This is a genomic window from Staphylococcus casei, from assembly GCF_030294405.1.
In the GTDB taxonomy this organism is placed as follows: Bacteria; Bacillota; Bacilli; order Staphylococcales; family Staphylococcaceae; genus Staphylococcus; species Staphylococcus succinus.
This window is the reverse complement of the sequence record NZ_CP125718.1, coordinates 346,029-576,714: the sequence shown is the minus strand read 5'-3', so window position 1 is coordinate 576,714 and position 230,686 is coordinate 346,029. Positions and strand designations below refer to the sequence as shown.

Genomic DNA, 230,686 nt, shown 5'->3' with positions numbered 1-230,686 from the left:
TCAATCATACGCAGTACCTGATTGCGTGTCATCCCCATACCTTTACCAGCATCTTTGATATTTTCATCTACGCCGACAATACCAGTAAAAGTATTTTTAATAATCGGGAGTAATGCATATAAGAACACTGTTACCACTACTGTGGTAGGACCTAACCCCATAACTAACATTAAAATCGCTAGCATTGCAATGACCGGTACTGTTTGTATAATATTAGCAATAGTAATAATTATCCAGGATAATTTTGAGTATCTAGCAATAAGAATTCCTAGGGGTATGCCGACAATTGCTGCAAACAACACACCATATATTGACATGAGTAAATGTTTAATGAATAGTTCCCATAGGTAGCCAAAGTTCATTGAATAATATTCGACCAATTGTTGTAATAAGTTACCCTCCATTAGTTTTGACCACCTTTCTTATTATTTTCGAAATAATTATGTGCTTTCAAGAATTTTTCAGCAACGACAGCAGGTTCTTGACCTTCGCCATCCGCTTGATAGTTGAGCTTTTGCATTTCTTTTGTGGAAATTTGATTGTGTAATTTATTAATGGTTGATTTTAAACTTGGATGTTTTTTTAATAACGCATTAGTTGCCACTGCACTAGCATCATATGGCGGGAAAAATCGTCTATCATCTTTGAGTACTTTTAAATCATATGCAGCGATTCGCCCATCTGTTGAGTAACCAACTGCAACATCTAAGTTTTTAGAATTTAACGCATCATACACCAATCCAATTTGCATCGGACGTACTGTATTAAAGTCAAAGCCATAGTCTTTTGTAAATCCAGGATAACCATCACCTTCTCGATTTAACCATGAACTATCCACGCCAAGTTTCAATTCCTTGCTATACGCTTTTAAATCTGAAACTGTTTTTAAATGATATTTTTTCGCAGTTTCTTTAGTAACCATAAATGCATATGTATTTGCAAAACCATATGAGTTAAAAAACGTCTGATCAAATTTATTTTGGAAGCCTTTTTGTGTTACTTGCATTGCCTTTTTCGGATCCTTAATTGGTTTTTCTTTTAATGCTCCTGTTAAATCGGTACCATTGTAACGTGTACCCGACATATTTGCATCTCCATTTACTAAGGCATTGTGCTGAATGGTACTTGAACCTAAATTATTAATTAACGTTGGTTTCATTTTACCTTGTGTGTCATGTTCTATAAGTAATCTCAACATATGAGACATAATTTGAGATTCACTTGTTGCAACTGCTGTTATTTTAACTTCATCTTCTGAAGCATTTCCACCTAATCCGGGTAGGCTACACCCAGATAATACAGTCAGACACAGTACAAGCACGATGCAATACTGTTTTATATTCTTCATAATGTCCTCCTTAGATTATCTAGATACCTTTAGCCCTTTAGGCACAGCCCATTTTTCTACGATTGATAGTAACACATCAACAATTAAGGCTAATGCCGTTACTAATACTGCTGCACTTACAATCATTAATGGATCATATAAATTCAACCCATTGAATACAAAGTCTCCTAACCCACCAGCACCGACATAGCTGGCAAGCGTTGCCCAGCTTATAACATAAACTGACGACAAACGAATACCACCTAATATTAGCGGTAAGGCTAACGGTAATTCTACATCTTTCATTAATTGGAAGCGTGTCATCCCCATGCTCATGCCCGCTTCTTTAATATTACTATCAATATTACGCACCCCTAATACTGTGTTATTTAATATTGGGAGTAATACATAAATAAATAGCGCTACAATTGCAGGTACCTTGCCAACACCAAATATCGGAATCATTACAGCTAAGACAGCTAACGTAGGAATTGTTTGAAGTACGCCGGCAAGTGTAAGTACGATATTTGAAGTTCTTTTCATTTTAGATAACAAAATACCTAACGGCACCGCAACTACGATAGCGATGAGTAAAGCGATAATCGAGATATAAAAATGTTCAATTGTTTTAGATATCAATTGGCCGCCATATTGCTCTAAGAAATCCTTCATTACTTATCAGCTCCCACATTTTTGGGCTCTACTATTCCATCTGCATTCATATTATCGTTATCATCGATTTCTCCCCAAATACTGTCATAAACAATATCTACTAAGTTTGCTCTTGTTACTAACCCGATTAACGTTTCTTCATCGCTATCTACAACGGGTACGTTCCTTACATTTCGTTTTAGTATTGTGCGCACTGAATCTTGCAACTTACTATCTATTCTCACTCGATAAATATCACGTTGCATGGTATCTATAAGTTCTTTGTTGGCACGTAAACCTTGATTGATATCTTCGATGTCTAAATAACCAAGTAATTTACTATTATTATCCACTACAAAAATGGTATCTACACGGCGATCTCTCATAATTTTAACCGCTTCGTTTAAAGTATAATCTGCATTCACTGTCACCGGCTTAATCATTGCGTCTTTAACTGTCCGCATATTGGGGCGATCTTGAATCAATCTATTTTGCCCTATAAAATCACGTACAAAATCATTTTTAGGATGTCGTAAAATATTGTCTGGTGTATCAAATTGAACAACACTGCCTTCTGACATAATACATATTTTATCGGCAAGTTTTATCGCTTCATCCATGTCATGTGTTACAAAGATAAACGTTTTACCTAATTTTCTTTGTAATGCTTTAACCAAATCTTGTAAAGTATCTCTTGTGATAGGATCTAGCGCACCAAAAGGTTCATCCATAAGAATAATATCTTGTTCTGCGGCTAAGGCTCTCACTACACCAATACGTTGTTGCTGTCCTCCTGAAAGTTGAGAAGGATAGCGGTCTAAAAATTCTTCAGGTAAATCTACAAGTTTAATTAATTCTTTAGCTTTTTTTTCTTTCTTTTCTTGTGACCATTTTAATAATTTCGGTACTAATACAATGTTTTCTCTAATTGTCATATGAGGCATTAAACCTATTTGTTGAATAACGTAACCAATTTTTCTGCGTAACTCTACTGGATTTAATTTTCGGACATCTTCTCCATTGATTGATATTTGTCCTTCTGTAGCTTCAATCATTCTATTTATCATTCGTAGTGCAGTCGTTTTACCGCTACCACTAGTTCCTATAAATGCTATAAATTCACCAGATTCAATATCTAATGAAATATTGTCTACAGCTTTCTTCCCACCACCGTAGACTTTAGTTAAATTTTCAATATGTAACATGACTCAATTCCTTTCTATGTAAACAATTCATTATAAAAGTAAGGACTACCTGTGGATGTCATACAAATCCTAAAATAAGTAAAAACATGAGCACAAATAGCCCTACTTTATTCCTGTCTCTCTAAAAAAATCAAAGCATAATATGGATATATATAGTTAGTGTTTTATTACCCTATATATATTAAGATACATTAACTAATAACAACAAACAATTTATAACTATAAAGTTTGTTTATTAACCTATTAAATAACGTTCAATATTTAATAATTTAATATATAATTAGAAATGTTATTTATGATTGATACCAATTGGATGGCCTAGTTCTTTAGGTTTTTCATTTATCAAAGTTATTTTCGCATAATCCTCGATATTATCTTTAAGTACACTCGGAAAAGCATCTGCCTTGTTAATTGCTGTATTAATACCCATAAGCATTACTTCATACGTAGCACAGCGTTCTTGGTTTTCATCTCTTAATACCATAAATAAATGTAAACGTTTAGCATCATAATCATAAATAGATACATGTACATTAATAGCTTCTTTCACTTTAATTTCTTTTAAATACATGACATGATTCTCTAATGTATAGATTGTATATTGCATCTTTCGTATATTACCTTTATCTAGTCCTAAATAAGCTAACCATGCATCTGTAGCATCACTGAACACACGATGATATTCAGCATCGTTCATATGGCCGTTATGATCTACCCACTCTGATTTTACTATTGCTTGATATTGAAATTGTAAATAGTCCATATTTAATAACCCACATAACTTGAACTTTTCTTCATTGTTGCCGTTTCTTGTGGCCAATAAGTTTCAGCTAATTTTTTCACTTTCACTAAAAATTCATTACGTTTTTGGTCTAATTCTGACATCGTTTTACCTTGAGATGATGATTCACATCCATTAACAACTTCATTATATAAATCTTGAGTTAATTCAGGTGCAACTAATTTCGTCCATGGTTTTTTCAATGCAGGGCCAAACTGTTTGAGCATGTGCCTCATACCACCTTCACCACCAGCAAGATGGAATGTCATAAATGGCCCATATTGTGCATAACGCAAGCCTGCACCATGCGTAAATGCTTTGTCTACTTCTTCAGTCGTAGCGATACCTTCATTAACTATATGTAGCGCTTCTCTCCATAATGCTTCCATCAATCGATCAGCAATATGACCTTCTATTTCATGTCTAACATGTAGTACATCCATACCTATACTTTCATAGACATGTTCAGCTCGAACTGTTGTTGTTTCAGTTGTTAAAGATCCTGGAACAATCTCTACAAGTGGCAGAATATAAACTGGATGAAAAGGATGCGCTACAATTAAACGTTCAGGATATTTTAAATACTTCTGCAATTCCGATGGTTTGATTCCTGATGTACTTGAACCTATAGTAGCATCTGGACGCGCATATAAATCGATCTCTCTTAAAACTTTGTCTTTAATTGATTCAACTTCTGGTACATTTTCTTGAATATGATCTGCATCCTTAACTGCCTCTTCTAGATAAGGTGTAAACGTTAAATTACCTATAGATGCACCTTCTGCTAGACCTAATTGTTCAGCATACGGCCAGTTCTGTTTTACCTGCTTCAACATGCTTTCATATGCACCTTCACTCGTATCTGTTGCTATAACATCATGTCCATGTGCTAGCATACGTGTAATCCAGCCACTACCTATAACTCCGGTACCTACAACAGCGAATTTCATATACTTCCTCCTTTTGGATCTCTAAGTTGGTATTTTATACGTGCTTCTGCCGGTGTCATCGGTTCAATATTCATTTTTTTTAGTATTTGTACTGCTTTTTCAACTAATTGTTCATTAGTTGCTTTAACACCTTGTGATAGATATAAATTATCTTCGAGACCTACTCTTACGTTTCCCCCACGCATCGCTGCTTGTTCTACAGTTGGAAATTGCATTCTTCCAATACCAAATGCTGACCATTCTGCATTTTCAGGTATACGTGTTTTAAAATATTCGATGGTTTCTGGATCATTTTCAGCGCCCCATGGAATACCTAAACAGAATTGGAATAGCGGTGTACCTTCAATAAGTCCTTCATTTATCAATTGTTTTGCAAAAGAAATATGACCACTATCAAAGCACTCTAGTTCTGGTTTAACCCCTGCATCCTTGACCAATTGAGCTTGTTTCCTCAACCAATCTGCAGGACTCAAATAAATAGCATCGCCCATATTGACGCTGCCACAATCTAATGTACACATTTCAGGTAATAACGTACCAACTGGTTCATGTCGCTCATCAGGGGTTTGCATATCGGATCCTTTTTCTGCTTTATAGGGATCTTCGAGGCTTGGAATAAAATCTCCGCCTCCACCTGATGTAATATTAATAATGATATCTTCATCTGCTTCTCTAATTAGTCTTACTGCTTCTCTAAAAAACTCCACATCATGACTAATCCCCCCTGTTTTTGGGTCTCTCGCATGAATATGTGCTACAGTAGCGCCAGCCTTTGCGCATTTAATTGCAGAATCAGCAATTTCTCGAGGCGTGATAGGTACATTTTTATTTTTTTCAACCGTATCTCCAGCACCTGTTAAAGCTGCTGTTAGCATAACTTTTTTCATTGATATAAACCTCCAAGAGAGTTTTTAATACATCGGTTAGTGTACCAACTGGACGGTTTAGTTTCAAGTCCTTAAAAATTTAAAAAAAAGAATAATCAACTTTAACTTGTTGATTATTCCTATACTATTGCACCTTATAATGTATTTTATTTTTTATAATTCTTTTTATATTTTTAATTATTTGAATGATCTGTATAAGTTGTTAGACGGTCTAACACTTGTGCCCTCATAGACTCATCAAGTGCATCCAATCCAAAAATTTCCGATAACCATAAACCATCTACCGCCAACCTAATTATCGTAGCATCAACCTTATCAAGACCGTCATGCTCAATTCTGTCTTGCCATGTCTTATAAGTGTCTTGCAATGGTAATAATAATTGACTATTAATGCCTTGCGCTGCAAGCATCCCTGAAGTTATAGACGCATTTTCTGAACGATGTTCCCGTGTCGCTTCAATAAATGCCCGTACCCATTTACCTTGTTCTTGTGGATCTTTTTGCACACGATGATCCACATTACTTCTATACAATTCATCAGCATGATCAACGAGTCCTTGTACTAATGTTAATTTATTTTTAAAATGATACAGTAATCCGCCTTTACTAACCCCAGCTTTCTTAGCAACTGCATCCAAAGTTAAGTATTCACTACCTTGCTCATTGACAATTGCGGCGGCTGCTTCAAGTAATTGTGTTCGCTTAGAAACTCTTGGCATACGTACACCTTCCTTTCAATTTCCTAGTCATCTAGAAATTTATTTATTCGAGCAAACTATATATGATAAAGTACCACGTTGCAACTTATCTTTTTTACCACTCGTCTATACACGTTGTATTAACAAGTGTTTAACGTTTATTTATCCTTCAAGCCTTTTCCATCTAAAATATGTGTTACATACTTTTCTACGCGTTGTTCTCGTGTAGTCGCTCTTTTAGCCTGTCCAATATAAAACATGTACTGCCGTTGTCTTCCAGGCGTTAACTGATTAAATGCTTCTTTCAGTTCAGGCATAGTTTCGAGTTTCGCTTGCAACTCATCTGGCATAGCATAATCTTCTGTTTGTTTCATAGGTACTTGTTTTCCAGATTGTTCTATACGTATGGCTTCGTCTAGATACCACTTAATTTCATCTTTGCGTCGCTCTATTTCTTCTAAATTTTTAAATCTCAATTGTCTAGCAGCTTGTACATTTTTGGTTTGTTGGATCAATGATTCATAAGGATCATCCATAATTGCTCCTTTTTCAAATAATAAAGCACAGTAATGTTTAAAATCTTGGACAATTACAACATTTTTATTTTCAAAAGTATAGCATGGATGCATCCACTTATAATCTTCGATTAATTCTGTTTTCTGAATGATTGTTCTCAGTGTTTTGAACTCCTCTTGCCATTGCTTTAACCGCTCTATAAAAGCATCTACCTTTACATGATGTTGTTGATTCGCCATTAAATATCCCACCTTTTCATTTTATTTATATTTACCCTCATTTTACTATGATTCTCTTTTATTTATCTATGTATATGAGGTAAATTCAAAATAAACAAAGTATTCTGATTAGTTTACTATGAATTAATGAGATATTATGCTATGATACTTTTAATTATTTTATTTCATACATTTTCAGGGGTGATTGAGTGCAACAAACAACAAATTTAAAAAAAGTATTAGGTTTAACTGATGTTATGGGGATTGCAATCGGACAGATTATAGGGGCAGGGGTTATGTCACTCACTGGCATAGGAATTCAAATGACTGGTAGCGGCATCACACCAGCATTTATTTTATCCTCTATTATAACGTTACTAACAATGTTTCCTATAGCAATTTTAGGTTCAACATTACCTACAACAGGTGGAATGTATCAATATACAAGTCGTTTATTATCTCCAAAAATTGGAGTATTTTGGTTACTACTTTTCATTTTCATACAAATCACATTATCTCTCTACGCACTTTCATTTGCTCAATACCTTGAAGGTTTGTTCCCTAGTATACCAATTAGAACAGCTGCATTTGTGTTATTGACACTTCTATTTATAGTGAATCTTGTAGGTGTAAAATCAGCCTCTATCGTTGGTAATTTAATGGTTATTACCTTAATCATTGCACTTTCATGCTTCATCATTTTTGGTATGCCTCATGTTAACTTTAGTGTATTCACACCGTCTTCAATGTTACCTGATGGTTTTACAGGATTCTTTACTGCGGTAGGATTAGTATCTTTTGCTACAGGTGGCGCTCAAGTTGTAGCTGAACTTGGTGGGGAAATGAAAAACCCTAAACGTGATATACCTATTGTTATAATAGTTGCGACGATTTTTGTAGGTTTACTGTATGCATTTATTGCGTCAATAGCTGTCGGCGTATTACCTATACCGGAAGTTGCAGGGAGACCATTAACAAGCGTTGCCAAAGAAGTATTACCTACACCCGTTTTTATTTTCTTCATGGTAGGTGGTGCAATGTTTGCCTTGGCAACCACATTAAACTCTACATTTACATGGGTGACCAAAAGTTTACTTATCGCCATACAGGATGGTTACTTACCTAAAGCTTTAGGTAATGTAAATAAACGCTTTGGAACACCTCATTGGTTATTATTCATTTTTTATATTATAGGTGCTTTACCTATTATTTTTGGTATGTCTTTAAATGTTGTTGCTCAACTCGGTACAGGCATATCACTTATAGTCTTTGCATTTCCAGCGATTGCCGTAACACAATTGCCTAAAAAATATCCTGAAGCTTATCAACAATCTCCATTTAAAATACCGTATCCTATATTGTTAATCATTGCTGTTATAGCAGTTATTGTATTAATTTACCAATCCTATTTGCTCATTTCTGATTTGAAATTAATTTATATTATTGGAACTGTCATCTATATTGCACTTTCAGCATTGATTGCGCACTTTTCTAACCATAAACTGAATTTAAAACTTAATTCAATAAATTTTAATACACCTAAACAATCTAAAGAAACAATTAAATCTTGATTCATTTCCTGCTTTACACTGATTAAAGATTAAAAATTTAAAATAGCAATGAGCATTAAAAAACTTTGAAACTATAATGAGATTAGCCAAATTGAGAACTGAATAAAAAAACCAAACGCTACTTTTAGCGTTTGGTTTGTCTATGCTCTAGCACAAAAGTTTAACTTTTATTTTAAGTTAAACAGGCAGATCAGTTGTTTGATGTTTTTAGAAAACTTCTAAATGTTCAACTTTTGTCCATACTCTATTTATGCATGGTTATATTTTGAAATATTTTTCAAACTCAATACCAAGATAAGCGCCACAATAGCAATTGCAGCAGAGAAATAAGTAGTCGCAAGTACGTTAAGGTTCGACACGACTAATCCTCCAACTATACCGCCAATACCTATACCGGCATTAAGACTAGACATATTCCAGCTCATTACTTGGCTTGTATCACCTTCGACATGCTCGATCATACCACTTTGGATAGCCGGATTAGTGCTCCATTGCATAATGTTCCACATAAATATCACCATTAATAGCAAACCTGTGCCTGGCAAGAATATATTCAATATCAATAGCATGATAATAAAAATAGTTGTGGCAATCGTTAACCAACGCTTACTTGTTAATTTATCTGATAAGAAACCACCCATAGAAGTTCCTATTACACCAGCGATACCATTAATGAGTAATGCTATTGATACAAATGATAAATCATGACCTCCAGATAATATTAATGGATTAATATAAATAAATGTTACTGAATTAGCTACAAGTAATAAGAATGTGATACCTAGGAATTTCACAATTTCTGTAGGTCGTAAAATTTTAGATTTTGTACTTGAGTTTTCTCTATTATTACTCGCTTCAGTAGTCTCTTGAAACATTGGTTTAGGTACATATATAAACATCAACACGCCTACAATAAGACTGACAGCGACAATAAATAAAAAGGTATAACGCCATCCTACAAGATCGCCAATAATTGTCCCAATCGGTACACCAAAGACATTGGCACCACTAAAACCAGAATAAACGATACCAATCATTTTTCCACGATGTTGAGGCGCAGTTAACAATGCTGTTAAAGCAAGAATTTTTACAACGATTAAAGCTGCTGCTGCAGATGATAATATACGGCCCAACACTAAAATTGTAAAATTCGGTGCTATTGCAATAATAACGTTACCCACAATAAAAATCGCAAGTGCCGATAATAAAACAGGTCTTGGTGAAAAACGATTTGTCAGTTTAACTAATATAGGACCTGCAATTGCAAAAGTGATGGCATATAATGTCACCAACTGACCCACTATAGCTTCAGATACATGAAGATCGTTACTCATTAAATTCATAATACCGGCCACCATCATTTCTACCATACCCACGATAAATATACTTAAAATAAAGGTTATGATACGCATAGCTGACATACTATACACTCCTTTCTCGAATTATTTTTAAAATTTTTCATAACTCTTATATTATAAACCATACGTCAACACATTGACGCTTTATCCTTATGTAAGATTCATACTTTGATGACAGGTTCCTGAGAAAGATATGAACTATATACAACTTAAAATATCTTGCACATAGAAACTCCCCTTTAATACACTTGCATTAAAGAGGAGGAAATATGATTTATAACAATATCCTGATTTCATTTTCATAACTATTTTTCTTTCAATAAATCTCGACCTATAAGTTGATGACGTTCATTGAAAAATTGTTTATAACTTAAATAGGTTGCAATAAGTGCTGACATAATTGTCGCTGTGGTATGAATAAATACCACCATTAATTGAAATTTAACTGCATCTAACGGTGCAACACCACCAATGATTAAACCTGTCATCATACCAGGTATAGATACAATACCATAAGTTTTTACCGAGTCGATAGTTGGTACAATTGCAGTCTTTACACTATCACGAATCGTTGCTTTAGAAGAAATTTTGGGGTTTGCTCCTAATGCCAATTTCGCCTCAATTTGACTCATTTCTTTTACAAATTCTCTATCTAAATTCTGATATGCCAAATTGATTGCAATCATCCCATTGCTGCCTAACATTCCAGCTACAGGTATCAGTTCATTAGGTTTAAATTGAATTGCTCCAGTTAATATAACACCTGTTAAAGGCAATGCCACCCCAATAAAAATCGCAATGAATGATATCCAAAAAACATGGTGCATTACAGGTGATGCCCTACCTATCGTATTCCAAGAAGCATTTATAATGATGACTAGCACAAATAAGAGTAAGATCCATTTTTGGTTCACATTAAAGATAAAATGCAATAAATATCCCAAAATCACAAGCTGTACGACAGCTCGTATCGTGGCAACAAGTAAATCTTTAATAATATGTAATTTCTCTTTATACGATACAATAATTGGAAAGAGCAACAATAATCCTGTAAGCGCTAATGCAGTTGTACTCATCGTAAATGCTCCTCCTTCTCAATTTTGCCATCAACGAGTCGAATACGCTTTTTAAAATGCCTCATACTTTGATTATTACTATGTGTAATCCACAACACAGAGATGCCTTCTTCAGCTAATTTAAATATAATTCTTTCAATATTTTCGCTATTTTCAGTATCTAAAGCACTTGTTGCTTCGTCTAACAACAGCATTTTAGGTGTATACATCAATTGTCTAGCGATTGTAATACGTTGACGCTCTCCACCTGATAACCGCTCTAAGCGAGTATTCAAATGATAATGTCCTAATCCTACTGCTTTCAGTAATGACTTGGCTTTTTTTCGATCAAATTTATCATCCCTCGCAATAGATGGAAATGCCAAATTTTCACCTATGGTTCTATCAAATAAATCACTTTCTTGTAGCAAATAACTGATATCCATGCGTAATCTTTCCGGGTTAATTTGATTGTATGCTTTGCCGTTTAAATATAATTCACCTTGCGTAGGACTAATTAAATTACTAATAAGGCGTAACAAGGTGCTCTTACCGCTTCCAGAAGGCCCTATAATAGCAATTGTGTCACCTTTGTCTATCTTTAGATTAAGATCATGAATAATGACTCGATTGTCTACTTTATACGAGATATTTTCTAATTTTAACATCTTATACCCTCCTATAATTGATGCGCCATTTAAATGATATACCTAACAGATAACGTTATAATAAAGCATTACTATATGCTTTATTAACATGACAAATCACTATCATTCTGATTGCTAGGATATTTAAGTCTTTATAAACAACGCTATGCCTTATACTTTTATTTAAAAACGATTGTAGCTATAAATGAAATGAAATTAATTAATGCATGTAGCGAAATAGATACCGCCAAATTCATACCACTCTTAAGATAAACAAAAACGAGACCTGTAGCGATAATGATATATCCACCAATTTCAAATGGAGAAGTTGCTCCCAATACGTGAATACTTGCAAAGAGAATTATAGAAAGCGTTGCTGCCAAACTATATGTAATTTTTTTGCCTAATTCATGAATGATTAAATGTCTAAATAATAATTCCTCAATGATAGGTGTAAGGATTACAATATCTAAAAACACTAACGGTAATAGCCACTCCTCTTTAAACATACCGTTTATTTCTTTTTGATTCTCTGTTACACCATACTGCAATGCTTTAGGTAAAAAGGTGATTAACCACTCATATATAGGTGATAAAATAATAATGAACATATAAGTCACTATTATAAGTAATGTATATCTAGTTACATTTTTAAATCGCTTTATCCCAATATAAGCAATCCCCTCTTTACGATGAAAGGCATAAAAACTTAATAAAATAATGAGTTCAGCAACCAATCCACCTAAAATTGTAATTGTATTAGTCGAAACTAAAGCTTCATTTTTCACATTTAAGGTCAACATTATAGTGTAGAGAAAAAGAAATAACATTGTAGGAATAATAGTATAACTAATTATATAAATAGGAATTAACCAAAAATCTTTTTTTACAACTTTATTTTGTCGCCAAACATTCATTTCATCTGTAATATCTCTTTGTTGTTTTAATTGTTCTGTCATGTAAATAAAACACCTTCCTCAATAATATATACAATATATCATGATTCATTCTAAATATGTACATTCTATAAAACGAAAGTTTATATATTATTATAAAAAATATAATATTAAAAGATATAATTTTTCCTTTGAGAGAATTGTTGTAATATTTGTTTTTTGTTGTAGTATATACATAAATAGGAGGGGTATGAAATGGCTATATTAACTGTATTGCAATTCATCGTGAATATTACTATTGTTCTATTTTTATTGAGTATGCTCATCATTGGCATACTATTACTATTTAAAGATAAACGTCAAAAACAACATAGCGTGTTACGAAACTATCCTTTACTTGCACGTGTACGTTACTTTGTTGAAAAAATAGGCCCAGAACTCCGACAGTATTTATTTTTAGCAGATACTGAAGGTAAGCCCTTTTCACGTAATGACTTTACTAATATTGTTATTGCAGGAAAATACAATACACGCATGACGAGTTTTGGTACGCAACAAAAATACGAAGATGGCTTTTATATTCAAAATACAATGTTTCCACTTCAAACGACTGAATTACATATTGATCAATCACCTATGATTTCAACGTTTGTATACCAAATTGATAATGAACGTTTATTGGATCGTGAAGAACATCGTAATCAAGCTGAAATAGATCCCTATTATTTATCTGATGAAGATGCCATAATACTCGGTGATGAGCTTAAGTATCCTTTCAAATTGAAGCGGTTAGTCGGTCAATCTGGTATGAGCTATGGCGCCTTAGGTAGTCACGCCATTACTGCGCTTTCAAAAGGACTGGGACGCGCTGATACTTGGATGAATACAGGTGAAGGTGGATTGTCAAAATATCACCTTTCAGGGCGTGCTGATATCATCTTTCAAATAGGTCCTGGTTACTTTGGAGTAAGAAATAAAGCAGGTAAATTCGATTTAAATGCATTTCTACAGCTTGCTAATAATGAAGCGGTAAAAGCATTTGAAATTAAGTTGGCACAAGGTGCAAAAACGCGTGGCGGGCACATGCAAGGCAACAAAGTCACCGAGGAAATAGCAGAAATTAGAAAGGTTGAACCATGGCAAACAATTAATTCTCCTAACCGTTTTGATATTATAGATACGCCAGAAGCATTACTCAATTGGGTAAACGATTTACAATATCACGGTCAAAAACCTGTTGGCTTTAAAATTGTAATCAGTAAAATATCTGAAGTGGAAGCGCTAGTTGATGCTATGATTCAGACTCAACAATATCCAAACTTTATTACTGTTGATGGTGGCGAAGGAGGCACTGGCGCTACCTTCCAGGAATTAGAAGATGGTGTCGGTTTACCATTGTTTACTGCTTTACCTATCTTAACAGCAATACTTGAAAAATATGGAATCCGAGACCGTATTAAAATTTTCGCCTCCGGTAAACTTATAACACCTGATAAAATTGCGATTGCACTAGGGCTTGGTGCTGATGTAATAAATGTAGCTCGTGGGATGATGATTAGTGTTGGATGTATTATGAGCCAACAATGTCATATGAATACTTGCCCTGTCGGAGTAGCAACGACTGATCCTAAGAGAGAAAAAGGTTTGAGTATAGATGAAAAAAAATATCGCGTAACTAATTTTGTTACGAGCTTACACGAGGGATTATTTAATATCGCAGCTGCAGTTGGCGTAGAATCTCCTACAAAGATATCTAAAGAACATATTATTATTAAAAAGAAAGATGGCGGCATTCAATCCATCCAAGACTATAAATTAAAATTAATCGAATCTACTAAATAATATAAAAGACTCTATGATATGCGTCAGTATCCAACATACTGTCCATAGTCATAGAGCTTATTTTTATGAAAAATTATGCTTCATTTATTTGTTGTACCAATTTTGATTCGATAACACTTTGTGTATCTTCTAAGGGATTAAACTCAAACTTCTTACCATTAATAAACACTGTTGGAATTCCATTGATTCCCCTTTCAAAGGTTTCTGCATGAATTGCCAATGACCGCGCATCTGCCGAATTTTGAGGTGTTAATTTAAATTCTTGCTCCATTTTTTCTTCAATGGCTGCAAAGCTGACTTTCCATTCTCGTTGCGTATCATATAATTTATGAATGATTTTTAATGTTTCTTCTGGTTGGTGATAATCTAAATAAATATTAGCAATTGTACCTTTTAATAAACCTTGCTTTGTTTTATCAAAGTGTTTGATGACGTGTTTCACTTGTCCTTGCTCTATAAGCGGTTGCAGCGTTTTATCTGCAGCTTTAAAATAATTTTTACAATAAGGACATGCAAAGTTTATAAATGATTCTACTGTAATAGTTGCATCCTCCGAACCAAATGTAAGATGTGTTATTTCTGTCATATAAAAATCCCTCCATTCTTCTTATATTTATATTGAAACATGGCTATTTATTTATTGCACACTTTTAGTCTTACTTTCCCGCTCGGATTTAAACTAAAGTTTGTATTTCTTCATCCTAGTATTTATCAACAGTTGTGATATTCAAATTACTATATATTCAATGACTTCATGGTAAAATAAAGTTATCAAATTTTAATGGGAGGAATTATATGAACAAGTCAGTAAAATTATTAAAATCTTTAACAGATGTTGATGGTATTGCCGGACATGAAATGGACGTTAAAGCGCTAATGCACGATTATTTAGAACCAGTGAGCGATGAAATTGTAGAGGACAATTTAGGTGGCATCTTCGGTAAAAAAACAGCAACTAATGGTACTAAAACTTTAATGGTTGCTGGTCATTTAGATGAAATAGGCTTCATTGTTACTAAAATAGATAATGAAGGCTACTTGAAATTCACACCTATTGGTGGTTGGTGGAATCAAGTCATGTTATCTCAAAAAGTAACTATTACTACTGATGATGGCAGAAAAATTAGAGGCATTATCGGTTCAAAACCACCCCATGTATTATCTCCTGAAGATCGTAAAAAAAATGTCGATATGAAAGAAATGTTTATTGATATTGGTGTTAAAAGTAAAAAAGAAGCCGAACAATATGGTATTGAGGTCGGTAATATGGTCACGCCTTATAGTGAATTTGAAACTTTAGCAAATCAAAAATATTTAAGTGCTAAAGCATTTGATAATCGCTATGGTTGTGCATTAGCTGTAGATGTATTACAAAATCTCAAAAATGAATCAATTGATGTGAACCTTGTCTCTGGAGCAAATGTACAAGAAGAAGTCGGTCTTCGTGGTGCGAAAGTTGCAGCAAATAAAGTAAAACCAGATCTAGCAATCGCAGTTGATGTTGCAGTGGCTTACGACACACCAGGTATGTCTGGTCAAGTAAGTGATACTGCACTTGGTAATGGACCAGTTGTAATTATAATGGATGCATCAAATATCGGTCATGTTGGGTTTACCAAACATATTAAAGCCGTCGCCCAAAAACATAATATTTCAATTCAATTAGATACAACTGCTGGTGGCGGTACAGATGCCGGAAGTATTCATGTAGCCAATGAAGGTACGCCAACTGTGTCTATTGGCGTAGCATTACGTTATATGCATTCAAATGTTTCTGTACTACACACAGATGATTACAAAAATTCTGTCGCCTTAGTCACTGAAATTGTTAAGTCATTAAATGATGATGTTATTGATCAAATTATTTGGTAATACTGTGCTGTTATTCATATATAATATTTCGCAGTCTAAATCTACGTTTCATCTATTATATTAATCATTGTGATAATCACTTACAACTTTTTGTAAGTGATTATTTTTTGCTTTATTTTCCTATAAGTCTCTCCCTATCTAATATTTTCTTATAGAATCTATTTTAACCATTTTATTTAAATTTAATGTATTACATTACATGTTTCCTCCCCTTAATAAAGGGAATATTTTTATGAATTAAGTGTATAATTTCAATGGATTATCCAAATAAATTTGAATCAATTACTTATGATATTTTACTTTTCTTCAATATTCTGAATAATGATTGTCTTAATAGAATTGCGATATAGAGGAGCGTGAAGTATGCCGAAAATTTTATTAACAGGTGCTTCGGGTTACATCGGTGGCCACCTTAAAGAAAATCTCAAAAAAAATCATGAAATAGTTGCTATTTCAAGGAATATAAAAAATAAGAAAAACGAAAAAAATGTGACATGGAAAGCTGCAGATCTATTTGATTTAGATGAAATAAGCGAGGTAATGAAGGATGTTGATATCGCAATTTATTTAGTTCATTCGATGATGCCATCAGCCAAGCTTACGCAAGCTAATTTTGAAGATATGGATGCTTTACTTGCGGATAATTTTGCTAGAGCTGCAAAGCAAAATCATATTAAACATATTATTTTCTTAAGTGGTTTAATTCCAAACACTGACACTTTATCTCCCCATCTTAGAAGTAGATTAGAATGCGAAAAAATACTAGGTTCTTATGGTATACCTGTTAGCACACTAAGAGCTGGTCTAATTATCGGTGCCAAAGGAAGTTCCTACCCCATACTCAAAAAACTCGTTGAGCGATTACCATTACTTGTTTTACCTGCTTGGTCCTATAACATGACATTACCTGTTTCAATTAATGATGTTATCAATGGCCTCACAATCTTAGTTGACAGACAGCCTAAACAAAACGAGTCCATTGATATCGGGGGCCCTGAACATATGACGTATAAAGCGTTATTTAGACGTACCTCCCGCGTACTCGAAAAAAACTTACCTATGATTGATATCCCAATCATACCGATATGGTTAAGTAAATATTGGGTAAAAGTGATTTCTGGGACTTCAAAAGAAATGGTATACCCTTTGATGGATAGTCTAATTCACGACATGACTAGATCACAAAAACACACTGTAAATGACATTTCAATTGGTAAAATAAATTATGAAGAAAGTGTTGAGCGTGCACTCAAAGAAGAAGAAAAGCAAAAATCAAACAAAATTACGAATAGCAAAAAACAGTTTCAAATCAAAGATGTTAGAGCCATTACACGTATCAAAGTGCCTCACGACTATACAATAAACCATGTAGCAAACGAATATTCAGATTTTTTAAGACGCTTTACCTTTAATTTTGTTAAAAGCGAAATTAATCATAATTACTTTAAAATAAAAATACCCTTACTCAATAAATTATTATTACTACTAAAAAAAGATCATGAAGCATCTAATACTAATAGAGTTCTATATAGAATTATTGGTGGTGACTTTGCTTATTCAACAAATGGTGGTAAAGCAACGTTGGAATTTCGACGCATCTTAGATAGCGACAAAGCCTTAATTGCGCTGCAAGAATACCAACCTACATTACCGTGGTTTGTTTATACTTTAACGCAAGCTAAAATTCACAAAAGCGTAATGAATATTTTCGCACGAAAAATGAATACACTCGCAAAATCAGACTTCGCTCATACTCATAATATTAAAATTACGAAAAAGTTAATTCAAAATCTTAGCATTTCATTGGGGGTTATCACTATTTTAATAACATCTACAAAACTTTTACCCATAAAAAATAAAGGGTTTAATATCAAACACTAAGGAGCGTGTCATTTTGTCTATAATTCCTAATATATTCAGAATAGCTTTACCCCTCATAGGCGGTAAACTCATTGGTACATATGCAGTAAAAAACGCACGTGCAGATTTAAGAAAAACAAAAAAACCCCCTTTTTCACCACCTGGCTATGTATTTCCTATCGTTTGGTCTATATTATATACATGCATGGGTATTGCATATACCGTAGCCAAAAATACTCAAAATAATACTACACACATTACAAGTGCACATTATACACAATTAGGATTGAATTATTTATGGTCCTTGTTATATTTTAAATTTAAACTACGTGGTTTCGCTTTAATAGAGAGCTATATGCTATTATTATCAGTTATTGTTATGTGTATGAAGTTCTTAAAAGCACATAAATTTAGCGGCTTAATTATGATGCCTTATGTATTATGGTCTACATTTGCGAGTTATCTGACTACTGGTAATTGGTTATTAAATAAAGATAATCCTAATTATCACTAATTCGTCAAAGCATATAAAAATACATTCTAAAAAACGTTCAATTTCACCTATTCCTAAGTGAAATTGAACGTCTATTTATCAGCGTTAAATTACTCAAATGTAATTGTTTGTGGTGTATCTATATCATCATCATTCATAACTTTTATTGATTTTGGTGTTATTTTTAGTACGCATAAATCAGTATCTTCTTTAGAATCAAAAAATGTTTTATCTTGCTGTTCCCATAACCAATCAATCGTTGCTTGATCTTTAGTGATTTCAACAAACCCATCTATTTCAAGAAAACTGCGATTGTTCATTTCATCATATCCAAGTAAAACATGCGTTCTAGGATTATCCTTAAACGCTTTAACTTTAATAGAATGAATACTTGTCTTAGTATAAAGTGTCAGACCGTCATTGTAGAACACCATATACCTACTACGAGGTACATTATGATGTGCCGTTGATAAGACGCCAATCTTTGATTGACTTAATATATTGTTTATAGTTGAAAGTATTTTATCATTGTTCATTTTTTAATTCACCTCTCTTTAATCATTACCCTAAAAATGAATTGCAAACACCCTATTTAAGTTTGCAAAGACACACTAAATTGTTTATAAGGAGCTATTTATGAAAGAAAGACAAAAAACCGAGCATTTATGGCGTACAGAAAAATATAATGTTCTATGGCATAGTCATAAAAGTTATTTATACATACGTGAATTATTAAAAAAGAACGCCTCATATCCAGTAGTTAAGACTGAAATTAAAATAGCTTTAAAAACGCCTACGACAAAATCCAATGTCATGAATGCAGCTGATCATATGTGGGGATACTTCAAAAAACGAGCATCACCTGAAGAAAAAAATCATTATTTAGAACTTAAATCTGCTTTTAAAAATGATGAAAAAGATGAAGAAGTACTGAGACTATTTTTAAAAACATTAGCGCATCAATATCAAGTCGAATATTTAATTGAAAGTACAATACTAAAATAATTTAACAGGCAAGGAGGCGTATTATTATATATTTAGGAGTCTTACTTAATCGTGTTTTTAGAATGAACAATAATCCATTATTTAATTATGTATTCGATAATCAAGATAAAATCAAAAAACTATATCTTATTATACCTTTAGAAGATCTTTCGGATGCTGGAAAAGCAAAGCAAGATTATTATGAAACTGTAACAAGCGGGTTTATTAACTCTTTACATCAACATAATATTCATCCTTACATTGTCCCGTATGAAAATTTACCGACATTGGCTACTCAATTAGAGTTAAGTCATATATTAATAGGTAAAGATATCATGAGTTATCATCATGACGAATATGATTTCCCACATCTTACATCATATTTCACTAACTTTAATATAAAGGTGATTGGCAAACGCGTGAACCATTACTTTAAACCTTCAAGTACTTTGAATAAGCAATTACAGCCTTATAAAATTTTTATAAGTTTTTATAAAGCCAACAGAAAATATATCACAAATCGTTCAAGTAAAAATTATGATTTAAAACAATTAAGCCAAATCTCAGAAAAAGGTTCGAATCAAAGTAAACAATCTTTACGTTATACACAAGACTTAGAGGAAATGGCACAAAAAGATTGGCAACATTTTTTGGATGTTGATATTTCTTCTTATAAAGATTTAACCAATGATATTTCAAGCGATTATGTGAGCGGGTTGAGTATTTATTTAGCTTTTGGATTAGTTGATATTCAGGAAATCCTTAATGATTTATTAAATGGTTATGATAGTGATGAAGTTAATTATGAAGCATATATAAGAGAATTAATGTTTCGCGAATTTTATTATATTTTGATGACTTACTATCCAGCCACTGCCACTCAGTCATTCAACAAAAAATACCGTAATATACAATGGTCAGATCATACTCAAAATTTTGAAGCTTGGAAAAATGGTACAACTGGATTTCCAATTGTTGATGCCGCAATGCAAAAATTAAAACAAACTGGTTTTATGCATAATCGTCTAAGAATGATTGTATCTCAATTTTTAACAAAAGATTTATTTATTGACTGGACCCTCGGTGAATCTTATTTTAGAAAATATTTAATTGATTATAATAATGCGTCTAATGTTCATGGATGGCAGTGGTCAGCGTCAACAGGAACAGACGCAGCACCCTATTTCAGAATGTTTAATCCCGTTAGACAAAGTGAGCGTTTCGATTTACAAGGATATTTTATTAAATCACGATTATCTATTTTTAAAAATATTCCTAGTAAGTTCATCCATGACCCTACAAGTAATGAAGATATACTAAAAAGTGAGCATAATATAACATTAGGTACAGATTATCCAAAAGCACTGATAGACCATAAACTGAGTAGAGATTTAGTTATCAAAACCTTTAAAAGCTTCAAATAAAATAATTATAAATAAAGGTTATCTCGTTTAAAATACGAGATAACCTTTATTGTGTCAAAAACAAAAATATTATTTCTTTAAGTAAACATACCCATTTAAAATCTAAAAACAATAACACTTTCACTATTTAATGGTTTGTTGCCAGCTTTTATCACTTAACATCTCGCCCGGCCAAGTATAGGCCATCACACCACCGTCTATTGTAATTGACTCACCTGTGATAAATGAGCTATCATCCGAAGCTAGAAATGCTACGAGTTTCCCCACTTCCTCTGGTGTGCCTAATCTACCAAGTGGTGTCACCCATTTTTGATTTTCTCTGAAAGCTTTTCCAGCTTCATCTTCAGCCGTCCCTGTAAGTTTATCTACAAGTGGTGTTTCAATTGTTCCCGGTGCAATTGCATTTGCTCTAATATTTTCTCGACCATATTCAATCGCTGTTGAACGTGTAAAGTTCACAACGCCACCTTTAGCAGCATTATATCCAGAACGATTTAAATCTGCCGCATGGCCTGAGAATGAAGCAGTATTGATTATAGAACCCCCTTGATCCATCATCATTGGAATAAAGAATTTCGTCATTAGAAATGTACCTCTTAAATCAACACCCATAATTTTATCGAATACTTCAACTGGATATTCATGTATACGTCCAGCAGCATTGTCCACCCCTGCATTATTAAATAAAATATCTATTTTACCGTAGTCTTCTTTAACTGATTCGGCAAAACGTTCTACAGCATGTTCATCAGAGATATCGACAATATATCCTGAAGCCTTTTGACCCGCTTCATTAATTTTTTTCACAACATCATGTACTTTGTCAGAAACATCTGCTGCCAACACATGTGCGCCCTCATTAGCCAAAATTTGGGCTGTTGCTGCGCCAATTCCCGTACTTGTACCAGTAAGTACTGCCACTTTATGATCTAATCTTCCCATTGATAATCACAACTCCTTTATTATTATCACATCATTACTTGTATTTCCTTTCTACAGGTTACTAAAACGTCTTACCCCTATTCTCCTTAATAATCTATAGCGAATCGCTTTTAAATCACGTCAAATTTATCTTAAAAGCAATAAACAATTATTTTCCATCTATAGTTTTTTCTGAATTTTCATTCTATTTACATACATAATTTGATATAATTTCGTTAACTTGTTTGGGAGGTCGGTACAATGGCTAATAACTCGAAAGCAAAGATATCTTTTATAAATAGGTTTTTAAACATTGTTGAAAAAGTAGGAAATCGGTTACCAGACCCAAGTATTTTATTTTTTTTAATGTGTTTAGGTCTCGCTATACTTACATGGCTTGTCTCCTTATTTCATATTAATGTTAAACATCCCGGTACTGGTGATACGATCACCATTAAAAGTATTTTAAGTAAAGATGGCCTCACGATGATTCTTAACGATGCCATTAAGAATTTTTCTGAATTTCCAGTACTGGGGTTAGTACTCGCAGTTATGCTTGGTATCGGCGTTGCTGAAAAAACAGGTTATTTTGATAAGCTCATGGTTCAAGTTGTACATAAAGCGCCTCAAAAAATTATCATACCCGTTATTATACTGATTGGCATTTTGGGAAATGCCGCTGGTGATGCTGCTCCAATTGTATTACCTCCGCTTACAGCAATGGTATTTATTAAGTTAGGCTATCACCCTATCGCAGGACTAGCGATGGCCTACGCCGCTGCTATCGGAGGCTTTTCAGCAAATTTCATGATTGGTATGTCAGATGCTTTACTCTATGCATTTACGGAACCTGCTGCAAAAATAGTTTCCGATGATGTACATATCAATGTAGCTATGAATTGGTATTTTATTGCTGCCAGCGTCATCGTATTATTACCTGCTGTTTATTGGGTAACCATGCGTTTTGTTATTCCAAGACTCGGTAAATTCGATGCATCTCAGTCTGATATTCAGGTGGATGATGCCAATTCCGGTCTGACACCACAAGAGAATCGGGCGGTATTTTGGGCTAATATTAGCTTTTTTGTAGTTATCGCACTAATCATTATCTGTGCTATACCGCAGAATAGTTTTTTAAGAAATGCAAAAACTGGCAGTTTACTGAATGATGCTCCAATTATAAACGGCGTTGGATTACTCATCTTAATACTATTTTTAGTACCTGGACTAGTCTATGGCGTTATGATGAAAGAATTCAGAAGTACAAAAGACTTAGGTAAAATGCTTGCTGACTCAATGTCTTCTATGGGTTCATTTATCGTTATCGTATTCTTTGCTGCTCAATTGCTCGCTTTTTTAGAATGGAGTAATTTAGGTATTATTGTAGCTGTTAAAGGGGCTGCCTTGCTTCAAGGTCAAAATGGTGTCGTACTCATTTTAGGTATCATATTATTAAGCGCTATGATTAATTTACTTATCGGTAGCGCCTCTGCTAAATGGGGCATTTTGGCTCCTATTTTTGTACCGATGTTGATGATTGTTGGATTTCATCCTGCTTTTACGCAAATGCTTTATCGTATAGGTGATTCAATCAGTAATCCAATAACTCCAATGATGCCTTACTTACCCTTGTTATTATCTTATGCACAAAAATATGATAACAATATGAAATTAGGCTCGCTATTATCTAGTTTAATGCCCTATACCATTATTCTAAGTATTATTTGGCCATTATTTATGATTGTTTGGTATTTATTAGGATGGCCACTTGGTCCCGGAGGTCCATTAATGATTAAACATTAAACACTATACTATATTTTTATACTAAATAAGCAATCAGGAGGCATGCTATTGCGTAGCATAGAACCACCTTCCTCTCGGTTGCTTATCTTACTTTTTTAGCTTTAATACATATTAAGTCGTAAATGTATTCTAATTTTTATTTAATTACAATGAATAGATTGGGCACAAATTATTTTATTTACTGTAATATTAAGGTGATAAACGGGTAAACATATACATAAAAGTATTTAACCGTATATGTATAGGAGGCAATCATGGAACGTATAGGATTAATAGATATTGGTTCGAATACCATTAGACTTGTTATTTTTGAATTTGACACTAAAACAGGATTAAACGAAATATTAAACATAAAAACGCCAGCCAGATTAAGTCAATACTTAACTCCAGATCTCTCTATGAACGATGAGGGTATTTCAGTATTGACCAAAGCATTATATAGCTTTAAAAAGGTGGCTGAAAAATTCAAGGTGAATGAATTACATCCTGTTGCTACAGCAGCCATCAGACAATCTTCAAACCGTGACACTATTCTTACTTATATAAAAAAAGAACTCGATATCCATATTAAAATAATTCCAGAAAAAGAAGAAGCTTTTTATGGTTTCTATGCAATTACGCATACAACAGATATTAATGATGGCATCTCTGTGGATATTGGTGGTGGCTCGACTGAAGTCACTTTGTTTAAAGATAAAAAATTAGTAGAAGCGTACAGTTTTCCATTTGGTGTCGTTACACTAAAAAGAAAGTTCTTTGAAAACAAAGAACATAATGATAAATCAGCAATAAAAGCTATGGAAAAATTTATTTCAAAACAATTTGATCAACTTGCATGGATAAAAAATCAAAAAGTTACATTAGTTGGTATCGGAGGATCAGCACGTAATGTAGCACGTATTCATCAATCTGAACATGCCTACCCTATTGGGGGCGTACATAATTATACAATGGTTGAAGATAATATTGAGGAAGTCTATTCAATTATCAAAAAAAGCTCGCGAGATGAGTTAAAAGATATCGATGGATTAAGTAGAGATCGCGTGGATATTATTTTACCGGCTGTAGCCGTATTCAAGACTTTATTCAATAAAATGAATGCGACACAATTTACCTTTTCACGTAAAGGTTTACGTGAAGGTTATGCTATGAAATTAATTAGTGAACGTCACCCTGAAGAATTTAAAAAAGAAAATATTAGAAAAGATGCCTTATATCATTTAGCTAACGAATATGGTATTGAAGAAGAAAGTGCTGAACAACGTGCTAAATTAGCCTATTCTTTATTAAATCAATTGATAGCTTTAAATCTATTAGAAGTATCTAGAAATGAAATGAGATTATTTGCTGAAGGTGCTTTTCTGTATTACTTAGGTCGCTTCATAGATGCTGATTCAAGTTCACCACATACGTATTATATTATCGCCAATTCAATGATCGATGGCTTCCCTCATGAAGACAGAGTAAAACTCGCACTACTTGCCAGTTTCAAGAATAAATCCCTTTTAAAATTCTTTAGTCATGAAACAAAATGGTTACGTGGTAAAGAGCTCGATAATATTCAATATTTAGGTGGCATTATTAAATTCGTGAACGCTTTAAATATTTCACACACGAATTCAGTTGATCGCATTGAGTTACAACACAATGACGACGGTTATACGTTATATGTTTACTATTCTGGAGAACCTATTGCAGAAGAATACCAGGCACAAAGACAGAAAAAACATATTGAAAAAATATTAAAAACGGAACTGTCTATAATCTTTACAAAATCTTAAAATTCATGTGCTATGTTATATGTAGCACAATATGTAATTTAGACTATAAGAGGTGTAAAAAGCGCTATGCAGAGAAATTTGGGAGAAAAAGATTTTAATTTACCGCAATATTATAATAATAGAGAATTGAGTTGGTTGGATTTTAATTATCGCGTATTACGAGAAGCCAAAGATAAAAATAATCCTCTCCTCGAACAACTTAACTTCATTTCAATTTTCAGCTCTAACTTAGATGAATTTTTTATGGTTCGTGTAGCTGGCCTACAAGATCAAGTTAAATTGGGATACAACAAACCTGAAAATAAATCGCAGTTAACACCATTACAACAACTTAAACAAATTAAAATTAAAAATAAGAAAAATGTAGAATTACAATACATGCGTTATAATGAATTAGTGGACGAATTACGTCAGTATCATGTTGAAATTGTTAAACCAGACGAACTCCCTGAGTCACTTCTACCACAATTACAATCAGAATTTACAAAGGATATACTACCAACGCTTACACCACTAGGTATTGATGCGTATCATCCTTTCCCAAATTAAATAATAAAAGTTTAAATATCTTTGTTGATATAGATACTGAGGATACAATTAACTCAGCAATTGTCCAGATTCCATCGCTAATACCTCGTTTTTGGTCATTAAATCAAGGTGAAAAGCAATATATTATCATGGTCGAAGATATTATCACTTACTTTATTAATGATCTATTTACAGGATATGAAGTATTAAATACTTTTACTTTTAGAATAACAAGGAACGCTGACTTAACTATTCATGAAGATGGCGCTGAAGATTTATTAATCGAAATAGAACGCTTCTTAAAAGAGCGTAAAAGCGGTACAGCTGTACGTTTAGAAGTAGATGGAAGACATGCCACCAATGAAGATATTCTTTGGATTATGAATCAATTAGAAGTCAATGATGAAGATGTATACTTCTTGAACGGACCCTTAGATTTAACCATGCTTTTTGACTTAGTCGGTCATTTATCCCATAAACTAAATCATTTAACACACAATAAATATGTACCTCAACTACCTAGAGATTTGGGTAATGAAAATATATTTGACGTTGCTTTAAAACAAGATATTTTCTTCCATCATCCTTATGAGTCATTTGAACCGATTGTTGACTTTATCCGCGAAGCTGCCGATGACCCGAACACAATTGCAATTAAGCAAACCTTATATCGTGTAAGTAAAGATTCTCCTATTATTAATAGTTTGAAAGTAGCCGCTGAAAAAGGAAAGCAAGTCACCGTACTTGTTGAACTTAAAGCACGTTTTGACGAGGAAAATAATGTACATTGGGCAAGGATGTTAGAAGATGCTGGATGTCATGTGATTTATGGCATGACTCACTTAAAAACACACAGTAAAATTTCACTTGTCGTTAAACGCATTAATAACACACTAACTTCTTTTGTCCATTTAGGTACTGGAAATTACAACGATAAAACTGCGAATATTTATACCGATATGGGCTTAATTACAACTGATAAGGAAATCGCGGACGATGCAATCAAATTCTTTAATTACTTAAGCGGATACTCAGTCAAACCTATTTATAACAAACTTATCGTAGCACCCTTTGATATCAGGGATGTCTTTTTAGAACGTATTGAATGTGAAATTAGAGCCCATCGTCAACATGGCAATGGACATATCATCATGAAGATGAATTCTTTAACAGATAAAGATATTATTCTTCAACTATTTAAAGCTTCATGTGCAGGTGTTAAAGTTCAATTAATCATTCGTGGCATTTGTTGCTTAAAACCAGGGATTCCTGGCATTAGTGAAAACATTGAAGTTGTTAGTATTATCGGTCGCTTCCTAGAACATTCTCGTATTTATTATTTCCATAATAATGGTGATGAAAAAATCTATCTATCTTCTGCGGATGCCATGACACGTAATATGATTAAACGTGTAGAGATTTTGTTTCCTATCGAAAGCAAATCTATTGCTAAACGCTTATTAGATTACTTGCAGCTTCAATTATCGGATAATCAAAAAGGACGTTATCAAGATCAATATGGAAATTATCATTATATAAATAATAACGCGTCGCCTTTGAACTCCCAAGCTTACTTGATGAAAGAAGCTACAGAATGCGGATTAGAATTCAAAAATGAAATTACGCAACCTCTAGGATTGCCTGTCAATTCAAAGCATAGTTGGTTTTCTAAAATTCGTAATTCTTTCAAAAAATAAGTGTAATTATTATCATTACCTTTAAATCAAGAACTGATAGAACATCTTTATGACTCATCTATCAGTTCTTTTTATCGTTGTTAATCTTTATCTACTTTTATCTGAATTTGCTATAATTTTTATTGTAAATGTATAAAAAATTGACGATAACTTATTGGAGGATTTTCATGACAGATTACACACAGCTAAAAAAAGATTTCCCTTTAATTAATGACATAGCTAACTATACGCCTATTTTTTGGAAGAATCCTAACTTTAGACACTCTGCATCTTTCCCCTTCTCAATCCATGATATTAAAGATTCCGCTGCCCGTCTTGATCGTTTTAGCAGTTATATTCGTAAGGTTTTTCCAGAAACTGAGAAAGACCAAGGCATCATTGAATCACCACTCAAACAAATACCAAATATGCACAGCGAACTCGCGCGTACAGAAAAATTGAGAAGTTCTGGCAAATTGTGGTTAAAGTGTGATAGCCACCTCGCTATATCAGGGTCAATTAAAGCACGTGGCGGCATATATGAAGTGCTAAAATTTGCTGAGACTATCGCCATGAAACATGGCAACCTCAAATGGACAGATGATTATGCTAAATTAGACGAACCCTATTATAAACAATTATTCAGCAAATATAATATCTCAGTTGGTTCTACTGGAAATTTAGGCCTGAGCATCGGAATGATGAGTGCCAAGCTAGGCTTCAGTGTGACTGTACATATGTCTAGTGATGCACGCCAATGGAAAAAAGATTTGCTACACGCTCGAGGGGTTAACGTTATCGAACATCAATCCGATTATCAATTCGCTGTAGCAGAAGGTAGAAAAACAACTAAAGATGATCCAAATTGTCATTTTGTAGATGATGAAGGTTCTGTAGATCTTTTCTTGGGTTATACAGTCGCTGCGCTACGCCTCAAAGCACAATTAGAAGCTCAAAATATTCAAATTGATGCTCAACACCCACTATTTGTTTATTTACCATGTGGTGTCGGTGGAGGACCTGGTGGAGTCGCATTTGGATTAAATAAAATATTGGGTACACATGTCTATTGTGTTTTTGTAGAACCTACACATGCGCCCTGTATGGTGCTTGGTATGATGACACAGAAACATGATCAAATTTCTGTATCAGATATCGGATTAGATGGTCGCACAGACGCAGATGGGCTTGCAGTATCTCGCCCTTCCCGTTTAGTTGGACAAATCATGAACACGCTATTATATGGTTCGTGTACAGTAGAAGATAATCAAATGTACAAGTACTTATATATGCTACATCAAAAGGAAAATATTTTTATAGAACCTTCTGCTGCTTCAGCTTTTGCTGGTATTTCAAGCGCAATCAATCAAGCGTTAATAGATGGTATTCCTATAGAAAATGCTAATCATATCGTTTGGGCAACAGGTGGTCATATGGTTCCTCAAGAAGAAATGCAAAAATATTTAGACTATGGTCACAGCCTTGTTTAAATAGACTACACTTTTTAATATGAAATATTAAATGTCATAATCCATGGTAAAGTACCACACACAAAGCGCTAGGCCGAACAGCTCATTGGCTTAGCTTTTTGTATATATTTTGTAATCACACACTTAATCATAGATATAATGCACCGCAAATATAAAGCATCAGCATTATTTTCAGAATATTTATTGAATTTAAAAAATAACTGTGTTAAAGTATTGTTTATCGCAAATACTTTAGTTCGGTAGAGAGACAAAGTAAATAAATAAGAGGTGGTCATACCATGAATACAACAACTTTAATCAAAAATAAAGAATACGAATTAGCATTTTTAAAACATTTTCAACAAGCTGGATATCATCTTGTAGATTTCAGTTTTATTGAGTCCTTGTCATGGCAAACACTTACAACTGATGATTTACAACAAATGACTGAGCGTAGTTTCTGGCAACATGACCATCATATCTTTGCACTCCGCAATGATTTTACCGATCAACTGTTACGTTATTACAGCAATTACCCTCCGCAATATCAAAGTGTCGCATATACAGGTCCTATTGTTCGTGATAATGATGTGTATACTCAGCTAGGTATCGAACATTACAATCCAACGATAACTGATATGCAGAATGACTTTACAATATTTTATGATTATATTAAAACAACGCTCAATGATGATATAGACTTTGTTATACTCGGTCACTATCAATTAATTGATTTACTCTTAACTCCAAAAGAACAGAGTTCATCAATATTAAAGTTAATACAAGAACGCAATATATCTGAACTGACATCTCAGTTGAGTATCTCACACCCTATAGTTCAGCTATTAACCACAAAAACGACAGAACAATTAGATTTATTAAGTCAACTCTTCCCACACGATCACCGTACGATTCAAGCTTTACGTCGTTGGGAACAATGGTTTAAATCACAAAATATTACTGACATTCACTTAGATATTACCCCTCAGCCACCACGTTCATATTACAAAGGTGCATTTATGAGATGTCATCTTAAAAATAATAAAACACAGCAATTAACAGGAGGATTTTACAAAGGTGAACTAGAAGGATTTGGACTCGGATTTATACTTTAACTTATATTTCAAAGGAGAGAACATCATGCTTACTGTAGCTTTAGCAAAAGGTAGATTACTTAAAAGTTTTATTGCTTATTTAAATGATATAAACGCTAATGAGATGGCACTTGCACTAGAGCAAAGAGATCGCCAACTGCTTATTTCTGTAGGAGATATCCAATTTGTCTTAGTCAAAGGTAGCGATGTCCCTATTTATGTAGAACAAGGTGTTGCAGATGTAGGAATTGTGGGTAGTGATATTTTAGAAGAAGGCAATTATACAATTAACAACTTACTCGATTTACCTTTTGGTGATTGTCATTTTGCCTTAGCTGCAAAACCTGAAACTCATCATTTCAAAAAAATTGCAACTTCCTATACGCAAACAGCAAGACATTATTTTGAATCACAAGGTTTAGATGTGGAACTAGTCAAATTATCAGGTTCAATCGAATTGGCTTGTTTAGTTGATATGGTAGATGGCATCGTAGATATTGTTCAAACTGGTACTACATTAAAATCAAATGGTTTAGTTGAAAAAGATACTATTAAAAATATAAACGCTAAACTTATTACCAATAAACAATCTTATTTCAAAAAATCTAGTGAAATTGATGATTTAATTAAGACATTGGAGGTGTCTCTCGTTGATTATAAATAAAAATACATTTCTCAATGATTATTTAAGTCAATCTGCATTAAATGAAGATTTATATCCAATTGTCAAAGACATTTGTGACAATGTTAAATATCATGGTGATCAAGCCTTAAGAAATTATAACGAACAGCTGGATCATGTCACTACACCGGAACTTGAAATACCTATGAAAAATTTAGAAACAGCCTATAATAATATAGATGAAAATTTGCGCAGTGCACTTCAACAAAGCCACGCCCGTATCAAAGCTTATCAAACATCTATTAAATGGTCAGACAAACAAGGCTCGTCTGAATGTTATGAAATGTATCACCCCTTAGAACGCGTAGGCGTTTATGTGCCAGGTGGAAAAGCAAGTTACCCTTCTACTGTGTTAATGACAGTCACACTTGCTAAAGTCGCTGGTGTCAAAAATATTTCTGTCGTCACACCACCACAATCAGAAGGGTTACCTGATATTGTATTAGCAGCCTGCTATATTGCTGGCGCGGATCGTGTCTTTCAAGTAGGAGGTGCGCAAAGTATTGCAGCACTAGCTTATGGTACTGAAACACTTCCAAAAGTAGATAAAATTGTTGGTCCAGGTAACCAATATGTGGCCTATGCAAAGAAATATCTATTCGGTCAAATCGGTATTGATCAAATTGCTGGTCCAAGCGAAATTGCTTTAATTATCGACGATACAGCTGACTTAGATGCAATCACATACGATGTCTTTGCACAAGCTGAACATGATGAACTAGCTCGAACATTCGTAATTAGCGAAGATATACGTTTATTACAACAACTAGAGCAACGTATCCAAGATAAACTGACACAGATTGAGCGTCAACCGATTGTCGAAGCAAGTTTAGCACACAATCATTTCTTAATCTCAGTGGAGAATTTTGATGCTGCATGTGACTTAATGAATCAAATTGCACCAGAACATGCATCAATTCAAACCGCTTCACCACGAGATTATTTACAACATGTGCGTTACGTTGGCGCGCTATTCTTAGGTCACTATTCACCTGAAGTTATCGGCGATTATGTTGCTGGTCCAAGTCACGTGTTACCAACTAATCAAACAGCTAGATTCACAAACGGCTTATCTGTAAATGACTTTTTAACACGTCATTCAGTTATAGATCTATCTGAAAATACTTTTAATCAAATTGAAAAATCCGCACGTGACCTTGCACATGTGGAAGCACTTTATAATCATGAACAATCTATCGAAGTCCGAACAACAAAGGAGTCTACTGATGATAAGAATTAACAAAAATGAAAGCCCACTTCGCCCTTTATCAGCAGCACAACTTGCAACACTTATTCAAGAAGCCTCATTTAATTTTTATCCTGATGATGAATATGAGCGTTTTAAAGCAGCTTATGCTAAATACTATAATATTTCTGCAGCACAAGTCATTGCAGGCAATGGGTCTGATGAGTTAATTCAAAAATTAATGCTGATTATGCCTAAAGGCCCAGCACTTACTCTAAACCCAGACTTTTTCATGTATCAAGCCTATGCTGCACAAGTAGACCGTCCTATTGAATTTGTAGACGCCGAACCAGATTTAAGCTTTAGCCTTGAGCGTATATTGCAGCGTATTGATGAAGTTCAACCTGCTTTCTTTATCATGAGCAATCCGCATAATCCAACTGGTATTCAATATAGTACAGCATTTTTACAGGCCATTGCTGACAAAATGAAAGCTATAGGCGGGTATTTTGTCATTGATGAAGCATATTTAGATTTCGGAGAATCTTATGAATTAACGATGCAACCGCACATCCTGCAAATGCGCACTTTATCGAAAGCATTCGGTATTGCTGGGTTGAGATTAGGCGTATTAATTAGTACCAAAGATACAATACAACAAATACAAAAATTAGAGCACCCCTACCCACTTAATACAATCACATTGCATATTGCTATATATATGTTTGAACATCCAGAAATGACAACTGATTTCGTGAATCACCAAAGACAATTAGCTTTAAAACTTCGTCAAATGTTTAATGATTTCGTTTCTGACATCATGACAGTTTATCCATCATCCACAAACTTTGTATTGACTAAAGGTGATGCCGCCCATAACTTAGGACGCTATATAAAATCAAATGGCTTTCTTCCTAGGTTATACGATGAACCATTAATGGCTGACTATGTACGTTATTCTATTGCTACAGATGAACAATTAGACGAATTAAAGGAACTCATAAAAAATTGGAGGTCTCAGTATGATTTATCAAAAAACACGTAATACTGCCGAAACACAATTAAAAATTGCTATAGCTGATGATAATAGTCCAAGTAAGATCCAAACAGGCGTCGGTTTCCTAGATCATATGTTGACACTCTTTGCCTTTCACAGTAAATTGACTATTACCATTGAGGCAAATGGTGATACAGAAGTTGATGATCACCATGTTACTGAAGATATTGGTATTGTACTCGGACAACTTCTATTAGAAATGGTTAAATCACGTACAGCTTTCCAAAGATATGGTGTAAGTTATATCCCTATGGATGAATCACTTGCACGTACAGTGGTAGATATTAGCGGCAGACCTTACCTTTCTTTCAATGCAGAATTAAGTAAAGAAAAAGTTGGTACCTTTGACACAGAACTTGTTGAAGAGTTCTTCCGAGCATTGGTAATTAATGCTCGACTTACAACACATATCGATTTATTACGTGGCGGTAACACACATCATGAAATCGAAGGGATTTTCAAATCATTTGCACGTGCCCTCAAAGACGCTCTATCTGATAGTGATTATGATGGCACACCATCTTCCAAGGGTGTGATTGAATGATTGCCATCATTGATTATGGATTAGGTAATATTAAGAATGTACAACGTGCTGTAAAACATTTAGGTTATGACGTGATTTTAACTGATAAGCAAAGTGAAATTGAAGCGGCGGATATCATCATACTACCTGGCGTAGGACACTTTAAAGATGCGATGCAAGCAATTGAACAACGTGGGCTTAAAGCGATTTTAAAAAATATTACAGATAAACCAATTATCGGTATCTGTCTCGGTATGCAATTATTATTTGAATGGAGTGCAGAAGGTAATGTAGATGGACTTAAATTTTTACCTGGAAATATTGTTCCTATCCAAACATCTTATCCAGTACCACATTTAGGTTGGAACAACTTAATCAGCGACCATCCTCAATTGACCCGTGATGTTTATTTTGTCCATTCTTACCAGGCACAGATGTCTGAACATGTTGTTGCTTATGCTGATTATGGGACACAAGTACCGGCAATTGTGCAATATAAACATTATATAGGGATTCAATTTCACCCAGAAAAAAGTGGTGCTTATGGTTTAACAATACTCAATCAAGCTTTGAAAGGCGGTTTCTTAAATGATCAAACTTTGGCCAGCAATTGATCTAATCAATGCAACAAGTGTTCGACTTACAGAAGGTAAATATGATTCAGAAGAAAAAATGGCACGAAGCGCTGAAGAAAGCGTTAAATTTTACAACCAATTTGATTGTGTAGACCGTATTCATATCGTTGATTTAATCGGTGCCAAACAACAGTCTTCTGTTGAACAAAATTATATTAAAATGCTCCGTACGCTTACGGAAAAACCAATGGAAGTTGGTGGCGGCATACGGAGTTTAGATACTATCGAACAGTACTTTGCAGATGGTATAGATTATTGTATTATCGGGACTAAAGGTATTCAAGATTTAAATTGGTTAGAGACAATGACACATCAATATCCTAATCGCTTATATTTATCTGTAGATGCTTATCGTCGCGAAGTGAAAATTAATGGTTGGGAACAAGATGCACAACTCGATTTATTTGAATTAGTTAATAAAATTGAATCATTGCCGCTTGGCGGTATAATCTATACTGATATTTCCAAAGACGGTCGTCTATCAGGACCTAACTTTGAAATTACAGGACAATTAGTTCAAGCTACTCAAAAACCTGTTATTGCTTCCGGAGGGATTCGTCACCAAGATGACCTCGCTCAATTAGAAACGCTAGGTGTAGACGCTGCAATAGTTGGTAAAGCTGCCCATAACCCTAATTTTTGGGAGGGCCTTTCATGATAAAGAAAAGAATCATTCCCTGTCTAGATGTTAAAGATGGCCGTGTAGTTAAAGGTATTCAGTTTAAAGGATTACGCGATATTGGCAACCCTGTGGATTATGCCATGTATTATAACGATCAAGGGGCAGATGAGCTGGTGTTTTTGGATATTTCTCGCACTGAAGCTGGTCATGACCTCGTGCTTGATGTCATAGAAGAGACTGCCGAAAAATTATTTATACCACTCACTGTCGGTGGGGGCATCTCAACATTAGATGACATTTCACAATTATTAAATCATGGGGCAGATAAAGTATCCTTAAATTCTAGTGCACTCAAAAATCCACAATTTATTAAAGAAGCGAGTGAAAAGTTCGGTAGCCAATGTATTTGTATCGCTATCGATAGCAATTATGATAGCGAACTTAATGACTATTTTTGTTATACACATGGTGGTAAACAACGTACAGATATACGTGTCTATGATTGGGTACAAAAAGTCGAAGCATTAGGTGCTGGAGAATTACTCATAACGAGTATGACACATGACGGTATGAAGCAAGGATTTGATGTAAAACATTTACACGAAATCGAAAAACTTGTTAATATCCCTGTTATAGCTTCTGGAGGCGGTGGCAACGCAGACCATTTTGTCGATTTATTTAAACAGACTGATGTATCTGCAGGACTAGCAGCCAGTATTTTACACGATAAAGAAACAACCGTTGATGAAATAAAAAAAACAATGTCACAAGGAGGTATTCCAGTAAGATGACCCAACAACCTGATTTTAGTAAAGGACTATTGCCTGCTATCTTGCAAGATGTAAATACAAAGCAAGTCTTAATGCTTGGTTATATGAATGAAGCAGCTTATAAAAAAACACTGGTGGATGGTGTTGTATGCTTTTATTCACGTTCTAAACAGCGACTATGGACAAAAGGAGAGACTTCTGGTCATACCCAAGTTGTTCAAAATATTTATTTGGATTGTGATGAGGATACTATTTTAATTGATGTAATACCTAATGGCCCTACTTGTCATACAGGTAGTCAAAGTTGTTTTAATACAGATATCCCCTTCAAAGTACAACAATTAGAACAGACTGTTGCTACTAGCGCGAACTCAAACAAAGATAACTCCTATACGAAGTATCTACTCAATGAGGGACTTGAAAAAATCACTAAAAAATTTGGTGAAGAATCCTTTGAAGTCGTTATAGGCGCTATGAAGTCAGATAAAAGTGAAGTAACAAATGAAACTGCTGATCTTATGTATCATTTATTTGTATTGTTACACGCTTTAGACATAAAATTTGAAGATGTTGAACAAGTACTCGCAGAACGCCATCAAACTTCAAATAATTTTAAAGGTGAGCGTACTGATGTTGAAAATTGGTAATGTCTACCATTAAATAATTCTAACGCCCTTTTAAAATTACTATTCAATAAAAATACACATCCGTTTATATACGGATGTGTATTTTTATTATTAAACGCTTGTACTTTTGAATATATAATATTCGTCTACAATCATGCTTCAAGTCGCTTTTACATCATGCTTTCTTTTTCATTAGTTCTTTTTTGAATACTTCAGCTTGTTTTTCTATTGATATCACATCTGCATAAATTGCTTCATCCATTGTATAATAAATTACATTATTATTTTTTACTGCTTCATTGTTCTTCCATACATCTGATTTAACAAAATCATTATTTGGTTGCTTACCATCTTTTGAAGGTATCATTAAATAATCACCTGAATAATCATTGAATTTTTCTTTGGGAACCTTCATAAATTTATCTTTAGGCATAGCTGCTTTAGCATCAGCATCTTCTTTAAAACCAAATCCTTCATAAATTGCTTCACTTCCTCTACCAAACCGAGGGCCAAATTGATATATATCTTTTGCCTGGACATCCATTATAGAAAAGGTCTTATCCTTTCCTATTTGTTTTTTAATCGTTTGACCATCTTCAGCCAATTTTTTAGATAGTGCATGTGCTTGCTTTTTAGCTTTTGCTTCTTTACCAACCAATTTACCTATTTCAATATGTGTGTCTTTATAATCCATATTCTGTACTTTTATTGGCACAGTAGGTGCAATTTTTGCTAATTTTTTATTGTTTTTATTTTCTTTATAAGTAATGATTAAATCCGGTTTTAGTTTAGCTGCAGCTTCTACATCTTCTGGATCAATTTTTTTCACTTTATCCATATTCAAATATTTAGAATTTGGGAATAGACTTGTTATAGCAATTGGTTTAACACCCAATTTTTTAAAATTACCATAATTAGCTGTTAAATCCAGCACTCTTTTAGGATGTTGAGGTATTTGGATTTTCTTTCCATCATCAGTAGTATATGTACGCTTCTCCTCACTCGTATTTGAATTGCTTTTATCGTGATTACCACAAGCTGCAATAAACATGATTAAACATAATATCAAGCATAATAATTTTTTCAAAAAATAACCTCTTTCATTTTATATTCTCTCTATTATAAATGAAAATCATTATCACTTACAACGTTATTAATTTAATTTTCAAAATTATATGATTGAAAATATTTGTGTTTTTAACTATCCTTCGTTTTATATAATATTATTTGCTATTATAAAATTAGAATAAGGGGGATGATACTATGAAAAATCAATTCTTAGGTATTGATCATGTCCAAGTGGCTGCACCAGCACATCATGAAGTAGAAGCGCGACAATTTTATGCCGAAACACTTGGATTGAAAGAAATTACTAAACCGGATCAATTAGCTAGAAATGGAGGGGTATGGTTTGAAATTGGACAACAGCAACTACATGTTGGTGTTCAAAAAGACTTTATACCCTCCCAAAAAGCACATCCTGCATTACTTGTAGAAAACATTTCAGATATAAGAAGAGATCTAGAATCCAAAGGTGTAGACATAGTTTATGGAGATGAACTTGAAGGCGCCGATCGTTTTTATATCTATGATCCTTTCGGCAATAGAATTGAAATTATCGAGTGGTTGTAGCTAATAGCATGTTTTACACCATAATAAATAATATGCCTGCACAAAGCTTATTTGATGTGCAGGCATATTATTTATACTTTAGGATTCAAAAAAATAAATGTCATCATAGGATTCAAAATCATCATAATGACTGTCTCTTACGAAACCAAATGATTCTGCAGTCTTAATAGATGGTAAATTGTTTGTTTTTGTACGAACTAATATTTTATTATTTACTTTTGTAGCTATTTTTACATTCTTAATAACTGCCTTACATGCTTCTTTAGTATAACCTTTACGCGTATGTTGCGTTTCAAGTCTATAAGCTAAATTTAAATATGTTTCACCGTTTAATTGTTTATAGCTCAATCCGCATATGCCTAACATTTCACCTGTTTTCTTTTCAATCATTAAACAATAGCCAAAGCTATATCTCAACCAATGATTCATCCATGATTCAAGCATCGCTTCAGTTTCTTCAATGCTTTGATGTGGCCCGTCAGGGTTATATAGATTAGTTTTAGGATTAGCATGTAATTGGTGTAGCTTTTCAAGATAATAGTGCGAAGGTCGAATTAAAAATAAACGTTCCGTCTCAATAATAAAGTTTGTCTCCATAATACGGGTATGTTCTATCACGCAGTTTGTTTCCATTCAGTGCCCCTCCTTAAATGATTATCCTTATATTGCCATTAAAGTTCTAAACACATTAAATCTTCATCATAATAAATTTTTCCATCAAACAATGATTTCGGTTCGATGCCATATCTTCTAAAACCTAACTTTTCATATAAAGCAATTGCATGATAATTGTCCGATAAGACAGATAAAGCTATTGTTTTTACTTTGCCTTGTTGAGTGACAATATCTATGATGTTGTGTATCAATTGTTGTGCTATACCCTGTCTTCTAAAATTAACATGACAATATACACCAACTAAATTGCCTTTGTGTTTCACCTTTTCTAGAGTTTCACTATAAAACGTCGCCATACAAATTAATTTTTCATGCTCAAAAGCCCCCATCGTAAATTTTTCTGATGTAGAGGCAATGCGTGACTTGAATACATCAATAGGTAATTTAATTTCTCTATCATATGTCGAAGCAAAACCGTTTGGATCCGTCTTTAATGATGTTAAACGTAACGCTCTATACTGCTCTACGTCAGATTCATTTAAATACCGAATGAACATACCATCACTTCTTTCATTTTTCACTATTACCTGAAACATTATTTATATTTCATATATCTTATTTAAACAGGGCGTACTGTTATTTCATTCACATTAACATGACTCGGTTGTTGTAATGCATATAGCGCTGCTTCTGCAATATCGTTAGGGTCCAGCTTTTTACGTTCTCCCCAATCAGTATCTCCGCTCAACGGTGTATCTACCATACCAGGTGAAATACTTGTAGCTCTTACACCTGTTTTCGCTAATTCCTTTTCTAAACCTTGAGTAATAGAGTGTATAGCTGCTTTCGTTGCACTATATAGTGTGCTTTTTTTCGTGACTTCAAAGCCTGAAATAGATGAAATATTGATAATATGACCACTAGATTGGTTTAAAAATATCGGTAATACTGCATGTATGCCATAAAGTGTACCTTTCACATTAACGTCAAGCATCGTATCCCAAGCATCTACATCATCATCTGTAATTGCTGATGAAAGCATTTTACCAGCGCTATTTACTAATATATCCACCCTACCGAATTTTTCCTGAACATGACGCACAAGTCGTTCAAGCTCACTTTTTTGTGTGACATCTACAGTTAACGTATCCACCTCTGTTTGCACTTCTTCTTGAATACGTTTTGCCACCGCATTTAAACGTGATTCATTTCGTCCAGACAATACTACTTTCGCACCATGATTTGAAAGCGCATGTGCAATACTCGCTCCTATTCCACTACTCGCTCCTGTTACAATTGCTACCTTATCCTGTAATTCTACCATTTATATCTTCCTTTCTATTTATTAACTATAAAACACTTATATATGCCATTCCCTATTTTCAGTTAATCTATCATCAAATATCATCTTATATCCATACTAACTTTCCTATCCACTTGTCATCGCTCTTAAATCATAATAAAGTGGGTATAGATTAGCACATACACTTTTATAAAGGAGGATGCATAATGCATTTTGACTTCGACCAACGTATCAAACAGTTAAGAGTAAATTTAGGACGTACAAGCTTTAACTTTCAATTTGAGGATTTATTCGATAAAAAGGAATGGCTAAATATGACACTACCACAACGTAAAAATTTAGAACGTGAATTTCGTATATTCATAGAAAAACATGACCATTTACGTATTCCTTATACCTCTGAAGATCACATTCGCATGCGTATGTATAATTCTTTTTATGATTACAATGAAATAAAAAACAACTTTAAGTCGTATGTATAATATATACCCGAATTTTGAGCATAACAAAAGCCTACACTACTTAATTTCAGTAGTTGTAGGCTTTTGTTATTGCTTAAGCGCGTTTCGTAAATCATGAAAGGTAGCTACTGGGGAGAAAAATATGCAATATCTTAAGACACTATTATTCATTATCTAAGATAATTTCATCCGAGGTAGTATCTTAAAATCACTACACATAGATGTATACAGCGTATTAATTATTCACTAATATCTTTTTCTTCAAACCGTAGTTGTAAATCTTTTCTGCATCAATATAAGCTATATAATCAATACTTCTGTATCCATCTTTAATATCATTAATAATTCCTTGATTCACACCTGTGTGTGTGTAAATATCATAACTACTTTCATCTGAAAAAATGACCTGTTCAATTACTTTTCTCATCTTGATCACTCCATATTTTAGCTTTCGCTATGCTATATATGCCTCTTACACCTATTATATTAATCGAATCTTGAAGAGAAATAAAGCATTTGTGATTATTTTCACAAAATCATCACAAATGCTTTTATTTATGTTTTCACGAACTGTTAATAGTTGACATATTTTGACAAAATAATATTCATTGAATTGGTAAATTTACTTTTTATAACCAAAATTCGGTATATTATCCCAACGCTTTTTAAAATAGTGAGCAACTGCTTTAGGTCGTCTTTCACGAGTGAAGATACCTTTCTTATTCCCTTGTACCCTTATTAATCCACTAGCTGTTTCAAAGTCTGCAAAATTCCAAGTTTGTTCCCCAATAAATTGGGGGTATTTATCAATAACTTCATGATTTGCTTCGTAATAACGAAGTTGATATTCTTCTGTAAATAATTCGTCATTTATAGCATGCATGCCGGCAATTGTGTCAGCCCCATATTCTGTAAACATAATTGGTTTATCTGGTTGCTTCTTACTCCAACCATCCAATTCCATCTTCAAAGCTTCTTTTGCAGCTGTTAAATCTCCTGTTTGTGTATACCAACCATAATACCTATTTAGACAAAGCACATCTATCAAATCTTGAACTTGACATGCATCAGGTTGTGCAGTCAGTATTGTCACAATAGTGACTGGGCGTTTTTGTGGATCACATGCACGTGCTAAATTCACTAAAGGTTCAAAATATTCTTTTGCACCTTCTTCTGTCGAAGCAGGCTCATTCGCAATTGACCACATCACTACACAAGCATAATTCTTATCACGTTCTATAAGCTCTTTAATCACAGCTTCATGTGCTGCTTTTGTACCTATTTCTTCGAATGTTTTACGTGTTGACTCTCCAGATAATATAGCACTAAAGTTAAGATGTACACCGACAGCTGTTGTCTCATCTATAATAACTATTCCTTGTTCATCAGCAAGACGCATCATTTCCTCTGAGTATGGATAATGGGACGTACGGAATGAATTAGCACCAATCCATTTCATAAGATTGAAATCTAATACATTTGTAACTTCATTCATGCCACGACCATTGTAATAGGAATCCTCATGTTTACCGAAACCTTTGAAATAAAAAGGTTCATTATTAATTAAAAATTTCCCATCTTTCACTTCAACTGAACGGATACCAAAACGTTCTGAATACGTATCAATAACTTCACCATCTTTAAGTATTGTTACTTCTAAATAATATAAATAGGCATTTAAAGGTTGCCATAAATGAGGTTGTTTAACTTCTATTACGCCTTCCGCTCCGCTAGTTTTAGCGACAACATTCCCTTGTTTATCTAGTAAACGAATTTTAATATCGTTGATTGTCTCACTCGTAGTAACTCTATAATTTACTCTAGCAAAGTCATCTAAAACTTCTGGCACAATTTCAATATCTTCAACAAATACTTTGGGCGTTGTATATATCTTAACTGGTCTATGGAGACCTGAATAATTAAAAAAGTCAAAATTAGGTGTATTTTTCTTAACTTTATTTCCTTGATTATCTATCGTTTCACTATAATCACCTACAGGTAAGGTTGTTTCATCTAATATATTATTGACACAAACTGTGAGGCGATGTTGGCCAGTTGAAAATTGAGGATCTAACTCCACTTCAAACGGTAGAAATCCACCTTGATGTGAAGTTATTTCTTGTCCATCAATATAAACTGTTGCAAAATGCGTAGCTGAGCCAAACCGTAATACCTTACGCTCATTACGTAAAATATTAGGAATAGTAAAAGTTCTTTCATACCAAACATTCCCCACATGATTACGTATATCAGCAGTTACACCTTGGTCATTATATGAACCTGGCACCGCCATGACGAGTTCAGTATCTAAAGGTTTAGAAACATCAATTTCATCCTTTTCATTTTCTAATTTAAAATTCCACACTCCGTTTAACTCAATAATATTTCTAGTTTCATTTGTCACTGGATACAACATGTAAACATGCTCCTTTCATTATCTCAATATTGTTTTATAATTTAACTACTTTATACCTTAAAAGCTTTATAATTCATCTCTAATTGCCAACTCTTTAACGATTTGCTTATGACGATGATCGGTTAAAGGATATGCAAAGAAGAATAAAATTAAAGCTATTAGACATGCCGTAGCAGGCACAACAAAGAATAATACTTTTAATCCTGTTATTGTGTCCGCAGATTGCGCGACATTGGGAACATAACCGATGACTGTTAAAGCAAGCCCTGGTAAGAATCCTGCCAATGCTTGTGAAACTTTTCTAGTAAAACTGTAACTAGAATAGATGATACCTTCTGACCTTATCCCAGTTTGCCATTGTCCATATTCAACGACATCAGCAATAAAGGCCCAAGTCACTGTATTAGGTATCACTAAGAATAATGATGCAAGTGAATTTACAACTAAAAACGTCATAGTTTCGTCTGAAAAGAAAAAGAAGTTAATAAATTGAAATGCTACAAACCCAGAAACACCAATGATTGCTGTCATTTTCTTTCCAACTTTTTTACTTAAAAATGTTGTAAGTAATAATCCTGGAATCAATACTATAAAGTTTAGTGCACTTACAACACCTACTAAATTGGGTTCATTTAATACATATTGGAAATAGTATAGTTGTGAAGACTGTTGTAAAAACAGTGCCATGATTGTTAAAAGTGTATAAATTGCCAATATGATAAATGGTCTGTTTTTCAATAAATTTAAAAAGGCTTTACGACCTATCCCTTTTTCTTTAGGTCGCTCAACAGTATGACGCTCTTTCACACCTTTATAACAAATTAAATGAAATACTACACCACATATTGCAAGTAAGCCAACTGCAATTGGATACCCTGTTGCATGATTTGGAAATAGATTAACCATAGGAATAACAACAATACCTGCAATAAACATTGCGCCTTGTGACCCTAAGTTACGAAATACTGATAATTGTGTACGATCCTCTGCATTAATTGTCATTGAAGCAGATAATGAACCGTAAGGGATATTAACAAATGAATAAGCCATATTAAATAACATGTACGTCGCAAAAGCCCATATCACTTTTCCCTCGTAACTGATATCTGGAGAAAGGAAAGTTAAGACAGTAAGTAAGGCTAAAGGAATCGTTCCATATAAAATAAATGGTCGAAACTTACCTTTCTTTCCAAAATTGCGTCTATTATCTACCATTGTGCCTACTCCTGTATCAACAAAGGCGTCAAATATTTTAGAAACCAAGAATACTAACCCACCATAAAATGGCGAAATACCTAAAATATCAGTAAAAAATTTAAGTAAATAAATTTGACCCATGTCGAACATCATGCCATTACCTAAATCTCCAAATCCGTATGCAAGTTTCTCTTTAAATTTCAATTTGGGTTCTTGAATTTCTTTGAATTTCATTAACTTTTTATTTGCTGGTTTTAGCTTTGCTGTAACCATGTCGACTACCTCTTTCCACTATCGAAACGTAATGATGTTCTCACTCAATGATAAAAGCGCTCCGTAGTAAGTATTAGTGATTGTGGCCATCAATCTGTGCAAATCAGGCGTATAATTGTAAGCGTTTTCTTATACACCTAAATTTTTTTATCTCCATAAACCGAATTCATATATTTATATAAAATATATCTCCTGTACGCTTTTTATAGAGATCTTACTTTCATTATATTTTTAATTTTGAAACAGTCAACAACAAAATAACAACGTTGTTATAAATTGATATTATTAAAAATTGTGCTTAATCATTTACAAATATTTACAAACTCTATATCTAAAGCATCTTTGAATATTGAATACTTATAGTACACTTTAAAAAATTGCACACAAGCACTGTTTTTATAACAGTTCACGAAGAGCCCAATTTCCTCTCATTTGAGGTGTTTTTTATAATATTTTTAATGTTTTTTATAAAATATTAACATAAAATAAAAAAATTACGTTAAGTGATGATTTCAAAGTGACATCTATTAATAAAAAACTTTATGCTCGGTCCGAAATTTTAAAGGTGACTTACCATATTGCTTTTTAAAGCATTGCGAGAAGTAGCTTTGTTCTCTAAATCCTACGTAACAGGCAATTTCAGCAATCGTCATGTTTGTTCTAACCAGAAGATCTCGGCCTTTTTCAATTCGTAATTCTGTAATATATTGAGAAATTGATTTATGTAGTTCTTGATTAAATATTCTAGATAAATAACTTGGAGCAAGTTCAACATGTTCAGCAAGTTGATTTAGTGTGAGCACACTATTTAAATTACGCTCTATATATTGAATTGCCTTACTTAATTTGGGGCTGAAATCATTGGATTTTGCCTTCATTGCCAATTCTGAATAAGCTATAATTGTTGAAGCCATTAATTCATTTAATGTTACTATATCTTTAGCTTGATCAATACGCGAAGCAAAACTTGCAGAAATTTCATCAATTTGTAGAAGACCCACTCCTGCTTTTTCTATAGCTTTTCTACATAATGTATTAATCAAGTATGCTTTATATCGTTCATTCGATAAATCATCTTTGACTCGACTTAGTCCTACCAGAGATAAAGACATCATATGGAACGTTGCCATTGCTTCATCAACGTTTCCATATTCTACTGCTGTAAGGAGTTGATTTTCCAATTTATAACGATATTCAATATCTTCTAATGTATAATCCATTTGAACTTGATTAGATGCAATATTTTCATTCTTTATGTGAAAATGAAAATCAATTTTTACAATGTCATAAATGGTATTTCTTTTCTTCAAAAATTGAACAGCCAAGCGACACATTTTTTGAGCTTTAAGCTTATGACATAAGGGGATTTTTAGTAAGTATTGTTTTAAAATTGAAATTTGACCATAGTCAATATTTAATTCTTTCATAATTTCATAACAGTGGCGCTCATTTGGTCGCTTTTCAATAAAGGGCCCTATGATATAAATTTGTTTATACTTTTTAAACTTGAACATCAAAAAATTCACGCCAAATTGATTCTTATAATGATAAATTTTATTACTATTCATATACTTTAAGAAATGCTTCAACTCGTCTTTGTATTGTTTGCTCGTTGTCTTTGTAAACGGCGTCCTAATGCAATTACCTATGCCTCTAATATTATTACTTTCATAACTTTCTAACTGAATTCCTAATAGTTGAAGTGCATGCATTTGTAAAATCTCCAACGTCTCTTCATTCATAAAAACACCTCCTAATCTTCTAATTTCATTATAGCGAAGATTAACAATTAAGACGTGTCTAAAAAGACAAAATCTATATCACTTTTTAGTACAATCATTACAATAACAAAAAATCATCTCTCCTTATTAAGTTAGATGATTGATTGTTGATACTATATTATAATGTTTTCTTACCAAACTTTAATTTAAATGGTGCATAGAATAACACTAAGATTAAGACTAGACCAAGATAACCAATTAATGGATAAAAAATAGCAACTAAGTCTGTGAATCCAACAAAGCTCAATAACAATCCTATAATCACAGCACTAGTGTAAAATATTTTAAAGCGTACTGTATCTACAACTGTAAAGCGCGTAGCAAACGCATAGAACATCCCTAAACCAGTATTAAAAATCATACCAAAGATAACAATTGCCATTATAATTCCAAGTATCGGAGAAATATGATTTACAATTCCTAACATCGGCATTTCCATATCCCCAACAACATCTATTTGTTTGAAAATAGCTAAGTGACTTAATACAATCATAATGCCTAGCGCAATCCCACCAACTAAACCACCTGTAGCTGCTACCTTGGTATTTTTTTCTGATCCTCCCATAACGATTGCCATAGAAGCACCTACTGCAGTATTAAATGATGCATAATTGATGCCTGCAACAAACCAGTTAGGTAAAGATGACGGTTTCGCATTAGATAAGTCATTCAATTGAGATATCGGCGTATCTGTTGAAAGAAAACTATAAAAAGAAATAATCAGAATAAATATAATTAGAAAAGGTGTTATATTTCCAATCACTTTGACTACGCCTTCAACTTTTAACATGCCTGCCAAAATAATGAGTACTGTCATTAAGAGTGTTCCAATAATAGGTGGTAACCCGAACTGTTGATTTAAGTTCGACCCTGCGCCTGCAATCATTACAACGCCTACACCAAAAAGCGTAAAAATAATAACTAAATCAATAATCCATCCAAGCAATTTTCCAAACGTAGAAACGCCTGTAATTTGGTGTATAACTTCTTTATGGGAATCTGTTTTTGATTTACTCCCCAACCAGACGAGCATCATACCTACATAAGCAAATAACGCCGTTGTTATAATTGCACCTATCGTTCCCATTAATCCAAAACTCGTAAAGTACTGTAAAACTTCTTGCCCTGAAGCAAACCCCGCACCCACGATAACCCCGATAAAAGCACTTGCGATTAATAAAATCCTTTTCATTATTCAATCCCCTTTGCTGTAGCTATTTCATATAAATTTTTCAACAAGTATAGTCCAATCTTAACTTTACATACTGTTTATCATTTATATTTTTAAACTGTATCTAAATAAAATGAAAATTTAACAACTACTTCATTTTATCATTTTATAGTTAAATCGTATCGTATTTATTTATGCTTGCACCGTTTAATCTTCTAAATATATATAGGTTATCACATCATAATGTTTAATTTCTTTATACTTTAAATGCATCAAATCAATCATCAGTAATATATTGGATAATAAAAGACTAATGTACTGCAAAAATAAAAATAAGTTGATATACATGATGAATATGCAAAAAAATGGCAATAAGTCATATGACTTATTGCCATTCTAATAAAAGTTGAAATAAAAACTGTTAGTTCATATTGTCAATGCGCTCAGTTTACACAAATATACTTAATATTAATATAAATACTAAACCAGATACTGAAATAATAGTTTCTAATAGTGACCATGTAAGGAACGTTTCTTTTACCGTTAGTCCAAAATACTCTTTGAACATCCAGAAACCAGCATCATTTACATGAGATAAAATAACACTACCTGCACCGATTGCAAGTACTACCAATGAAACGTTCACATCTGAAGCTTGAAGTAATGGTAATACAATACCCGTTGATGATATCGCCGCTACTGTTGATGATCCTAAGGCTATGCGTAGTACTGCAGCTACAATCCAAGCTAATAGTATCGGAGACATTTCTGTACCTTCAAACATCTTAGCAATCGTGTCTCCTACGCCACCATCAATTAATACTTGTTTAAAAGTACCACCACCACCGATAATTAAAATCATCATACCAATCGGATAAATTGCATTTGATACAGAATCCATAATATCTGCATTTTTGCGACCTTGTTTAATTCCCATTGTAAAGATAGCTAGTAATACAGCGATAAGCATTGCTGTACCTGCAGTACCAATAAAGTAAACAACTGATTCGAAGCCATTTTTAGCTTCTTCATGACCAGTGATTAATTGTACAATTGTTGATAACAGCATTAAAATAACTGGTGAAATTGCTGTTATTAAACTAATTCCAAATCCTGGCATTTCTTCTTCAGAGAACTCTCTTTGTGCACCTAAGGCTGAAATATCGCCTTGACGATTGTAAGCCGTTGGTGCAATTTTTTGTGCTATTTTATTGAAAATTGGCCCAGCTATAATCGTCACTGGAATTGCGATAATAATGCCGTATAGTAATACATGACCAAGGTTTGCTTGTAATTCTTTTGCAATAACTACTGGCCCTGGATGTGGAGGCAGAAATCCGTGAGTTACCGACAATGCTACGACCATCGGTAAGCCTAATTTCAATTGTGATACATTTGCACGTTTAGCAATCGTAAATACTAAAGGTATCAACAATACTAAACCAACTTCAAAGAATAAAGCTATACCGACAATAAATGCCGCAATAAGCATTGCCCATTGTACATGTTTGTGTCCAAACTTTTTAATAAGCGTATCAGCTATTCGCGTTGCACCACCGCCATCTGCAAGTAATTTACCGAGAATAGCGCCTAAACCAAATATTAATGCAATATGTCCAAGCGTACTTCCCATACCTTCTTCAATTGTGTCAATAATTTTATCTAAAGGCATACCGAGTAATATTGCTGTTACGATTGATGTGATAATTAAAGAAATAAAAGTATTTAATTTCAAGAAAATAATAAGTGATAATAGTACAATGATTCCGATTACGACCGTAATTAATGGCCAAATTGTTTCAAACATAATTGTTCTCCCCTTCCAAATTCAAGATAGAAGATACTTCTAAATTGAAGATACTCCACACTTGATAACGCTTTCTTTAATGATTAAAAAATTTTTATATGTTAATTACAACTAAAAGCACACAGTAGGTTCCAAAGACAGCAACATGTATTAGCGTTCCCTTACACCACGTTGCATGTCTTTTAGATTTAATCCCACACCTACATTGAATTAGCTTATTATTTTGTATCACTCATGTGTTCTCGTTGGAAAGCCGCTATTTCTGTATAACGCTCTTCCAATGAACGACTTAAATTAATGAAGATTGAAATCAATTGTTGATACATTTGAACATTATCTTGATTCGGTTTGTGTTCATTTGTTGTACCAACCATGTCTTCAATGATTGAGAAGTCTTCGATTTCACCAAGTGCTTTCATTCCTAATACACAAGCACCCAAACATGAGCTCTCATAACTTTCAGGTACAATTAAGTTTGTATCGAAAATATCTGCCATCATTTGACGCCATACTTCACTTTTAGCAAAACCACCTGTCGCCTTAATCGTGGACGGTGTTTCATTCATTACCTCAACAAGTGCTAAATAAACCGTGTAAAGATTATAAAGCACACCTTCTAAAGCTGCTCGAATCATATGCTCTTTTTTATGAGTTAACGTTAAACCAAAGAATGATCCTCGTGCATCTGCATTCCATAATGGGGCACGCTCACCAGCAAGATATGGATGGAATATCAACCCTTCAGCACCAGGTTTCACATTATTTGCAATTCTAGTTAACACATCGTATGGATCTACACCAAGACGTTTAGCTGTTTCAACTTCACTCGCTAATAATTCATCACGTAGCCATCTTAATACCACGCCACCATTATTTACTGGGCCACCAATAACATAATGATCTTCTGTTAATACATAACAGAAAATACGTCCTTTATAATCTGTACGCGGTTTATCAATCACTGTTCTAATTGCTCCCGAAGTACCAATAGTTACAGCAACTTCTCCTTTTTTAAATGCATTCACACCTAAATTAGAAAGCACACCATCACTTGCGCCAACGACTATTGGTGTATTTTCATCTATGCACATTAATGATGCATAGCGTCGTTTCATGCCTTTTAAAATATGGGTAGTAGGAACGACCTCAGGAAGTTGCGACTCACTAATACCTAGTAATGCTAATGCCTCTTTATCCCAAGAAAGTGATTCGAGGTTAAACATACCTGTCGCTGATGCCATGGATTGATCTATAACAAATTGCTCAAATAGTTGATAAAAAATATACGTTTTAATATCAGCAAACGTTGCTGTCTGATTGTATATTTCTTGTTGTTCATGTTTCATCCAGAATATTTTAGACAATGGGGACATTGGATGAATAGGTGTACCCGTTCTCTTGTATATTTCAATACCATCATGCTCGTTTTTAATTTTATCTGCATATTGACTTGCGCGATTATCCGCCCAAGTTAAATTCTCAGTAAGTCGTTGATTGCTTGCATCCATTGCTATCAAACTGTGCATTTGAGCACTAAAGGAAATTAATTTAAGGTCTTCCTTAGCAATATTTGCTTCTCTCATAACATATTTAATTGTCATCAATACTGCATCAAATAATTCATCTGGATTCTCTTCTGAGACTTCCACGTTAGGTGTATGCAATGGATAACCAATATTGTGTTTCATTATAAATTGTCCTTTTTCATCATACAGTACGGACTTGGTACTTGTTGTGCCTATATCTACACCTATCATGTATTTCATGATTCTTCCTCCTAATACTTTTCCAGTTTAAACTGCTAATTTAACCAGAAACTATCAATATCTTCGCCGACATCATCGAAGTTCAAATGGAATGCTTCTCTGAGTTTTTCAGCGTCTTGTCTAGCTATGGCTTCTATAAATACCTCGTGATTGTGATGAATACGTTCAAAATCTTCAGGATTTTCATTCATACGCTTACGCATTGAAAGTAGAATAAGCGCTTCCATTACAGGCTTTAAATTATTCCAATATGTCTTTAAATATTGGTGTTTAGAAGCCAGTATAGTCACTTCATGAAATTTCATATCGTGTTCAGTGAAAGCTTCTGCATCTTGGAATTGAACGGCAACTTTCATCATTTCTAGTTGTTTGCGTAACTCTTTTACAATCTGGTCATGATTTTTCGCCTTAATTCTACTAAAAGCAAAAGACTCTAACATAATTCTTAAATCATAAAGCTCTTTTTTTTCATTATCATCAAACGGTAATACTTCTGCACCCATACGTTCTAAATGAATTAACTGGTCTTGTTTTAATAATTTAAAAGCATCTCTAACTGGAGAACGACTCACATTAAATTCTTTAGCAATTTGATTTTCTGTCAATAATGTATCTGGTTTAATAGAACCATCAACGATCCTTAATCGAATCTCAGCCGCTATCATTTCACCCTTAGATACGCCATCTAACCATTGTTCGGGATATTCATACTTCACTATGACATCTCCTATTCATTATTGCAATATACTTGTATACAAGTATGGTAATACACAACTTCCATAATTGCAAGCGCTTGCAACAATTATTTCATTATTCTTTTTTATAAAAATACCGACACATTCAGTATTGAACCAAATTTGTCGGTAGTAAAATTATTTTTATAAATCATCTTTTATCGCTTATGTACTTTTATATCAATCATTGACAAGATGATAATCAATTAGTATCCGCTTAGTATCTTTAAAAAAACATATATACATTTTATGTATTAAAATTTTTTTGAATTTTTCATACTATTGTCATCGAATAAACCCTACCTTGTCCTTGTCTTAGACATTTGAACATTTAATAGTCCTTTTCCCACAGTTATATTACATCACGCTTAAGCATTTACTAAAATACAAACATCCAAACAAATTGAAACACATTGTCACTCATAACGAATTTTCAGTACGCGTTAATTCAAGTCACAATGCGTTTCAACTTTGCTTATTTAATTATCGAACACTTCTGCGCGTATATTCTGCATTTTACTTTCAACTGTAGAAATTTCTCCAGCACATGTTTTTAGTGCTGATCTGTAACTTTCAGTATCGGCATTATTTTTATAACGTATTTTATGCTCTAAACTTGCCCACATATCCATGCCTATAGTTCTAATTTGAATTTCTACCGGCACTGTTTCAACTGAATTTGCTAAAAATACAGGGACAGAAACAACAATATGCAAACTTCGATAACCATTATCTTTAGGATTTTTAATATAATCCTTACGTTTCAGTAATTTTACATCCTCTTGTTTAAGTAATAATGATTCAATCACGTAAATATCATCGATATAATTGCAAACTACTCTGATACCTGCAATATCTAAGATATGCGCTTTAGCTGCATCAGTACTAATATCATAACCTTTGCGATTTAGTTTATTAATTAAACTTCTCATTGCTTTAACACGACGTTCCATATGATGAATTGGATTATGCTTGTACATTTGTTGGAAATTATCATCTAATATATCTAATTTAGTACTTATTTCTTTTAGTGCTGAAGAATATAATTGCTCTAGTGCAACAAATCCAATCAACATATCAAATGCTGATTCATCACTACTAAATTGACCTATACTTTCTTTTAGTTCTGCCTTCAAATCTTCTATATTTAATGAAGGCTTTCTCTCTACGTACATATATTGGACCTCCAAAGTGTTTACTCATTGAAAAACATTTTATCTAATGTAATTTTATATTTCAAATCATAAGAAAACGTCCGTCGTTACTATTTATAAAACGTTTCACGTAATATTAACATCAAATATCGCATATATTTTCATAAATTATGACAAAAACCTCCACCTATCATTTTAAGATGAAAATATAATGCCCTATTCGTCCTTTTTATGCTCAATAATTTCTGTTTTTCTATTATCCGCTATATTTCGAGCACGTTTCATCGCATCTGCTTTCTTCTCAAAGCTATCAGCTGCTTGCTTAGCGCTATCAGATTTGATTTTCCATACGTCATCTTCAAAATAGACATGTACATCTTTATTATTCAATTGTGGATTAGATGAATCATCCGCGTCATGCTTAGTTATTTTTTTATTTTTTAAAGCTTCCAAATCTTTTTTAGAGGCATCTTTATACCAAGATTCAGCTTGTTTAGTAGCTATAGGAATCGCCTGATCCTCTTTATAGCCATCTTTCAGCATTGCATTGCCAATATCAATTGCTTTTTTACGCTCTAACTTATCCATGTTTTTCCAACTTTGAGGAAAGTCATCCATTGTCCAAGGCATCACAAAAAACCTCCTATATTCATTCTCTTTATATAGTGTTTACCTCTTATAAATTAAAATAAACAGTGCGTAAAATTGCATATATCTATATATTTTTAATGTTTCGTAGCTATATTTCTGTTTAAATAGTTATTTTTAATAGACATCGCTCATACTTCCGTCACACAAACCGCAGACTACTCGTATAATCAGCCATTTATACAAACTCATGTTTATCGCAATAAAAATAAGCCAAACCACGAGGCAATAATCGTGAATTGGCTTATTCTGTTAAAACTGTGATAGTGAAGCATTTTATCTAGCATTCATACAATTACTTTGAATATTCGTTAATGATGTTCGTATATTAATATATTGTGGTAATTCTGGTAAATCTTGAATTTGGATATTTGTGCCTCTTTCAAAATGTTTCGCTATATTTTCAAAAACAAGTAAATATTGTCCCATTTTCTCGTCATTAATATGATATCTTTGTTCATTATTCAATGCCCTATTGAACATAAAGCTCAACTCTTCTAATGCGTAAATACTTGGATAATAATATTGAATCTCACTTTTATTACTAAAAAGTTCGCCATTCGCATTATTATATATTTGTATCATATTATTGAGTTTAACGCTAAGGTTGAGTAATTCACGTTTATCTTGTTTTATAGATGAGTATTTATTACTTGAGAATAGATAATGGAACAACACTGCTTCATTTCTAGCAACCTCAGCAAGCGAACCCGGTAACATCGATGATGCTGTTTTTCGTCCAATAAAGAGTAAACAAACAACTGCAATCACAATACCTACTATCACATCAGTAATTCGTGGTAAAGCGATGACAATAGATAAATGATTAGACGCTAAACCATTTAACAAAATAACTTGAATCGTGATAAAAATAACCGCAAAAGAATAATTAGCCCCTACAAACATCTCTGTTATTGCCGCTGACGCAGCTAACAAAATAATAGCAACCAGTATTGGCGGCGTTGTTAACAATATTAATGATAGCACGAGCACACCTATGATTGTTCCTATACATCTTGCCCCTGCTCGTTCAAAGCTATGCAAAGTGGTGGCACCTACCAACACCGTATGTGTACTTAAAGGAATCCAATATGCTTTATCAAAATCAAACATTAATGCAATAAAAATTGAAATTCCCATAATAATTGCATACTTCAAAATATTTCTAAAGACAAAGGAATCCAAAGTTAGGTTAGATAACATACGATGTCCGTATACTGGCATGCGGACATTCACCTCATGTTCTACACGTTCATTATCAGCATTTATAATAGCGTCAACTTTAAATATAATATCAACTAAATTTTGATACTGAGAATCAATTTCTACTTTTTGAGTCCATTGCGTCTTAATATTACCTTCTGAAAATACCAGTTTAATGACAAAATCTGCCATCTGTTTAATTTCTTTCGGTAAAGGCCGTATTTGTTTCTCATTCAACTCTAATAATTCTGAATGGATACCCTGAGCTGTATTATGTAACAACAATAAGCGTTGAAATTCAGGAGAAGCTTTCGATTTAAACGTGCTAGAAGTGATTAGTTGATTATCCGAGTTTCTAAATGCACTCACTGCAAATTGTGAAGCTTTTGCAAATGCTTTAGGATCGTCAAAATTATATATCAACTGTTTAATGATATTATAATCATTTTTAACAGCTTTCATTTCTGCAGATTCTTTAGAAAATAGTATAACTATAATAACCATTAATGTGGCTAGTAATCCTCCTGCAAACATGGCCATCCCTCTATACAAAGCATCCTCTGGAGCGAAAGGTAAATTTGTAGGCAAACTAAATGCCACGATAAAAAAGATTGATGATGGACCTACAATATTTAGAGAACTGAATATGTAATGCGGAATAATTGTAATAACCAGTAATAAAATACCAAATAATATAGGTTGATTTACAGTGAGCGATCCTAACATCATCGCTATCGATAAGCCTACCGTTGAAAAGAAAACAACACGAAGTTTAGATTGCGCTGGTCCACCAAATACATATATATGAGCTAATGTACCAGTGGCAATTAATAATCCTGTAGAAAAATGATTGGTTAAGTAACCAATAATGAGTGGAATAAGCATTAATATACCTTGCCTGAAACCTTTAGCAACCTCTATTTTCATCGTATTAAAATGTATCAGTGATTTTAAATATTTAATCAAAGTTAGAATGCATCTCCTTTATTAATTTATCTTTTACTTTCTATTTTTTAAATATACTATAGAAAAAATTGCATACAAAAATACGTTATTTAGCAATAACGTATTTTGGCATAAACATATGTCATTTAATTACTGAAGTGCTATATCATTTATTAGCTCATACATTACAATATTAAAATGATACACATGTTCAAAATCCAAACAATACTCTACTATTTTAACACTAATTTTTTAATCATCTACATCCTTTATATAAATTTTATAATTGCCATGCTCTTATACTAATATGTTCTCTGTCATACTAGCGCTTTATCCAAATAGTTATTCTGCTTCTTTTATGTCTTCATTCACAGTTGAATAATCAATGTCTGATTCTAAAAATGCTTTGTCATTAGTAGGAAAATGCTGCTCTAATGTCTCAATATTACTCAATTCTACCAATCCTTTGTTAACTTCAAAGTTTAATACATGACCCCCTAATGTTCTAGCTTCATCGATAAAATGTAAATGAAATCCACTTGCAGCTATGCCATGGAACGGTTGTGGTGTATAGAATCCTACAATGCTTCCCTTCACGTGTTCATATTGAAATTCAGGTTGTCTTTTAGCTGACTCTATAAGTTTTGTATAGGGTTTCTCTTGTTTTGGCATCATTCTAACGTGCATAAACTCAAATTCACCTGTAATTTTAACCGCTATAAATATATTGTTACTTCCAGCTTTACACTGAACTTCATTTAAAACAGCTTCTGAATCTGTAATATGACGTATTTCAAAATGATTATTAGGTTGAAATGGTGTCACTGTAGCATAAGGCGTCATTTCATGACCATCTAATTGTTTAAAATCGCCAAATTCATTGGCATGATAAGCCACGCCATCTAATATAATGACTTCACCATCTGAACCTGTTAACGTCCCAATACCTAGGTTGCCATGCTCTAATACTTCATTAATTGATGCAGTACCATCTAATAAACCAGCCATTAATAAGCCTAGTGTGCCGTGTTGATATAACATAATTATTTCTCCCCTCATCAAAATATATTTCGCTTTATATTGATTGATTAATATGGCTATAGACGTTTAAAATCATACGCTTCTATATTGATTATTATTTCTCACTTTCTAAAAAAAACCTAAACTTACACCATATTAGGTAAGTTTAGGTTTATCTCATATTATTCCACAAATTTTATTTGCTTTGAGAAACAGTTATAGCAGGTTTTTCAGTAAGGTATTGGCTTACCTCTTTGAAAAATTGTTGGAAATGCTCAGAATTATTATGAGCTTCTACCGCTTCTTCATCTTTATATTGCTCGATAAATGCAAATGTATTTGGTTCGTCAGTTTGTTCAAATTGTTTATAAAATAATGAACCTTCTTCTTTACTAGCACCTTCAACTAAAGGTTTCACTAATTCTAAATAATCTTCACGCTTTGATGGATCTACTTTCATTATTGCATTAATTGTAATCATATATTTCTCCTCCTAAGTATAACAATTATACTTAATAATAACCAAAAAACAAATAATGTAAACTTTATAGATCTTCTTTTTCAATTAAGAGCGGTTTATCAGGTTGTACAAAGAACCACATAATGATCGCAAATATAACTGGTATAATGACAAGCTCTAATGTGACAGTCCAGCCAACGATATCTACCATCATACCTGCTAATAATGGACTTAATAACGCACCAATATTGCCCCATAAGTTCATCCAACCAGAAACTGAACCAGAGAAATTACGCCCTAAATCAGTTGCTGCTGCCCAACTCATTCCTGTTGCAATTCCAATACCACCTAAACATAGCGATAACCAGAAAACATTAACTACAAGACTATCTGTTTGTATAGACATAAAGAGTGAAATACAAAAGACTAAAAACCCAATAATTGCTATAGAAGCACGTGCAACAAAGCGAGATTTTCCACTTTGTAAAAGTTTATCTGAAATCGCCCCACCAAGAAGTATCAAAATAAACATCGCTATCCATGGCGCTCCAGCTGCCCAAGCCATATCAGGATCACTTAATTTAACATGATATTGTTCTGTTAGGTACGTTGGTAACCAAATTAAAAATAATGAAACAACAAATTGCACTACAAAATATTGTGCTGCAAGTGCATAAAAACTGAATCTTTTTAAAAATAAATTCCAAGGTGCAGTTGCTTTCTCAGTTTTAATAACATCACGATTTTCCAATATATATTGTCTTTCAGCTTCATTAACCATTTTATGTTGCTCTGGTAAATCTTTAGAAATAATAACCCATAATACTGAAATCAATAACCCGATAATACCAAAGATATAAAACACTGCTTGCCAGCCAAACATATTCACGATAGCGATTGTAACCACCGGTGCAATAACCGGTCCAAAATATGAACCTGCTAATAAAACACTAGATGCACGTCCCTTTTCCCCTTTTGCAAACCAAAATGAATTGAATACTGCGTTCGAAGGATACATTGGTGCTTCCCCTATACCAAATAGGAAACGTACTGCATATAACAGACCGTGGTTTTTCACAACGCCTGTCAAAATCGTAAATGCACTCCACCATACAAGTGCAATGGTAAGCATTTTTTTAGATCCAAATTTTTCTGCTAAAAATCCTGAAGGAACTTGCATTAACGCATATCCTAATGAGAAAAATGATGCTAACAAACCGAACTGTGTCTTAGTTAAATGTAAATCTTCCATCATTGGTCCAGCAATAATGGATATATTAGAACGATCCATATAAGCAATAACCCCAATAATGAAAAATGCAATCGCAAAATACCATCTGACATTTGATCTTTTTTGTTCCATATTCTCTCCACACTTTCTCCCTTAAAGTTACTAGTCATCATATGACCTATTGTGTTTCCTAGATATTACCACATCATGTAATCGCTTACAATGTTTTTTTTACATATTACTCTTATAAAAGGAATAGATTTAAACTTATCTAAAAAAATAAATCTTATATTTTTAGAATGGATTCATACTAAAGTAGTAGTAACTTTTTCTGCATAATTCTCTAAATTGGACTATAATGAATGCAAATGCTTAAAAAGCAATAATAATACGTTCATTTTCAAAGGAGCTCATTTCATAATTATGGAACAAATACTTACTAATTTTATCAGCACATGGGGTTATGCAGCCATTGCGATATTAATATTATTAGAAAATATACTACCTTTTATACCCTCTGAAATTATATTAACCTTTGCTGGCTTAATGTCTGTTAAATCTGACTTATCCCTCGGTATGCTGTTTATCATTTCTACATTCTCTTCTCTTATAGGGTTAATTGTACTCTACTATATCAGTAGGCTCGTTTCAGAAACCCGCTTATACCGTTTTGTAGATAAATATGGAAAATGGATTAAGCTCAGAGGCAAAGACGTAGAACGCGCGAACGACTGGTTTAAACATTATGGTCCAATCGCAGTATTTATATGTCGATTTATCCCTGTATTACGTGTACTTATTACTATTCCTGCTGGGATCAATAGAATGAACATTTTTATTTTTGTCATATTATCGTTAATCGGTACGACGATTTGGAATTTCGCTTTAATTTATTTAGGTAGTGTGCTAAGTGGCAGTTGGGATGTATTAATGAACGGACTACATACATACGCTTATATTATGTATGCCATTATTTTTTTAGCCATCATTTATATTTTTTATTATTTATTCAAAAAAAATCGCGCACAATAATTTTATGCTATATACGAAGGGCTACATATACGTAGTCCTTTTTTGATGTAAAAAAGACTAACTCCCCCTTTGAAGTTAGTCTTTCACGTTCTCTATATTTCTCCCTTTTTTCATCTAGACGATTATATTAAGTAATATAAATCAAAGAAGTGCTAAGTCTAGTACTTTATTTAATTAACAATCATAATTTAACCCCTAAATAAATTATAATTGTTAGTTCTTAATGTCACCTTTAACAAGTTGACGTACTTCCTCTAAATCCGCTTCAACATCAATTTGAGGCTTCTTAGTAAACTTACTGATAACAACTGTTACTATCAAACTCGTTAAGAATCCAGGTATAATTTCATATAAATTAAAGAAATCATTTACTTCGCCTAGTGGTTTAACATATATAATCCATAATACAACTACGATTGCACCAGATAACATACCACTTACTGCACCAGTTCGACTTAAACCTTTCCAGTATAATGACAATAGTACAAGTGGTCCAAATGCTGCACCAAAACCTGCCCAAGCATTACCTACAAGATTTAAAATTGTATCGTTTGGAGACCAAGCAATGATAATTGAAATGATGGCTACAACGATAACAGATAAACGTCCAACAAGTACAAATTCTTTTTCATGCGCCTTAGCTGCTGCTTCACCGCGGAACAGTTTGTAGAAATCTTCAGTCAAAGAACTTGATGTTACTAATAGTTGTGAAGAAATCGTACTCATAATTGCAGCTAAAATTGCAGCTAATAAGAATCCACCAACTAAAGGATGAAATAATATTTGTCCCATTAAAATAAATAATGTTTCTGGATCTTCTAGTGTTACACCGCCTTCATTGACAAATGTAATTCCTACTAATCCAACGCCTACTGCACCTAATAAGCTAATCGCCATCCAACCTATCCCAAAACGTCTGGCTGTTTTAAGTTGTTTAACTGACTTAATAGACATAAAACGAACAATAATATGCGGTTGCCCAAAATAACCTAGACCCCAAGCAAAGAATGAAATAATACCTATCGCTGTAGTACCTCTAAATAAATCTAGGTTTGTAGGTTTTAACGCTGCTGCTTGTGATAATGTATCAAGACCACTCAATTGCATCATTGCAACTATCGGTACCATTACCATGGCAATTAACATGATTACCCCTTGAAAAAAATCTGTTAAAGACACGGCTAAATAGCCACCGAAAAATGTATATGCAATAACGATTGCAGCTACTAAAACTAATCCAAAATGATAGTTTAATCCAAATGCACTATCGAATAACTTACCTCCAGATACCATTCCCGAGTGAGTATAAAGCGTAAAAAACACTACTATAATTGCACCGGAAATGATCTTAATCACATTTGATTGATCATCTAAACGATTCTTAAAAAAATCTGGCAATGTAATTGCATCTCCAGCCTTCTCTGTATATACACGAAGACGTGGTGCTACGACGATATAGTTTATGTATGCGCCAATTGTTAGACCAATTGCTAGCCATGCTGCTGATAAACCAGTTGTATACACTTCGCCTGGTAATCCCATTACCATCCATCCGCTCATGTCAGATGCACCTGCAGATAATGCTGTTACATATGGACCAATATTTCTACCACCTAACATATACTCGCTTAAATTCCCTGTTGATTGCTTATATCCGTAATACCCAATAACCAATAACACTAGGAAGTAAGCACTAAGCATAATATATGTCTGCCAATTTGGATTAACTTGGCTCGACAATGTTGCCCCCAATGTAAACATGAAATAACTCCCCTATAAATAATTTTGTTACATGCATTCATTATACAAAAGTATAGAGATTTTTAAAGGGCTTTTTATAAATTAATTCTATATTCAATTACGACAAAATGTACTTTTTAGCTATATATCAACATTTAAAAGGGTTTTACACGTTACAGAACCATAAGTGTATTTAGTGTTTCAATCAGTAATAAAACACATATTAACATTCATTAAAATGAATGTTTTCTACAACGTTTATACAAATAACCATTTTTGTATATTTGAGTAACATAATTTCCATTTTCCTTATTAATACCTCAAAATCATAATCTTTACAGTTGTTTTAACTACTATACCCCTATCTTTCAATTAATTTATATTATACAACAAGCCATATTTTAGAATTTAATTAAAATTCATAATATAATAAGAAATAGACAAAGCAGTCAAAATTAATGCTACAATATACGATATAAATGGAAGCGTTTTACTCAGACGTTTAGACCATATAAATGAAAATATTACAACTGGAGTGACCTAAATAATGCGTAAACCAACAGATAAAAGTGTGAAGGGGAGATACTTAGATCTCTTATCCGAACAATTTAACAATAAAGAAGAGTTAGCTACAGAAATCATTAACCTTGAATCTATACTAGAGCTTCCAAAAGGCACGGAACATTTCGTTAGTGATTTACATGGAGAATTCCATGCGTTCCAACATGTATTACGCAACGGTTCTGGCAATGTGCGTTCCAAAATAAATGATATCTTTCAAGATACACTCACGCGTAGAGAAATTAATGAATTTGCAGCACTTGTTTATTATCCCGAAGAAAAATTAAAATTAATCAAAAATAGTTTTAACTCTAAATCTGAATTGAATGAATGGTACATCACAACCATTAATCGTTTAATTAAATTAATTACTTATGCGTCTTCAAAATATACACGTACAAAATTACGAAAGTCTTTACCAAAAAATTATGTTTTTATCATTGAAGAACTTCTTTATAAAAGTAATAAATATAACAATAAACAATCTTATTATGAAAAATTAATCAACCAAATCATTGAACTTGAACAATCTGACGATTTAATTATTGGACTGTCCTTTACCGTTCAACACCTTGTTGTCAATCACTTGCATGTTGTTGGAGATATTTATGACCGTGGTCCTGAACCCGACAAAATCATGGAAACTTTGATTGCGTACCCTTCTGTGGATATTCAATGGGGCAACCATGATGTTTTGTGGATTGGTGCCTATGCAGGATCTAAAGTTTGCTTAGCTAATTTACTACGCATCTGTGCCCGTTACGATAATTTAGATATCATAGAAGATGCCTATGGCATAAATTTACGTCCCTTATTAACACTTGCTGAAAAATATTATGATGGCTCAAATTTAGCATTTAGACCTAAAAATCCTGAAGCATTAACCGATCCAGAATTAGAACAAATCACTAAGATACACCAAGCTATCGCAATCATACAGTTCAAACTAGAAGCACCTATTATTAAGCGTCGTCCAACTTTTGAAATGGAAGAACGCTTAGTGCTAGAAAGCATTGATTATGAAAAAAATGAAGCAACGCTTTATGGAAAAACTTATACTTTAGATAATACTTGCTTCCAAACAATTGATCCCGAAGATCCAAATAAATTAATTGAAGAAGAAGTTGAGGTCATGGACAAACTACTATTGTCAGTACAACAATCTGAAAAATTAAAACGTCACATGACATTTTTAATGCAAAAAGGGAAACTGTATTTGCCTTATAATGGAAACTTACTTATACATGGCTGTATTCCTGTAGATGAAAATGGAGAGATGGAATCCATGACTATTGATGGTGTTAAACATTATGGTAGAGATCTGTTAGACCATTTCGAAGATTATGTGAGAGTCGCTTTTGATCACAAAGACATCGAGGATGATTTGGCAACAGATCTTGTATGGTATTTATGGACTGGGAAATATTCTTCATTATTTGGTAAGCGTGCTATGACAACTTTCGAACGTTACTTTATAAAGGATAAATCAGCTCATAAAGAAACCAAAAATCCGTATTATCATTTACGTGAAGATGTAAATATGTGCCGAAAAATGCTTAAAGACTTTGGTCTCGATCCAGATCAAGGCCATATCATTAATGGACATACACCAGTTAAAGAAATTGACGGCGAAAACCCCATTAAAGCTGAAGGTAAAATGATTGTGATTGATGGTGGTTTCTCTAAAGCATACCAGTCAACAACTGGTATCGCTGGCTACACGCTACTTTATAATTCATTTGGTATGCAACTCGTGGCACATCAACATTTCAATTCAAAAAAACATGTATTACTTAACGGTGCCGATGAATTATCTATTCGCCGTGTTGTTGATAAAGAATTGAAACGAAAAAAAATAAGAGATACTAATACAGGTCAAGAAATTCAGGAAAAAATAGACATACTCAAAGAACTGATGCATGATCGCTATGTAAATTAAAGACTCAGAACATAAAACAAATTTAAAACCCATTTGCTCAAAAATTCAATTAAGTGCAAATGGGTTTTCATTATATATTTTGATGTAAATACGCATCTTTCAAATAGCCAATTGTGCCATTATCTGCATCAATTAAACTATTGTTACGTTTAAACGTAACAACTTTATTATCACTAATATGATATAAGATCATGTCATTTTTAGTTAATTGTCGCTTATTTGAAACTGGAATTTCTAATATATTATGATTAACGATAAAACGATTAAACCAATGGGAAGTAAAATTTTTATCAAATAAAATGTGATTTCGAATCGGTCCATCGACGTTACTACGTGCATGTTCATCAGTGAATGACACTGGCATCATGTCGACATTTTTCAACCCAAATTCAGGTACAAGTTCATTAAAGGCTAAACTATTAAAGACAAATGATTGTGTCATAAGCAAACATTTATTATAGCGCGTCATATCTGCATAAATACGATCATTACTTGAAAGTAAGTTACCTTCAAATACTTCAAAGTCCAAATCTTTAGAACGTTGCGATGTATTATTAAATAAATTAAATGTCATAACTGGTATTCGATGCGCTCTTAGCTTCGCACCAAGATGAAAAGAAAATTCACTTTCGCCTACTATGATTACGCCTGGTGGCTCTGTGCTTGAAAGCCGCATAACTTTACTCAATGGCAAGAAACTAAAACCATAAATAACCACCGTTACAAATACCAAGCCAAAAGTAACCGGTGTAATATATTCAGCCATCGGTGTACCCTTTTCTACAAACAAACCACCAAAGAACTGAGCTACTGTTAGCACAACGATACCTCTTGGTGCCATCATTGATACCATTGCTCGTTCTCGTTTTGAAATTTCGGTATTAATTGTAGCTAATAAAATTGATATAGGTCTAATTAAAATAATCATGATTGCACAAAAAATAAATAATTTCCATGACAAGATACTTTTCAAGACTTCTAAGGTCAATGATGAAGTAATTAATATAAATACGGTTGAAACCATAATTGTCGACATATTTTCAATAAAGTGATCAGATTCTTTAAATATGAGGTCATGCCGCTTCATACGTGCCATCATTAAACCAAATATTGTAACTGCTAATAAACCTGATTCTGGTAGGAATTCATCACAAATCGCAAAAGTCAGTAGGATGAATACTAATTGGATCGGTGGCATTAAATTTTGCGGTATAAGATCACGTTTAATTAACCACATAAATAAATAAGATGCTGCAAATCCAACAATGACAGCAATAAGTAAACGTAAGACAAAACTCAAAATAATTTGTAAGTTAAAGCCTTGTTCTATAATTTGAAAGACATAAAATGCACCTAACGCTAACATCGGTCCAATAGGATCTAGGATAATACTTTCCCACCTTAATATTGAATCCACACTTTTGCGCACTTTAGCCTGTTTTAATAAGGGTTGAATCACAGTTGGTCCAGTTATTAAAAACAGTCCCCCCAAAACCAACGAAATTGCAATTGAAAAATCAAGCACATAGTGCAGTGTAATTGCACCTAAAATCCATGCGATAATTGCCCCAATTGTAATAATGCGAACCACTGCCTTGGATATACCTCTTAACTCTCGAAAATCTAAATTACTGCTACCTTCAAAAAGTATAATCGCAACTGCTATAGACACTAATGGACTAAACGCTGATTCTCCTAAACTTTCTTGTGGATTAATTAAGCCAAACACAGGTCCCACAAGCAACCCTACTATAGCCATAACTACGATAGATGGCCATTTGATTCTAGAAGCAAACCACTGGCTGAAAATACCTAATGCTAAAAATATAACAATGACTAGCATTAGTGGCAAATTTAGTAAAGACACGTATACTCCCTCTCTCTATTTCATTTAATTATCAAACGTCTTCAATTATGCAATTCAACGAACGATATCACTCAAAAAAGCATTAAGCAAACATACTATCAAAATTTGGAGCATAACGCATTAAAATAAGCTTCATTTATTACTCATAATATACAAAGTAAGTTCATTTTTATATTATTTTTCTTTTTGCCTAAAATTACATTATAACTATATACCTATTTAACGTTAGATAAACATCAAAAAACTGAAAGACACAAATATGTATCTTTCAGTTACCACTAAATTTATAAATTTTTTATTATCGCTTTCTTCTGCTACTTAACTATCACATTGTTGTTTCAATTTTAAAGTTTGCTAAATTGTATTTTATATTTCAATTCAAATTGTGATTGGTTTAATTGGTACTTTTCTGGTAGTTTAGGGCCACAACTATTTGTACCAATCCCACTTTGTCCCTCATCAATAGTTAAAAATGTATAGGGTTCTGCGATTAATTCATCATCATGATGAGCTACTGTTAATTGGTAATCTGAATAATGTTTTGCATTGAAACTTATCGGTTTTTCTGCCACCACTTCTGCTTGATACTGACCATCAGTTAATGCAATGTAACTTGTATCAATGTGGCTTCCTGTTTCTTGAGGCATAATATGATGTTCAAAATTCCGAGTTACGGTTGTTTCAAACATATCTAAATAACTGGCTTCTCTTTTATCAATATAACTACAGAATGGCCCAAAACCATAATATTTTAATGTTTCAAACTGCGCAGCTAATTTGAACGTCATACCGAATCTAGGTAAAAATGGTGCTCTTGTCTCTTTTGTCATATTATAATCTACTGATATTTCACCTTGATTTAAAACACTCCATGTTAGCTGCCCTGTCATCACTTTAGGTCGCCGATCTTCTATAAGTGCTAAGTCAAAACAAATCGTAATGCTTCCATCATGATGTTGCTTCACAGATGTCTCATAGACTCTTGGACGCAATGAATCATAATTCATCTTTTCCCATTCAACTTTGACATGATTATCATTGTCTGTCGGCGCTCTCCATACTGTAAGTTGTATAGGATCATTGACTAAAATATGCTGCTCGTGCACCACTTTCGATAGTACACCACAATGTTTATCAAAAACATAATACCAATTTTGGTACTTAACAACGACTTCTTGTGATGTATCCTTGATTAGAGAAACATTTTCTTGCTGCTTGTCATTGAAAGCACTTATATTTCTTCGTTTATAAATAACTTGATCGGTACCTAAATAAGTACCTTGTTGTAATAATAATTGATCTTTTTTAACTACATAAGCAAACGAAACATCACTGACTGTATCTAACATAATATGTTCACTCAAATCCATTTCGAGTATTGTATGAGGTTTGAATTCAGGTAACGCTAGCTCAAATACAACCTTTTCCCCGTCTCGATGAGTTACTGTACAAATCACATTAATTATTTCAGATATATCAACAAAATCCAGTCTATTTTCGAAAATATAATTAGTAGCGCTGTGCTCTTTTAAAATAATAGGACGATGTATTTGTTGAAATTCAAAATAATTATCATGAGGCACTCTATCTGGATTCACAATACCATCTACACAAAAGTTACCATCATGTACCTTTTCACCAAAATCACCGCCATATCTATATACCGGTGCACCATTTTGGATAGTAGTTTTGATTGCATGATCACACCACTCCCATACAAAACCACCTATAAACGCATCATAATGCTCCATTAATTCATGATATTCTTTAAGACCTCCAGGAGAATTTCCCATAGCATGTGCATATTCACATAGAACAATAGGTTTATCTAAATCTTCCTTTGATAGATAACGTTGTACCAATTCATCAGTAGAAGGATACATTCTACTAATCATATCAATCAGTGATAAATCATGATGATCCTCAGCATACAACGCCCCTTCATAATGTAATGGTCTCGTAGCATCTAATTGTTTTGCTTGTTCCAGTGCCCTCTCAAAGTTACAACCAAAACCAGCTTCATTGCCCATAGACCATGAAATAATTGAAGAGAAATTTTTCAAGGGGACGATCGATGATGTTACTCTTTCTAAAATGGGTTTCTCAAACCGTTTATCATCTGCAATGAGGTTATAATCTTCGTTATTTTCTTCACCATATAGCAGTACAACACCATGCGTTTCAAGGTCTGCTTCGCTCATAACGTAAAAGCCATATTGATTTGCAAGTTCATAAAAATATGGTGACTTCGGATAGTGTGCTGTACGAATCGCATTAAAATTGCCTGCTTTCATAAGTTTAAAATCCTCGAGCAATCGTTCTTTACTTATTGAATATCCGGTTTCAGGATCACTATCGTGGTAATTGACCCCTCTTAATTTAATCGCTTGGTCATTGATTAATAATTTATTATTAGAAATAGTAACTTCCCTAATTCCAATTTTTTGACTAATTACTTCATCAGCTGTTATTACAAATAATTCATATAAATAGGGCCGTTCTGCACTCCATAATTTCGCTTCTGGTACAGTGATTGAAAATCCTTCTAATGGTGCATGATCACCAGCAATAACATTGCCTTCATTATCTAATAATTGATAGGTTACTTCAGGGTTTTGCTTCTGATTTAAAATCGCTACTTCAATCGTCGCTGCTTCATACTCCCCTAATTTTGTCTCTATTTTGAAATCGATAATACGTTGTTCACTTCTCCCTACAACATAAACATCTCTAAAAATACCTGAATGTCTAAACATGTCTTGATCCTCAAAATAAGTGGCATCCGAATATTTGAACACTAATACTTCAATTTTATTGTTCTGTGCTGCTACAAACGAGGAAATATCAAATTCATTAATACCATGTGCAATTTGTCCGTATCCTACAAATTGGTGATTTACCCATACATAATATGCACCAGCTACACCTTCAAAGTTTAAATGATAGTCTAATTTTTCATCATAATTTTTTATATTAAAATCTTTTTGGTAAAAACCGCATGGATTCTTTTCAGGTACATAGGGAGGATCGTATGGAATAGGGTATTGTACGTTTGTATACTGTAATTGATCATATCCATGTAAATTCCAAACGCTTGGTACAGGAATTTCATCAAATTCTAATAATTCGTGCTGCTTTAAAAACGCATTCAAACTCTCAAAATATCTAAATTTCCATGTTCCATTGAGCAACGTTACTCTATTCATCTGTTCCCGCTTCGGATTAGAAAAAGCCTCTGCCTTACTAGTATATGGTACAAAATAAGCATGTTTCGGTAATGCGTTTACACTTTGTTTTTCTATATCAGTATGAAATTTAAAATTCAAACGAATCCGCTCCTAACTTTTATCTTCTCCAATAATATATTCAAATATTATTTAATATATATATGGTACAATAATTTAAAACTAATCTTTATAAAGTGGGTGTCCTCATGCATTTATTATGGAAAAAATTCAAAAAATTTAATTATGAAGCCCAAGTTGATGAATGCGGCATTGAAATAGGCACATCTATTATTGGATATGACTATATTGTTACTCGCCCTGTTGTAATTCACATTGTTTCAGAAGGCGAAGGTGATTTTATATATAATGGCATAACGCATCATTTATGTGCTGGCGATGTTTTTGTTTTAAAGGAAGGCATGAAAGTTCAATATAATCCTTCAATAAATAAACCTTGGCGCTATTATTGGGTTGGTATAAGTGGAAAACAAGCACATACCTATTTTTCTCGTTCAGCTTTAGCTGAGCACATTGTAATGAAAAATTATGATACAACACTGTTATTTTCAATCATTTCCAAAATCTGTGATTTATCCGCAAATATGGATATTAAAAAATCACAAGATATCTTATTAAATCAATATTTATTTGAGTTGTTACATTGCTTACAAGAAACATTTCCGACCAATCAAGACATTATAGATAACCAACAATTACATACAAATATTCAAGTGGCATTAGATTTTATAAATCATAATTTCACTTCAAACATTACGATTGATGACGTTGCTAAAAAAGCGAACTTGAGTAGAAGTTACCTTTATAAAATGTTTATTAAGCATTTCAATGTATCACCTAAAACATACTTGATACATCTTCGTATGCATCAAGCCGCTCAACTGTTAATACAAACGTCACACCCCATTAGCTATATTGCTTATAGTGTAGGTTATAAAGACCCGCTCGTTTTTTCTAAGTCATTTAAGCACTATTTCAAAATAAGTGCTACAGCCTATAGAGCGCGTTATGGTATTTAATCCGCAATGTTACAACGACTAAATGTCGGTTTGTTTTTCTTTATTTTTACGCTTATAATATAACGTTTTTTGTATATCACTTAAGAAATCACCTTTTAAATTAAATGCCTTATGGTAAAGTACACCGCAAGCAATAATAAATATGAGCGGTATACCAATCATTTCAATTCTCATTCCTAAAATTGTTCCTGCTGTTTGGGCTTGGTTAGGAATATAACCTACAAGTGAAAGTCCCAGACCTACACATAACCCAGCTACCGCTTGTGCCAACTTCACTAAAAATGTTTGTGTAGATGTAATCACACTTTCATTGCGTTGCCCAAATTTAACTTCACTATAATCGATAACATCTGCTAATGCGACAGTATTTACACCTACTAATGTTCCTGTCCCATATCTGATGAGACCACCACCTAAAATAATCCATAAAGGCGCTTGTGGTGCTACAAATCCTGCAATTAATATGACAAAGAGACCCATAATAACACTTAAAATAGCACTATTAAATACTATGGTACGGCCTAATCTTTTTACTAAAAATGGAAAGACTAACAAAGCTACCATTTCCATAATAATTAACGTATTAAATAGCGAGAATAAGCTTTCAGCATTTGTTACATATTTAAAATAGTAAATAATAATGCCATTAATCATTTGACCGCACAAGTTAAATGCAAGAATTACACCAATAATCGCTAATAGTTCTTTATTTTTAAATAAAATACGCCATATGTCTTTAAAGTTAACTTTAATCGCATTCTGTCTTTCAATTTCTACATCTTCTTTAACAAAAATGACTGTGATCCCTATAGTTATAATAAAAATGACACTACAAATAATAGCTAGTATAAAGATACCTGTTTCCCTAGAACCACTATCAAACAGAGCACCTAATTCATCTATAAACCATAGACCAAAACTACCAATAATTAATGCTGCAAAGCTCGCAAAAAAACGCGGAACTACAGCTATTTCTTCTCTTTCCCTGGGGTTACTTGTTAAGTTTGGTAACCAAGACCAATAAGGAATATCCATAATTGTATAGGTCATTCCCCACAATATGTATACGATCGATATATATACGTACATCGAAGTGATAGACATATCAAAATTTGTAAATAATAACACTGTGATTACCGCATTAATCAATGTTCCTATAATAAGCCAAGTTTTAAATTTACCTAGCTTATTACGTGTATTATCTACAATCATCCCCATCACCGGATCATTAATAGCATCCCAAATCCTAGCAATAAAAAATAATACCCCTGCAAAAGCTGGAGATAATCCTAAAATATCACTCATATAAAACATCAAAAATAAACTTACAATGTTAAATACAGCATCCTTGCCGACTGTACCAAATCCAAATGCATACTTTTGAAATTTAGTTAAATTTCTTTCCATTCACTTGTCACCTACTCATATTCATTTTGGGTTTAAATTGCTGCAATAAATTTTGATTAGAAGGCCTCCTTCTATATGAAAACGTTATCATTTATTTTTTTGAATTACGATAGTTTAATCAATCCTTCACATGTCTTTATGTTTCCTATTAACATTTGTCGCATTACATAATAATATGGAACCTTTACAATATGTTTTGCTGACACTATAATTATTATGAAAATTATATATTAAAATTAAGAAATGAGATGGAACTATTGAAGCTATAAGATATACGAATCTATACGCATTACATCACTTCATTCAAATTCATAACAGTCTTTTCTCTTTTATTGATAGTGGGTAGCTATGCATGTTTAGTTCCTAATATTTTATAAATTGAAAGTAAAGAAAGGTGAATATTTGTGAATAGTAATATTAATTATAAAAAGTTCATTATCCCTGTAGTTGTAGGGCTCATCATTTGGTTTCTTACCCCATTTAAACCAGATGGCGTAGATGCAACAGCATGGCATATGTTCGCTATATTCGTTGCAACGATTATTGGTTGTATTACTCAACCTTTACCAATTGGTGCAGTCGCAATGATTGGTTTCTCACTCACTGTGCTTACGAGTACGGTCAAAATAGATACTGCGGTCGCTGGGTTTGGTAACAGTAGTATTTGGCTAATTGCCATGGCTTTTTTTATCTCAAGAGGATTTGTAAAAACAGGCTTAGGGAGACGTATCGCATTGCAATTCGTCAAACTATTTGGCAAGAAAACTTTAGGGCTAGGCTATTCACTGATAGGTGTTGATCTGATTTTAGCACCTGCAACACCAAGTAACACGGCTCGTGCTGGTGGGATTATGTTCCCAATTATTAATGCGCTCTCTCGCTCTTTTGGTTCTAAACCTGAGGACGGTACACAACGTAAAATGGGGGCATTTCTTATTTTTACAGAGTTTCATGGTAATTTAATTACAGCTGCTATGTTTTTAACTGCAATGGCTGGTAATCCATTAGCTCAATCACTCGCAAAACATCAAGGTGTCGATATTACTTGGATGAACTGGTTCTTAGCCGCTCTCATCCCTGGAGTAATTTCTTTAATTTTAGTACCGTTAATCATCTATAAGTTATACCCGCCTGAAATTAAAGAGACCCCAAATGCCAAAACATGGGCTCAAAATGAATTAAACGATATGGGTACAATATCTAAGAGTGAAAAATTCATGATTGGTATCTTTTTAATAGCACTCATACTTTGGGTATTAGGTAGTCTCTTAAATATCGATGCAACCTTAACTGCATTTATTGCGCTATCACTTTTACTCATTACAGGTGTACTGACATGGAATGATGTCTTAAAAGAAACAGGTGCTTGGAATACATTAGTTTGGTTCTCAATCTTAGTTATGATGGCAAATCAACTCAATGAACTTGGTTTTATACCATGGTTAAGTAAAAGTATATCAGGCAGTTTAGGCGGCTTAAGTTGGCCAATTGTCCTCATCATACTAGTGCTCTTCTACTTCTACTCTCACTATCTGTTTGCAAGTTCGACAGCACATGTAAGTGCCATGTATTCTGCTTTACTTGCCGTGGCAATTGCGACGGGTGCACCACCACTATTCAGTGCTTTAATATTAGGTTTCTTTGGTAATTTAATGGCATCTACAACACACTATAGTAGTGGCCCTGCTCCTATTCTTTATTCTGCCGGCTATGTAACTCAAAATCGCTGGTGGGCAATGAATGCTATATTGGCTATATTTTACTTTGTTGTATGGTTAGGTATTGGCTCACTTTGGATGAAACTTATCGGCCTTATGTAACATAAAACCCCCAAGTTAACGCTCGATTCTCTTGGCTTTAAATGCCAGAACTGAATCTTCGACGATAACTTGGGGTTTTAAATTTATAGTACTGCTGTCCATGAATGTGTTGAACTGATTTCAGCATATCTTGTCAGTATTTCATTCATTAAGAATTGGTGTTTTTTACTATTGTTATCAGTGACAGCATCTTCTAATATAGTGATCTTATAGTCTTTATCTGCTGCTTCAACTGTCGTAGATAACACCACTCCGCTCGTACTTACACCTGTTAACACGATATGATTAACTTGAAGGCCTCGCAATAATACTTCTAAATTACTGCCTGTAAATGCACTTAGCCGATGTTTAGTTACAATTGGTTCATCTTCTTTACGATTTAATGATTCAATGATCTGTGTTGATTCATCAGCCAATGACATCTGTTGACCGCTTGCTTGATATTGAGAGAACATTTTGTTATTGGGAGAGACTTCTAGAAATGTTCCATTAAAAGCCACTCTTACAAATATAACTGGTATGTTATTTTGCCTTGCTGCTTCAATAGCTTGCTGATTATGTTTAATTACCTCATCTTTAAATTCTAAACTATTTACAATGCCATTTTGCATATCCATTATTATTAACGCACTATTCTCCATAATGATGGCCACCTTTATTTTCGATATATTTATATTTTATAATTGTAGCTCACTTTATTTTGAATATCTAAATATTAGTTTATTGCTATGTCTACCACTAACATTTAATCTATACTATTTCTCCATTCACTAAAAAAGCGTTGAAACACAAGTTATGCTTTTAGAACATAGGTTTTATCCTCGACTAAAGCAATATTTGTCTCAACGCTTAAAATTCAAATCATTTAAATGCCACTTATTGATTCAACACTTTTTGTCCTGCTTGAACACCCGCTTGTGTAAGTTCATGACTATTTACCCATAACTCAGTCACATTCGCTCCGCGATTTTTAAAAATATCAATGACATGATTACTATCTTCTACTGTGACAATTGGGTCATTTTCTCCCATTGAAAGCAATACCTTCATTTGACTTAAGTCTTTATTGTTTGTAATCTCTATAGGGTAAAGTGGTGCATACAATAGCGCTGTATTAAAAGCAGTATCTTCATGTAATATCATACTAATTGCAATGTTTGAACCATTTGAAAAACCTACAGGTACTGCTTGTGACAAATCAAAATTATATCTTTGAGCCGCTTCTTTTAAAAATGTAATTAAACGTTCAGTTCTATAATTAAGATCTTCAACATCATACTGACCTTCACCATGACGTTTGAAAAAGCGATTCATACCATTTTCAGAAATTTCTCCTCTTACACTTAATACATTATATTTATCATTTAATACTGTAGCCAAAGGTAATAAATCTTTCTCATCTCCACCAGTGCCATGCAATAAAATAAATGTCGGTGCATTTGCTTCGCCTTCTCTATAAATATGTTCCATATTATTTCAGCTCCCTTTTAAATCAATAAATTAGCCATTGTAGTTAGTTGTAATCATAGCCTTTGACGTTATATACGGATGGGTGGTAATAATTGCAATAACGCTGCTCTTTGTTCTTCAAATTGAGGCGGTAAGACTAGACTAGAACCCAATTCGTCAAACCGTTCGTCAATAGTAAATCCCGGACCTTCAGTAGCAAATTCAAAAATAATACCGCCACGCTCTTTCATATAAATTGCTTCAAAATAATTGCGATCTTTGACATCAGTCACATGATAACCTTTGTCGCTCATTTTCACCTGCCAAGCACGATGTACTTTTGTTGATGGTACTGACCAAGCAATGTGATGTACAACGCCTACACCCCAGTGTACCGCCGTGTCAGGTGGCTCTTTTTTTACCATAACATGATGTTGCCAATCACCAACAGTTTCTAAGTGGATGTGCGTTTCATCTTCGTTTATTGTCTCTAATCCCATATCATTAGTTAATGTGTGCACTGTTGCCAAGGGATCAGCTGATAACATCGTTACGCCATGAAAACCAATAATATCTTGACTTCCATCGTGTATACTTTCACTTTCAACTAATGCTAATGGTAGCTCATGAACATCATTAAATTCCAATGTCTCTCTATCAAATAGTTGAGTGCGAGAGACTTCTATACCTTGTGCTTTCAAATGTTTTTCCCAGTGACTTATTGCATCTTTTGGAATTCTAAACGCAATTCTTTCAACTTGCCCTGAACCAATACGACCTTTATGTGCATTTGGCCAATTAAAGAATGTTAGAATTGTTCCATTGTCCACACCATCATTAGAAAAATATAAATGATACGTAGATGGATCATCGAAATTGACTGTTTTTTTGATTAATTTTAAATTTAAAATGTCTCTATAAAATTTAATATTTTCTTCTGGATTACCTACAATTGCTGAAATATGATGAATATGTTGGATAGCTTCCATAGTATAACCTCCTTCATTTATAATGCTTTGAAATGTCGTAATATTACAATTACCTTCTAAAATAAGCTTATATTTATCATTTATCTTTTTGTATTAAATGGTCGAATTTCTGATTCGATATATTCACGTTGTTTCTCTAAAAATGGTGGTAAAGCTAAGCTTTCACCTAATGTTTCGTATGGCTCATCTCCCATGAATCCTGGTCCATCTGTAGATACCTCAATTAAGATATGGCCAATACGTGCATATAAAGCTTCAAAGTAGAATCTATCAACTAGACCTGAGTTTCCTATACCTGCGGATTGATATTTTTCTAACCATTGTTCAATCGCTTCATGATCTGGTAATCTAAAGGATACGTGATGTACTTCACCATATCCTTGACGTGCTGCCGGTGTTTCTGTATCTTTTCTTAAAATAACTTGACCACCATTGCCACCTTCACCAACTTCTAATAATGCAACATTATCCTCACTTGCGATTTCCTTCATTCCATAAATTTGTTCTAATATTTTTTTGAAATCTTCAAAATAGCTTACTGTTATTTCAATAGGACCAAGACCATATATTGCTTTATCTGTTGGCACTGGACCATTTTTCCATGGTTTTCCAGGTGCTACACCTTTATTATTTTCATCAGAAACTAATTGATAACTTTGCCCATCCGCTTCTTCAAACGGTAAAACTTTTTTTCCAAACAATGACTGAATACCTTCGTGTTTTACTCCATATTCATTAAACCGTTGTTCATAATATGCAAGTGCCGCATCATTAGGTACTCTAAACGCTGCACGAGAAATTGAATTTGTGCCCGCTGCACCTTTAGGATTATTTGGAAAATCGAAAAATGTCATATCTGTGCCTGGAGATCCTTCATCATCTGCAAAGAATGTATGATACGTATAAATATCATCTTGGTTCACTGTTTTTTTAACAAGTCTCATGCCTAATACTTCTGTAAAAAATTTATAATTTCTTTCTGCATCATCCGTCATTGCTGTTACATGGTGAATTCCTAACAATTGATTATTTGTCATAATAAACGCCTCTCTCTTTTTAATTTTATCTCGATTTCGAAGTATTTTTAGATAAAAATTTAAGTGCTTATCCTACTTTATAGGTCGCGCACTTAATTTTTTCAAAGCTTTCTGTAAGGTTGTAATTTCTGTATCGGTTAGTACCGAAAATGTTGATTCTAAAGTTTCTGCATGTTCTGGGAATATTTGATCCATCATCGTACGACCTTTTTCCGTAAGCGAAGCATTGGTCACACGTTTATCTTGATTGTTACGTCTTCGAATGACGCAACCCTTCTCTTCTAATTTGTCTACAACATAAGTAATACTGCTGCTAGCAATCAATACTCTATTACCAATACGTTGGATAGGTTGATCACCTTTATTATAAAGTAGCTCCATTACTGCAAATTCTGTTATATTTAGCCCATGACGTTGTACATCTTTACGAACAATCTTTTCTAAATGATCAAGTGTCCGGTTTAATCCAATAAAAGTATTTAACGATTCCTTAGTACGATCCACCACATCACCTACTTTAAATTTATTTCGAATTCGAGATAAATTATAACGCCATAATAAAAATAAGTCAACACATAAGTATAAAAAATATATTACTTTATAAAATCATCACTCTGTTCATCTATTAAGGGCCATCTTTAACAATCCTTTTCATTTTGTAAAAATAAATATTCTTCTACAAAGCTGACTAGAATTATACTATTTCTGTTTTCACATTCCTTATAAGTGGTAGAAGTGATAGTGTGGAGGTGTCAAACATTGAATAAACTATTTATAAACAATGAATTTATAGCAAGCAAATCGACTGACACAATGGATGTAATTAACCCTGCTACAGGAGAAAAGCTAGATACAATAACATTTGCTACCGAATCAGAAGTCAATGATGCAGTAGCAAAATCTAAACAAGCACAGTTAGAATGGGAACAAGTGCCAGAACCTACGCGTGCTGATCATGTGAAATTATTAATACCTTTACTAGAGAAGCATAAAGATACGTTAGCAGACTTATATGTTAAAGAACAAGGCAAAACACTAGCTTCAGCCAAAGGTGAAATAGATAAATCCATTCAATTTATAGATTATATGACTAGCCTGAGTATGTCTAACAAAGGCGAAGTGTTGCAAAATAGTCGGGAAAATGAAACGATTTTACTTACAAAAAAACCACTCGGTGTGACTGCAGGTATCGTGCCTTGGAACGCTCCAATAATGGTCTTAATGAGAAAAGTCATTCCCGCTGTTATCACAGGCTGCTCTGTTGTTATTAAACCAAGTGAAGCAACCTCGTTAATAACATTAAAACTTGCCGAACTTATCCGTGAATCTACTATTCCTGCTGGATTAGTACAAATACTCCCTGGTACTGGAGAAACAGTAGGTACACAATTAGCACAACATCCAGACATACAATTAATATCATTAACTGGTAGCATGCGCGCAGGTAAATCTGTTTATGCAGCAAGTGCAAATACTGTTAAAAAAGTTAATTTAGAATTAGGTGGTAATGCCCCTGCCCTTGTAACAGAAAACGCTGATTTAGATAAAGCTGTTGACTATCTCGTGGCAGCTAGAATTAATAATGCGGGACAAGTTTGTACCTGTCCTGAACGAATTTTTGTACATGATGCTGTGCATGACACATTTATTAATAAATTAAAAGCCAAAATGGAAGAATTAACAGTTGGCGATCCATTCTCTGAAACTACTGACTACGGTGCAATTATTAATCAACAACAATTAGATAGCATCGATGAAAAAGTACAATCTGCCATACAAAATGGTGCTACTTTAATAACAGGTGGTCATAAAATTGATCAAGCCGGCTATTTTTATGCGCCAACAATTTTAGATAAAGTTAACACAACAGATAGTGCTTTTAAAGATGAAATTTTTGGACCTGTATTACCAATAGTTACTTATAAAAATTTTGATGAGGCAATCAATTTAGCTAATGACACAAACGCTGGATTATCATCTTATATCTTTTCAGAAGATTTAAAAGAGGTTATGCGGGCAACTGAAAAACTTAAATTTGGCGAAGTTTATGCAAATTGTGAAGCTGAAGAAGTAGTTAATGGCTATCATGCTGGTTGGAGAGAATCAGGTTTAGGTGGCGCTGACGGTATTCATGGCTTTGAAGAATATTACAATACTACAGTATCCTATATTCGATATGATTGATATCCATCTAATTATTTATAGCTATTAGTCAATATTATGAAAGCCTCGAAACCATGTGATTTTTCATCACTATTTCGAGGCTTTTTCTTATTATTCATACTATATTTTAATGATTTAACGCTTTATCTAAAGATTTAATATTACGTTCCATCAATGATTGATATGATATGTTTTTTTGCTTTTCTTCATCTTTGGATAAAGTTGCCATGTTATGGAAACTTACCGGCGTTGTATTTGATTCTTTCTTGATAACATCAGTTACCTTAGATGAAATATTCTGTTCATATAAAACGTAAGGTTGTTGTGATTTTTCTATATCTTCCACAATTCCCATTAAAGCTTTTTGACTTGGTTCTTCATTATTCATACCACTAACACCTTCTTGCTTGAAGCCATAGCGTTTCGCTAAATAACCAATAGAATCGTGTGAAATAATTACAGTGTCTCGTTTTGGTTGTTTAGTAATTACTTTTAATTTTTTATCAATGGCATTGATGTCTTTTGTGATCTTTTTATAATTTGCTTCATAGTAGGCTTTATGTTCTGGATCTTTTTTCACCAAATTATCTTTAATTTCTTTAGCAAATTTTTTATCTAAGACTGGGTCCAGCCAAACGTGTGGATCCTCACTGCCTTCTTCATGAGCTTCATGTTCATCTTCGTGCTTGTGTTCGTGTTCATCATTTGCTACAAGGTCATGACTACTTAAATTTTGGGATAAAGGCAATTTCAAATCATCATTTTTAATAGACTTAGCAATCTTTTTAGCCACTGGATCCATTTCATTATTTGAATATATAAATAAATCATCTTTGGCGATATCAATCATATCTTTTTGTGTTGGTTCAAAAGAATGAATATCTGCCCCTGGAGGATATATTGAATGCACATCCACATATTTACCGCCAATCTGTTCTGTAAAACTTTGAAAAGCAAATGCAGTAGTAGATATCTTTAATTTATTCTTTGTGCTTACATCTTTTTTTTCTTCTTCGTTTGTGTTTCCACATGCACCTAATACTATACCGAGCGTACATATGAGTAACAATAGTATACTTTTTTTCAAAATCCGCCCCTCCAAATCGAAATTATTCCGTTAAAACTATAAACTTATTTCAGCTATATTTCAATGGTTAACGCTCAAATCATACTATTTTATACTATTAATTTGGTTAGAGATAACTTAAACGTTTAGATATAATTGTTTAAATTATCTCTAAACGTGATATTTAGTAAGTGTTACGTATAATAAAAGGAGTGGTAACATGGCTGAAATTAAACAAGGTACAAATAAATTCTATATTGGTGACGATGAGAACAATCCACAAGCAGAAATCACTTTCCAATCACAAGACGATAATCAAATTGACATTAATCATACTGGTGTTCCTGATGAATTAGGGGGCCAAGGCATTGGTTCTTCACTTGTTAAATCTGTAGTTGACTACGCGCGCGACAATGATTTAAAAGTAGTAGCATCTTGTCCGTTCGCCAAGAATGTCATTGAAAAAAATTCAGAATATCAAGATGTATATGTAGGTTAAATCTTGATATAGCTATCCTTAAACAAGAAGCACCATTAACTAAAACAATAGTTAGTGGTGCTTTTTATCGTGCTTCTATTTAAAAAAATATCTGCATTAATAATTAATTAGATTGCTTTCTTTGTTGTTCTTGAAATTCATAAAATACTTGAAACAACATTACAAGCATAGCCGGATGGTATGTTTTAGTGTGTATATCAAGGTCGTGACGAGATGCTAATTTGAAGCGTTCCGATTTACTGTGCATAATTTCATGACGCCCCTCCATAACTTTCACACTTCTTGAAATAAAACCTGATTGGAATTTTAAAACATCTCCCTTATTCCCTTCAAATAACATGGTTGGTTTAATTCCCATTTTTGAACGAAATGTTCCAATAACCGTCCCATTTTTCTCAACTTGCCAAACAGTTTTAAACGGTGTTTTAAGCGCACCACGGATTGTTTTTTCTTGTAAAATACGATAAGTAGCTTGACCATCAGTAATTTCAAAATTTTGTTTATTATTGCCAAACATTGCAAATGCTTCTTGCGTAGCAGATGTATAAAATAACTGTAATTTGAAACACGCTTCATCACTATCATTAAAAACATCAATAACAGATTTTGAAGTATTAAAAAAGTTTTCTTTAAAGTAATAATGTGCCATGAACCTGTCCCCTATTAAGTATGATTTGTATTCTATACCCATTTTAAATGACTCAATATACAAGAAACAACTTATTTTCACACTCACCTAAAGAACTTAATGATTGACCTAGTATATTTTTTATATTAACATCATACTTGTAACTAACACGAATACAAGTATGATATAAGGAGTTTTATATAATGACTTTTCATGATTATGCCTCAACGCACGTAACAAACATTACACTCAATGTTGCTGATTTATCTACTATGCGCTTATTCTATAAGGATATATTAGGTTTAACAATTAGATATGAGAACAAAGCATCTATCGTTTTTAATATAGGAAAAAACAGTCATACGCTTACTTTAAATGAAATTATCGATGCACGACGCCCTTCTATGAGAGAGGCTGGCTTATTCCATATTGCTGTTCTGCTACCCACACGCGCTGACTTAGGCAATTTTTTATACCATGCCTCAAGTATGGGAATTCAAATTAGTGGTGGCGATCATCTTGTTAGTGAAGCCTTATACTTCGCAGATCCAGAAGGTAACGGCATTGAAGTCTATTATGACCGCCCTAAATCTACTTGGGCCTGGGATAACGGTAAAGTCAAAATGGATACACTTGCAGTAGATGTAAATGATTTAGTGGCACAACGTACTGAAACAGGCTGGGACAGTATGCCCGACAATGCTAAGATAGGCCACTTACACTTAAAAGTAGCTGATTTAGCGCAAGCAAAACAGTTCTATATGGAACAACTCGGTTTGCAACACATATCCGACTTCCCTCAAGCTTTATTTATGTCTACGAATAGCTATCATCATCATATCGCTACGAACACTTGGCAATCTGATACAGTTCGTATAGATAATTCAAATAGCCTTGGCTTAACGCATGTAGACATCTATAAACCAGAATCTGAAGAGCTACAACTACTTTCTCCAGAAGGATTTGGTGTAAATATTCACAGCGACACTTCATGTGTAGCAGATAAGAACTAAATTCATTTATACACTTAGACTTGGGGTCACTTCAAGTCTATTTTCATTTTAATTGCTACTAAATCGATCATTATGCTTCATTTTCTTTTGACTTATTACAATCTCTTAATCTATATTTAATATATAAAATTATTTATATTAGATAATTAATAAATAAGGGATGTTATTTATCATGAAGATTACTAAAATACTAAATAATAATGTTGTTATTTCTACTATCACTCATGAAGAACGTATCGTAATGGGAAAAGGAATCGCGTTTGGGAAACAAAATGGTCAGCTTTTAGATAAGAATAAAATCGATAAAATTTTTAGACTCACCAGTAATGAACAAGAGCATTTGCTTACACTACTAAATGAAATTGATCAAGACATATTCATAACCATTCAAGATATAATTGTTGAAGCCAATCGATTATATGAAACACCTATTTCAGAATCAATCTATATTTCACTCACAGATCACGTTGATTATGCAATTAAACGTACAAAACAGGGTCATAATATCGAAAATCCATTACTTTATGAAATTGCCAAACTTTATCCTCAAGAGTTTAAAATTGGTTTAAAAGCCATTAAAGTTATTCGGCAACGTTTTGAGACACAACTGCCTAAAGATGAGGCAGGTTTTATAGCAATGCACATTGTTAATGCAAGTATGGATGAAAATATTTCGAATATCTATGAAATTACTAAAATCACCAAAAGTATACTTGATATTGTACGTTATCATTTTAATTTACACATTAATGAAGACGAACTTAATTACTCAAGATTTGTAACCCATCTTAAGTTTTTTAGCCAAAGGCTAATTAATGTAGAATCTTTAAACGAAGTTACAGATGAAAGCTTATTAGATGTTTTAAAGCAAAAATATCAACAATCTGATGTTTGTGTTGATAAAATTTCTGACTTTCTCCAAAAACATTACCAACATGAAGTATCAAATGATGAACGTGTATATCTTATTTTGCATATTGCACGCTTGTTAAAATCACAATGTAAGCGTTGACATTAAATATTTAAAACGCTATAATGTTTTTAATCTTATATTATTGTTACTTTAGACGTCACTATCGACGTTTGGGGTTGTAACTTTAAGTAGGCAAAACCCAGAGTAATGCATAACGGTACCTTAGGGCGTCGTATGTGTATTATTCTGGGTTTTTATTTTTGCTATTTTAGTTAAGATCATTTTAGATGCTTGATAAACAGACATTTTTCTTCAGTGGCCACTAGAAAATTAGACGTATGTCATCGCCTTAAACTGCTCATTTCTTAACTATATAGCTATTCATAACAAATTGGGGTGATTTTATTATGAAATATGAGTTATTAGCTAAAGACATTGTTGAAAAGGTTGGTGGCGTTGATAATATAAATTCTTTAACACATTGTATTACACGTCTTCGTTTTAAGTTGAAAGATGAAACCAAAGCAGATACGGATTACTTAAAAAGTCGTGATGGTATTGTCACAGTAATGCAATCGGGTGGTCAATATCAGGTGGTTATAGGTAACCATGTTCCTGATGTATACACTGCAGTTAACCATGTTGCAAACTTTAACCATAACGATGATGAAGCAAATACCGATGAACATAAAGGAAATCTATTCAATCGTTTTATAGATATCGTTTCTGGTATCTTTCAACCTATCTTGGGTGTACTCGCTGCAGCTGGGATGATTAAAGGATTTGCTGCTTTATTTTTAGCTTTAGGATGGATTACTGAACAATCTGGTACCTATCAAATATTACATGCTATTGGAGACTCTATTTTTTATTTCTTTCCAATATTTTTAGGATTTACAGCAGCTAAAAAATTTGGTTCAAGCCACTTCCTCGGCATGGCTATTGGCGCAGCTTTAGTATATCCAACGCTAGTTAGTGCTATGGAAATGGGTGCCAAGGGTGCAAGCGCGCTGTTCTCTGGTACTTTATTCGAAGTAGAGTCAAATTTAACCTTTTTAGGATTGCCTGTTATTTCTATGACATATACATCTAGTGTCATTCCTATCATTATTGCTGTTTATTTTGCGAGTAAGCTTGAGCGAAAACTAAAAACTATTATACCCGATGTTGTTAAGACGTTCTTAGTTCCCTTCTTTACATTATTAGTTATTGTTCCTTTAACGTTCTTAATTATTGGTCCAATTTCATCTTGGATTGCCAACTGGATTGGTGTAGGTGCACTTAGTATTCATGCTTTGAGTCCTATAGTTGCAGGCATATTGTTAGGTGCTTTCTGGCAAGTATTAGTCATTTTTGGACTCCATTGGGGCCTTGTAGCAATCATGATGAATAATATTTCTACTTCTGGATTCGATATTATTCATCCTTTAATATTTGCAGCTTCTTTCGCTCAAACTGGTATTGTACTAGGTATTTTCTTAAAGACTAAAAATACTAAATTAAAATCGTTAGCCTTCCCAGCTACCATATCAGGTATTTTCGGAGTAACTGAACCTTCAATTTATGGTATTACCTTACCACGAAAGAAAATGTTTATTTATAGCTGTATCATTGCCGGTATTTTTGGAGGATTTGTCGCCTTCGCTGGGACAAAGCTTTATTTTATGGGAGGTTTAGGTATTTTCGGATACACAGCATATATTGGAGATAATGGATTAGATTCTACAGTTTGGCTCATTGTATTAGCATCTCTTCTGAGTATGTTAGTTGCTACAATCGTAGGTTTCATTGCTCATTCTGATAAAAAAGAAGGCTTAACTCAATCTGATGCCTCAATAAAAGACCCATCAACTGATAATAAACATGAAAATACTGATCCAATAACGCAACAAAATGATACTGTCCCACTAGGATCTGATGATTTTATTAAAGCTCCATTAACAGGTGAACTTATTAAGTTAGAAAAAGTTGACGATCCTGTCTTTTCATCACTTGCTATGGGCAAAGGTATTGCAATTAAACCAAAATCCAATGTCATTATTGCTCCATTCGACGCAACTGTTGAAAGTCTTTTCCCTACCGGTCACGCCATTGGATTGAAGTCCAATAATGGAACAGAATTATTGATTCATATAGGTATAGATACTGTGAAATTAAATGGAGAAGGATTCAGACCTCTGGTGTCACAAGGAGATACTGTAACGTCAGGTCAACCATTAATTGAATTTGACAGTCAAATCATTCGAAATGCTTCTTTAGATGACATTGTAATGATTGTTGTGACGAATACAAATATTGCGAAAGATGTTGTCGTTGAAGATAAAAAAGATATTAATACTAAAGATGCTTTAATTTCAGTAATTTATTAAATATTAGGAGGCATAATAATGACTGTATTACACAAAGATTTTTTATGGGGTGGCGCAATTGCCGCTAATCAAATAGAAGGTGCGTATGATAGTGATGGAAAAGGATTAAGTTTAGTTGATTTACTACCGGCAGGCGATGAGCGAAAAGAACCTTTATTTAATCCTGCTAAAGCATTGTCTAATCATTTTGACTTTTATCCTAGTCATAAATCCATTGATTTTTATCATCAATATGAGGAAGATATTAAACTTTTTGCAGAAATGGGATTCAAAGCATTACGTTTTTCAATTTCATGGCCTAGAATTTTTCCGAATGGTGACGAATCAGAGCCTAATGAAAGTGGTTTGGCTTTTTACGATAAAATATTTGATACGCTCGAAAAATATGACATTGAACCAATTGTTACCATCAATCATTTTGACACACCCTACTATTTAGCCAAAACATATGGTGGTTGGTATAACCGTAAAACAATTGACTTCTTTTTAAATTATGCCACTGTCTTATTCGAACGCTATAGTCATCGTGTAAAATACTGGATTACTCATAATGAAATTAATATGATTTTACACATTCCTTATATTGGGGGTGGTTTAATTATCAAAGATGAAGACAACGCAAACCAAATCAAGTACCAAGCTGCACATCATCAATTAATTGCTTCAAGTTTAGCAACAAAAATTGCTAAGCGTGTCGATAAAGATAATACTATTGGATGTATGTTAGCTGCTGGTGATGTCTATCCAAATACTTGCCATCCAAATGATATTATGGCAGCTGTTCAAAAAAATAGAGAGCAATATATCTTTATAGATGTGCAAGCACGTGGTGCATATCCAAATTATAGTAAGCGCATGTTTGAGGAATTAGGCGTTACTATTAATAAAGAAGTCGGAGACGATGAAATTTTAAAACAGTACCCTGTAGATTATATTTCCTTCTCTTATTATTCTAGTCGTCTCGAAAGTGGTGATGATGCAATTAATAAACATAAATCATCTGGTAATGCGTTTGCATCACTTAAAAACCCCTACCTCGAATCTTCAAACTGGGGATGGCAAATCGATCCTGTAGGTTTAAGAGTAACTATGAATCAAATCTACGATCGATATCAAAAACCACTTTTCATCGTAGAAAATGGCTTAGGGGAAATTGATGAAGTTCAAGATGATGGCGCAATTCATGATAGCTATAGAATTAAATACTTAAGTGAACATTTAGCACAAATGCTTGAAGCTGTAAAAGACGGTGTCCCACTTCTTGGTTATACATCTTGGGGATGCATAGATATTGTATCAGCAGGCAGTGGTGAAATGAAAAAGCGTTATGGCTACATCTATGTAGACCGTGATAATAAAGGCCAAGGCTCTTTAAAACGCACACGCAAAGATTCATTCTACTGGTATCAAAAAGTGATTCATTCTAATGGTGAAGATTTATCTTATTAATACAAATTAAGGAGGAATTCTTTTATGTTTATTAACAATGGATTTAAAGAAGATTTTTTATGGGGTGGTGCTACTGCTGCTAACCAAATAGAAGGTGCCTACAATAAAGATGGCAAGGGGATGTCTAGTGCAGATTTTGTGGAATTTATACCAAAGTCACAACGTACAGGTGACCACAACATGGATATGACTTCTGAGCATGTACAAAAAGTATTGTCTGATGATTATGATGGTCGTTTTCCTAAACGTGATGGTATAGATTTTTATTATACGTATAAAGAAGATATCAAACTTTTTGCAGAGTTAGGTTTTAAAGCATTTCGCATGTCTATTCACTGGTCTCGTATCTTCCCAAATGGCTATGACCTTGAACCTAATGAAGCGGGATTAGCATTTTACGACGATGTCTTTGACACTTTATTATCTTATAATATAGAGCCTGTGGTAACTTTAAGTCATTATGAAACACCTTTTGGATTAACTGAAAAATATAACGGCTGGGTCAATAGAGAAGTTATTAATCATTTTGTACGTTATACTGAAACGATGTTTAATCGCTACAAAGACAAAGTGAAGTATTGGATAACATTTAATGAGATTAACATTATTAATATCTCACCTTACACTGGGGGTGGCATTATTTCAGACAAAGAAGATAACCCAATTACTGCTTCGTACCAAGCATTACATCACCAATTCGTAGCCTCTGCCTTAGCAACTAAAAGTTTAAAACAAATTATTCCTCATGCGCAAATGGGATGTATGTTAGCACGTATGAAACATTATCCTTACACTTGTAATCCGGAAGATGTGCTTAAGGCTCAGCAAGAAGACCAAGCTAATTTACTTTACACTGATGTACAAGCAAAAGGTGAATATCCAAACTATTATCATAAATTCTTAGCAGACAATAATATTGATTTAGAAATTACTGACGCAGATTTAGCTATTATCAAACAATATCCAGTAGATTATATTTCATTTAGTTATTATATGTCACTGTTATCCTCAGTGACACCTGAAGGGGAAACAACAGGAGGTAATTTAATGAATAGTCTTAAAAACCCTTACCTAACCGCTTCAGATTGGGGATGGCAAATCGATCCTATTGGTCTAAGAATTGTATTAAATGAACTATGGGATAGATATCAAAAACCTTTATTCATTGTTGAAAATGGTTTAGGAGCTAAAGACGTTGTTGAAGATGGAAAAATCCATGATGATTATAGAATTGAGTATCTCCAACAACATATTTCTGAAGCTAAAAAGGCTATTGAAGACGGTGTTGATTTAATCGGCTACTTAGCGTGGGGCCCTATAGATTTAATTTCTATGTCAACAAGTGAGATGAGTAAACGCTATGGATTTATTTATGTCGACCAAGACGATTATGGAAATGGTAGTAAAAAACGATTCAAAAAGGATTCTTTTGATTGGTATAAAAAAGTTATTGAAACAAATGGGCATACACTATAAATATCAAAAGTTGAAGCGTATTGAAATATAGACTTATACTTTCCATTTAGTAGTTAAAATAACATAATCTGCCATATTAAAGCTAAAAGAGACCTATCAGTTTGTTTAATTCTGATAGGTCTCTTTTTAAGTTTAGAGTGTAGGTATCTCGTGCAGTTTAGCACTTTTATTCAAACCATTCCACAACATCTGACTGTGGTTGACGTATTTTAGCTTTAGGTTCAGTTTCTCTATAACCAAATGCGACCATTACAGAAGGTGCAAAATGTTCTCCGTCCATAATTCCTTCATCTATTAACAATTGGTTCACTGCATCTAAATCAAATCCTTCAATAGGACAAGAATCTATATTTAATAATGCTGCACTTGTCATCATGTTACCAAGTGCTATATATGTTTGTTTTCTAGCCCAATCTAATAATGTCCGTTCATTATCATTGATATGAAATCCGGTTTGGAAATTATCGAATTTTTCTTCTGTTGCTGGAATACTTTCTTCACTATATTGTTTAATATCGCGTAATAAATGTTGCACAAATGGTGATTTAGAAGTAACATTTTTTCGCGCTAAAATTACTACAAAGTGACTTGCAGTATCTAATTGTCCCTGCGCGCCCCAACTTATAGCTTTTAATTTTTCTCTAAGTGTTTTATTTTGTACAACAACAAATCTCCATGGTTCTAATCCGAGTGAGCTTGGAGACAGTCTCCCCGCTTCTAAAATTGTATTAAATTCATCTGAACTAATTTGTTTCGTTGCATCAAAACGTTTCGTTGCATGTCTAAAATTAAATGCCTCAATAATATGTTCTTGCATTTGTGTCATTGTTTATGCCCTACCTTTCATGATGGTTTATTTTATATTACTCAGTATAAGCTAAAGTTGATTTCTTATTAAAGTAATATGTTTATACCCCATTAGCATGGCTTAATAGCATTTATCGAAATCATACTGGATTGAAGATCTGTATCTATTCTTTGCGTATTGCTGTTAACACGTTTTCTTCAATCACTGTTAACACACCTTGCTCATCATTGGAAGGTGCAATATGATTTGCAATATCAAATAGTGATTTGTCATCACTGTTTTTCATAACATAGCTATGTTTAGCTAGTTGCAACATATCTAAATCATTATTTGCATCACCAAAAGCCATTAAGTTATCCCCTGTCATATCCCACTTGGTCAATAACCTCTGTAATGCATTCCCTTTCGTCATCCCAGGTATGATAAGATCGATACTATCGTGACCACTGGATACCAGTTTTACATTTTCACTAAAATAGTCATTTAAATCTTGGTCTAGCGTTGGGTGCGTGTGTCTATCAATATTCAATGCAATTTTTACGTATTCATCTTCTGGCAATTGTTGAAAGGAATCAATTTCTTCTAATTGATGATAATAAAAATGAGCAACTTCTTTAAACATCTCTGCGGTATCTTTTAAGATGTAAGCACTATTCAAACCACATACAATGAGATTATCGATGCCTCGTTCAATATTTAAATAGTCAATTACACTTTGATATTGTTTTCTATCAAACGCACAGTAATCATATAATGTATTTCCTTCATATATCACTGCGCCATTTTCAGCGACAAATAACATATCTCGTTGTCCAAAAATAGATTTTAATTTAGCATATTGGTTCCCACTTGCTGCTATAAATTTAATGTCTTGAGCTTTGAGTTTCTGAAAAATACTTTCAAATCTATCTTGATCATAATTTTTCTTTGAATCTAAAAACGTACCATCCATATCAACCGCAATCGCTTTTATCATATTGTCCCCTCAAATCTTCCAATTATTGTAATGTCTTTATTATATCTACTATCTCGCGCTATTCAAAGTAAATCTACTGCTTCAATTAAATTAAAGCATAAAAAATACCTTTGATCGCTTAAAGAAGCGTCAAAGGTATGCGTAGCGATATGCATTATTGTTCTAATTGTTTTATAAATTCCACATATGCTTCTGTATTATTTGTAAGTTGATTTGATGTAATAGTGAGTGCGCCATATAATTTATGAGAACCTACATAATTCGCTTTAACAAATCTAGATGTCGCAATCATTGGACTCAATAATTCATCAACCGTATACTTCACATTACCTTCCAATGTATATGATTCCGGTAACGCACCAATGGATACAGCAAGCGCAATACTTTTTCCTTTTAAAGCATTACCTTCAGAGCCATAGGCCCACCCATAAGTAAATACTTCATCTAAGTATTGTTTCAATAATGGAGGACTACTATACCAATATAAAGGATATTGAAACACGATATGATCATGTGCCTCTAATAACTTTTGTTCTTTCTCAACATCAATTTTACCATGAGGATATTCTGGATATAGTTCATGTACTGTTACTATATCTTCATGTTTTGATAACGCATCTCTCCATTGTTTATTGACTGTAGAACTTGTAATATCTGGATGTACAACAATCACTAATGTAGACAATTTTCATTTTCCTCTCTTTAATTCAAATTTAATAATTTTATATTAAACTTACTATGACTAAAAGAAAAATAATTTGCCTAAACGCTTACAGTCATTTTTCATACTAAATATAAATCAGCATTACTATTATTTTTCTCTTACATGTATTTTGGAAATGTAATTCGACTGTTCATTTTTATCAAAAATAGTTAATCCTTTGATGTCCTTTTTCTTTCCTGGTACTACTAAACTAATCAAGTAGGAAAAAATAAAAGCAACTGCAAATGAAATAATCGAAACAAAGAATGGTGAATTTCCACCACCTATACCGTTAAAAATATAAGCAAATACTACGCCAAATATCAGTCCCATAATTACGCCAAAGGTATTCGTACGTTTTGTAAATATGCCTACCGCAAATACACCTGCAAGTGGAACCCCAACTAGACCGGTAATAAGTAAGAATAAATCCCACAAATCATTAGAGTCCGAGGCGATAAGGTAAATAGACATACCAAAACCAATAATGCCTGATATAATAATCATCCATCTCGCAAAGCTCACTTCATGCTTCTCATTACCTTTACCAAAAAATCTATGTTTTATATCAATTGACAAACATGCAGAAATTGAATTTAAACTGGATGAAATCGTTGATTGTGCTGCTGCAAAAATTGCAGCAATTAACAGTCCAGCTACAAATGGTGGCATTTCTGTAAGAATAAAGTAAGGTACTACAGAAGACGTATTAAACCCTTTCGGCAATGTGCTTTCATGATTATAAAACGAATACATCATTGTGCCCATACCGTAAAATAAAGGTGCAGATATTAACGCTAAGGCACCATTCATCCATAATGATTTAGTCGTTTCTTTCAAAGAGTCTGAAGCTTGATAACGTTGTACTACATCTTGACTCGCGGTATATTGATGTAAATTATTAAAAATGTTACCTAAAAAAATAATTGGTATTGCAGCAGCGGCAGAGTTCAATTTCCAATTATCTACACTCACTATTTTTTTGTGCTCAATCGCATCACTGACAACTGTTCCCATACCACCTTGAATATGAATAACACCTAAGATAATAATGGCTGCAGCGCCACATAATAAAATAACACCTTGAATAAAGTCACTCCAAACGACACCTTCAAATCCACCCAAGAAGGTATACAATATACATAATATACCGACAAGACTCGCAACTAAAAAAGGATTCATGTCAGATACAGAGGTGATTGCCAATGTAGGTAAATAAATTACTATTGCAACGCGTCCTAAATGGAATAGTACAAAGAGCATTGACCCAATTACGCGCACGCTCGGTCCAAATCGTGCTTCTAAATACTCATATGCTGAAGTTACTTTTAACTTTTTGAAAAAAGGTACATAAAAATATATTAACAATGGAATAATCGCCACAATTGCGATATTACCAACGATATATGACCAATCTGTTAAAAATGCTTTTTCCGGCGTTGACATAAATGTAATGGCGCTTAGTGTCGTCGCATAGATAGAAAAACCTATCGCCCAAGAGGGTAACCGTCCTCCACCAGTAAAGAAGCTATAAGTATTTTGACTTGCACGTTTTGTAAAATAAACACCGACTAATAGCATTATTACGAGATATACAATCACAGCTACCCAGTTCCATAAACCAAATCCTATTTGTTGCATTCATTTCATCCCCTTATGCGATGTCTTATAAGTTATATTTTTTAATTAAAGCTTCTAATTGGCTTCGATTACTTTCATCAAAAGGTTTAAATGGACGTTTAGGTTGACCACCATCAATCCCACGTGAACTTAATATTTCTTTTAATGTTGGGTATATGCCCATAGCTAATATATTTTCAATAATGTCATTAGTATCATGTTGAATTTGATAAGCTTCCGCAATATCACCATTTTGAGCTTTGTCAAAAATCTGTCTTGCACGTTTTCCGTTCACATTATATGTCGATCCAATTGCACCATCCACACCAGATATCACTGCTTGAACTAACATTTCATCAAAACCAGAAAGTATTAATTTATTTGGAAAAGCATTTCGAATACGTTCAAGTAAAAAGAAATTAGGCGCTGTGTATTTCACACCAATCACTTTTTCATGGTTAAAGAGTTCTCCAAATTGTTCAATAGAAATATTTACTCCAGTTAAATCAGGTATTGCATATATAATAAGGTCATTTTGAGTAGCTTCAATTAACTCAAAATAATAATCTTTAATTTCTTCAAATGAAAAAGGATAATAAAATGGTGTAACTGCAGAAATCGCGTCATAACCTAATTCTGTAGCATATTTACCTAATTCTATTGCTTCATTCAAGTCTAGCGAACCAATTTGAGCGATCATTTTCACATCTTCACTAACGGCTTCCTTTGCTAGTTTAAATATTTGTTTCTTCTGTTCTTTATTTATTAAAAAATTTTCTCCGGAGCTCCCGTTTACATATAATCCATCTAAATGTTCATTTTCAATGGCATTTTGGGCAATTTGTTTTAGCCCCTCTTCTTTAACTTGACCTCGTTCATCAAATGGCACTAATAATGCTGCGTATAAACCTTTTAATGTATCTTCCATATAATAACCTCCATTTTTTAAGTCTCATGCCCATACTACTAGGCGTATAACTTCGTATATTTTTCATTTACAGTTCAAATTGTAAACGCTATCATAAAGAGTAGCAATAGATTTTTGAAAATAATAATCAAATTAATGTCATATCTATGAAAATATTTTTCATAGAACAACAGACATTTCCCTTTATGTATGTAATTAGTAATCAAAGAATCAAGGAGGCTGATTTAAGTGGAAAATTACAAAATAGCAATAGATATCGGGGGCACCGCGATTAAAGCTGCAGTTTTAGATGAATCACATCATTTCATAGATTATAAAAAAGTGCCTACGCCAAACAATATCAATCACTTTATCGTTGATGTCGTATATGACTTAGTAGAAACATACCAACAGCTATATAATATCAATCCTTTAAAAGTTGGTATTTCTAGCGCCGGTGTCATTGATGAGGTTCATGGCATAGTAGTTTATAGTGGGCCAACTATTCCTAACTTCAAAGGTACAAATTTTCATACGTTACTATCACCCTTAAGTGCTCAAGTGCATGTGTTTAACGATGTAAATGCTGCATTATTAGGTGAACTCGTTTTCCATAAATACGATCAGGAAAATATATTTTGTCTTACTTTAGGGACTGGTATTGGTGGCGCGTTTTATAATAATACGTTACAGCTATATAATGGGGAACGAAATAGGGCAAATGAAATAGGATATTTATTATATAAAATAGAAGATGGTACCACATTTGAACAACGTGCTTCCACTTCAGCACTTAAATCATTGATGCATGACTATACGTTTGCATATGGTGATGATGTACCTAAGTTATTCGAAGCAGCAAAATATCATGACCCTACAGCTCTAGCTATACTTAACCAATGGGGTAGCGATGTTGCAGAAGGTCTTGCTCAAATACAAATCCTGTATGATCCAGGGTTAATTCTGATTGGTGGTGGCGTATCGACTCAAGGTGAACAATTACTTAAATATATTACACCGAAAATCAATCAATTTTTACCATTACAATTTGGCCATGCACCTATTCAAACTGTACGTAGTGAAAATCATGCCGCTTTATTCGGTGCAGTGTCTAGATTTTAATATAACCTGTGAAATATTGATATTGGAATATCAATATTTCACAGGTTAATTTTTTATTCATTCAAAATAACATGTTTCGTTTTTTGATAAACAGCTTGCATATACTCATCGTCTAACAATAAATAACTTACGATATCAATTAAAAAAAGTGTAGCAATTTGAGTATTAATAAATCTGGAATCATTAATTCTAGATTGATCTGTTGTTATTAACACTAAATCTGCACATTGTGTTAAAGCACTACCCTCATAATTTGTAATTGCAATGACATATGCCCCTTGTTCATGTGCAATTTCTGCTGCTGCAATCAGCTCTGTAGTTTCACCACTATTCGAAATAGCTACAAACGTGTCAGATGCCGATAATAGAGACGCAAAAATTTTCATTTGATGGGCATCTGTTGAAACATTTCCTTTTAACCCCATACGCATCATCCGATAATAAAATTCTGTAGCCGATAAGCCAGAACTACCTAATCCCGCATAAATAATTTGTCGACTACGTATGATTTGGTTCACGAAACTCTGTATTTTATCATCTGCGATAAATTCGCCTGTTTGTTGTATAATATCTTGATGATATTTATGGATACGTTGTATAAGTGGACTATTTTCTATTTTTTTATCTGTCATTTCTTGTTGTAAATTGAATTTCAAATCTTGAAAATTCTCGTAATTCAATTTATTGCTAAAACGCGTAATCGTAGCTGGCGATGTTCCGATTGCATAAGCCAAAGAATTGATCGTTGAAAATGTATCATCAAAATCATTATTTTGAATATAATCTACAATTTGCTTATCCGTCTTGGTAAATACGTGATGATAGCGCTGTATTCGGTTTTCAAATTTCATTTAAGCCACCCTCTCAAAATAAGTATATCCAAAGTATAAATGAAAATGTTTTTCATAACAAACAAATGTATTGATTAATATTTTCTTGATGTTATATTGAAATTACCTGCCAAATATAATTAAATTTATTTTTTAAAATTACTAAAGTTATGGAGTGTGTAATTATGTTACCAAAGGGATTAATTGTTTCTTGCCAAGCCTTATCTGATGAGCCATTACATTCATCATTTATCATGTCAAAAATGGCCCTCGCAGCATATGAAGGTGGCGCAGTTGGTATTAGAGCAAATTCGAAAGAAGATATTATCGCAATCAAAAAAGAAATAGATTTGCCTGTTATTGGTATTGTTAAACGAGATTATGCTGGATCTAATGTCTTTATTACTGCCACACGTCAAGAAATTGATGAACTTATTACAAGTCAGTGTGAAGTTATTGCCCTAGATGCTACAATGCAAACGCGTCCCAAAGAATCACTTCAAGATCTTGTTGCTTATTTACGAGAAACTGCACCGAATATTGAGCTAATGGCTGATATTTCTACAGTGGAAGAAGCACAATATGCTGATAAACTCGGATTTGATTATATTGGAACGACTTTACGAGGTTATACACCATATACACAAGGTCATATTTTATTCGAAAATGACTTCCAATTTCTTAAAGATGTGCTCAATCATGTAAATGCCAAAGTCATTGCTGAAGGTAATGTGATGACACCTGAAATGTTAAAACAAGTCACAGATCTCGGTGTTCATTGCACAGTAGTAGGTGGCGCAATTACACGTCCTAAGGAAATTACTAAGCGCTTTATACAAGCTATGAATCAATAAACAGGTAAAAGACCGTGAACATGCGTTGTGTAAATAATTACTCAAACAATGATGTTATTACGGTCTTCATTGATTTATATCGCTTTCGCTATAAATATTTTACGTTTTTCCCATTCACCTGTTTGTTCATTGTAGTTGTCACATGTTATTAAAGTTAATTGTTTAGTAGGAGTATCTTGTTCATCTAGTACTTGTACATCATCTGGTTGTACATCAAATACTTTAGTAATCTTATAAGTGCGTTTTTCATTTCCTACATTGAAATAAACTTTACTGCCTTTATGTGCTTTAGGTAAACTTGAAAATTGATAATCAGAAGATCCTTTAACTGTATGTCCTGCAATCGCAATATTTTGGTCCTTTAGTGACTCATTTCCTTCAGCAAAACTAACCCCTCTATCAAGTTGATTCGGCGTAGCAGGACCAGGATAAACCGGCGTCTTTATATCAGCATCTGGTACCGAAATATAGCCAACCATTTTTGTTTTATCTTTAGGTATAGTGGTGGATGTATGATGTCGTTGTTTATGTTCGTATTTTTCAATTTTTTCCTCGTTATCTTTGGCAGCAAAATAGTGTTGAATGTACGGTCTAGCAAACATATAAACAGCAGCTAATATGAGTAATATGCCAACAGTTGTAATGAGTCGGTTGCCCCATTTTTTCATGCTCTAATACCTCCCTTTACACTTACATTTATCATTTTAAGTATAGCACAATACTTTATCATATATATTTATATTTATCATACCTTATCGTGATATTTTCGTGAATTTTATTACAATAAATTGCACCTTAATCAAAATAAGTGTTAAATATAAATAAATAGAAATAATTGTAATTACATTACCTAAAATAATCTAAAAAGGATGCGCTGCTTATGATACGTCATGCTACTAAAACAGATTTACCAAATATATTAGATATCTATAATGATGCAATCTTAAATACCACTGCAGTATATACCTACAATCCACAAACTATTGAAGCACGTGAAGAATGGTTTGAAAAAAAGGCAAATAATCATGAACCTGTACTCGTATATGAAGAACAAGGGGAAGCAATCGCATTTGCAACTTATGGGTCTTTTCGTGATTGGCCAGCCTATCAATATTCTATTGAACATTCTATTTATGTAAATAAGCACCATAGAGGTAAAGGTATTGCTTCTCTATTACTTGCTGAAATTATTCAAACTGCACGTGATAATGGATATAAAACATTAGTAGCTGGTATTGATGCAACGAATGATTATAGTATCTACCTACATAAAAAGTTTAAATTCACCCATTCAGGCACAATTCATAATGTAGGCTATAAATTTGATAAATGGTTAGACTTAGCTTTCTATCAACTCGACTTAAGTAACAACGATTAAATCGCTCATTTAAGGTGACTTTTATTGCACAAATATTGTATTTAAAGATAGTGACACAGATTAACTCAAAATTTCAGATAATGATTGAAGAAAGCATACAAAAAAACTGCCACAAAGTCGAAACCTTGTTGGCAGTCTGAAATTAAACATTATATGCTGTGACTCTATATTTAATGGTATATTTTACTACCTTCAGACACAAATTCTTCTGATTTTTGTTTCAATCCTTCTGCCTTCAATTCAGGGTTTTTTCGTAAGTCATGAGAGATACGCATTGAACAGAATTTCGGCCCACACATACTACAAAAATGCGCAACTTTTGCAGATTCTGCCGGTAACGTCTCATCGTGAAATGATCTCGCTTTATCCGGATCTAAAGAAAGGTTGAATTGGTCATACCATCTAAATTCAAAACGTGCCCTACTAATCTCATCGTCTCTTTTTTGGGCACCTTTCATACCTTTTGCTAAATCAGCTGCATGTGCCGCTATCTTGTATGTGACTACCCCTTCTCTTACATCATCTTTGTTAGGCAACCCTAGATGTTCTTTAGGTGTAACATAACACAACATCGCAGTGCCATAACTCGCAATTTGTGCGGCTCCTATCGCAGAAGTAATATGATCATAAGCTGGGGCAATATCTGTTGTAAGCGGTCCTAAAGTATAAAATGGTGCTTCTTGACAATAAAAATCCTCAAGCTCCTGATTTTCTTTGATTTTATGCATTGGCACATGACCAGGGCCTTCAACCATCACTTGAACATCATACTTCCATGCAATAGCTGTAAGTTCTCCTAATGTTTTTAATTCCAAGATTTGGCTTTCGTCATTTGCATCATAAATTGATCCAGGTCGTAAACCATCGCCTAAAGACACTGCAATATTATATTCTCTTAAAATTTCACAAATTTCGCTAAAATGCGTATATAAGAAACTTTCTTCATGATGCGCTAAACACCATTGCGCCATAATTGAACCACCTCGTGAAACAATACCGGTTAAACGACTCACTGTAGTTGGTACATATCTTAATAATACGCCTGCATGAATCGTAAAATAGTCTACACCTTGTTCAGCTTGTTCAATTAACGTATCTCTATAAATTTCCCAAGTAAGATCTTGTGCGTTACCATCTACTTTTTCTAATGCTTGATAGATTGGAACTGTCCCAACTGGAACTGGAGAATTACGCAATAAAAACTCACGTGTTGCGTGAATATTTTTACCAGTTGAGAGATCCATAATTGTGTCAGCACCCCAGTGAATTGACCATACTAATTTTTCTATTTCTGCTTCTATCGAAGAACTCACTGCTGAATTCCCGATATTAGCATTAATTTTCACTTGAAAGTTTTTCCCGATAATCATTGGCTCTGATTCTGGATGATTGATATTATTAGGAATAATCGCACGTCCACGTGCAATTTCAGAACGTACATACTCAGCTGATACATCTTCTCTTGTTGCAATAAATTTCATTTCTTTTGTAATGATACCTTGTCTGGCATAATGCATTTGTGTCACATTTTTTCCAGGTTTTGCTTTACGTGGTTTATATTTAAAAGGTGTTTCTACGAATTTTTTATGGTTATCTTTTTTAAAACCATTATCCAATGAAACGACTTTGCGTCCTTCATAAAATTTCGTATCGTCACGTTCTTCAATCCACTTGCCTCTTAATTGTGGTATACCTTTTTGAACATTCACTTCATAATCATGATCATGATAAGGTCCAGCAGTATCATAAACAACTACTGATTCATTAGGCGTTGTGCCTTGCTCTGTGACAGTCGGTGATAGTTCTATTGATCTAAAAGGCACTTGAATATCTCGTTCTTCACCGCTAATCCATAATCGTTGACTAGATGGAAATTGTTTCTTTAATTCAATTTTATCTTGTTCCATAAAAAAACTCCTTAGCATGTATTATTGCTAGGAGACCTGGTCAGAAATCGCATATATAGTGAAGTTAAACAACAAACAGCATCAAATTACATTTTGAAACTGCTTTGTTATGCTTCCCTACGCTGGTATTAACCAGATCAGGTTCAAAGGGTTGAGACTAACGTCTCTTTCAGCTATTGAAAAGCACCCCTAGCAATTGATATTAAATTCTGTTTTAAACTTAACACTAATCATTTTTAATTACAAATAAATTTATAAAAAATATTCATATTCTTTTTCGAGAATTTATCATATTTTTTCACTTTCTAATTTATCAGTACGCTAAACCATGTAAAAAAGCCAGAAGATATATAGTACTTCAATATCCTCTAGCTTAAACTTATTTTGAATATATTAATTTCAAGTATTACATTTTGTACGTATTCAACTTATTAATCATATAATCTGCTGCAATCATTAACATAAAAATTAACATAAATGACATCGTAACGTCCCCTAAAAAATGTGCACCAATACGTAAACGACTGAGACACATAATAATTGTATACGCCAATCCAATATTAAATACCATTTTTTGGGATTTTAACTTTTTAAAATAAAAGGCAATAAACATAAAATATGCCGCATCAGTCGTATGTCCTGAAGGAAAAGAACTATGTCCAGTATTACCATTTACTGTTAACCAATTTGTAAAATGCGCTCCATGATTGCCAATTTCATATGGTCTTGCACGTCCCCATAATTCTTTTAAACTATCAATAGTTTCTAATCCAACAAGTAATACAAAAAAACTAACTAGTGCTACTTTAAACAACCTTTCTATTTCATTTTGATCTATACGTTTTAACCAAAATTGATAGACAACTATTATGATAATAAGCAAAATAATAAATGTAATTAAGTACCCTGAACCTATAGATAATGCACTTCCTGCATCACCTTCATTACTAGCCACACCTATCGGTTTATGCTTATTAATATTATCTAAACTTGACGCGACATATTGCACTGTTTCTGACAGAAGTGAATTTGTTTTTATTAACGTATAAATAAATGTCATCATTAGAATGATATATTTAGCTAACTTGCTATGTAATCTTGAAAATGTATAAAAATTTAAAATAATCATTGAAATAATTAATATTAATGTAGGCGGAAATAACCCTAAATCTTGAAATATTGTTCCAAATACAGAATTCTGATTCATAAAGCATTGTGAAACAGGTAAGTCAATACATAAAGCCAATAGTAAAATGATACTAAGTATGACTAGAATGATTGTCGCTAATCTTTTCGAAATAACCATATATCCTCCAGACTTCAAATAACTAAAACTTTAAAAATATTTTTATTTATTTGAATTAAAATTATTTTCCAACTCATCATTACCCTTAATACGAACAAATATGTTTAAAATTTAAATATTATATACTACTTTATCGTTATTCGTATTTATTAATGTAGTAATATCAGCAATTTAAGCCTGAATTTCATCATTATGCATTTTACTCATTTTTAGTTAATGTGACAGTACTGTAAGGTCACAAATCTCCTATAAAGTGATATATTAAATGAGTAGCGAAAATTATTTTCATAAAAAGTTCTTCATATGCTGAGTTATACTCAGTCAGACATAAAACGACAGACCTCTATAATATGAGATCTGTCGTTTTACTTTGTTTACTATGCACTATAATATAAATATTCTTTTAGCATTATTTATTCATTTCCAACCACTTTACCATTTCATTAAGATTGTTCACCGTAATCGTAGGTTGCTGTCCATTTTCATCAAACACTTCATTTTTTCGGTTTACCCAGACCGTATTAAATCCAAAATTAGCCGCACCTGTAACATCCCATGTGTTCGATGATACGAATAAAATATCCTCACGCTTTAATTTATAATATTCTAAAACGAGTGCATAGCTGGCAGGACTCGGTTTATATTGCTTAATTTCATCCACACTAATCACGGTATCGATATATTCAGCTATTTTTGAATTATCAACTAACGGCATGAGCATATTATCGCTACCATTTGAAAGCACACCCACATCTATATTCTTTGTTTTTATATCTGATAATGCTCTAGGGATTTCATTAAAATAGGTTAAATCTAAATATGCTTCAAATAATCTATTAACATCATCGCGATTATATTGAATTTCATGAACATCTAAAGCGTAACGTAATGTCTCTTTAGTCAATTCATCAAATGAAATGTAACGTTGCATTGCTTGCCTTAAAAACATGTGCCTCATTTGCGTCTCTCTCCATAATTTTGCAATAGAGGTCGCTAAATCATCATCAAAATCCGGCATATTATTTTTTAGAGACGATATATCAAAAATTGTGCCATATACATCAAAGATTATAGCTTTATACATATTAACCCTCCCTCTTACAAATAAAAAATCAAACTTACTTACTCTTATACACTTTCACAATAATTTAAAACAGGTTCCACTATATTTTCAGCATTTTTTTATGAAGCACTTTGTAAATTTTTTGTAAATTTACAAATTTCAACATTAATATTCTTAAAATCGGATATAGAAAAGTAAGAGAGGAGGCTGGTTGTTATGAGAAAATTATTTACACATGATTTATTCAATCTCTTTTTCATCGCGTTCTTTTATATGTTATTGATTACTTTAACACTATTTGTATTTGATATTTTTGAAGTGAAAACAACCGGTTCTGTATTTTTAGAAACTTTAAGTTCAATTACTATTTTTAAAATTTTTAACAACACTTTATTCAACGGTTTATTCACTTTATTTTTAATCATTTCATTCGTACTTGTCGTTTATAAATCTCTAGACCTTTATATAAAAAAAAGATAGCACTTTTAAAAATTAATTTTATCATTTAGAGATATTCACAACTTTTTGCAGTTCTTTATAACCTACTTTAAGTTGTATGAATTATAATTTAAATAAAAATTATATTTTAACATTACAATGCAGGTTATATAATATTCTTAGAGAATGCTTTTGTGTTTTATATCGATTCTATCAATGTGCCATCTATCATCATAGTTATATTCCATTCCCAGAATTAAACTTTATGCACCCATTAAAATACATGATATAAAACCGCATTCTTATCAAATTCAAGCTTATACACAAGCTTATTTGAAAAAAAGAGATCTAAAATCGCTTTCAGGCAGTGATTTTAGATCTCTTTCAATATTCGTACGTTTATTCATTTATGTAATTTTTTAAACTACCCACTCTCAAGTTATACTTCGTAACACAATATAACCATTAGCCACTCATAAATTTAAATGTTCTTTCCATATGAAAACTATTTTTCATATATTTAACCGAATACTTTCTCTTACAACTATTCCTTTAACTCACTTTGAGTAAATTTATTAATCAAAACTATATTTTTTTTACTACGCTCTCTTTAATAAGTTAAAAATTATCTTTCCAACTCCTAATTATTAATTCTAAATATGTCTTTATTACTCTTTGTCAATATCCATTCATTTTTAAGGGCTTACAGTTGTAAAATAGTTTTATTACTTATTAATAATAGTACCATTTGAGGTCAAAGGTGATATTTGTGATTAGTTCTATCTCTATAAGAAACCATTACTCAACTGAATTAGCACGATGTATAAATGAAACCATAATATTAATACCGTTAGGAGATCCCTGCAAATTATTTTTAAATGGGACTGTTGTTACCATAGAGGACGGCATAATCATTAATAATGCAGACTTATATCAATTGTTAGATGTTCATAATCTGATTGAAATAAAAATACCGTTACCTTTATTTATGACAAGAGATACTTACCTAGTCAATGCTTATTTTGACTTTAACCATATTAAACATATAGATCAATTTAAAAATATTATTTTACAAGAATTACACAAAGATTTTTCTAAAGAAGCGCATCTCACTTCCTATATTTCTAAAATAATAGATTATTTAATAAAGGAAGCGAAGGTGCCTTTGCAGGATATATATTTGCCTGAACTACATACAAAACATCCTTTATTAAATAAAATCATTCAATATATACATAAAAATATCTTTGGAACACTCACGACCCAACAAATTTCTAAGGCGTTTTATATATCTCAATCTTATATTTCTATTCTATTTACAAAAGTATTGAATATAAATTTTAAATATTATACTACTTCCTTAAAAATAGCTTTATCTTTGTATGACTTAGCACAAGACAATAAAAATATTTATGATGTTGCGGCTAAATATAGTTTTAAAAATGTTAGCACATATACAAAGCATTTTAAATACTATGTTAATATGCCACCTAAGCGATATATCTATCTCTTTAGATGCGGAGAGTTTGATATTCCTTATCAGCCTATAACTGATCATATAGTTTTGTCCAAACATATCTCTGAATTTTATAAACATACGACTTCTCATAATAAAGCTGTTAACGATATAGATTTAACTCACATTAAATATAACCATTATTTTGAAGACCCTTATATCGTCATTGAGTTAGAAAACATGTACGATTTATTAAATTTCAAGAGAAATAATATAGAAAGTATAATCTATTCACAATTTTCAAAAATAATCTTACTCATTAAAAACACAGACTTTGATTTTATAAATAACCTAGCAATGCAAAAACTATTTAATACAATTGAATTTCTAACACGCAAACATTGCCATTTAACATTTAAAATCACTAATTTGTCTTCATTCCAATCGTTCAACTATTATATATTACAAGCATTTAATGCATCATTATCTTATGTACAATGTTTAAATAGTATGTCCCTGCTATTTGAACTTACATCTCATAATACCAATAAGACGAAGTACTTAGTTAAACGTCTACAAAAACAATATTCTAATTTAAAATTAGGCATTTGTGTAGACGATATCATCCTCACTAAATTAACTTTAAGTGACATGATTACAACCATCACTGCTTTCGATATTGATTATTATTATATTAATCTTGATTTTATTGAACTAGGAACACAATTAAAACAAAAATCAAAACAAAATAACGATGAATACAATTTAAGAGAAACAATCATACTATTTATTAATCGCATGACTCACGCCTATTCAAAAAAATTAATTTTCAATAATATTACGCATCACGCATTAAGACGCTACTTCAATAATTTTAATTGCGAAAGTCACATACTTTTACTACATTTACTAATTGATTTAAATCAAAAAATTGGTGGTCTGGGCTATCCTTATTATTCAAATGATAAGGATAGACTCATGCTTATTGGAAGTCATCAAAGTACAATGCCAATTGTACATATTTATAATTTATTACAACCATTTATCAATCAACATGTCATGTTACATTCCTGTGGTATGGTAAGTAAAATAAATCACCACTATCATTTATTATTATTTACTAATCTCATCAAGGGCCCTAGGCAATCATCTATAATTGTTAACATTTATCACCCTTATTCTAAGGATTTCCCAATATTCACACGCCTGCTGAATCAAAACCATGGCATTATAACGAATATGATTTCAGCTGATTTAAATTTAAATTCTATTGAGCCTTCGCTGTTAACGCAAATCAATAAGGCAAATCATCCATTAGCTAAATTAAGCTTACATGATCATAATCAAGCTATTACATATGCCCTTTCTAATTCATCTATACAATATGTGGTTATTCCACCAAATTAACCACAGAAGCCCCAGATATTATTCATCTGAGGGCTTCTCTATTTCAAAGAATGTTTGCAATTTTTCTAAGTTATCTTCATCTAGTCTATACTGTGATAAAACAGAACCTGCTTCTAATTGTAATACTTCATCTGCACATGATAGTAATAACTCATAATCATGAGTTATTACTATTATTGTATGCCCTTGTTGCGCTAAATCATTAATAATTTCGCTCATTTCTCTCATTCTTTTACCATCTAGGCCACTTGATGGTTCATCAAATATTAGAACGTCTCTTTTAGTTTCCACAGCGCTAGCAATAGCTAAACGCTGTTTTTCGCCACCTGAAAGTGCTAATGGATGCCGCTCAATATGACTGGCTATACCATATCTCGTTAAACATGATTTAATTGCTGCATCACTCAATTGATCATTACTTAATCTTAGTTCTTCTTCTACATTTTCTGCAAACAACTGATTATTAACATCTTGAAAAACCATATATACATGATTTAATCTCTGGTTTCGAGTTAATATACTATCTCCATTATTTACTTTGCCTTTAAATTTACGTTCAAGTCCTGTTAAGCAACGTGCAAACGTAGATTTTCCAGAACCATTGTAACCAATTAAGGCTGTCACTTCACCTTTAGGTAAACTTAGCTTATCGATATTCAAAGCAAGTGGTTGTTTCGATTTATATCTGAAATAAAATTCATGTAAGTTTAGATACGCGGTACTTTTACTTTTAACGCGTTTGGGTTTCATGTGAGTGAGATGTGTGTGCCTCAAACCTAACGCAGTCAATATCTCAGGTGACAATGCATTAAAAGCGTAATTATCATAGCTTTTTTTTATGGTTCCTTGCGCCATGACGATAAAACGATCTACTACATCTATTAAATAGTGTAAGCGATGCTCTGCAATTACTATAGTCTTTCCTGTGCTTTTCCAAAGTTCAATCATACTTTTTAATCTAGTAATCGTCTTAAAATCTAAGTTAGATGAGGGTTCGTCAAGTATGATCAACGCATGTCCAGAAACTTGAATTGCCGTGCATGCAATAAGTTGCTTTTCTCCTCCTGAAAGACTAAAAATACCTCTATCCAGTAAATGTTCGAGATTAAATTGATATGCGCTATATCCAATATCTGCTTTTATTTGCGTAGGATTAACGCCATAATTCTCAGATTCAAAAGCAAGTTCACTGGTTGTGTTCAAGCAAAAAAACTGAGATCTAGGATTCTGAAATACAGACCCACTTTCTTTAGAAATATCATAGATAGATTGGTCTTTCATATCTTTATTATTGATTATTATTTCACCTTCAATATGCCCCTTAAAAAAATGAGGTATTGCTCCATTTAGTATGCGCGTCAATGTCGTTTTACCACAGCCTGAAGCACCTGTTAAACAAATCACTTCCCCTTTATTTACAGTAAGATTTATACCGTTCAGTGCTTGTTGCTCATTTTCATAATTAAACGATAATCCTTTTATTTCAATCATTTTTTAACCTCACAATAGATAATAAGCAATGCATAATAATAGTCCTATACCTAAAAACAACCAATCCAACCAACGTACCTTTAACTTTATGATAGCTGTTCTTCTATGCGTTAAATTCAAGCCACGCGTCATTGCAGCAACAGTCAATTCATTGCCTATTTTCACAACACTACTTAACATCGGTACAATACGATATTCGATGTATTGAATTGGTTTTTTTAAAGCAAATCGCAATGAGATACCTCTCATTTTCATAGCATCTCTAATTAAAGCTGATTCCACCTTAATTGTCGGTATGAATCTAAACATCACTGATATAGGTATCGTAATCTGTCTAGGTAGCTTCAAACTTTCCAATCCAACGATGAGCACTTCTACTTGTGTAGTCTTTAAAATATAATATCCCATAACGATTGCCGGTAAAAAGCGCGTAACTATACCTGAAGGGATAAATATTAATAATGTTGCAAATTGACTCTGACCAAGTGTAATGAATGCTTCTCCATACCAAGCACAAGTAATAAGTACAAGTGCTGCTACACCTTTTACATATTTACCTATCATCAATATTAATACGACTGGTATCAACATAATTAATAACCTAATAATAGCTTGATTACCAGTCACACTGCCGGTCAATGAGATAAGCGATACAATAATCATAAGTGCTAACTTTATTCTCGGATCCAGATTATATAATTTATCTTGCTTTATTATATGATTATGCATATTAAATCATACCTGCACGTTTAAAATGCTTTTTCAATACACCTTTTGCAATATATGCACCTAGCCATGCTCCCATAATTGTTGTAATAATGATTACAGGAATCATTCCAAATGAAAATAATCCTGCTACTGTCGCCTCATAATCTGCACCATATTTTTCTTGAATAAATGATAAATATGAAGTTCTCATAAAGTAAAATGGCAATAAATTACCAATAGACCAAAATGAAAATACAATATAACCTACAATGTTATATTTCCAACTTTTATAGCGTCCAACAGACATGATAACATCTGCAATAATTATTATTGGAACACTAAGGATCAATGCTATCCATGGATGTCCCATGATTGCTAATATTAAACTAACCACTATTCCACATATGGTGAGCGCTCCAAATTTTTGAGTTTTACTAAGTAGTAACATTATCGGTATAGCGCCTATCAAACCTATCATTGCTGGAAGTAACACCATAAAAATAGGTATAATACCTAAAATACCTGGTGGTGCTATAAAAATGAAATAGACAGCCGTAAACAATCCAATATTTATTAAGTCTTTAACATCAATCTTATTATTCTTCATCGATAACTCCTTTTAGCATCAATCACTATTTGCCCCTTCAACATCAAACACTATTACAAATATGTAATTAACGATTGTACTCTACATATTCCCACGATACTATAATTGAAAACGATTATCAATAACAGCACGCTGTATATGAAAGAAAGTGATCTAATATATCATTAGACCACTTTCTATTATATACAATTAATATTTTAAAACTAAGTGAGGTGTTTCGATACGAAAGTCTTTTTTTAATTCACTTGCTTTTATCTTATTTAAAAGTGTCAATTTATATATCATCCATTTTGCATCCTTAACTGTAGTTAGATAGCCATATGTAAAATCACTTCCTAACATAAGTGCTGTCATACCTTCAGATATTAAATAATTAAATTCTAAGCTCCGTAACTGCATCGTATTTTTGTCCACAGCCTTCACTTCTATCATATCGTTCAACCTATTTTGTGTTACATAAAATGATAAATTATCATAGTCCTTTGTAAAATAAGGTGTAAAACGATAGTAGTGGTTCCCATTTTGCGTGATTGTACTTGTCTCTGCATCATAAGGATATGCTTTACGTTTATTACCAATACGCTTTTCAATCGTCATATTATCAATACGCATTTCTAAAAATATATCCCACACTTTTTCTTTAATTAAATATGGCATAATATCGTCCATAGTCACTCCAAATTTAAAGCGTGTTTGATCATTAACTGCTAAAGGTATATAAATCATTTCTTTCTTATTTCGTGAAACCAGTTTTAATTGAATCATAGTAGCTACCTGATTGGGGTTTATAATTGATTTTAAAAACTCTACTTCTAAATTAAAGCCTTTATCATTAAAATTAAACTGTGTAAGCATTAAATCAGGTTTAGTAACTTGTTGAAATTTAAAAAAGGGCTCATCTTTATCAAATTGAATTTCTAATCCTTCTTGATACGCATTAAAATCATAAAATCTACCATTCTTATAGCTTTCTTCGACCATTTGATAATGGTTCATATCCTTCTTACGTGCATAATACAGTAATGGTTTTAATCCATCTTTTAATAATGCATCCACGCGTGAAGGTACTTTTAGAATGAAATCACCTAAGGCATCCATCCATTCTTGCTTTTTATCATCTGCTATTTTTAACGAAAAGTTGTTTGTTCTTGAGAAAGAAAAATGTCTATCAATGAAATATGCTAATACTTCATCTTTATTATCTAACGTACTATTTATGATTTCTTCAGTAATTAATGACATAACTTGATAAAAATCTTTGGGTGAGACATAAGCTGAACTCATATGTTCCCCTTCACGTTTTGTTGCATAATAATATGGTTTATCACAAAGTACTGCTATTTTTTGAGCATTTATATATGCTTTCATAGTAAATAATTGATCTTCCGCACTTTTCAAATCTTCTGGGAATATGATGCTATGCTTTTTTAGAAGTGATGTTCTATAAAACTTTGTAGGACTCAATGTGTACATAATTCTAGAATTTGAAAGTGTCACAGAATCACTAGTGCTTTGGAACATTGATTTTGGTACTCCACGACCATTGACGCCTTCCATTTTCACTAAGACTACATCAGCATTATTATTGTCCACAAAACCTGCTACATCTTTTAAAGTATCTGGGTTAATGTAATCGTCAGAATCTACAAAGAATACATATTCCCCTTGGGCAATTTGTAATGCTGTATTTCTTGGTTTACCTGGTCCACCTGAATTAAATTCAAGCTGCTTTACAACCAAATTCATTGTGTTCTTAAAGGGTTCTACGATTTTCAATGTGTTATCTGTAGAGCAATCATCAACAAGTATCACTTCAAAATCCTTTTTATTAAACGTTTGTTGTTGAAGGCTTTGCATAAGTTCTTTGATATATGCTTCTGAATTATAACTCGGTACTATAATTGAAAATTTCATTATTAACCTCACCTCGTAAAAAAGTGAGTGCCGTTACAAAGACATATACTTCGCTCAATAAAGATATTAGACAATCCGTCACTTGTCAGTTAGCAATAGTGCTGTTCAATCTTTATATACTCCGAGTCTATATTTCACTTTGTACTTCACTCACAATATTTAACCTTATATTTAGCTTATAGACATCTCTTAACTTCCGAATAAATGTCTTACCAAACGTTCACTAGAGCGTCCATCTTGATATTTAAAGTGTTTATCTAAGAAAGGCTCTACTTTATCTAGTTCATAATCTTCATTGTCTAATGACGTAATTAAATTATCGAATGACTGAACAATCTTTCCTGGAACGAAAGTCTCATATGGTTCATAAAAGTCACGAGACGTAATATAGTCTTCTAAATCAAACGCATAAAATAACATCGGACGTTTGAAAACTGCAAATTCGTATACCAAGGAAGAATAATCACTGATTAAAATGTCTGTAATAAACAAGATATCGTTTACTTCTCTCATATCTGATACATCTACAAAATATTGTTCATATTCTCTAGGAATTCTCAATCTATTTTTAACAAATGGATGCATTTTAAATAATACGACTGCATTATTTTCACGACAATAACGTGCAAATCTTGCAAAATCAATTTTAAAAAATGGATAGTGTGCAGTATGATGACCATTACCTCTAAATGTAGGCGCGAAAAGTACTACTTTTTTCCCTTTGATAATAGGTAATATTTCTTCCATTTCCGCTACTATTTGTTGCTCATAATTTTTGTCAAATAACGTATCTGTTCTAGGTACACCCGTCGGAATAATATTTTGTTCTTTTATCCCAAAAGCCTCCCCATAAAATGGAATATCTGTTTCAGATGACACAAAAGCTTTTGTGTAATTTCTATGATTAACAGAGTTAAAAAATGGACCGCCCTTTTTACCTGCACGGCTGTATCCAACAGTTTTAAATGCACCTACAGCATGCCAAACTTGAATGATTTCTTGGCTTTTTCTAAAATTCACAGTATAAAGTAATGGGTGAAAATCATCCACAAATATATAATCAGCCTTACCCAGTAAATATGGGAATTTAAATTTATCAATAAAGTTTCTTCTCGCAGAAATGTTGGATTTAAATAAACAATGAATTTTGTATTTTTCATCTAAATTTTGTCTTAACATTTCATTATATACATATTCAAAATTCCCAGACATATCAGCTCTTGAATCAGAAGTAAACAATACCGTATTCCCTTTTTTTAAATGGAAAAATTTGGTTGTATTAAAAATGAATTTAAACACTGTATTTCGTACATTAAAAGAGTATTGATTATATTTTAATTTTAATGCTTTTATCTTTTGCTTGGCTGGATTCATTTTAGGTACAGGTGCTTTAAAATTAATATTTAATACAAATTCATTTACTTCACTCGAAATCATTGGTCTGACGGTATATTCTGTTGTCTTTGAGTTGCCGCCTTTTTTGAATGTCCACTTATAGAAATTTAATAGATAGTTATTCTTACCATTTTCTGTTTCCTGATTTTCATACGCTTCTAATTGTTCCTCTGTTAACTCATATTGATCTGCATCTAATAATCGTTCATTCATATTTCCAATGTAATCATAGTCACCTTTATAAATAAACAAATATTCTCCTGATGGAAGATAGTTTCCATTATCAAGAATTGCTACATTAAAGCGTGCTTTAAATTTGTTACCATTTATCTGTACATGATTGGCAAGTAGCTCCTTTGTCTCAGTTAAATTTCGCAATATAAAATTGTGCTTATTAATTATAATGTCATCTACATGGCCTTCAATAAATAATTGAATACGTTCCCAGTAGATATTATCAATTATTATTTTAGATTTACCCAATTTAACAAATCCTCTCTGATTTCGTTGTGAAGTTTATCGTTCATCTTAATTGTGTAGATTCAAGCGAATGAGTATGATTGCTGAATCGAGCAAGTACATGCGCTAATTACATAACCCATTTAATGACTGTTTTTCCCCATGATGTTGATAAATCTTCTTCAAAAGCTTTCACAGCATCATTAATGGTTTTAACTTCAAACTCATTTCCTTTTAATAAGGCTAACTTTTCAACAACATCCGGATAATTTTTATATAAATTAGCAATATCTTTAAAGTCTTGTACACCACTTCTACTACTACCAAATAGCGTTAATCCTTTTTCTAATACTAACCGCGTATTTACTTCTACAGGATATTCATTTACGCCTAATAAGCTAATCGTCCCTTCTGGAGAAATCAAATCAATGATTTGGTTAATAGCTGATTGACTACCTTTTCCACCTACACATTCAAAACCATGATCAAACGTTACACCTTCAGGTACGTCATGTATATGAAAGACCTTTTCTACAAATGAAAAATGACTTAATTTATAATCTGTTTTACCAAACACGTAAATTTTAGCGTTTGGATAGACTGTATGAAGTAAGATAGCAGTTATATATCCTAAATTTCCATCTCCCCAAACTGCAAAACTATTCTTATAGGCAATAGATTTACGTTTAAAGCGTTGTATTGCATGCCAACTCACTGTCACTAATTCAGAATAGGCAATTGTACTTAAGTCTTCTATACCCTCATCTATTTCAACTACTCTATCATGGTTCATAAAAACATAATCTTGCATAAATCCATCATAGCCACTAGACCTAAATTTGCTACTTGCTAGATAATTCTCAGCAATCACTTCATCTTCTTCTACGGGTGTGTTTGGAACCATAAGTACTCTTGTCCCCGGATGATATATCCCTTTATTGTCATAAACTACTTCTCCTACACCCTCATGTATTAATGACATAGGTAGCTTTTGTTCTAATACTTTATGATTTCTACTTCCTGTGTAATACCTTTGATCTGCTGCACAAATAGATAAATACAAGGGGCGTACAATGACTTTATCACTTTTTATATCTTCGTTATTGTATGTCACTTCAAATTGCCTGGGCGATACAAGTTGATATACTTGATTAATCACGCGACATCCCACCTTTTATGATTGAGTTTGCAACTTTAAGATCATAAGGGGTCGTAATTTTAATATTGTATAATTCTCCCATGACAATTTTTACAGGTTTACCTGCCACCACCAGTATCTTACAAGCATCCGTTAATATTTTCTTATCTTCATTTGATAACTCATTGTAAGTATGTTTTAACAATTGAATATTAAATGATTGGGGAGTTTGCCCTTGATACATTTCACTTCTTACAGGGATAGATTGAATAGTTTCCCCATCATTCGAAGTAATAATGGTATCTGTAGCTGGTATCACGGTATCAACTGCACCATGTTGAATCACGGTTTCTATATTTTCTTTGATGATGCGCCGCGTTAAAAACGGACGTACTGCATCATGCGTTATAATTACATCTTCTTCATTGATTCCATTTTCTACTTCAACTGCATGAATGATATTCATAATCGTTTCATTGCGGTCGGAACCACCTTGTACAACTTCTATTCTGTCGTCAGTAATATTGTGTTTACGTAAAGTATCTTTTGTATGTGAAATCCATTTTTGAGGTGTTGCAATAAAAATTTTATCAAATTCACTTGTAAGTAAGAATTTTTCAACTGTATGAATAAGTATCGGCTTGCCATCTAAATCTAAGAATTGTTTAGGTAAAGGAACATTTCCCATTCTCGAACCAATACCTCCAGCTAATATACCAGCATATATCATATATTTTCCTCCTAAATATCCGGTTCATTCATAGTTAATTATTATTGTAAAATTTATTGATTCTCTCTATATATGAATACTTTTAAAAATACCTCCCACCAATAGTGTACAAAGTTAATATATAAGTATAATACTACCAATTTTCAAATTTCTTTTCTAGTTATATCCATATTGGCTCAAGTTAACTATTGCCGTAGTTATATCATTTTCTATATTATTTGAATTTCAATTCACATTACCAGTTAGTTTCCTCACAAAATGCAAAAAGCCAGTAGACACCCTGCAATAGGATATCCACTTGCTTTTATGTTGTTGTATTTAAGCTTTTCCTTCTCGTAGTTTATAGGCTATCTAATCACCTTATATTAATTTAATTATCTATTACCTACATCGTGGCCAATTTCTACTGTCTTATCATTTCGATTATATAATGCAGCTTGAACACTTCCAAAGTTCGGATCATTACGCTTCTCTTCTACTTGGAAACCTAAACTCTTGAAAATATCAACATCTTGCTTGTTCGTCGCATTTTCATAGAAAATTTTGCCATAGTCATTATAGAAACGTGGCTTATCAATAGACTCTTGTAGTGTACCGTTACCTCTCAAATAATCTATAAGCACTTCGTTAATTGTGGTTGGTATTTTATTACCACCTGGCGTACCAATGCCCATATAATAATCTGGTCCAACAACAATACTTGGTGCTGTAAATGACCTAGGCTCTTTGTGTTTACCTGCATAATTCGGACTCGCAGGGTTCGAAGAAAAGTTTGATAAAGAGTTGTTCATATAAAAGCCCTCTTTCATAAACTTACCTGTTCCAAAGAAGCTAGATAACGTATTTGTAGTGCTGGTTAACTTACCATCTTTATCAATAACAACGAAATGTGTCGTACTCGTATTATCAACATTTGTCGTATTAAAATTACTATTAAAATTAATTTCATTCAACTTGCCTAATAAATAGTCTTGCGATAAGTATTCATCATAATCTTCATCCTGACCATTTACGATATCTCTATTTCTGTACATCAGTGCTCTGGATTTCAATATGCCAGTTATGTAATCTAAGCGATTATCTGGGGCAGCTTGATTATCAGTTGCTTCATCAATTTTTAATCCTTGTAGCATTAATGTGCCACCTAATGGGTTTGACGCAGAATATACTTTATTATTTAAGTAATCGGTGCTCACTGGTTCTTTTTTCTCTGATTTATAACTCTTAAAATCTTTTTCTGTCAATTTATCATCAAGTTGTTTAGAAATACTTTTACCAACTTTGTCATAAAAATAATCAGGCCCTTTATCTCTAATATCTCTTAAAGTTTCAGCTAATTCTGGTTGTTTTATAACGTCTCCCTCTCTTTTCGTTTGCTTACCATCAAAGAATGGAGAATCTCTATCAACATCAGAGCCATAAAGTTTCAAACTACGTTCTAATTCAGAATCGACTTCAAATCCATCTTCAGCAAGGGGGATAACGTAATTCATAATTTTCTTTTCATCCATCTTTCCTGCTTCCTTATGGGCATCATGCAGTCCACGGACAAATCCTGGTGTACCTGTTTGGTCTTTATTCTTAAAATTAAAAGAAGATATATCTTTATATTGCCATTGCTTGGGTGCAACATTAGGTTGACCGTCATAAGATAACATGGCACCACCTCCACCTAAACCTGATGAATGTGGTTCTGTTATAGCAAGCGCATAAGACACGCCCATGGAGGCATCAACTGCATTACCACCATCTTTCAATATTTTTTCGCCCACACGTGTTGCTATGGGGTTATTTGAAGCAACACCGTAATTTTTGTCTGATGTATCTTGATCATGATCAGCAATTTTATTCTCATATAAATCATCTTTATCATAGTTATCTTTTTTGGTTGCCATAAAAAACAGGATAGAAATGATTATAGTTAGGAGTAATATTACGATGAGCGTTTTTTTATTATAAATACTCATAACTAAGCTCCTTTAGACAAATATTGATGATGAGATGATTTAAGTTCATTTAGCTCATATGGATCAAGTCCTTCATTCGCTTTAGCGAATATAATTAATAGAAAAATGACTAATACTACTGCAATAACTGTAATACTTACCCAATGTTCTTTAATGTTCATATATGTAACCTCCATTCTCTTTTTTAAGCTTCACGCTTTTACTTTGAATATTATTGAGCATTTTTATTTCTTCTACTTTATTAGGGTGTGCTTCAGTAATTTCTCCTGCTTGTGATTTAATTGGTGTAACCATAAATTGCGATTGCTTTCCATTCCAATTTTGTTGCACTGCCAGTCCTTGTTTATTCTTGGATAGAAATCCTTCTGATGTAACATTACCCAAACTATAAAAAATGCTTGTCCCTTTATATTTTTCTATTTCTTGAATTACTGTGTTATGCCCAATAATGACATCCGCACCAGCATCTGAAAGCGCATGTGCATATTCTCTTTGCCTCGTTGTAACTGCACGTTCATCGGTAATACCCCAGTCTACGTTGACGACGACATAATCATTATTTTCTTTAAGTTTTTTTATTAAAGGAATAAAAATATTGGGTTCCAAACTTACTGAGGTTGTATTTTTTATTGGATCTGTATAATCGGATTCAACATCTGTAAAGGAAACATTAGCTATTTTTTTCCCTTTAACAGTTTGTTGGACTGTCTTACTATTTATCGGGTTAGAACCATTTCCAGTTAAATAATTATACCCTGCCTGTGCTTCCACAGCTTTGCTAAAATCTCTAGCTGTTATGTTATCTGTAACTTGATTAACAATATTCAAACTTTTAATATTTAATTCTTTTAAGAACATTACATTTTCTAAGTTATTGTTAATATTTGTTTTTTTATCATTTGAAAACTCGGAAAGTTTTAAACTTGCTGTTGAATAATCACTTCCTTTTAAAATATCTTTAATAGCACCAAATGATTCATTGATATTATTTTTTCGGATATGGTTATTTAACTCCACATTGCCTAAATAAGTCATCCTTATGTCACCTTGACTTTTACTCATAGCTTTAACGGGGACTATCTTTTCTGAGTTCATAGCAAATACTATAAGTACAATAGCTATTATTAGAATGATACTGGTGTATATGGAGTTGCGCTTTTTATGGCGTTTCGTCCATTTTAATACACGCTCATCTATAGAAAATCGTTTAGAATTCTTCATATTTATGCTCCTTACTAATTGATAAAGCTATATAAGAATAAGATGACGTAAGTAATACATGTTAGTAACATACATGTAGATAAAGTGATAATGACACCTTGTTTTTGTATTGTGTTAGCTATGATTCCTGGAATAACAACACCTATACCAGACATTTCAACCATTTCAAATGGGGTTATAGGATAGAGCAAATCGAATACAAATTTTAATACCATACCAGTTAGTATCATTGCTGCAAATTTCCTGCGTCCGTATAAAATTACGAAACGACTGATGCCATGATTTACTATAAAATATGTAATACAACTGATAATTAGCACGGATAATAACATTATTGGCTGGTCAAATATAAGTGCTAAGTATCCTGGTACAACTAAACCCGCTGGGCTGATACCAAATTTTTCGGCAAAGATTAAACTGAGCACAATGCCTACAAATAATGAAAAATATAACTCTGAACCTATCATATTATTTGATCCCTTCTATATATTGCGCTATTTGTTTACCTGGACCGTGTATATTACCTACACAGAAAATCAGGGCATTTTCAGATTCCTTATACAACGCATCTTCAACTTGTTTCATATCTTTACCTTCAAAGTTTAGATATTTTTTGTGTTTCTGACCCTTCATTGCGTCAGTGACCATTTGGGTACTTTTACCAGTACAAATTAAAGTGTCAAATTCAACATCTGTTATAAAGTTCTCAACAAATTGTCTCGTTCGATCCACTCTGTCATCACGACAATTTAATACGATAACAACTTTTTGATATGGATAGTTGTAACTTTCTACTTTATTTAATATCGCTTTTGTTGACTGCGGTTCATTCGCTGCAAATGCATTTACATAAACATTTGTAGTTTGATTAGCATTAAAGTATTTAACTTCAACGGCACCTACATCCGGTGGTGCATTGAGCATTCCTCTTAACGCAGTATCTCGATCAATGCCTAATGCTTCTGCTACACCCATAGCAATTGCTACGTTATCTGGGAACACAATGTAACCAAACTTTCTTAAATAAGATTCAGGAACCTCTTCTTTATCTACTACTATAAGTTTTGTTTTACGTCTTTTAGCTACTTTTGCAAAAAAGTCTGTGTAATCATCTTTCATAACTACAAGGTGTCCTTTATAAGGAATTGTAGCTGTAAATGCTTCTGCAACTTCTTTCAATGTAGGACCTAAGACATCCATATGATCTTCCATTACGTTAACAATAACGCCAATGTTTGCTTTAACTAAATCTCGTTGGAATGTAATTTGATAATCTGGATTAACTGCCATACATTCGTTCACAAGTGCATTACCCTTTTGCTTCACAACCTTGCGAATAATGTCACGTTGTTCACCGATATTAGCGCCTTGAGGTTTCCTATAAACTGGATATTCTCTAGGTGTAAACCAATACAGTAAACGTGCATCAGTCCCTGTTGTTTTACCTATTACTCGGTATTTATCTTCACGTAAAATACTATAAATTAACCTCGTTATAGTAGATTTACCTCTAATACCATTAATATTGATGCGTATTGGGATTTTTTCCAATCTGTTGGAATGCGTTTGTTTCTCAACAATGCCCAACCAAAGAATTAACCCTACACATATTATGATCAGTAGCAAATTTTGTCCCTCTTTTCATCAGCGTAGTTAAAGTTTTATGAAATTTTAAGATAGGTCAATCATATGGGGTTATACAATGTGTACAGCTTATGTATTGCGCTCATACTGCTTAATCATTTCCTACCATTCATTACAGATATGCTATCATGCCGTTATTGATTTAGTTTTAACTGTTTAAAGGGGGTGTTAATAATTTGTAAATAAAGATTTACATTTAGTGTAATATTAAACTCGAAACTTTTAAAAACACTTATATGACGGCGTTTTGTGGCAGTTTAAAAAATAGCTTTATTTTAATAAAAAAATAAAAATAATAGTTAATACTCTAGTAATAAATTGTAATAAACAAATATGCAAAATTTACTACATCTTTACATGATATTAAAATTTAAATGTTAAGTTATATGTGAAAGTACTAATAGAGCTATTTAGGAGGCAGTTTATGAGTAGACCTGTAAAACTAACCGTTTCAATTTACCTTGTCATTGTATCCGTATTAACTTGTAGCTATTTAATCTTGATTTTAATCGGTAGCATTCAAGGAAATGACATGAAAAATTCGGTTTTAGATACTGATAATTCTAAACGTGTTGAAAATGTGGATTATATCAATAACACTTCTAAACAAACAACAGAAACGAATAGCGTGCCTAGTGATTCACAATCAAGTTTGATACAACACATATCATCTTTTAACTCAATTCAATCTCATACAAGGTCTTTAGATAATCCATCTTCTGAAAACCATGTATGATTTTTTATTTTAAGTATCTATACTTACTTTTACATCTAAGTTCTATTCACCTTAATCTTGCTACTGATTTTTATTGTAAACAACAGCTATCTCATTACAAAAATAAAAGCAGCAATAATAAAATAAGCACATCTCAACAAAGGTAGTTGAAATGTGCTTATTTTTTATTTATATACACTTATAACAGTGTAACCATTTAGAAACCGATATGACTCATCCTATACTATTAGTCTATTTTAATAATCTGCTTTAATTTCAATAGTAATTGTTGGCGCTCTGGAATCGGAAACACCTGATAAATGTGAAATAAATTATATCCTGGCAAAAATTCATGCACAATATTTTGTTTATTAAGCAAGTCAGATAATTTTACTGCATCTGGATATAATGTTTCTTTTGTACCTACAGAAATCGTTATATGCCCTAAGCCTGTTAAATCACCATTGATGGGTGATACTTTCCAATCATCTAATGGTAGATCTCCTGCCCATAATTTCAAGAAATATTTACTTCCTTCGATACCTAGCATAGGATCAATACGTTCATACTTTGGTGCTTCTGGATTACTAAAAGTTGCATCTAATACTGGAGATAATAGGACAATATGTTGAGGTTGACTTAATCCTTTGTATTTTAATAATTGTGCAAAAGACAAAGCAATTTGTCCACCTGCTGAATCTCCCATAATGGTTAATTGCTTTCCAGGTTGTATCGTTTCACTTAACTCGTTATATATTTCTACTAGCAAATCAAATGTATCTTGATATGTGGCATGAGGTACTTTGGGATAAATCGGCATGATGACTTTAGCATCAAAATGATTCGCCAGCATATCAATATATGCAAAATGGTGGTCTAATGGATTTTGAAACCATGCACCTCCATGCAAATACAAAATAACAGCTTGTTGATTTTGAGATTTATCATTCACAACATATGTTGTTACATTTTGATAAAAAGTCTTTTCTACATTATTTTGAAATTGATATTGTGTTCCTTGATATAAAGCTTTTGTATCTTGTTCAACTTCAATTAATGCGCGTTGTGCACCTTCTATAGTTAAAAATGCACGTTTAACTCTATTCACTCTTAGCATCATTTCATATAAAAAACTTTTGTAACTACGTTTTTCTTTCACCTTGACGTATACATATGATGTAGTTAGTATCGCGCTTGTTAATGCTGTAATTTTCTTTAGAACCATGATCTAACCTCCTAGCGTTATATCCATTTTATATGAGATAGAACGCTGATTTCAGCAAAAACCACTTATATTCAACAATAAACGTAAATTACCATAAATTAGCAGATTTTGTTATATCCATCTGATTTAACATCATTGCCATATATAATTCATCATAGAAGTGTTCATTCATATAAATAGACTCACGTTTAATACCTTCAATTTTAAATCCTAACTTTTCATAGAATTTTATAGCTGGTGTATTGTACGTAATCACCGTTAACTCTAAACGTCTCAACCCCTTACGTTGCGCCCATTTAATCGTTTCTTCAAACATTTTAGTCGCCAACCCTTGCTGTTGTAGTTCTTCCACTAATCCCACAATAATGTAACCAATGTGTTTCACTTTATATAAAGTACTCATATGCACAGATAAATAACCCATGATTTTATTATCTTCTGTTTTGACACCTATATAAAACTGATATCTAAGATGCTCAACTAATTTATCTTTGTTAAATGTGCGTTCATCCGGAAGGTAGCGCATGTACTGTGTTTCTTGATCTATCTGCTTCATACAGTCATAAAGTGCTTCCGCTTCATTAGGACATATTCTTTCTACGCGCATGATTATCACCTTCACCCAATTGATTAACACTATCATACATTATTATATATAAATAAGATACTTATTATTTAATTTTACACATTTCGATTTTGAACTATCTAAAATGAATGTATAACTATTATATTTATATCGCAAATTAAAAACGTCTTCTCAAGTTTTCACTCTCAAAGACGTTTATCGTATTATCCCAATATCCATTTCACTTTCAATAATATTTACTTATCTTTCACACTTATAACTCATTCATAAATAGTTACCACTATGCGTCAACAACTCCAATTGATGCTCAAATTGTTGCATATCAATAAAACGACCTTGTCTATGCATTTCTTTTCCTTTTAAATAGATTAAGTCGACTGGCGCCGTATATATAGATAACTCACTCGCAATTGCTTCTAAATGACTCTGGTTAATCACACCTAATGCCACCTGTGGGAAATCGTTCACAAGACCTTCGATTTGTGGTAACACTGCCCGACACACACTACACCTATCTCTCATCACATGGATCACAGCAAGATCATGATTTACTATAAAATCATGAAAATCTTCAATCGTAACCAAATCTTGTTTCATTGATGAACACCACCCTTACTACGTAAATTGTATTCTATTATGAAACATTGTTCCGTGAATAATCAAAGGATTCACGCTCAATATCAAACAATATAACGTCAAATACACCTATTATTAACTATACTGTAATGGAGCAATGCTAAATAAAACTGACTATTTAAATATAAAATAAGCATATATATGTAAATCGGTAATGTCGTGAATATATTCCATTCTTACTTAGTTATTATACTGCATCTGAAATATCAGGTAATAATTGTTTTATACGCCCTCTCATTTCTTGAGTATAACCATGAATTCCACCTGTATGAATAAATAAGATTGCTTGTTGGTCATCATAGTTCCCTTGTTTTATTTCTTGAACAAGTCCCCTAAACGCTTTGCCGGTATATGTAGGATCCAAAATAATCCCTTCCGTTTTGGCAATATTAATATAAAATTGAAGTTCTTCATCTGTCGCTTGACCATATCCAAGTCCTACATAGTTATCATTGATATGTAATGTATTAAAAGATAGTATATTTTGATCTAACTGTTTCACAATCTCTTTTACTTTTTGTTCAAAGTCCTCTGTACTTTGATCTACAGCATATCCTATAATTTTAGTTGCCAAGTTGTTACTTGCATTACCGTACCAAAGTCCTGCATATGTGCCACCAGAACCTACAGCTAAATTAATAGAATCGAATTTAATCCCTAATTTAGCTTCTTGCTCAATAATTTCTTCATAAGCATTAACATAACCATGCGTGCCGATCCAATCTGATGCGCCTACCGGAATAAGAAATGGTGTCTTTCCTTCTTGTTCAAGCTTGCTATATAATATATTCATCGCTTCTTCTCTAGATTCACTCGGTTTAATGATATGAATATGGGCACCTAGCATCGCCTCTAAAAATAAATTACCTTCATATTCCGCATTTGTTCCTCTTAATACAAGATGACATTCTATATTAAATTGTGCGCAAAGTGCAGCGGTTGCTCGGGCATGATTCGAAGTTATTGCCCCAGTAGTAATCACAGTATCATAACCATGATCTAAGACATATTGTATTGTATATTCTAATTTCCGCACTTTATTTCCGGATACTTCTGTCCCGGTGTAATCATCTCTTTTGATGTATATATCTTTCCCAAGCGTTTGACTTAATTGCACTAATTTATGTATAGGTGTGTTTAAATTGGCAATGTTTAATTTACGTTGTAACATCTTTAACTGCTCCTTTACTTTTCAGGTATGAATACTTCAGCTTCACTATCTTCCGGATAATAATAGCCATTCGGTATAGTTTGTAATTCAATCAAACTTCCCCATGGTGCACGCACATATACGGTTTGATTGCCTTTAGTATCTTCGTATTTTGTATTTGCATGCGGTTCAGAAACGGGGATACCTCCTGCTAATTTTATACGTTTAAACGCATAATCAAAATTATCTACATAAAACGACAAATGTGTATAACCTATATCTTGTAATGATTCTGGTCTTCTTTGCGTCGCTTCTTTAAATTCAAACAACTCTATATTAGGCCCATGGTTAAATACCAACATGCGCTTTTTTATAATTTTTGCTCCTTTTTCTATTCCTAATACATGTTCTACAAATCTACCTTCACGTGGTGGATCAGCTTTTGTATGACTATCGTACGCAATTCTCCCATCTAAAGCTTCTTTAAAAAATAAAGTTGCTGCTTCAATATTGGGAACAGTTAAACCAATATGATTAATTCCCCTAGTCGAGTTCATGAGTTACCCCCTTCTCATATGTTCACTAAATCTATGCGTTTTTATTCTTATCTAGCTTGTGAACGATGCTGAAAATAATCTTTTCTCAATAATATATATCGATTCATATCACGATAGGACTCGCCATCAAACACGTCCTCCAAATCAGTAGCTACAAACGAGAAACCAACTTTTTCAGCAACTTTCTTACTCGCTTTATTCCTTACATCTGCCATAATAATCAGTTTATTTAAGCCTATGACTTCAAAGGAGAACTCGCAAATGTAATTCACACATGTTGTGATAATAGATTTTCCTGTATATCCTTTGGCAATCCAATAACCAATTTCAGCTTTTTTATTTTGATTGTCAATTTTATGTAAATCCACTGTACCTATCAATTTGTCATTATGATAAATTAAAAACAATCTCCCTTTATTCTCAACTTGTTGTTGCAGCATCATCTTCAAATATGCACTTTCATCCGCAATTGTCATATCTTCTTTCAAAAAGTCTAAAAACTGTGCTAAATGTGAAAAGTTTTCTTTAATCGTATAATATAATTCTTCAGCCATATATAACTCTGGTTGCACGAGTTTGACTTGAGGCATAACTTCTATTGATAAATGGTATTTCATTGTTTCACCTTCATTTTCTATTCGTCATTTGTTAGTCATTATAACCCATCCTATTTATTTTTTCAGAATTTTTCAACATTTAAACAACAAGATAAGTATATATTCACAAAGTGAATTTTCTTTTTTGATAATTAAGACTTCATTTTTATCAATAACAGTCAGTCATATTCAAGTATTCATATTCTTTATTTTGCTTTCGCTTTTAATCATAAAAAGTGCACTCCCATATAAATGAAAGTGCACTTTTATTTTGAATATTGGTATTTATACTTACTTATTCATGAGGCTATTGGATACGCTATTTAAGCATCTACTTAATTGTCATCAACAGTTGTTGTGGTTCTATCGTATCTTTACTTTCAATTTCAAGTGTACGATTTTCAATATTTGTAATCACTAAAGGCGTTATAATACTTGGTGCATGTGCTTGTACATAATCTAAGTCAACCTTCATTAGTAATTGTCCTTTTTTAATTGTATCCCCTGTATCAACCATACGTTCAAAACCTTTACCTTCTAGCTTAACCGTATCAATTCCAATATGAATTAGTAATTCAAGACCATCTTTTGATTCTAATCCAATTGCATGCTTCGTTGGAAAAATTGTTTTCACTGTACCATCAAATGGTGCAACAATTTCACCATCTTCAGGTATCAATGCAACGCCATCACCCATCATTTTTTGAGCAAAAACTTCATCAGGTACTTCAGAGAGTGGTATCAACTTACCTCTGCCTGGAGAGCATACTTCTATTTCTGATTGTGAGGCTACACCGTCGTTGTCTTCAGATTCAGATAATTTAACTACTTTACTATCATCTTCTTCTGTTAATGTTGTCTCACTTGGTCTTGTAATTTCACCATTTATAATCCTCGCCATATCATGCTTGATTTGATCTGATTTAGGTCCGAAAATTGCTTGCATATTATTTCCAACTTCAAGTACGCCTGAAGCACCGAGCTGTTTTAAAACATCAACTTTCACTTTTGCTTTATCATTAACTTCAACTCTTAATCGTGTGATACAAGCATCAAGGTGTTTAATATTTTCTTTACCACCCATTGCGTGTAATACTTCAAACGGTAATTCGTTCTTTGCGACAGAACTATTTTGCATTTCTTCATCTTCTCTACCAGGTGTTTTGTAATTTAATTTTTTAATTACAAATCTAAAAACAAAGTAATAAATGACAGCATAGACCAATCCAACTGGTATAACTAGCCACCACGCTGTTCTATTAGGCATGATATTGAGTAATAAGAAATCAATAAATCCACCTGAGAACGTATAGCCTAAATGCACATTAAGTAAATACATAACTAAGAAACCTAAACCGTCTAAGACTGCGTGAATAAAGAATAATAACGGAGCAACAAATAAGAATGAGAATTCTAAAGGTTCTGTAATACCTGTAAGGAATGATGTTAAAGCGCCGGATAACATCAATCCACCTACGACTTTTCTATTTGCCTTCTTAGCTGAATGATAAATTGCTAAAGCTGCAGCCGGAAGACCAAACATCATAACTGGGAATTCTCCACCCATAAACTTACCAGCAGTTAACGGTACATTATCACGAATTTGTTCAATAAAGATACGTTGGTCACCATGAATGATTTGACCCGCAGCATTTTTAAAGCTACCAAATTCAAACCAAAATGGTGCATGGAAAATATGATGTAATCCAAATGGAATTAATAAACGTTTAATAAATCCAAATAAGAATACTGCTATTCCAGTATTTGAATCGAGTAACCCTTCACTAAATGTATTAAGTCCATCTTGAATGACTGGCCATATCCATGCCATTGGGAAAGCAAGTATAAACGAACATGTAGCCATCATAATTGGCACAAATCGTTTACCCGCAAAAAAACCTAAATAACTTGGTAATGTAATATTATAAAACTTGTTATAACACCACGCTGCAAGCGCACCAACGATAATACCACCGAACACACCTGTTTGGAGTGTTGGAATCCCTAAGACATTGGCATAACCACTTGCTGCATCATCAACATTGTCAGGCGTAATTTCTAAAAATGCGCCCATTGTTTTATTCATAACAATAAACCCTACAAATGCAGCGATAGCAGCAACACCATCTCCACTAGCTAACCCTATAGCAACCCCTAATGCAAAGATGATTGGTAAATTATCAAAGATAATTCCCCCTGCACCTTCCATCATTTTAGCTACATTTTGAAATCCTTCTACCTTTATAAACGGTAAATAAGATTGCAACGCTTCCCCTTGAAACGCTGTGCCTAAAGCAAGTAATAATCCTGCAGCCGGCAAAATAGCGACTGGTAACATCAATGCTTTACCAATACGTTGAAGCTGTCCAAAAAGTTTTTTAAACATTTAAAAACATCCCTTCTTTAATTTATATCATCAAAATGCATACAAAAAAGGCATGAGCAAACAGACTATTCCCAATAGTCGATACGTTTGCTCATGCCTGCTTTACCAGTAACACGCAATATGATGATTTGTTTTTTTATATTATATACTATTATTTAAAAATAAACAACAACTTATGTCGTCCAACACAGTGAACTATTACTCAAAAAACAGATTTATACGTTGCTATGATGTACCTAATATCCAGCCACTAATGCAATAGACATGGCAATGCTACAAATTAACACCCATACTACAATTAATTTCCACGCAAATTTTAACCATTGTGTGTAAGTAATTTTCCCCACTGCCAGCGCCCCCATGAGTATCGCCGACGTGGGAAATAAAATATTACTAATTGCATCACCATATTGAAAGGCCAATACTGTAAGTTGTCGATTAATATTTAATAAGTCTGAAATCGGAACTATCAAAGGCATTGTTGTTAATGCTTGTCCTGAACCAGATGGTATAAAGAAATTCAATAAGAATTGCAAGACAAACATTGACAAGATAACGATAGATGACGGCACATCACCTAGCAAAGTTGACATACCATGTACGATTGTATCAATCACCTTGCCATTTTCTAATATCACAATAATCCCTTTAGCAAATCCGACGATCATCGCACCGAAGAGTATATCTTTCATCCCTTCAATCATTGCATCAAATGTGCCATTTAAACCTAGTCCACCTATTAAACCTGCGAACAACCCAGCCAACAGGAAGTTCGCACTCATTTCATTAAAAGACCATCCATACCTAAATATGCCAAATACGTTTAAAATAATAGCTCCAATGATGAGTGCTAAACCTGTAGCCTGACTTTTGGTAAAACGCGGCGTGTCCATCTTCGTTTCTTTCATTTCTTCGACTTGTTCTAGTTCGTATACTAAACTCTTTGTCTTGTCACCTTTAACTTTATGCGCATAAATCATTACCGTTGTAATAGCCGCAGTTAAAATAAACAGATAAATGATTGTTCTTAAACCCCACCCTGAAAACATCGGTAACTCTGCTACAGACTGTGCAACACCAACTGTAAAAGGATTGAGCATACCACCTATAAAACCACTAGCTGCCCCTAAAATAATCATTGCAGCCCCTGTCAGTGCATCATAGCCTAATGTCCGTGCAATAATGATACCAATAGGCACAAATATAATGGTTTCTTCTGCTAAGCCAATAGAAAATCCTAATATAGAAAAAATAACCATAGTCAACGGAATCATAAGAAACTTAAATGAACCCAACACTTGCATAGCTTTGTTAACACCATTTTCAAAAGCACCTGTCTTATGTACAATTCCAAAAGCACCACCAACTAAAAAAATATAAAAGACTATCTCACCACCACTAATTAAACCTTCAGGTATGGCCCTAAATATGTCGAAAAATGACACACCTTGTTGTTGGACTTCTTGATATGAACCTGAAACTACAAGTGTTTGTCCGCCTTTTTTCTCACGCGCATACTCTCCTGCTGGAATTATATAGGTTAGTAAACTTGCAAATATAATTATGAGTAACAATAATGCATAAGTATGTGGTGTCTTTAAATGAATATTTTTAAACATTGATTTAAACATTAGCAATCTTCCTTTCTTGATAACAGACAACATATTTCCACAATAGTGTTTGATTTATATATAACCTATTTCTATATAAATATGCTTTGACTGCCTGTTCAATAAGGTGCATGCAATGATGTGAACAGCTATTTTCTATGATTAACGTACTTGAGTTAGGTCTTCCATAATAAAAAAGCTATCAAACCCTTGATGGTTTGATAGCTTTTTTCACTTCATCTTAGAAGAAACGTTTAACTGCTGTTGACATTGGTGGAATCTCATCAAAGTCTAATTTTTTATCTTCAGTAATGGATCTATATGCCCATTTACCATAGTTAATTGCTTCATCTTTTACAATTTTACCTGGAAGCGGAGCTGCTGTTGGATCAACGTACACATTCACTATGGTTGGTTTATCTTGTGACATAGCTTCTTCTACTACATCATCGATTCTATTAGGATCTTTCAACGTATATCCAATACCACCACAACTTTCAGCAAATTTTGCTAAATCGATATCAGTGAAATCAATGGCATACTCTAATTCACCCGCTGCTTGCTGTTCATATTTAATGAATGATAATTGTTGATTATTTAATACAAATATCGTCATCGGTAAATCATATTGTACAGCTGTCGCAAAATCTTGCATTACCATTTCAAATGCACCATCTCCAGCAATACCTACGACTTGACGATTTGGATACGCACGTTTTGCAGCGATTGCGCCTGGTAAAGCACACCCCATCGTACCTAACCAACTTGATATAATAAATTTGTTATTCACTGTTAAGTCTAAATAACGTGTTGACCAAACTGTTGATGTCCCTACATCGATAGAAAAGATTGCATCATCAGTTCTGACTTGATTGATACTATCCATAAGACGTTCTGGGCGAATTGGTGAACTTTCATCAGCTTTATCTTTAGCCATCCATGAATCCCAAGTTGCTTTTCTTTCTAATGTTTTATTCAAGAAATCTCTGTTAGATACATGTTTTACAGAGTCTGTTAATTGTTGTAAGGCAATTTTGCTATCTCCAATAATACCTACATTCACATCGAAACGATGTCCAATGTTTTCTGGGTTTGTATCTATCTGGATTGCTTTAATATTTTTTTTAGGTAAATAATCAACGTATGGATAATTTGTACCTACCATAATTAATAAGTCAGCATCTTGAATTGTTTGATAAGATGTTTTTGTACCGATTTTACCTAAATTACCAATATTATATGGATGTGCATCAGGTAAAATACCTTTAGCTGGCAACGTAATAATTGAAGGGATTTTAGCTGCTTCTATAAATTCACGTACTTCATCTTTAGCTTTTTTAGCACCTGTGCCAATTAAAATAACCGGACGTTTACTTTTATCTATAAGTTTCGTCGCTTTTTTAATACTACGTGGTTTTGGCGCAATTCGAGCTGGAGGTGCAGTATCAACTTTCGCATTTGTTGTATCTTTCACTTTGTTTGTCAATAAGTTGTTAGGCAATATTAAAACAGCTACACCTTTTTTCTCATAAGCTGTACGAATCGCTTCATTTACAATACCAAAGATATCTTTATCATTTTCCGAAATTTGGCGATTATAAACGGCCACATCTTCCACCATTTTACTAATATCAGTTTCTTGGAATGCTTTTGTTCCTAATGCTGTACTATTAGTTTGGCCAGATAATATTAGCTGTGGTACATTGTCCATTTTTGCATCATACATACCGTTTAATAAATGAACGATACCAGGACCACCGATACTTAAAGCTACACCAATTTTCCCAGTTAATTTTGTGTAACTTGCTGCTGCTAGGCTTGCTACTTCTTCATGACGCACATGAACAAATTCAATATTATTTCTTTCGGTTCTCAAACTATCCACGACTGCATCTATAGAATCTCCTGGAATACCATATAAATGATCTATGTCCCAAGCTTGTAATGCTCTTACTAATGCATGATTTGCTTTAATTTTTGCCATTATATAAATAGCTCCTTTCAAATTCCCTGTGTTTAAATATATACTTTATATTTTATTATTAAAAATAATCTTTAACACTGCTACATTTAATATAAAAAGAGGATGAGTATTGGTAGTAGTATTGAACTGAGTACCGCCGTTAAAATCATTCCAATTGAACTAAAAGCACCTGATTCTAAATCTATTTCTAGTGCTCGCGCTGTGCCAAACGCATGTGATGCATTACCATAAGTTAACCCTCTAGCAATCGAAGTCTTAAATCTGCCCAATTTTAACAGGTAAGAACCGACTATACTGCCAATTAGACCTGTGGCCACAATAAACATAACTGTAATCGTATCTACACCACCAAGCTGATGGGATACTTCAATCCCTACCGCTGCGGTCATAGATCTTGGTAACATTGTTGCAATGACTTCTTTTGAATAACCAAAAACTTTCAATATGGTATATACGAAGATGAAATTTAACATTACTGCCGCAAATACACTACTAAAAATAATAGCGGAATGTTCTAAGATTTTATGTCGATTTTGATATAAAGGGAATGCCAAACATACAACTGTACAATTTAATAAATAATTAATCCATTTACCACCTATCATATACCCGTTGTAGTCTACGTTAAATAATAGTAATACAATCACAATACCGATAGATGATATTAAAGCTGGATTTAAAAATGGGCTATTATACTTTTTCTGTAATTTCTTTGCTCCTGTAAACATGATAAGTGTTAAACCAATCATCAACACTGCTTGTAAAATCATCATCTAATTTTGTCCATTCCCGTATCGTGGGCCTTTAACCATTTTTTCAGCGATAAATCCTGAAACAAGCGCAACACAACACGTTCCTAGAGCAATCATTACGAAGAATAGTATAAAGTTCAAGTTAATTTCAGAAACTACGTCCATGACACCAACGACTGATGGCACAAAGAAAAATACCATAAATGTTAAAAAGAAATTAGAACCTTCACTTACCCATTTAGAAGGAATTATTTTAAATTGAAGTAGTAGGAAGAATAAAATTAATCCAACAATACTTCCTGCGATTGGAATATGCAAAACACTTTGCAAAATATTCCCCATATATGTGACACCCATTATAATTATTATTTGCAATAAAACTCTAACTACTTTCAGTGATATTTGCAATACTCATCATCCTTTATATTTCAGTCCTCTTTGACTGTTTTATTGATTACATACTCTAGTATAAAGCACTAATAATCATAATAAAAATATTGATTTTCAATGAGACACATTACTTTTATCTATGAAAGCGATTTATACCATTATAATTTATTATAATTAGTCACCTATAATAAAAGGAAAGACAACAACCTTAGTATAGCGATTGTTGTCTTTCCTTTTATTATTATAATCTTTTTTTCATAAAATCAATCCACTGCCGCGTTGCATGACTTAAATATTTATCCTTTTTCCAAATCACGCCAAGTTCCCAACGCATGCCCGGATCATCAAGTTGAATATTTTTAAAGCTACTATCTAGCATATTCACAATATTTTCTGGCAATATACTAACCCCAAGGTGGGCATTCAACAGATTTTCTATAAAATTCCACTGCGGAATTTTTGAAATAGTGTTTGGTATAAAGCCAGCATTTTTAGCCGCTTCTATGATTTTATCATTTAAATAAAAATCTTCATTAAATAAAATAAAATCCTCATCTTTAAGCATGCTCATATCTACTTTTTTATATTCAGCTAAATGATGTTCTCTATTTAAGACCAGCTTCAAATCTTCTTGATATAAAGGAATAGAGTGGAAAATAGCTTTATCAACAGGTAGCGTAGTGATGCCTATATCTATTTCATCGTTGATTAACTGCGTTTCTATCATTTTCCCACCATTCTCCACTAAATTATATGTTACATTTGGATATTTTTGATGAAATTCTCCTAGTATATGAATGAATTTATTCATATTCATAACCGCTGATAAACCGATACTAATGTGCCCAGTTTCTAGCCCTAACAAACTGTTTATTTCTTTTGGTAAATCATTATAAAGCGTGAGTATCTCTTTGCATTTTTGAAAGAATACTTTTCCCGCATCGGTCAGTACAAGTTGTCGTTTACTACGATCGAAAAGTGTCATGTTTAACTCTTTTTCTAAATCTTTTATTGCTTTACTAATTGTGGGTTGCGCAATATATAAAGATTTGGAAGCATTTGTCATACCATTTTGGTTTACAACTTCAACAAAGTACTTCATTTGTTTAATATCCATGCACTTTCTCCTTTACTTAAAATGTAATTAATATATTACAGTATACGGTTAATATATAATTTTTCAATATCGAATGATCATAAAAAGTGAAGAGAGAATCATTTTCTCTCTTCATTCTTAACTATACTTTTGTGGTAAAACTCCTGACCTATTCACACTAACACTTATATTATGCCAAAGTTGTTTCTTTAGCTTGTGCCTTGTTATTCTCTTCTATTTCCTCATCAGTAAGTTTTATAATTTTAAAACCTATATATCCAAATATAATAGAAATTATTGGTACTGTATAATTTAATATTGCGTAGGGTGCATATTCAAATACAGACACGCCAAGCGTAGATGCTATAAATACACCACATGTGTTCCAAGGTACAAATACAGATGTTAATGTACCACCATCTTCTAAAGCTCTTGATAAATTCTTAGCATGTAGCTTTTTTTCTTTAAAGGTACTCGCATACATTCTAGAAGGAACGATAATGGATATGTATTGCTCTGAGCAAGTGAAGTTTGTACCAATACAGGATACTATAACAGAAGCAATTAAACTGCCCGTAGACTTGGCAAACTTCAAAATAACTGTTATCAATGCTGAAAGCATGCCAGAATATTCTAATACACCACCAAAGGTCATTGCTACAAGTGTTAATGAAATCGTATAGAACATAGATTCTAAACCACCTCGGTTGAATAATTCATCCACAAGTTTATTTCCAGAATCGATGCTATACCCAGTTTGTAAAGCAGTCATCGCTTCAGTCAGCGAACCACCCTGTATAAATATTTGAGCAAAAAAACCTAGTATAATTCCCACACAAATGGCGGGAACTGCTGGTATCTTAACAACCACTAAAGCAATAACAACTAATGGTATCAGCATTAACCACGGCGTGATAACAAAATTATCTTGCATTGTTTGTAAAATTGTATCTATGTTTTGAGTATCAAAGTGACTTGCACCAAAACGTTGACCTATAAAGAAAAAGAACACTAGCGTAATGACCAATGCAGGGACCGTCGTATAAAACATATGTTTGATATGCTCAAACAAATCAACACCTGATAAGCCTGACGCTAAGTTAGTGGTATCAGATAATGGACTCATCTTATCACCAAAGTACGATCCACATATAACTGCACCCGCAACCATTCCTGGTGAGATGCCCATACTTATTCCAATTCCCATAGACGCTACTCCTACTGTCGCCATTGTAGACCAACTACTGCCTATCGCTAAAGCTACTAAGCCACACAATAGTACGACTACCATTAAAAAATAGTTTGGATCAATTAATTGTAAACCGTAATAAATCATTGTAGCGACAACGCCACTACCAATCCATGATCCAATGATTAAACCTACTAGAATTATGATTACTATGGCAGGTAAAGCATGACGTATCCCCTTATACATCATTTCTTCTACTTCGTTAAATGCATAACCATGTAACATCGTAACCATGATTGCTACAGCCGTACCTATCATTAATGGAATATGTGGTTCCTTTTCTAACACTGCAACTGTAAATAACATTGCCACTATCATTACTGATAAAGTAATTAATGCTGATGTTAAGCCAAGCTTCCTTTTTACATTCTTCCTACTACCTGTGTTATAACTTTTTCTTTTTAAGATAATGAGCACCCCCTAAGTTATTTACATCATACCTAAAAATGTATGCGCTTTCAATAATGGTTTTTTATCACTATCTATATTTCTGAAAACTACAATGATACATATAAAGAAAGTTGTTAGCATATTCACTCATATGAATTTATTTTTAAATTACCTGTAATGAATTACAAAAATAATACTTATATTTCATTAGTATTAAAATTAGTTGTATTAATTATGTCCAATATTGTATTGAACATAGTTACAAACTATACTTATATTATTAAAAATGTCTGGAGAAAAATTATGAAATTTAAAAGTCGAATTGGTCGTATCTTCATCGCTACTACGCTTTTATTTACTGGTTCTGTCTCGTACCAATCGCTAAACGAGAGTAATGTTACCAAAGCAGCAGTAAATTACTATGCAAAATATAACTGTACTTGGTATGTATTTAAAAAAAGAGCTTCAGTTGGTAAGCCGGTGCCAAATGGTTGGGGAAATGCTAAATATTGGTATAGCAATGCCAAAAAAAGCGGTTACCATGTAGGACGAAAGCCTGCCAAAAAAGCTATTATGCAATCAACTGCCGGTACGTATGGTCACGTCGCATATGTCAGTTATGTTTATAAAAATGGGAGTATTAAAGTTTCCGAATATAATTACAATCGCCCATATGCTTTTGGTACTCGTATACTAAGCAAATCTGCCGCTTCAAACTACCGTTATATCTATTGATTATTGTATTTTCTTAAACAAAGAGGTTGAGACACGCTTATTCAAGCTAATTATGTCTCAACCTCTTTTCTATTGCTCAATCAGCTAAACCTGAAATTGATAACTTTGATGCCCTTTAGCAAAGCCTTTCACTGTAAATAACCAAGATCCGCCGCCCATTTCTATATCATTTGCACATATAATGAGTTGATCCGTCCCTGGAATAAATGCAGGGTGGGTTGATCGCAACATATGGCCACTTTCCCGCCCAGGAATTAGAATTTGTCCTATTGGATAGCCTTTCTTATTAAACACTAATACTCTCCCTTGTCCGTACATAGCCACATATAAATTATCATCGCTATCAATACAACAAGAATCTGGACCTTCATGACCTGTAAAATGATATGGAACAGAAGCACCAAATGGAGCAATCGTCACCCCATCTTCTAATAAGTCAATTCGGTGTAATCGATTCGCATTGGTTTCTGTAACCCATAGTGTTTTTTCATCAGTACTTAAAGCCACACCATTTGCAACAGCAAGGTTTTGTATGACAGGTGTAATCGATTGAAAATCCGGAGATACATAGTACACGCCACCTTTAGGGTTTGTAGAATAACCTCTAAAGTCAGTAAAATAAAAGCCACCTTTACTGTCGAATACTAAATCATCAATACAATATGCCGTATCTATATCAGATATAATATCCTCTTGCTTTTCCCCATTTGAATCTACCGCGAAAATTCCCCCTGTATGGTTAAAATCACCTAGATAACAAACAAACAGCCTTCCATCTTTATGGATCTTTACTGCTGCTGGATTTTGCTTATTAGATTGAAACAGTTTGGTCACCTTTTTCTCTGGCAATGCAACATGAAAAACCGTGCCTCCAAACACTTCGCATAGCTTTAAATGACCTTCTCTATCAAAGCATAATCCTTCAAGTTGCAAACCTTCATCAGAAATCTTTAACCACTGTTCTGCCATCACTGTTTGGAGTTGTGCCTCATGTGATAATATAGGCACAACATTATTTGTATTTTCTTTATATACTAACGCTGGTATCCTGTTATTTTCCATCAATCCTAACCTCCACATATTTAATACACTCATTATATGATAACGTTTTCACCATTAAAAACAATAACTTTATTTCCCAGAAAATAAACCAATAATCATTTTACAAAAAATTCTGCATTTTTTACTAACAATTACAAAGAGACCAGTCAAACAACGCTGATTGGTCTCTAATTAATATATCTGATTTACATAGTTGAAACTCACATCGTTTTGATATCACCATAAAGAATGAAAACGATTATATTGCTTATTTATTGCTTCTTAACGTTTCTAATATTTGTTGTGCTACTGCTGTATTTGCTCTTGGTTGTTGCTTTAGCATATCCGCTACTTGAACGATTTCTTCACCTTCAGCACCTACCACTATGGCTAATGATTTATACTGTAAACTCATATGTCCTTTTTGAATACCTTCAGAGACAAGTGCACGACAAGCTGCAAAATTCTGGGCAAGTCCTACCGCAGCTACCACATGTCCAAGTTCTTGCGCTGATGACACTTTCATTAAATCTAATGAAGCTTTAGCAATCGGTAAGACTTTCGTACCTCCACCCACTGTAGCCAAAGTCATAGGCACTTCAATAGTTCCAACCAGTGTTTGACGTGTTTGATCATAACGCCATGTAGCTAGTCCACGATATTGACCATCTTTACTTGCATATGCGTGCGCACTAGCTTCTGCGCCGCGTGTATCATTCCCAGTGGCTAACACAACTGCATGTATACCATTCATGACACCTTTGTTATGTGTAGCTGCACGATGAATATCCACTTGAGCTAATACAGATGCGCGTTCCATCCGTTTAGCAACTGTTTCTCCATCGTGTCCCCCCTTAGATAATGCCGCAACATCTATTTCACCTTGAACTTTTACTACAGACGCTGTGGCATGATTAGATAAAATACTCATCAGTATATCAATACCATCTAATTCATTTTTCAAATAAGACGTAATACCTTCTAAGATTGTATTTAGCATATTGGCGCCCATAGCATCTTTAGTATCTACAAAAACTTTTAATGATAACATGCCTACATTTGGGAATTTATCAATTTCTATACGACGATATCCGCCGCCTCTTTCAATAATTGAAGGGTAAACTTCATCAGCAATTTTTTTTATTTTAGGTTCAAGATTGTTTATTGTTGTCTCCAGAGCCTCTGTATCCTCTACAGCATCGAATACAATTTGACCAATCATTAAACGTTCACTTGCGACTATTTTAAAGCCGCCCGTTTGATTGACAAGCTTTGCGCCATAACTTGCTGCAGCTACAACTGATGGCTCTTCTACCATCATTGGTACAACATATGCTTTTTCATCAACAATAATCTCTGGCAATAAGCCAACTGGTAGCGTGCCTTGTCCTATTACATTTTCAATCAAACTATTCGCAACTTCTTCAGAAATCAAAGGATTATTAAGTAATATTTCTTTATTTTCATTACTCAGCCATCCTTTTTGTTCTAATTGTTGTAATTTTTCAAAACGTGATAAATGACGGAATGACTTATCTAATACTTCCATCATTTATCACCCTTTTCAACATATAGCGCGATACCTAAACCGCCACCTATACAAGCAGTAGCAATACCTGTTTGCTTATCTTCTTGCGATAATGCATGAATTAATGTAGAAACTATTCGTGTGCCACTAGCGCCAATTGGATGACCCAATGCAATAGCACCACCATATATATTTAACTTGTCATCTGGAATGGCTAAATTATTTTTAACTGGAATGCTTTGTGAAGCAAAGGCTTCAGTCATTTCAACAATATCTATATCTGTCATTGTTTTATTTGTTTTATCTAACAATTGTGTAACCGCTTGGTAAGGCGCATAACCCATATATTCAGGGTCACAACCAATTTCAGCGTGGTCGCCTAAGTATGCTAAAATTTCATAGCCTTCTTGTTTTGCATATGTAGCATCCATCAAAATAACTGTTGAAGCTCCATCATTAATACTAGACGCGTTCCCACCTGTAACAGTGCCATCTTCTTTAAAGATTGTTTTCAATGTTGCTAACTTATCTACACTGCTTGTACCACGAATACCTTCATCTGTTGTCATCAATTCTCCATTTACATCTTCTAGGGGAACCATTTCGTTATCAAACTTACCTGCTTCAGTAGCTTTGTGCGCTTTAAGGTGTGAGTCGTTCGCAAATTGGTCTTGTTGTTCACGTGTCACATTATATGTCTCTGCTATTGTTTCTGCAGTAATCCCCATTGGTACATTTAAAAATGCATCTGTTAATCCATCATGCATGAAGCTTTGAACAGGTGCCGCATCTTCTTTTAGAATTAGTTTGGGTGCATTTGTCATGCTTTCAACGCCACCAACTGCAACTACTTTAGCTTCCCCTAATTGAATCAACTGTTTACCAAGAATAATAGATTTCAATCCAGAACCACATACTTCATTGATTGTCATTGCAGGTGCTGTATTGGGTATACCAGCATGAATACCTATTTGACGTGCAGGATTTTGTCCGCTTCCACTTTGTAGTACATTCCCATAAATGACTTGGTCTACTACTTGTGGATCAAGATGGATTGCTTTCATCGCTGCTTCTAAAGTCTTTGTACCAAGTTCTACTGCAGAATAATTACTTAACTTCCCTTTATATCTTCCTATTGGTGTGCGCTTAGCACTTACTATCGCTATATTATTCATTATGCATTCTCCTTTATCACTCTTTTAAATTATTGTATTTTATCAGCTCGTTTTGGTATGATACAATTGCTTATTTATAAACAGAAAGGTGTCGATACGCTTTATGACAGTTGGTATTGATCAAATTAATTTTTATGTTCCAAGATTTTATGTAGATATGGCTAAACTTGCGGAAGCACGCCAAGTTGATCCAAATAAATTTTTACTCGGGATTGGGCAAACAGAAATGTCTGTAAGTCCAATGAGTCAAGATATCGTATCAATGGGTGCTAATGCGGCCAAAGAAATTGTTACTGATGAAGATAAGAAACAAATCACTATGGTTATCGTAGCAACAGAATCAGCAATAGATTCTGCTAAAGCTTCAGCAGTCCAAATACATAACTTGCTAGGTATTCAACCCTTCGCTCGTTGTATTGAAATGAAAGAAGCGTGTTATGCTGCTACACCTGCAATCCAGTTAGCTAAAGATTATTTAGCGCAACGCCCTGACGAAAAAGTATTAGTTATCGCTAGTGATACTGCACGTTATGGCATAAACTCTGGTGGCGAACCTACACAAGGTGCAGGCGCTGTTGCTATGATAATATCACAAAACCCACGTATACTTGAACTAAACGATGATGCTGTTGCTTTCACTGAAGATGTTTATGATTTCTGGCGTCCTAGTGGTCAACCTTATCCTTTAGTAGATGGTGCCTTATCAAAAGATGCTTATATTCATTCATTCCAAGAAAGTTGGCAAGAATATGCTCGACGTCATAATAAATCATTAGATGATTTTGCGTCTTTATGCTTCCATGTTCCATTTACTAAAATGGGTAAAAAAGCACTTGATTCAATCTTAACAGATGATGTAGATGAACAAACAAAAGAACGTTTAACAACTGGATATGACGCTGCTACGTACTATAATCGTTATGTGGGTAATATCTATACAGGTTCTCTTTATTTAAGTTTAATTTCTTTATTAGAAACACATAAACTTTCAGCTGGTGATAACATTGGGTTATTTAGTTATGGTTCTGGTTCTGTCGGTGAATTCTTTAGTGGTAAACTTGTTGAAGGTTATCAAGAAGCACTTGATATTCAAGGCCATAAAGATTTACTAAATAATCGTACTGAAATTTCAGTTGAAGCATATGAATCATTCTTCAATCGTTTTGATGCATTAGAATTCGATCATGAAACTGAGTTAGATAATGAACAAAATACGATCTTCTATCTCGAAAGTATTAATGATCATATCCGTAATTATAATACCTTAAATTAATTCTTAAATCACTTAATCGTATCTCGTTTAATTGCAAGTTTTTAAATTTTATTGTTATTTAATTATACTATTCCATCAAATATATAACCCCTAGTAATATGCACACCTTTCAAAGTGCTTTACTAGGGGTATTTTTATATTTAAGTCATATATTGCAATATTATTTTTGAATCATATTTATGAACAATTGAAATACCAGTATTTCCTTAAGGTTTGGTGCTATGTTTCGGTTTATAATAAGCATTCATATCCATTTGTTCTAATTTAAGTAGTTCAATTTTAGTATCAATACCACCGCCATAACCTGTTAAATTGCCATCTTTTCCGACAACTCTATGACAAGGAATCATTATTGATATTGGATTATTTCCTACTGCACCACCAACTGCTTGCGCCGACATTGCTTTTTTTCCTCTCTTTTGTGCCATTTGCTTGGCAATTTCACCGTAAGTGATTGTTTTGCCATAAGGTATATCTAACAGAATCTCCCAAACTTGTTTCCGAAACTCTGTACCCTCAGCTTTTAAAGGAAAATCAATAACTGGATTATTTCCTAAGAAATAATCATCTAACCAAGCTACTGCTTTATTAAAAATAATTAACTCTGCCTCAAATAATTTTTCATTAAACTTTAATTCAAAATCTTCATGATTAGGTAACCATAATCCTGTAATACTTTTACCATCAGATGTCATAGCAAGTTGACCTATTGGAGATTCATAGTATTTCTTATAATGCATCATAACTCCCCCTTTTATATCGATATTCATTATTTTTATCATAATTCTTTCACACTTTTAAGTAAACCCACAGAACGATATAAAGATTTAAATGACGATACACAACCTATAATAAAACCGCTTATCGTATTGCAACACGATAAGAACCCTTGCGAACTTCTCACACGCAAGGGCACACTATTTTTTAACGGTTTATTTTTCGGGTTGGAAGCACAAATACACTTGTACATATTGCACCGATAATAAGACATGCACCAACTACAAAGCTAATTCCTGCAGCAGTATTTAAATGATATCCATTTTGGATCATACCTGTATAGATAGAAGTCATAATGGCAATACCAAATGCACCACCTAATGTAGATCCCATTTTAAAAATGCCCGATGCGACACCAACTTTCTCAGAGGGCGTCGTAGATACTGCTGTACTTAGTGCAGGAGTGGCAAATAATCCTGTACCTCCTCCAAAGAAAATTGCAGCAATCAAAGCTACAATTATATATACTGAATCATTCAAGAACGTAAAACTGAATAATAAAACCCCTAAAGCCGTAAATATTGGCCCAATTATCATGGCGCGTTTGGCTCCAAATCTTTTTATACTTTTTTCACCCAATCGTATAATAAGCAATAAAGCAATTAAATAAGGTAACGTCAGTAACCCAGCTTGAAAAGAACTAAGCTTTAATCCACCTTGTAAATATATATTTAATAACGCAATCACGCCTACGCCAGTATTCAATAAAAAATTGGCACATACCGCTCCAATATAAGGTTTGTTCTTAAAAAGCTTTAAATCAATAAATGGTAACGTCTTATCACGCTCGACCTTAAAGAATAAATATATACAGATTAAAAAGACCACTGCTAAAATAACTATTGGAACACTTAACCATCCGATTTTATATCCTTGAGTAATGACAAAACTAATACTTGCAATCATCACTACAAATATGATTAGCCCCACATAATCAAAATCACTTCGCTCAGCCTTAACTTGTTTAGTCTCAGGTAATTTTTTCAGCAATAACAATGCAACAACTGTTACTAGTATAGAAAGGATAAATATGGCTTGCCAAGATATAAATGTTGCCATAGCACCAGCAAAGAATGAAGCTAACCCTGTGCCCCCAAATGCGCCGATAGACCAAAAACTCAAAGCGCTCTGTCTTTTATCTCCTTCGAAAAGCGTGTTCACAATTGAAATCGTAGCTGGCATAATAATAGCAGCAGAAAGTCCCTGAAGCACTCGTCCTAACAAAAGTAATACAACATTCCCTGAAATAATAAGCAGAAGTGATCCAATCATACTTAACACTAAAGCAATACGCGTCATTCTAACTTGACCAAATTTATCCGAAAGATTACCCGCTACAACCATAAATACACCTGTAACAAACGACGTTAAACTTACAGAAATATTTACGATATCAGGCGTAGTACCATATGTAGATTGTACCTTAGGACCAATATTTAAAAATGTTTGTGCAAATAACCAATAAGTCAAAATCGCTAACACAATTCCCAACAACAGCTTACTACCAGAAAATTGATTTTCATCTTTTGTCATATAAGCATCCCCTATATTATCCCAAAATATAAGTAGCATTTAATATGGAAAGACCATTTCAGTCTGCTGAATCAATTAATTAAAGCATACATATAAATAAAGCATAAATAACATTAAACACATAATTGATTCTTATATTCATACTACTTGTGTTAAATATTATCACGCTTTGGACATAGGTGATACGAATCCACTAATAAGTTTTAGAATTTTCAGACAACGTTGTCTACTAGGCTCTCAGGCTTATATTTTATATACTAGAATAACTTTTGAACTGCTCGCTTAAAATATTTTTTGAATATAGTTTTTCGATGTAGCCCTTTTCTATTAATTATAAATTGGAACGTAGTTTGTTCTAAATATAACAATTCATCCAATATATCGACACCACGTTCTGTATCAAGGAACATGTTTTGGGTTAACTGCGTACTATGTGCCCCTTCAAGCGCCCCCACATACCAATATATATGTTTTTCTGTATCAATACTTTCTTGTTTTCTCATAAAATTTATAAAATTGGGATACCAAACTGAAGGCGAAATTAATATATAAGTACCAAATACATTTGTTTTTTTAAATAGTGTATATAGCGAAACCAATCCACCAAACGAAGCTCCAGCGATTGCAATATCAGAATGATATTGTGATATATTGAAGCATTTTTTTAAATACGGTAATAATTCATCAGTCATCCAAGACACATAGCGCTCGGCTTCTCCCTCGTATTTTATATTATGAACTACCGCTTCCCAAGGCGTATATTCTTTTATTCTTTCGTTTGGTACAATCCCAACAAATATGACCTCTTTTTCAATATCTTTAAATAAAAAATCTCCGTCTTGAACTACAATGAGTGGATAGGACTTTGAATCTTGCTTAAAATAACTTTTAGGTAATTTCACTTTAATATCGTGATCTTGATATCGAAGGTTAAGCGTTCTAATACGCATAGTATTCACCTCTTTTTCACTTCAAGATAAAAATCAATCACTATTACATAAAATTATATAACTCGATTTGATTATCTTTGGCATATTCTAAAGCTAAAATTTCTAAAATATTAATCATTGCTGGATTCTCTTTAATTTTAATATATTGAAATTTTAAATTTTGTTCTTCAGCATTAATATTTTTCAATTCTGATTCATCAAGATTGTGTTGGGCAACATAAGCTTTTCTAAATCTGGCAGTACCTGCATCTGAACGTAAATTAAATTGTGACAGTTTACTTTCCAAATCTTTTTGAGTGAGTTTGTATCCTGTCATAAATCCCCCAGCTTGCCCAACAAATATTGGTTTTTTGCTTTTGAAAATTACAAATATTCCCTTTTGTTCTTGAACTTGACTTCTACTTGCTTTATCAAATGTTAAAGCGCTTGATTTATCATACTTAAAAAGTTTTTTTAAAGGTTTCTTATATGCTTCTAAGAGTCCCGCTAATTTCTTATCTCCATTCATAATTCATCATCCTTTTTCAATTTTCGAATTATATAATATATACACTATATGGCGTGATAATAAACTATAAACTTCAAATTTCAATTACATCATATCCTTTATTTTATAAAAAACAAAGGTTTCGACCATCTGATTGAGGTCAAAACCTTTAACTTTAATTACGCTCATTATTTCAAATAGTTTAAAACACTAATCCCTACTGCCTCAGCAGCCACGCGTAATGATTTTTCACTAATATTAAATTTCGGATGATGGTGAGGATAGATGTCACCGTTCTCTGGTGCAGCTCCAGCATATATAAACGAGCTTGGCATCGCTTTGGCATAATAGGCAAAGTCCTCAGATGGTGGTTGAGCTTCACACTCTTCAACATTTTGAAGGGCATCTGTCTTCGTATTTTTCAATGACTCAACTACAAATCGAGTGAATTGTGGATCATTATACAATGCCGGATAATCATCTTGATAATCTAACTCGCAAGTCACACCAAACATGGCTTCCAATCCTTCCGATAGACGCTGTACCTCTTTTTTAATTGTATGTTTCGTTTCATCTGTTAGAGCACGTACATCTCCTTCTATTTCAATACTATCTTTAATAACGTTAAATTGTCCTTTACCATCGAAAGATCCAATGGTCACTACGCCTGTCTCAAATGGATTTAATCTTCTAGATACAATTGTTTGAAGCGCTGTAACAAAGTGAGCTCCAGCGACAATTGTATCATTTGCTGCATGTGGAGATGAACCATGCCCACCTTGTCCAATGACTTTGAGTTTAAAGAAATCCCTTCCTGTTTGTACGTTACCTTCACGATAGTATATATTACCTGCTGTCATATTACTCATCACATGCAAACCTAATACATGATCAACACCATCTAACACACCATCTTTAATCATACCTTGTGCGCCACCTGGAGGCACTTCTTCAGCAGGTTGATGGATAACGATTACCTTGCCATTAAATTGATCTTTCATTTCAATTAGCGTTTCAGCAAGAATAAGCATATAAGCAGTATGTGCATCGTGACCACATGCATGCATGACGCCTTTGTGCTTGGATGCGAAGTCTAAACCTGTCGCCTCTTCTATCGGTAAGGCATCAAAGTCTGCACGTATTGCCAGTGTTTTCCCTGGATTTCCACTATCAATTGTTACCTTCACACCATTCGGTCCCACATTGGTTTCTACTTTACACTCTTTATCTTTATAGAAATCAGCAATATACTTGGGTGTCTCTTTTTCTTGAAACGATAATTCGGGATATTGATGTAAATATCGTCTTATTTCTATCATGCGTTGCTCTTTACATTTTAACTTTTCAATTAATTGATCCATCATAACCGTTCACTCCTATAATGAAATTCATATTTTTTATTCGTTAGGCTGTGTAAATAACATGATACGCCAGATTGATATACATTGATGTACTCTTATTTTCTTATTGAGGGTACGGTAAAGCAAATAATAAGTAATGACAGCAATGCCATTAAGACATTAAGCCACAAACCAACACAAGCACCTATTTGTACGTTCGTAGCATTTGCTACAATTCCAAACAGGGCACCAGATAATGCTATACCAAATGCACCACCTAATGATGAAGCCATCTTATAAATACCAGAGGCAACACCTACTTTATCTTCAGGAGAATTTGAAATTGCCATATCTGTTGATGGCGTAGCATAAAATCCTAGCCCTAAACCATAAAGTAAGTAACCAACAATACAAACCACTACATAAATCATGCTTGGTAAAAATGTTAATGAAATTAATATGATTCCCATCATGTTGAAAAATGTACCAAGGAGCATTGGTTTTTTCGCTCCAACTTTTTGCAATACTTTTTCTCCTACGCGTATCATAAGTAATACAGTGACCAAATATGTAATAGATAACAATCCAGTTTGAAATGCATTAAATCCTAAACCTTGTTGTACAAATGTATTAGCTACTAAAAGTGCACCAGCAACACCATTTAATAGAAAATTAGACAGCGTTGCACCCGTATATGCTTTATTACTAAATAATTTAAAGTCTATCAAAGGATTTTTGATACTATTTTCAATTCTAATAAAGATAACTGTTGAAATAATGAATACTACGATTAAACCTAAAATAAGTGGTGACATTAGACCAAACGCTGCACTTTTTGTAATGATGACATTAATACTTAACATCATCACAACAAATAATATTAAACCTATAAAATCAAAGCGTGCTTTTATATTACTTTGTGATTTAGTCTCAGGTGTTCCCTTTATTAACATCATTGCTACAAGTGCAACGATTATAGACAATATAAAAATCCAACGCCAGCCAATAAAGGTTGAAACCATACCCCCAAATAATGATGCTAATCCTGAACCACCCCACGAACCAATGGACCAATAACTTAAAGCACGTTGCCGCTCTTTGCCTTCATAATAAGTCTTCATAATTGCTAAAGTAGAGGGCATTATAGCTGCTGCAGATAATCCTTGTATAACTCTTCCTAATATTAATAAAACGGGTAAATTCGTAATTATAATTAACAATGAACCTATAATACTTAACCATAATCCTATATACGTAATTTTGACGCGCCCTACTTTATCTGCCAAACTTCCGGCGCCTACGACAAACATCCCTGAGAATAATGCTGTAATACTCACTGCAATACTCACTGTACCAATATCACTACTAAATGATTGTTGTAGCATTGGAACGACATTTAATAATGATTGCGCAAATAACCAAAATGTAACTACGCCTAGTACAATACCTAAAATAAGCTTGTTATCACCTTGATATTTCTGTACATTTCCCACTTGAGTCATTCACTCGTCCTCCTATTTAATTTTGAAAATGACATATTGAAAGTTCAAAAACGCATGATTAACAACTCCATGATTTTTATTAATTTTAATAGAAATCGTGTTTTTGATACCTTTCTAGAAGTGATTTTAACGTGCAGTCTTTTTTTTAGATATATAATGTTTGTTGTTTTAGTAGTTTATTTGTAGCTATTTCTTTTCGTTTAATACTTATGACAAAAATAGATATATTATTTTTGTCTTATCGTCATATAAAAAATAGACTAATCGAAAATAGCAGTTCGTGTATTTTTCGGTTAGTCTTTAATATGGTTATGCTTTAATATATCTTCTAAATTCTATAATTTGAATTGCATTCGTCAGCAATTTCAAATGATAAGTCAATACGCCTTTAACTTCTACCTCACTAATGTCTAGTTTAGGATAGGATATTCTATTTACATAATCTATAGTCTCCTCATCCATACCGTATTGCGTATTATATTGTTGCCATACCTTATATAAAGCCCCATGATTTTTATCTAATGTTAAATGTTTCACTTTATATGTGCCTCGTTTGGCGTGTGTAATATTAATTTGGTACTCTTTATGATTTAAGTTGCCTGTATAATCATTAAGTGTGAAATGAGGATTATAGTGTTCTGCATCCCATACAACAATTTGAAAATGATGATAATCACCTAATACCATACAATTATCATTCATGTATAAAATACACCTAAATAATTTTTTGAAAAACATACTTGTAAAAAATGCAGGTCTTTTACCATCAAATTGGTGATATAAGTCTATACCACTTAATTGCGTCGAAGTATTTTTATGATTAAATCGCTGATGTATATCATAGTTTAACCAATAACCGACTGTGTCTATGCGATTATTTATTTCAATGAGTTGTTCAAAAATGATGCCTGCTCTGAAATATTCACCATTGGTTAAATTTGTGTCGCCTGTTAATGTATTCCAGTTTAGCAATATACAAGGTATATCTTGTGTATCAACCTCTAATAACTTCATCATTTTATTTACTTGCAATGTAATATGATTCTTAGCAATATCATATTGTTGACTTTCTAAAGAATTAAAATTAATCATATCATTTTGATTTGCACAAAATGCGACACGATCGATGTGATATACGTCTGAATTTAAAATATCTTTCGCTTTTAACGTTTCTATTGGGTCATCTATATTGACGTTTAATACGATGGTTACCTTATCAAAATAACGTTTAAATAGCGTACACATTTTTTGAAATAGATGGCAATCCACAACTTTCATATAAATAATAATGTGTAACACGTTATTATTTATTACTGTATTATGCATATGCTCTAACAAATATGATACTTCTTTATAATAATTAATAAATTGCTCGTTGCCTTTCGGTGGTTCAACTTCTATTCCCAAACCAATTTGATGTGCCAATAAAAAGTTTAAGCATTCATCTATTTTCATGTATGGATGTGTATTAGGTATCAATTCATCACTTTCAATCCGGTCATTGATAATTTTCCCAACTCTAATAGGATCTTTAATTAAAATATGGTCCAATCCTAAACATGCTTTGACTTCTAGTAATTGTGTTCTAAACCTTTGGACAAGCAATGCTTCTAAATCTCCTATTTGTATCACATGATTGTAATGGTTTAAATATTTATTGGCGTCACTTAATGAGACATCCCATACTTTTTGGGCTTCTGGAGACTGTACTATTTTTTTAATATTTTGATTTACAAACATTGATAAGTAATACAAATAATGTTGATATGTCGTTTCTTTATTCCCATCTTCTAACAGTTCAATCTTATTCAACTTTTGATATTTTTTCCTAAATACCGTAGGAGTCATATGCATATCTTCTTTAAAATATTTGATTAACATATTTGAGTTAGTAAAACCATTTTTAAAAGCAATTTGCGTTATGGTGTCATTGGTATGAATTAAATCTGTTTTACAGTGCTCTAGCCTCACTTGATTAACATACTGATTAATACCCATGCCCATATGACGAGTGAAGTGTCTGGATAAATACGCATTGCTCAGACCAACCATTTTAGCTATTTCACTTAACGTAATGGATTCTGTATAGTGATTGTCTATATAATTACAAATCGATTCTAATCTATAATCTTTTGTACTATTATACACGCCTTCATTTTGTCTGGTAGGTAGGTATCTCACGATTATAAATAGTAAGTCTATTAACTGTTGTTCAATATACAATCTGTAAAATTGTCCTTTTCTAATATAAACAACACCTACCATTGCTACGGCATTAATGATTTGCTGATATATAACATCTTGTAATATATGCTTCTTCAAAATAATTTTTTTATCAGTAAAGTTATTCATATACTGTTTCAAATAATCCATAGATAGGTGCAGCGACATATAAAGTGTGTCTTTATTCTCAATCATACGAAACGGTTCTCTGTGATTAATAATAAAAACATCTCCTTGTTGATACACTTTAACACTTTTATGTATCAATACTTTCATAGTGCTGTTTAATACAAGTACAATACGAATACCTTCATTCATCCTTGTATCATTTCCAAACTGTTCATTAAATTCTATCTCATAAATATTTTTCATAGTCCACCTCTTTTCAATTTCTAATTTAAATTTAAACGCATTGTTATTCCATAATTTTTTGATTTTGTTGATTTTTAGACAAAAAAAGTCTGCCAAAACAAATTGGCAGACTTCTAATATATAGTTGAACTTTTTCTTATTTTTTCTTATTTGTGTTTTGAGATTTTGACGTCATGTCTTTTTGTAAAGCATGCCCTTCAATATCAATATGTGGCACAATTTTACTTAACCAAGCTGGCATATACCATGATGCTTTACCAAATAATTTAGTAAGTGATGGTATTAATAATAAGCGCACGACAAATGCGTCAAATAATACACCAAAACCTAATGCAATACCCATTGATTTAATCATAACATCTTCTTGGAAAACGAATGCAATAAACACACTGAACATAATCAATGCAGCTGCAACAACGACAGGACCACTTTCTTTAATGCCTACTTTAATAGAGTAGTCATTATCACGTGTTTTACTATATTCTTCATGAATACGAGACATTAAGAACACTTCGTAATCCATAGCAAGCCCAAATAGTAAACCGATTGTAATTACCGGTAAGAATGCAAGCAGTGGACCTGTTGTATCAATACCAAACAATCCAGACATAAATCCTTCTTGCATGATTAACGTTGTAAAACCAAGTGTAGCTGCGAGTGATAGCACAAACCCAAGTACAGCTTTTAATGGAATAATGATAGAACGGAATACTACCATTAATAGAATAAATGCTAACGCAACAATTACACCAGCAAACAATGGAATAGCTTCATTTAGTTTTTGAGACATATCTATATTAATTACACTCTGACCTGATACTTCTGTTTTGAAGTCATAATCGTCTTGAGCTTTATTATTGTAGTCTCTCAAATCATGAACGAGATTCTCAGTTGATTTGGCATTTGGCCCATGTTCAGGAATAACCACGACTAATGCATAATCTTTATCCTTACTAAGTTGTGGGGGTGTAACCATATCGACATGATCTTTATTGTTAATATCTTTACTCATATCTTGTAAATCTTTTTGTAATTCTTGAGGGTTATCCTTTTTATCTTTTACATTTACAAGCATTGCGATTTGACCATTGTAACCTTCGCCAAACTTATCAGAAATAATATCATATGCTTTTTTCTGAGTAGAATCTGCTGTTTTCATACCATCATCTGGTATACCTAAACGCATATCTTTAACTGGAATAGCTACTAGAACTAAGATGATTAAACCAATAAGTACAGCTGCTAACGGTTTACCTACTACAAATTTAGACCAAGCTGTATCAACATCACCTTTGAATTCTGATTTCGTACGTTTGGGCTTAATTTGTTTATGGAAAATACTAATCAATGCAGGTAATAAAGTGAGTGCACTAATAACTGCTACAAGCACACTTATCGCAGAAGCAAATCCCATGACTGCTAAGAAATCTATACCTACAAGGGAAAGACCGCAAACAGCAATAATGACTGTGACACCAGCAAATATAACCGCACTACCTGCCGTACCTACAGCTAAACCTACTGCTTTAACATGATCCGGTTCGGTCTTCACAATTTTTCTATATCTAAACAATATAAATAGCGCATAATCTATACCTACTGCCAATCCAATCATCACAGACAGCGTTAATGTCACATTTGGAATATCAAATATATATGTCAGTAATGAAATAATACCTACGCCAGTACCTAAACCAAGTAATGCACTTATAATTGGCATACCTGCCGCAATTACTGATCCGAATGTAAGTAAAAGTACGACAAACGCTACAATAATACCTATGAGTTCAGATGAACCACCTATCTCTGTAGATTCCATGCCTGTTCCCATCAATTCAACTTGCACATTGTGATCTTTTTCTAATTGATCAACTGCGTCTTTAACATTATCTTTAGATTTATCTGTTAAAGACGTCGCTGACACATCATAGTTTACATCAGTAAATGCTGTAGTTTTATCTTTACTAATTTGCTTGTTATCATACGGATCTGAAACGTCTTTAATATCTTTATCGTCATCTTTGATATCTTTTAACGTATCTTTAACATCTTTCATCATATCTTGTTTAACGATGCCATTGTCAGCATCACTTTTCATGACTATTCTAATTTGGGCCTTTTCACTATCTTGTCCAAATTCATCTTCGATTTTTTTATTAGTATCTAGTGATTCTAAACCATTCATTTTAATATCATTATCGAATTTAGGTGCGTTCATCGATAACGGTGTAATGATTGCTGCCAATAATACAACCCAAACAACAATACTCCACCATTTGTGTTTTGCAACCAACGATCCTAATTTATATAAAAACTTTGCCAAACTATTGCCTCCTTATTTAATCAACGTTATAGTTTAAATGTAATGTGTAGATTATCTATAATATCATATTAACCATGCTCCCCCTAATATATAAAGAATTAAATATACTAAAATGTATATTTAAACTACAAATAAGGAGAAATGTAGAATGAATGAAAATGATTTACGCGTCATTAAAACAAAACGTGCACTTTCTCAAAGTTTTTACAAGCTACTTGAAAACAAACTCTTTTCTACAATAACAGTCAATCAAATTTGTGATGATGCCTTGATTCATCGAACAACTTTTTATAAACACTTCTATGATAAATATGATTTATTAATTTATCTTATTACCGATTTAACGAAAGACTTCTTCTCTAGTAATTTCAAAGAACGTATTAACAATCCTTTTACTACTATAGAAAATACTATGAATAATCTCGATGAATTGAAACGTATTGCAGATAAGCAAAAAGAAGATCAAGCATTCGAACGTACCATTGCTAATCATTTTATACGTATTTTACAAACAGATATCAAAGAAAATGAACATAGAATTACAATAGACTCAAGTGTACCAACAGAACTGATACTTTATGTGTATGGTGCAAGTCTCTTTGGTTTTATGGAATGGATCAGAGACCATTGTATAAATCTTCCTGTAAAGGAAATTGACAAACTATTTCATAAAATGATTAATATTCGTGTCAAAGATGAATAAACACTTTTCTAATTAATATCGAAAAACTAAAAAGAGACGAGTGAAAATATATCATCTCCACTCGTCTCTTTTTATTCCATATAAAGATTAGAACATTTCTGAAACTACTTTTTGTTCTAAGAAATTTAATAAGTAGTCTGGACTACCTGTTTTAGCATCCGTACCTGACATTTTGAAACCACCGAATGGGTGATAACCAACGACTGCCGCAGTACAACCACGATTAAGATATAAATTACCTACATCGTATTCTTCTACAGCTTGAATCCAATTTTCACGATTATTAGTAATAACTGCGCCTGTTAAACCATAATCTGTATCGTTAGCAATGTCTAATAATTCTTCAAAATCTTTACCTTTCACAAATCCAACAACTGGTCCGAAAATTTCTTCTTGCATGATTCGGTCACTTGATTTAAGTCCTGAAATAATCGTAGGTTCTATAAAGTAACCTGTTGAATCATCAGTGCCGCCACCTTGCTCTAAGTTGCCTTCTTTACTACCAATTTCGATATAATTTTTAATTTTATCGAATTGCTTTTGATTAATAACTGGTCCCATATGCGTATTATTCTCAGTATTACCTAACGTGAGCGCTTTAGTTAGTTTAACTGACTTTTCTAACACTTCATCGTACACATCTTGATGTACAATCGCACGTGAACATGCAGAACATTTTTGCCCTGAGAACCCAAATGCTGAAGTGACAATAGCTTCTGCTGCCAAGTCAGTATCAATTTCTTTATCGACGATAATCGCATCTTTACCGCCCATTTCAGCTATTACACGTTTCAAGAATTGTTGTCCTTCTTGAACTTTTGCAGATCTTTCAAAAATACGCGTGCCAGTTGCACGTGAACCTGTGAAAGTTACAAAATGCGTGTGAACACTATCTACAAGGTAGTCACCAATTTCTTTTGGATCACCAGGTACAAAGTTAACAACACCTTTTGGTAAGCCAGCTTCTTCTAAGATTTCCATTAATACATAAGCAGTTAATGGGGTATCTTCAGCCGGTTTTAATAACACTGTATTTCCTGCAACAACTGGCGCTAAAGTTGTACCAGCCATAATTGCGAATGGGAAATTCCATGGTGGAATCGTTACACCAGTACCAATTGGTTTATAGAAGTATTTATTATGTTCGCCTTCTCTATCTAAAACTGGTTTACCATCTGCTAATTCCATCATTGATCTTGCATAATATTCTATAAAATCAATACCTTCAGCAGCATCACCTACAGCTTCATCCCATGGTTTACCCGCTTCATATACCATGATTGCTGAGATTTCTTCTTTACGACGTCTAATAATTGCTGAAACTCTTAATAAGAATTCCGCACGGTCTTTATGAGACCATTTCTTCCATGATTTATAAGCTTCATCAGCCGCTTTAAATGCATCGTCCACATCTTTTTGAGTTGCTTTTGAAACTTCTGCAATAACTTCAGTAGTATTAGCAGGATTGATAGACTGATAAGTGTCTTGTGTGAATTTTTCTTCTCCATTAATAACTAAAGGAATTTTTCTATTCAATTCACCTTTAACTTTTTTTAATACCTCTTTGAATGATTCGACATTTTGACTATTTGAAAAGTCTATGCCTGGTTCGTTGTGATAATTAACTACCATTTTTCTACCCCCATGTAAGTTTGTAAATAGAAAACTGAAATGGATACGCTCCATTCTTTTTTCATTGTATATGTATCGCACAATAAATGCAATCGCTTTCAGTTAATTTTCTGAAAACAGATATTTTTCTGTCTAATTAGCTTTATAAATTAATTACTGATATTATATAAAAATATATTCATATGTATTATACCCATTTTTTATTATGGTAATTTAATTATTTGTAATCTTATTTTTACATTTAATTTAACTTTCATATGTTAAATTGAAATTTACCTATAAATATCATTTCTATAATTTATATATAGATGAAAGGAAAAGTTATTCATGAAGACCTACACGTCTGTTATATTTTGGATGCGTACAATCGCTTGTTTAAGTATTGTACTCATTCACTCAATAACGACCACTTTTTCCAAGATGGATTATGTTGGCCATGGGACACTGATTAGAATCATTCAGTTATTACTAATGTTCAGTACCCCACTATTTGTATTTATTTCGGAATTTTTACTAGCTAAAAGTTATCATGTCAAAACCAAGCCCGGTTTTTTTAAAGACAAATTAATTTATTTAGGTATCCCCTATATATTGATTAACTTGGGTATATCATTTTTTTATTTTAAACCTAAAAACTTTAATGAGTTTGTTCAATATGTTGGGGATACAATGTTTCACGGTGGTGCAATCACTTATTTTATTGTGATCATTTTCCAATTTTACATATTACATTTCTTCTTTGCTAAATATATTGTTAAATGGAAACCGATACCAGTTATTGTTGGGTCAATATTATTCACCACTTTGTACTGGGCTTTTAGGGAGTTTGTACCCCCATCACCTCATCCCGTATTAGGACTTTTTTGGGAAAGAGAAGGCTGGATGCTTTGCTTTGGTTGGATTAGTTATTTCTTACTTGGATTTTATACTGGTGTTTATTATGAGACATTGATGCGCAATATCCAAAAATATACTTGGCACATTATATTAGGCACCTTAGTGTCTATGGTGATACTAATTTGTAACTTTGTATTTGGTATTAGTACATGGGTCGAATCAAAGCGCTTCGACATTCCATTTTATGTCACAATGGTTATTTTATTATTTTTCTTATTTTCATCCTATGTCAAATATGTACCGAAATTTATTCTTTTCATTAGTAACTATTCATTCTGTATCTATTTAATACACTACTTCTTTGTCCATAACTTAGGTTTACTAAGAGCCGACAGTTCACTTAGAAATATTGCTTTCAATTTTATTATCACCATAACGATATCGATTTGCTTAGCCTATTTATTTAATTTATTTAAATTCGGCAAATTCATTGTTGGTGGTATTGGGCATGTAAAATATGAAACAGTATATGAAAGTTATAAAAACGGTAAAATGGATTAACTTATAAACAAACCAGCCGATAAGTTGCTTAAGCTTATCGGCTGGTTTGTTTTATTATTTATGATAACGATCTTGTCTACGATAGTGTGTATGCTCATCAGATTCGACTTTGTCTGCAATACCATTACCTTGCGTATCTTGTTCGTTATTTTTATGAGGTTGTTCATTAATATCATCGCTAGCGCTAGAGGCATCTTTACCTTCTATATCGTCATTCTCCTTTTGATGCGAAGACGATGAATACATTCTATCATTATCATTAATGCTATAGTGTCCATCTTCATATATGGGCTGTTGTGGCTTTCTGACCAATAACATGATACCTGCGATTAACCATAACAATGCTGTAATCAAGTTAAATGTAAATACTGTTACGATAGCTATCAAGATTAACACTACGCCAACTACTTTAGGCAATCTATTAATAAGCAATGCACATATTAATGCTATAATCGTACACACAATCACTGCACCTAAAGCCATAAGGAATAAACTACTAGCAATGTCAATGTAGCGTGATGGATCAATTTGAGTTGCATTTTGATTGAATTCACCGCTGTTATTAATAGATTGTATCAATGAATCTTTTGCACTTTCATCATTTAAAAATGGAACAATCAGTGCCATTACAAATATTAATAAAAACTGTAAGAGTATCCCAACCCATGTCAATATTTTTTCAATAGTCCTTTTCATAACAATTCCCCCTGTGCGTAAACTACTCAGTTCATTTATACTATACCCCTCCAACATGACACCAACGCAAATGATAGGAGCTCATAAGCCTATGTAACGTTAATATACCAATCTGACATAAAATCTACTATATATTATGCCCATATGGAATAATGTATAGAACGGACATCTAATTTTATCATGTTTTTTTCTTTATCCAAATGCTTATTCCGTTATGAAAGTACTTTTTTTGCTAGAATAGGCTTAAGAATTAAACTCAAGGGGATGATGCTATGAACTTGCAAGACCAACAAGCACATACACTTAGAAAAATGATAAGTGCCGGAAAACTTACTGACCATACTAGTGGTATGGCTAAAGGTTTTATCCAAGCAAATGTTGTGATATTACCCTCTAAGTATGCCTATGACTTTTTAAAGTTTTGTTTTAAAAATCCAAAGACTTGCCCACTTTTAGATGTTTCAGAAACAGGTGAAACATCTTTTCCTATATACGGCAAAGAAGCAAATATATGTACCGAAGTAGCCGCTTACCGTATATATCGCAATGGAGAATTCATTGAAACTACATCGAATATTTCACATTTATTCACCAAAGATATGGTTAGCTTTTTAATCGGCTGTAGTTTTACGTTCGAACACGCATTATTAGCAGCGGGCATTCCGATACGTCACCTAGAAGAAAACCACAATGTCCCTATGTATATGACAAATATACCCGCAAATACAAGTGGTCCATTCAAAGGTAATATCACTGTAAGTATGCGTCCAATGACAATGCAACAAGCAATTAAAGCAACTGAAATTACGACACATTTTAATAATGTTCACGGGGCGCCCATACATATTGGACATCCTGAAGACATTGGCATAAGCAATATCACACAACCTGATTTTGGAGAACCTGTGACAATTAAAGACAATGAGGTTCCTGTTTTTTGGGGATGTGGTGTTACACCACAATCCGTAGCTTTAGAAGCGCAACCTGAACTCATGATCACCCATGCACCGGGTCATATGTTTATTACCGATATACATGAAAGTCAGCTGGGTAATTAATAAAAAAGACTTTAGCATATATAAATCTGCCAAAGTCTTTTTGTATTATCGTGATTCTATATCTTCTTTAGATACAATTGGATAATTTTTAAATATTATAGAACAAACATAACCGACAATGAGTCCTATGATACCTACGATAGCACCATAAATAAATATCTCTAATGGATTATTAAAACCAAACATGACTAAGAATCCTGCTAATGGTGTCGCCGTTCCAGTAGCGTCATTAACCATACCTGATGATGCAATAACTGCGCCTGCTAAAGCTCCACCGATAAAATTTGCTGTGTAAATCGGCACTGGGTTAGCAGATACAACATCTGCTTGTGATAACGGTTCAATACACACTGCAATTCTAGATTTACGATCGCCTAATTTCAATTTATTAAACATTGTGCCATTAATAAATGAAGAAGCAAATGAAACCATTGCCGCGATAGCCATTGGCATACCTGTAAGACCTAATAAGGCAGTTAATGCCATAGAACTTAAAGGGGCTGTCCCTACAACTGTAATCACTCCACCAAGTATAATCCCCATAATAATTGGACTTACTTCTGTTGAACTTTGAATAATATCACCAATCTTCAACAATGAATTATTAACTATAGGTGTAACTCCTGTTGCAACCAATCTTGCTAAAGGTGCAATAATAATAATTCCTACAATTAAGTCGATACCGTCTGGTACTTTGCGCTCAGCATATTTCATTAAAAACCCAATAACATAACCTGCTACGAAACCAGGAATTAAATCTAAACCACCACATGAAGCTGCAATAGCTAATGCATAAACAGGAGAAACACCTATCGCAAGTGCCACTAACCCTGCAGCAGCAACTCCACCAAGACTTCCAGCAGCATCTCCTAAATCCCCTAAGAATTTAATACCTAATAAATCTCCACCAACATATTTATGAAATGCTTCCACTAAAAAAGTTGCAATAGCTGCGTTTGCTAAAGCCCCCATTGCACGCATACCTTGAGGTGCTCTATATGTAAAAAGGGTAAATAAAGTTAATACAACAACTAAAAACAACGTTCCTATTAATATATCCATCTTCGATATTCCTCTTTCCTATTCTTAAAATCATTATGATTTATGCAAGTATTATGTAGTTTTTTCACTATAAGTCGAATATTCAATAGCTATCCTTATATTAGAAATCATCATACCAGTCATACTACTTATAACTTATTACACCTATCTACCTGCTCATATTTTTTCATTTTATCACATTTTCCAATTATATTCCGAACAATTTTATTATTTTCAATTTAAGCTCCGCGGAATATTTTTCTAAATTATTTTAATTATAATTTCAATATTACACAATTTATTCACAAAACAAGTGTCATATTATACTATTAGTAATGAATGTGCTGTTTAAAACAACAAAAAGCATTCACGTATATTAGATAACGAGAATGCTCTTCTTAATGCTCAATTTCATTCATTATTAATATTTTTCACTACTTTTGCCGGTACCCCCATAGCTAAAGCATTTTCTGGAATATCTTTAGTCACGACACTACCTGCACTTATAACAGAACCATCACCAATAGTCACTCCAGGTAAAACAATTACATTCGCACCTAGCCAAACATGATTTCCTATATGAATGGGTAACGCCTGTTCCAGTCCTTTATCTCTTTCTTTATAAGGAAGCGGATGGTTCGCAGTATAAAGACCACAATTCGGTCCGAAAAATACGTGGTCCCCAATTGTAATTTTAGCACCATCCATAAAATAACAATCATGATTAATAAACACACGCTGCCCTAGGTCAATATTATAACCATAATCTACTTGAAATGGACTCAATAATTCTAAGTACTTTGGTTCATAGCGAAACAATTCTTGTTGAATCGCCAGTCGTTTATTTTTATTACTCAATTTGGTTTGATTCAGTTCTAAACACAAATCCTTCGCTCTTATTCTTTCGCTTGCTAAAGCTTCATCAAAATTAGCATCATACCACTCACCAGCTAACATTTTTTCTTTTTCATTCACAATAATCCCTCCTATAAAATCACATACTATCACATACCATGTCATATATCGCTCTCCTACGATGAAATGAATTACCAATAATGAGTATAGGACCTACTAAACCTGACCACCCTTTGCCAATCGCCAAAGCCGCTGCAGTCGTAGGTCCACCTGCTGTCGCATTACTTGCTAATAGTATTTCTTCAATTTTAAAATTAAATAATTTTCCTACTACAAGACTCAAACCCAAATTAAATATAAGTATAATAATGACAAAAATAAATAATAACGGAGCAGTCGTAATAATTGTCGCAAATGACGCCGGCGTTCCTATAACTACGAAAAATATATAAATAAGAAACGTCCCAATTTCTGTTGCACCTGCTAATTTTTCAAAAAAGTCACCCCATATCGCTACAACAATTAAAGTCAACGTGGTGAGTAGCAAGTATGAATCTCCAAAAAAAGATACAATTAATGTTAATATCAAATTACTTTTAGGGATCCATTGTTGAATCAATTCAGCAGCCTTAAAACTAATTGCCACGAGTGCAATTGCACTCGCTACTGAAAATGCAATATCTAGTAATTGAATTTTTTGAGGCTGCCAATAAGACTGCCGTGACTCTTGTGAAACATCTTTCTTATAATCTGTTAAAAAATACTTTTTAATCCAAGGTAATGAAGGCATGGCAATTAATAACATAAAGTACAGTGCCATTACACTATTATCAGCTACAACAGTAGAAGAAATCATATCACTCGGCGTTTCAAATTTAGAGCTTAATGCAGCAAAATTCACACCACCTCCTATGTAACTGCCCGTCATCATAGCTCCTATCTTCGAAAGAAACGGTATCCACTGATGTAGTACTAAAAAAGCGGCGGTCGTGCCAATCATTGTTCCTATAGAAGCGATTAAGAAAATAATTAATAACCGCCTGCTCTCTCTCCAAATCTTCATTATATTAGAACTAAACAATAATAACGGAATAGATAGTGGTACAATATAATCCCACACCGTATCATACACTGGAGAGCTTGTAGGAATAACTTTAAAGTTCGATAATAACATCGCACCTACAAGCGCTATGATTGCACCAGAAATTGTACTTGCCCATTGATAACGTTGTTCTAAAAACAAACTCATCGTAGCCCATACAATAATTATCGCCCATAACATCCATGTATCATCTTTAGCTATAAATGCACCTATAACCATATAAACCTCTCCTCTATTAAAATTTCCAACTACATTAACTTAATTTTAACAGTATCTCACTTTAGTTTTTATAATTTTCAGAAAATAAATTGTCTTCGTGTTGTGAAATTGCTATTCTTAAAATAATAAACTTATAAACACAGGGGGATTTACATATGAAGAAAAAGATTGGTTTGATTCTTGGACCTTTGTTTTTTATCATCATTTATTTTATACCTGGTATTACAGGACTTGATGATGCACCAAGAGCAGTACTTGCTGTTACAGTCTTCGTTGCCACATGGTGGATTACAGAAGCTATTCCAATTCCTGCTACATCACTTATACCACTTGTTTTATTACCATTAACTGGAGGAACAGATGAAAAAGTTGCCTCAAGTGCCTATGCAGATCCCATTGTCTTTATGTATATGGGGGGATTTATCATAGCTTTAGCAATTGAAAAATGGTCCTTACATAAACGTATCGCTATGACAATTATTTCTATGATGGGCTCTAATAGCAACCGTATTATTCTAGGTACAATGATTGCAACATCGTTTATTTCTATGTGGATTTCCAATGCAGCAACTGCGCTTATGATGCTACCGATTGCATTAGCTTTAATTCAAGAAATTAAAGAAGCACAATTTTTAAAACCTGAATCCGCACATAAATTTGGTAAAGCTTTACTATTAACCGTCGCCTATTCAGCATCAATTGGTGGATTAGCTACACTGATTGGTTCTGTACCTAACGCTGTTTTCGCCGCTATTGCCGCTTCTAGTTTAGATCGAAAAGTTTCATTTTTACAATGGATGATATTCGCATTACCAGTGACAATTATCCTATTAGTTGTGCTCTATTTTATGATGACCAAGTGGTTATTTAAAATTGAAGATGCTGATAAAATATCTTCTGACTTTGCCAAAAAAGCTTTACATGATTTAGGACCAATGCGTAATGAAGAGAAGTTAACTGGTATTGTCTTTCTATTTGTCAGTCTTTTGTGGATTGGCGGTAATTTATTACCAGAAGCTTTACATTTGTCTGATACAGTCATCGCTATACTTGGCGCTGTATTATTATTTCTTATACCTGCTAAATCTAAAAAAGGTGGATTACTCATTTGGGATGATATGAGTAAATTGCCATGGGGAATTCTTCTGTTATTTGGTGGTGGTCTATCATTAGCAGCCGCCTTTGAAGATTCTGGTCTTACAAAATGGTTTGGTGGTATGTTAGGTGTTGTGAAACCATTGCCTATGATTTTAATCGTAATCGTTTTAACGACGGCGATTTTATTCTTAACAGAAGTCATGTCGAATACTGCTGTATCCAATATGTTGATGCCAATCAGTATTGGTTTTGCAGCTGCAATTAGTAGAGATCCTTTTATTATTATGGGGATTGTCGCATTATCATCAACTTGTGCGTTTATGTTACCTATTTCTACACCTCCTAACGCTGCTGTGTTCAGTTCAGATGAATTAGAAATGAAAGACATGGTAAAGGCTGGGTTCATCTTAAATATATTCGCTATTATAATCATCTCTCTCTTTGCATATTTCTGGTTGCCTATCGCCTTTGGTATATAATATTATTAAAGTTGTATACTAAATATCACCTTATACTACTAAGGTATGATGAGGCTTCTATACTATGGACGCATGTCATATCGTACAAAATAGTTTAATATTATAGTATAAACTTACAAAAGGAGCCATTTAATATGAAAACACTCTTTAAAGGCGCTATTGCTATAGTACTTATTCTAGGTGTTGTCAAAACTTTCCAAGAGCATGATGTAGCGACGGAAGCGACAACGTATTATAATCAAGTTAAAAGCGGCGAGATACTACAAAATGTAGAGAACCTAAACTTTGATTCACTTAAAAATATGAATTTTGATAATCTTAAACCTTCAGACTTCTTTTAATTATTAACTAATATGACCTACTTCGTATATTCTAATCACTTGATTCCATAAGAAAAGCAGTATAATACACACCAGTTAAGTGTATTACACTGCTTTATTTTTTGTGTTAAGAAGTAATATAATCTCCACCATTTACATGAATAACCTGTCCGGTAATATAAGAACTATCAGCATACGAAGCTAAAAATACATACGAAGGTGCTAATTCGGCCGGCTGTCCTCGACGTTGCATTGGCGTATCGCCACCTTGATTTTCAACTTTATCTGCTGAAAATGTAGCTGGAATTAAAGGGGTATATATCGGGCCAGGTGCCACAGCATTCACACGTACGCCTTTTTCAATTAAAGATGATGCTAAAGAACGTGTAAAAGCGACAATCGCACCTTTAGTTGCGGAATAATCTATCAAATGCGCAGATCCTCTATATGCTGTGACACTTGTTGTGTTAACAATTGCATCTCCTTCTTTTAAATGAGGTATGGCAGCTTGTGACAAGAACATCATACCAAAAATATTGGTTTCAAATGTTTCTTTTACTTGCTCTGGTGTTACCTCTTCAAAATGATCTCTTGGAAATTGTACACCACCATTGTTAACCAATATATTCAATCCGCCAAAATCATCGATGACTTGCTGTATCAAATTTTGAGATGACGTTACATCTTTTAAATCATGCGCATATGCCTTTGCTTGTACCCCAATTTCCTTCAAACGATTCACAACTATCTGTGCATCATCGTGCTCATTGTAATAACCAATCGCGACATTAGCGCCTTCTTTCGCATAAAGTATAGCTACGGCTCTTCCAATTCCTGAGTCGCCACCTGTTATTAAAGCTACTTTTCCTTCTAATTTACCGCCACTTTTATAATTTTCCATTTCAGACAGTGGTTGTGGATTCATGTCTTTTTCGATACCCGGCTGTTGATCTTGCGTATAACCTTGGATTTGTTTATGAAATTCAGTTAGATTCATATAATTTCCCTCCATTTTACTTCTTTGTATTGCAAGATACCACTTTTCTCCTAAAGCAAACATGTAACATATTTCATAAATTATAATCAATTCATAGTAATCAAATAACTATGTTATGATCAAACATTACTTTTAACTTACAATAGCTAATGCATGCTACTACGAGATATCGCTGTATATAATAAGCGTCCAATCAGATTTCGAAATCTGATTGGACGCTATACGAAATATAAGTTTTTCACTCTGAACTTTTAGCTCATTTTAAATAGAATGTTTTACAATACGACTCGAATGTATGAATGACATCATTGCAAATATAAAGTAAATCACTGAATAAATCACCATGACAATATAAACTGGAAGCATATTTGTAGCACCCATCAATACCACAAAGGCTTTCGCTGCAAAATAAGCATGCAATAGTGAAACAATAAGCGGTAAACCAAAATTAAACAAAATCTTCAAAGCTAAGCCTTTCAACATATCCTGATGTGTATACCCTATTTTACGAAGAATTCGGAAGTTAGGCATCTCATCTTCTGTTTCGTCCATCTGTTTAATATAAATAATACACCCAGCTGCGACTAAGAAAGCTAAACCTAAGAATGAAGTTACAAATAATAAGATACCCATACTATCATTAAAATCTTGGCGTAATACTTTTTGGGATTGAATATTGGGATCGACTGATTTTGCTAGTTTATTTACCTTGGACCAATCTGCTGAGTTCATTAAATTGTATCCATATTGTTTGTGTGTTTCTGTACTATGTTTTTTTAGTTGGTCATATTTATCAGCACTAACTAATAACACTGGTGCGTTGTAACTCACTTCGTTTTTAAAGTCGACTTCTTTATTCACATCTATAACTTTAAACGCTTCTTTTGTTTCACCCTTAATTTCTATATCTTTATTTAAATTATATTTCAGTAAACTAGAAGAAGTAGCGAAATTCACCATTTTCGCATGATTGCCCACAATATCTTTATCATTGAAATATTTATTGCTAGTGATAAAGATTTCATCTGTAGCATTATAATTCATTGATTTTTTAAAGAAATCATCTTTCAAAACTTTAACTTCTGACAATTCTTTATATACAGGTGTGTAACGAATATGCGCTTGTTCTAATTTATCTTCAAATTGCTCAGCTTGTTTTGCTTTTATAAAATTAAAATCTTGTGGTGATGATTGATTAACAGTATCATCAATCATCGATCGACTAATAGCTCCAAAACATAAGACTGTAACAGTGACCGCAGAAATGATAGCGATAATTGTTAAAGATAGCGCGTTTTTCTTCATTTTATGCATGATTGAAGAAGTGAATACTACATCAGTAACACTCACGTTACCATGTTTAGAGCGTTTTAACGTTTTAAATATCAGTGACACCGAGCTTCTAAAAAATAAATATGCACCTATCACTGTTAAAGCTAAGATAATAAACGGTACAAACATAAAAATATGAGCGAATTCACCAAACATTTCTGTCGACATATAATAACCAAAGCCAATCATAACAATGCCTAACACACCTAAAATCACTTCTATAATTGTAATTTTAGGCTTGGTCGCTTCACTTTTCGAATTATCATTTATCATGTCTAAGATACTACGTTTTCGTAAAAACAAATATCCTTGTATGAGTATGAGTACAAACGAAACAATTAACAAAATAAATGTCTGTAAGATTGCTGGAAACTGAAATGATAGCGACACACTTGTATTTATATCTAGCACTTTAAGTACAATCATCAAAAGAATTTTCGATCCAAATACCCCTATCACCATACCAATAATTCCTGTAACAAAGAACATGATGAACTGTTCTATAAATAACATTCGTATGATGTTTTTTCTAGTTAGTCCAATCAATTGGTACAACGCAAATTCACGTGTACGACGCTTTATAAATAAATGGCTAGCATACAATAGAAAAACAACAATAATAAAGAACAGAAAATTAGCACCGATTTCTGAACCTTTTTTGATAACTTTCATTGAATTTTCGTTGTTAATACTATCTGTATATTTTAATGTAACGAAACTAAAAAATAATACAATACTGACAATTAACGAAAAAATGAACATCGCATAATGTCGTATATTTTTACTGAAATTCTTTAATACAATTTGATTAAAATTCATTCGTCACACCACCTAAGGCTGTTTGCATATGAATGATGTTTTTATAGAATACTTGATTAGAATCATCGCCTTGGTATATTTCTGAATGGATATTGCCATCTTTTAACATGATAACTCGATTTGAATAACTTGCTGCTACAGGATCGTGCGTCACCATAACAATCGTTGCGTTCATATTTTTATTCATATCTTCAAGCCTATTTAGTAAGTCTTGTGCACTCTTAGAATCTAAAGCACCTGTAGGCTCATCAGCAAAAATAATTGCTGGTTTATGTACAGATGCACGGGCAGCAGCTGTTCGTTGTTGTTGACCACCTGAAATTTCATTTGGATATTTATCACCTAAATCTTTAATCCCTAGTGCTTCCGTTACCTCATTATAACTTTCTTCTTTCACCTTCTTAGACATCTTTTGTATCGACAATGGCAACATAATATTTTCTTTTACTGTCAATGTATGAAGCACGCTATAATTTTGAAAAATAAAGCCTACTTCCTTTTTTCGAAAATCTGCTAAAGCTTTATTACTCATTTTATTTATCTTGTGACCATTGATTTCTACTGTGCCACTGGTAATATAATCAATTGAACTTAACACATTTAATAATGTCGTTTTGCCTGATCCTGAAGGCCCCATAATCGTAACAAATTCGCCTTGTTCAATAGAAAAATCAATACCTTTTAGTACTTCTTGCTGTCGGTGTCTATTACCATACTTTTTAGTTAGCCCTTCAACTTTTAATATAGACATATATTCACTCCTTCATTCGTTTTATATATATTTATCATAGCTTAATTTTGAATTAGATTCGTTTGTTACAACTAACAAAAACGATGATTCAAATGACAAAGTTGTCACATACATCATTCATAAAACTTCGTTTCAAAATATCTCATTTTATCCTCAAAATATTTATTATATTATTTCAATCACTACTTTTTTCATATGATATAATAGCTTAGTTCAAATTAAAAAAGGAGTATTAGATATGTTAAATAAAATTAAAAAAGAATGGTTCACTGCGCCCGGCACTAATATATTAGCTGGTATTGTAGTCGCACTCGCATTGATTCCTGAGGCCCTTTCTTTCTCAATCATTGCTGGCGTAGACCCTATGGTAGGCTTATATTCTTCATTTATTATTGCAGTAGTCATTTCATTTGTCGGTGGTAGGCCCGCTATGATTTCTGCAGCGACAGGTTCTGTCGCACTCGTCATCGTACCGTTAGTGAAAGATCATGGTGTTCAATATTTACTTGCCGCCACCATATTAATGGGAATTATCCAAATTATATTTGGTATATTAAAAGTAGGACGATTAATGAAATTCATTCCAAACTCTGTCATGATTGGTTTTGTAAATGCCTTAGCAATTCTAATATTCATGACACAGCTTAAGCATATCTTTGGTATTTCTATCCCTACATATCTTTTCGTTATCTTTACCCTACTTATTGTCTATTTATTACCACGTGTATTCAATAGAATACCTGCCCCTCTTGTTGCAATTGTGTTGTTGACGACAATTGCAATCGTCAGTGGCGCTAATGTTAAGACAGTTGGTGATTTAGGTGAAATTAAACGTTCATTACCACACTTCTTTGTACCTGATGTACCATTCAATTTTGAAACATTACAAATTATTTTCCCTTATGCACTATCTATGGCAATTGTAGGACTCGTAGAAAGTTTACTTACCGCTCGCATCGTAGATCAAGCAACAGATACTTATAGTAATAAGAACCAAGAATCACGTGGTCAAGGTGTAGCCAATATGATTACCGGTTTCTTCGGTGCCATGGGTGGTTGCGCGATGATTGGTCAATCTGTAATAAATGTTCGTTCTGGTGCAACTACACGTTTATCTACATTTACAGCAGGCATATTTTTAATTATTTTAATTATGGTTTTTGGAGAGTGGGTTGTACAAATACCTATGCCAATTCTTGCAGGCATCATGATTATGGTTTCCGTTGGAACATTTGATTGGCGCTCATTTAAATTTATAAGGAAGGCCCCACGTACGGATGCTTTTGTAATGATTTTAACCGTTGCTATCGTATTAATTTCTAATAACCTTGCTTTAGGCGTTATTGTCGGTGTCATCGTTAGTGCGCTATGCTTTGCTACAAAGATTTCTAACGTTGTAGTCCAATATAAAGAAATTGATGGAGCTATCCATTATCAAATCAAAGGACAAATTTTCTTTGTCTCTATAGATGCTTTGATGAACCAATTAGACTTGGAATTAAGAAATCAAATCATCTATTTAGATTTTAGCAATGCACATCTATGGGATGATTCCGCAGTCAATGCCATCGATACTTTAATTGAAAATTATAATAAAAAGAACAATACCATTTATGTACAACATTTAAACAAAGACAGTAGAAAGATTGTTTCTGAACTAAGCAAAGTAAATCAACAACACCTACTTTAAAATAACGACTGAGATTAAGCTATGCAAAATTTTAAAAACTTTGCATAGCTTAATCTCTTTTTTTATAAAACATGTCAATTGACTTTCATACCCTTAGGGGGTATATTAAACATTGAGATAACACATAAACACAAAATTAATACTATTCACTATAAAGGAGGGGCTATATATGGAAGATAGAAAAAAAACAACATTAGATATTACAGGAATGACATGCGCTGCTTGTGCAAATCGTATCGAAAAGAATTTAAATAAAATGAGTGATGTTGATGCAAATGTTAATGTTACAACTGAAAAAGCAACGATTGAATACAATCCCCACACTTCGAACATTTCAGATATCACTAAAAACATTGAAAAAACAGGATACAGCGTGCATATTGAAAAAACTGAACTAGATGTGATAGGCATGACATGTGCAGCATGTTCAAATAGAATAGAAAAGGTGCTCAATCGAACTGATGGGGTCACTTCAGCTAATGTCAACTTAACAACTGAAAATGCTGTGATATCCTATAATCCTAATGAAGTGTCTGTAGAAGATTTAATTCAAAAAGTTCAAAAAATTGGTTATGATGCACAACCGAAACGTGAAACAACAGAAAAAGATTCTCGTAAGAAACAGGAATTAAGCCATAAACGTATTAAACTTATTATTTCAGCTATATTAACTGCGCCTTTATTATTAACAATGCTTGTGCACCTTTTCGGTTTGCCCATACCACATATTTTCATGAACCCTTGGTTTCAAATCACACTTGCTACCCCAGTACAATTTATAATTGGTTGGCAATTCTATGTTGGCGCTTATAAAAACTTACGCAATGGTTCTGCAAATATGGATGTACTTGTCGCTTTAGGAACAAGCGCTGCATATTTCTATAGTATTTATGAGATGATTAAATGGCTCACTTTCCAAAATTATGCACCGCATTTATATTTTGAAACAAGTGCTGTATTAATTACTCTAATTCTATTCGGTAAATATTTAGAAACACGCGCTAAGTCACAAACAACTCACGCTTTAAGTGAATTACTCAACCTCCAAGCGAAAGAAGCACGTGTATTGCGAAGTAATGAAGAACAAATGATTCCTTTGCATGAAGTCGTCAAAGGTGACATTCTAATCATTAAACCTGGTGAGAAAGTCCCTGTAGATGGGAAAGTCATCAAAGGTAACACTTCAATTGACGAGTCTATGTTAACGGGTGAATCTATCCCTATTGAAAAATCAACGAATGATACAGTCATTGGTTCAACAATGAACAAGAATGGCTCAATTTCTATTGAAGCTACTAAAGTAGGTAAAGATACTGCACTTGCTTCTATTATTAAAGTCGTAGAAGACGCCCAAGGTTCAAAAGCGCCAATCCAACGTTTAGCAGATATTATTTCTAGTTATTTCGTTCCTATTGTAGTTGGTATATCACTAATTACGTTTATTGTATGGATTACACTGATTCAATATGGTGAATTTGAACCCGCACTTGTAGCATCGATTGCAGTACTTGTCATTGCCTGTCCTTGTGCACTAGGCTTAGCAACACCTACTTCAATCATGGTAGGAACTGGAAAAGCTGCTGAAAATGGTATTTTATTTAAAGGCGGCGAACATATCGAACGCACACACAACATTGATACAATTGTCCTAGACAAGACTGGTACTATCACCAATGGTAAACCAGTCGTCACTGATTTCGAAGGTGATACTGAAACATTGCAATTGTTAGCTAGTGCAGAAAAAGGATCTGAACACCCACTTGCAGAAGCAATTGTGCAATATGCACATACTAACCAAATCACATTATTAGATGTCGATTATTTTGAAGCTATACCTGGTCATGGTATAACTGCTACATTTGATGGTAAATCACTGTATGTTGGTAACCGTAAATTTATGCTTGAGCAATCTATATCTATTGATAAAATGGAGTCACAAATGACTAAATATGAAGAAGCTGGTAAAACAGCAATGCTTATTGCAATAGATGATGAATTAAGAGGAGTCATCGCCGTTGCTGACACCGTTAAAGATTCAGCCAATAAAGCAATTCAACAACTTCATAACTTAGGTATAAACGTCGCCATGCTAACTGGAGATAACGAACGTACTGCACAAGCCATCGCAAAACAAGTAAATATCGATACTGTTATTGCACAAGTATTACCAGAAGAAAAAGCTTCAAAGATTAATGAATTACAGCATACCGGTAAAACTGTAGCTATGGTTGGTGATGGTGTAAATGATGCACCTGCACTCGTCCAAGCTGATATTGGTATTGCAATAGGCACAGGTGCTGAAGTAGCAATTGAAGCAGCTGATGTAACTATTCTAGGTGGCGATTTATTATTATTACCCAAAGCAATTCTTGCTAGTAAATCTACAATACGTAATATTCGCCAAAATTTATTTTGGGCACTCGCTTATAATATAGCTGGTATTCCTATCGCTGCAATTGGATTACTAGCACCATGGGTTGCCGGCGCTGCAATGGCTTTAAGTTCAGTGAGTGTTGTCACTAACGCATTACGCTTAAAACGCATGAAGTTATAGTTAAAATAATATTAGCCATGCGTCAATTGAATTTAAGGAGGTGATTAATATGAAAACAGAAACAATTACTGTTGAAGGTATGAGTTGTGACCACTGTAAACAGGCTGTGGAATCTGCCCTAACAAATTTAGACGGTGTATCAACTGCTACGGTCAATCTTTCAGAAGGAAATGTCGATGTCAATTACGATGATGATAAAGTAGCATTCGCTCATATGAAAGATGCAATCGAGGATCAAGGTTACGACGTAAAATAACCTTACTCAATATAAAGTAAAATGGTGATTACATATTGAAGATGTAATCACCATTTTTTATTTATAATTGCTTTTCATAAGTTAATCATTCATACACTGCACGTTGATGCTTTAGCTATTTTAATTCACACGTAGTTGCGTATCCCCTGTTTGCAATACTTCTATCGTTGCATCCAATGCATCAACGATTAAATTTTCCACAGCCGCATCTGTATAAAATGCGATATGTGGTGATACAATAACATCTTGACGCGTTATTAAATGTTTTAACAACTCATCTTCAAATGTACCCTCGCGTTGATCACTTGGAAACAAACCTTTTTCACCTTCATAGGTATCAAGTGCAGCGCCTTTAATTTTTCCGTTATCAAGTGCATTTACTAATGCTTTCGTATCAACAATCGTACCTCGGGCACAGTTAATAAATACTGCACCTTCTTTAAATTGATTAAATAACGCATCATTGAATAAATAGTTATTTTCTTTACTCGCTGGGATATGTACTGTCACAATATCAGCATCTTTAATAGCTTCACTAATACTTGTTTCATATGTTAAAAATGACTTTAACGCTTCATTGGGGAAAATATCATAAGCAACGACTTGCGTTTCGAAGCCTTTAGCAAAAATTTTCGCAACAATGCTCCCAATTCGTCCTGTACCAATCACCGCTACTTTTAAATCTTTCATAGAACGCGATAATATTTCAGGTTGCCATCTAAAATCAAACTCTGCTGTTTTCTGTTGAATATCATTATAATTACGAATTAAATTCAACGCTTGAGATACCGTGTATTCAGCTATAGAATGTGGTGAATAGGATGGTACATTAGAGATGATTAAATCATATTTCTTAGCTAACTCAAAATCATAGCAATCAAACCCTGCACTTCGTTGGGCAATCTGCTTAATACCAAATTCATGCAATTTTTTATACACTTCCTCATCTAATGGCAATTGTTGAGACAAAGATACACCATCAAAGCCTTTAACGCGATCAACTGTATCTATAGTAAGCAAATCTTTGTCTAAATCAACTTCTACCGCCCGCTGTGTAGACCATGCTTCAATATAGGGTATATCCTCTGGTCTCACTCCAAATAATTTAATCGTTGTCATAATCATTTCACTCCTAATGTTTTATTGATATAAATGTTTTAATGACTGGATTCGTTTCGCTGCTTCCACTAACTCTACATCGTTAAGGGCTAATGAAATTCTTACATAATTCCTCCCTTGTTCACCAAATGGTATACCTGGGGCCACTAGAATAGACTGTTCTTGTAATAAATACGTTACAAACGCTTCTCCATCGTATCCTTTAGGTGTTTGTAACCATAAGAAAATGCCACCCCTCATTGGTTCAAAAGGAATATGAGCTTCTTTTAATTTCTTTTCAAATTCATCTCTTCTTCGTTTAAAAGTTTCATTTTGAGTTTCTAAAAATGAATCATAATGATTTAATGCATATGTAGCGGCATCTTGAAGTGCACCAAACATCCCAGCATGTGTGTGTGTTTGAAATTTCTTCAAGGCTTGTATCATTTCTTTATTCCCAACCGCAAACCCTACTCTAAAACCAGACATGTTATATCCCTTAGATAAAGAAAATACTTCAATAGCTAAATCTTTGGCACCTTCAGATTGAAGTATACTTGGATTTTTATTATCAAAACCAAAAGCACTATACGCAAAGTCATGCACAATTTTAGTTTTTGTATTTTTAAATTGAGCTACAGCTTCATCAAATATCGATTGTGTAGCAACTGAACCAGTTGGGTTATTAGGATAAGTCAAATAAACTAGACGCGTCTTTGATAAAACTTCTTTATCTACTTTATTCCATTCTGGTAAGTAATACGGTGCTTTAAGTACCAGAGCGTGTGGCTTAGCATCAGCCAATAATACACCAGCTAAATAATCTGTATAACCTGGATCAGGTAGCAAAACATACTCCCCAGGGTTAACAATACATTGCGGTAAATTTACTAAGCCATTTTTTGTGCCATACAATATACAAACTTCATCTTCCTTATCTAAATCAACTTGATATTGCCGTTTATAAAAGTCGACAATGGCTTGTTTAAAGCTATCTTTACCATGAAACGCGCCATACTTTTGATTCTCTGGAATCCGTATTGATTCACTCAAACAGTCGATAATACCTTGGGGTGTCTCACCGTCTGGGATGCCCACTGCCATATTAATTAATGTTTTACTACCATGTTCTACTTTACGTCCCATTGTTTTCCCAAAATAACTATCAGGAATTTGAGCTAATTTATCAGAAATTACCATGTTTATGCCCTCCTATAAAAATAAAAAAGCTATATACCTTTTAAAGTGGCATATAGCTTTCACATGTCACCTATCTTTCAAGTCATATTACTTGTTGGACGAAGCACAGTACTCGACATGCAAGTCTGTTGCTGAAGTATCAATGGGCCAAATCCCTCAACTTCTCTGGATAAGTTTGTCATTATTAAATTAACTATAATTTTATCAGAATATTCATACTTGTCAATCATCTATAGATAAAAAAGAGAGTGCCTCCTAAGAGACACTCTCTGATATATAGGACTAAATGTTGAACATTTAGTTACTTAAATCTTACCACCAGTTATTTTGAGAACGGAAAGCAAGTGCTGCGTCAACTGAACCGTAACGCTCTTTAGCATAGTTAAGCATACCTTTAGTTTGAGTAGCTACTGAACCAGTTCCCCATGATTCTTTAGTTTGACCTAAACCTTGGTAACCTAATTCGTTAACAGCATTTGGATTACCGCTTGATTCAGGCATTACAATTGTATTCCACATAGCTTCTGTACCACCAGCAGCTAAGAATTGAGATTTAACTGATCCACCAGTTGAAGCAGCTGTAGTTTTTGCAGCTTCATAAGTTTTAGTTGCAGTACTTGTTTGAGCTGTTTGAACGTTAGAGTTTGATGAAGCTTTAGGCGCTTCAACTGCTTCTACGTTTGTTGTTTTTGTAGTTGCTTGTGAACGAACTTCACTAGCTGCTGTTTCATTAGTGTTTGATGAAGCTTGTGAACTTACATCTTGTGAAGCTGTGCTTTGAGAAGTTGTACTTTGAGCACCTGCTACATCGTATTTCCATGACCATGAACTACCATCTGAAGTGAAAGTATATTCGTAACCATTTAATACGAAGTCATAGTTGTACGCACCAGCGTGTAATGGTTTTTCGTTTAATTGAGCAGCTCCACTTTGAGCTAATTCAGCTAAATGACCTTGGTCAATATTTGACTCTGAAGCGTGTGCTTCATTGTGATCTGTTGACGCATAACCTGTTACGCCTAATGCTACTGCTAATGATGATGCTAAAATTGTCTTCTTCATAATAAAAAAATCCTCCATTTAAATCTTTTGTAAGTAAAATTATATTTTCGTTAAATTATTTATCGTATCTGCTAGTTAACATATCTACCAAAATTGTTTAATTTTTTTATGCGCTATTTTTTCGCCACAAATAATATACCATAAATTTCGTTGATTTATATTACACTTGTATAACAAAACTTTACAAAAGTAATGTCCTCTTGTAATATTGGAAACCTTTTCGTTTTGTTTTATAACGCCTAAATTATTTTCTTCCACTCTGATTTTGTGTATAAACCCTTTCGCGTAAGTGTTTAATTACATTTTTAAAAATAATAAATTATTTTCTGAATTATTACAGAAAACGTTTTTGTTACATAATTGTAAAATAAAAATTCGACAGAAAAATTATATTTTAGTGCAATGCTTGTAATTAATTTATTAAGAAAATATAAAAAGGCTACTGTCACGTAGCCTTTTTGAGTAATTTTACCCTTTTGTATTGAAGTATAAAAATTTCTTCTCTTAACAAACTTTACATTTTAAACTAAGAATTTGAATATTTCTCTATCATATAATTTTAATACTTTCATATAGAATGCGTTCACTAAATAACCACTAACAAATGGAACTACAAAGAATGCGATAAATACGAGTAGTAAACTTAATAATGGTGGATGATCCATAAATCTAAATCCACTTATCGGACCAACCAGTCCTATAATTCCAAAGCCTGCTGATTCTTTTGTTCCTCCTATGCCTATCAATGCACCTACAAAGCCCGTAATTAGCGCAGTAGTAAATATCGGTAATAAGATAATAGGATGCCTCACCATATTGGGAATCATCATCTTAACGCCACCTAAGAAAATTGTTATTGGCACACCTGATCTATTAATCTTAACTGTACCTGCAACAAGCACGCCTTCACATGCAACGATACCAAGAGATGCAGAGCCTGCCGCAAGCCCGCTAATCCCTATAGCCAATGCCGTTGCCACCGTAGATATCGGACTAATAATAATAAAACTGAACACCAGTGCAATGAGCATCGACATTAATATAGGTTGTAATTCAGTAAATGAATTGACAAGGTTCCCTATCCCTGTCGTAATTAATTTTATGTATGGAAGTATAAGAACACCAATAAGGCTGGCTAATACGCCAACTATCGTAGGTAAAATAATTAAAGTCAAACTACCAAATCGTTCTCCTATCACTAATATAAAGAATACTGCAATTGCAGCTGTAATCATTGTGTTAATTAAATCCCCAACCCCTACCAGCATCCACACACCATCTTTAAATTGTGCTGCACCGCTACCAACAAACGCAGAACTCGCAACGACTGCTGTCGCTAAAGGTGTAAGTTTAAAACGCATCGCAATCAATGCGCCAACTAAAAGTGGTACAGTAAATTGAATACTTTCTACTATTTGTAGTAATGTTTGGAATATAGCATATTTCGGGGCGAATAGTTTAAACAGCTCTCCTAAAATCGCATTAGGAATAAGACCTGCAACAATTGCTATTGCTACACCAGATAATACATTATTGATAAATTGTTTCGGACTCATCTTAATCATAGAAGTTCCTCCTAAGCTGTAGTAAAATATACTATATCATATTTTCTTAATTTTCAGAATATTTATTTTGTAACTTTTATTTTTTTACATCGCCTCGTCACAACATACTAAAGCACATCTTTCTAATCTTTCTCCAGAAAGCAAACTACTTTCTTTCATTTAGAAAAATGTGCTTTAAGCAGTTACTGCATACTTATTCTTCATACGCTTAGTTATCCATGAGTTTTGCAGTAAGTACAAGGCCTTGCGTGTCATTTTCAAAAAACTCTAGTTTTTGCAACTTATTATTTTGAGGTAAAAAAATTTCAAACTGTTCCCATATCCAAAAAGCAATATTTTCAGCAGTTGTATTCATTTCTGGTAATGTCTCATTAACCAATTGATATTCTAAGTAGGGTGCGATATGTGCCTTATAGAGCTTGTCAACTTCATTAAAATCCATAGCTAAGCCATAATGATCTATTTCAGATAAAATCTCTACATTAAATTTATATTGTTGGTTTTCTAGATCTTTGTGCAATTTTTCTGTGAAATAAATTCGATTGTCACATTTAAATTCATAAAAAGTTTTTATTAATACTGCATTATTTCTATATTTAAATGTTTCAGGTGGTAAAATATCATCAAATTGAGTCATCATTGTTCACTCCTTTTCCCTTTACCAACCTATACCCTTTTCTCTTTCTTCTATATAAAACTACAGAAGCTTGATGTTTTTAAATATGAATGCGCGGCAAGATGATATATAAATCATTATATACGAAAGGTTGTGGCATATGACTATCTATATCCAAAGGATATATGATGATGCACAAATTGAAGATATACGTATACTGGTTGATTGCGTATGGCCAAGAGGTATATCGAAAGATACGGCTAATTTTGATTATTGGTTAAAAGATATTGCCCCTACATCCCCTCTAAGAAAGTGGTTTAATCACGACCTCCAATTATACGCTGCATTTACAGAAAAATATAAAAAAGAATTATGTGAAAATGAAGAGCATAATCAAGCTGTTGTTTTGCAAAATTCATTTTACTAAAAGCATATATTTTAATCACAAGTGAAATAACAGATAATCACCGATTCAATTTCATCATCAATGATATTAACGCACAAATAAAGCCTTAGCATATCATCCAAGGCTTTATTTGTGCGTTAATTATTGTAAGCTAATAATCAAACAAACTTTCTTCTCCTTCAGGCAAACTTTCCACAAATGCTTTAGGATTTACTGCATAATCATTTCCTATGCCATCTTTCATACGTTGAAAGTGCAAATGAGATCCTGTTGTTTGTTCTCCTGTGTTACCTGAAAGTGCAATCACCTCTCCAGCTTTAACCTCATCTCCTACATTGACTTTAAAATCATTCAAGTGCATATACCATTGATGATAGCGGCCATTTGATTCTGCGATTTGTACTACTTTTCCTCCTAATTTATTATTAAATGTTCTTGTCACTTTGCCATCAGAAGCTGCCTTTACTGGTGTATCTTCTGGTAAATCATAATCAATACCGAAGTGTTTGCCATCAAAATCACTATATTGATATTCACCAAATGTTTCTGTCTCTCTACTACGATCAAAAAAGTCACTATAGGATGAGGAATGATTACTACGATCATCTCTTCGTTGCTCAGTTAAATTTTTATTTATACGCTCTTGTATGGATTCTAAATTCGTTATTAATAGCACAATAGGTACAATAATAATTATTAAAAGAATAAATGTTCTAATTGTATTTGCCACTATTTGAGTCACCTTCATATTTATTTTTTGCTTATTATAATATTAGTATAATTTTTATATTACTCTTTTGCTAATCATCTAACTCAAAAACCGCTCATACTTTAGTTGTATAAAATTCAAAATAAAAACAAGCCACTATTAATTTATTACAAATAACGTGGCTTGCCTTTATTTTTATCACTTATATTTCATCACTATAAGCATGGTTCCTCTTATGAATTATAACTTTTTAACATACTTTCCATCAAACTCCAAACACGCTCTACATCAACTGCTGTTGCAAAGTAGGCATTTTTTTCACCTTGCGTAATATGATTCAAATCTACAACCATTGTTCCATATGTTAATGCGCTCTGGTGCTCTATATCAATATGGGTATGCTGCATTGTAAATAGCGTTGGATCTAATAAATATAGTATGGTACATGCATCATGGATAGGACCACCATCCATATCAAAGTGTGTTTTATATGTTGATTTAAAGAATTCTAATAATTCTACAACAAATCGAGCAATTTGATTATCTATACATTTAAAACGGTCGATAATTTGAGTTGTCGCAAGCACTTGGTGTGTGACATCCAAACCAAAAACATTGATATGGATGCCACTATCAAATACACGTTTAGCCGCTTCGGCATCTACCCATATATTAAATTCAGCAGTAGGTGTCCAATTTCCAAACGTGCCACCACCCATAATAGTAATCGATTCAATATATTGAGCGATACTAGGATCTTTGATTAACGCTGTCGCTATGTTCGTTAATGGGCCTGTTGCGACAATCGTTACCGGTTCTATACTGTGTTTGAGCTGTTCAATAATCACATCGACAGCATGACTTTGAGTAGGTTTAAGCGATGGTACTTCTGGTAATTTCGGTCCATCCAAGCCAGTATCACCATGAATTTCAGAAGCAAAAGAAGCTGATTTAATCAGCGGACGTGTCGCACCAATAGAAACATCAATATCAGCCCTACCCATAACATCTAATACATTTAATGCATTTTTAGTATTTTTTTCAACTGCTTGATTACCAGCAACAGTTGTCACAGCTAAAATATCCAATGTACTTAACTTTGCACCAGCTAATATGAGTGCAATTGCATCATCATGCCCAGGATCACAATCCATTATAATTTTTTTACGCATCATCACCACTCCTACCTATCGTTCTATATTATTTCATCTTATTATTGTGCCGTATGTTTCTTATACTGGCGATACATAAACGCAAGTACAATCAACCATAATGGCGCAAAAATCACACCGATACGTGTTTCAGGATTTACGAGTAATACCCCAAAAATAAAGATGAAGAATATTATGATACAAACAGCCATATGCTTTCCACCTGGCATCTTATATTTACTTCGTTTATGTAAATCAGGTCGTTGCTTGGTGTATCTATAATAAGCTATTGTAATAAGCGTCCAGATAAAAATATTTAATACTGTCGATACTGTACTAATATATACAAACACTGTAGTTGCATTAGGGATGAAATAATTAAGCAATACAGCAAACATTAAGAATGAACATGTTACGAGTATCGCTGTAAGCGGCACACCTCTCCGATTTGTAACTTGAAACTTAGGTGGTGCTTGTTGCCTATCTGCCAAACCAAACAGCGTTCTACTATTTGCAAAAATACCACTATTACATGCGGAGGCTGCGGCAGTTAATACAACAAAGTTGATAATTCCTGCTGCAAAAGGTATACCAACTAATGCAAATAATTTAACAAAAGGACTACTTTCAGGATCTAACTCATTCCACGGAATAATAGAAATAATGACAGCAATTGCACCAATATAAAATATTAAAATTCTAAATGGTACATTGTTAATTGCCTTAGGAATTGTCTTTTCCGGATTTTTGGTTTCACCGGCTGTAATACCTATCATTTCAATCCCTAAAAATGAAAATATTGCCATTTGGAAAGACATAAAGAATCCCGATAGTCCATTGGGGAAAATCCCCCCATGACTATAAATATTAGAAACACTCGCCTCTCCATATGGTGTTTTGTAAGCCATGACAATCATCACAACACCTACAACAATTAATGCCAGTATTGTCGCAACTTTAATAATCGCAAACCAAAATTCTAGCTCACCAAATAATCTAGTACTTAATAAATTGAAACACATCAATAACAATACACATGCTAATGCAGATAGCCAATTAGGTATTTGTGGCCACCAAAACGAAACATATTTCGCAACAGCCGTTACTTCAGCCATTCCAGATATAATCCAAGTTAGCCAATAAGTCCATCCAGTAATAAAACCTGCCAAAGACCCTACATATTCATGTGTAATATCCGCAAATGAATTAAATTTCGTATTAGATAGCAACATTTCTCCCATCGCTCTCATAAACATAAACAATACAAATCCAACTATAATATAAGTTAACAATATCGATGGACCCGCTAAATGTATCGATTGCCCAGCACCTAGAAATAATCCTGTACCGATTGCACCGCCAATTGCGATCAATTGGATGTGTCTATTGCTGAGTTCTCTCTTTAATTGCTCTCCCATATATTCTACCCCTTAGATGTAAAGTACGCACATGATAATAAGTCTTTTTGTAACAAAATGTGGCAACATATTTAATATGACTTAAAATTACAAAGTCCCCCATCGTTTGTAATATGTATATTTATCTATAGTGTACCCTTGATAATATTTAAAAAACTGATAAATTAAAATTATTAATATTTTTTAAGTGAGGTGTAATTCAATGAGAGCAATTTTAATAGGTATTTTGGGAGCTATGTTTTTCTCTGTTACGTTTATTTTAAATCATGCTATGTCTGACGATGGTGGAAGTTGGATGTTTAGTTCATCACTTCGTTTTATCTTTATGTTCCCTTTTCTTTTCATTTTTGTATGGTTTCAACAGCGTCATCACATTATTTTATTACATATTAGAAAGCACTTTATGTTGTGGCTCTTATGGAGCACTTTAGGTTTTGTATGCTTCTATGTGCCCATTACATTTGTTTCCAGCTTTAGCCCTGGCTGGCTTATTGCCGCTACTTGGCAACTGACAATTATTTGTGGATTATTACTAGCACCATTGTTCTATGAATATGTCCAATATGAGCAACAGACCGTTAAAATAAGAGAACGTATTTCGTGGCGTTCAGTCGGGACTTCTACTCTCATGATTATTGGTGTTGTCCTCGTTCAGATTCCACAAATTTCTAATATTGAACTTCATACTTTCATTATCTCTGTTGTGCCCTTGATTATTGCTGCTTTTTGTTATCCATTAGGTAACCGTAAGATGATGGTCTTAGTAGATAATAAACTTACTACTATTGAGCGTATGTATGGTATGACACTGGTTACACTGCCCATATGGTTTATCATTTTTGGTGTAGGTGTAGCTAAAAATGGCTTACCTTCCTCTAATCAAGTATTACAAACATTTTCAGTTGCCATTTTTTCTGGAATCATAGCAACTGCACTTTTTTTCTATGCTACAAACTTAGTCAAACATAACCAAGGTAAGCTTGCTGCGGTCGAAGCAACACAGGCAACAGAAATTATATTCACACTTATTGGTGAAATGATTTTCCTTGGTCTGCCTTTACCAGATGCTATGAGTTTAATTGGTATCTCTTTAATTACACTAGGCATATTTATATATTGCTATCTAAATAGTTTGATTCAAGAAAATAAAGCTGATCTTTAAAATAGAAATCAACTTATTTCTAAAAATATAGTTCTATTTTATGAAACAATCACACTTATCGCTTAAATTTATAATTTAACAAGCGCTTCCTTCCAATCAACCACGTTGACATTCATCAAAGAAAACAAGATAATTTGTATGAATTCTATAAATGATGACTTGTTTGAAGGAGGTATGAAAGCAATGACGACAACACGTGTTGATCCACGTATTACAAGAACTAAAAAATTATTAATGGACGCTTTTCGTGAAATTGCTAAAGAGAAAAAAATCCATACAATTACTGTGAAAGATATTACAGATCGCGCTACTGTCAATCGTGCAACCTTTTACGCTCATTTTTATGATAAATACGATATTATGGACTATACATTATCGCAAACTATTCTTAAAAACTTGAATGACACTTTAGACATCGTATCTGAGCTCAACGCACAAACGTTATGTACAATCTTCATTAAAATCACTCGTTATATTAATGAAACCCATAATGAATGTCAGTTAAATAGCGATGCCTATGGCGAAGTAGTAGAAAAAAGAATAAAAGAAGAGTTAGAAGATATCTTCCTGACATTACTCGTACAAGAACATCCAAATGAAGATAGAGAAGCACTTGCTACTAGTGCAAGATTTTTATCGTGGGGACTATATGGTATCGCTAAACATTGGTTCCATACGAGTGACTTGCCTGCACGCGCTTATATTGATAAAGCATTACCCTTATTAATGACTCAAATATTAAAATAATATTCAAAAATCCCCTAAAGTACTGTTAATACTTCAAGGGATTTTTATATGTGGTTTATCATTAATTTTGTTTTGACTTATTCTTTATTATTGTTAATAAAGTCTAACACATCACCAGTAATCGCAACGGCATTATTACTTTCACCCTCTATACCACCATGATGTAATCCAATTACTTGGTTATTTTCATTAAATACTGGCGAACCAGAGTTACCACCATATGTACTTGCATCATAAGTGAGTTCTGTTCCTTGATTACCTATGATTTCCCCTGAACTTTCCCACATTGTTGCTAATGGTTTATCACCAGGGTAACCCGTAATCGTGACTGGATCATCTTTCGAAACAGTAGATGCGTCTTGAAGTGTCGCTGGCTGTACTACATCACCTACAGACTGTCCTTTATTATTTTCTTTAAAATGTACAAGCACTAAATCTGCAGAACCAGGATACGGTTGAACATCCTTTTCTGCAAACGTACCATAAGGGAAATGATTTTCATCTTGCGCAGCTGGTGCAAATGTCATATTACCGTCTGAAAGATTGGCAACATGTTTATTGGTTAGCACGGTATTTTTATCAATCACTACACCTGTAGCAATATTTTGTCCAAGGTTAATAAAGCCTACGGACTGGTAGTGACCTGATTGTGTATTTTCAATTTGATGTCTATCTTCGTTTGGTAATATAACTTTTTGAGAGACGTTAGATGGTTGATTCGTTTTATTATCATCTTGTTGTACTTCTGTAGATTGCGCTGGTTGCTTGCTTACTTCATTATTTTCTACATCTGCGTTGGCAAAGTGACTCCCTGATGCAAGTGTTAATAATAAAGCTAGAGATAATGTAACACTGCTAATCAATTTTCTTAAAAACATAAATAACCTCCAATTAAAAATAATTTGACTCTTTAAACTTATAGAATTTTCCGACAATAATCAAATGATAATAATATTTATCAATATAAATCCAATTATTATAAAAGTGTTCAAACATTAATATATAGAATTAATATCAAAGTATGTCTTTCTATTTTACTTTAAGCAACATAAATGACTATATGTTGTTTATGCAATATATGGCCAAGCATGTCGTTTGCGTTGTATGATAACTCAGTATACAATACTTCTATACAACACATGTTAGTTAGTTAATGCGTGTTGTTTAATCTTAAAGTTAGGAGGGATAGACGTGACAACAATTCAAAAACACAATGGTTTCAAACGGACTTTTCAAGATAGTCATTTAACTTTAGGGTTAATGCTTCCTTTTGATAATTCTGAACATGTCGCATTGTCGTTTGAAGATCAAAGTGATTTAGCACAATATGCTGAAGAACTTGGATTTACGAGCCTTTTTGTGCGGGATAACCCACTATACAGTCCACATTTAGGTAATGTAACGACAAACTACGATCCGTTTGTATTTTTAACTTATTTAAGTGCTAAAACTTCAAAAATCGCTCTCGGAACATCTAGTATTGTTGCTACATTACGTCATCCAATTCACATAGCCAAAGCTGCTAGTTCTCTTGACTTAATTTCAAACGAGCGATTATTGTTAGGGATAGCAACTGGAGATCGACCATTTGAATTTCCAGCATTTAAAGTTAAAACAGACCAATTAAAACAGTCATTTCAAAGCACCATAACTGCTTTAAATGACTTATGGCAAAACCATTCACCCCAAATTTCAAATGACTTATTTGAATTGCATGAGGATTCAGGTTTACAAGTACTACCTAAGCATAAACATGTGCCTATGTTTGCGACTGGTTATTCAAAACAAGACATATCCTGGTTAAAAAAACATGTTGATGGATGGATGTTCTATCCACAACCATTTCAACAGCAAAAGGCACTTTTACAAGATTGGCATAATAATGATTCATTCAAACCATTTATGCATCCCCTCGTCATTGATTTATCAAGTCATCCAAATGAACTTGTAAAACCAATTAAAGGTGGATATCGTTTAGGCCGAAATACCTTACTAAAAATACTACAATCCTATGAACGTATAGGAACTAACCATATTATGTTGCAATTAATTACAACAGAAAGATCATATCAAGATTTATTAACAGAGGTAGGGAATTATATTATTCCGCATTTTCCACCTCATCAATTATAGGAGGAAACCATATTATGACATTATTAGATAGAATTAATACACTCGCAAATAAAGAAAAAATTCAACCTTTGAGCATTGCAGAAAAACAAGAGCAACAAGCATTAAGACAAGAATATTTAAAAATGATTCGTGGACAAGTCATTAATACTTTCTCAACATTAAAAGTTGTAGATCCATTAGGTGAAGATGTAACACCAGACAAAGTGTATCAATTGCGTGAAGATATGGGTACACTAGAACTCAATTAATATATTGTTGTTACTGTAATCCAAGAATATATAACAAAAGGTAGGCCCTTATTTAGGGCCTACCTTTTGTTATAAGCAAATCATCCAGCTAATATTATAAAAAGCTATATCTTTGGTTTTATTGTATAATACATGGGTTTTTCAATTACTAAACAATATGCAATATCATTCCCATAATATTGCTATTTATTTTTCGAATCGCTTGAAATATTAGCTCATAAAAAGAAGTTAAATCAAGTGAATCCATAAATGACTTCAATCACCAAAGTGCCGGATATCATGCTTTTATGAGCCATTTTGAGCGTTGCTTATTAAAAATATTTTCTTAGATTGATCAAATGCTATATACTCTGATTGTCAAAAGAAAACTGCGTCTCTTTCTGACAATTTAAGCATCCGTCTCCTATATTATATCTCATGTCCTATCATCTCTTTTACTTGTTGGAATGCTTCTTCATTTCTTTTATAGTAAGTATACTTACCAAATCGTCGTGATGTTAATAATCCAGCACGTAGTAATAGAGACAAATGCTGAGACGCTGTTGACTGTGTAACCCCGAGCTTTTTATGAAATTGTGTTACACAGACCCCCGCTTCTTGAAAATCGCTAACTTCTGCTGGTTGTGGCGTAAAATGCTTTTCAGGTTCTTTCAACCATTGCAATATTTGTAATCTTGTCTCATTACCCAAAGCTTTAAAAATGTCTACTGGTTCCACTTTATTCATCAATATCCTCCATCTTTAAGATGCTATATTTAATTTTTACGATAATCTTCTCAAAATATTATCTATAAAAAATATTCACACATTAAACGTACTTTGTCCTATTCTATAATATTAATAAAAACAATATAGCTCAATATAAGATTTATTCCTTTATTTAGCATTATACATAAATATATATGAAAGAAGTGAGTTTTTGCTTCTATAAAAAATATCCTTATTTCTCTAACCATCACAAAAATTATCTACCATGATAAAATACATATACTATATGTACGATGCTTTCCTTCATTAATAAAATAAAAATGAGGCTATTGCCTCGTTTTTTAATTGTGAGACAATAGCCTATCATAAAATGTTTATTTATTTTATAAAATTTACTTTTGTATTACTCTGACACCTTAATAACTATTTTACCAAAGGCGCCACGCCCTAAATGTTCATATGCTTCTATTGCTTGATCAAATGAGTACACTGTATCTATGATAGGGTGTATGTTTAATTCATTAAACGCTTTATTCATATCTGCAAATGCTCTGCTATGACCTACATATATACCTTGAATATGTGCTTGTTTTGCTAATAAATCAAATAAATTCACTTCTGCAAACATACTTTTTAGAAATCCAACGACGTATATATGACCTTGTAAAGCAACAGCTTTGATTGAACGATTAATACTTTCTCCACCTACGACTTCAATAATGTGTTGTGCACCTTCACCATCTGTTAATTTCAATACTTCTTCTTCCCAATTAGGCGTGTCTACATAATTGATAATTTCACTTGCACCTAATTCTTTTGCTCTTTCTCCTTTGCTATTGCTACTTGTTGTGACAATAACCCTAGCACCTAAAGCTGAGGCAATTTGGATTGCATAAACTGATACACCACCTGTTCCTAGTACAAGCACAGTATCACCAGCTTTGATTTTTCCATACTCTACTAAAGAAAACCATACGGTCAATGCTGCGATAGGTAATGTGGAGGCTTCTTCATCAGATAAGTTTGAAGGTGCCATGACAGCTGCATATTCTTCTAATATCATATATTCAGCTAAGCCACCATCATTTGGTCCACCAACTGCTGTTGGTGCATAATCTTGACTTGGTGCACCATCAACCCATTTAGTGTATAAATGAGATACCACTCGATCACCTTTTTTAAATTTAGTTACTTCGTTGCCAACTTTCACAATTTCCCCTACTGCATCAGAAACTGGAATAAATGGTTTGTTCATTAAATCTGGTAAATAATCGCCATCAATAATTGACTTATCTCTGAAATTTAAAGATACTGATTTTACTTTCACTAATATTTGTCTAGGACCTGGTTCTGGTGTCTCAGTTTCTACTAATTTTAAATTTTCTAGTCCGATACCTTCTTTTCTCCATGCTTTCATAATACATTCGCTCCTTCTTTTTATTTACATTTAAACATTAAACGAAATAACGATATATAATTTTATGTGGTGTTATTCTGTAAAATCTTTAATCCTTTTAATAAATCAATTCATAACTTACGAAATACAGTCAATTACATTTAAACCACAAATCATTAAATCATTTTTGTTATATACGCATAATACATCGTCATTTAACGAATTGTCAATTCGAATGTTTTATATCTTTCAAAATTTCGTATTTTTATCAACACTAATCAAATAATGCTTTAAAATAATTTTTAATTCATCTCTTACATTTACTCTATCCTCCCAAAAAAACATTACGATAATATTTTTTTAAAATTTTAAAATTTTTTTGTTTTTTTAACATTATTCCGGGTATATTCATAATGTTAGCGGATTACGCTATGCGCACAGTCTTATCTTCAATAAATGTGGTTACAGCATTTTTGAATGTACTTTTACTGTGTATTTACTAATTTAAGGAGGTAATACATATGACTGATACAGCTATGCCACTATTATTAAAAATCCTAGAACTTCTAGAAAAAGGATTTTTATAATTCAATCGTTATTTCATAGATAAACTCTAAAGCATTACCTAGACCTTTAATTAACTTCTTGCAAAGTTAATTAGAGGTCTAATTTATTTAGCTCTAATTAAAAAACCCCGATCTTAAGTTTATTAAGATCGGGATGAGACGCTAGGATTAGTCTTCAATTTCATTTAGTTGTTTAATACGATACGCTAAATCTTCAAAGTCTATGATTCTCGCTTGTCTATGCATTTCTTTATTTTTATAAAATAAAATGACCACTGGGGAGGTAAATAGTGATAATTGACCAGCTGCTTCTGGTATTTCATTAATCATAATGTTTACACTCTCTACATTATAAGTTTCAGCTAATGCATTTACTTTAGGAAAATCAGCATGACAAACGCTACAATTTTCAGACATTACATATAATATAAGTTTATCTTTTGTATTTATTTCATTCAATAACTCATTATAATTCATCACTTTTTTCAAACTCATACAACTCCTTTTAACATCATTTTTATAGTATTAATTCCCCAAAATTTCAGATTACTTACAAATACTCACTTCAATCATCAATTCATTTTGTAATAATATCTCCTGAAAGTAAAATATATTGTATCACTTTTAATTTACATATTTATATTCAAAAAACCTGACAACCATTTAAAATGATTGTCAGGTTTTTATAGTTATGGTTCATTCCATTTAAATCATAAGTATTACTTTTTCAGCCGACTAAATTTTTCAACTTTATTATATTGTTCTATTTGCCAATGTGAAAAAGGGTATTTAGAATTTCTATTTTTTAAACTTTGCATAGGTATATTGATTGTTAAATAAACAACCACAAAATAAACTACAATAGCTATAATCCACGTTAAAATACTAATTAAACCGTGTTGATAAATATAAAATATATAATAGATGCTAATTGGTGTAAAAAGGATGACACTTGTCACCAAGCCAGGATTATACCAAGTACCCATAGCCTTATTTATTGAGTACCCATGCCCTACAAGTTGCATTAAGTTAAATATCATTGTAGCCAAACCTAACCAAATGAGTTGAGGAAAGATTAACGCTAAAATATAAAAAATATATACGCTTAAATTAATCATACATGTCGATAAAGCATTTGCAGGAAATCGTGAAAAATCATTTTCTTCTTTAAAACTTGCTTTATTAATAACAATAGGTCCGCCACCAGGTAAAATATATTCCTCAAATTGATGTATCGCCAACGCGATTAGACTATACATTAATATTACTTGGAGATCATTCAGTTGTTGATGCCCCCACAGAATCATATAAATTAACAGTATTACAAACACGACAATAGTGAGGTATTGCCATTTATTAGTCAAAAATTTCATCTAAATACCTCCAAGTTATTTATTCACTTTATTGAAAAACTTACCTTTTCTTATTAAAGGTATCAATCTGTGTGTCTGTATGTTTTTGAGTTAAATAAAATAAACACCCATACCACCAGACTGACTGAGGCAGATATTGCTAATACTGAGAAAATAGAGATATTCATTGTATTTAGCCCTGAGATGAGCACATATGATATTGGATCGAATCCAGTCATTGCTAAGAATATTAAACTCATCACACGACCTGTCACTTTTTCATCAGAGAATTCTTGTGCCATTGTGATAAATGGAATATACACAATCGTATACGTTAGACCTATTAAGAATAGTAAGAGTACTTGCCATATTACTGCATTCACCTGTGTGAATACTAGGAACAGTACCAGCATTAATAATAAAGTGAAAAGTGTTATCTTCCCACGTCCCTTTTTAAAAGTAATAGCGCTTAATAGTGCCGTTCCAGTCAACATCCCCACGCCTAAACTGGATTGAAGATAAGTTAAATTAATCGGCGTTCCTCCAGATGCTTCTACTAATATAGGAATACCTACACTTAATGCACCTAGTCCAAAAAAGTTAGCAGTTATCAGAATAATAATACCTGTTATTAAAAACCGTGAAGATTTTACATATCTAAATCCTTCAATAATATCTCTAACCGGCGTATTATTAGAATGCTCAACCGCACTTGTTTCTTTAATTAATGGAGGAAATACAAAAATTGCTGACAAGAATACAAAAATCAATGCCAAATAAAAACTCGTTGCTATTGAATAATGCTCCATGACGATTCCAGCGATAATTGGGCCAAAAATAAATGATATTTGTGTACCACCCTGAAATAGTGAATTCGCTCTTTGGAGTTGGAACTGTTCGACGACTTTAGGTATCAATGATGTACTCGCAGGTCCAAAGAAAGCATCTAGCATGCCAAAAAATGCAGCTAAAATCATCAAAGGTACAAGTGATAATTGATCATTAATCATTAAAAAGTAAAGAATGACTAGTACTAAAGCTTCTGCAATATTTGAATAATACATTATTGTCGTTTTTTTAAATTTATCAGCTACCATGCCACTAAATGTCATCATTATCAATCTTGGAACTGTGGCAGCTACCAAAATATAACCTAATGCCATAGAAGATTTTAATTCTTTTACAGCATACCATGTGATTGTCGTTAAAATTGTACTAAATCCAATCATCGCAAAAATACCTGCCAACAACATTAGCATGAACGTACGATTGAATATAAGTTTGTTAGATGTTTTCAATTTTTATCCTCCTATACGCTATTTAGACACCCCTTTATTTTGCGTCTAAAGTGTTTCATTTAATTATGTATAATTTTACGTTAGCCTTTAAAGACATAACCTTTTCAACTTAGTTTAGCTAAATTGATGAAATTATGTTCATCACCTATGCCTAGATTGTATTTACGATAACTTTACACAAGACTCAATTTCTCGTATATCCAATCTTTAAATAGCTTATTTATTACACTATTATTAAATTCATTTAATTAACATGTTACAAGTATAACAAATATATTTTTAGAATTAAGAAAATTCTAATTAAATATGAAAATTCCTTTAATATAATTCTAACAATATTATTAAATTATTTTGCTAAGATCATAATAATTTAATAGACTACTATATTAAACTTCAACTATTTTTACTTCTATACTTACACATAAAAATAGTAGCCTAACAAGCTACTATTCTTCATTAATATATTTAATATGCTTCTGTTAAAATTTTTTCCATTGAGCGATTAACACTCTGGTCGTACATGCTCCCAAATTTCAGTAAATGCACCATTAATAAATACAATCTATAAAATTCTATACGGGCTGGGGCCCCATGTGCTAAAGGGTAATGTTGGTTATATGCCTCATAAAACGCTTGTGTAAATCCTCCAAAAACAGTAGTGATCCCAATGTCAAATTCTCTATCCCCATATAACGGAGCCGGATCAAATAATGCTGGCGTTCCATCTTCTAAAAACATAACGTTTCCAGCCCATAAATCACCATGTAAAAGCGAAGATTTACTATTGTGCTGTTCTAATTTATCTACAATAATTGTTCTCACTTGGTTATACCGTTTAACATCTTCATCTGTCCAAAGACCTTGGCCGTGTAATTCATCTTTTAGATGATCTAAACGATATTCTACAAATAAAGTAACCCACTCGTTTGTCCAACTATTATCAAATGAAATGTTTCCACCTTCATACGGTAAATCAAAACCAAACTTTTGATTCTGTTGTTGTTGACTATGTACCTTTGCCACAAGTTGCCCGAGTTCACGCTGACTTCCTGTCGTTCCTTCTTGTAAAAATGTTAATAATAAATAAGCATCATCATGAATTTCTCCACTGTCAATGACTCGAGGTGCATTGATATGATATGCTTCAAATAAATCTAGCCCTGCTATTTCTGCTTCAAAAAATGATTTGTCTCTGTTACGTTGCACAAGTAAAAAATAAGTATCTTCTGGCGTTTTTACTTGAAAGGCCTCGTTTACATCGCCACCACCAACTGGAGATATGGATTCAATATTATCCAATGGAAGGTGTGCCAGCCATTGTTGTTTCATTTTTATGCCTCCATTAGCTTATGTCATTAAATTTATCATCCTATTGTTATTACCTTTTTATTACCAAGTTAATCAATATTGTCTTCTTTCATTTAATTAATGTGACACTTCTATAAATTCTATAAGTTTACTCTAGGCATACATTGTGTAAAATGCTAGTCTATTAAAGACATCCATTTCACAAACTTGTGACAGTTCATTGTGTAATGTGATTTATATACATATTTTCAAAAATAATAAATACTAAAATTTGATAAATGGAGCGGTAATATCATGTATAAACTCATTAAACCTATTTTATTTCAATTTGATCCTGAAAAAGCACACGGTATGACTATCGATGCATTAAAATTTGTTCAAAGACATTCAAAGTTATTACCTGTAGTTCGTCAGCTATTCCATTATGAACATCCAATATTAAAACAAAATATTAAAGGGATTCCTTTTCCCAATCCAATCGCACTTGCAGCAGGCTTTGACAAATCTTGTGAAGTGCCAAAAGCTTTAGAAAACGCTGGGTTCGGCGCCCTTGAATTAGGAGGTATCACACCTAAACCCCAACCAGGAAACCCTAAACCACGTATGTATAGATTGGTCGAAGATGATGCTATAATCAACCGTATGGGCTTTAATAATATCGGTATGAATAAAGCATTGAGCAATTTGCGCAAATATAGTTATAAGATTCCAGTTGGTTTAAATATCGGTGTTAATAAACTCACGCCTTACGAAGAACGTTACCAAGATTATATTAGAGTCATTGATACTTTTAAAAATGATGTTACGTTTTTCACTGTAAATATTAGCTCGCCTAATACTGAAAATCTGCAAAGTTTCCATGATAAAGATGAATTTTCTCAACTTTGTTCAGCTATTCAATCTTATAAAGTACAGCATGAGATATCTGTGCCTATTTTTATTAAATTAACTTCTGACTTAGACTTAGCTGGATTGGGACGCATGCTAGATTCTATTGTAGAGACATTTGATGGGATTATCTTAGCAAACACAACGCAACAACGTGATAATTTACATTCAACCAATCGTTCAGAAACTGGCGGATTAAGTGGCAGACCTTTATTTGAACGCAATTTAGAAATGATTAACTATACTTATAAAAAGACAAACGGACAATTTTTAATCATTGGTACTGGTGGCATATTCGATGCTGATGATGTGATAATGATGTTACGTCACGGCGCCTCACTTGTTCAAATTTACAGTTCTTTGGTATTTGAAGGTCCCGGATTAACTAAAAAGCTCAACAAATCGCTCACACAATATCTTGAGTCACACGGTTATAACCACGTAAGCGAAATTATTGGCTTAGATGTAAAATAGTTTATAATGTTATTAAAGAATAAGTGAGATATATTATTACTTTAATTTTAAAAGGGTATTTATATCATAAAGGAGGCATTATTATGTATAAAAATATATTATTGGCCTATGACTTTAACAATACGTTCAATAATGTACCTGAACAATTACTAAAATTGACAGAACACGCAGATGATGCAGAAATTACTATATTCAATGTAATTCCGGAAGGTGAACTGCAAACTTCTGTACGTTATGACGATAAACACTTTGAAGAAATTGCACAGGAAAAGAACGAAAAACTCAAACCTTTTGTAAAACAATTAGAAGATAGCGGTTTAAATGTTACAGTTAAATTTGCTACTGGTTATATTAAGCAGATGATTTTAGAAGAAATTGAAGAAAACAATTATGAAATGATTGTGATGAGTAATAAACGCTCAAAACCTGAACTCAAAAATGTTTTGGGGAATGTCACTCATAAAATTGCAAATCATGCTAATATTCCCGTTCTAATTATCAAATAGTCTATAAACACAAAAACTCAAAATCATTCAATCTTGGTCGCTGATGACTTTTATTGAAATAGATTTTGAGTTTTTTGTATAAATACTTTTTTAGTTAGCTATCATATGTGCCGCTACTCGTCTTACGGTTTCAAGTAAGTCTCAATAACTTGTAAAACACCTGATTCATCATTAGAAGGTGCCCTATATTTTGCAACTTTCGCAAGTTCTGAGCTACAATGCTCCATTGCGTAACTATGCTCAGTCAACGCTAGCATCTCTAAATCATTATTCGCATCACCAAATGCCAGTAGTTCATTATTTTTCAGACCCCACTGTGTTAGTAATGTTTGGATTGCTACCCCTTTATTTACCTCAGGTAAAATCAAATCAACACTGTCATTTCCACTTGTAACTGCTCTCACTTCACCTGCAAAAGTTTCTTCTAAACCTGCGATAACTTCTTTTACTTTAAATTCATCCTTAATTCTAAGTGCTACTTTAACGAAGTAATCATTTCCTACTTGCTTTAAATCTGCAACTTTTTCAATATCGTAATAATAATGTTTTATAAATTCAATAAATTCTTCACTACTATCTTGGTTAATATATGCAGATTTAATACCACTTAAAACGATATCGTTTACTTTATAATCATGAATGATTGTGTGCAGTAAATCTAAAATAAGTTCACGATCAAAGTAATGTGATGCTATAATTTCATCATTAAAATAAGTGACTGCGCCATTTTCTGCAACATACGTAATTGCTTCTTCTTTTCCAGAAAATATTGATCGCAACTGTGCATATTGATTACCACTTGCCACAATAAATTTTAAATTTTTAGCCATGAGTTCATTAAATATTTTTTCAAAATGTGCCTCATCAAATGTGTGGTCAGACCTTAAAAACGTACCATCTTTATCTACTGCAATTGCTTTAATCATACATACACGCCTTTCAAATTTAATTTTATAATATAAAGTACTATAAGACACATGTTGGTTTACATCGCAATGACGTTAAATAAATGACCATCTATATCACTAAACAAACCGCCATAATAGCCTCCATGTCTGGTACCACTTTGCAAAACCTCACCAGCCGCTTCTTTTACTAGTTTTAATAATTCGTCAACTTCTTGTTCTGATGATACGGATATAGAAACCAGTGCTTCATGCGTACCTATTTCTGATAGTTGTGCTACTTTTTCAAACTGACTATATTCAATTAACATAATGATTTTATTATCTTTTGTTTCAATACCTCTCATTTTATCTATTACGTTTTCTTGTTGCTTAATACCAAAACCAATTGATTCGAAAAATTTTTCACTTGCTTTAAGATTTTTTACAGGTAAATTGAGCCATGCTGATTGTATATCCATTTCACCACTCCTCTACTTTTCATCAAATTTATGTACTTCAATTACAGTAAAACATAAAATTACACATAAGTAATGTTTCTACCATTTATTTGACACATTATCTCTATTAAGTTAAAGTGTTCAACATCTTATTTACTTATCTAAAGTAACTTTGACATACTTAACTTAAGTTACAAAATACAATAATCAATGCAACAACTTATATCATGTCACGTCACAGTTCGTGAATGGTGAATCAACTACTATAAACATAACTAAACAATGAAATAGCATCATTTTAAAATCAAATTAAATGATGCATTGAGCGTGCTTTATTGGATACAAAAACGCATATCATTATAACTCTCGCGTTCACTGCATTTATTGTAGTTCCATTAAGGAGGTAATTAAATTAATGTCCAGTTCAATTAAAGTCCATGTCCTACATACTGGCTCAGTGATTGTTGATGAAGCTTTACCGTTCAACTACAAATCTAACCCACCTTTTGCTTGGACAGGTCTATTTAGGTCAAAAAAGAAACAAATGCGTTTACCGGTATCTATTTATCTTATAGAACACCCTAAAGGACTTGTCTTAATCGATACAGGTTGGCATGCAATGAATCGGACAAAGCCATTTAAAAACCTAGCTTTAGCCTATCCAATTTATAAGGCAGATTTACCTGAAGGTCAAGCTGTCCACGAACATATTGAGCAACTTGGCTACCAAGTTTCAGATATAGATTATGTTGTCTTGAGCCATCTACATTGTGATCATGCAGATGGTTTAAGGCATGTTTCAACTGCAAATCACATTTTAGTTAGCCAAGAAGAGTTAGATGCGGCTAATCATAATACAATCGGATATGCACCGCACCAATGGGAGAATATCAATATCGATACCTTTACATTCACTCATAACGGTATAGGACCCACAGGTAAGTCATTTGACTTATTCGATGATGGCACGATTGAATTTGTACATACACCAGGACATAGCATGGGCCAATGCGCGGCACGAATCAAAGCACATAAAGAAGATAATGCTTTTTTACTATTAGCTTCAGATGCAGCATATGCTTCAAAATCATGGGATTACGGTATTTTACCAGGACTCGTAAATAATAAGGAAGAGACAATCAATTCTTTAAATTGGATCAAATCTCAAGCGACCCATCCTCAATGCATTCAAGTCCTTGCTAACCATGATCCCGATATTAAACCTCAAATATTCAATTTATAAAATAATGTTCATTCTGGTTTAATCAGAATGAACATTATTTTGATGAGCGGATATATCATTTCCCCGGTTATATTAATCTACTATTTATTCTTGTTTCAGTTGCGATTAAACTCACTCGGAAATCATAATGTGTGGTTGCGATCACATATAAAAAAACTGTCGACAAAGTTATAAAACTTTATCGACAGCAACAACCTAAACAAGATTCAACGCTAACTATTCATATTTATTACAGTAATATAACATTACTTCACTTCCTCATTAGTCATAAGTTCTCTTACTGCATTAAGATTTACTTTATTAATTAGTTGATTATAAGTTTCTAATGCTAAGTCAATGACTCGTTTTCCTTCATCTGTTAAATAAATATACATTGCACGTTGATCTGCAGTACATTCTTGTCTAACAACTAATGGTTTCTCTACTTTTTCTATTCTTACAATAAGTCGTGACATTGCACTTTGACTTAAATCTATTATTTTAATTAAATCGTTAATTTTATATTTTTTACCTTTTGCTTTAAAAATTTCATAAAGTACATAAAATTCTTTCAAACTTAAATTATATTTTTCTTTCAACTTTTTTTCTATCATCATATCAATATAATGGACGTATTTTGTCACTTCTATCCAATTATCAATCTTTTGTTGTCTTTCCATCGCTTCTCCCTCCAATCACTACTGAAGTTCAGTGTGTTCAAACGACTTTTTACTTTCCCAAATCATAACATGTGCTACCCATAATTACCTTATTCATTGTTTATAGTTAAGCTACACCCTCGGGCGCATCTTTATTTTTATATTTAAATTTCAGTGTGATTTAACCTTATAGTTAACAATTTCAATCAGCAGCTATTTCATTAGTATATCGAAAGTAACTGCTTTGTGTAAGGATGACGTTGTTCATCAAATAATGCTTCCCGTTTAAAATCATCTACAACTGCGCCATCATTCATTACGATGATACGCTCTACAAATTGATTAAGAAAAGCGATATCATGAGAAATTACAATCATTCCTTTATTCGTCTTAGTATGATAGCCTTTCAATAATTCTATCATTCTCTGCTCTGCAATCACATCTAAACTTGCTGTAATTTCATCACAAATAAGCATATCGGGTTGCAACATGAGCGTGCGTATCATATTGAACCTTTGTAATTGACCTCCACTTAATTGATCTGGGTATCGCTCTAATAACTTAACATCCAAATGCATATGCTCCATTAATGATTTCGCTCTATCTCTAACGTCTGCAAACTTCCCATTTTGATAATATTGCATAGGTTCTTCTAGTGATTTTTGAATAGTATATTTTGGGTTAAAACTATCGTATGCATGTTGAAAAATAGGTAATAATTGCAAGCCATTTGTATAAATTTTACCTTGTTTGGGATGAAGTAATCCTAACATCATGCGTACTAATGTTGTCTTTCCTGAACCACTTTCACCTACAATACCAATAACTTCATTTGAATCTATTGTTAGATTAATATCTCTTAAAATAGTTGAATGTTTATAATTAAAATATATTTCCTTCAATTCAATCATATGCACCCTCGTTTCTCAACTGACTTCGGGCGTTAAATAGTTTCAAACTATATGGATTTATATTACCTTCTTTAAAAGCTGTTACATGGTTTGAATCTATGATATTCCCATGTCTTATAACATGAATCCAATCACTAAAATGTAATACATGAGATAAATTATGAGTGATAAGTAATAGTGTTACTCCGTGTACCGCTGCCAAATGTTTAATCAAATGCATCACGTGAAATCCTGTAATCGCATCTAAAGACGCTGTCGGTTCATCTGCAATGAGCAATTTAGGTTTCAACATGAGCACACTTGCAATTTGAACTCTGGCAAGTTGTCCACCTGACAGACTAAAACGATAGCGCTTCATAACCTCATCAGGATTTAAATCTACAGATTCCAATGACTGCCTCACTATTTGTTTGGCGATTGATTTTTCAACCTTATAATGGGCTCGATAAATCGCAATCAGTTGTTTACCTAATTTTGTATGATCATTAAAACTGTGTGTATAATCCTGAGATATAAAACCAATATCTTTTCCGAGTAACGCTTGCACATTAATCACATTATGGTCGTTATAACAGAATCGTTCATAATACATGTTTAACATATCAGGGACTTGTTGAACCATAGCTTTAGCTGTTAGGCTCTTTCCTGAACCACTCTCTCCGACTAACACGTTGACTTGACCTTCCTTTAGTGCAAGATTAACATCATGTATTAACTCAATCCCCTTATTATCCTTAATCGTTAAATGCGTTATTTCAAGAATGTTAGCCATCTCTATGACGTTCCCCTTTCAATAGTTGATCTCGCAACGCATCACCTGCTAAGTTAAATAAGAGAATCGTCACAGTAATTAAGCAGGCAGGCGCTAGTAATAACAATGGATATGAACTGATGTAATCCCGTCCAGCATTTAACATTGCCCCCCATTCAGGCAAAGGCGGTTGCGCACCTAAACCTAGAAATGATAATGATGAAATATATAAAATAATTTTCCCAAAATCTACAGTCATTAAAACAATAATAGATGGCGTCACCTGTGGCAAAAAGTGCTTGATGATAATTTTCCATGATGGTACATTAAATAATTTCGCCATTTGTATATAGGGTTTGGTTGTCTCACTGCTGACAATTGCACGTGTCATTCTAGTGTAGGTCATCCATTTAATTACTGTAATAGCTAAAACCAAGTTCCAAATACTAGGTTTAAAAAAACTTGCCATTGCAATCATTAATATAAATTCTGGAATGCTTAAGCCTATATCAATCACTCGCATAATTATTGTATCGATGATCCCTTTTTTATATCCTGCCATTAGTCCAAGTGGTACGCCAATACATACTGTAATCAACAAAGTAATCAAACTAATGATCAGAGTATACCTTGCGCCCATAATTATTCGAGACATTAAATCTCTACCATAGTCATCTGTGCCTAGCCAATGGGACAGACTTGGCATCTCTAACGTTTGATTTAGGTTTACCTCTAACGCGTTATGTGACGACACAAAACATTGAGCAATGAAAAGTGTAACGATATAACAAGCAAAGACATAGAAAATAATATGCTGTTTGTTTAGACGTCTCATAATGGTGCACCACCCTGACCATCGCCATTATTTTTATGTTGCAAATTCATATAACGTCTTTTAGGATCTATCCACAATAATAATAAGTCACTTATCGTATTAGCGAGCACTACAAAGCAACCAATCATAATGACTGCACCTTGTACGACAGGATAATCTCTCGCTCTAATACTATCTACAAGAAATCGACCAACGCCTGGAATTCCAAAGAGGTTTTCAATCACAACGGTGCCGCCGATAAGACTTCCTATAGACATTCCAAGTACAGTTATTATAGGTATAATTGCTGGTTTAAATAAATCTTCCCATAATATATAACGTTCTGACATACCTCTCAGCCTTGAAGCTTTCACTTCTTTGGACTGGTAAAGTTCAACTAAGCTCGAACGCATAAGCCTTACATAATAAGCACTCATACCGATACTAAGCGAAGTTATCGGAAGGATATAACCTGCAATAGAGTCAACTCCAGAAGAAGGTAATAAACCAAACTTTTGTGAAAAAATATATATTAGCAGCGTTCCTAAGAAAAATGACGGCATACTCACCGTGAAAGATGTCACCGTTCGTATAATTGTGTCTATCCATGTATGGTAATATTTAGCAGCGATTATTCCTAAAGGGACAGCTACTACAAACACCAAGATGATTGTACATAAAGCAATTACTAACGTGGTAGGTGTGTAATATATAAGTTCGTTAATCACTGGCTCACCTGTTTGGTAGCTCTTACCAAAATTCAATCTTATAATTTGTCCCAACCATTGGATATACTGTATGAGTATTGGTTGATTTAACCCTAAATTTTCTTTTGTTGCTTTGATTTGCTCATTAGATACATTTGCCACATCTAGATGCAGTATTTTACTAATAGGGTCTCCAGGCGTAAGTTTCATTAAAATAAATGTAATTGTAGAAAGGACAAATAATACAATAATCATTTGTCCAATTCTAGATAATATATTTTTTAATATCATTGTTTTTTACTAACCTTATAGTCGATAAGATAAATTCCCTCTGGTGCAGCTGTTAAATTTTCTACGTTTTTACTTAAACCAACGATATTATCATTGTAAGTAATGTAACTATTTGCTAAGTCTTTATTTGTAATATCTATGATTTCATTTGTTAGTCGGTTGCGTTCATCTTTATTCACTGTAGTATTAAAACGATTAATTAGTGCAGTTACTTTTTTATTACTATAACTGCCAGCATTAATAGCCCCTTCACTTTTATAAGCTTGATTAAAGAAGTATCCTGTATCCCCTCTTGGAATTGTACCGAAGCTATAAAGTGAAGCGTCCCATTGGTTTTTATCTTTTAAATAACCGTCGATGTCATCTACATTTCTTAAATTAATATCTATATTGACTTTCTTAGCATCCGATTGAATTACTTGTGCCATTTTAGGTAGCTCTGGACGTCCATTATATGTAGAAACTGTTAGCTTCAATGGGTGTGACTTGGTATAACCTTCTGCTTCCATTAACTTTTTCGCTTTGGCTATATCTTGTGTTTGTATATCTTGATTGTTTATAAAATCTAATTTCGTATTAAACGGCCCAGTTGCTGGTGTTGCATAGCCTTTAGCCACATTTCGAGCGATACTATCACGATTTATAACTTTATCAAGTGCTTCTCGAATAGGTTTTGTCATTTTATCACTTTTATGATTATACATAAGTAAGCCAGTCCTAAATCCAGAAACAGTTGAAACTTTTGAATTCTCACTGTTTTTTAATGTTGTTACTTTTTCAACTGGCACATCAGTAATCACATCTGCTTTACCTGAATCTAAATCACTTGTACGTGCATTACCATCCTCTTGATAAGTTACTTTAATATGATCTAACTTAGGCTTGCCTTGCCAATAATCATCATTACGATCTAATTTAATACTCTGAGATTGTTGATAATCCTTTATTTTATACGGCCCGGTTCCAACTGGTTCCTTATTGATATTCCCATCAGCTTTCGTATCATAAATTGCAGAAAAAGGACTTGCTAACTCTGATACTAATTCTGGATAGGGTGCTTTGGTGGTTATCGTCACTTGTTGTCCTTTTGTTGTAATTTCTTTAATCGGGAGTGATCCTTTAACCAAATCGCTTTTTTTAATACTCTCTTCTATGCTTGATTTCACTGCTTTACCAGTAACTTTTTTACCATTTTGGAATTTAATATCATCCCTTAACGTTAATTCTAATTGCGTTGGTGAAGTTTGATGATAAGACTTAACTAATAACTTTTGAACTTTACCTTCAGCTGTAGCTTTAAATAAAGCTTCTGCAGCCCCAACTTTCACTGGTACATCTGTATTGTATGGGGCAATTGATGTTGTTTTCAAAGGCAATTCAACATTCAATGTTCTTCCTTTAGATGAATTCCCTGCGCTACTACATCCTGCTAAAATAACTGCAGAAGTTGCTAAAAGTGCAAGCATTTTTTTCATTTATTCTCCTTCTTTCCAAAGTAATCATTGTTAAATGTTTAGATTCAGATAACTTTTGGTTTGACCAAACACACATTTTTAAATTTCACGATTTAGCGTTGCCATTTCTCTTCCCTTTGGTTACCTGCAAAAAGCATAATCCAAGTCGCTATAATAAATGGGAGCGTAAATACTGGCAACCCAAACGGTGTTAATAGCGTCGTCATACTGGCATGTAAAATAACCGTTAGTAAAATACCTAAAATGATACTTATATAACGCGAAATTTTTGTATTAAAGTTTATACCTAATGCTAGCACAGTAAGTATGACATTATAACCAAACAACCCATCATTTATTTGATCGTGATTAGCGCCTAATACTATTACCGCTGCAAAACCAATGACATTGGCAATCATGGCAAATACTCCCGCTTTTCTAGATGCAATGAATATACCAATTAGGATTAATACACCTGCAAGTATACTTTTCAATAAAAATATTTCACTAAAGCCTGATAAAAAAGCATTTATAAAATGGATACTATGGCCCGAAAATTTAATCTCTTGTACAGTGTCAGGTAAAATATTGACATCCGCATTTACAAATTTAAATTGAAATGACATTAATAAAATCATCCAACTTACAAATACATATGGCATCGTTAGCATGGGCACGCCAAACGGCTTTAAAAAAACTCTAAACGCTGCACCAATTGGCATTGTTATAACTATGGCTACTAATATAATGATGATGCTATACCATTTTGGAACTAAAAAAAGTGTTAAAGCAATTGCAGTTAATACCGGATTAAATCCTGCCAATCCCATATTGATTTCTTGTTCTGAATAATTTGTTCTTTTAGCTAGTAATAATGAAATGACACTGGCGATTAAAGCCATGAGTCCTACTTTCCAATTACCTATAAATAAACCAACTAATATAAACAATCCCGTCCACGCATGATTTAACAGCAAAACTTGTGCAACATTCTTCAATATAATCTGCATTGCATTCACTTTGTCACCTGATTTCTAAATATGCTCTAACTTAATTTATAATATATTAATCTATATTGAATTTAAAGCAATACATATTTTTTATCACAAAATTACTTTTTATCTGTGAAATGAATTTCAATGTGTAATTCTTGTAGTTCAATCCTATTCGTCTTATTATTAAAGTGCACGTATATATTATGTACAAATTATATAAATTGGGAAGGTAGTGAGTTTCGTGCATTTTACACAACGTGAACAAGATAAATTGATGTTAGTCGTAGCAGCTGATTTAGCGCGCAGACGGCAACAAAGAGGGCTAAAATTAAATTATCCCGAAGCCGTAGCAATTATTAGTTTTGAATTGCTAGAAGGTGCAAGAGATGGAAAAACTGTTGCAGAACTTATGAGTTATGGCAGACAAATATTGGGTGAAGATGACGTCATGGAAGGTGTTACTGATATGTTAACCGACATAGAGATTGAGGCCACTTTCCCTGATGGAACTAAATTAATTACAGTTCATCACCCGATTGTATAAGGAGGAATGGTTTATATGAAACCTGGTGAAATTATTGTAAAACGTACTGAAATTGAAGTGAATAAAGGCCATGATGCAACGATCATAGACGTAAAAAATACTGGTGATCGACCTATTCAAGTTGGTTCACATTATCACTTTTTCGAAGTTAACCCTGCCCTTCATTTCGATCGTGAGAAAGCTTATGGCAAACGTTTAGATATTCCTGCAGGTGCAGCTGTTCGTTTCGAACCAGGGGATGAAAAAGAAATTCAGCTTGTGGAATATACTGGGAAACGTAACATTTTTGGATTCCATGGTGCCGTTGACGGTCCCATAGATGAATCACGTGTCTACAAACCAAATAAAGATAACACAAATATTAAAGCGAACCAAAAAGCGAAACAATCTAGTGCTAATGCCAATAAAGAAAGTGGGGAATAACGATGAGTTTTAAAATGACGCAATCACAATATACAAGTCTTTATGGTCCAACTGTTGGTGATTCCGTTAGACTTGGTGATACAAATTTATTTGCTAGAGTTGAAAAAGATTATGCTACGTACGGAGATGAAGCAGCATTTGGTGGTGGCAAGTCTATTCGAGACGGTATGGCCCAAAATCCTAACGTGACACGCGATGACAAGAAAGTCGCAGATTTAGTCATTACAAACGCAATGATTATTGACTATAACAAAGTCATCAAAGCGGATATTGGCGTAAAGAATGGATATATCATGAAAATTGGTAAAGCTGGTAACCCAGATATTATGAATAATGTCGACATCATTATTGGTGCTACAACAGATGTTATTTCTGCTGAAGGAAAGATAATTACTGCTGGCGGGATTGATACGCATGTCCATTTTATAAATCCAGAACAATCACAAGTAGCTCTTGAAAGTGGCGTTACAACACATATAGGTGGAGGTACAGGCGCTTCAGAAGGTTCAAAAGCAACAACTGTAACGCCTGGCCCATGGCATCTCCATCGTATGCTAGAAGCAGCCGAATCCTTACCTTTAAATATTGGCTTTACCGGTAAGGGACAAGCTGTAAACCATACCGCTTTAGTGGAGCAAATCCATGCAGGCGCTATAGGATTAAAAGTACATGAAGATTGGGGCGCAACGCCTTCTGCATTAAATCACGCATTAAGTGTAGCGGACGAATATGATATTCAAATCGCATTACATGCCGATACATTAAATGAGGCTGGTTTTATGGAAGAAACTATGGCTGCTGTGAAAGACCGCGTACTACACATGTATCATACTGAAGGTGCTGGTGGTGGTCACGCACCTGATTTAATAAAATCAGCTGCTTACAGTAACATCCTCCCTTCATCTACTAATCCAACACTCCCTTATACGATTAACACAGTGGATGAACATTTAGATATGGTAATGATTACACATCATTTAAATGCTTCAATCCCAGAAGATATCGCTTTTGCTGATTCTCGTATTCGCAAAGAAACGATTGCTGCAGAAGATGTCTTACAAGATATGGGTGTATTTAGTATGGTAAGTTCCGATTCCCAAGCTATGGGACGTGTGGGGGAAGTAATTACGCGTACTTGGCAAGTTGCTCATCGTATGAAAGCACAGCGTGGCCCGTTAGATGGTGATAGTGAATATAATGATAATACACGTATCAAGCGTTATATCGCTAAATATACAATTAACCCTGCAATTACACATGGTATTTCAGAATATGTTGGCTCCATAGATGAAGGCAAACTTGCAGATATTATCATGTGGGATTCAGCATTTTTTGGAGTGAAGCCAGATGTCATCATTAAAGGTGGCTTAATAAATACTGCTATAAACGGAGATGCTAACGGTTCTATCCCTACTTCTGAACCACTTAAGTACCGTAAAATGTATGGTCAATTAGGTGGAAATATGCAAAGTACGTCTATGACTTTTGTATCTTCAACTGCCTATGATAATGATATTGGTCAATTATTAGGACTTAAACGTAAATTAAGACCTGTGCATAACATACGTAAACTGAGCAAAGCCGATATGAAAAATAATAATGCAACACCGAAAATAGAAGTTGATCCACAAACATATGAAGTGTTCGTAGACGGTAAAAAAATCTCAAGTGAACCAGCTACAGAACTCCCATTAACACAACGTTATTTCTTATTCTAGGAGGATAAATATGATCATCGAAGAAATTGTAGGCAACGTCGCGAATCTATCCGATAGCGAAAAAGGCAAACATATTGAGAAAGTCTATCTTGAAAATTCAGATTTGGTTAAACGTATTCAACGTGTAACTACAGATCATGGAAATGAAATCGGTATACGTTTAAAACAACCTATCGACCTTCAATATGGCGATATTTTATATAAAGATGAGACCAATATGATTATCGTTGACGTTAATACCGAAGATTTACTTGTCATTCAACCACGCACTTTAAAAGAAATGGGTGATATCGCACATCAACTTGGCAATCGACACTTGCCAGCACAATTCACTGAAAATGAAATGCTTGTTCAATATGATTATTTAGTAGAATCTTTACTTAAAGATTTAGGCATCCCTTACAGTCACGAAGACCGTAAAGTAAATCAAGCATTTAGACATATAGGACATTCACATGATTAATCATGCACACTTTCGTCTGTTTCAATTTTGTGATTCACAAGTTCCGACAGGTGCATTCAGTCATTCGTTCGGTCTTGAAACATATATTCAACGCCGCACTGTTCACGATGAAGCAAGCTTCCAACAATGGCTTACACTGTTTCTAAATGAGCAATTAACATATGCAGATGGCTTAACAATGCGTCTAGTCTACGATGCACTGAATCTCCAGGATGAAGCGGCTATTTTACGATTAGATCAACTCCTCTTTGTACAAAGTTTACCTAAAGAAACAAGACAAGGTTCTAAACAAATGGGGAATCGTATGGTTAAACTCGCTCAAGAACTTTATGACAGTGAATGGTTGATGTGGTATTACACACAAATGAAAGAAAAAAAGGCACATTTGCATCCTGCGATTTGTTTTACGATGCTTGGTCATTTTCTAGAACTAGATATAGAAACGATTATTGATTATTACCTTTATCAGAATATTTCTAGTCTCACTCAAAATGCTGTACGAGCAATTCCTTTAGGTCAAACTGCTGGACAGCGTATTGTCCATCAAATGATTCCTAAAATGAAAGAAACGAGAGCGCATATATTCACTTTGGATGAATCACAGCTTGGTATTACTGCCCCAGGCCTCGAAATGAATCAAATGGAACATGAAAACGTAAATGTAAGAATATTTATATCTTAGGAGGACTAAATTATGTCAGAAGCCATTAAAATTGGTATTGGTGGCCCAGTTGGTGCTGGAAAAACCCAACTTATCGAAAAAATTGTTAAACGATTATCGAAAGATATGAGCATTGGTGTTATCACTAATGATATCTATACAAAAGAAGATGAAAAAATATTGGTTAACTCAGGCGTATTACCAGAAGATAGAATTATTGGCGTAGAAACTGGAGGCTGTCCTCATACAGCTATCCGTGAAGACGCATCAATGAACTTTGCTGCAATCGATGAATTAATAGAGCGTAATGACGATATAGAACTTATTTTTATTGAATCTGGTGGAGACAATCTTGCCGCTACATTTAGTCCAGAGCTGGTTGACTTTTCAATTTATATTATTGATGTTGCTCAAGGCGAGAAAATTCCTCGTAAAGGGGGACAAGGAATGATTAAATCTGACTACTTCATCATCAATAAGACAGATTTAGCTCCTTATGTTGGTGCTTCTTTAGAACGCATGGCGGAAGATACACAAATATTCCGTGCGCATCGTCCATTCACTTTTACAAATCTGAAAACAGATGAAGGTTTAGATGACGTTCTGCAATGGATTGATCAAGATGTATTACTTAAAGGATTAGCTTAATGTCTCAATCCAAGAAAATATGGACTGGCCAATTAGATTTATCTGTTTTTAATAACGGAAAAAAATCTGTGGCAAGAGATATCTTTTTTGAAAAAGCATTAAAAGTGATGCGCCCTGTTTATTTAAATGGTTCTAATATCCCAACATTTTATATCGTCAATGTCGGAGGTGGCTACTTAGATGGTGATCGTTATAAAATGAATTTTAATATAGATTCAAATGCTAAAGTTATTTTAACATCACAAGGGGCTACTAAGATTTACAAAACGCTAAATGATCACGTGGAACAATATCAAACATTTAATATTAAAGATAACGGCTATGCAGAATATGTCGGAGATCCGATTATCGCTTTTGAAAACGCAAAATTCTATCAACACAATACTTTCAACTTAAGTCAAAATGCTGCACTATTTTATACCGATATCTTAACCCCAGGTTATTCTAAAACGGATAAAACATTTAGCTATACGTATATGCATTTACTAAATGAAGTTTACGTTGATGATACTCTTGTTGTTTTTGATAATATGCTACTCGATCCAACAAAGAACAATGTTAATGATATTGGCTATATGGAAAACTATACACACCTTGGGTCTTGTTATTTCATACATCCTCAAGTGAATCAGAAATTTATCGATAGTGTTTATGACCAAATCAAGCATTTTCAGCAAGCATATGATTGCAGATTGGGTATTACACAATTACCTACTCACGGTTTCACGATTCGTATCTTGTCTAATAAGACACAAGTTATCGAGAAAATTTTAACAACTTTACAAAGTTATGTTTTAAAACAAATTTTCGATCGAGATTTAGACTTTTTAAGAAAATATTAAATCTTCTGGGATAAAATCCCCAAAAGTAAGAGGGTCATCAGATTGAACTGATGACCCTCTTATCTATATCCCCCGTTTCTTCCCCTTCATTAAATACCAAATATCATAATGTACTCAGTAGCCCTATCACACTGATTAATAATAAGACAATTGTGGCAATATAAATTAATAATTTCTGTTCTTTGCTTAATGCATTTTCTTTTTTCGTAAACAAACTAAATAATGATCCATCTTTTCCCATTAATAAGGCAATTGAATAAATAAGTAAGACTAAAGATATAAAAAATACTATCAATGATATAAAGAACATCACACAGAACCCCTTCCTTCCTATGTATTATAGTACAAGTCTATCGTAACACTATCTCTTAAATTATATTTTCATTTACATACATAAAGCACTATTTTCCTTATATATAACAGAATTGACATACCACCGTTTTTTAAATTGCGCTATTTTTTATTTCAAATAAAACAAATTGTTAACTTCTTACTTATATTCTTGGTACAATCAATCATAGATATTAACAGTAAAATTTTTATAGGAGTGATCTTATGACTGAACTATATATTTATAAGAACACTGTGCAACCATCTTGGATAGATCATAACAATCATATGCATGACGCACAATATTATTCAATTTTCAGTGATGCAGTCGTTGGCTTTTTCGATTCAATAGATTTCACAGTATCATATAGACAAAATCAAGCCGCCACTATTTTTAGTGTCGAAGCACATATATCTTTTTTGAAAGAGTTATTACTCGATGAAGCATTTTATATCAAACCATATATTTATGATTATGATCAAAAAAGAGTTCATCTATTCCTTACAATGTATAACATACAAAATGAACGCATCGCGACTTATGAAGTCATTATGATGTGTGTGGATAACCAAACTCGTCGCAGTACAACATTTCCAGAAGCAATATATGAAAAAATAAAATGCTACTTTGACAAACAACAAGCCTTCGAAATTCCAAAACAACTTGGGCATGTCATAGGTATTCCAAAAATTAAAAGTAACACATAAAATATAGAGGCCTAATCAAATTTCATAGTGTGATTAGGCCTCTTATATTAATATAATACAAATTTTTATTACAATGACTTGAATTAAACTTTCTATACTTTTCTATATCGTTTCATACCAAAAATATTTAAAATTAATAGGACAACAAATATGCCGAATAATATCACTAAGTTCATATAAATATCTTCTATACCATAACCTTTAATCATGACATCTTGCATCGCTTGTCCAGTATAGAATAATGGCATAAGGTGTGCAAAATATTGTAACCCAACGTTCATAGATGCGATTGGTATCAGTCCAGCAAATAACACTTGCGGGACAATGACAAGTGGAATAAATTGAATCATTTGAAACTCTGATGATGCAAAGGTAGATAATAATATTCCGAACGTTAATGCTACGAGTGCAGTTAAAATTGTTGTCACTAACACCAACCAAATCGGCCCTTGAACAGCAATATTCAATACATAAATAGCAAACATTACGACCACGAAAGTTTGAATAATACTAAACAGACCATAGCCCATGATGTAGCCAAAAATAATTTGACTACGCTTAATCGGTGAGGCCAGTAACCTTTCTAAAGTCCCAGATGTCCTTTCTTTTAATAACCCAATCCCTGAAATTAAAAACGTAAAGAAAAATACAAAGAAACCAATTAGTATCGGATTGATCATATCAAAGTACGTCGAATCTTTACCACCATATAAATAATGCGTCTTTATATTCATAGGCTGTTTACTCATATCATTATTGCCTGCATCTGCTTGAACAACTTCAGGAGTGTTAGCTTGTCTTAAAGCCTTTTGTAGTTGATTGGTATTAGCTTTCATTTGCCCCATATTATGACTAATGACCCATTTTTGATTTGTAGAAGCTAATGCGCCTGACTCTGTCGGATTATCATTAGCTAACGTAACATGTAAGTTATCATTTTTTTGATAGATAAATCCTGTAAGCTCATCTTTTTTAATTTTATCAGCTATCTTTTTATGGCTCGTATAGCTTTGTGTGGAAATATCTTGTTTATGTAATTCAGCTACAAGCGTTTGTGGCACATTCTGAACGCCTACTTTCACGCCATTTGTATTATCTGAAACGGAAAATATATAATATAGTAAAGATAAAATAAGTATTGGGGCGACTAATAACAGCATTAGCGTTCTGATATCTCTAATTGTTTGTTTAAATATACGTTTCGCAATGTGTAATGAATTCATAATTAATCCTCCATCTTCAAGAATACTTCTTCAATTGTCTTTGCATTATATTGTTGCTTTAATTCATCGGGTGAACCTGAAGCAATAATTTTCCCGTGATTCATTAGTAATAATTTATCACAGCGAGAAGCTTCATCTAGCACATGCGTCGTTACCAATATACTTTTATTTCTTTGTTTCGCATCATCTAAATCTTGCCATACCGCTCGTCTCAATTTGGGATCTATACCGACTGTAGGCTCATCTAAAATTAAAATATTAGGATCCTGTAAAAAGCTAATCGCTAAGGATAGTCGTCTTTTCATGCCTCCAGAATATGTAGATACCTTTTGATTTAACGCATCTTGAAGTTGTACCATTTCACTACAACTTTTAATACGTTCTTTAATATACTTACGCTTCTTAATATAGATTCCAGCGAAGAATTTCAAGTTTTCTTTACCTGTTAAATCTTCGTATAAAGCATCACTTTGTGCCATGTAGCCAATATCTTTCAATACTTTTCTATTTGGAATTTCTCTATCATTTACCGTTACCCAACCTGTATCTGTCTTTTCCATACCTAATATACATTGTATGAGTGTCGTTTTCCCTGTGCCAGAAGGTCCAATGAGTCCGACAATTTTCCCCTTTTCAAAAATAACATTTATATCTTTAAGTATATGTTTTTTGCCGAATGACTTATTAATATTATGAACTTCTATCATCTCTTTAACCCCTTACTTGCAATAATTTTTATACTTTCCGAGCGTAATAATATACCAACATGCACTAACAAATTATATACACGTATTAATTACCCTATATTTCATATGCTTAATGACCTTATTTTGATTCCATGATACTCTCAAAAACAAATCATTTTCTATAAAGTACTTTCATATATTCAATCATCAAAAATTACTAAAATATAAAATAACCTAGGAATAATTTCCTAGGTTATTTTATATTATCATTTAACTTTGTGTTATTTATTTAATTTATCTAAAGATTGTTTTAAATCTTCAACTAAGTCTTCAGTATCTTCAATACCTACCGATAAACGAATGAGACCATCTGCAATACCTTCTTTTTCACGAACATCTTTGGGGATAGAAGCATGTGTCATTAAGGCTGGGACAGAGACTAAGCTTTCTACTGCTCCTAAACTTTCAGCTAACGTAAAATATTGTAATTCACGGATAACTGCTTTAGCGCTATCTATATTAGAGACTTCAAAAGCAATAACACCTGTATGTCCCTCCGCTTGTGCTTGATGAATATCATGATTTAAGTGTGTTTCAATGCTTGGATGGAATACATGTTCTACCGCTTGGTGCTGTTGTAACATTTCAATAATTGCAAGCGCATTACGTTGTATTTGCTCCATACGCAGACCAAGTGTTTTAATACCGCGTATCAATAAGTAACTATCTTGAGGTCCTAAGACGCCACCCGTTGAATTTTGAATGAAGCCGATGCGCTCTGCTAAATTACTGTCGCTTGTAGCAACTAATCCTGAAACAACATCACTATGCCCCCCTAAATATTTCGTAGCTGAATGTAATACAATATCAATACCTAGTACTAATGGATTTTGAAAATAGGGCGTCATAAATGTATTATCCACTACAGAAATCAACTCATATTTCTTAGCAATTTCCGCTGTCTGTTGAATATCTGTAACACGTAATAAAGGGTTAGAAGGTGTTTCAATATATAACATTTTTGTTTCTGGTTTAATATATCGCTCTACTTGATCAATGTGTGTAGTATCAATAAAATCTACCTCTATACCATAACGCGTAAAGACTTTTGTTAACGCTCTATAAGTCCCGCCGTAGACATCAGAATTTAATAATAAATGGTCACCTTCATCTAATAACATGATCACTGCAGTGATTGCGGCCATCCCAGAACCAAAAGCAAACCCATACTGACCTTGCTCTAAATCAGCAATAACACCCTCTAAAGCACTGCGTGTTGGATTTGCTGACCGTGAATATTCGTAGCCTTGTCTTAAATCACCAATCTCATCTTGGATATACGTACTTGTTTGATAAATTGGTGTTGTTACCGCGCCTGTATATGGATCTGTCGTTAATCCGCCGTGAATTAATTGTGTTTTTTTATTCATTATAAATTCTCCTTATAATCAAATATTTGTTTAGACATGTAACGGTCACTACCATCTGGGAATATTGTTACAATGACACCTTTATTGATGTGTTTCTTTACTTCTAATGCCCCTTGTAACGCAGCCCCTGAAGAACTACCAACAAATAAGCCTTCTTTTTTAGCCAATTCCTTTACATTATTGAAAGCTTCCTTGTCGCTTACTTTCACAATATCACTTACTAATGAATGAGGTAAAAATTGTGGCCATTGTTCCGATCCAATCCCCTCAATATCATGTGAATGTTGTTTACCTCCACTTAATATGGAACCCTCAGGTTCTACAATGACACTCTCTACATCAAATGATGCTAAATATTGAGCAACTCCAGAAAATGTACCACCCGAGCCGACACCAGCAACAAAGTAGTCTATTTCAGGCAACTCTAATGTGATTTCTTGTGCTAATGTATGCGCATAAGTTCTAGGATTATCCTCATTTTCAAATTGATTTATATATAGTGCCCCAGTATCCGCTTCATATTGTTTGGCTGCATTTTGAGCCCCTTTCATGCCCAATGCTTTATCAGTTCTTTTAATTTCAGCACCTAAGGCATGCATAATAGATATCTTTTCTTCTGAGAAACCTTCAGGTACAAAAATAACTGTATGGATCCCAAAATGATTACCTGACATCGCTAATCCAATACCCGTATTACCCGCTGAAGCTTCTACAATAGTATCGCCTTTGTTTATTAACTTATTCTCCATTGCGCGCTCTATTATAAACTTACCCAATCTATCTTTAACGCTCCCACCAGGATTAAATTGTTCTAATTTAGCATAGATTTGTACATCCTCATTACTAAAAGATTTTAATAATACTAGCGGTGTATTGCCTATTAAATCATACCCAATCATCATAGTCCTCCATACATGCAGTTATTTCTTTTTATTCCCTACTATACTGATAAGAATTATAATTAATTATTTCCTGTTTTGCAAATATTATTTTTAAAATATTGCAAAATACCTTTTCTAATTCCTAGCTTTTTAGTAAGAAAACTTGAAATCACATTTAAGCTCTTGTATAGTTGTAATTATCAGAAAATTCAATCTTATAGGAGGATTTATGTTATGACTCAAAAATCTTGGCATTTAGATACGTTATCTATTCACGGCGGACAAGAAGTAGATGACTTTTCAAAAGCACGCGCAGTCCCTATTTACCAAACGTCTAGTTATGTGTTCGATAGTACAGATCATGCACAAAAATTATTTTCACTTGCTGAAGAAGGTAATATTTACACTAGAATTATGAATCCTACTCAAAACGTTTTTGAGGAACGTATTGCTGCTTTAGAAGGTGGTGTTGGCGCTTTAGCCACTTCATCAGGTCAAGCTGCTATCCATCTTGCACTTTTAAATATTGTAGAATCTGGTGATGAAATTGTAGCTTCTTCTAATTTATATGGTGGTACATACAATTTACTAAATGTAACGTTTAAAAAACTTGGTATCAAAGTTACATTCGTAGATCCTAGTAACCCTGAAAATTTTGCACATGCAATTACTGATAAAACAAAAGTTGTCTATGCTGAAACAATCGGTAATCCACGCATTGACGTGCTAGATATCGAAGCTGTAGCAAAGGTTGCACACGATCACGCTATTCCACTTATTGTAGATAACACTTTCCCTACACCTTATTTATTGCGTCCTTTTGAATATGGAGCAGATATTATTGTCCATTCTGCAACTAAATTTATTGGAGGACATGGCACGTCGATTGGGGGCGTGATTGTTGATAGTGGTAAATTCAATTGGGATAATGGTAAATTCCCAGGATTAGTAGAACCAGACTCAAGTTATCATGGGGTGTCTTATGTTAATGATGTTGGTGACGCCGCTTATATTACAAAAGCACGTGTTCAATTATTACGTGACTTAGGATCAGCCGTATCCCCTTTTAATGTTCATGAATTTTTAATTGGTTTAGAAACATTACATCTTCGTTTAGAACGTCATTCAGAAAATGCACTCCGTGTAGCACAATTTTTAGAAGAACATCCAAAAGTGACGTGGGTGAACTATCCAGGATTAGAAAGTAACGCATATTATGAATTGGGTCAAAAGTATTTACCAGATGGTCAAGGCGCAATACTTACATTTGGTGTTGATGGCAGTGTAGAAGATATTGGTAAATTTGTAGAAAACTTAAAATTGTTCTCCCATTTAGCAAATGTTGGAGATTCAAAATCATTAGTAATACATCCAGCCAGTACAACACATTTACAATTATCACCTGAAGAACAACAGGCTTCAGGTGTCGTCCCAGAACTTGTGAGATTGTCAGTTGGTACTGAAAAAATTGACGATATTATTTCTGACATTGACCAAAGTTTTAAAGCATCACTTGGAAATTCTTAAAAAATTAAATATAAATGTAAACAAACCAAGTGCTATAATAGCATTTGGTTTGTTTTATTGATTAAGTTTAATTTATGCATAGTGACAGTATAGGGACTTATGTTTATATATCTTTTTTAGATTGCTTAATGGACCTAATAATTTCGTCGTTATTCATATTATGGCCTATAATGACAATATAATTATCCATATTTAAATCTGTCGTTTGTATATTTAGCTGATTATTTGCATACTGAATCTGACTTTTTAGGTTGTTCTCACCAAAATCTATAAATCCTTTAACCCTATACACGTATGATGGTAAATTTTGTATCCAATGTATAAAATCATTTTTATGCCAATTCGATGAAAATTGATATAAACAGTGACCTATACTCCCATGAAAAATTTGATCATCACTTTTTTCAATCCATTTTTCGTCTTCAGCTATTGTTATATTTTCTATCTTAATGTCACCATATTTTGTTATAAAGCATTTAATTTGGGGATATTTACGCATTAGTACATTCAATATTTCCAATATTTGCTCTGAGTTTAATAAATCAACTTTGTTTAGAACTATATTTGAACAATGTTGTAACTGGACATCTACTAACTTTTGTATCATTTTCGGTAATTTCTCTAAGTTATAATATAAATGGGCATCTAATACGCCAAGGATACTTATGACCTTTGAGAATGGCGCAAGTACGGGCGTTAAGCATGCGTCTAATACCTCACTTGGATGCGCTATACCACTACATTCTATAAAGAGAATATCAGGTTTAAAAGTCATATAAATTTCATGTAATTGTTTTGTGACATCTGTTTTTAATTCGCAGCATATACATCCATTTACGATTTCATTAACTTGTATATTGCGATCAATCAAATAACTATCTACACTTTTTTCACCGAATTCATTCATAAGTACTGCTGGTTTCTTGCCGTTATTCAGAGCTTCTTGAATTAAATGGTTCAAAACTGTGGTTTTTCCCCCGCCTAAAAATCCACCAATAATAACAATTTCCATATTATCGTACGCTTCCATTGTTTAAATCTTTATAACTCATACTGCCTGTAGTCGTTGATTGTCCTTGATATTTACCTTTATATGATGCTTCACATCTCGTTGTTGTTTCAGCTAATACCATTTGACAAATGCTTAAGTTCTCATATACTACTAATGAAAAATGATTTGCATTATACAATTCCAAAGTGATATTACCCTCAAAACCTGGATCTATCCACCCCGCATTCTGTATAAATAAACCTGCACGTCCAATTGAACTTCTACCTTCAATCCAGCCTGATAAACAATCGCATATTTTCACATATTCGTTAGTCGTAGCTAATACAAAAGAATTCGGTGGAATTTCCATTTCCTTTGTTGTTAATACTTTATATTCAAATGGTTCATAAATACTTTGTCTATTACCTTTAGGTTTTTTTGCTATTAAATATGTATCCCCTAGAGTTAAATCAATTGATGCAGCTTCTATGTTAGAAGCATTATATGGCATAATGACAAGTGCTTCTTGTTGTATATATGACTTAATACTTTTATCTGAAAGTATCATAGTGTAACGCTCCTTATAATAATTTAAAATAATCATTTATTTATATTTTCAATTCTTTGATATATCCTTTTAAATACTTTTAATATGTTCCCACTTCAATATTCTTTTTAAGTATCCACTAATACAGCCTCTAATATTATCTAATTCTACTCTGACATACCGAAATCGTTTGTGGTCAAAGGTAGTGTAATCAGTTACCTTATTTGAGCGCATTGTTGAAAAACGCTTCCGCTGTTTTCTACTTCACCAATAAATAGACTGTATATAGCACCTTACTTTTAAAGTAACTGCACTGTCGATACCTAATAGACCATAGCAATGATTACACCTTTACGTTTTATTAATATGTTAACCCCTTATAATATGTTGAAAATCTTTATAAAATATTCCCAAGGAAATTACTAACTGAATCATATAAGCATAAATCCCTCAATAAATAGGAATGATTCCTATTTACATTTCATAAGTATACGTTTAAAGTTTATATTAGTCAATATGACGAAGAATATTCAAATAAGGAGGATTTTCAATGAATAACATACCCGTTACCGTATTAAGTGGTTATCTAGGGTCAGGTAAAACAACAATAATGAATAATATCCTAAATAATCGTCAAAATTTAAAAATCGCTGTTATTGTTAACGATATGAGTGAAATTAATATCGATAAAGATTTAATTGCCGATGGTGGAGGTATTTCTCGTACAGATGAGAAATTAATTGAATTATCTAATGGTTGTATTTGTTGTACACTACGCGAAGATTTACTTAAAGAAGTTGAATACCTATGTAAAAAGGGAGGAATAGATCAAATCATCATCGAGTCAACAGGCATTTCAGAACCTGTCCCAGTTGCGCAGACATTTTCGTATATGGACGAAGATATGGGTATCGACTTATCAAAATTATGTCGCTTAGATACCATGGTTACAGTCGTTGATGCCAACCGCTTTATAAATGATATTCGTTCAGAGGATTTACTTATAGATAGACAACAAGGTGTGAGTGCTGAGGATGAACGGACAATTGCCGATTTATTAATTGATCAAATTGAATTTTGTAATGTCTTAATATTAAACAAAACAGATTTAGTTAGCTCAAAGGAATTAGAAAAACTTATAACTGTGTTGCGGAAACTCCAGCCTGAAGCAAAGTTCATTAGTACGACTTTTGGTCAAGTAGATATAAAAGATGTGTTAAATACTAAACGCTTTGATTATGAAGCAGCCGCTAACTCGGCAGGTTGGCTACGAGAACTGACAAGTGGCGGTCACGCGCACCACGCACCAGAAACTGAAGAATACGGTATTTCTTCAATGGTTTATAGTAGGATATTACCCTTTCATGCCGCCCGCTTCAATCAGTGGTTGGAACATCTTGATCAAAATATTATCCGTACTAAAGGTATTGTCTGGCTAGCTCAATACAATCAAGTTGCTTGCCTACTTTCACAAGCGGGATCAGCAATTGACTTAAAGCCCGTAACATACTGGGTGGCAGCTATGGAAGCTTCTAAACAACGTTTGATTCTAAAAGAACGAGACGATGTAAGGGAAACTTGGGACATTCAATATGGAGATAGACATACTCAGTTTGTCATTATCGGAACCGATTTAGATGAAGAAAAAATAACAAGGGAGCTTGATGATTGTTTATTAAATTCAACTGAAGTTGAGCAGAATTGGGATACACTTAAAGACCCTTACCATTGGAGCATACAATAAATGCTCCCAACATTCCAAAGATGCGTAGTAGCAGCGTTTTTAGACATCCCCTATAAAACGCGCACACAAACCGAAGGCTCACCTTTTCCAATTAATCTATATAGAACTTAAAACATTCCAATGATTCATATGCTCAGCTTATACTTATTTAGAAAAGCAGCTGCATTCAAAAAAAGCTTCACAATTCACGATACTTTCCTCAATCTTAATTAGAACGAACAGAGGGAGGCGTTATAATTGTGAAGTTCCTTATGCTTATTTATCTACATAATATAAACCTGTAAGTACATTAGCCTCTAAGTGACTCACTTCGACATTGACAGAGCTATTACGAATTAAGTGATGGGCTGTTACATATGATTTAATGCTTTCTTTATACGGAAGTGGACTTTGTGTGACACCTCCACCAAGAACTATGTGATAAATGTTAAACACACTAAATAAATTGATACAAAGTTGTTGCGTTAATTTAATTACTTCTTCTAGCATATCTTTGACTGCTTTATTATCACCATCTATATACATTTGTATCGCTTCTCTTGTACTGACTGCTCTATTTAATATTTCACTTGCTTTTCTACTAATCGCTGATCCAGAAATTTCATTTTCCACACAACCATATTGCTGACAAACAGGACATTTATAATCACTGTTACTTTTAATGACAGTGTGACCTATCTCTCCAAAATTGCCATCCACACCCGATACAATTTGCCCTTGTCGAACATATGCCATGCCTACGCCAGTACTAATCGTTAAATATATAAAATCTTCCACTTCATCTTTGACGCATTGATACTCTGCTAGAATTGCAGCATCTGTATCATTAACAAATTGAGGTTTAAAATCACTGTGTGTTGTGATATATGCGCCAGCATTAAAACCATTGTAAGATTGTAAATTAGGAGGATTTAAAAATAAACCTTTCGTGTAATCACATGGACCAGGCATAGCAATATTTAATACTGTATCATCTATACTTTTAAAATCAGTCACATACTGTTTCGCAATTTTCAAAATTTCATTAAACTGCGCTGTAGGATCAACTTTATTTGTTTCAAATTTTTGACTGTCTATAATTTTCAAATCTTCATTAATAAGACCTACGATGGTTTTTGTACCACCAATATCAACACAAATTTTCAACATTTGCTACCAACTCCATTATTTTTTCTCAATATAATGCTGATATGCTTCCTCTACTGAAAGTACATCATTATTTAGTTGTAATGCACCGTTTATACATGACTAACAATCATTGTCATGTCACCATTAAATGCTATATCCTGGTCCTCAGTCGTTAGTATAAAATGTATCCCCTTTTCTAATTGGTATACTTCATCTTCAATAGTAACAACACCCTGACCCTCCACAACGGAGATGAGACAATAATGATAAGGTTTTGTATATGTTAAACTACCTGAAATAATCCAACGTTCAACTGTAAAAAATGTATTCGAGACAAACTGTGTATATGATTGACCTTGAATCATTTCGTGTTTAGGGGTTGTGTTAGGTGCTTGCGCATTAAGATTAATGACTGCTTTACTTTGTTCTAAATGTAAGTCTCTTGTATTACCGTCTTTATCTGTACGATTATAATCATAAATTCTATATGTGGTATCTGAGGACTGTTGGGTTTCTAATATTAAAATCCCCTCACCAATCGCATGAACAGTTCCCGTTGGTACATAAAAAAAGTCTCCAGGCTTCACTTTCACCGTGTGAAATAATTCCTCAAATTGTGCATTATCTATCATTTGTGCTAATTCAACTTCATCCTTTGCATTCACACCATAAATAATTTCTGCCCCTTCTTTAGCATCTAATATATACCAACACTCTGTTTTACCATACTCTCCTTCATTAATTTGTGCATATGTATCATTTGGATGGACTTGGACAGATAACTTATCATTGGCATCTAAGATTTTAGTAAGCAATGGGAATTTTGCTTCACTGGTTTCACCAAATAAACTTTTATCTTCATTCCAAACTTCTTCTAATGTTTTATCCTTATGTTTGCCATTTTCAATCTTATTTGGACCGTTGGGGTGTGCCGATATCGCCCAACACTCTCCTATATGATTATTTGGTAGATCGTAATTAAATGATTTGAGCGCTGTGCCGCCCCAGATACGTTCTTGAAACACAGGTTTTAAAAATAATGGCATCGTTTTGTACCTCCGTTCTTTATTTTATTTAATATATCGCATATGAATTTCTATCGTCTCCGTAATATATTATAACATTTTATTAAAGCGTTTCCATTTTTAACGTAAAAAGCTGATTCCATATATTAATTATGAAACCAGCTATAGCTTATATTGTTCAAACAACAATGTGATTATATAAATAGTATGATCACTTATCTGTTTTTGATACTTGCTTAATTGTTTGCTTAATGTATTGATGTGCTGCTTTGAGTTGAATCCATTCACTTTGATTTAATTTTATTTCAAATCGTTGAATGACACCTTCTTTATCAATTAGCGTAGGTAAGCTAAATGCACTATCTGTTAAACCAAATTCATAATTAATAGTTGTTAACGGGATAATTGATCGTTGATTAAGTGCAATGGCCTGTATAATATTTACTGTCACTTTAGAAATTGCAGCATTCGTCCAACCCTTTTGATAAAAAACATCCATGGAAACTTGATCTATTTTCGCAGTAATATTTGCTTTATCAATCTCTGGAACATCAGTTAATGCTTCAAATTCATCTAGGGCCATTCCATGAATACGTACCTTACTCCACACCGGCACAGCATGTTGTCCATGCTCTCCTATGACAAAGGCTTCAACATTTTTAGGATCTATTTTATAGTGCTTTGCGATTAATGTTTTAAATCTTGATGTTTCTAGAGAAGTGCCCGTTCCTATTAATTTATGTGCCGGATAGTCAAATCGATTTGCTATGTAAGTAATCGTATCTACTGGGTTAGATATTAAGATTACAATCGCTTCCTGTGTAACTTGTTGGATTTGTGCCATAACCCCTTCAATCATTTGACGATTATCTTGTGCCAGTAACACACGATCCCCCTCGTTCGGGTCTGTCGGTGCACTTGACGCTATAATAATAAAAGAGGCATCTGCCAATTCTTGATAATCCCCTACACGAATATCTATATTTGTAGAATTTGACAAACCTTGTATATGAGAATGATCTAAAGCTTCACCACTCGCTACTTCTTTATTTGTATCTATCAATATGATTTCGGCAAATAAATTCAAATTTTGAATATCAGTTAATATCTGACTTCCGACTCTTCCAAGACCTACAATACCTAATTTAGACATTTTATCCCTTCCCTACTTCATCCATTTTAAGTTATATACATTTATTGAACTTAACCATATCAAGATAGCAATTTGGATTATACATATTATTTTTGATAAGGAATGACATCTTGTCCATATTTTCGCTCAATAAATGACTTCATATCTTTAGATTGGAGTACTTTTATTAACGTTTGATATTTCTTGTCATCTTTATGTCCTTTTTGTACAGCTACGATATTAGCAAATGGGGATGATTTTCCTTCCACTGCTATCGCATCTTTATGTGGCGTTAATCCATTATCAATAGCATAGTTAGAGTTCATTATGACTGCCGCGCCTTCTTTACTATTATATGTTTTAGGTAAAAATTCAGCACCCTGTTGATTATTAAATTTTAAGTTTTTCTTGTTTTCTACAATATCTTCAAATTTAGCATCTTCAATATTTACACCTTTTTTAATTTTGATTAATCCTTTATTTACAAAGAATGATAAGAAACGTCCTTCTTCTGCTGGATTATTGGATACATAAATTTTTGATCCATTTGGTATATCTTTAATATCTTTATATTTCTTACTATACACACCCATGGGCGTTGTAAACACTTTTCCTACTTCTTCAATATTATAATTATGATCTGCTTTTTCAGCTTTTAAATATGGTACATGCTGGAAAAAGTTTGCATCAACGTCCCCTTTATCTAATAATTTATTCGGTACTTTATAGTCATTAACTGTTTTTATTTTCAAATCATAACCTTTTTTCTTCATTTCTTCTTTAGCATGTTCAAGCACCTCACCATGTGGCGCTGGTGATGCTGCTATTGTAATTTTTTTGTCATTAGTTTTACCACTTGTATTACCGCATGCTGTAAGCAATAATACAAAAATTAATAATGCAACTGAACTGATTATTTTTTTCATATTTTAGTACTCCTTTATTTTTAATAGTCTAAAAAAATAAGCTTTCTCATAATGTTTAGAGAAAGCTTACACCTTCTCTCATCTCCGAAAGTAACACGACTTTCTGTGAATTAGCACCATTTCGTTGAACGACGGTTGCTGGGTTTCATCGGGCACAATCCCTCCACCACTCTTGATAAGAGTAAATCCTATGTAATTGAATTGTTTTAATCCTAGCATTGTACTCATAATTAGTCAATAAGTTTTGAGAATATTCCAAATAATTTAAACGCTATTATTTATGAATCCTATTAAATATTGTTCCATGTGAAACACTAGCTTCACAAATTAAAATACTAGCAGATACGTTTTATATAAAATGCGTATCTAAGTTGAATAAGTGGTATATGTATATTATTAAATATTTAATACATAAATAAGGAGTTGTTTATATGCGTATACTAGTCTTGGGAGCCGGCGGTATTGGTGGCTATTATGGTGGACGTTTGGCTGAGAGTGGACAAAACGTTACATTTCTTGTACGTCCAAAGCGTAAATCATTTTTAGATAAATACGGCTTAACCATACACAGTGAAAAAGGGGATTATAGTTTTAAACCACAATTAATCACTAAAGAGGATCGCGTTGAACCTTTCGATGTAGTCATTTTATCATCCAAATCTTATCATTTAGATCATGCAATTGAAGATTTAAAGCCCTTCGTAAATAGTACGACATCTATCATTCCAGTACTCAACGGTGTTGCGCATATACCAAAACTTCAATCAGCTTTTGGTAAAGATAAAATTTTAGGGGGTTACTGTGTCATTGAAACCACTTTAGACACAGCAGGTGAAATCATTCATACAAGCCCTTTTGACAAATTATATTTTGGTGAAATTGATGGTAATGATAGTAAGCGTTCAAAACATATTGCACATGCTTTCTCTAATACTAAAGCAGAATTCGTCTTAAATCCTAATATCAAACAAGGTATGTGGCATAAATATTTAATGATCACTGTACTCTCAAGTGTAACCACATTGATGCATGCACCAATCGGTCCAATCCGTGATAGTGAAGGTGGCGGTGATTTTATTGAATCCTTATATAATGAGGCAGCATCGATCATGCGTGCGCATGGTGCTCCACTTTCACATAATATCGTAGATCAATATATGAAATCACTTCAACAATTGTCTTATCATTTTAAAACATCTATGCAACGAGATATGGAAAAAGGATTTAACATTGAAGCAGATCATTTACAAGGATACTTACTTCAGTTAGCTAAATATTATAAAATTAATGCACCTTTATTAACTTGTGTCTATCAAAGTCACAAAGTTTACAAAGAAATGCTACATTAAATGATAAGCAATGCTATTAAATATCTATATAGTTGGATTACTCCTATCATGGCAGCTGACAATAAATTCTAAATCTTGTTATCAGCGATATGTTTATAATTCAAAGTACAACAACTTATAGTAGCGAAAAAGAGGCATAGCAAGCATATATATAATATGCTTGCTATGCCTCTTTTTAAATCCAATAGATTACAATTCATATTGCTTTAACCTATTGCTCTTTTATCCCTTTTTGGTTTGTACGTTTTTGTAACCACATTGCTAATGCCGCAATAATAACAATTAACACAATAATACCAATGAGTCCAAGGTATTTAGCAACATTGCCTACTACAACACCTACTACTAAGAAATCAGTATCAGAGAAAGTCGTTGCCGCACCACCAAGATCTCCTAAGAATGGTAAAAATACTAGAGGTAAAAATGTAATAAGTAAACCATTTAACGCTGATCCTGCAATAGCACCTTTAATACCACCACGCGCATTTCCAAACACACCGGAAGTTGCACCTAAGAAGAAGTGCGCTACCACACCAGGTAAGATAACTACTCCGCCAAATAAGAAGAGTAAAAACATTCCCAATACACCAACGATAAAGCTGACAAAGAAACCTATTAACACTGCATTTTGTGCATAGGGAAAAACAATTGGACAATCTAAAGCTGGCTTTGTATTAGGTACAAGTTTTTCAGAAATCCCTTTAAATGCAGGTACAATTTCTGCTAATATCAGACGAACACCAGTTAAAATAATAAATACGCCTGCTGCAAAAGTAACACCTTGAATTAATGAAAAGACTATAAAGTTTTGACCATCACTAATTGCTGTATGTACATAATGAGGACCAGCACATAACGATGCAACGAAATATAATAAAATCATTGTCAATGATATACTAATTGTACTTTCTCTAAGAAAACTTAACCCTTTAGGAAAGTTAATTTCTTCAGTAGATTTAGACTTCCCTTTGAATAATTTTCCAACTTGACCAGCAGCCCAATAACTCACTGTACCAAAATGCCCTAAAGCTACTTGGTTATTTCCAGTTATCTTATGCATTGTTGGCTGCGCTAAGGCTGGCAATATTGCCATAATCAAACCTAAAATAACAGATCCAATAATCACTGTCAGCGTACCAGTGATATGTCCTACTGACAATAGTATGGCTAAGAAAGCAGCCATATAAAAAGTATGATGACCCGTTAAAAATATATACTTTAAATTTGTGATACGCGCAATAATTATATTTACTATCATTCCAAACACCATAATTAAAGCCGCTGTTGTGCCATACTGTTCTAAAGCGATAGATATAATCGCTTCATTATTAGGAACAACACCTTGTACACCAAAGGCATGTTGGAATATTTTTCCAAATGGCTCTAATGATTGTGTGACGACATTGGCACCTGCGCTCAGTACTAAAAACCCAAGAATTGTTTTAATCGTGCCTGATGTAATATCAGCTGCTGATTTTTTCTGTACAATTAATCCTATCAATGCAATTAAGGCAACTAATATCGCTGGTTGACTTAACACATCTACAATAAAATCTAGTATAGGTTTCATAACGCTACCCCCTTACTTACAATTTATAAAATATTCAATTCACTTAATTTTTCATTTAATTTGTTTTGTAACTCATCTTTATCTAAAATGTTATCTAACACAATGACATCGCCCAAATTTTTAGTGTTCTCTTCTAAATCTCTGCCACATATAAATAAATCTGCCATTTCTGGACTTGCACTCATAACATCACTATGTTCAACTTTGATATCTGATGGTGCATTTAATTGCTTCAGTGCTTCTTGTGCATTCATTTCTACCATAAAGCTACTTCCTAAACCGTGACCACATACAACTAAAATTTTCATATTAATCATTCTCCTTTAAATATCTTTATAATTTCATTTTTTTCTTTAGAAGCTAATAATTTTTCTACAATATCTTGGTTCCCTAGCGTTGTTGCTAAGCTTCTCAATATTTCAAGATGACCTTCATTATCCACAGCACTCAATACAAATATTAGAGAGGCATAATGGCCATCTTCAGAAAAATCCACATGCTGATTAAGCTTCAATAAACTTAATCCAACTTGATGTACATCATCATTGGGCCTTGCGTGCGCAATAGCTATCTCAGGAGCTATAACAATATAAGGGCCTAATTTTTCGACACTTTTAATCATCGCATCGATGTAACCTTGCTCAAAATAACCTTGATCTAATAAAGGCGTTGCTGCAATTGTAATAGCCTCGTCCCAACTAGAAACTTGATCTTGTATCTGAACCTTGTCCGATGACAAAATTTCCAAACTCACCTATAACCCCTCCTTAATGTTGACTTACTTTATAAATACATGACATTATATCTGGCAAGTGTCCTGAAAATAATGTTTGTCTCGCTTTATCATCCATTACCAATTCACTAAATTGTCTTAGTGCATTTAAATGAATTTGTGGTTGCTCCGTTGCTAACGTGATAATAATATGCACTGGATCATATTGTTGATGATTAAAATTCACGCCTTTTTCAAAGTGAATCAAGCTAAATCCAACTGCTTTATTAACATGATTATGTTTAGCATGAATCAATGCAATGTGTTTACTAATGACCATATATGGCCCAAAAGCATCTAGTTGTTCAATGATTTCATCAGCATAGGCTTCATTTACCACCCCTTCTTTGACTAGCAGCGATACACTTTGCTTAATTGCATCGTTTCTTGGCAATGGGTGTTGATGTGTTAGAACTCTTGATTGTGGCAATACTTCTTGTAAGGTAGGACCTAAACCTCTTACTTCATTGACATATTTTTCTCTAGCGTGATTGATGACTTCATTGAGCTGCTTTCTATCATCTTTATTTAAAAATGGCGTCACTCGAATGACTGGTACTGTCTTTTCTTCAAAAGGAACTGTTGAAATAATATAATCTATACCTTCGTGTCTCAGTAATGTTTCATCAATTTCATATATAGAATAAGCATCTACAATTTCTAATTCTGGATAAATATGATCTATTCGACTTTTCAATAATTGAGATGTTCCTATGCCTGACCCACAAAGTAAGATAACTTTTATCGCATTTGTGGTTATAGCTGAAATACGCTCAATCGCTGATGCAAAATGTAAGGTGATATATGATATTTCGTCATCTGTAAATTTAATTTGAAAGTTTTCTTCAATTCCCCACATATGCCTTTGAATACCTTCTACTATATGTCGATACTGATCATGAATCTCTTCATTCAAGGGATTCTGATGCGTCATGTCAAATAACATTCTGTGAATTGCAGGTCTAAGATGTACGATTAAGCCATTTAATAATTTACGGTCTGACATTAAATCTAAACCTAGTTCTCCACTCATGCGTTCGATTAATTGTTCTGTCAGAATTTCTAAATCATCAATTTCATGGTTTAATTCACCTATTTCTGCTGTTTTAGCTCCTAATAAATGCAATGTAATAAATGCTGCTTCACTCTGCGGAAAATGAATTTGAAAAATATCTTCTAATTTTCGTTGAATTTGTAATGCAATTTGAAATTGTTCAGTATTCTTAAGTTTTTCATATTCTTTGTTTGGAATTTCAAATACAAATTTTTCATTGGCACGATGAATTGCAATTAAAATATGATAAATTAAACCATCAATTGCACTTTGCACCAGTTGATAATTTGCCGCTAACAAAATTGATGTTACTGATAAACGAATTTGTTCTAATTCTTTATTTGAAAAAAGTTGATGCCCAATCTGATGAGTATGTGTTTGAAAATAGTCATGCACACGTATCGCATAAGCTTTACGAAAGGCACTTTCTTCACCCTGAATTACAAAGCCTTTGTTTTTCTTATATGCAAGTTTTAATCCTTGTTGCTCGAGCCATAACTGCACACGTTTTAAATCTTCAACAATTGTACGTCTTGTCACTGACACTATCGTCGCCAACTCTTGAGATGACGTTGGTTCAATAGATTCGAATAATTTCAAAGTAATATATAATAAGCGCTCATCTTTGGAATAATGTAATGTACTGGCCGTAAATCGTGGTTCTATTGCTTCCAATTGCTCGTTAATTGCACTGATTTTAATACCTTTATATTTATTGCGTTGAATATTTAAATCTAATTGTTGTTCCATACTTTCAATGTACTCTAAATCATATTGAATCGTTCGTTCCGATACATTGAATTGCATTGCTAAACTATGAATTTGAACAAAGGCCTTTCGCTCAAGTAAGAACGTTAATATCTGATGTTGTCTCTTGCTTAACACATTAGCAACCTCCTTACACTTATATTGTAAACGCTTTCTACAGATAGTAGATGTGTAATCTATTGCGTATTGAAATACGAAAAGTTGCGCATCAAAAAAGCATTCTATTTTCAATTATAGAATGCTTTTTTCATATTTGATATGTCTTTTAATTTATCTTCTATACATGCTAAAATCTTTGGAAATTTATATTATCAATTTCATGATTAGCATCTTTGTGCAGTACTAAATCTGCCCTTTTTTTAGTAGGAAGAATATTTTTATTAATATTAACTTCATTTATATTTTCCCATAATTCAATAGCTAGATTCTCTGTTTCTTGTTTATTTAAATCTTTATACTGATAGAAATGGGATTCTGGATTTTGAAATGCCTCTTGTTGTAATTTAAAGAACCTTTCTATATACCATTTTTTCATTTGTGGTATTTCACTATCTAAATATATTTTATAATCTAAATAATCACTCACTAATTCCTCTGAATAATTATTCGTTTGAAATATATTTACGCCTTCTATAATTAGTATGTCTGGTCGATTGACGTAATAATAATTGTCTTTCAACCTATCATATGTCAAATGTGAATATGTATAGGTAGGCACATTGTCATGACCATATTTAATTTTTTTCAAGTCTTTAATCAGTTTTTCTGTTTCATAACTTTCTGGAAATCCTTTTTTAGTCATTATTCCTTTTTCAAATAGCTTTTGTTTAGGATAAATATAACCATCAGTCGTAATTAAATCAATTTTCCAATTAGGATTGTATAAACGTAATAGTTCTAAAAATAATCTCGACAATGTACTTTTACCTACTGATACGCCACCAGAAATGCCTAAAATAAATGGAATTTCTTTTTTGTTATTTAAAATATTGTCTTGAACATAAGTTAAAAAGGCCTTCTCTTTTTTTACTTTTTCACTTAAATATTCCACCAGTGGTATATAGATATCACAAATTTCTTTTTGAGTTAATTTGTCATTTAAACTTACAATTTTCTGTAAATCTAAGTTTTGGATATCAATTGTTTTTGAAAATTCATTTTTGAGCCACTCACTTTTAGTAAAATACATATCTTACTTTAACTCCTTTTGAGTAAATAATTTTTTATTATATTTTCTAATACTGAAATAAATCTTAAAATTACTTTACCACAATATACAAAAATATCCCTAATCATGGATTCGAAATCCATAATATAGGGATATTTGTACTTTATGTCGTTTTATTGATTATTAACAACAGTATTCGCTTCAAATTTAGACTTCACGAATCATATTCAAGAACCTTTGTAGTTCTGTTGTCTTAGGATGATTAAATAATTGTTCTGGTGGACCTTCTTCCGCAATAATACCATCATGAATGAATACAATTTTGTTGGACACCTCTTTAGCAAAACGCATTTCATGAGTCACGATAATCATTGTCATACCATCATTTGCCAAGTCTTTGATTACACGTAACACATCATTTACTAGTTCTGGATCTAACGCAGAAGTTGGCTCATCAAAAAGCATTACTTTCGGCTTCATCGCCAATGCTCGTGCAATAGCCACACGCTGTTGTTGTCCACCAGATAAAGCATTCGGACGTTGATCTTTCACGGCAGTTAAACCAACTTTTTCAAGTAGGACGAGTGCTTGTTGTTCTGCTTCAGCCTTTTTCGTCTTTTTAACTGTTATTAATCCCTCCATTACATTTTCTAATGCTGTCTTATGAGGAAATAAGTTATAACTTTGAAAGACCATCCCTGATTGTTTACGGACTTTAATTTGTGATTTTTTATCTTTATTATTATAAGATTCACCATTTACATAAACCATACCTTCAGTTGGTAATTCTAATGCATTTATCATGCGTAATAAAGTTGTTTTACCAGAACCTGAACGCCCTATAAATGTGACAACTTCACCTTTATTGACACTTAAATCTATGCCTTTAATAACTGATTTATCATCAAATGACTTTTTAATATTTTTTAATTCAATCATGAACGATACCCTCTTTCAAGATAAGATTCGTAAAAGTTCTGGACGATTGAAATGATAAAACATACAACCCAATACATTAAAGCAACTAGGATATATATCGTTAAATACTCATAAGTCGTCGAAGCAACTTCTTGTGATTTCCTAAACATTTCACCAACTAATATAAATCCTAATAGCGAAGTATCTTTAATTAAACTTAAAAACGTATTACCCAGCGCTGGCACAGATACTCTAATCGCTTGAGGTAAAATGATACGTTGAATGGTTTGTCGATAATTCATACCTATAGAAAAGGCCGCTTCTGTTTGCCCTTTAGGAATAGACATGATACCACCACGTATAATTTCTGAGGCATATGCGCCTACATTTAAAGATAAACCTATAATTGCTGCAATCACAGGTGCTAAAGTCCATTGGTTTTCGGAATCGTTTGTGATCAACCTACCGAGTTCTGGAATACCGTAAAAGATAATGAATAATTGAACAATCATTGGTGTACCTCTAATGACTGAAATATAAAAACGTGCTATTCCTCTTAAAACTCGGCTTGTTGAGATACGCATTAAGGCTGTAAGTAATGCAATAATCAAACCAAATACAAATGTCACTAACGTAATTGGTATAGAATATTTTACTAACCCTTCAAGCATCGGTATGAACGCTTGACCTGCTGCATCTATTGCATGTTGTTGTTCATCATTAAGATTTAGAAACATCTTCGCCAAACCATTTCTTACTTATTTTTTCTAATTCACCATTATCTTTTAATTTTTTCATTGCTTTGTTTACTTTTTCGATTGTTTTGTCATCTTCTTTTTTACTGAATGTTAACGCTGATTGACTCTTTTCAGCATTTCCTTCGATAACTTTAACTTTAGCGTTTGGTTTTTGCTTTTTATAATCTAAATATGAAATATTATCGTTAAATGTACCCTCTACTCTATTGGATTGCAATAAATCCATTGCTTGGTTAAATCCATCAACTTTTGTAATTTCTGCGCCTTTAGATTTAGCCAGTTTTCCATAATTTGATGTAAACGTTTGTGCTAATTTTTTACCTTTAACATCATCGAATGACTTAATATCTTTATTATTTTTGTTTACAACTAATACAGCTTCTGAGTACGTATATGGCTCTGAGAATTTATACTTCTCTTTGCGCTCTTTATTAATACCAACTTGGTTTGCAATGACATTAAAACGTCCAGAATCTAATCCGGCAAACATTGAGTCCCATTGTGTTTCTTTGAACTTCACTTTATATCCCATTTCTTTTGCTACAGCTTTCATAACCTCTACATCATAACCAGTTAATTTATCTTTTTTGTCATGATATGAGAATGGTGCATATGTGCCTTCTGTACCTACTATAAATGTTTTGTCTTCGCTCGCTGTTTTATGCTTACTATCGCTATCTTTTTTATTAGAGTTATCGTTTCCACATGCAGCAAGTGCCAAAACTAATATTAATGTTATTATACTGTATAATATTTTTTTCATAATTCGCCCCTCTATTCTTATTATTCTAATCGGAATAAAAGTATTCTATTCCTATCCTTACCTTTAGTCAATAACTTTTTTATCAAAATTGCAAGTTATTTGTTATTTGGAATCAATTATATAACCTACAATCTAATTGAGCGCTTTATTTTACAGTGTCATAATTTCAACTATACAAAAAGCTACATTTCTATGGTTAATGAAATGTAGCTTTTTATTATCATTTAATTTTTCGTATATGTCCCATTATCGTAGTTAATATTAACGCCTTTTTGTGTATTCGATACCCAAACATTCAAATTAATCGTCTGGCCATTATCATTGATAGAATATGCTCTTACATGAGAACCCCTAGGAATTAATTCCTTTCCTTTATACACTGGGGTGATTTGGTAGTACACTTTAGTTTGTGGCTGCTCATATATCGCATTTCTAATCTGTGTTTCTGAATAACCCATGCCACCGCCCTCACTATCTCTATTTGTACCAACATTTTGCGCGCGTGTGCCTAGTGTTAAATTATGCGTTTCCATATCTCCACCTAACGACCAAGCCAATGAGTGTGACTTATTATATATATATCCACGATAACCATCTAATTGTAATATTTTATTGTTTGAATGTTCACCCTTCCAAGTTTGTTTCATTGGATCATAGATACCATCTTCATATTCCCCAGCAACATGTACACCATAAGCAAAAGATGGACGTTGTATCACTTTCGATGAATGACTATGTACCGCATCACTCGTAACTAATGCGGTCACTTGCCCCGCTCTCCCTTGACCATCTAAATCAGGATATTCTACCCAAAATTTATGATTGCCTTTTTCTGTTAATTTTTTTTGATCTTTAGTGTTTAGCTCAGTTTTATTATTGTTTATATATGCATAGTTTTCATTATTTGTCTCTGAACCAATTAAATCTTGATCTTCTTTCGTATTCTTTATGTCTGGCGTACTACTAGACACAAGTTGTTCTACACTATGCGTAACATTTTCAATATCTTTTTCCCATTTTTTAAAATCTGTAAGTGACACATCATGTCCATTGTCATCACAACCACTGAGTATAACTGCAGATAAGATGAGTA

Annotated in this window: 210 protein-coding genes, 1 pseudogene and 3 riboswitches (2 of these 214 only partly in view); of the genes and pseudogenes, 68 read left to right on the top strand and 143 right to left on the bottom strand. The window is 33.1% G+C overall.

Annotated elements, in window-relative coordinates:
• The 9 genes from QMO72_RS02510 to QMO72_RS02470 all read right to left on the bottom strand — a co-directional run.
• Positions 1 to 404 carry the 5' portion of an ABC transporter permease gene (locus tag QMO72_RS02510; protein ID WP_103267017.1) on the bottom strand. Its footprint begins 289 nt before the window's first position, so 404 of the gene's 693 nt are visible here — the first part of the coding sequence; it begins with the start codon at positions 402 to 404; its stop codon lies off the left edge, out of view.
• On the bottom strand, positions 404 to 1,348 hold the full coding sequence (locus QMO72_RS02505; protein ID WP_103267018.1) for an osmoprotectant ABC transporter substrate-binding protein: 945 nt from the start codon (positions 1,346 to 1,348) through the stop codon (positions 404 to 406). Before QMO72_RS02505 ends, QMO72_RS02510 begins: the two co-directional genes overlap by 1 nt.
• Before the next feature lie 15 nt (positions 1,349 to 1,363).
• On the bottom strand, positions 1,364 to 1,999 hold the full coding sequence (locus QMO72_RS02500; RefSeq protein ID WP_103267019.1) for an ABC transporter permease: 636 nt from the start codon (positions 1,997 to 1,999) through the stop codon (positions 1,364 to 1,366).
• Positions 1,999 to 3,183, bottom strand: coding sequence for a betaine/proline/choline family ABC transporter ATP-binding protein (locus QMO72_RS02495; protein WP_103267020.1), 1,185 nt, complete (start codon positions 3,181 to 3,183; stop codon positions 1,999 to 2,001). The genes QMO72_RS02500 and QMO72_RS02495 overlap by 1 nt, the downstream gene beginning before the upstream one ends.
• A gap of 289 nt (positions 3,184 to 3,472) precedes the next feature.
• The gene (locus QMO72_RS02490) at positions 3,473 to 3,946 is read right to left on the bottom strand and encodes a thioesterase family protein (RefSeq protein WP_103267021.1); all 474 of its coding nucleotides are present in this window, start codon (positions 3,944 to 3,946) and stop codon (positions 3,473 to 3,475) included.
• 2 nt (positions 3,947 to 3,948) lie between these two features.
• On the bottom strand, positions 3,949 to 4,914 hold the full coding sequence (locus tag QMO72_RS02485; protein ID WP_103267022.1) for a 3-hydroxyacyl-CoA dehydrogenase NAD-binding domain-containing protein: 966 nt from the start codon (positions 4,912 to 4,914) through the stop codon (positions 3,949 to 3,951).
• Positions 4,911 to 5,801, bottom strand: coding sequence for a beta-keto acid cleavage family enzyme (locus tag QMO72_RS02480; RefSeq protein ID WP_103267023.1), 891 nt, complete (start codon positions 5,799 to 5,801; stop codon positions 4,911 to 4,913). The genes QMO72_RS02485 and QMO72_RS02480 overlap by 4 nt, the downstream gene beginning before the upstream one ends.
• 173 nt (positions 5,802 to 5,974) lie before the next feature.
• The gene (locus QMO72_RS02475; RefSeq protein WP_069822966.1) at positions 5,975 to 6,520 is read right to left on the bottom strand and encodes a TetR/AcrR family transcriptional regulator; all 546 of its coding nucleotides are present in this window, start codon (positions 6,518 to 6,520) and stop codon (positions 5,975 to 5,977) included.
• 137 nt (positions 6,521 to 6,657) lie between these two features.
• A complete protein-coding gene (locus QMO72_RS02470) occupies positions 6,658 to 7,254 on the bottom strand; it encodes a YdeI/OmpD-associated family protein (protein WP_069822967.1) in 597 nt (198 codons plus the stop codon).
• A gap of 188 nt (positions 7,255 to 7,442) precedes the next feature.
• On the opposite strand from QMO72_RS02470, the gene QMO72_RS02465 reads away from it, so the two are divergent.
• Positions 7,443 to 8,804 carry an APC family permease gene (locus tag QMO72_RS02465; protein ID WP_103267024.1) on the top strand — a complete coding sequence of 454 codons (1,362 nt, stop codon included), beginning with the start codon at positions 7,443 to 7,445 and terminating at the stop codon, positions 8,802 to 8,804.
• Between the two features lie 248 nt (positions 8,805 to 9,052).
• Here QMO72_RS02465 and QMO72_RS02460 read toward each other — a convergent pair whose 3' ends face one another.
• The 4 genes from QMO72_RS02460 to QMO72_RS02445 all read right to left on the bottom strand — a co-directional run bounded on the left by QMO72_RS02460 (position 9,053) and on the right by QMO72_RS02445 (position 12,823).
• Complete coding sequence (locus tag QMO72_RS02460) at positions 9,053 to 10,225, bottom strand: MFS transporter (protein ID WP_069822969.1); 1,173 nt, start codon at positions 10,223 to 10,225, stop codon at positions 9,053 to 9,055.
• A gap of 242 nt (positions 10,226 to 10,467) precedes the next feature.
• Positions 10,468 to 11,238 carry an ABC transporter permease gene (locus QMO72_RS02455; RefSeq protein ID WP_069822970.1) on the bottom strand — a complete coding sequence of 257 codons (771 nt, stop codon included), beginning with the start codon at positions 11,236 to 11,238 and terminating at the stop codon, positions 10,468 to 10,470.
• Positions 11,235 to 11,885: an ABC transporter ATP-binding protein gene (locus QMO72_RS02450; RefSeq protein ID WP_103267025.1), complete on the bottom strand. Its 651-nt coding sequence runs from the start codon at positions 11,883 to 11,885 to the stop codon at positions 11,235 to 11,237. The genes QMO72_RS02455 and QMO72_RS02450 overlap by 4 nt, the downstream gene beginning before the upstream one ends.
• A gap of 158 nt (positions 11,886 to 12,043) precedes the next feature.
• The gene (locus QMO72_RS02445; protein ID WP_103267026.1) at positions 12,044 to 12,823 is read right to left on the bottom strand and encodes a CPBP family intramembrane glutamic endopeptidase; all 780 of its coding nucleotides are present in this window, start codon (positions 12,821 to 12,823) and stop codon (positions 12,044 to 12,046) included.
• A gap of 192 nt (positions 12,824 to 13,015) precedes the next feature.
• On the opposite strand from QMO72_RS02445, the gene QMO72_RS02440 reads away from it, so the two are divergent.
• Positions 13,016 to 14,602, top strand: a complete 1,587-nt coding sequence (locus tag QMO72_RS02440; RefSeq protein ID WP_103266347.1) for an FMN-binding glutamate synthase family protein — start codon at positions 13,016 to 13,018, stop codon at positions 14,600 to 14,602.
• Positions 14,603 to 14,675: 73 nt separating this feature from the next.
• Here QMO72_RS02440 and QMO72_RS02435 read toward each other — a convergent pair whose 3' ends face one another.
• Positions 14,676 to 15,188 (bottom strand): thioredoxin domain-containing protein, encoded by a 513-nt coding sequence (locus QMO72_RS02435; protein WP_103266346.1) that lies wholly within the window; start codon positions 15,186 to 15,188, stop codon positions 14,676 to 14,678.
• Positions 15,189 to 15,397: 209 nt separating this feature from the next.
• On the opposite strand from QMO72_RS02435, the gene QMO72_RS02430 reads away from it, so the two are divergent.
• The 3 genes from QMO72_RS02430 to QMO72_RS02420 all read left to right on the top strand — a co-directional run bounded on the left by QMO72_RS02430 (position 15,398) and on the right by QMO72_RS02420 (position 18,848).
• Positions 15,398 to 16,474, top strand: coding sequence for a M42 family metallopeptidase (locus tag QMO72_RS02430; protein WP_103266345.1), 1,077 nt, complete (start codon positions 15,398 to 15,400; stop codon positions 16,472 to 16,474).
• A 363-nt stretch (positions 16,475 to 16,837) separates the two neighbouring features.
• Positions 16,838 to 18,355 carry an NAD(P)H-binding protein gene (locus QMO72_RS02425; RefSeq protein ID WP_103266344.1) on the top strand — a complete coding sequence of 506 codons (1,518 nt, stop codon included), beginning with the start codon at positions 16,838 to 16,840 and terminating at the stop codon, positions 18,353 to 18,355.
• A 13-nt stretch (positions 18,356 to 18,368) separates the two neighbouring features.
• A complete protein-coding gene (locus QMO72_RS02420; RefSeq protein WP_103266343.1) occupies positions 18,369 to 18,848 on the top strand; it encodes a TspO/MBR family protein in 480 nt (159 codons plus the stop codon).
• 89 nt (positions 18,849 to 18,937) lie between these two features.
• Here QMO72_RS02420 and QMO72_RS02415 read toward each other — a convergent pair whose 3' ends face one another.
• Complete coding sequence (locus QMO72_RS02415) at positions 18,938 to 19,363, bottom strand: pyridoxamine 5'-phosphate oxidase family protein (protein WP_103266342.1); 426 nt, start codon at positions 19,361 to 19,363, stop codon at positions 18,938 to 18,940.
• A gap of 100 nt (positions 19,364 to 19,463) precedes the next feature.
• Here QMO72_RS02415 and QMO72_RS02410 point away from each other — a divergent pair, with 100 nt between their 5' ends.
• Together QMO72_RS02410 and QMO72_RS02405 are read left to right on the top strand one after the other, a co-directional pair.
• Positions 19,464 to 19,832, top strand: coding sequence for a YbgA family protein (locus QMO72_RS02410; protein WP_103266341.1), 369 nt, complete (start codon positions 19,464 to 19,466; stop codon positions 19,830 to 19,832).
• Positions 19,833 to 19,858: 26 nt separating this feature from the next.
• Positions 19,859 to 21,235 (top strand): cryptochrome/photolyase family protein, encoded by a 1,377-nt coding sequence (locus QMO72_RS02405; protein ID WP_103266340.1) that lies wholly within the window; start codon positions 19,859 to 19,861, stop codon positions 21,233 to 21,235.
• 123 nt (positions 21,236 to 21,358) lie between these two features.
• On the opposite strand, the gene QMO72_RS02400 is transcribed toward QMO72_RS02405, so the two are convergent.
• On the bottom strand, positions 21,359 to 22,177 hold the full coding sequence (locus tag QMO72_RS02400; protein WP_103266339.1) for an SDR family oxidoreductase: 819 nt from the start codon (positions 22,175 to 22,177) through the stop codon (positions 21,359 to 21,361).
• A gap of 240 nt (positions 22,178 to 22,417) precedes the next feature.
• On the opposite strand from QMO72_RS02400, the gene QMO72_RS02395 reads away from it, so the two are divergent.
• The 13 genes and pseudogenes from QMO72_RS02395 (at position 22,418) to hisIE (ending at position 36,629) form a co-directional block, all read left to right on the top strand.
• Positions 22,418 to 23,959: an AbgT family transporter gene (locus QMO72_RS02395; RefSeq protein WP_103266338.1), complete on the top strand. Its 1,542-nt coding sequence runs from the start codon at positions 22,418 to 22,420 to the stop codon at positions 23,957 to 23,959.
• 251 nt (positions 23,960 to 24,210) lie between these two features.
• Positions 24,211 to 25,740, top strand: coding sequence for an exopolyphosphatase (gene ppx / locus QMO72_RS02390; RefSeq protein ID WP_286093266.1), 1,530 nt, complete (start codon positions 24,211 to 24,213; stop codon positions 25,738 to 25,740).
• A 66-nt stretch (positions 25,741 to 25,806) separates the two neighbouring features.
• Positions 25,807 to 27,965 (top strand): annotated as a pseudogene (locus QMO72_RS02385) (RNA degradosome polyphosphate kinase).
• A 167-nt stretch (positions 27,966 to 28,132) separates the two neighbouring features.
• Complete coding sequence (gene dsdA / locus QMO72_RS02380) at positions 28,133 to 29,434, top strand: D-serine ammonia-lyase (RefSeq protein ID WP_103266336.1); 1,302 nt, start codon at positions 28,133 to 28,135, stop codon at positions 29,432 to 29,434.
• A gap of 278 nt (positions 29,435 to 29,712) precedes the next feature.
• Positions 29,713 to 30,528, top strand: coding sequence for an ATP phosphoribosyltransferase regulatory subunit (locus QMO72_RS02375; protein ID WP_103266335.1), 816 nt, complete (start codon positions 29,713 to 29,715; stop codon positions 30,526 to 30,528).
• Positions 30,529 to 30,553: 25 nt separating this feature from the next.
• Positions 30,554 to 31,171, top strand: coding sequence for an ATP phosphoribosyltransferase (gene hisG / locus QMO72_RS02370; protein WP_103266334.1), 618 nt, complete (start codon positions 30,554 to 30,556; stop codon positions 31,169 to 31,171).
• Complete coding sequence (gene hisD, locus QMO72_RS02365; protein ID WP_241966279.1) at positions 31,161 to 32,429, top strand: histidinol dehydrogenase; 1,269 nt, start codon at positions 31,161 to 31,163, stop codon at positions 32,427 to 32,429. The genes hisG and hisD overlap by 11 nt, the downstream gene beginning before the upstream one ends.
• Entirely contained in the window at positions 32,416 to 33,420 is a 1,005-nt protein-coding gene (locus tag QMO72_RS02360; protein ID WP_103266332.1) for a pyridoxal phosphate-dependent aminotransferase, read from the top strand. The genes hisD and QMO72_RS02360 overlap by 14 nt, the downstream gene beginning before the upstream one ends.
• Positions 33,398 to 33,976, top strand: a complete 579-nt coding sequence (gene hisB, locus QMO72_RS02355; RefSeq protein ID WP_103266331.1) for an imidazoleglycerol-phosphate dehydratase HisB — start codon at positions 33,398 to 33,400, stop codon at positions 33,974 to 33,976. The genes QMO72_RS02360 and hisB overlap by 23 nt, the downstream gene beginning before the upstream one ends.
• The gene (gene hisH / locus QMO72_RS02350; protein WP_103266330.1) at positions 33,973 to 34,569 is read left to right on the top strand and encodes an imidazole glycerol phosphate synthase subunit HisH; all 597 of its coding nucleotides are present in this window, start codon (positions 33,973 to 33,975) and stop codon (positions 34,567 to 34,569) included. The genes hisB and hisH overlap by 4 nt, the downstream gene beginning before the upstream one ends.
• Positions 34,544 to 35,248 carry a 1-(5-phosphoribosyl)-5-((5-phosphoribosylamino)methylideneamino)imidazole-4-carboxamide isomerase gene (gene hisA / locus QMO72_RS02345; protein ID WP_103266329.1) on the top strand — a complete coding sequence of 235 codons (705 nt, stop codon included), beginning with the start codon at positions 34,544 to 34,546 and terminating at the stop codon, positions 35,246 to 35,248. The genes hisH and hisA overlap by 26 nt, the downstream gene beginning before the upstream one ends.
• Positions 35,245 to 36,003: an imidazole glycerol phosphate synthase subunit HisF gene (gene hisF / locus QMO72_RS14145; protein WP_103266328.1), complete on the top strand. Its 759-nt coding sequence runs from the start codon at positions 35,245 to 35,247 to the stop codon at positions 36,001 to 36,003. The genes hisA and hisF overlap by 4 nt, the downstream gene beginning before the upstream one ends.
• Positions 36,000 to 36,629: a bifunctional phosphoribosyl-AMP cyclohydrolase/phosphoribosyl-ATP diphosphatase HisIE gene (hisIE, locus tag QMO72_RS14140; protein WP_103266327.1), complete on the top strand. Its 630-nt coding sequence runs from the start codon at positions 36,000 to 36,002 to the stop codon at positions 36,627 to 36,629. The genes hisF and hisIE overlap by 4 nt, the downstream gene beginning before the upstream one ends.
• Before the next feature lie 154 nt (positions 36,630 to 36,783).
• Here hisIE and QMO72_RS02335 read toward each other — a convergent pair whose 3' ends face one another.
• Positions 36,784 to 37,695, bottom strand: coding sequence for an ABC transporter substrate-binding protein (locus QMO72_RS02335; RefSeq protein WP_103266326.1), 912 nt, complete (start codon positions 37,693 to 37,695; stop codon positions 36,784 to 36,786).
• A 176-nt stretch (positions 37,696 to 37,871) separates the two neighbouring features.
• Between QMO72_RS02335 and QMO72_RS02330 the strand changes: the two genes are divergently transcribed.
• On the top strand, positions 37,872 to 38,240 hold the full coding sequence (locus tag QMO72_RS02330; protein WP_103266325.1) for a VOC family protein: 369 nt from the start codon (positions 37,872 to 37,874) through the stop codon (positions 38,238 to 38,240).
• Between the two features lie 78 nt (positions 38,241 to 38,318).
• Here the strand turns inward: QMO72_RS02330 and QMO72_RS02325 are convergent, their stop codons facing one another.
• From QMO72_RS02325 to QMO72_RS02315, 3 genes are read right to left on the bottom strand one after another with little or no spacing between them, the layout of a single operon-like run.
• A complete protein-coding gene (locus QMO72_RS02325; protein WP_103266324.1) occupies positions 38,319 to 38,873 on the bottom strand; it encodes a GNAT family N-acetyltransferase in 555 nt (184 codons plus the stop codon).
• Between the two features lie 38 nt (positions 38,874 to 38,911).
• On the bottom strand, positions 38,912 to 39,451 hold the full coding sequence (locus QMO72_RS02320; protein WP_286093229.1) for a GNAT family N-acetyltransferase: 540 nt from the start codon (positions 39,449 to 39,451) through the stop codon (positions 38,912 to 38,914).
• Between the two features lie 23 nt (positions 39,452 to 39,474).
• Positions 39,475 to 40,179 carry an SDR family oxidoreductase gene (locus tag QMO72_RS02315; protein ID WP_103266323.1) on the bottom strand — a complete coding sequence of 235 codons (705 nt, stop codon included), beginning with the start codon at positions 40,177 to 40,179 and terminating at the stop codon, positions 39,475 to 39,477.
• A 185-nt stretch (positions 40,180 to 40,364) separates the two neighbouring features.
• Between QMO72_RS02315 and QMO72_RS02310 the strand changes: the two genes are divergently transcribed.
• Positions 40,365 to 40,640 (top strand): DUF1413 domain-containing protein, encoded by a 276-nt coding sequence (locus tag QMO72_RS02310; protein WP_103266322.1) that lies wholly within the window; start codon positions 40,365 to 40,367, stop codon positions 40,638 to 40,640.
• A gap of 214 nt (positions 40,641 to 40,854) precedes the next feature.
• On the opposite strand, the gene QMO72_RS02305 is transcribed toward QMO72_RS02310, so the two are convergent.
• The 14 genes from QMO72_RS02305 to QMO72_RS02240 form a co-directional block, all read right to left on the bottom strand.
• Complete coding sequence (locus tag QMO72_RS02305; protein WP_069822996.1) at positions 40,855 to 41,046, bottom strand: hypothetical protein; 192 nt, start codon at positions 41,044 to 41,046, stop codon at positions 40,855 to 40,857.
• Between the two features lie 195 nt (positions 41,047 to 41,241).
• Positions 41,242 to 43,035, bottom strand: a complete 1,794-nt coding sequence (gene uidA, locus QMO72_RS02300) for a beta-glucuronidase (protein ID WP_103266321.1) — start codon at positions 43,033 to 43,035, stop codon at positions 41,242 to 41,244.
• A 66-nt stretch (positions 43,036 to 43,101) separates the two neighbouring features.
• Positions 43,102 to 44,505, bottom strand: coding sequence for an MFS transporter (locus QMO72_RS02295; protein WP_103266320.1), 1,404 nt, complete (start codon positions 44,503 to 44,505; stop codon positions 43,102 to 43,104).
• A gap of 527 nt (positions 44,506 to 45,032) precedes the next feature.
• Positions 45,033 to 46,247: a helix-turn-helix domain-containing protein gene (locus tag QMO72_RS02290; RefSeq protein ID WP_103266539.1), complete on the bottom strand. Its 1,215-nt coding sequence runs from the start codon at positions 46,245 to 46,247 to the stop codon at positions 45,033 to 45,035.
• A 157-nt stretch (positions 46,248 to 46,404) separates the two neighbouring features.
• Positions 46,405 to 47,478 (bottom strand): YkvI family membrane protein, encoded by a 1,074-nt coding sequence (locus tag QMO72_RS02285; protein WP_069823000.1) that lies wholly within the window; start codon positions 47,476 to 47,478, stop codon positions 46,405 to 46,407.
• A 427-nt stretch (positions 47,479 to 47,905) separates the two neighbouring features.
• Complete coding sequence (locus QMO72_RS02280; protein ID WP_069823001.1) at positions 47,906 to 49,264, bottom strand: gluconate:H+ symporter; 1,359 nt, start codon at positions 49,262 to 49,264, stop codon at positions 47,906 to 47,908.
• Positions 49,265 to 49,482: 218 nt separating this feature from the next.
• On the bottom strand, positions 49,483 to 51,030 hold the full coding sequence (gntK, locus tag QMO72_RS02275; RefSeq protein ID WP_103266541.1) for a gluconokinase: 1,548 nt from the start codon (positions 51,028 to 51,030) through the stop codon (positions 49,483 to 49,485).
• A 35-nt stretch (positions 51,031 to 51,065) separates the two neighbouring features.
• Positions 51,066 to 51,746, bottom strand: coding sequence for a GntR family transcriptional regulator (locus tag QMO72_RS02270; RefSeq protein WP_046835886.1), 681 nt, complete (start codon positions 51,744 to 51,746; stop codon positions 51,066 to 51,068).
• Positions 51,747 to 52,243: 497 nt separating this feature from the next.
• Entirely contained in the window at positions 52,244 to 52,939 is a 696-nt protein-coding gene (locus tag QMO72_RS02265) for a GTP pyrophosphokinase (RefSeq protein ID WP_103266542.1), read from the bottom strand.
• A 195-nt stretch (positions 52,940 to 53,134) separates the two neighbouring features.
• Positions 53,135 to 53,548, bottom strand: a complete 414-nt coding sequence (locus tag QMO72_RS02260; RefSeq protein WP_103266543.1) for a DUF2188 domain-containing protein — start codon at positions 53,546 to 53,548, stop codon at positions 53,135 to 53,137.
• Positions 53,549 to 53,842: 294 nt separating this feature from the next.
• Positions 53,843 to 55,735, bottom strand: a complete 1,893-nt coding sequence (locus QMO72_RS02255; protein ID WP_103266544.1) for an FUSC family protein — start codon at positions 55,733 to 55,735, stop codon at positions 53,843 to 53,845.
• A gap of 321 nt (positions 55,736 to 56,056) precedes the next feature.
• Complete coding sequence (gene budA, locus QMO72_RS02250) at positions 56,057 to 56,755, bottom strand: acetolactate decarboxylase (RefSeq protein ID WP_103266546.1); 699 nt, start codon at positions 56,753 to 56,755, stop codon at positions 56,057 to 56,059.
• A 175-nt stretch (positions 56,756 to 56,930) separates the two neighbouring features.
• Positions 56,931 to 57,215 carry a putative quinol monooxygenase gene (locus tag QMO72_RS02245; RefSeq protein WP_046835890.1) on the bottom strand — a complete coding sequence of 95 codons (285 nt, stop codon included), beginning with the start codon at positions 57,213 to 57,215 and terminating at the stop codon, positions 56,931 to 56,933.
• Positions 57,216 to 57,279: 64 nt separating this feature from the next.
• Positions 57,280 to 58,557 carry a pyruvate MFS transporter gene (locus tag QMO72_RS02240; protein WP_103266547.1) on the bottom strand — a complete coding sequence of 426 codons (1,278 nt, stop codon included), beginning with the start codon at positions 58,555 to 58,557 and terminating at the stop codon, positions 57,280 to 57,282.
• Positions 58,558 to 58,848: 291 nt separating this feature from the next.
• Between QMO72_RS02240 and uptA the strand changes: the two genes are divergently transcribed.
• Positions 58,849 to 59,457 (top strand): undecaprenyl phosphate transporter UptA, encoded by a 609-nt coding sequence (gene uptA / locus QMO72_RS02235; protein WP_103266549.1) that lies wholly within the window; start codon positions 58,849 to 58,851, stop codon positions 59,455 to 59,457.
• Between the two features lie 213 nt (positions 59,458 to 59,670).
• On the opposite strand, the gene putP is transcribed toward uptA, so the two are convergent.
• Complete coding sequence (gene putP / locus QMO72_RS02230) at positions 59,671 to 61,218, bottom strand: sodium/proline symporter PutP (protein WP_103267522.1); 1,548 nt, start codon at positions 61,216 to 61,218, stop codon at positions 59,671 to 59,673.
• Positions 61,219 to 61,744: 526 nt separating this feature from the next.
• Between putP and QMO72_RS02225 the strand changes: the two genes are divergently transcribed.
• Complete coding sequence (locus QMO72_RS02225) at positions 61,745 to 63,697, top strand: fructose-1,6-bisphosphatase (RefSeq protein ID WP_103267523.1); 1,953 nt, start codon at positions 61,745 to 61,747, stop codon at positions 63,695 to 63,697.
• Positions 63,698 to 63,767: 70 nt separating this feature from the next.
• On the opposite strand, the gene QMO72_RS02220 is transcribed toward QMO72_RS02225, so the two are convergent.
• Positions 63,768 to 65,540, bottom strand: a complete 1,773-nt coding sequence (locus QMO72_RS02220; RefSeq protein WP_286093265.1) for a cation:proton antiporter — start codon at positions 65,538 to 65,540, stop codon at positions 63,768 to 63,770.
• Positions 65,541 to 65,908: 368 nt separating this feature from the next.
• Positions 65,909 to 68,890, bottom strand: coding sequence for a glycoside hydrolase family 2 TIM barrel-domain containing protein (locus QMO72_RS02215; RefSeq protein ID WP_103267525.1), 2,982 nt, complete (start codon positions 68,888 to 68,890; stop codon positions 65,909 to 65,911).
• A 107-nt stretch (positions 68,891 to 68,997) separates the two neighbouring features.
• On the opposite strand from QMO72_RS02215, the gene QMO72_RS02210 reads away from it, so the two are divergent.
• Positions 68,998 to 69,828 (top strand): AraC family transcriptional regulator, encoded by an 831-nt coding sequence (locus tag QMO72_RS02210; RefSeq protein ID WP_103267526.1) that lies wholly within the window; start codon positions 68,998 to 69,000, stop codon positions 69,826 to 69,828.
• An 18-nt stretch (positions 69,829 to 69,846) separates the two neighbouring features.
• Here the strand turns inward: QMO72_RS02210 and melB are convergent, their stop codons facing one another.
• Complete coding sequence (gene melB / locus QMO72_RS02205; protein ID WP_103267527.1) at positions 69,847 to 71,235, bottom strand: melibiose:sodium transporter MelB; 1,389 nt, start codon at positions 71,233 to 71,235, stop codon at positions 69,847 to 69,849.
• 404 nt (positions 71,236 to 71,639) lie between these two features.
• Here melB and QMO72_RS02200 point away from each other — a divergent pair, with 404 nt between their 5' ends.
• Entirely contained in the window at positions 71,640 to 73,055 is a 1,416-nt protein-coding gene (locus QMO72_RS02200; RefSeq protein WP_103267528.1) for an anion permease, read from the top strand.
• 83 nt (positions 73,056 to 73,138) lie between these two features.
• Here QMO72_RS02200 and QMO72_RS02195 read toward each other — a convergent pair whose 3' ends face one another.
• The 5 genes from QMO72_RS02195 to QMO72_RS02175 form a co-directional block, all read right to left on the bottom strand.
• Positions 73,139 to 73,696, bottom strand: coding sequence for a cysteine hydrolase family protein (locus QMO72_RS02195; protein ID WP_103267529.1), 558 nt, complete (start codon positions 73,694 to 73,696; stop codon positions 73,139 to 73,141).
• Positions 73,697 to 73,931: 235 nt separating this feature from the next.
• Positions 73,932 to 74,525 (bottom strand): methylhydroquinone degradation carboxylesterase MhqD, encoded by a 594-nt coding sequence (gene mhqD, locus QMO72_RS02190; protein ID WP_103267530.1) that lies wholly within the window; start codon positions 74,523 to 74,525, stop codon positions 73,932 to 73,934.
• 68 nt (positions 74,526 to 74,593) lie between these two features.
• Positions 74,594 to 75,493 carry a VOC family protein gene (locus tag QMO72_RS02185; RefSeq protein ID WP_103267531.1) on the bottom strand — a complete coding sequence of 300 codons (900 nt, stop codon included), beginning with the start codon at positions 75,491 to 75,493 and terminating at the stop codon, positions 74,594 to 74,596.
• An 80-nt stretch (positions 75,494 to 75,573) separates the two neighbouring features.
• Positions 75,574 to 76,530 (bottom strand): ring-cleaving dioxygenase MhqE, encoded by a 957-nt coding sequence (gene mhqE / locus QMO72_RS02180; RefSeq protein WP_103267532.1) that lies wholly within the window; start codon positions 76,528 to 76,530, stop codon positions 75,574 to 75,576.
• A gap of 72 nt (positions 76,531 to 76,602) precedes the next feature.
• A complete protein-coding gene (locus tag QMO72_RS02175; protein ID WP_069823020.1) occupies positions 76,603 to 77,034 on the bottom strand; it encodes a MarR family winged helix-turn-helix transcriptional regulator in 432 nt (143 codons plus the stop codon).
• 255 nt (positions 77,035 to 77,289) lie between these two features.
• Between QMO72_RS02175 and aldA the strand changes: the two genes are divergently transcribed.
• Entirely contained in the window at positions 77,290 to 78,714 is a 1,425-nt protein-coding gene (gene aldA / locus QMO72_RS02170; protein ID WP_103267533.1) for an aldehyde dehydrogenase, read from the top strand.
• Between the two features lie 106 nt (positions 78,715 to 78,820).
• Here the strand turns inward: aldA and QMO72_RS02165 are convergent, their stop codons facing one another.
• Positions 78,821 to 79,780 carry a metal ABC transporter solute-binding protein, Zn/Mn family gene (locus QMO72_RS02165; protein ID WP_103267534.1) on the bottom strand — a complete coding sequence of 320 codons (960 nt, stop codon included), beginning with the start codon at positions 79,778 to 79,780 and terminating at the stop codon, positions 78,821 to 78,823.
• A 199-nt stretch (positions 79,781 to 79,979) separates the two neighbouring features.
• Here QMO72_RS02165 and QMO72_RS02160 point away from each other — a divergent pair, with 199 nt between their 5' ends.
• Positions 79,980 to 80,258 carry a GNAT family N-acetyltransferase gene (locus QMO72_RS02160; protein ID WP_103267535.1) on the top strand — a complete coding sequence of 93 codons (279 nt, stop codon included), beginning with the start codon at positions 79,980 to 79,982 and terminating at the stop codon, positions 80,256 to 80,258.
• 103 nt (positions 80,259 to 80,361) lie between these two features.
• On the opposite strand, the gene QMO72_RS02155 is transcribed toward QMO72_RS02160, so the two are convergent.
• The gene (locus QMO72_RS02155; protein ID WP_103267536.1) at positions 80,362 to 80,907 is read right to left on the bottom strand and encodes a tubby C-terminal domain-like protein; all 546 of its coding nucleotides are present in this window, start codon (positions 80,905 to 80,907) and stop codon (positions 80,362 to 80,364) included.
• Positions 80,908 to 81,089: 182 nt separating this feature from the next.
• On the opposite strand from QMO72_RS02155, the gene QMO72_RS02150 reads away from it, so the two are divergent.
• From QMO72_RS02150 to QMO72_RS02130, 5 genes are all read left to right on the top strand, one after another.
• Positions 81,090 to 81,899, top strand: coding sequence for a VOC family protein (locus QMO72_RS02150; RefSeq protein WP_103267537.1), 810 nt, complete (start codon positions 81,090 to 81,092; stop codon positions 81,897 to 81,899).
• 172 nt (positions 81,900 to 82,071) lie between these two features.
• Positions 82,072 to 82,911, top strand: a complete 840-nt coding sequence (licT, locus tag QMO72_RS02145) for a BglG family transcription antiterminator LicT (RefSeq protein WP_286093228.1) — start codon at positions 82,072 to 82,074, stop codon at positions 82,909 to 82,911.
• A 308-nt stretch (positions 82,912 to 83,219) separates the two neighbouring features.
• Positions 83,220 to 85,181 (top strand): beta-glucoside-specific PTS transporter subunit IIABC, encoded by a 1,962-nt coding sequence (locus QMO72_RS02140; protein ID WP_103267539.1) that lies wholly within the window; start codon positions 83,220 to 83,222, stop codon positions 85,179 to 85,181.
• 18 nt (positions 85,182 to 85,199) lie between these two features.
• Positions 85,200 to 86,630, top strand: coding sequence for a 6-phospho-beta-glucosidase (locus QMO72_RS02135; RefSeq protein ID WP_103267540.1), 1,431 nt, complete (start codon positions 85,200 to 85,202; stop codon positions 86,628 to 86,630).
• 24 nt (positions 86,631 to 86,654) lie between these two features.
• Positions 86,655 to 88,106: a glycoside hydrolase family 1 protein gene (locus QMO72_RS02130; protein ID WP_103267541.1), complete on the top strand. Its 1,452-nt coding sequence runs from the start codon at positions 86,655 to 86,657 to the stop codon at positions 88,104 to 88,106.
• Between the two features lie 166 nt (positions 88,107 to 88,272).
• On the opposite strand, the gene QMO72_RS02125 is transcribed toward QMO72_RS02130, so the two are convergent.
• From QMO72_RS02125 to QMO72_RS02105, 5 genes are all read right to left on the bottom strand, one after another.
• On the bottom strand, positions 88,273 to 88,932 hold the full coding sequence (locus tag QMO72_RS02125; RefSeq protein WP_103267542.1) for an NAD(P)H-dependent oxidoreductase: 660 nt from the start codon (positions 88,930 to 88,932) through the stop codon (positions 88,273 to 88,275).
• 145 nt (positions 88,933 to 89,077) lie between these two features.
• Positions 89,078 to 89,890 carry a Cof-type HAD-IIB family hydrolase gene (locus tag QMO72_RS02120; protein WP_103267543.1) on the bottom strand — a complete coding sequence of 271 codons (813 nt, stop codon included), beginning with the start codon at positions 89,888 to 89,890 and terminating at the stop codon, positions 89,078 to 89,080.
• Between the two features lie 154 nt (positions 89,891 to 90,044).
• Entirely contained in the window at positions 90,045 to 90,575 is a 531-nt protein-coding gene (locus tag QMO72_RS02115; protein ID WP_103267544.1) for an NAD(P)H-dependent oxidoreductase, read from the bottom strand.
• Between the two features lie 126 nt (positions 90,576 to 90,701).
• Positions 90,702 to 92,234: a sodium:solute symporter family protein gene (locus QMO72_RS02110; RefSeq protein WP_103267545.1), complete on the bottom strand. Its 1,533-nt coding sequence runs from the start codon at positions 92,232 to 92,234 to the stop codon at positions 90,702 to 90,704.
• A 25-nt stretch (positions 92,235 to 92,259) separates the two neighbouring features.
• Complete coding sequence (locus QMO72_RS02105; RefSeq protein ID WP_103267546.1) at positions 92,260 to 93,141, bottom strand: N-acetylneuraminate lyase; 882 nt, start codon at positions 93,139 to 93,141, stop codon at positions 92,260 to 92,262.
• Positions 93,142 to 93,369: 228 nt separating this feature from the next.
• Here QMO72_RS02105 and QMO72_RS02100 point away from each other — a divergent pair, with 228 nt between their 5' ends.
• A complete protein-coding gene (locus QMO72_RS02100; protein ID WP_103267547.1) occupies positions 93,370 to 94,242 on the top strand; it encodes an ROK family protein in 873 nt (290 codons plus the stop codon).
• Between the two features lie 53 nt (positions 94,243 to 94,295).
• Here the strand turns inward: QMO72_RS02100 and QMO72_RS02095 are convergent, their stop codons facing one another.
• Positions 94,296 to 95,093, bottom strand: a complete 798-nt coding sequence (locus tag QMO72_RS02095; protein WP_103267548.1) for a MurR/RpiR family transcriptional regulator — start codon at positions 95,091 to 95,093, stop codon at positions 94,296 to 94,298.
• 164 nt (positions 95,094 to 95,257) lie between these two features.
• Between QMO72_RS02095 and QMO72_RS02090 the strand changes: the two genes are divergently transcribed.
• A complete protein-coding gene (locus QMO72_RS02090) occupies positions 95,258 to 95,926 on the top strand; it encodes an N-acetylmannosamine-6-phosphate 2-epimerase (RefSeq protein ID WP_069823036.1) in 669 nt (222 codons plus the stop codon).
• A gap of 74 nt (positions 95,927 to 96,000) precedes the next feature.
• Here the strand turns inward: QMO72_RS02090 and srtA are convergent, their stop codons facing one another.
• Entirely contained in the window at positions 96,001 to 96,594 is a 594-nt protein-coding gene (srtA, locus tag QMO72_RS02085; RefSeq protein ID WP_103267549.1) for a class A sortase SrtA, read from the bottom strand.
• 212 nt (positions 96,595 to 96,806) lie between these two features.
• Here srtA and QMO72_RS02080 point away from each other — a divergent pair, with 212 nt between their 5' ends.
• Positions 96,807 to 97,304, top strand: a complete 498-nt coding sequence (locus tag QMO72_RS02080; RefSeq protein WP_103267550.1) for a GNAT family N-acetyltransferase — start codon at positions 96,807 to 96,809, stop codon at positions 97,302 to 97,304.
• Positions 97,305 to 97,474: 170 nt separating this feature from the next.
• Here QMO72_RS02080 and thiC read toward each other — a convergent pair whose 3' ends face one another.
• The 3 genes from thiC to QMO72_RS02065 all read right to left on the bottom strand — a co-directional run bounded on the left by thiC (position 97,475) and on the right by QMO72_RS02065 (position 101,601).
• On the bottom strand, positions 97,475 to 99,211 hold the full coding sequence (gene thiC, locus QMO72_RS02075) for a phosphomethylpyrimidine synthase ThiC (RefSeq protein WP_103267551.1): 1,737 nt from the start codon (positions 99,209 to 99,211) through the stop codon (positions 97,475 to 97,477).
• Positions 99,212 to 99,308: 97 nt separating this feature from the next.
• Positions 99,309 to 99,412, bottom strand: a riboswitch (TPP riboswitch).
• A 205-nt stretch (positions 99,413 to 99,617) separates the two neighbouring features.
• Complete coding sequence (locus tag QMO72_RS02070) at positions 99,618 to 100,517, bottom strand: phosphatase PAP2 family protein (protein ID WP_103267552.1); 900 nt, start codon at positions 100,515 to 100,517, stop codon at positions 99,618 to 99,620.
• 409 nt (positions 100,518 to 100,926) lie between these two features.
• The gene (locus QMO72_RS02065; protein WP_103267553.1) at positions 100,927 to 101,601 is read right to left on the bottom strand and encodes a haloacid dehalogenase type II; all 675 of its coding nucleotides are present in this window, start codon (positions 101,599 to 101,601) and stop codon (positions 100,927 to 100,929) included.
• A gap of 195 nt (positions 101,602 to 101,796) precedes the next feature.
• Between QMO72_RS02065 and QMO72_RS02060 the strand changes: the two genes are divergently transcribed.
• Both QMO72_RS02060 and QMO72_RS02055 read left to right on the top strand, forming a co-directional pair.
• The gene (locus tag QMO72_RS02060) at positions 101,797 to 102,060 is read left to right on the top strand and encodes a hypothetical protein (RefSeq protein WP_107553931.1); all 264 of its coding nucleotides are present in this window, start codon (positions 101,797 to 101,799) and stop codon (positions 102,058 to 102,060) included.
• A 727-nt stretch (positions 102,061 to 102,787) separates the two neighbouring features.
• Positions 102,788 to 104,881 carry a helix-turn-helix domain-containing protein gene (locus QMO72_RS02055; protein WP_103267363.1) on the top strand — a complete coding sequence of 698 codons (2,094 nt, stop codon included), beginning with the start codon at positions 102,788 to 102,790 and terminating at the stop codon, positions 104,879 to 104,881.
• 18 nt (positions 104,882 to 104,899) lie between these two features.
• Here the strand turns inward: QMO72_RS02055 and QMO72_RS02050 are convergent, their stop codons facing one another.
• From QMO72_RS02050 to pgsB, 12 genes are all read right to left on the bottom strand, one after another.
• Positions 104,900 to 106,372: an ABC transporter ATP-binding protein gene (locus tag QMO72_RS02050; RefSeq protein ID WP_103267364.1), complete on the bottom strand. Its 1,473-nt coding sequence runs from the start codon at positions 106,370 to 106,372 to the stop codon at positions 104,900 to 104,902.
• A 9-nt stretch (positions 106,373 to 106,381) separates the two neighbouring features.
• Positions 106,382 to 107,101: an energy-coupling factor transporter transmembrane component T gene (locus tag QMO72_RS02045; protein WP_103267365.1), complete on the bottom strand. Its 720-nt coding sequence runs from the start codon at positions 107,099 to 107,101 to the stop codon at positions 106,382 to 106,384.
• Between the two features lies 1 nt (position 107,102).
• Positions 107,103 to 107,687: an MptD family putative ECF transporter S component gene (locus QMO72_RS02040; protein WP_103267366.1), complete on the bottom strand. Its 585-nt coding sequence runs from the start codon at positions 107,685 to 107,687 to the stop codon at positions 107,103 to 107,105.
• A gap of 189 nt (positions 107,688 to 107,876) precedes the next feature.
• Positions 107,877 to 109,601, bottom strand: coding sequence for a glycosyltransferase family 2 protein (locus tag QMO72_RS02035; RefSeq protein ID WP_103267367.1), 1,725 nt, complete (start codon positions 109,599 to 109,601; stop codon positions 107,877 to 107,879).
• 189 nt (positions 109,602 to 109,790) lie between these two features.
• Positions 109,791 to 111,479: a teichoic acid ribitol-phosphate polymerase TarL gene (tarL, locus tag QMO72_RS02030; protein WP_107553806.1), complete on the bottom strand. Its 1,689-nt coding sequence runs from the start codon at positions 111,477 to 111,479 to the stop codon at positions 109,791 to 109,793.
• Positions 111,480 to 111,585: 106 nt separating this feature from the next.
• Positions 111,586 to 112,614, bottom strand: a complete 1,029-nt coding sequence (locus QMO72_RS02025; protein WP_103267888.1) for an alcohol dehydrogenase catalytic domain-containing protein — start codon at positions 112,612 to 112,614, stop codon at positions 111,586 to 111,588.
• Complete coding sequence (locus QMO72_RS02020; RefSeq protein ID WP_103267889.1) at positions 112,607 to 113,323, bottom strand: D-ribitol-5-phosphate cytidylyltransferase; 717 nt, start codon at positions 113,321 to 113,323, stop codon at positions 112,607 to 112,609. Before QMO72_RS02020 ends, QMO72_RS02025 begins: the two co-directional genes overlap by 8 nt.
• Before the next feature lie 374 nt (positions 113,324 to 113,697).
• Positions 113,698 to 115,290, bottom strand: coding sequence for a gamma-glutamyltransferase (locus QMO72_RS02015; RefSeq protein WP_103267299.1), 1,593 nt, complete (start codon positions 115,288 to 115,290; stop codon positions 113,698 to 113,700).
• Between the two features lie 2 nt (positions 115,291 to 115,292).
• Entirely contained in the window at positions 115,293 to 115,451 is a 159-nt protein-coding gene (locus QMO72_RS02010; RefSeq protein ID WP_167693335.1) for a hypothetical protein, read from the bottom strand.
• The gene (locus QMO72_RS02005; protein ID WP_103267298.1) at positions 115,441 to 116,511 is read right to left on the bottom strand and encodes a CapA family protein; all 1,071 of its coding nucleotides are present in this window, start codon (positions 116,509 to 116,511) and stop codon (positions 115,441 to 115,443) included. Before QMO72_RS02005 ends, QMO72_RS02010 begins: the two co-directional genes overlap by 11 nt.
• Positions 116,512 to 116,525: 14 nt before the next feature.
• Positions 116,526 to 116,978 (bottom strand): poly-gamma-glutamate biosynthesis protein PgsC, encoded by a 453-nt coding sequence (gene pgsC, locus QMO72_RS02000; protein ID WP_046835938.1) that lies wholly within the window; start codon positions 116,976 to 116,978, stop codon positions 116,526 to 116,528.
• Between the two features lies 1 nt (position 116,979).
• Positions 116,980 to 118,137, bottom strand: coding sequence for a poly-gamma-glutamate synthase PgsB (pgsB, locus tag QMO72_RS01995; protein WP_103267297.1), 1,158 nt, complete (start codon positions 118,135 to 118,137; stop codon positions 116,980 to 116,982).
• Between the two features lie 442 nt (positions 118,138 to 118,579).
• On the opposite strand from pgsB, the gene QMO72_RS01990 reads away from it, so the two are divergent.
• Positions 118,580 to 118,891 (top strand): hypothetical protein, encoded by a 312-nt coding sequence (locus tag QMO72_RS01990; RefSeq protein WP_103267296.1) that lies wholly within the window; start codon positions 118,580 to 118,582, stop codon positions 118,889 to 118,891.
• Between the two features lie 226 nt (positions 118,892 to 119,117).
• Here QMO72_RS01990 and QMO72_RS01985 read toward each other — a convergent pair whose 3' ends face one another.
• From QMO72_RS01985 to nhaC, 13 genes are all read right to left on the bottom strand, one after another.
• Positions 119,118 to 120,095 (bottom strand): alpha/beta hydrolase fold domain-containing protein, encoded by a 978-nt coding sequence (locus tag QMO72_RS01985; RefSeq protein ID WP_103267295.1) that lies wholly within the window; start codon positions 120,093 to 120,095, stop codon positions 119,118 to 119,120.
• Positions 120,096 to 120,183: 88 nt separating this feature from the next.
• A complete protein-coding gene (locus QMO72_RS01980) occupies positions 120,184 to 120,702 on the bottom strand; it encodes a GNAT family N-acetyltransferase (protein WP_103267294.1) in 519 nt (172 codons plus the stop codon).
• A 243-nt stretch (positions 120,703 to 120,945) separates the two neighbouring features.
• Complete coding sequence (locus QMO72_RS01975) at positions 120,946 to 121,278, bottom strand: thioredoxin family protein (protein WP_103267293.1); 333 nt, start codon at positions 121,276 to 121,278, stop codon at positions 120,946 to 120,948.
• A gap of 226 nt (positions 121,279 to 121,504) precedes the next feature.
• Positions 121,505 to 122,488, bottom strand: coding sequence for a D-cysteine desulfhydrase family protein (locus QMO72_RS01970; protein ID WP_103267292.1), 984 nt, complete (start codon positions 122,486 to 122,488; stop codon positions 121,505 to 121,507).
• A gap of 14 nt (positions 122,489 to 122,502) precedes the next feature.
• The gene (locus QMO72_RS01965) at positions 122,503 to 123,024 is read right to left on the bottom strand and encodes a VOC family protein (protein ID WP_103267291.1); all 522 of its coding nucleotides are present in this window, start codon (positions 123,022 to 123,024) and stop codon (positions 122,503 to 122,505) included.
• 47 nt (positions 123,025 to 123,071) lie between these two features.
• Positions 123,072 to 123,641, bottom strand: coding sequence for a GNAT family N-acetyltransferase (locus tag QMO72_RS01960; RefSeq protein WP_103267290.1), 570 nt, complete (start codon positions 123,639 to 123,641; stop codon positions 123,072 to 123,074).
• Between the two features lie 310 nt (positions 123,642 to 123,951).
• Complete coding sequence (gene ptsG / locus QMO72_RS01955; protein ID WP_103267289.1) at positions 123,952 to 126,006, bottom strand: glucose-specific PTS transporter subunit IIBC; 2,055 nt, start codon at positions 126,004 to 126,006, stop codon at positions 123,952 to 123,954.
• 236 nt (positions 126,007 to 126,242) lie between these two features.
• Positions 126,243 to 127,637: a YfcC family protein gene (locus QMO72_RS01950; RefSeq protein WP_103267288.1), complete on the bottom strand. Its 1,395-nt coding sequence runs from the start codon at positions 127,635 to 127,637 to the stop codon at positions 126,243 to 126,245.
• Positions 127,638 to 127,857: 220 nt separating this feature from the next.
• Positions 127,858 to 129,600 carry a pyruvate oxidase gene (locus QMO72_RS01945; protein WP_103267287.1) on the bottom strand — a complete coding sequence of 581 codons (1,743 nt, stop codon included), beginning with the start codon at positions 129,598 to 129,600 and terminating at the stop codon, positions 127,858 to 127,860.
• Positions 129,601 to 129,686: 86 nt separating this feature from the next.
• On the bottom strand, positions 129,687 to 130,373 hold the full coding sequence (locus tag QMO72_RS01940; RefSeq protein ID WP_103267286.1) for an LrgB family protein: 687 nt from the start codon (positions 130,371 to 130,373) through the stop codon (positions 129,687 to 129,689).
• The gene (locus QMO72_RS01935; protein ID WP_069823065.1) at positions 130,374 to 130,760 is read right to left on the bottom strand and encodes a CidA/LrgA family protein; all 387 of its coding nucleotides are present in this window, start codon (positions 130,758 to 130,760) and stop codon (positions 130,374 to 130,376) included.
• A gap of 223 nt (positions 130,761 to 130,983) precedes the next feature.
• A complete protein-coding gene (gene cidR, locus QMO72_RS01930) occupies positions 130,984 to 131,859 on the bottom strand; it encodes a cidABC operon transcriptional activator CidR (RefSeq protein WP_103267285.1) in 876 nt (291 codons plus the stop codon).
• Between the two features lie 169 nt (positions 131,860 to 132,028).
• A complete protein-coding gene (gene nhaC / locus QMO72_RS01925; RefSeq protein WP_103267284.1) occupies positions 132,029 to 133,504 on the bottom strand; it encodes a Na+/H+ antiporter NhaC in 1,476 nt (491 codons plus the stop codon).
• 276 nt (positions 133,505 to 133,780) lie between these two features.
• On the opposite strand from nhaC, the gene QMO72_RS01920 reads away from it, so the two are divergent.
• The gene (locus QMO72_RS01920) at positions 133,781 to 134,212 is read left to right on the top strand and encodes a CHAP domain-containing protein (RefSeq protein WP_103267283.1); all 432 of its coding nucleotides are present in this window, start codon (positions 133,781 to 133,783) and stop codon (positions 134,210 to 134,212) included.
• A gap of 84 nt (positions 134,213 to 134,296) precedes the next feature.
• Here the strand turns inward: QMO72_RS01920 and QMO72_RS01915 are convergent, their stop codons facing one another.
• The 3 genes from QMO72_RS01915 to QMO72_RS01905 all read right to left on the bottom strand — a co-directional run bounded on the left by QMO72_RS01915 (position 134,297) and on the right by QMO72_RS01905 (position 137,956).
• Positions 134,297 to 135,274 carry an SMP-30/gluconolactonase/LRE family protein gene (locus QMO72_RS01915; RefSeq protein WP_103267282.1) on the bottom strand — a complete coding sequence of 326 codons (978 nt, stop codon included), beginning with the start codon at positions 135,272 to 135,274 and terminating at the stop codon, positions 134,297 to 134,299.
• A gap of 247 nt (positions 135,275 to 135,521) precedes the next feature.
• A complete protein-coding gene (locus QMO72_RS01910; protein ID WP_103267281.1) occupies positions 135,522 to 136,802 on the bottom strand; it encodes a hydroxymethylglutaryl-CoA reductase, degradative in 1,281 nt (426 codons plus the stop codon).
• A complete protein-coding gene (locus QMO72_RS01905; RefSeq protein WP_103267280.1) occupies positions 136,802 to 137,956 on the bottom strand; it encodes a thiolase family protein in 1,155 nt (384 codons plus the stop codon). Before QMO72_RS01905 ends, QMO72_RS01910 begins: the two co-directional genes overlap by 1 nt.
• A gap of 103 nt (positions 137,957 to 138,059) precedes the next feature.
• On the opposite strand from QMO72_RS01905, the gene QMO72_RS01900 reads away from it, so the two are divergent.
• Positions 138,060 to 139,229 carry a hydroxymethylglutaryl-CoA synthase gene (locus tag QMO72_RS01900; protein WP_073505516.1) on the top strand — a complete coding sequence of 390 codons (1,170 nt, stop codon included), beginning with the start codon at positions 138,060 to 138,062 and terminating at the stop codon, positions 139,227 to 139,229.
• 206 nt (positions 139,230 to 139,435) lie between these two features.
• Here the strand turns inward: QMO72_RS01900 and QMO72_RS01895 are convergent, their stop codons facing one another.
• From QMO72_RS01895 to QMO72_RS01860, 8 genes are all read right to left on the bottom strand, one after another.
• On the bottom strand, positions 139,436 to 139,969 hold the full coding sequence (locus QMO72_RS01895) for a methylated-DNA--[protein]-cysteine S-methyltransferase (protein ID WP_103267279.1): 534 nt from the start codon (positions 139,967 to 139,969) through the stop codon (positions 139,436 to 139,438).
• A 184-nt stretch (positions 139,970 to 140,153) separates the two neighbouring features.
• Complete coding sequence (locus QMO72_RS01890) at positions 140,154 to 141,539, bottom strand: MFS transporter (RefSeq protein WP_103267278.1); 1,386 nt, start codon at positions 141,537 to 141,539, stop codon at positions 140,154 to 140,156.
• Positions 141,540 to 141,796: 257 nt separating this feature from the next.
• Positions 141,797 to 142,489: an alpha/beta hydrolase gene (locus tag QMO72_RS01885; RefSeq protein WP_103267277.1), complete on the bottom strand. Its 693-nt coding sequence runs from the start codon at positions 142,487 to 142,489 to the stop codon at positions 141,797 to 141,799.
• 43 nt (positions 142,490 to 142,532) lie between these two features.
• Positions 142,533 to 142,997: a hypothetical protein gene (locus tag QMO72_RS01880; protein ID WP_103267276.1), complete on the bottom strand. Its 465-nt coding sequence runs from the start codon at positions 142,995 to 142,997 to the stop codon at positions 142,533 to 142,535.
• A gap of 167 nt (positions 142,998 to 143,164) precedes the next feature.
• The gene (locus tag QMO72_RS01875; protein ID WP_103267275.1) at positions 143,165 to 144,340 is read right to left on the bottom strand and encodes a M20 family metallopeptidase; all 1,176 of its coding nucleotides are present in this window, start codon (positions 144,338 to 144,340) and stop codon (positions 143,165 to 143,167) included.
• 92 nt (positions 144,341 to 144,432) lie between these two features.
• Positions 144,433 to 145,818, bottom strand: a complete 1,386-nt coding sequence (locus QMO72_RS01870; RefSeq protein ID WP_103267274.1) for an MFS transporter — start codon at positions 145,816 to 145,818, stop codon at positions 144,433 to 144,435.
• A gap of 309 nt (positions 145,819 to 146,127) precedes the next feature.
• Positions 146,128 to 148,413: a transcriptional regulator AryK gene (aryK, locus tag QMO72_RS01865; protein ID WP_103267273.1), complete on the bottom strand. Its 2,286-nt coding sequence runs from the start codon at positions 148,411 to 148,413 to the stop codon at positions 146,128 to 146,130.
• Between the two features lie 136 nt (positions 148,414 to 148,549).
• A complete protein-coding gene (locus QMO72_RS01860) occupies positions 148,550 to 150,736 on the bottom strand; it encodes an MMPL family transporter (protein ID WP_103267272.1) in 2,187 nt (728 codons plus the stop codon).
• Between the two features lie 148 nt (positions 150,737 to 150,884).
• Between QMO72_RS01860 and QMO72_RS01855 the strand changes: the two genes are divergently transcribed.
• Positions 150,885 to 151,439: a TetR/AcrR family transcriptional regulator gene (locus QMO72_RS01855; RefSeq protein WP_103266373.1), complete on the top strand. Its 555-nt coding sequence runs from the start codon at positions 150,885 to 150,887 to the stop codon at positions 151,437 to 151,439.
• Between the two features lie 87 nt (positions 151,440 to 151,526).
• On the opposite strand, the gene pruA is transcribed toward QMO72_RS01855, so the two are convergent.
• Entirely contained in the window at positions 151,527 to 153,071 is a 1,545-nt protein-coding gene (gene pruA, locus QMO72_RS01850; protein ID WP_103266374.1) for an L-glutamate gamma-semialdehyde dehydrogenase, read from the bottom strand.
• Between the two features lie 327 nt (positions 153,072 to 153,398).
• On the opposite strand from pruA, the gene QMO72_RS01845 reads away from it, so the two are divergent.
• A complete protein-coding gene (locus tag QMO72_RS01845) occupies positions 153,399 to 154,469 on the top strand; it encodes an acyltransferase family protein (RefSeq protein WP_286093227.1) in 1,071 nt (356 codons plus the stop codon).
• A gap of 54 nt (positions 154,470 to 154,523) precedes the next feature.
• Here the strand turns inward: QMO72_RS01845 and QMO72_RS01840 are convergent, their stop codons facing one another.
• Positions 154,524 to 155,165: a DUF4064 domain-containing protein gene (locus QMO72_RS01840; RefSeq protein WP_103266376.1), complete on the bottom strand. Its 642-nt coding sequence runs from the start codon at positions 155,163 to 155,165 to the stop codon at positions 154,524 to 154,526.
• A 272-nt stretch (positions 155,166 to 155,437) separates the two neighbouring features.
• Here QMO72_RS01840 and QMO72_RS01835 point away from each other — a divergent pair, with 272 nt between their 5' ends.
• Entirely contained in the window at positions 155,438 to 156,223 is a 786-nt protein-coding gene (locus tag QMO72_RS01835; protein WP_103266377.1) for a putative hydro-lyase, read from the top strand.
• Between the two features lie 45 nt (positions 156,224 to 156,268).
• Here the strand turns inward: QMO72_RS01835 and QMO72_RS01830 are convergent, their stop codons facing one another.
• The 3 genes from QMO72_RS01830 to QMO72_RS01820 all read right to left on the bottom strand — a co-directional run bounded on the left by QMO72_RS01830 (position 156,269) and on the right by QMO72_RS01820 (position 159,440).
• The gene (locus QMO72_RS01830; RefSeq protein ID WP_103266378.1) at positions 156,269 to 157,285 is read right to left on the bottom strand and encodes a PTS sugar transporter subunit IIC; all 1,017 of its coding nucleotides are present in this window, start codon (positions 157,283 to 157,285) and stop codon (positions 156,269 to 156,271) included.
• Between the two features lie 390 nt (positions 157,286 to 157,675).
• The gene (locus QMO72_RS01825) at positions 157,676 to 158,239 is read right to left on the bottom strand and encodes a sugar O-acetyltransferase (RefSeq protein WP_103266389.1); all 564 of its coding nucleotides are present in this window, start codon (positions 158,237 to 158,239) and stop codon (positions 157,676 to 157,678) included.
• Between the two features lie 19 nt (positions 158,240 to 158,258).
• Complete coding sequence (locus tag QMO72_RS01820; RefSeq protein ID WP_103266379.1) at positions 158,259 to 159,440, bottom strand: DUF819 family protein; 1,182 nt, start codon at positions 159,438 to 159,440, stop codon at positions 158,259 to 158,261.
• Between the two features lie 155 nt (positions 159,441 to 159,595).
• Between QMO72_RS01820 and QMO72_RS01815 the strand changes: the two genes are divergently transcribed.
• Positions 159,596 to 161,017 (top strand): SLC13 family permease, encoded by a 1,422-nt coding sequence (locus QMO72_RS01815; RefSeq protein WP_103266380.1) that lies wholly within the window; start codon positions 159,596 to 159,598, stop codon positions 161,015 to 161,017.
• A gap of 134 nt (positions 161,018 to 161,151) precedes the next feature.
• Positions 161,152 to 161,358 carry a cell wall inhibition responsive protein CwrA gene (gene cwrA, locus QMO72_RS01810; RefSeq protein WP_103266381.1) on the top strand — a complete coding sequence of 69 codons (207 nt, stop codon included), beginning with the start codon at positions 161,152 to 161,154 and terminating at the stop codon, positions 161,356 to 161,358.
• A 106-nt stretch (positions 161,359 to 161,464) separates the two neighbouring features.
• Here the strand turns inward: cwrA and QMO72_RS01805 are convergent, their stop codons facing one another.
• From QMO72_RS01805 to QMO72_RS01795, 3 genes are all read right to left on the bottom strand, one after another.
• Positions 161,465 to 162,334, bottom strand: a complete 870-nt coding sequence (locus QMO72_RS01805) for an SDR family oxidoreductase (protein WP_103266382.1) — start codon at positions 162,332 to 162,334, stop codon at positions 161,465 to 161,467.
• Between the two features lie 261 nt (positions 162,335 to 162,595).
• Positions 162,596 to 164,485 carry an ABC transporter permease gene (locus QMO72_RS01800; protein ID WP_103266383.1) on the bottom strand — a complete coding sequence of 630 codons (1,890 nt, stop codon included), beginning with the start codon at positions 164,483 to 164,485 and terminating at the stop codon, positions 162,596 to 162,598.
• Positions 164,475 to 165,236: an ABC transporter ATP-binding protein gene (locus QMO72_RS01795; protein WP_103266384.1), complete on the bottom strand. Its 762-nt coding sequence runs from the start codon at positions 165,234 to 165,236 to the stop codon at positions 164,475 to 164,477. The genes QMO72_RS01800 and QMO72_RS01795 overlap by 11 nt, the downstream gene beginning before the upstream one ends.
• A gap of 238 nt (positions 165,237 to 165,474) precedes the next feature.
• Here QMO72_RS01795 and QMO72_RS01790 point away from each other — a divergent pair, with 238 nt between their 5' ends.
• The 3 genes from QMO72_RS01790 to copZ all read left to right on the top strand — a co-directional run bounded on the left by QMO72_RS01790 (position 165,475) and on the right by copZ (position 169,736).
• Complete coding sequence (locus QMO72_RS01790) at positions 165,475 to 166,926, top strand: SulP family inorganic anion transporter (protein ID WP_069823092.1); 1,452 nt, start codon at positions 165,475 to 165,477, stop codon at positions 166,924 to 166,926.
• A 169-nt stretch (positions 166,927 to 167,095) separates the two neighbouring features.
• Positions 167,096 to 169,480, top strand: coding sequence for a heavy metal translocating P-type ATPase (locus QMO72_RS01785; RefSeq protein WP_103266385.1), 2,385 nt, complete (start codon positions 167,096 to 167,098; stop codon positions 169,478 to 169,480).
• A gap of 49 nt (positions 169,481 to 169,529) precedes the next feature.
• A complete protein-coding gene (gene copZ, locus QMO72_RS01780) occupies positions 169,530 to 169,736 on the top strand; it encodes a copper chaperone CopZ (protein ID WP_069823094.1) in 207 nt (68 codons plus the stop codon).
• A gap of 120 nt (positions 169,737 to 169,856) precedes the next feature.
• On the opposite strand, the gene QMO72_RS01775 is transcribed toward copZ, so the two are convergent.
• The 5 genes from QMO72_RS01775 to QMO72_RS01755 form a co-directional block, all read right to left on the bottom strand.
• Positions 169,857 to 170,855: a D-lactate dehydrogenase gene (locus QMO72_RS01775; RefSeq protein WP_103266386.1), complete on the bottom strand. Its 999-nt coding sequence runs from the start codon at positions 170,853 to 170,855 to the stop codon at positions 169,857 to 169,859.
• Positions 170,856 to 170,876: 21 nt separating this feature from the next.
• Positions 170,877 to 172,034 carry an aminotransferase class I/II-fold pyridoxal phosphate-dependent enzyme gene (locus QMO72_RS01770; protein ID WP_103266387.1) on the bottom strand — a complete coding sequence of 386 codons (1,158 nt, stop codon included), beginning with the start codon at positions 172,032 to 172,034 and terminating at the stop codon, positions 170,877 to 170,879.
• A 67-nt stretch (positions 172,035 to 172,101) separates the two neighbouring features.
• A riboswitch (SAM riboswitch) is annotated at positions 172,102 to 172,210 on the bottom strand.
• A gap of 136 nt (positions 172,211 to 172,346) precedes the next feature.
• Positions 172,347 to 173,096 (bottom strand): aggregation-promoting factor C-terminal-like domain-containing protein, encoded by a 750-nt coding sequence (locus tag QMO72_RS01765; RefSeq protein ID WP_103266388.1) that lies wholly within the window; start codon positions 173,094 to 173,096, stop codon positions 172,347 to 172,349.
• 521 nt (positions 173,097 to 173,617) lie between these two features.
• Positions 173,618 to 174,661 (bottom strand): PTS sugar transporter subunit IIC, encoded by a 1,044-nt coding sequence (locus QMO72_RS01760; protein ID WP_103267028.1) that lies wholly within the window; start codon positions 174,659 to 174,661, stop codon positions 173,618 to 173,620.
• A gap of 208 nt (positions 174,662 to 174,869) precedes the next feature.
• Positions 174,870 to 175,298, bottom strand: coding sequence for a 6-pyruvoyl trahydropterin synthase family protein (locus tag QMO72_RS01755; protein ID WP_103267029.1), 429 nt, complete (start codon positions 175,296 to 175,298; stop codon positions 174,870 to 174,872).
• A 139-nt stretch (positions 175,299 to 175,437) separates the two neighbouring features.
• Here QMO72_RS01755 and QMO72_RS01750 point away from each other — a divergent pair, with 139 nt between their 5' ends.
• Positions 175,438 to 175,704, top strand: coding sequence for a DUF488 domain-containing protein (locus QMO72_RS01750; RefSeq protein WP_103267030.1), 267 nt, complete (start codon positions 175,438 to 175,440; stop codon positions 175,702 to 175,704).
• A gap of 130 nt (positions 175,705 to 175,834) precedes the next feature.
• Here QMO72_RS01750 and QMO72_RS01745 read toward each other — a convergent pair whose 3' ends face one another.
• The 3 genes from QMO72_RS01745 to QMO72_RS01735 form a co-directional block, all read right to left on the bottom strand.
• Positions 175,835 to 176,413 carry a M23 family metallopeptidase gene (locus tag QMO72_RS01745; protein WP_103267031.1) on the bottom strand — a complete coding sequence of 193 codons (579 nt, stop codon included), beginning with the start codon at positions 176,411 to 176,413 and terminating at the stop codon, positions 175,835 to 175,837.
• 212 nt (positions 176,414 to 176,625) lie between these two features.
• Positions 176,626 to 177,564 (bottom strand): nucleoside hydrolase, encoded by a 939-nt coding sequence (locus tag QMO72_RS01740; protein ID WP_103267032.1) that lies wholly within the window; start codon positions 177,562 to 177,564, stop codon positions 176,626 to 176,628.
• A gap of 41 nt (positions 177,565 to 177,605) precedes the next feature.
• Positions 177,606 to 178,961, bottom strand: coding sequence for an amino acid permease (locus QMO72_RS01735; protein ID WP_069823103.1), 1,356 nt, complete (start codon positions 178,959 to 178,961; stop codon positions 177,606 to 177,608).
• A gap of 202 nt (positions 178,962 to 179,163) precedes the next feature.
• Here QMO72_RS01735 and QMO72_RS01730 point away from each other — a divergent pair, with 202 nt between their 5' ends.
• The gene (locus tag QMO72_RS01730) at positions 179,164 to 180,123 is read left to right on the top strand and encodes a DMT family transporter (RefSeq protein ID WP_103267033.1); all 960 of its coding nucleotides are present in this window, start codon (positions 179,164 to 179,166) and stop codon (positions 180,121 to 180,123) included.
• 183 nt (positions 180,124 to 180,306) lie between these two features.
• Positions 180,307 to 180,870 carry a TetR/AcrR family transcriptional regulator gene (locus tag QMO72_RS01725; RefSeq protein ID WP_103267034.1) on the top strand — a complete coding sequence of 188 codons (564 nt, stop codon included), beginning with the start codon at positions 180,307 to 180,309 and terminating at the stop codon, positions 180,868 to 180,870.
• Between the two features lie 77 nt (positions 180,871 to 180,947).
• Here the strand turns inward: QMO72_RS01725 and QMO72_RS01720 are convergent, their stop codons facing one another.
• Positions 180,948 to 181,748, bottom strand: coding sequence for a trypsin-like serine peptidase (locus QMO72_RS01720; protein ID WP_103267035.1), 801 nt, complete (start codon positions 181,746 to 181,748; stop codon positions 180,948 to 180,950).
• A 313-nt stretch (positions 181,749 to 182,061) separates the two neighbouring features.
• Between QMO72_RS01720 and QMO72_RS01715 the strand changes: the two genes are divergently transcribed.
• Both QMO72_RS01715 and QMO72_RS01710 read left to right on the top strand, forming a co-directional pair.
• Positions 182,062 to 183,003, top strand: a complete 942-nt coding sequence (locus QMO72_RS01715; RefSeq protein ID WP_103267036.1) for an LLM class oxidoreductase — start codon at positions 182,062 to 182,064, stop codon at positions 183,001 to 183,003.
• A gap of 14 nt (positions 183,004 to 183,017) precedes the next feature.
• Positions 183,018 to 183,251: a DUF896 domain-containing protein gene (locus tag QMO72_RS01710; protein ID WP_103267037.1), complete on the top strand. Its 234-nt coding sequence runs from the start codon at positions 183,018 to 183,020 to the stop codon at positions 183,249 to 183,251.
• 408 nt (positions 183,252 to 183,659) lie between these two features.
• Here QMO72_RS01710 and QMO72_RS01705 read toward each other — a convergent pair whose 3' ends face one another.
• The 6 genes from QMO72_RS01705 to QMO72_RS01680 all read right to left on the bottom strand — a co-directional run bounded on the left by QMO72_RS01705 (position 183,660) and on the right by QMO72_RS01680 (position 189,900).
• Positions 183,660 to 183,968, bottom strand: a complete 309-nt coding sequence (locus QMO72_RS01705) for an ArsR/SmtB family transcription factor (RefSeq protein WP_103267081.1) — start codon at positions 183,966 to 183,968, stop codon at positions 183,660 to 183,662.
• Between the two features lie 394 nt (positions 183,969 to 184,362).
• Positions 184,363 to 185,376: a zinc-dependent alcohol dehydrogenase family protein gene (locus tag QMO72_RS01700; protein ID WP_103267038.1), complete on the bottom strand. Its 1,014-nt coding sequence runs from the start codon at positions 185,374 to 185,376 to the stop codon at positions 184,363 to 184,365.
• A 713-nt stretch (positions 185,377 to 186,089) separates the two neighbouring features.
• Entirely contained in the window at positions 186,090 to 186,401 is a 312-nt protein-coding gene (locus QMO72_RS01695; RefSeq protein WP_286093264.1) for a thioredoxin family protein, read from the bottom strand.
• Positions 186,402 to 186,640: 239 nt separating this feature from the next.
• Entirely contained in the window at positions 186,641 to 187,294 is a 654-nt protein-coding gene (locus tag QMO72_RS01690; protein WP_103267040.1) for an HXXEE domain-containing protein, read from the bottom strand.
• A 62-nt stretch (positions 187,295 to 187,356) separates the two neighbouring features.
• Complete coding sequence (locus QMO72_RS01685; RefSeq protein WP_103267041.1) at positions 187,357 to 188,571, bottom strand: MFS transporter; 1,215 nt, start codon at positions 188,569 to 188,571, stop codon at positions 187,357 to 187,359.
• A gap of 465 nt (positions 188,572 to 189,036) precedes the next feature.
• The gene (locus QMO72_RS01680; RefSeq protein ID WP_103267042.1) at positions 189,037 to 189,900 is read right to left on the bottom strand and encodes a fructosamine kinase family protein; all 864 of its coding nucleotides are present in this window, start codon (positions 189,898 to 189,900) and stop codon (positions 189,037 to 189,039) included.
• Between the two features lie 273 nt (positions 189,901 to 190,173).
• Between QMO72_RS01680 and QMO72_RS01675 the strand changes: the two genes are divergently transcribed.
• Positions 190,174 to 191,241 carry a quinone-dependent dihydroorotate dehydrogenase gene (locus QMO72_RS01675; RefSeq protein WP_103267043.1) on the top strand — a complete coding sequence of 356 codons (1,068 nt, stop codon included), beginning with the start codon at positions 190,174 to 190,176 and terminating at the stop codon, positions 191,239 to 191,241.
• Positions 191,242 to 191,324: 83 nt separating this feature from the next.
• Complete coding sequence (locus QMO72_RS01670) at positions 191,325 to 191,747, top strand: universal stress protein (protein WP_103267044.1); 423 nt, start codon at positions 191,325 to 191,327, stop codon at positions 191,745 to 191,747.
• A 122-nt stretch (positions 191,748 to 191,869) separates the two neighbouring features.
• Here the strand turns inward: QMO72_RS01670 and QMO72_RS01665 are convergent, their stop codons facing one another.
• Positions 191,870 to 192,673: a Cof-type HAD-IIB family hydrolase gene (locus QMO72_RS01665; RefSeq protein ID WP_103267045.1), complete on the bottom strand. Its 804-nt coding sequence runs from the start codon at positions 192,671 to 192,673 to the stop codon at positions 191,870 to 191,872.
• Between the two features lie 59 nt (positions 192,674 to 192,732).
• Complete coding sequence (locus tag QMO72_RS01660; protein ID WP_103267046.1) at positions 192,733 to 193,113, bottom strand: VOC family protein; 381 nt, start codon at positions 193,111 to 193,113, stop codon at positions 192,733 to 192,735.
• A gap of 394 nt (positions 193,114 to 193,507) precedes the next feature.
• Here QMO72_RS01660 and QMO72_RS01655 point away from each other — a divergent pair, with 394 nt between their 5' ends.
• The gene (locus QMO72_RS01655; protein WP_103267047.1) at positions 193,508 to 194,335 is read left to right on the top strand and encodes an N-acyl homoserine lactonase family protein; all 828 of its coding nucleotides are present in this window, start codon (positions 193,508 to 193,510) and stop codon (positions 194,333 to 194,335) included.
• A 245-nt stretch (positions 194,336 to 194,580) separates the two neighbouring features.
• On the opposite strand, the gene QMO72_RS01650 is transcribed toward QMO72_RS01655, so the two are convergent.
• From QMO72_RS01650 to yut, 7 genes are all read right to left on the bottom strand, one after another.
• Complete coding sequence (locus QMO72_RS01650) at positions 194,581 to 194,994, bottom strand: transcriptional regulator, SarA/Rot family (protein ID WP_069823117.1); 414 nt, start codon at positions 194,992 to 194,994, stop codon at positions 194,581 to 194,583.
• A 200-nt stretch (positions 194,995 to 195,194) separates the two neighbouring features.
• On the bottom strand, positions 195,195 to 195,884 hold the full coding sequence (locus tag QMO72_RS01645; RefSeq protein ID WP_103267048.1) for an ATP-binding cassette domain-containing protein: 690 nt from the start codon (positions 195,882 to 195,884) through the stop codon (positions 195,195 to 195,197).
• Positions 195,877 to 196,656, bottom strand: coding sequence for an ATP-binding cassette domain-containing protein (locus tag QMO72_RS01640; RefSeq protein WP_103267049.1), 780 nt, complete (start codon positions 196,654 to 196,656; stop codon positions 195,877 to 195,879). The genes QMO72_RS01645 and QMO72_RS01640 overlap by 8 nt, the downstream gene beginning before the upstream one ends.
• Positions 196,649 to 197,470 carry a nickel transporter permease gene (nikC, locus tag QMO72_RS01635; RefSeq protein WP_103267050.1) on the bottom strand — a complete coding sequence of 274 codons (822 nt, stop codon included), beginning with the start codon at positions 197,468 to 197,470 and terminating at the stop codon, positions 196,649 to 196,651. Before nikC ends, QMO72_RS01640 begins: the two co-directional genes overlap by 8 nt.
• Positions 197,467 to 198,444 carry a nickel ABC transporter permease gene (gene nikB / locus QMO72_RS01630; protein ID WP_199196642.1) on the bottom strand — a complete coding sequence of 326 codons (978 nt, stop codon included), beginning with the start codon at positions 198,442 to 198,444 and terminating at the stop codon, positions 197,467 to 197,469. Before nikB ends, nikC begins: the two co-directional genes overlap by 4 nt.
• Positions 198,444 to 199,922 carry a nickel ABC transporter substrate-binding protein gene (gene nikA, locus QMO72_RS01625; RefSeq protein WP_103267052.1) on the bottom strand — a complete coding sequence of 493 codons (1,479 nt, stop codon included), beginning with the start codon at positions 199,920 to 199,922 and terminating at the stop codon, positions 198,444 to 198,446. Before nikA ends, nikB begins: the two co-directional genes overlap by 1 nt.
• 92 nt (positions 199,923 to 200,014) lie before the next feature.
• Positions 200,015 to 200,920 carry an urea transporter gene (gene yut, locus QMO72_RS01620; RefSeq protein ID WP_103267053.1) on the bottom strand — a complete coding sequence of 302 codons (906 nt, stop codon included), beginning with the start codon at positions 200,918 to 200,920 and terminating at the stop codon, positions 200,015 to 200,017.
• A gap of 217 nt (positions 200,921 to 201,137) precedes the next feature.
• On the opposite strand from yut, the gene QMO72_RS01615 reads away from it, so the two are divergent.
• Genes QMO72_RS01615 through QMO72_RS01585 form a run of 7 tightly spaced genes read left to right on the top strand, consistent with a single transcriptional unit; the run spans position 201,138 to position 206,195 of the window.
• Positions 201,138 to 201,440, top strand: a complete 303-nt coding sequence (locus QMO72_RS01615) for an urease subunit gamma (RefSeq protein ID WP_069823124.1) — start codon at positions 201,138 to 201,140, stop codon at positions 201,438 to 201,440.
• Positions 201,441 to 201,455: 15 nt separating this feature from the next.
• Positions 201,456 to 201,863, top strand: coding sequence for an urease subunit beta (ureB, locus tag QMO72_RS01610; protein WP_103267054.1), 408 nt, complete (start codon positions 201,456 to 201,458; stop codon positions 201,861 to 201,863).
• Between the two features lie 2 nt (positions 201,864 to 201,865).
• Positions 201,866 to 203,581: an urease subunit alpha gene (gene ureC, locus QMO72_RS01605; protein ID WP_103267055.1), complete on the top strand. Its 1,716-nt coding sequence runs from the start codon at positions 201,866 to 201,868 to the stop codon at positions 203,579 to 203,581.
• Between the two features lie 10 nt (positions 203,582 to 203,591).
• Entirely contained in the window at positions 203,592 to 204,044 is a 453-nt protein-coding gene (gene ureE, locus QMO72_RS01600; protein WP_069823127.1) for an urease accessory protein UreE, read from the top strand.
• Positions 204,037 to 204,726: an urease accessory protein UreF gene (locus QMO72_RS01595; protein WP_103267056.1), complete on the top strand. Its 690-nt coding sequence runs from the start codon at positions 204,037 to 204,039 to the stop codon at positions 204,724 to 204,726. Before ureE ends, QMO72_RS01595 begins: the two co-directional genes overlap by 8 nt.
• A 12-nt stretch (positions 204,727 to 204,738) precedes the next feature.
• Positions 204,739 to 205,353: an urease accessory protein UreG gene (ureG, locus tag QMO72_RS01590; RefSeq protein WP_046836440.1), complete on the top strand. Its 615-nt coding sequence runs from the start codon at positions 204,739 to 204,741 to the stop codon at positions 205,351 to 205,353.
• Complete coding sequence (locus QMO72_RS01585) at positions 205,353 to 206,195, top strand: urease accessory protein UreD (RefSeq protein ID WP_103267057.1); 843 nt, start codon at positions 205,353 to 205,355, stop codon at positions 206,193 to 206,195. Before ureG ends, QMO72_RS01585 begins: the two co-directional genes overlap by 1 nt.
• A 103-nt stretch (positions 206,196 to 206,298) precedes the next feature.
• Here QMO72_RS01585 and QMO72_RS01580 read toward each other — a convergent pair whose 3' ends face one another.
• The gene (locus QMO72_RS01580; RefSeq protein ID WP_103267058.1) at positions 206,299 to 206,505 is read right to left on the bottom strand and encodes a hypothetical protein; all 207 of its coding nucleotides are present in this window, start codon (positions 206,503 to 206,505) and stop codon (positions 206,299 to 206,301) included.
• A gap of 245 nt (positions 206,506 to 206,750) precedes the next feature.
• Here QMO72_RS01580 and QMO72_RS01575 point away from each other — a divergent pair, with 245 nt between their 5' ends.
• On the top strand, positions 206,751 to 207,233 hold the full coding sequence (locus QMO72_RS01575) for a thioesterase family protein (RefSeq protein ID WP_103267059.1): 483 nt from the start codon (positions 206,751 to 206,753) through the stop codon (positions 207,231 to 207,233).
• A 92-nt stretch (positions 207,234 to 207,325) separates the two neighbouring features.
• Here the strand turns inward: QMO72_RS01575 and QMO72_RS01570 are convergent, their stop codons facing one another.
• From QMO72_RS01570 to QMO72_RS01555, 4 genes are all read right to left on the bottom strand, one after another.
• Positions 207,326 to 208,456, bottom strand: a complete 1,131-nt coding sequence (locus QMO72_RS01570; RefSeq protein WP_103267060.1) for an ABC transporter permease — start codon at positions 208,454 to 208,456, stop codon at positions 207,326 to 207,328.
• Between the two features lie 2 nt (positions 208,457 to 208,458).
• Positions 208,459 to 209,163 carry an ABC transporter ATP-binding protein gene (locus tag QMO72_RS01565; protein WP_103267061.1) on the bottom strand — a complete coding sequence of 235 codons (705 nt, stop codon included), beginning with the start codon at positions 209,161 to 209,163 and terminating at the stop codon, positions 208,459 to 208,461.
• Between the two features lie 260 nt (positions 209,164 to 209,423).
• Complete coding sequence (locus QMO72_RS01560; RefSeq protein WP_103267062.1) at positions 209,424 to 210,572, bottom strand: bifunctional cystathionine gamma-lyase/homocysteine desulfhydrase; 1,149 nt, start codon at positions 210,570 to 210,572, stop codon at positions 209,424 to 209,426.
• Positions 210,572 to 211,471 carry a PLP-dependent cysteine synthase family protein gene (locus tag QMO72_RS01555; protein WP_103267063.1) on the bottom strand — a complete coding sequence of 300 codons (900 nt, stop codon included), beginning with the start codon at positions 211,469 to 211,471 and terminating at the stop codon, positions 210,572 to 210,574. Before QMO72_RS01555 ends, QMO72_RS01560 begins: the two co-directional genes overlap by 1 nt.
• A 216-nt stretch (positions 211,472 to 211,687) precedes the next feature.
• On the opposite strand from QMO72_RS01555, the gene QMO72_RS01550 reads away from it, so the two are divergent.
• Positions 211,688 to 212,980 (top strand): homocysteine synthase, encoded by a 1,293-nt coding sequence (locus tag QMO72_RS01550; RefSeq protein WP_103267064.1) that lies wholly within the window; start codon positions 211,688 to 211,690, stop codon positions 212,978 to 212,980.
• 103 nt (positions 212,981 to 213,083) lie between these two features.
• Here the strand turns inward: QMO72_RS01550 and QMO72_RS01545 are convergent, their stop codons facing one another.
• The gene (locus QMO72_RS01545) at positions 213,084 to 213,992 is read right to left on the bottom strand and encodes a CobW family GTP-binding protein (protein ID WP_286093226.1); all 909 of its coding nucleotides are present in this window, start codon (positions 213,990 to 213,992) and stop codon (positions 213,084 to 213,086) included.
• 1 nt (position 213,993) lies between these two features.
• Entirely contained in the window at positions 213,994 to 214,539 is a 546-nt protein-coding gene (dcd, locus tag QMO72_RS01540; RefSeq protein ID WP_103267066.1) for a dCTP deaminase, read from the bottom strand.
• Between the two features lie 529 nt (positions 214,540 to 215,068).
• On the opposite strand from dcd, the gene QMO72_RS01535 reads away from it, so the two are divergent.
• On the top strand, positions 215,069 to 216,262 hold the full coding sequence (locus tag QMO72_RS01535; RefSeq protein ID WP_103267067.1) for a GTP-binding protein: 1,194 nt from the start codon (positions 215,069 to 215,071) through the stop codon (positions 216,260 to 216,262).
• A gap of 255 nt (positions 216,263 to 216,517) precedes the next feature.
• Here the strand turns inward: QMO72_RS01535 and QMO72_RS01530 are convergent, their stop codons facing one another.
• The 4 genes from QMO72_RS01530 to QMO72_RS01515 all read right to left on the bottom strand — a co-directional run bounded on the left by QMO72_RS01530 (position 216,518) and on the right by QMO72_RS01515 (position 220,473).
• Positions 216,518 to 217,411 (bottom strand): ROK family protein, encoded by an 894-nt coding sequence (locus tag QMO72_RS01530; protein ID WP_103267068.1) that lies wholly within the window; start codon positions 217,409 to 217,411, stop codon positions 216,518 to 216,520.
• Positions 217,412 to 217,500: 89 nt separating this feature from the next.
• Positions 217,501 to 218,436 (bottom strand): mannose-6-phosphate isomerase, class I, encoded by a 936-nt coding sequence (manA, locus tag QMO72_RS01525; RefSeq protein WP_103267069.1) that lies wholly within the window; start codon positions 218,434 to 218,436, stop codon positions 217,501 to 217,503.
• A gap of 190 nt (positions 218,437 to 218,626) precedes the next feature.
• The gene (locus QMO72_RS01520; RefSeq protein ID WP_103267070.1) at positions 218,627 to 219,568 is read right to left on the bottom strand and encodes a lactate/malate family dehydrogenase; all 942 of its coding nucleotides are present in this window, start codon (positions 219,566 to 219,568) and stop codon (positions 218,627 to 218,629) included.
• 86 nt (positions 219,569 to 219,654) lie between these two features.
• On the bottom strand, positions 219,655 to 220,473 hold the full coding sequence (locus QMO72_RS01515; protein ID WP_103267071.1) for a MetQ/NlpA family ABC transporter substrate-binding protein: 819 nt from the start codon (positions 220,471 to 220,473) through the stop codon (positions 219,655 to 219,657).
• Positions 220,474 to 220,548: 75 nt separating this feature from the next.
• Positions 220,549 to 220,655, bottom strand: a riboswitch (SAM riboswitch).
• Positions 220,656 to 220,904: 249 nt separating this feature from the next.
• Between QMO72_RS01515 and panE the strand changes: the two genes are divergently transcribed.
• Positions 220,905 to 221,822, top strand: coding sequence for a 2-dehydropantoate 2-reductase (gene panE / locus QMO72_RS01510; protein WP_103267072.1), 918 nt, complete (start codon positions 220,905 to 220,907; stop codon positions 221,820 to 221,822).
• A gap of 211 nt (positions 221,823 to 222,033) precedes the next feature.
• On the opposite strand, the gene ulaA is transcribed toward panE, so the two are convergent.
• From ulaA to QMO72_RS01465, 9 genes are all read right to left on the bottom strand, one after another.
• On the bottom strand, positions 222,034 to 223,392 hold the full coding sequence (gene ulaA, locus QMO72_RS01505) for a PTS ascorbate transporter subunit IIC (RefSeq protein WP_103267073.1): 1,359 nt from the start codon (positions 223,390 to 223,392) through the stop codon (positions 222,034 to 222,036).
• Positions 223,393 to 223,415: 23 nt separating this feature from the next.
• Positions 223,416 to 223,700: a PTS sugar transporter subunit IIB gene (locus QMO72_RS01500; RefSeq protein ID WP_046836456.1), complete on the bottom strand. Its 285-nt coding sequence runs from the start codon at positions 223,698 to 223,700 to the stop codon at positions 223,416 to 223,418.
• Between the two features lie 5 nt (positions 223,701 to 223,705).
• On the bottom strand, positions 223,706 to 224,146 hold the full coding sequence (locus QMO72_RS01495; RefSeq protein WP_103267074.1) for a PTS sugar transporter subunit IIA: 441 nt from the start codon (positions 224,144 to 224,146) through the stop codon (positions 223,706 to 223,708).
• Between the two features lie 13 nt (positions 224,147 to 224,159).
• Positions 224,160 to 226,103, bottom strand: coding sequence for a BglG family transcription antiterminator (locus QMO72_RS01490; protein ID WP_103267075.1), 1,944 nt, complete (start codon positions 226,101 to 226,103; stop codon positions 224,160 to 224,162).
• Between the two features lie 169 nt (positions 226,104 to 226,272).
• Entirely contained in the window at positions 226,273 to 227,175 is a 903-nt protein-coding gene (gene coaA, locus QMO72_RS01485) for a type I pantothenate kinase (RefSeq protein WP_103267076.1), read from the bottom strand.
• Positions 227,176 to 227,361: 186 nt separating this feature from the next.
• Positions 227,362 to 228,093, bottom strand: coding sequence for an amino acid ABC transporter ATP-binding protein (locus QMO72_RS01480; RefSeq protein WP_103267077.1), 732 nt, complete (start codon positions 228,091 to 228,093; stop codon positions 227,362 to 227,364).
• Positions 228,090 to 228,809: an amino acid ABC transporter permease gene (locus QMO72_RS01475; protein WP_046837545.1), complete on the bottom strand. Its 720-nt coding sequence runs from the start codon at positions 228,807 to 228,809 to the stop codon at positions 228,090 to 228,092. Before QMO72_RS01475 ends, QMO72_RS01480 begins: the two co-directional genes overlap by 4 nt.
• Entirely contained in the window at positions 228,793 to 229,593 is an 801-nt protein-coding gene (locus tag QMO72_RS01470) for an amino acid ABC transporter substrate-binding protein (protein WP_103267078.1), read from the bottom strand. Before QMO72_RS01470 ends, QMO72_RS01475 begins: the two co-directional genes overlap by 17 nt.
• Before the next feature lie 224 nt (positions 229,594 to 229,817).
• A protein-coding gene (locus QMO72_RS01465; RefSeq protein ID WP_103267079.1) for a DNA/RNA non-specific endonuclease crosses the window boundary here: on the bottom strand, positions 229,818 to 230,686 show its 3' portion. The gene runs 25 nt beyond the window's last position; only the last 869 of its 894 coding nucleotides appear in the window; the start codon falls outside the window, past its right edge — the gene reads right to left on this strand; its stop codon occupies positions 229,818 to 229,820.

Bases quoted from the DNA above. Each gene is read 5' to 3' on its own strand.
- nikA (WP_103267052.1), bottom strand. From the start codon at position 199,922: ATGAAAAAAATGCTTGCACTTTTAGCAACTTCTGCAGTTATTTTAGCA.
- QMO72_RS01645 (WP_103267048.1), bottom strand. From the start codon at position 195,884: ATGATTGAATTGAAGGAAATATATTTTAATTATAAACATTCAACTATT.
- QMO72_RS02020 (WP_103267889.1), bottom strand. From the start codon at position 113,323: ATGATATATGCTGGTATATTAGCTGGAGGTATTGGTTCGAGAATGGGA.
- QMO72_RS02485 (WP_103267022.1), bottom strand. From the start codon at position 4,914: ATGAAATTCGCTGTTGTAGGTACCGGAGTTATAGGTAGTGGCTGGATT.
- QMO72_RS01655 (WP_103267047.1), top strand. From the start codon at position 193,508: ATGTCCAGTTCAATTAAAGTCCATGTCCTACATACTGGCTCAGTGATT.
- QMO72_RS01875 (WP_103267275.1), bottom strand. From the start codon at position 144,340: ATGATGGATCAATTAATTGAAAAGTTAAAATGTAAAGAGCAACGCATG.
- QMO72_RS01845 (WP_286093227.1), top strand. From the start codon at position 153,399: ATGAAGACCTACACGTCTGTTATATTTTGGATGCGTACAATCGCTTGT.
- QMO72_RS02150 (WP_103267537.1), top strand. From the start codon at position 81,090: ATGACTTTTCATGATTATGCCTCAACGCACGTAACAAACATTACACTC.
- QMO72_RS02090 (WP_069823036.1), top strand. From the start codon at position 95,258: ATGTTACCAAAGGGATTAATTGTTTCTTGCCAAGCCTTATCTGATGAG.
- pgsC (WP_046835938.1), bottom strand. From the start codon at position 116,978: ATGATAGGTTCAGAGTTATATTTTTCATTATTTGTAGGCATTGTGCTC.
- QMO72_RS01870 (WP_103267274.1), bottom strand. From the start codon at position 145,818: ATGACTCAAGTGGGAAATGTACAGAAATATCAAGGTGATAACAAGCTT.
- QMO72_RS01915 (WP_103267282.1), bottom strand. From the start codon at position 135,274: ATGGAAAATAACAGGATACCAGCGTTAGTATATAAAGAAAATACAAAT.
- QMO72_RS01760 (WP_103267028.1), bottom strand. From the start codon at position 174,661: ATGATTAAGATGAGTCCGAAACAATTTATCAATAATGTATTATCTGGT.
- QMO72_RS02435 (WP_103266346.1), bottom strand. From the start codon at position 15,188: ATGACAGAAATAACACATCTTACATTTGGTTCGGAGGATGCAACTATT.
- QMO72_RS01950 (WP_103267288.1), bottom strand. From the start codon at position 127,637: ATGTTTAAATCAATGTTTAAAAATATTCATTTAAAGACACCACATACT.
- QMO72_RS01735 (WP_069823103.1), bottom strand. From the start codon at position 178,961: ATGGGAGAGCAATTAAAGAGAGAACTCAGCAATAGACACATCCAATTG.
- QMO72_RS02040 (WP_103267366.1), bottom strand. From the start codon at position 107,687: ATGAAGAATAATAAGATTGATGTTAAAGACTTAATAAATATTGGATTG.
- QMO72_RS01680 (WP_103267042.1), bottom strand. From the start codon at position 189,900: ATGAAACAACAATGGCTGGCACACCTTCCATTGGATAATATTGAATCC.
- QMO72_RS02130 (WP_103267541.1), top strand. From the start codon at position 86,655: ATGTTTATTAACAATGGATTTAAAGAAGATTTTTTATGGGGTGGTGCT.
- QMO72_RS01530 (WP_103267068.1), bottom strand. From the start codon at position 217,411: ATGTTGAAAATTTGTGTTGATATTGGTGGTACAAAAACCATCGTAGGT.
- QMO72_RS01585 (WP_103267057.1), top strand. From the start codon at position 205,353: ATGTCTCAATCCAAGAAAATATGGACTGGCCAATTAGATTTATCTGTT.
- QMO72_RS01840 (WP_103266376.1), bottom strand. From the start codon at position 155,165: ATGAAAAGGACTATTGAAAAAATATTGACATGGGTTGGGATACTCTTA.
- QMO72_RS01515 (WP_103267071.1), bottom strand. From the start codon at position 220,473: ATGAAAAAAATAATCAGTTCAGTTGCATTATTAATTTTTGTATTATTG.
- QMO72_RS02395 (WP_103266338.1), top strand. From the start codon at position 22,418: ATGGCTAATAACTCGAAAGCAAAGATATCTTTTATAAATAGGTTTTTA.
- QMO72_RS02035 (WP_103267367.1), bottom strand. From the start codon at position 109,601: ATGAAATTTTCAATTATAGTACCGAGTTATAATTCAGAAGCATATATC.
- QMO72_RS02125 (WP_103267542.1), bottom strand. From the start codon at position 88,932: ATGACACAAATGCAAGAACATATTATTGAGGCATTTAATTTTAGACAT.
- hisG (WP_103266334.1), top strand. From the start codon at position 30,554: ATGCTTACTGTAGCTTTAGCAAAAGGTAGATTACTTAAAAGTTTTATT.
- QMO72_RS02375 (WP_103266335.1), top strand. From the start codon at position 29,713: ATGAATACAACAACTTTAATCAAAAATAAAGAATACGAATTAGCATTT.
- QMO72_RS02445 (WP_103267026.1), bottom strand. From the start codon at position 12,823: ATGACAGAACAATTAAAACAACAAAGAGATATTACAGATGAAATGAAT.
- QMO72_RS02265 (WP_103266542.1), bottom strand. From the start codon at position 52,939: ATGTACGTAGAGAGAAAGCCTTCATTAAATATAGAAGATTTGAAGGCA.
- QMO72_RS02105 (WP_103267546.1), bottom strand. From the start codon at position 93,141: ATGGAAGATACATTAAAAGGTTTATACGCAGCATTATTAGTGCCATTT.
- QMO72_RS02135 (WP_103267540.1), top strand. From the start codon at position 85,200: ATGACTGTATTACACAAAGATTTTTTATGGGGTGGCGCAATTGCCGCT.
- QMO72_RS02505 (WP_103267018.1), bottom strand. From the start codon at position 1,348: ATGAAGAATATAAAACAGTATTGCATCGTGCTTGTACTGTGTCTGACT.
- QMO72_RS02060 (WP_107553931.1), top strand. From the start codon at position 101,797: ATGAGAAAATTATTTACACATGATTTATTCAATCTCTTTTTCATCGCG.
- hisF (WP_103266328.1), top strand. From the start codon at position 35,245: ATGATAAAGAAAAGAATCATTCCCTGTCTAGATGTTAAAGATGGCCGT.
- QMO72_RS01900 (WP_073505516.1), top strand. From the start codon at position 138,060: ATGACAGTTGGTATTGATCAAATTAATTTTTATGTTCCAAGATTTTAT.
- QMO72_RS02480 (WP_103267023.1), bottom strand. From the start codon at position 5,801: ATGAAAAAAGTTATGCTAACAGCAGCTTTAACAGGTGCTGGAGATACG.
- QMO72_RS02440 (WP_103266347.1), top strand. From the start codon at position 13,016: ATGGCTATATTAACTGTATTGCAATTCATCGTGAATATTACTATTGTT.
- QMO72_RS01580 (WP_103267058.1), bottom strand. From the start codon at position 206,505: ATGTTCTTTATATCATTGATAGTATTTTTTATATCTTTAGTCTTACTT.
- QMO72_RS01700 (WP_103267038.1), bottom strand. From the start codon at position 185,376: ATGAAAGCATGGAGAAAAGAAGGTATCGGACTAGAAAATTTAAAATTA.
- QMO72_RS01750 (WP_103267030.1), top strand. From the start codon at position 175,438: ATGACTATCTATATCCAAAGGATATATGATGATGCACAAATTGAAGAT.
- hisA (WP_103266329.1), top strand. From the start codon at position 34,544: ATGATCAAACTTTGGCCAGCAATTGATCTAATCAATGCAACAAGTGTT.
- QMO72_RS02065 (WP_103267553.1), bottom strand. From the start codon at position 101,601: ATGTATAAAGCTATAATCTTTGATGTATATGGCACAATTTTTGATATA.
- QMO72_RS02220 (WP_286093265.1), bottom strand. From the start codon at position 65,540: ATGCTAGTCATTGTTATATTTTTAGCATTAGGTATTTTCAGCCAGTGG.
- QMO72_RS01790 (WP_069823092.1), top strand. From the start codon at position 165,475: ATGTTAAATAAAATTAAAAAAGAATGGTTCACTGCGCCCGGCACTAAT.
- hisH (WP_103266330.1), top strand. From the start codon at position 33,973: ATGATTGCCATCATTGATTATGGATTAGGTAATATTAAGAATGTACAA.
- QMO72_RS01830 (WP_103266378.1), bottom strand. From the start codon at position 157,285: ATGGATATATTAATAGGAACGTTGTTTTTAGTTGTTGTATTAACTTTA.
- QMO72_RS02430 (WP_103266345.1), top strand. From the start codon at position 15,398: ATGAACAAGTCAGTAAAATTATTAAAATCTTTAACAGATGTTGATGGT.
- QMO72_RS01990 (WP_103267296.1), top strand. From the start codon at position 118,580: ATGAGTAGACCTGTAAAACTAACCGTTTCAATTTACCTTGTCATTGTA.
- aryK (WP_103267273.1), bottom strand. From the start codon at position 148,413: ATGAAAAATATTTATGAGATAGAATTTAATGAACAGTTTGGAAATGAT.
- QMO72_RS02450 (WP_103267025.1), bottom strand. From the start codon at position 11,885: ATGTTAAAATTAGAAAATATCTCGTATAAAGTAGACAATCGAGTCATT.
- QMO72_RS01665 (WP_103267045.1), bottom strand. From the start codon at position 192,673: ATGATTAAAGCAATTGCAGTAGATAAAGATGGTACGTTTTTAAGGTCT.
- hisIE (WP_103266327.1), top strand. From the start codon at position 36,000: ATGACCCAACAACCTGATTTTAGTAAAGGACTATTGCCTGCTATCTTG.
- copZ (WP_069823094.1), top strand. From the start codon at position 169,530: ATGAAAACAGAAACAATTACTGTTGAAGGTATGAGTTGTGACCACTGT.
- dcd (WP_103267066.1), bottom strand. From the start codon at position 214,539: ATGATACTTTCAGATAAAAGTATTAAGTCATATATACAACAAGAAGCA.
- gntK (WP_103266541.1), bottom strand. From the start codon at position 51,030: ATGAAATACATGATAGGTGTAGATATAGGCACAACAAGTACCAAGTCC.
- QMO72_RS01535 (WP_103267067.1), top strand. From the start codon at position 215,069: ATGAATAACATACCCGTTACCGTATTAAGTGGTTATCTAGGGTCAGGT.
- QMO72_RS02225 (WP_103267523.1), top strand. From the start codon at position 61,745: ATGCGTAAACCAACAGATAAAAGTGTGAAGGGGAGATACTTAGATCTC.
- cwrA (WP_103266381.1), top strand. From the start codon at position 161,152: ATGAAAACACTCTTTAAAGGCGCTATTGCTATAGTACTTATTCTAGGT.
- melB (WP_103267527.1), bottom strand. From the start codon at position 71,235: ATGGAAAGAAATTTAACTAAATTTCAAAAGTATGCATTTGGATTTGGT.
- QMO72_RS01905 (WP_103267280.1), bottom strand. From the start codon at position 137,956: ATGAATAATATAGCGATAGTAAGTGCTAAGCGCACACCAATAGGAAGA.
- QMO72_RS01765 (WP_103266388.1), bottom strand. From the start codon at position 173,096: ATGAAGAAGACAATTTTAGCATCATCATTAGCAGTAGCATTAGGCGTA.
- QMO72_RS01855 (WP_103266373.1), top strand. From the start codon at position 150,885: ATGAATGAAAATGATTTACGCGTCATTAAAACAAAACGTGCACTTTCT.
- panE (WP_103267072.1), top strand. From the start codon at position 220,905: ATGCGTATACTAGTCTTGGGAGCCGGCGGTATTGGTGGCTATTATGGT.
- QMO72_RS01730 (WP_103267033.1), top strand. From the start codon at position 179,164: ATGAGAGCAATTTTAATAGGTATTTTGGGAGCTATGTTTTTCTCTGTT.
- QMO72_RS01650 (WP_069823117.1), bottom strand. From the start codon at position 194,994: ATGGAAAGACAACAAAAGATTGATAATTGGATAGAAGTGACAAAATAC.
- QMO72_RS02415 (WP_103266342.1), bottom strand. From the start codon at position 19,363: ATGAACAATGATAAAATACTTTCAACTATAAACAATATATTAAGTCAA.
- QMO72_RS01550 (WP_103267064.1), top strand. From the start codon at position 211,688: ATGACTCAAAAATCTTGGCATTTAGATACGTTATCTATTCACGGCGGA.
- QMO72_RS01570 (WP_103267060.1), bottom strand. From the start codon at position 208,456: ATGAATTCATTACACATTGCGAAACGTATATTTAAACAAACAATTAGA.
- uidA (WP_103266321.1), bottom strand. From the start codon at position 43,035: ATGTTGTATCCAGTGACAAATGAAACTAGAAATATTATTGAGTTAAAC.
- QMO72_RS02280 (WP_069823001.1), bottom strand. From the start codon at position 49,264: ATGTTTGAAACAATTTGGCCATTAATTACGGTCGTAATCGGAATCATT.
- QMO72_RS02500 (WP_103267019.1), bottom strand. From the start codon at position 1,999: ATGAAGGATTTCTTAGAGCAATATGGCGGCCAATTGATATCTAAAACA.
- QMO72_RS02490 (WP_103267021.1), bottom strand. From the start codon at position 3,946: ATGGACTATTTACAATTTCAATATCAAGCAATAGTAAAATCAGAGTGG.
- QMO72_RS01890 (WP_103267278.1), bottom strand. From the start codon at position 141,539: ATGACAAAAGATGAAAATCAATTTTCTGGTAGTAAGCTGTTGTTGGGA.
- QMO72_RS02455 (WP_069822970.1), bottom strand. From the start codon at position 11,238: ATGAGTACAACTGCATTAGCGCTTACAGGATTATTGTTGCTCTTTCCA.
- QMO72_RS02070 (WP_103267552.1), bottom strand. From the start codon at position 100,517: ATGGTTATTTCGAAAAGATTAGCGACAATCATTCTAGTCATACTTAGT.
- dsdA (WP_103266336.1), top strand. From the start codon at position 28,133: ATGACAGATTACACACAGCTAAAAAAAGATTTCCCTTTAATTAATGAC.
- QMO72_RS01670 (WP_103267044.1), top strand. From the start codon at position 191,325: ATGTATAAAAATATATTATTGGCCTATGACTTTAACAATACGTTCAAT.
- thiC (WP_103267551.1), bottom strand. From the start codon at position 99,211: ATGGAACAAGATAAAATTGAATTAAAGAAACAATTTCCATCTAGTCAA.
- QMO72_RS02400 (WP_103266339.1), bottom strand. From the start codon at position 22,177: ATGGGAAGATTAGATCATAAAGTGGCAGTACTTACTGGTACAAGTACG.
- QMO72_RS02495 (WP_103267020.1), bottom strand. From the start codon at position 3,183: ATGTTACATATTGAAAATTTAACTAAAGTCTACGGTGGTGGGAAGAAA.
- ulaA (WP_103267073.1), bottom strand. From the start codon at position 223,392: ATGAAACCTATACTAGATTTTATTGTAGATGTGTTAAGTCAACCAGCG.
- QMO72_RS01470 (WP_103267078.1), bottom strand. From the start codon at position 229,593: ATGAAAAAAATATTATACAGTATAATAACATTAATATTAGTTTTGGCA.
- QMO72_RS02155 (WP_103267536.1), bottom strand. From the start codon at position 80,907: ATGGCACATTATTACTTTAAAGAAAACTTTTTTAATACTTCAAAATCT.
- QMO72_RS02140 (WP_103267539.1), top strand. From the start codon at position 83,220: ATGAAATATGAGTTATTAGCTAAAGACATTGTTGAAAAGGTTGGTGGC.
- coaA (WP_103267076.1), bottom strand. From the start codon at position 227,175: ATGTATTTTACTAAAAGTGAGTGGCTCAAAAATGAATTTTCAAAAACA.
- QMO72_RS02245 (WP_046835890.1), bottom strand. From the start codon at position 57,215: ATGATTACAATTAATGCAATAATGAAAGTAGATCCATCAAAGCGTGAA.
- mhqD (WP_103267530.1), bottom strand. From the start codon at position 74,525: ATGGAACATATTTATAGAGAAGGCGAAGCAAATGCACCGACATTTATT.
- QMO72_RS01885 (WP_103267277.1), bottom strand. From the start codon at position 142,489: ATGCGTATTAGAACGCTTAACCTTCGATATCAAGATCACGATATTAAA.
- QMO72_RS02045 (WP_103267365.1), bottom strand. From the start codon at position 107,101: ATGCATAATCATATAATAAAGCAAGATAAATTATATAATCTGGATCCG.
- QMO72_RS01945 (WP_103267287.1), bottom strand. From the start codon at position 129,600: ATGGCAAAAATTAAAGCAAATCATGCATTAGTAAGAGCATTACAAGCT.
- QMO72_RS02015 (WP_103267299.1), bottom strand. From the start codon at position 115,290: ATGAGTATTTATAATAAAAAAACGCTCATCGTAATATTACTCCTAACT.
- QMO72_RS02285 (WP_069823000.1), bottom strand. From the start codon at position 47,478: ATGAAAAGGATTTTATTAATCGCAAGTGCTTTTATCGGGGTTATCGTG.
- QMO72_RS02460 (WP_069822969.1), bottom strand. From the start codon at position 10,225: ATGTCAGCTATGCGTATCATAACCTTTATTTTAAGTATATTTATCGTG.
- QMO72_RS02305 (WP_069822996.1), bottom strand. From the start codon at position 41,046: ATGAGAAAAGTAATTGAACAGGTCATTTTTTCAGATGAAAGTAGTTAT.
- QMO72_RS01965 (WP_103267291.1), bottom strand. From the start codon at position 123,024: ATGAACTCGACTAGGGGAATTAATCATATTGGTTTAACTGTTCCCAAT.
- QMO72_RS02320 (WP_286093229.1), bottom strand. From the start codon at position 39,451: ATGTTTCAGGTAATAGTGAAAAATGAAAGAAGTGATGGTATGTTCATT.
- QMO72_RS02325 (WP_103266324.1), bottom strand. From the start codon at position 38,873: ATGGAAACAAACTGCGTGATAGAACATACCCGTATTATGGAGACAAAC.
- QMO72_RS02050 (WP_103267364.1), bottom strand. From the start codon at position 106,372: ATGATTGAAATAAAAGGATTATCGTTTAATTATGAAAATGAGCAACAA.
- QMO72_RS02110 (WP_103267545.1), bottom strand. From the start codon at position 92,234: ATGCAACAAATAGGATTTGGTTTATGGAACTGGGTAGCTGTGATTGTA.
- QMO72_RS01555 (WP_103267063.1), bottom strand. From the start codon at position 211,471: ATGATTGGGTATGATTTAATAGGCAATACACCGCTAGTATTATTAAAA.
- QMO72_RS01980 (WP_103267294.1), bottom strand. From the start codon at position 120,702: ATGCGCGTAGAAAGAATATGTCCTAATGAAGCGGAAGCACTTTATGAC.
- QMO72_RS01565 (WP_103267061.1), bottom strand. From the start codon at position 209,163: ATGATAGAAGTTCATAATATTAATAAGTCATTCGGCAAAAAACATATA.
- QMO72_RS01720 (WP_103267035.1), bottom strand. From the start codon at position 181,748: ATGTTTTTAAGAAAATTGATTAGCAGTGTTACATTATCTCTAGCTTTA.
- cidR (WP_103267285.1), bottom strand. From the start codon at position 131,859: ATGGATATTAAACAAATGAAGTACTTTGTTGAAGTTGTAAACCAAAAT.
- budA (WP_103266546.1), bottom strand. From the start codon at position 56,755: ATGTTATATCAACACGGCACACTAGGCTTATTAATGGCTGGTTTATTA.
- ureE (WP_069823127.1), top strand. From the start codon at position 203,592: ATGATCATCGAAGAAATTGTAGGCAACGTCGCGAATCTATCCGATAGC.
- QMO72_RS01805 (WP_103266382.1), bottom strand. From the start codon at position 162,334: ATGAATCTAACTGAATTTCATAAACAAATCCAAGGTTATACGCAAGAT.
- QMO72_RS01475 (WP_046837545.1), bottom strand. From the start codon at position 228,809: ATGTTTCTAAATCTTAATGATGAACAACAACATGCAATAGATGCAGCA.
- QMO72_RS02360 (WP_103266332.1), top strand. From the start codon at position 32,416: ATGATAAGAATTAACAAAAATGAAAGCCCACTTCGCCCTTTATCAGCA.
- QMO72_RS01725 (WP_103267034.1), top strand. From the start codon at position 180,307: ATGACGACAACACGTGTTGATCCACGTATTACAAGAACTAAAAAATTA.
- QMO72_RS02330 (WP_103266325.1), top strand. From the start codon at position 37,872: ATGAAAAATCAATTCTTAGGTATTGATCATGTCCAAGTGGCTGCACCA.
- QMO72_RS01880 (WP_103267276.1), bottom strand. From the start codon at position 142,997: ATGAATGGAGATAAGAAATTAGCGGGACTCTTAGAAGCATATAAGAAA.
- QMO72_RS01820 (WP_103266379.1), bottom strand. From the start codon at position 159,440: ATGGTTATAGGTGCATTTATAGCTAAAGATGATACATGGATGTTATGG.
- QMO72_RS02185 (WP_103267531.1), bottom strand. From the start codon at position 75,493: ATGGAAGCTATCCAACATATTCATCATATTTCAGCAATTGTAGGTAAT.
- manA (WP_103267069.1), bottom strand. From the start codon at position 218,436: ATGCCATTATTTTTAAAACCTGTGTTTCAAGAACGTATCTGGGGCGGC.
- QMO72_RS01940 (WP_103267286.1), bottom strand. From the start codon at position 130,373: ATGATGATTTTACAAGCAGTGTTGATGATTGGTTTAACACTTATCATG.
- QMO72_RS01920 (WP_103267283.1), top strand. From the start codon at position 133,781: ATGAAATTTAAAAGTCGAATTGGTCGTATCTTCATCGCTACTACGCTT.
- hisB (WP_103266331.1), top strand. From the start codon at position 33,398: ATGATTTATCAAAAAACACGTAATACTGCCGAAACACAATTAAAAATT.
- QMO72_RS01500 (WP_046836456.1), bottom strand. From the start codon at position 223,700: ATGAAAATTTTAGTTGTATGTGGTCACGGTTTAGGAAGTAGCTTTATG.
- QMO72_RS02425 (WP_103266344.1), top strand. From the start codon at position 16,838: ATGCCGAAAATTTTATTAACAGGTGCTTCGGGTTACATCGGTGGCCAC.
- QMO72_RS01775 (WP_103266386.1), bottom strand. From the start codon at position 170,855: ATGACAACGATTAAATTATTTGGAGTGAGACCAGAGGATATACCCTAT.
- QMO72_RS02005 (WP_103267298.1), bottom strand. From the start codon at position 116,511: ATGAAGAATTCTAAACGATTTTCTATAGATGAGCGTGTATTAAAATGG.
- QMO72_RS02475 (WP_069822966.1), bottom strand. From the start codon at position 6,520: ATGCCAAGAGTTTCTAAGCGAACACAATTACTTGAAGCAGCCGCCGCA.
- ureB (WP_103267054.1), top strand. From the start codon at position 201,456: ATGAAACCTGGTGAAATTATTGTAAAACGTACTGAAATTGAAGTGAAT.
- QMO72_RS02095 (WP_103267548.1), bottom strand. From the start codon at position 95,093: ATGAAATTTGAAAACCGAATACAGCGCTATCATCACGTATTTACCAAG.
- QMO72_RS01545 (WP_286093226.1), bottom strand. From the start codon at position 213,992: ATGGAAATTGTTATTATTGGTGGATTTTTAGGCGGGGGAAAAACCACA.
- ureC (WP_103267055.1), top strand. From the start codon at position 201,866: ATGAGTTTTAAAATGACGCAATCACAATATACAAGTCTTTATGGTCCA.
- QMO72_RS01910 (WP_103267281.1), bottom strand. From the start codon at position 136,802: ATGGAAGTATTAGATAAGTCATTCCGTCATTTATCACGTTTTGAAAAA.
- QMO72_RS01970 (WP_103267292.1), bottom strand. From the start codon at position 122,488: ATGTTACAACGTAAATTAAACATTGCCAATTTAAACACACCTATACAT.
- licT (WP_286093228.1), top strand. From the start codon at position 82,072: ATGAAGATTACTAAAATACTAAATAATAATGTTGTTATTTCTACTATC.
- QMO72_RS01575 (WP_103267059.1), top strand. From the start codon at position 206,751: ATGACTGAACTATATATTTATAAGAACACTGTGCAACCATCTTGGATA.
- QMO72_RS01710 (WP_103267037.1), top strand. From the start codon at position 183,018: ATGACATTATTAGATAGAATTAATACACTCGCAAATAAAGAAAAAATT.
- QMO72_RS01595 (WP_103267056.1), top strand. From the start codon at position 204,037: ATGATTAATCATGCACACTTTCGTCTGTTTCAATTTTGTGATTCACAA.
- QMO72_RS02310 (WP_103266322.1), top strand. From the start codon at position 40,365: ATGCATTTTGACTTCGACCAACGTATCAAACAGTTAAGAGTAAATTTA.
- QMO72_RS01800 (WP_103266383.1), bottom strand. From the start codon at position 164,485: ATGAATTTTAATCAAATTGTATTAAAGAATTTCAGTAAAAATATACGA.
- nikC (WP_103267050.1), bottom strand. From the start codon at position 197,470: ATGAGACGTCTAAACAAACAGCATATTATTTTCTATGTCTTTGCTTGT.
- putP (WP_103267522.1), bottom strand. From the start codon at position 61,218: ATGTTTACATTGGGGGCAACATTGTCGAGCCAAGTTAATCCAAATTGG.
- QMO72_RS02240 (WP_103266547.1), bottom strand. From the start codon at position 58,557: ATGGAACAAAAAAGATCAAATGTCAGATGGTATTTTGCGATTGCATTT.
- ptsG (WP_103267289.1), bottom strand. From the start codon at position 126,006: ATGTTTAAAAAACTTTTTGGACAGCTTCAACGTATTGGTAAAGCATTG.
- QMO72_RS01755 (WP_103267029.1), bottom strand. From the start codon at position 175,298: ATGACTCAATTTGATGATATTTTACCACCTGAAACATTTAAATATAGA.
- QMO72_RS02260 (WP_103266543.1), bottom strand. From the start codon at position 53,548: ATGCCTTGGACAATGGATGACTTTCCTCAAAGTTGGAAAAACATGGAT.
- uptA (WP_103266549.1), top strand. From the start codon at position 58,849: ATGGAACAAATACTTACTAATTTTATCAGCACATGGGGTTATGCAGCC.
- QMO72_RS02080 (WP_103267550.1), top strand. From the start codon at position 96,807: ATGATACGTCATGCTACTAAAACAGATTTACCAAATATATTAGATATC.
- QMO72_RS01795 (WP_103266384.1), bottom strand. From the start codon at position 165,236: ATGTCTATATTAAAAGTTGAAGGGCTAACTAAAAAGTATGGTAATAGA.
- QMO72_RS01960 (WP_103267290.1), bottom strand. From the start codon at position 123,641: ATGAAATACCATTTATCAATAGAAGTTATGCCTCAAGTCAAACTCGTG.
- QMO72_RS01640 (WP_103267049.1), bottom strand. From the start codon at position 196,656: ATGGCTAACATTCTTGAAATAACGCATTTAACGATTAAGGATAATAAG.
- QMO72_RS01985 (WP_103267295.1), bottom strand. From the start codon at position 120,095: ATGGTTCTAAAGAAAATTACAGCATTAACAAGCGCGATACTAACTACA.
- QMO72_RS02290 (WP_103266539.1), bottom strand. From the start codon at position 46,247: ATGAATGAAGAGACGTTGGAGATTTTACAAATGCATGCACTTCAACTA.
- QMO72_RS02010 (WP_167693335.1), bottom strand. From the start codon at position 115,451: ATGAACATTAAAGAACATTGGGTAAGTATTACAGTTATTGCAGTAGTA.
- QMO72_RS01560 (WP_103267062.1), bottom strand. From the start codon at position 210,572: ATGAATAAAAAAACACAATTAATTCACGGCGGATTAACGACAGATCCA.
- QMO72_RS01480 (WP_103267077.1), bottom strand. From the start codon at position 228,093: ATGATTGAATTAAAAAATATTAAAAAGTCATTTGATGATAAATCAGTT.
- QMO72_RS02195 (WP_103267529.1), bottom strand. From the start codon at position 73,696: ATGGAGAATAGTGCGTTAATAATAATGGATATGCAAAATGGCATTGTA.
- pruA (WP_103266374.1), bottom strand. From the start codon at position 153,071: ATGGTAGTTAATTATCACAACGAACCAGGCATAGACTTTTCAAATAGT.
- QMO72_RS01975 (WP_103267293.1), bottom strand. From the start codon at position 121,278: ATGAAACAAGATTTGGTTACGATTGAAGATTTTCATGATTTTATAGTA.
- QMO72_RS02410 (WP_103266341.1), top strand. From the start codon at position 19,464: ATGAAAGAAAGACAAAAAACCGAGCATTTATGGCGTACAGAAAAATAT.
- QMO72_RS02295 (WP_103266320.1), bottom strand. From the start codon at position 44,505: ATGGTTACAGCAAAGCTAAAACCAGCAAATAAAAAGTTAATGAAATTC.
- QMO72_RS01785 (WP_103266385.1), top strand. From the start codon at position 167,096: ATGGAAGATAGAAAAAAAACAACATTAGATATTACAGGAATGACATGC.
- QMO72_RS02470 (WP_069822967.1), bottom strand. From the start codon at position 7,254: ATGGCGAATCAACAACATCATGTAAAGGTAGATGCTTTTATAGAGCGG.
- QMO72_RS01690 (WP_103267040.1), bottom strand. From the start codon at position 187,294: ATGAAATTTTTGACTAATAAATGGCAATACCTCACTATTGTCGTGTTT.
- ureG (WP_046836440.1), top strand. From the start codon at position 204,739: ATGTCAGAAGCCATTAAAATTGGTATTGGTGGCCCAGTTGGTGCTGGA.
- QMO72_RS01815 (WP_103266380.1), top strand. From the start codon at position 159,596: ATGAAGAAAAAGATTGGTTTGATTCTTGGACCTTTGTTTTTTATCATC.
- srtA (WP_103267549.1), bottom strand. From the start codon at position 96,594: ATGAAAAAATGGGGCAACCGACTCATTACAACTGTTGGCATATTACTC.
- QMO72_RS02160 (WP_103267535.1), top strand. From the start codon at position 79,980: ATGGCTGAAATTAAACAAGGTACAAATAAATTCTATATTGGTGACGAT.
- QMO72_RS01520 (WP_103267070.1), bottom strand. From the start codon at position 219,568: ATGTCTAAATTAGGTATTGTAGGTCTTGGAAGAGTCGGAAGTCAGATA.
- QMO72_RS02120 (WP_103267543.1), bottom strand. From the start codon at position 89,890: ATGATAAAAGCGATTGCGGTTGATATGGATGGTACGTTTTTAGATTCA.
- QMO72_RS01675 (WP_103267043.1), top strand. From the start codon at position 190,174: ATGTATAAACTCATTAAACCTATTTTATTTCAATTTGATCCTGAAAAA.
- QMO72_RS01835 (WP_103266377.1), top strand. From the start codon at position 155,438: ATGAACTTGCAAGACCAACAAGCACATACACTTAGAAAAATGATAAGT.
- QMO72_RS01740 (WP_103267032.1), bottom strand. From the start codon at position 177,564: ATGCGTAAAAAAATTATAATGGATTGTGATCCTGGGCATGATGATGCA.
- QMO72_RS02210 (WP_103267526.1), top strand. From the start codon at position 68,998: ATGCATTTATTATGGAAAAAATTCAAAAAATTTAATTATGAAGCCCAA.
- QMO72_RS01770 (WP_103266387.1), bottom strand. From the start codon at position 172,034: ATGGTAATTTCTGATAAATTAGCTCAAATTCCTGATAGTTATTTTGGG.
- QMO72_RS01660 (WP_103267046.1), bottom strand. From the start codon at position 193,113: ATGGATATACAATCAGCATGGCTCAATTTACCTGTAAAAAATCTTAAA.
- QMO72_RS02315 (WP_103266323.1), bottom strand. From the start codon at position 40,179: ATGGTAGAATTACAGGATAAGGTAGCAATTGTAACAGGAGCGAGTAGT.
- QMO72_RS01895 (WP_103267279.1), bottom strand. From the start codon at position 139,969: ATGCATTATAAGAAATACTATGAATCTCCAATAGGTCAACTTGCTATG.
- mhqE (WP_103267532.1), bottom strand. From the start codon at position 76,530: ATGACAAATAATCAATTGTTAGGAATTCACCATGTAACAGCAATGACG.